The sequence below is a fragment of the Halomonas sp. A020 genome (genome assembly GCF_027943625.1).
GTDB lineage: Bacteria > Pseudomonadota > Gammaproteobacteria > Pseudomonadales > Halomonadaceae > Vreelandella > Vreelandella piezotolerans.
In genome coordinates this window covers 1,602,712-1,833,397 of sequence record NZ_AP022850.1, presented here as the reverse complement: position 1 = coordinate 1,833,397, position 230,686 = coordinate 1,602,712, and the positions used below count along the sequence as shown (strand labels likewise).

Genomic DNA, 230,686 nt, shown 5'->3' with positions numbered 1-230,686 from the left:
GTCCAGGCCAAACAGCGTCACCCCGTGCTGTCGCGTGTTATGGCTGAGCTGCTCGATCATCGAGCGCACCTTGGCGTCGGCCACGCCGGCAAGGTCTCGTGCCTGGGTGGGCACATAGTGGTCGGCAATGCCAAAGGTCAGGTCGGGTCGGGCGACGGGCAACTGTCGTTCACTCAACTTGTTGAAGGCATGGAACGACCCTTCATGGACAAAGTGACGGTCTACCCACAGCAGGCTTTGGCCGCTGTCGCTGCGATGCACTTCGTGGGCTTGCCACACCTTGTCGAATAGCGTCTTGGGGGAACTCATTGTCGTCACTCGTGGCCTCAGTGCGCCCTACCAGGCTTGTCATTGTTACCCCAATACAACTAGCGCAGTTATCCAGCACAGGTCAAATGTATTTTTTTAAATTTTGAATCTGTATTAAATTTAATACATTAAAAGCAGAGAAAAAGTGCCCACTTACCCCTCGGTTTGGGTGGGTCCACCGCCCACGCGTGGCTCCCAGTACCGCGCATCATCATCACCGTTGCGTTCGAGATCGATCTGGATCCGATAACGGTCGGGCCGATACAGCGCCTCCAGGTGCTCTACTCCGCGACCCTGCTCATCGAATACCACGCGGGTCAGCGAGATCAGCGGTGAGCCTACGGTGACATCCAGCGCTTGGGCCACGTCATGGCTCGCCAGCGTGGCCGAAATGGATTGCGACGCATGGTCCACCTTCACGCCGCTGCGCTCCAGCAGGACGAACAGCGGCGTATTGGCCAGGTCCATTTCGTTGTAGTGCAGCGCGATGGCTTCCGGCACATGGGTAATCAGATGCGAAAACGGTTTGCCATCGATCATCCGCACCCGTACCGAACGCTGCACCTTGCCGCCCTTGGCCATGCCCAGCCGCTCGCGAATCATCTCCGGGGGCGGAATGTAGGCAAACTCCAGCAGGCGTACCTGAGACGCTTGGCTCATCTTGACCATGTTGGGCATCAGATTGGAGACACTGGCCGTCATCACCGTGGCATCCAGCGGCTGCTCCAGCACCACGGTTCCCACCCCTGCCTTGCGAGCCACCAACCCAGCGGACTGCAGCGCCTCCATGGCTCGCCGAACGGTCACGCGGGAAACGCCGTGCTGTTCGGCCAACTTGTTTTCGCCCGGCAACTTGCTGTCGACGGGCAGCCTGCCGCTGAGAATGGCATCTTTCAGCAGCAGGTAGATCCGGTGCGATTTGGTCCCACCCACCGCCGAGGACTGTGCATCACTCATTCACGCCCCTCCAGGGTATGCATCAAAAAATATTCACATCAGGCTTGACGCGAGAACAACAATAGACATAAAAATGTATTAAATATAATACATATAAAACACCGTATCAGCATACCGCATTGGCCATATCAACAAGAGTAATGCGCCGTGAAGAATACGCAATGCCTCGATGTTCATCCCCATGACGTGCAGCAGGTACTGACGTTTCTGGACGCCATGGAAGCACGCGATCTTGCGCTTGCCCAGCGCTGTCTGGCCGAGCATGTCGTCATGCAGTTTCCGGGGGCGCCCGCCATGCATCAGCTCGACGACGTGGTGGCGTGGGCCCGACAGCGCTACCGCCGCGTCAGTAAAACCTTTCATGCCGTGAACCACTGTTTGACGCCTCGCCAAAGCATCGTCGTTTGCCACGGCGAGCTGGCCGTCGAGTGGTTGGATGGCAGCACCAGCGACAGCGTGCGCTTCATTGACCGCTTCGAATTAACCGATGGACTGATTACCCGCCAGGATGTCTGGAACGACCTGGCGCTGGCGCAACCCACCCCCCACATGACGAGACCGCTATGACACGCCAACCCAATGTTTCCCACCAGGCTTCCTCCCCCTTGGCGCACCAGCCAGCCCAACTGAAACAGCACGTGAACGACAGCAGGATCGTCGTGGCCCCCGGCGTCTTCGATGCCCTCGGCGCATCGCTTGCCGAGCAAGCAGGCTTCGACACCGTCTACCTGTCGGGTGCCAGTCTGGCCTACACCCAATTGGGCCGCCCGGACATTGGCCTGCTCAGCATTACCGAAATTTGCACCGCCATGTCGCACATTCGCGAGCGCACGCAGCTTTCGGTGGTGGTGGACTGCGACACCGGCTTCGGCAACGCCATGAACGTGATGCGCAGCGTACGCTTGCTGGAGCGCGCAGGCGCCAATGCCATTCAGCTGGAAGACCAGACCTACCCTAAACGCTGCGGCCACCTGCGTGGCAAAACGCTGGTCTCCAAAGGTGAAATGGTCGGCAAATTGCATGCCGCATTGGACGCTCGGGAAAGCGACAGTACGCTGATCATCGGCCGTACCGATGCACTGGGTGTCGAAGGCACCGACAGCGCCATCGAGCGCGCCCAGGCCTACTATGAAGCGGGCGTCGACATGCTGTTCATCGAAGGCATTCGTAGCGACGAAGACATCGGCAAGATCATGGCACAGTTCAAAGGCAAGGTGCCCATCATGGCCAACATGGTCGAAGGCGGCGATACACCGCTGAAAAATGCCAAGGCCCTGGAAGCGCTGGGCTTTTCGCTGGTGATCTTCCCCGGCGCACTGGTGCGGGCGATTACCCATATGGCCAGCCGTTTCTTTGCCACGCTGAAAGAGGATGGCACCACCGATGCCTTCCGTGACCAGATGCTCGATTTCAAACAGCTCAACGACTACCTGGGCACCCAGGCGATGCTCGAGCTGGGCGAGCAGTACGACAATCGCTAGCGCTCGTTCATCGACACGTGGCGACCAGTGACCCGTGCCGCCAACCAATAACGATTCAGGAGACGATGATGCAGACCACCGATAAAACGGCAAAAGAGATCTTTCACGAGGTCATGGCCAACCCGCAGCGAGTGCCCTTCGGCTTTGGCAAGAAAGCGGTGCTGGTCAATGTGGACCCGCAAAAGGCCTACACCCGCACCGACCTCTTCAAGACCGCCTACGAAACCGACCCCAAACAGCTGGAGTATACGAACCAGTTGGCGCGTGGCTTTCGGGAGAAGGGATGGCCTGTGGTCTGGACTCACGTCGCCTTCCTAGACTCCGCAGAAGATGCGGGCGTGTGGGGCACCCGCACCGATACTCCCGACTCGCTGCAAAACATCAAGTACGGCTCCGAGCGCGCCGAGTTCGACGAGCGCTGCGAGATCGACCGAACCCGCGACGTGATCTACACCAAGCGCATGCCTTCAGCCTTTTTCGAAACGCCGCTGCAGTCACTGCTGGTATGGCATCAGGTCGACACGGTGATCATCACCGGTGGCTCCACATCCGGCTGCATCCGCGCCACTGCCGTGGAGAGCCTGTCCCGCGGCTACCGCACCATCGTGCCCATGGAGTGCGTGGCCGACAAGCACGAGAGCTACCACTACGCCAACCTGACCGACCTGCACCTCAAGTACGCCGATGTCATGCCCGTGGCTGACGTGCTGGCGTGGCTCGAGGGCGATGCATAAGGCGAGGAGCCCACGATGAAAGAGTCACTTGGCGTTTACGACTACTGGGCCTACGACCAGCGCCCGAAAATCACTTGGCCCGGCGGCGCGAAGGTAGCCTTCTGGGTGGCCCCCAATATCGAGTATTACGAGATCGACCCGCCGCAGAACCCGAGCCGCAAGCCGTGGCCGCACCCCCACCCGTCGGTGCCCGGCTACAGCATTCGCGATTACGGCAACCGGGTGGGCCATCAGCGCCAAATGGCCCTGCTGGACAAGTACGGCATTCGCGGCTCGGTGTCGCTATCGACGGCCCTCTGCGAGCATCACCCCGAGATCATCCAGATGTGCAAAGAGCGCGACTGGGAGTTCTTCAGCCACGGCATTTATAACACCCGCTACACCTACGGCCTTAGCGAAGACCAAGAGCGGGCGATGATCCGAGACAGTATGGAGACCATCCATCGCCATACTGGCCAAGCCTGCGCGGGCTATCTGGCCCCTGCGCTCTCCCATTCGGAACGCACGCTGGACCTGTTTGCCGAAGTGGGCGAGGAGCTATTCGGCGAGCAAGGCGGTGTTTACACCTGCGACCTGTTCCACGACGACCAACCCACGCCGGTCAGCGTGCGTTCAGGCAAGCGGTTCATCTCGATGCCCTACTCGCTGGAGATGAACGACACCATCGTCTACGCGGTGAACAAAGTGGAGCCGCGCCAGTACGCCACCATGCTCAAGCGCCACTTTGACCGCCTGTACCTGGAGGGCGCAGAGTCCGGCACGGTGATGTGCATTCCCACTCACAATTACCAAGTGAGCTGCCCCCACCGAATCAAGGCGTTTGAAGAGGCACTGGAGTACATCACCGGCCACCCGGATGTGTGGGTCGCCACGGGCCGCGAGATTGCCGATTACTACTTGGCCCACTATTACGATTCCGCCCTCGACAGTATCGCGGCCCAGGCCGCCACCGCAGGCAAACAGGGATAACGCTATGGCGCTCAATGACGACTATCTCGACTACCCTTACCGCCGCCACGGCTACGACCATGAGCGCTATGCGTGGTCGATGCTGAGTGAACGCCCACCGGTGACCTGGCCCGGGGGCAAAACGCTGGCGGTATGGATCAATGTCTCGCTGCAGTTCTACCCGCTCAACCAGCGCGGCGTGCCGTTCAAGGTACCCAACGGCATGACCATGCCCTACCCGGACCTGCGCCACTTCTCGCTGCGGGATTACGGCAACCGCGTGGGTATCTATCGTGTTCTCAAAGCGCTGGCGGCACATGACATCACGCCGACCTTTGCGATCAACGCCCAGCTCGCCGAGCAGACGCCCTATCTGGTACAGCGCTTAAAAGAGCACGGCGGTGAATTTATCGCCCACGGTTGGAACATGGACCACCTGCACTACGGCGGCCAGCCCATCGAAGAAGAGGCCGAGCTGGTCAAGCGCTCCGTCGATACCCTGCGACGCGTAACCGACCAACCCGTTCGCGGCTGGCTCAGCCCCGCCAAGCACCAGAGCTTCAACACCCTGGACCTGCTGGCAGAAAATGGCATTGAGTACTGCGCCGACTGGGTGAATGACGACCTGCCTTATGCGTGCGACACCAGCACCGGCAAATTGACCATGATGCCGCTGGCCACCGAGATTGAAGATCAGTTCGTGATGAGCCAGAACCTGCATTCTGAAGACTCATGGGTAACACAGGTAAAAGACGCGTTTGATTTTCTGCTGGAAGAGTCCCGCGAACAGGGTGGGCGGCTGTTTGCGCTGAACCTACACCCCTGGCTGGTGGGCCAGCCTCACCGTATTGCCTGCCTGGAAGAGGTGCTGGCACACATCAGCGGGCATGCCGACGTATGGCAAGCCCCGGCGGGCGAGATTCTGGACGCCTTCCACCAAGCTGCGGAGCAGGCGTAATGGCGATCATTCCCTACACACACGAGGGCTTCGATGCTCATCTGCCGCTGCTGATTATCGGTGCGGGTGCCTGCGGGCTGGTGGCCGCCCTGGCAGCACAGGAAGCGGGTATCGAGCTTGCGGTGCTGGAGCGCGATGCCCTGCCCCGTGGCAGCACGGCGATGTCGTCGGGCTTTATCCCTGCCGCCAATACGCGCTTTCAGCATGAGCTGGGCGTCACCGACTCCGCCGAGGCCATGGCGGAGGATATTCAAAAGAAGAATGGCTTCGAGGCGGACCCGGCCATCGTCGACCTGCTGGCCAGCCAGTCCGGCCCCACCATCGAGTGGCTGGCCGACCAACACGGCGTGCCTTTTGAGCTAGTGGAAGGCTTTCTTTACCCCGGCCACCGTCACCTGCGTATGCACGCCACGCCTCGGCGTACCGGGGAAGAGCTGATGGGCGCGCTGCTTAATGCTGTTGAGGCGGCGGGTATCGATATTCTGACCCAGGCTCAGGTCGTGGATTTGCATGTGGATAGCACCCAGCGCGTACGCGGCGTCACGCTCCAGCGCCCAGACGGCAGCCGCGAAAGCATTGGCTGCGATGCGCTGATTCTGGCTTGCAACGGCTACGGCGGTAACCCTGAGCTGGTCGAGCGCTATCTACCGACGCTGAAACACGCACTGTATTACGGCCACGAAGGAAACCAGGGCGATGCCCTACTGTGGGGTCAGGCAATGGGCGCCAGCACCAAAGATTTAGGCGCCTGCCAAGGCCATGGCTCCCTCGCCACGCCGCACCAAACGCTGATTAGCTGGGCGCTGATGATGCAAGGGGGCATTCAGGTCAACATCAAGGGCGAGCGCTTCTCCAACGAACACGGCGGCTACTCCGAGCAGGCCGCCAAGGTGCTGGCGCAGCCGGAGCAAGTGGCCTGGAACCTGTATGACGCGCGCATTCATGAGTCTGCCCAGGCGTTCGAAGATTACCGCAACGCCGAGGAGAGCGGCGCGGTACGCAGCTTCTCGACCCTGGAAGAGATGGCCACTGGCCTGAAACTTCCTCTTGGCGCACTGCAAGCCACCTTCACTCAGATGCAACAGCACGCCGAGCAGCAAACCACGGATGCATTTGGCCGACGCTTCGAGCCCGCCAACCTGCTAAAAGCCCCCTACTACGCCATCCGCGTCACCGGAGCGCTGTTCCATACCCAAGGCGGCCTGGAAGTGAACCGCAAGGCCCGCGTGCTTGATACCCAAGGCCAAGCACTGCCCAACCTGTTTGCCGCAGGCGGCGCGGCGAGAGGGGTTTCAGGCTCCAACGACAGCGGCTACCTGTCCGGCAACGGGCTATTGAGCGCCGTGGTGCTGGGCGCGGTAGCAGGCAAAAGTGCCGCCGAGCTGCTGCACTTGAAACTCAGCTCCGCCGCGCTTCCTTGATACTGCTTGGGTTTCTCACCATTCTTGGCTGGGATGGTGAGAAACTGAGATTCTAAGCAGCGGAGACTGTAAGCAGCAAACGCCAAACTGATGCTCAGTTTCTGTCCCCTTGTTGGCGCGCCCATGAGCATCAGCGCAACGATCAAACAGCAAACAGCTCATTTTTTCATGCTGTAAAGTACATTTAGCTAACGCAGCACATTAAGGCTGCACCTTGGCATTACTCGACGCGGTAACAATCTCGCCGCCGTGATCAGTTTTACAGCCCAGGTAGGCGGTGGGCTTACCATCATGGTTAGAGTGGCTGGAGCCTTCGATAATCGTGGCCCTACAGCCGGTTTTATCACCCACCCGCGCCACAGGCTGGCCCTCAACTAAAGAGGGCGAACCGGAGACGATTTCCGTGGTGCCGTGGCCAGGGATGGGGCAGCGATGCAGGTCGCCTTTGCGGGCAATGGGCTTCATCGGCAGATTTCCCACTGGCCATCGCGACGGATGAAGTAGAGACTTACGTAGCTAGCACGACCTTCCTGTGAAACATTATTAAAACGAATGGGTTCACTTACTCCTTTAGTGGTCAGCCATGCCACGCGATTATCTGCTCCCAGGTTTAGCGTCATGGGCTCTTCGGGGAAATCGTCTAACTGGTAAATATCAGGATTGTCAAAGTACATATCATAGCTAAACCGATGGCGCACATACTCTTCCGGAGTGCCCGAAGCTAACGCCAACTCTTCGGTTCGCGTGGCGGCTGCGTTCAACAAGGCCTCGTTATTACCCGCCGCAAACAGCGCATGGAGCCGTCGGTACTCGCGGGCCAAGCTATCGCGGGTAGCCTCGTTATCACGCAGCACATCACCCTCTTCCCAGCACCATGTGGGCATTGATTGCCGGTTTTGGAACGGCACATGTAGCCTGAAGTGTCCAACATGGTCCACCCAGCGGATATCACCCTCTACTGGTTGTAGGGGGGCGTTAGGGTCTCTTGATACCACTTCTGGCTCAGCATCTTCTTCCCCTGGCTTAATCATGATTTCAAAGGCTGTTTTGGCCTCTGTATTCGGATTTTTCCCTGGCTCCCAATACTCCATAGACAGTCGTATCTCATGCCCCTCCGCAAAAGGCACTGGCCAAGCGTAAAATTGAACTTCGTTAAGCCCATTACGAACGTACTGTGTGACTGGCAGCATTGTATTCTGCGCACTGGGCTCGCCTTTGAAGTCGAGTAGAATATCTTGGATGTGCGTACCCGTGGCTAAACCATTAACGCTCCAACGAACGCCAAACTGATATTCGGTTTGCTGTGCCATTGCCTGTGCCCCCATAGTAAGTAATACCAATAAAGAAAAAGTAATCAATGATTTCATACGATGATCTAATCTCCGGTGTTAAATGAAATAAAAGCCCCCGTCCAGTTATCAGCCAAACGGTAGCTGTGAATGTCTCCATCGGCTTGCCAGCGAGTACCGTCGTCTGTTTCGACTATCTGAGAATTGCTGCGCTGGGTTTGGGCTGGAAAACCATCATCACTTGACTGGCTTTTGCGATCACTTGTATCCGCCTTTTTATACCCCTGCACGCTGAGCATCGCGCCGGCATGGGAGAGCTGATAGCCCCACTGGCCGTTCTGGATGGCAATCGCGATACTGCCACTGGTGGCTACCTGTACGCCGTACTTGAACACGGTTCGCTCGGTGAACAAGCTGTCGAAGTACCCCATCATACCGCCGCTAACCAGCGCACTTAGGGTGATGCTCACCTGCCCTTCCGGTTGCTCGAAGGCGTTGGCTTGTACGTTGTAGGTGGCGCGGAGCATATGATTGCCCAGCCTATCCTCCGTGCCCTCGGGGCCAACCCCTAACCCGACTTCCATGAATAAGGCGGGCATGAATTGGCCTTCGATAAAGTACACATTAAAACCCTCTTCGACACTTTCCAGAAACGTGACGAGCGCGGCACCACCACCGGTTCCCCTGGCGGCCATTTTCAGTGCTTCGTAGATATCGAGCTGCACCCCGCACTCATACGCTAACGAAAGCCCTGGCGTTATCGCCCAAGTCGTTCCGGGGCCACCGCTCTCTTCCACCTGCTCAGTGGTCGCGCCCAGCATGAGCTCCGGACCACGGGTGTAGAAACTGAATAGCTTGCTATCGTCATTTTCTGTCCCACTCAGATTTTTGGCGATACGTTGCGATGCCTCGGTCAGCGTGCCAATAAATTGCTCCACCGCATTTTGCTGTTGCCGCTGGTTCTCTGCCTGGCGAAGCGAGGGTCCGGTATCGAGGGTCTCGGTTTCGCTGGGACTTTGTCCTACGGTAATGGTTGTATTCTTAGCGCCACAAACGACGGTGAGGTCAGCGTGGATGCCCCAGCCTTGCCGCGCGGTTACCTGCCTTACCCGCGCCCCCATACTCTGTTGTGCGGCGATCATACGGCCTTCCCGTTTTTCAACCGGGCGAATATCAATCGTGGGAGGTGCGATAGTCACCAAGCCATCGAACTTTAGCTGCGGTAGCGTCACTGCCATGAACTGGAAGTCGTTCGTGCCATCGTAACTGATGCGAAAACGTTCTTCGTTCACCATGGCGGTACGGTTCATGAGGACATTCAGCAACATGACGGCGGCTTTAAAGGCGAGCGCTTCATTCGTTGAGACCACCCCCATCAGCACGCTGGGTAGGGTGATCGGCGGGACGGGCTTCGTCATCACCGTAAAGTCAATCGTGGAGGTCGCTCCTGAGGCGATAGCCGTACCGTTAAGCTCGTCGGTCCAATAGAGCGTGTGCTGATCATGGGGGCAGTTGCTGGCCAGTGTGATGCTGACTTGGCCTTCATCCTTGAGCGGCGTACCGGCTAGAAAGTCTTCGAAGGTTCCCTCGCCCGTCACGAACTGATGTGCCACAAAATATATCTTGCAGCCAGTCGCAGAGAGTTCGTTTTCGCCTTGTAGAACGACGCGAGTATTCTCACCGCCGTGGCAGACGACCTCTACCTTTTCGATACAGGGCGACAACGAAGCGCACTCCACGCACATGGCACCAAACTCGGGGTCTTGGCGGCTTCCTTCGTCTGCGGGTTCAGGGGGTATGGGGCTTTCGGCCAACGCTTGACCACCGTTAGCCAAGAAGTCGTTGTAATGAGCTTGAGCCGTTGACGACTCAAATGCAGAACGTTTTATAGGATCATCAGCCTGCATGGCGTTCCGGATCGAGCGTAGCGTTGTCGTAGGACTAGAGAAGTGCTCCGGTTGGTGTTGTGCTAAATATGCGATGTCTTCAATGCTGGGCTGATAGCTCATGAACGTTCCTCATCAGCGATGGGCCGATAGTTGTCTTCATGCTGACCGGCGTGTTGATAGGGAGCCAATAGCGCCTGTCGGAGTCGCCCTCGGGGTAGCCAGGTCTCCAGTAACTGGCACTTCCGCCAAGCAGCAAGCTGTGGGTTGCCTAGGATGCGCTCTGCCTCGGGATGGCCTTTGACGAAGTCTGGGCCGATGTCCAGCACGCATACGGCAAGCGTTGTGATCTGCTTTTTGGAGGACAGGCCATACGACTGCCCTAGCGCCCGGGCATCGATCACTGCACGCATCCGCTCGCTTTCTGATACGTGGGGGTAACGCTCCTTGAGCGACCGTGCGAGGGCCAGGCTCGCTCTTGACTGCGCCAACTCCCCAAAGCGCCGATACTCCGCCTGTCCTATCGCAAACTGCCGTCCCTGGCCGTTGGCGGCGCGTGCATCGTCGCTGAGGACGATGCTCACCAGTCGGCCCTGCACCTCACGCGCCTCGGTGTCGAGCGCCATCTCGGGGATGAACGTGAGGGCTGGCGGCAACGTCATCAGCGGCGAGGCGGGCACGATCAGGGCTTCTATCGGAGCCATCAACGCGGCCAGCTTCCAAGGCTCCAGGGCCTGGCTCATGTCTAACGCGACACGTGGGTCGTAGAAGCGGAAGTAGACCGGGGCCTGATCGTTGGCGGGGGTCCACAGCAGGGTGAACTTGCGCAGGTGGCTCCGCAGTTGCTTGAGGGTGGCGTGGGAGTGCAGCAGTACGCCCCAGTGCTGGTCTTGGGGCAGGCTTTCCAGCCAATTGCGCACTTCGCTGTCGGCTTCCAGGCGCACCAGCCAGGGGGCGTTAGCGCGGGTGGCGTCGTCCGTGGAGGCATACAGGCAGGCGCTGTGTACACCGGGCTGCTGGAGGCGGGACATGGCCTCTCGGCAGTTGACCCCATCGATCACGGCCCACAGCGGGGGCTGTTGGGGGCCGAGGAGTGCTTGCCAAGTGGTCTCTTGGTAGGCCACCGCGGGTGTGGGCGTCGCGGGTTCCGGTTCGGCAGCGGGTTCGGGTAACAGGGGCAGCATCTCCCCATAGGCAACGGGGTGCGTCGACGAGGTGGTGTGCGCCAGTTCGACAAGCCCTTGCACCAGGCCTTCGCGGCGGCAGCGCTGGAGCAAGGTTTCGATAGCGTCGATGCGTAGTAACCCCAAGCCATCCGCACGGCACTGTTGCTGCAGTTGCTCGCGCACGTCGTCTTCGTTATCGGCCAAGATGGCGGCCACGGTCACGGCCTCATCGGCTTCTTCTTCCCAGCGTCGGGCGCTGGGGTGGGTGGCCATCACGTGGCAGCGGGCCAGCCAGTAGTCTGATACAGCCATGGGTTACTCGTCGGCTAGCGGACAATGGGAGACGAACGGGCTGCCTTCTCCAGCCGCGGCTTCCAGCACGGCTGGAATGGGTGGAAGCGCCGCCGCACTGGGTGATGCCGACCCCACATTGAGCACCGGCGTCACATCTACGCTGCCGCCCGACACCACCAGCGCGGAGCCACCCGCCACTAAGGTGATCTTGCTAGCATCCAGAATGAGTTCACCATCGGCTTTGAAGGTAATATCGCCATTGGCATGGGTCTGATAGCTGCCGCCGACCGTTAATCCACGCTCTCCTTCTACCTGTTCGGTGTGATTGGTACGTACGGTGATGTCACGGTTGCCGTCGATGGTTTCGACGCGATCCTTGGCGACAGCCAAATGGGAGTTATTGCCGATGGTGGCGGTATCGTCGAATTCGACGCGCTTCTGGCGAGAGTTTAAAACATGCAGCTCCATATTTTTCTGGGCATGCATGTAAATAAACTCTTCCCCCGCCTTGTCCTCAAAGCACAGCTCGTTAAAGCCTTCACCTTGGTGGGTCTGGGTTTTGATCGTCGTGCGCGTTTTATGCTCAGGCAATTGATACGGCGGGGTATTGACGGCATGGTAAGTACGTCCGGTCACTAGAGGCTGGTCAGGGTCTCCCTCCAAGAACGAGACGACCACCTCGTGGCCAATGCGGGGAATGGCGATACTTCCGTACCCAACACCCGCCCACCCTTGAGAGACACGCACCCAGCAGCTAGCGTTTTCATTAGGCTGTGCTTCACGATCCCAGGGGAATTGAACTTTCACACGGCCATACACATCGCAATGAATCTCTTCACCCGGTGGCCCAACGACAAATGCTACCTGCGGCCCATCCACCCGCGGTTTGGCATTCGGCGTTGCCCGCCAGGGTGTGTCGCTCGGCCCCATGACGAGCGTGTTGTGGTAGCGGGTCATGCCGGCATCGGCGTTGGCAATGCTATCCTCTTCCAACGCCTGAGGCTGTTCACCGTAATGCATGACCTCGACAAGCTGCCAATCACGATTCAACCGTTCGTTATCATGGTCGATCAGCGTAAAGCGAGTGCCAGGGGAGAGTTCCGGCAAGTCACTCTCGGCGTGTGCCGTGACGGCCTCGCGGCGTAGCGATTCCAGGCGAATACGAGTGAAGGGCTTGCCAGACGCATCCTTTTTATAGCGGCCGGGATAGTCATAGTGCTCATAGTCGACTTGCTGACCGTGCGCTTCAATGTCTTGCCCTTGCGACTCGTGCTGCTGCGCATAACCTGGGTTTTTGAAGGTGTAATCCTTCAGCATGGCCGACGAACTCGCCACGCGCGCCGTATGCTGAAGCTTGCGCACGTACCGAGTGGGAGCACTCCCCCCTGCCCGGCTGTGATAAGTGCGTTCTCCCAAACTCGATAGCGTGTTGGAATCATCGGTAAACACTAAGCGATGCGCACCAGCCTCGAAGATGTGGTAGTAGAAAAGCCCTTCTTCAGCGGCTAGACGTTCGATGAAAGCGAGATCGGTCTCGCGATACTGAACGCAGTACTCTCGCTCGGCTGGTTCGCGCGTCACATTGAACGTCACATCGCTAATGCCACGCTCCTGGCACAGCGTGCGAATGATCGCGATAGGCGTTAGCGCCTGAAAAATTCGGGAGTTATGGCGCAATGACAGGCGCCAAAGCGCTGGTTTGAGCACCAGTGAGTAAAACGTATGCCTATGTCCGCGATCCCCTTGAGAGAACTCGGAAACGATGCCATGGATATGTCGTAATGCCTTCCCGCTTTCCCACACGGTCAGGGTAGCGTTACGATCTAATAACTCTGCAGCATCAAGGTGCCCATGGCGACTGGCCAAGGTCAACGTGAGTTCAAAAGGTGATGACAGCGCCTCTCGATGCGTGAAGTCCACCACGACCGCATCGGCATCGCCGGGCAATGACAGGGTAAAATGGAGGCCGTTTCCGTTTGCCATCACACCGCTCCTTGGCTATTTAAAAGCTAATGAGAAGCGATGATCGTAGTGACGCAAAAAGTAAAAGCAACGGCACTGTTTAGGGTAAGCAGTGTACGAGCCATTTCCTGCTTGAAACTCTAACGCCGAAATGGCCCTCTTAGCACTTTAAAATCATAATGTTAAATGGCTCGCTAATAAAAGCTCATTCCTCGTCGGGTGATGCTTGTAAGATATGTCTTACAAAAATTTCAGTCATCGCTTACAGGCCCATCTACATAGGGAGCGCTTAAAACGCCTTCTCCAACGCAAAGCGTGGCTGGGTGTGGCCCTCTTTGGTGACGCTCTCCATGAACATCGCCAGCGGGCGCACCCAGAGGCCGTAGTCGCCGTAGAGCGCGCGGTAGACCACCAGCAGCTCTTCGCTTTCGCTGTGCTGGGCGGTGCCCATCACTTCGTACAGGCTGCCTTTGTAGTGGCGGTAGATACCGGGAACGGGAGTGGTCATTCGTTTTCCTCTTGGATGGCTTGTGCGGCGGCGGGCTGATTCGCTTTTTTGGCAAGGCGCTCCAGCACTTTGGAGGCAGCCACGAAGCCAAAGGTGCCGGTGAGAAACGTCGCCGCGCCAAAGCCGGAGGCGCAGTCCAGCCGTGTGGCATCGCCGCTGCCGGGCTTTTGCAGGCACACTTCGCCGTCGGCACTGGGGTAGACCAGCTGCTCGTCGGAATAGACGCACTCCACCGAGAAGCGCCGCTTAGGGTTGCGAGAGAAGCCGTAATCCCGGCGCAGCCGCGAGCGCACTTTGGAGAGCAGCGGGTCGTGCTCGGTGCGGGTCAAGTCCGCCACTTGAATGCGCGTGGGATCGGTCTGCCCACCCGCCGCGCCGGTCACGGTAATCGGGATCTTACGCCGCTTGCACCAGGCGATTAGCGCCGCTTTGGCAATCACACTATCAATGGCATCCACCACATGGTCGGCATCCTCAGGAATGCGCTCGGCCAGGTTGGTGGGCGTGACGAAGGCGGTATCCGCGATGATCTCGATCTCGGGGGCAATCAGGCGGCAGCGCTCGGCTAGCACGTCTACTTTGGGCTGGCCAATCGTACCATCCAGCGCGTGGAGCTGGCGGTTGACATTGGAGACACACACGTCGTCCAGATCAATCAGCGTAAGCTTGCCGATGCCCGAGCGAGCGAGCGCCTCGACCGTCCAGCTGCCCACACCTCCGACCCCGACCACCACCACGTGGGCACGGCGAAATGCCTGCGCCGCACGCTGGCCGTAAAGGCGCCGAATACCGCCAAAACGGAAGTCATAATCGCTAGAGGAAGTCGTGGATTCATTCAATGACATGGGCTGGCTCACAGGGCTTGCAGGGCAGAAGGCGTGGCGATGGGCGGCGTTCGCACGCTATCTAGAGGTAGATGCCCCTGCCAGCCAAACTGCTCGAACAGATTTTTCATCGTCTCATCCACGGCGCAGCTGAGCTGAATACGCTTACCCAACAGCGGATGATCGAACGCTAAATAGGTGGCGGCGAGCAGCAGCCGAGGGGCAGCCAGCTGCTCGGCAAAAAAGCGATTGTGGACACTTTTACCGTGCTTGGCGTCGCCAATGATCGGGTAGCCACGGCGAGATAAGTGGCGGCGTATTTGGTGTCGCCGACCGGTCAGCGGCCGTGCTTCTACTAACGAGTAGCGCGCCACCGGGTAGCGGTCTACCTGCACCGGCAGCTCGACGCTATCCAAGCGGCGAATATCGGTCATCGCGGGCATGGCAGGCATCTCCGCCTTGGGGCGCGTGCCGTCCTCCTCCCTGAGCGGGTAGTCCAGCCGCTCCTGCTCAGGTGCTTTACCGCGTACTACCGCGAGGTAGCGCTTCTCCACCTGGCGTTCGCTAAAGCCCTCGCTGAGCAGGGCGGCCGCCTCGGAGGAGAGGCCAAACACCATGACGCCGGAGGTCGGCCGGTCCAGCCGATGTACTGGGTAAACCCGCTTGGCCAGCTGGTCGCGCAGGCGCTGGAGCAGAAACTCGGTTTCCCCACGCGCCAGAGCTGAGCGGTGCACTAATAGGCCGGACGGCTTATGCACCGCTACAAGATGCTCATCCTGATAGAGGATGGTGAGTGGCTGCATGGGTCTCCTCGCAACGTAGGCCGAGAACACGGCAATAGGGGTATGTCGTCGCTGGCTATTGTCGCGACTTAAGTCGCTTATGTCATCCGCTGGGGCGAACGTAACGCTGCGCTAGCGCGCCCATGCTCTCCTTGTCGTGTGGCTGAGCCCTTAGGTCACGAGCGCAACCGAGGGCTCGCATCGTTCTGGCAGGGGAGGCAGCAGGCAGCTACCTTGAAAGAGTGCCCTGGAGCAGGGCTTCCATGGACAAGGAAAGGAGTAACCAAGATGCGCTATCTACTACCCCTCACCGGTATCGCGGCGAGTATGCTATTGGCCACGACGGCTTACGCCAACGAGTCGTTGGATGTCGAGATGCATAAGGTCAGCGCCGACGGAGTGGAGGAGTCCATCGGCACGGTGGCCATCGAGCATACCGAGCACGGCGTTCTGCTGACGCCTTCTCTGACCGATTTGGAACCGGGCGTTCATGGCTTTCACGTTCACCAAAATGCCAGCTGTGAGCCCGCTGAAAACGACAGCGGCGAAATGACTGCCGCGCTATCGGCCGGTGGCCACTATGATCCTGAAGAGACGGGCACCCACCAAGGCCCTTACGGTGACGGCCACTTGGGCGACCTGCCCGTGCTGACGGTGAATGACGACGGTGAAGCCAACCTGCCGGTGCTGGCCCCGCGCTTGAGCATGGAAGACATGCCTGGGCGCAGCCTGATGATTCACGCCGGGGGCGACACCTACGCAGATGAGCCTCATCTCGGCGGCGGCGGCGCACGCATGGCTTGCGGCGTGATCTCTTCTTAACGCTCGATCAAGGCCACGTTTGGCACTGGGCAGCCTTGTGGCTGCCCATTTTATTTTGTGTATCAGCGACTAACGTCGCAGACCACTAAAGTCGTAAAGCACTTATCGACACGTCTCTGTACATTCACCCCGGCTAAATAAGCGTGGCTTGCTGCCTAGCCGTTCGCTTGACACCCTCCCTGACCAGTTGAGTGCTTTTTATGATTACGTTCATTCTCTCGATAGTGCTATTAGTCGTGGGTTACTTTACCTACGGCAAGTTCGTCGAGCGCGTGTTTGTCGCCGATCGTAAGCGTCAAACACCGGCGTTCAGTATGCGCGACGACATCGACTATGTACCGATGAATACCACGCGCAACTCGCTCATTCAGCTGCTGAACATTGCCGGGGTAGGCCCCATTTTCGGCCCTATCCTGGGGGCGCTCTATGGCCCGGTGGCGTTTGTATGGATCGTGATTGGCTGCATTTTCGCAGGTGCGGTTCACGACTACCTGACCGGCATGATCTCCATTCGCAACCACGGTGCTCACCTTCCCCAACTGGCGGGTAAGTTCCTGGGCAAAACGATGAAGCACGTGGTCAACGGCTTTGCGATCTTGTTACTGCTGTTGGTGGGCACCGTGTTCGTCACGTCGCCTGCGGCGCTGTTGGCCAACATGACATCGCTATCGCTGACACTGATCATCCTGGCGATTTTTGCTTACTACCTGATCGCAACGCTACTGCCCATCGATAAAGTCATTGGGCGTATTTATCCCTACTTCGGAGCACTTTTGCTGTTTAGCGCCGCAGGCATCGGCATTGGCTTGGTCGTCACGGGCGCGCCGATCCCTGAGCTGTCATTCCAGAACATGCACCCGGATAGCGCACCGATCTTCCCACTGCTGTTCTTGACCATTTCCTGCGGCGCGCTTTCGGGCTTCCACGCCACCCAAACGCCGATCATTTCGCGCACCACTGAAAATGAAACCAACGGGCGTAAGATTTTTTACGGCATGATGATTGCCGAAGGCGTGATTGCCATGATTTGGGCGGCGGCCGCCATGAGTCTTTTCCAGGGCGAGCAGTCGTTGTCTGACGTGTTGGCGGCAGGCGGCCCAGCCGCTGTGGTCAGCGAAGTCTCGACCACCATGCTAGGCGCCGTGGGCGGCACGCTGGCCGTATTGGGTGTCATCGTGCTGCCCATCACGTCGGGTGATACGGCGTTTCGCAGCGCGCGCATGATCATTGCCGATTATTTGAAGGTAGAGCAGAAGCCCATCGTCAAGCGCATCGTGATTGCGCTGCCGCTGTTCGTGGCGTCCTACGCGTTGACACATATGGACTTCACGCTGCTATGGCGCTACTTCTCCTGGGCCAACCAAACCACCGCCGTGATCGCGCTCTGGACGGGCACCATGTACCTTGTGCTCTCGCGTAAGCCGTACCTGATCACGTCCATTCCGGCAGTCTTCATGACCATGGCAACCTTCACTTACCTGGCCTATGCACCGATTGGCTTTAATCTGCCGCTGCAAACCAGCTATATCGTCGCCGCCCTTGGCACGCTGGTCTGTATCGCGCTGTTTATGAAACGGGTACGCCGCCTGAGCCGCGCCACCTTTGCCGTGGATGAACCGGCTGCCCGCTTCGACACACCCGATACCTTGGCCTCCAACGCCACGAAATAATCGATGACCACCGGGCGGCCATGGCCGCCCATCACGTTAAGCGCTGATATGTCAGCGCTTTTTTTATACCTGTTTTATACCTGCGGGTCGTATCGCGCGGACAGGGGGAGACTGAACGTATTGCTGACCTAACAATAAACGTTATATCATAACGATTATTGTTTGTTTTCGTTTCGTCAGAGAGGCGGCCCATGCGCAGCGACCCGGTACTCTCCGTCCGCCATTTACGAATCACACTCGGCCAACACACTCTCGTGGATGATCTCTCCTTCGAGGTCATGCCCGGCGAACGTGTCTGCCTGCTGGGAGCATCCGGCTCGGGTAAATCGCTCACGGCCAAGGCCGTGCTGGGTCTATTGCCGCCACACACTCGAGTAACGGGCAGGATTCTTCTTCACGGTCGAGACATCATCGACCTGCCCGCCGCCCAGCGACGGAACGAGAGTCGCATTTCGATGGTGTTTCAAGACTCACTTTCGGCGCTGAATCCCCTGGTTTCCATAGGCGCCCAACTGCGTGAGCCCTTTATTCAACACCATAAGCTGTCGCGACGGGCGGCTACTCAAGCAGCCGCCGCGCTGCTAGCGTCACTCCACTTGCCTGATCCGGAAGGGCTGATGAAGCGCAGCCCGGCCGAGCTTTCCGGTGGCCAGCGACAGCGGGTAGGTATCGCGCTGGCCATGGCCTGTAAAACATCGCTCCTGGTCGCCGACGAACCCACCACCGCGCTGGACGTGGTCACCCAAGCCCAGGTACTGGACGCGCTGCACGCACAGACCGAACGGTCAGGAAGCGCGATGTTGTTTATCACTCACGATCTCCACGCGGCCACCCAACTCTGCCAGCGGGCGATCGTCATTGAACATGGCCGCGTCATCGAAAGCGGTGAACTTGGAACGCTCATGACCATGCCCCAACACCCTTTTACCCAATCGTTGGTAGCGGCCGCCCACGGCATCGAGCCCTCCGCCGTTTCGTCCCAAAGAGCCACTCCGGACCCTACGATGCCCCCTTATTTGTTGAAGAGCGCCTAGATGGCACGCTTGCCCTCTCCTCAAACAGCGTTTCTGACGGCGCAGGGACTCAACAAGCGCGTGGCGCTCTCCCGCCCCCTGCCCTGGCGCAAAGGCGTCTACAAGAAGGTCATGAACGATATCGACCTGACGCTTCATGATGGCGAACGGATCGGTTTGGTGGGCGTCTCGGGTTCTGGCAAGTCCACGCTGCTGCGCGCACTGCTGGCCATGGAAGCCCCCGACAGCGGCTCGATCACCTGCCTAGAGCGCAACGTGCGCCCAGGGTCCACGGCGCAGCTACGCTGGTATCGTCGCACCGTACAGTACATCCCCCAAGACCCAGCCTCGTCCCTGGACCCGCGCATGCGCGTTCGCGACCTGGTTAGCGAGCCGCTGATTCGGCTGCACGTGGCGTGTGACCCCAACGAGCGGGCCCGTGAAGCACTGGAGCACGTTGGCCTGGGCGCGCCGTTTTTGGATCGCAAGCCGAACGAACTCTCCGGCGGCCAAGCACAGCGCGTCGCCATTGCCCGGGCCGTGGCCACTCGTCCGCGCTTCCTATTGGCGGATGAGCCGTTGAGCGGCCTCGATTTACCAGTGCGCGCTCAAGTGATCAGCGTACTGAAAACCCTCTGCGACGAGTGTGGCACTGGCTTGCTCATGGTCTCCCACGACTTATCGGTCGTGACGCAGCTATGCGCGCGCACGTTAGTCATGAACGATGGCGAAATCGTCGAAGACCGCCCCACCTCGTCTCTGTGGCGCGCGCCCACTCACCCGGCAACGCGTGCGCTGATCGACGCACTCTCACAACGACCGTCGTGTGCGCTGCCAGGCTGCAATGCCGCCACGGTCGATGCCCCGATGTAATTGCTTTGCCATGCAATGAACACGCTGCTCATTGGCCAGCCAGTCTCGACATCCCCCTTTTTTACTTACTCTACGATGACCAGGAGTCATAACGATGTTCGCTCGCCCTTTGCCCCAGACGCTGCTCGCCGCCCTCGCTGCACCGCTGCTACTGGCCGGCTGTTTTGATGCGTCACCCGAGTCTACCGAGGCCGACGACGCGCGCATCAGCGTGGCCATGTTGCAACCGCCTCGCTCGGGCTTGACGCCTCTTTCCGACGATGCCTTCAAGCTGTCTCGCTGGAGCACGGCAGAAACCCTCATTCGCCTGGATGCCAACAGCGACCCGCAGCCCTTTCTGGCCACCGAATGGACGCAGCTCGATGAGCGTACCTGGCGATTTGTGATTCGCGACGGCGTGACGTTTCATGACGGCACTCCGCTTACTGCAGAAGATGTCGCGCGCTCCCTGACCGCCGCCACCCAGGCCGCGCCGAAGCCGCGTATTCTTGATGGGGTGAACTTGAGCATCGAGGTGGAGGGCGATAATGCCATTATCGTGCGCACGGAAACGGTTGACCCGCTAATACCCAATCGCCTCTCCAGCCCACAGCTAGCGATTCTTGCCGCCAGTGCCTACGGTGACGATGGACGGGTCAACCCGATCGATGCCGGTACCGGTCCCTTCGTGTTGAAAGAGATCAATGGCACCACCAGCGCCCGGCTCGATCGTTTCGATGATTACTGGGGCAAACCGGCCAGCGTGGCGGGGATCGACGCCGACTACGTGCCTGATGGCACTGCGCGGGCAGCGGCCCTTCGCACCGGTTCAGCCGACATCGTGGAAGCGATTCCAGTGTCTCAAGTAGCACTACTCGACCCCACGCTGGTTCACGAAGTGCCCATGCCACGTACCAATACGCTCTATCTGAATACCGAATCAGGCCCAATGAGCGACCCTGGCGTAAGAGCCACCGTGCGTGACGCCATCGACCGCTCGTCGATTGTGAGTACTGTCTACGAGGGGCGCGCCGATATCGCCGAGGGACTTTTGGGCCCTGCGCTGGCCTGGGCCAGCGACTACCGTGCGTCGGTCGAGAACCGCACGCCCCCCGTGGCGGTCGACGGCATTGACATCACCCTGGCCACCTTCACCGATCGCGCCGAACTTCCCGAGGTGGCCGTTCTGCTCGAACAACAGCTCACCCAGGCAGGGTTCAACGTCACCCAAGAGGTGCGCGAGTATGCTCATATCGAAGCGGATGCCCTTGCCGGTGCGTTTGATGCCTTTATTCTGTCACGTGCCACCGTGCTCGACTCCGGCGACCCCGTCGCCTATATGTTTAGCGACTTTTCCTGCGCCGGCTCCTTCAATATCGCCCAGCTATGCGACCCGGCCGTCGACGAAGCGCTGGAGAAAGCCGCACAATTGCCCACCGGCGATGCGCGTCGCCGGGCGATCATCGACGCAGAAGCCGCCATTTTGCGCACCGATGCGGCGATCCCCATGCTGCACGAGCGCGTGATCCAGGGTGAGTCGGCGAGGGTCGTCAACGCCGTGCGCGACCCCCGCGAGCGTCGCCTAATCACTGAAGAGACGTCCATTGACGCTCCCGATGCCTAGGAACGCCCGCGCATGTCCACTGCACTACCGCTGCGCCTATGGCGCAGCCTGCACATAGCTCCCTTCATTCCACTGCTGTCACGGCTAATCACCCTGGCGTGCGTCGTGGTGCTGGTCGGGCTACTGCCCTGGCTATCCGGCCGTGACCCCGCGCTGAGTATCCTGCGTGCCCGCTCAGCGGAGCAAGAAGCAACTCCCGAGGCATTGGCAGCGATTCGGGCGCAGCTGGGACTGGATCTAGGCCCGCTCGATACATTGCAGAGTTGGCTCATGGGCCTGCTGCACGGGGATGCGGGGAATTCATGGATTTCCGGCGCTCCGGTGCTGCCGGGAATGCTCGACAGCGCCCGTGTCTCGCTCATGCTCATGGGGTTTGCCATGGGCGTAGCCATCGTGACTGCCGCGCTGATCTGCCTTCCCGTAGCGCGATGCGGTTTGCGAGGCCACCCAAGACGCTCCTCGGGTGCCGTAGGCGCTGCCCTGACGGCCATGCCCGAATTCCTGCTGGCCTCGATATTGCTGGTAGTATTTGCCGCTTGGCTCAACTGGCTGCCGCCCTACGGATGGCGGGGCCTTAGCTATGCCGTGCTACCCGCGCTGGCGCTGGGCCTCCCCGCGGGCGGCTTGTTGGGGCGTCTGTTTAGCGACGGCCTGTCGGCAACGTTTACCGAGCGATGGGTGGCCACCTGGAGTGTGGCTGGCTTTTCACGCCGCCGGATCATGTTGGCCGTGCTACGGCGCACGCTACCCAGCCTAATGCCCCAGATCGGCATGGTGATGGTCGGTTTGACAGGGGGCGCCATTGCCGTTGAACAAGTGTTCTCCATTCCAGGCCTGGGGCGCGCAACCCTAGGAGCCGCCTCGTCCCAGGACATGCCTGCACTGCAAACCGGTATCCTCATCCTGCTGATCATTGCCATTAGCCTAGGCAGCCTGGCCAATATCGGCCGCGCCCTGCTGCTGGGCCGGGCATTTCGCCTCGGGGCTTTGCCGGTTGCCCACCACGAGTCCCACACCCAACGGTGGGCATGGGTAGTGCCCGGGTGCGCCCTTGTCGTGCTGGTAGCATTGGTCGTGGCAGGCATTGGCCGCGACCCGTTCAGCTCGGCGTTCATGCGTCTGCAGCCGCCCAGCATCGACCTGCCGTTGGGCGCTGATGGCACTGGTCGCGATATTCTGGCCCGGGTCGCCCACGGTGCCCTCTCGACCATGGTCATGGCCACGCTAGTGATGTTCTTCTCGCTGGTATTAGGGCTTTTGATTGGACTCGCGCCGAGGCTCGCAACCGGTCCGATCGAAATCACCAAGGCAACGCCGCCGGCCATTGCTGGCCTCATCGTGGCGGGCGCCCTGGGACCCAGCGCAGCGGGTACCATGCTGGCCGTTACGGCCGTCGCGTGGGCGCCTTTGGCAGCGCATACCGCCGCACTAGTGACAGAAACCAAAGCCCAGCCCCACGTGCGAATTACGCCACTGCTGGGCGTAGGGCAAGTTCGTTTGGTGACCCGCTATATCTTGCCAGCAGTCGTCGGGCCGGTCTGCCGACACGCCATGCTGCGCTTGCCCGGCATCGCTCTGGCCCTGGCCGCACTGGGATTTCTCGGACTGGGCCCCCGTCCACCTTCGCCGGAGTGGGGGCTGATTTTGGCAGAGGGGATGCCCTACATCGAGCGGGCCCCTTGGGCGGTGTTAACCCCCGCTCTGGCACTGATGCTGCTGGCGGTGTTGGCGGTATCGCTGTCCAGTCTCGTGGGCATCGGCCAGCGTCATCGCTGAGACAAACCACCAAAAACGGGCAGCCCTGGGGCTGCCCGTTTTTATGCTGACACTGACGCGAGGCTGAATCGCTGGATTACTCTTCGTCAGTGGCCAATGCCATATGCTTTTGCAGGTAGTTTTGGATACCGACCTGATCGATGAGTTGCAGCTGGGTTTCGATGTGATCGATGTGACCTTCTTCGTCGGCCAGCAGATCGCGAAGCAAATCGCGGGTCACGTAGTCCTTGACGCTCTCACAGTAGGTGATGGCCTCAATGTAGTCGTTGCGGCCGTCGTGCTCGATCTTCAAATCGCACTCGAGCATCTCTTTGACGTTTTCACCGATATGCAGCTTGCCGAGATCTTGAAGGTTCGGGATACCTTCCAAAAATAGAATGCGCTCGATCAGTTTATCGGCGTGCTGCATCTCTTCGATGGATTCATCGTACTCCCATTTAGCAAGTACTTTGAGGCCCCAGTCTTTGTACATTTTGGCGTGCAAAAAGTACTGGTTGATCGCCACGAGCTCGTTGCCAAGCGCGATATTGAGATGCTGAATTACTTTCGGATCGCCTTTCATGCCGTCACCTTTTTAGCGTATTGATCAATAACGTACTGTTTTGCAGCGTACTCTTACATTAATCAAGGAGTATAGGCCATAAAAAGGCTGACTCCCAACGCTGTCGAGAGTATCAGTCGTGACGACAAAAATTCAAGTAAATCAGTTATTTGCTAACGATAAGCCTAACAAGAGTGATTCGCGTCATACGGCGTAAGCGAGACTCATATCAGACTCGGCGCGTACGGCCTGAATGGCCTCGCGGGTGAGGGATTTGGCGAAGCAGGCACATTTGCCACACTGGGTGCCGCAGCCAGTGGCTTCGCGCACTTCTCGCCAGCTGCGCGCTCCATCGCTAATCTGCTGGCGAATCTGATGATCGGTTACTCCCTTGCACACACACACGTACATGGCGACACCTCATAAAAATCATGAAGTGAATGTAAATGATTCGCATACATCTTTTCAAGTAGAAAACGTTGTTCTTTAGTATCGATTCGCCTTAAGGCCATTGAGACATACGATAACCCGTTGACGGGTGAGCTATTTTCAATAAAAAAACGCCCAAAATTATTTTTTCGGAAGCACCACGGTTTCGGTCTTGGATGCAATGTCTGGCCAGCTTCTACGCTGCCCATCGAACAGCACCCACCAATAGCCGATACCGAAGGCCGCCAAGGACAGCCAGGCCGTTGCGCAGCGTATCAGGCTCTGCTTTAACGTGATCGCATGGCCATCCAGCGTTTGCACCCGCAGCCGCCACGCCTGCATACCTAGCGTCATCCCTCCACGACGCCAGGAGTAGACGAAGAACAGCGTCACGAAAAACAGCAGCATGAGCCGCAGGCTCCAGATGTCGAAGGCCGTGGTACCGATCTCTTCTGCCGTTTGACCCAGCACGAAGCGGAAAAAGGCCAAGTGAGCCACGGTGACGGCGATCCAGATGGCCGTCACCAAAAAACCGTCGTACAGCATGGCACCCAATCGGCGACCTATGCCGGCGGGCCAAACGTCATCCAACTGGGTAAAACGTCGCGTCGTCACTGCTCTATTCTCCTGATGTGCGTCTGCGCGGCCTTTAGCCATTTCGGCGTAAGAAATAGATCCCCACCACGGCACAGGCAAGAGTCGGCACCAGCACCGCCCAGACAGGGGAAAAGCCAAAGATGGTCGACGCCGGGGCGAGCAAATCCTGCACGTACTTGAACACCAGACCGGTCACTACGCCATAAAACACCCGCGTACCCGCTGCCACCGAGCGCAGTGGCCCAAACACGAACGAGGCGGCAATCAGCACGAGCGACCCCATGGTGAGCGGCATCAATACCTTTTGCCAGAAATAGAGCAGCGGCTGGTCTGCCTGAAGGTTCTGGCTTTGGAGGAAATTGGCGTAGGCCCATAGCTCGCTGGGCGCCTGGCTTTCGATGTCACGTAGCAGCCGCTCCAACTGGGTCGGGGTGAGCGCCGTTTCCCATGCCGCACTCGGTTGATACGCCGACTCCGTGCGGTTATCGAAAATACGTGTCATGGTCACGCCTTCCAGCTGCCATGCACCCTCCTCCCAGTGGGCACGATTGGCATGGGTCGCTTCGATGAGACGGCGCTCGTCGAAGCGGTAGCGGGTTAAGTCCAGCACCACGTTATCCGCTCGAATGGCCCCAAAGCGGTAGACGCTATCGCCTTCGAACTGCCAGCCACTGCGGGTAGTCAGCATGGCGCCCTCGCCTTGGCGCTGCTCCAATCGCCACGCTTCGGCATACTGCTCGGTTTTGGGGCTAACGAACTCCGCTACCAGCAGCACCACGATGACCACTAGCAGCACGGGCTTCATCACGCCCCAAACGATGCGCGCCAGCGAGCGGCCAGCAGCGCGCATGACCGTCAGTTCGTTGCTGGAGGCCATGCTGCCCAAGCCAATGAGTGCGCCAATCAGCACGGCGACCGGCGCGTACTGGTAAAAGCGCCAAGGGAGTCGCATCCCCAAGTAGAGCAACACGTCCAGCGCGCTGTAGTCGCCCTGGGTGTCCCCTAAGTCACCGATATAGGCAATGGTGATATCCAGCCCCAGCAGCACGAACTGCACCACCACGATGGCAGCCAGGACGTTGCGGGCGATATAACGATCCATTCGATCCATGGCGATCAGCATTAGCGCATTCCCTTTCGTTGAGAGTGCCACAGCAGCAACACACCGAGCCCCAAGAACAGCGCATGCACCGGCCACACACCCAGCGCCACGGCCAGAGAACCACTCCCAATCGCATCGACAGCGGCAAGCAGTAAACTCAAATAGGCAACGTATAGAAACACAGCGGGCAACAGTTTGGCGAAGCGCCCTTGCCGTGGGTTTACCCGTGACAGTGGCTGGGCCAACAGCGCTAAGATGAAGACCATGAGCGGCAACCCTGCCCGCCACTGAAATTGTGCCTGAGCGCGGGGATCGGGATCTTGCCACAGCTCGGCGGTCGTGGCGTACTCCAACGAATCCAGCTCCTGGCGATCTCGGCTAAGTCCCAAACGCAACGTGTAGCGCTCGAAGGTCAAACGCTCGGCATCCTGGCGTCCGGGCGTTACGCCGTAGCGTTCGCCGTCTTCCAAAATGAGAAAACGGCTGCCGGTATCGACGTTCGTTTCCTGGTAGCCCGATCCCGCGCGCGTGATGTAGCTATGCGTTTTTTCTGCCCCCGCCATGGGCTGCTCGTGCACCAGCACTTCCTGCATTTGAGTGCCGTCGCTGCTGAAATCGGTAATGTAAGCCGTGCGCCCTCCGCCAAAATCCTGGAAGCGTCCTGGCGCGAGCACCGATACGTCCAAACGGCTGCGCTGCTCTTCCAGGGTCGCCTCGGTTTGCAGTGCCCCCGCAGGCGTCAACCATAGGCTGCAAAGACCGACCAGCACGGCCACTACCGTAGCGGGTAGTAGCGTCACGCGAAACAGCCGCGTCGGACTCATGCCACACGCCACCATCACGGTAATTTCGCTGTTCATATAGAGCTGCCCATAGGCCAACAGAATGCCGAGAAAAAACGACAGCGGCAGGATCAGCTCCATGAAGCCGGGCAAGTGAAACAGCATCAGGCTGCCGAGTATCGTGACCGGGAAATCCCCCTCGGCAGCATCCGAAAAATAGCGGATAAAGCGGCTGCCCATGATGACCAGCAGCAGGATGCCCGCCACGGCAGACATGGTCAGTAACACTTCACGAGTTAAGTACCGGAATAGAATCAACGCACTCTCCGACTAGTGGTGCAGGTGGCCATGCAATGCGTCCATGGCTTGGGTACACTAATCAAACTGGTAGCAAACACTAAATAACGGGGCATTATCCCGAATCACTCGTTGCTTGTCTTGTTGGAGACGTCATGGAATTTTCCGTTCAGACCGCAAACCCCGCCAAAGCCGAAACGGCTTGCCTCGTTCTCCCTGTCTATAAAGGTAGCGACTTACTGCCTGCCGTGGCCAAATTAGACGACGCCAGCGAGCGCTTGATCGGCCAACTGTTGGAGCGCGGCGACTTCGACGCCGCACTGGGCAACGTGCAGCTCGTGCCGTTTGCACCGGGGCTAGGGGCGGAGCGTATTCTGCTAGTGGGTTTGGGTGAGCGCGATAAATGCCAGGAAGCCGCTTTTATTAAAGCCCTCGACACCGCCATGGCAGCGCTGATCAAACTGCCCGTCGACGAAGCCAGCGTCACCTTTACCGACGTACTGATCGATGATCGAGACGCCGTTTGGAAAGCGCGCAAGACCCTCGAGGCCGCCGAGCGTGCTATTTACCGCTTCGATCAGTTCAAGTCGTCGCCTGCCAAAGCGCCGAGCCTTGCCAAACTGACGCTGATCGTCAGCGATGCCAATGATGCGCCGCTCGCCAAACAGGGGGCCGCACTCGGCATTGCCATAGGCCAAGGCATCAACGTCACCCGTACGCTGGGCAATCTGCCGGGCAATGTATGTACGCCGCGCTACCTCGCCGAGCAGGCCCAAGCGCTGGGACGCGATTCCCAAGGCGCGCTGGTCGTCGACATCCTAGACGAAGAGGCACTTGAAGCCCTTGGCGCCCACTCGCTGCTATCCGTTGGCCGCGGCAGCGCCGAGCCGTCGCGCCTCATCGTGATGAAGTACCAGGGCGCCGACGACCCCGATGAAGCTCCCCATGTATTGATCGGTAAAGGCATCACGTTCGATACCGGCGGTATTTCGCTGAAGCCCGGCGAGGGCATGGATGAGATGAAATTCGATATGGGCGGCGCGGCCAGCGTGTTTGGCACGGTCAACGCCATATTGGCGATCAAGCCCAAGCTCAACGCCGTGTTCATCGTCGCCGCTGCCGAAAACATGCCCGACGGCGCCGCTACCAAGCCGGGCGATATCATCAAGACCCTCAAGGGCCTGACGGTCGAAGTGCTCAATACCGATGCCGAGGGGCGTCTGGTACTGTGCGATGCCCTCACCTACGCCGAGCGATTCACCCCCGCCAGCGTGGTGGATATCGCCACCTTGACGGGCGCGGCCATCATCGCCCTGGGCCACCACGCCACGGGCCTGCTCTCCAACGACGACGATCTCGCCCTCGACCTGTTAGAGGCCGGTGAAACCGCCTGGGACCGGGCATGGCATCTGCCACTGTGGGATGAGTACCAGGAGCAGTTGGACTCCAACTTCGCCGATTTGGCCAACATCGGTGGCCGACCGGCCGGCACCATCACGGCCGCGTGTTTCCTATCGCGCTTTGCCGACCACTTCCCCTGGGCGCACCTGGATATCGCAGGTACGGCGTGGCACTCCGGCAAGCAGAAAGGCGCCACCGGCCGCCCAGTGGGCCTGCTCACCCAGTACCTTTTGGACCGTGAAGCCGACGCCCAAGTCGAAAATGGCGAGGCCTAATCCCAGAAACCGGCCAACAATGGTTGCCTTTCGTTGACGCAACCGTTAAACCTGAACGCATGAGCGTGTGCCCTGGAAAGGCTGGCACACGCTGTCCAAACGATACGCTTAATAGATGCCCTTCGGGGCTTGGCTCTAGCGGAGAGAACACGCCGTGCCCACAGCTTCAGATGCCCAATTAGAAACACGCTTTGAGATCCTGCCGTCCAACCAGCCGATGGCCGATGAGATCCGCGACAACGTTCTGCAAAATCCAGGTTTCGGTAAACATTTCACTGACCATATGGCCCACGTGCGCTGGACCGTCGATGCCGATTGGCACGGCCACCAAGTGCGCCCCTACGGCCCGCTGACCCTTGATCCCGCCGCTTCCGTGCTGCACTACGGCCAGGAAATTTTCGAGGGCATCAAGGCGTACCGCCATGCGGATGGCTCTATCTGGACCTTTCGCCCAGAGAAAAACGCCGAGCGTTTCCGCCGTAGCGCCCGCCGCTTAGCGCTGCCCGAGCTGTCCGATGACGATTTCATCGGCTCGCTGAAAGCGCTGCTGGCGCAAGACCACGCCTGGGTGCCCACGCCCGCCAGCGACGCCGACGAGTGCAGCCTCTACCTACGCCCGTTCATGATCGCCTCCGAGGCTTTTCTTGGCGTACGCCCGGCACATGAAGTCGACTACTACGTGATCGCCTCCCCGGCGGCGGCCTACTTCAAAGGCGGCATCGAGCCGGTCTCTATCTGGCTCTCCTCCCACTACAAACGTGCGGCCCCCGGCGGCACTGGCTTTGCCAAGTGCGGGGGCAACTACGCCGCCTCGCTGGCCGCCCAAAAAGAGGCCGCTGCCAACGGCTGCAGCCAGGTTGCCTTCCTCGACGCGGCAGAAAACAAGTGGATCGAAGAGCTGGGCGGCATGAACCTGTTCTTCGTCTACAAAGACGGCCGCATCGTCACGCCGCGCTTGACCGATACCATTCTGGAAGGCGTGACGCGTAATTCCGTCCTGACCCTGGCCAAAGACGCGGGACTGACACCGGAAGAGCGCGCGATCAGCATCGACGAGTGGCGCGAAGGTGCCGCCTCCGGCGAAATTACCGAAGTCTTCGCCTGTGGCACGGCAGCGGTCATCACGCCGGTGGGTGAGCTGGTCACGGAGAACGAGCGCATTCGTTTGCAGGGCGATGGCAACAATGAAGTGGCCAAACGCATCCGCAAGACGTTGCTCGACCTTCAATACGGCCGCAGTGATGACAAGTACGGCTGGCTGACCCGCTTGGTATAATACCCTAGCGTTACAAACCTAGCCGCCACTCGCACCGTGGCGGCTAGGTTGCCAGGCGCGTTGACACCGCTGGAGCCACCATGGCACGCATCGATTTTTATATTCTGCCCGACACCACCCTAGAAGCCCGCCTGCAGTTCGCCTGTAAGCTCGCCGAGACCATCCACCGCAAGGGCTATCGGCTGCACCTGCACTGCGAAGACAAAGCGCTGGCCGAGCAGGCCGACGACGCTCTGTGGCAGTTCCGCGAGGACGCCTATCTTCCCCACGCGCTGGAAGACAGCGAATGGGCTGACAGCGTGCCCATTACCCTTGGCTGGCAAACCCTGCCCGTCCCGCAGGCAGACACCGCCCTGCTGAATCTTCACCCTGACATTCCCGACGGGGTCGAGCGTTACGCCCGCGTCGCGGAAATCATCAACCAGCACCAGCAGGTACTGGTCGCCAAGCGTGCCTGCTGGCAACGCTACAAGGCGCTAGGGCATGAGGTCGTGCCGCATAAATTGGAGTAAGTGCCTGACGACTTAAAAGCCCTCCATAACAACAACTCAATGGATGAGACTGCCGATGCTTTCCCATACCTTGTTAGCCCGCACGCCGCTAGCGGTCATCGTCATCGCCCAACTGTTCGGCACCTCGCTCTGGTTTAGCGTGAACGGCGTTGGTTTAGCGCTGCAGGACGCCGTTGGCCTTAGCGAGAGCGACCTGGGGCTGCTCACCATCGCCGTGCAGGCGGGGTTCATTACCGGCACCCTGCTGATTGCCACCACGGGCTTGGCCGACCGAGTGCGCGCCAGCCACCTGTTTGCGATGTCTGCCGTACTCGGCGCGCTGATCAACGCGGCGTTCATCAGCGTGGCGGATAACGTCACGTTGGCGGCAGTGGCTCGCTTTTTAGTCGGGCTGTGTCTTGCGGGCATCTATCCGCTGGGCATGAAGCTGGTGGTGAGCTGGACACCCACCCACGCAGGCTCGGCGCTTGGCTGGTTGGTCGGCATGCTCACCCTCGGCATTGCTTCGCCGCACCTGCTGCGCGGGCTCACCCTGCATCTTCCCTGGCAGTGGCCACTGCTATTGGCCTCTGCCCTTGCTCTTCTGGCAGCGCTGATGATTTTCCAACTAGGCGTGGGGCCACATCTGCCTGCCAAGGCCAACGGAGGGCGGCCCTGGGCGGGGCTCGCTGCGTTCAAGCAGAAAGATTTTCGCGCCGCCGCGCTGGGCTATTTTGGCCACTGCTGGGAGCTTTACGCCCTCTGGGCGCTGGTGCCCTTTTTAGTCACCAGGGAGATGGAGCGCTTGGGCGCGGCCCCTGGCTTGCAGCCGTGGCTAAGCTTCGCGGTCATCGCCTTGGGGCTTCCCGGCTGCGTATGGGCAGGCTGGTGGAGCCGACGTATCGGTAGCGCGCGGGTCGCGTTTATCGCGTTGGCGGTATCTGGCACGCTGTGCCTTATTTATCCGCTGCTAGGCGGCCTCTCCCCCTGGCTGCTGCTGGTGCTGCTTGCCCTATGGGGCGTGAGCGTGATTGCCGACTCTGCTCAATTTTCTGCCCTGGCCTCCGCCAGCGCGCCGCCCGAGCGGCTGGGCGCGGCGCTGGCCATGATGAATGCGATTGGCTTTGGCCTCACGATTCCCTCCATCGCGCTTGTCACGGCGCTATGGGCAAGCCAAGGGCCTTGGGTGATTTGGTGGCTGCTGCCTGGGCCCATCATTGGCCTCATCACGATGCGTAGACTGATCACCCGCTGACGGTAGGGGCTGCGTTTGGTAAGGTGCCCTCACCATTACCTCTCCACGCCCGATCAAAGAAGGTTGTCGCTATGAACCACGCTGCCCAGTGGGTGCCGCTCAGCCAAGAGCACCACGGCGGTTTAATGTGGCAGCGTTTTACTGCCTACCACTTCGCGCAAACCACTACCCAGGTCGCACTGGCAGACGCTGAGCTTCGCCATGTGGCGGCGAATGTTCCAATCGCGCTAACGGAAACCGCCGAAGGTTGGCAGGCCGTTGCGCTGCTGGGGCTGGAAGATGGCCAGAACCTTCTGGTAGACGACCAGGGGCGCTGGCGGGCAGCCTATGTGCCTGCCGCGCTGCGCGGCCACCCGTTTGGGCTACATTCTGACTATCCTGGCAGGCTGTGTATTGACCAGCACTCGCCCTATGTCGTTGAACGCCTGGATGCCGAGCCTTTTTTCAACCAGCACGGCGAGCTTGCCCGCTTTCCCGCCCAGGTGCTGGCATTTCTACAGCAGCGTGAGCAAGGCTGTCAGCGGCTCTCGAAGCGTATTACCGCGTTGGCCAAGGCGGCACTGCTGACGCCCTGGCAGCCCCACGGTTATCAAGGCAGCACACCGCTGTATCAAATCGACGAGAGCGCTTGGCAGGCCCTTTCTGCCAAACAAATAGGGCTTTTCTGGCAATTGGGCGCCGTTCCCTTGGTGTACGCTCTGTTGCAATCGCAACAGCAGCTTGGCCGTTTGCAGCTCTATCGGCAACGCAAGGCGACGGCAGAGCCGTCGACGCACTCCTCAGACCCCCTTGCCCAATGGCAAGAAGCGCTGAGCAGCGAAGCCGAATATGACTGGCCGAGCGCTACCTAAACGCGCTAAGTACCGATGCTCTTCAGGAACGATAATGAATGTGAACGTAACCAGGTCGCTCATACTCGGCCTACTGCTGGTCAGCCCACCACTGATGGCGCAACCCGTGCTGGAGGAGCCACTGGCCGAGACGGCCGCCTTGCCCGCTTCCTCTCTGGATGGCCCGGCGTTTTCGCCCGAGCTCCAAGAGCTCCTCGACCGCTTTCGATGGCAAGCCAGTGAGGCGACAGGCAGTTCTATGGCGCTGATCGCGTTACGTGAAAAAATTCAGCAAGCCATCGAGCAGCAGCCCGGCATTCTGGCTCAGCGCTCTCGAGAGCGGGAATCCGTGCTGCGCATTGACGAAGTGCGCGCGGTGCGCCGCCCGCAGGTGAACGCAGGCCTCGAGTACCGCAACGACCTCCAACGCACCGAGTCGCTGCCCGATCGCGGCTCGCGCGTCGATGCCGTGGTCACGCTGAGCCAGCTACTGCTGGATTTCGGCGCGAGTCGCGAACGCGTTCGCGCCGCCGACCTCAGCGCAGAAGCGGCGTTTTGGCAGTCCCAGTCTAGCGTTGAAGAAGAAGTCCTCTACGCGGTGAACGCTTACCTAGACGTGGCTCGTCTGACCGCCCAGCGCCAATTGGCCGAGCATAACCTTGAGCAGCACCAGCGTATTTTTGAAGACGTGAGCCTACGCCGTGAAGCAGGCGCAGGCTCACGCGCCGACGTTCTGCGCGCGCAAAGCCGCTTGAGCGATGCCGAATCACGCTTGGTCACACTGGAAGGCGAGCTGGCCCGGGCGATCAACGTGTATCAGGAAGCGTTTTTCACCACGCCGGATGTGCTGGCGCTGCCCCAGGGTGCCGCGCTATTAAGCGATGCCAATGCAGACCGCCTGCTAGACAGAGCGCTGGCGCAAAACGCCGCGCTGCGCAGCCAGACGCTCACCAGTGAAGCCAGCGACGCCGAGGCCCAGGCCACCCGGAATGCCCGCCTTCCCAGCCTAAGCGTGGCGGTAGAGGGCCGCCAGTTCGATGTGAACGATTTCAACGAATCCGACAACGACGTCGCGCTGCTCTTTAACGTGGACTACACCCCCTACAGCGGCGGTGCTACCTCCTCGCGGGTTGCCCAGGCGGTCGAGCGCCAGCAGCAGAGCCAGTACGAGCAGCAGGCGCTGCGCCGCGAGCTAGAGCGCGAAGTACGCTCTGCCTACACCGATACCCGCACCCGACGCGCGGAGCTGGAAGCGCAAACCGCCACGCTCGCCGCCGAAGAGGAAGCCCTGCTGGCCTACCGCGACCAGTTTGCCGTTGGCCGCAGTAGCATCAACGACTTGCTCGACGCTCAGCGCGACCTATTTCAAACCGCGCTGGAGCTGATTAACCGCCGAGTGCGCTGGGAACAGGCCGCTTTCCAGCAGCTCGCGGTCACTGGTGAACTGCTGGATGTGATGGAGATTCACCTTGAACGCCGCTAACCCCCATCAGGACGACCTAGAGCAGTGCTTGACCTTCGTGGCCGCCCACCTAACGCTGCCCGTTTCTGAAGCTGCCGTGCGTGCTCACCGGGTAGGCAACGAATCACCGCTGACCCCGGACGGCTTTATTGATGCCGCCGAACGCCACGGCATGGTCGCCGCACTGGGCGAACATACCCTCGCCACCCTGGGTAACTCGCTGCTGCCTGCGGTGGCGCTGCTGAAAAATGGCCGCGCGGTGGTCCTTATCGAGCGTATCGATGAGGAGCGCTTCGCGCTGTTTGATCCAGCCTTGGGCAAGCAGCCCGTGGAAACCAACGTAAGCGCCCTGGAAGAGGCGTATATCGGCCACCTGATTGCCGTACGCGCCCGCTACCGCCCGGTCAGCTTAAATAGTGAACCGGAGATTCAAGGCGGCCACTGGTTCTGGAGCGCGCTCTCATCGAATCGCTGGGTGTATACCCAAGTGATTATTGCCGCCGCGCTCACCAACTTTTTAGGTCTGGCCACGTCGCTGTTCATCATGGTGGTGTACGACCGCGTACTGCCTAACGAAGCGGTGGAGTCGTTGGTGGCACTCACCATCGGTGTGAGTATCGCCCTGCTGTTCGATTTTGCGGTAAAAACCCTGCGCCAGCTGTTTATCGAGCGGGCTGGCCAGGAAGCAGATTTGCGCATGGGACGACGTATTTTCGATCACGTGCTCAACCTGCAAATGAGCGCAAAGCGTGGCTCTACCGGCGGCTTTGCCAATACCCTCAGAGAGTTTGAGACACTGCGCGATTTTTTCGCCTCGGCGTCGCTGGTCGCCATTGTCGACCTGCCGTTTATCCTGCTGTTTATTGGCGTGATTTATCTGATTGGCGGGCCGCTGGCCCTCATCCCGATGATCGCCGTTCCCCTTGTATTGCTGATTGGCATCGCCGTTCAGCCGTTTCTCAAACGCCTTTCTGGTCAGGCCTTTGAGGAGAGCCGTTCCAAGCAGGGCGTGTTGATCGAGGCCGTTGCTGGCTTGGAAACCATCAAGGCCAGCGGCGCGGCACCGATGATTCGTAAACGCTGGGAAGAGAGCGTTCACCAGCAGTCGGCTGTAGGGCGTCAAGGTCGCGCGATTCAGCAGTTCGCCCTCAACGCCACTGCCTTTGCCCAGCAGGCCGCCCAGGTCAGCATCGTGGTGTACGGGGTCTTTTTGGTGGGCGATGGCACCATCTCCATGGGGGCCATGATTGCCTGCGTCATTCTCACCGGGCGCGCGCTAGCACCGCTGGCACAGCTGGCGCAAACCATGACCCGTATCAACCAAGCGCGTACCTCCTACCGCGCGCTCGACCAGTTGATGAACATGCCCTCCGAGCGCCCGGCAGGCCGCCACTACCTCAGCCGCCCCACGCTGGAAGGCAAGCTGCGCCTGCAGGACGTGAGCTTTCGCTACCCCGAGCAAACCACCGCAGCGCTGGCGAATATCAACCTGACCATCGAGCCCGGCGAGAAAGTCGCCCTGCTTGGCCGCGTCGGCTCCGGCAAGAGTACGCTGGCGCGCCTGCTGCTGGGCATTTACCCACCGGAACAGGGCGCTGTGCTGGTCGATGATACCGACCTTCGCCAAATCGACCCTGCGGATTTACGTCACAACATTGGCAGCGTTCTGCAAGAGGCTTGGCTCTTCTCCGGCACCGTGCGGCAAAACATTGCCATTGGTGCCCACCACCCCACCGATGAGCAGATTCTCAACGCCGCCAAGCTTGCCGGAGCACATGACTTCATTGCCCGCCACCCCAAAGGCTACGACATGCCGATTGGCGAGCGCGGCGAGGGGCTCTCTGGCGGGCAACGGCAGTTGATCTGCCTGGCACGCGCACTGCTGGGCGCACCACCCATTCTGCTGATGGATGAGCCCACCAGCGCCATGGATATCCAAACCGAAAAAGAGGTGATTGCGCGCCTGAAAGCCGCGAGCCCAACGCAAACGCTGGTGGTGGTCACCCACCGCACTAGCCTGCTGGAGCTGGTGGACCGCGTGGTGATTCTCGACCAGGGCCAGATCGTCGCCGATGGCCCCAAAGCCCAGGTCATGCGCCCTGTGGAAGCCGCTCCCCACCGCTCGCGTGAAGGAACTGCCCAGTGAACCGTCCTACTTCTCAACTGGATTTTGAGCACTTCGTACGTCACGGACGTGCCAAGCGCCCTATCGGCAGTAGCCTGTTACTGCTCACGATCATCGCGTTTCTGCTGATTGGCTTTATTTGGGCCTATCTCACGGAAGTGGATGAAGTCACCCGTGGCCAGGGCAAAGTGGTGCCCTCGCGCAGCCTGCAAGTGGTCGAAAGCTTGGAAGGCGGCGTGGTCACGGAGATCAACGTGCGCCGGGGCGATACGGTGGCCCAAGGCGATACGCTCATGGTGCTCAGCGGTGGCACGCTTAGAGGTGATTACGAAGAGAGCCTCCAGCGCTTGCGTTCGTTACAACTGCGTATCCAACGTTTAGAGGCCGAAATCAGCCAAACGCCCCTGGCGCTGGATGAGGCTCTGAGCCAAGCAGCCCCCAGCGTGGCCGCCAGCGAAACCCGGCTCTTTCATGGCCGACAGTTAGAACTGAATGCGGAGCTACAGGTGCTAGAGCAGCAGGGCTACCAGCGACGCCAAGAGACAGCGGAGCTGGAAGCCGCCCTTAGCACAGCCCGCTCAGGCGTTCAGCTGGCCGAACAGGAGCTAGCGATCATCCAACCGCTGGCCCAGCGCGGCATCGAACCGGAAACCTCGCTACTGCGGGTGCGCCAATCGCTCAATGAGCTGCGGGGTGAAGTGGCCCGTCAGCAGAGCGCAGTGGCGCGCGCCGAGGCGTCGATTGCGGAAATCGAAGATCGCAAGGTGGCGGCACGCAACGCCTTCGAGGCCGATGCGTTAGCCCAGCTGGCCGAAGCGACCTCCCAAGTCGCTGAGCTGCAAAAAACCCTACCGGGGCGTGCGGACCAAGTCGCCCGCACCACGATTCGCTCGCCGGTAGACGGCGTGGTCAATCAGGTACACATCAGTACGGTGGGCGGCGTGGCTGGCTCTGGCGAGCCGCTGGTGGAAGTGGTGCCTGCCGATGATGCCCTGGTAGTAGAAGCGCATATTCGCCCGTCCGATATCGCCTTTCTCTACCCCGGCCAGCCGGTCAAAGTAAAACTGACCGCCTACGATTTTTCCCGCTACGGCGGCTTGGACGGCGAGCTGGTGACCATCGCCGCCGACGCGGTAGAAATGCCGGAAAGCGGCGAGCTGATGTATCCCGTGGAAGTGCGTACCGACGGCTATCTTTACGACGCCGATAACCAGCCTTTGGATATCATGCCGGGGATGGTGGCAGAGATCGACATTCTCAGCGGCAAACGCAGCGTGCTGGACTACCTAATGGAGCCCGTGGTGAAAGTCCGCGACCGCGCACTACGCGACTAAACGCTACACCGAGCGCCCCTGAAAGCAAGATGCAACGCCCCTGACGAGCGCGGGGCGTTCGCGCTATACTTGCTCCCATTTTTTGCAAGCCGTGAGCCGACTCCCCATGGAAAAGACCTACCAACCTGAACAGATCGAAACCCGCTGGTACGAACGCTGGGAAGCCGATAACCGCTTCGCCCCGTCTGGCCGCGGCAAGCCCTTCTCGATCATGATTCCGCCGCCCAACGTGACCGGCAGCCTGCACATGGGCCACGCGTTCCAGGACACCATCATGGACACCCTGACGCGCTGGAAGCGGATGCAGGGCAACAACACCCTGTGGCAGGTAGGCACCGACCACGCCGGTATCGCCACGCAGATGCTGGTAGAGCGTAAAATTGCCGCCGAAGAAGGCAAAACCCGCCACGACCTCGGCCGCGATGCGTTCATCGATAAAGTGTGGGAGTGGAAGGAGGAGTCCGGCGGCCACATTACCCGCCAGCTGCGCCGCATGGGCGCCAGCGTCGACTGGAGCCGCGAGCGCTTCACCATGGACGACGGCTTCTATAAAGCGGTTCAGGAAGTCTTCGTGCGCCTGCATGAAGAGGGCTTGATCTATCGCGGCAAGCGCTTGGTGAACTGGGACCCTACCCTGCACACCGCCATTTCCGACCTGGAAGTGGAAAACAAAGAGCAGCAGGGCAGCTTCTGGCACTTCCGCTACCCGCTGGCCGACGGCGTCAAAACCGACGACGGCAAGGATTACGTGGTGGTCGCCACCACCCGCCCGGAAACCCTGCTGGGCGATACCGGCGTGGCGGTTAACCCGGAAGACCCGCGCTACGCCTCCTTGGTGGGCAAATTCATCGAACTGCCGCTGGTGGGTCGCCGTATTCCTATCGTGGCGGACGAGCACGCCGATATGGAGAAAGGCTCCGGCTGCGTGAAGATCACCCCGGCCCACGACTTTAACGACTACGAAGTTGGCAAGCGCCAGAACCATCTGCTGATCAACGTCTTCACCAAAGATGCGACGATTCTTGAGCAGGCGGAAATTTTCGATCTAAAAGGTCAGCCGCAGCCCGATGAAGATGCCAGCCTGCCGGCCAAATACGCGGGCTTGGATCGTTTCGAAGCGCGCAAACAGATCGTCGCCGATATGGATGCCCTCGGCCTGCTGGTGCAGGTAGAGAGCGTCAACAACACCCTGCCCTACGGCGACCGCTCCGGCGATGTCATTGAGCCACTGCTCACCGATCAGTGGTTCGTGGCCGTGGAGAGCCTCGCCAAGCCCGCCATCGAAGCGGTAGAGAACGGCGACATTCAGTTCGTGCCGAAGAACTACGAGAACATGTACTTCGCCTGGATGCGCGACCTGCAAGACTGGTGTATTTCTCGCCAGCTGTGGTGGGGCCACCGCATTCCGGCTTGGTACGACGCCGACGGCAATGTTTACGTGGCCAGAAGCGAAGAGGAAGCCCGCGAGAAGCATGGCCTAGGCGCTGACGTGGCGCTGACCCAGGACGAAGACGTGCTGGACACCTGGTTCAGCTCGGGCCTGTGGACATTTGGCACCCTGGGCTGGCCGGAAAAAACCCCGGAGCTGGAAACCTTCCACCCCTCCAGCGTACTGGTAACGGGGTTTGACATCATCTTCTTCTGGGTCGCCCGGATGATCATGATGACGCTGAAATTCACTGGCGAAGTGCCCTTCAAAACCGTTTACGTACATGGCCTAGTGCGCGACGGTCAGGGCCAGAAGATGTCCAAATCCAAGGGCAACGTGCTGGACCCTATCGACCTGATCGATGGCATCACGCTGGATGACCTGCTGGAAAAGCGCACCGGCAACATGATGCAGCCCCAGAAGGCCAAAGCGATTGCCAAAGCCACCAAAGAAGAATTTAAAGACGGTATCGAAGCCCACGGCACCGATGCGCTGCGCTTTACGTTCCTTTCCCAGGCCACCACCGGACGCGATATCAAGTTCGATATGAACCGCCTAGACGGCTACCGCAACTTCTGCAACAAGCTGTGGAACGCCTCGCGCTACGTGTTGATGAATGCCGAAGGCGAAGATTGCGGCACCAGCGGCGAAGACGTTGAGCTGTCGCTAGCCGATCGCTGGATCATCTCCCAGCTACAGAAAACCGAAGCGCAAGTCACCAAAGCCATGGATGACTACCGCTTCGACCACGCGTCCCAAGCGCTGTACGAGTTCGTTTGGAACGAGTACTGCGACTGGTACTTGGAGCTTTCCAAGCCGGTCCTGTGGGACGAAGCGGCCAGCGCCGAAGCCAAACGCGGTACCCGCCGCACCCTGGTGCGGGTACTGGAAACCATTCTGCGCTTGGCCCACCCGATGATGCCCTATATCTCTGAAGAGATTTGGCAGCGCGTGGCACCGCTGGCGGGCACCTATGTGGGCGACGATGCCTCCATCATGCATCAGGCGTGGCCGGAAGCCGACGAGAGCAAGATCGACGAGCAGGCCACCCGCGATATCGAGTGGCTGAAAGGCGTGATCATCGCGGTGCGCAACATCCGCGCCGAGATGAACATCGCCCCCGGTAAGCCGCTGGATGTGCTGCTGACCAAAGGCCAGCCCGAAGACGCCGAACGCCTGGAGCAGAACCGCCGCTTCCTGGCCAAGCTAGCGAAACTGGAAAGCGTGACGTGGCTGGCCAACCCAGAAGACGCCCCGCTTTCAGCCACGCAGCTGGTCGGCGATATGGAAGTCCTGGTGCCGATGGCGGACCTGATCGATAAAGAAGCGGAGCTTGCCCGCCTCGCCAAAGAGATCGAGAAGCAGGATAAGCTCATCGGTGGCATCGAGAAGAAGCTGGGCAACGAAGGCTTTATCGCCAAAGCCCCCGACGCCGTGATCGAGAAAGAGCGCGGCAAACTGGCGGAATTCCAGTCCGCCAAAAAGTTGTTGGAAGAGCAGCAAGCGAAGATTGCCGCGATGTAATCCCCCGCTCATGACAGTCTCACAACGGCACCTACTGGGTGCCGTTGTCGTATCTACATCGCCTTTTTCACGCGACGACCTGCATGGCCATCGTTTTTTATGACGAACCGTGTAAGGTTAAACGTCATGCTGTCACTGACTGACAGTCGCACGCGTCGACCATTCATGACATGACCTCTCGTCAATCACACGGAACGCTTTATGCCGACACTCTCTGAGGCGCGCCTGAAGGCATTGGGCAGTACGCTGCAGCAAGCAAAGATCGACTACCGTTCGCTGACGCCCATGGCGGATACGGGCCTAGCACACGACCACGTGTGGATCCACCGAGACGCCGATGACTGGGTGGCTCGGCTGCCCAAACAGAGCCAGATGAATCTGCCGCCAGAAGAGAACTTGGCCTATCAAGCCGCCTGCTATGAACGGGCCAGCCAAGGCGGACATACGCCTCGGTTGCAGGGCGTACTACCGCCCAGCGAGTCGCTACCACGCGGCGCGCTGCTGGTCGAGGCAATTCGCGGGCGCTTGGCCGAACTTCCCCAGGACCTGCCTGCCATTGCCGACACCCTCGCCAGCCTGCACCGCCAGCCGCTGCCTCGCCACCGCCCGCCGTTACTGGCCCCTACAGCCCCTTGGCAAGCCATGGTGGAAGAAGTGTCTCTGCAGGCAAAATGGCTCGACGACGCCCAGCTTCCCAGCAGCATTCATCTGCGTATTCAACAGGAGCTGGATTTACTGCCCAGCACGCTGGATGACGCCGCCGCTACGCTGATCAGCTTCGATACCCACCCCGGCAATTTTTTGGTCACGGACCAGGGGCGCGCCATACTCGTCGATCTCGAAAAATGCCGCTACGGACTGCCGGGCATCGATTTAGCCCATACCTCACTCTACACCTCGACCACCTGGGACCTTAACAGCCAGGCGGTGCTCAGCTTGGACGAGGTCATTGCGTTCTATCGCCGCTGGCAGACGGCCATGGCCGCCACGCCTGATATCGTGCTTCCCAGCGTGAATACGCTAATTGCCTGTCGGCGCGCGACGTGGCTATGGTCGCTGACGTGGTGTGCCAAGTGGCGCGCTCAGCACCTGCAACGCCAGGATAGCGAGCGCCGGGGAGAGGATTGGTCGGCGGAGCTCACCGATGCCGCCGTGATCGACCACGTGCGCGACCGCGTGGAACACTACCTCTCACTGCCCATTATCGACCATGTTCACAGTGAACTTCAGTGCCTACAAACCGCTCTATAACCAACTGATTTGATGAGGTGTGCGATGAAACCACGCTCTGCTCTGGCCACCGCCGTGGCGTTTGCTCTGATAAGCCTAGCCGCGCCTGCGGTTGCCACGCCCGACCCGCAAGAGTGGGAGAGCGTACTGGACGCCGCCGACGGCCAAACCGTGTACTGGAATGCCTGGGGCGGCGATGCGCGCACCAACCGCTATATTGCCTGGGTCGCAGAGCAGATGCAGGAGAGCTACGGCGTTCGCGTAGAGCACGTGAAGCTCGACGATACCAGCAGCGCCGTGGCACGGGTGCTGGGTGAACAGCAGGCGGGCAACGATAGCGATGGCAGCATCGACTTGATTTGGATCAACGGCGAAAACTTCGCCGCCATGCGTGAGCAAGACCTGCTGTTTGGGCCTTTTGCGGCGTCGCTGCCGAACTTCGCTCTTACCTATCCTGACGAGAATCCCGAAGTCGTCACCGACTTCACTCTACCCACCGAAGGCTACGAGTCCCCCTGGGGAAAGGCGCAAATCACCTTCTACTACGACAGCGCCCAAACCGATACGCCGCCCCAAAGCATCGAGGAATTACTCACCTGGGCCAGAGCGAATCCTGGACAGTTCAGCTATCCGCGTATCCCCGACTTTACCGGCAGTACGTTCCTAAAACAGGCGCTGATCGAGCTCACCGACCAAGCTGACGCGCTCTATGCCCCTGTCGACGAGACCACATTCGAAGAGATCACCGCGCCGCTGTGGGCCTACTTGGACGAATTGCACCCACATCTCTGGCGCAGTGGACGCAGCTTTCCCGATTCCGGCCCCAACCTTCGCACGCTGATGAGCGACGGTGAGCTTAGCTTGGCTTTCTCGTTCTACCCCACCGACGCTGCCGTAGCGGTGATGGAGTATGAACTGCCGCAAAGCGTGCGCAGCTACGTACTCGAAGGCGGCACCCTGGGCAATGTGCACTTCGTAGCCATTCCCTACAACTCGCCGCATAAAGCGGGCGCGATGGCGCTAGCCAACTTCTTACTCTCCCCGGAAGCGCAGGCCCAGAAGCAGTCGCTCAGCATGTGGGGCGACCGCAGCGTGCTGGCCATTCAGCAGCTCGAGCCAAGCGACCAGGCACTCTTCGAGCAGGGTGACAACCATCCCTCGGCGCTGCCGGTCGATGCGCTATCCAGCACCCTCGCAGAACCCCATCCCAGCTGGATGAACGCCCTACAGGATGCTTGGCTCGAGCGTTACGGTGTCAACTAAGCGCACTCCTCCTCTTCGCGTGCGACTCACTGAACCATGCTACGGCTAGCGCCGATCGTGATCATTGCCCTGCTGGTGATGCCCGTCACCGCGGGGCTTGGCATGGTACTACTGCCCGCCTTTGGCTACTTGCCGGTACTGGGGAGCGATCAGGCCAACCTCTTTGCTTGGCAAATGCTTTTCGCACAGCCGGGGCTTGGCCGCTCGGTGGCGGTGAGTTTTGCCAGCGGCCTGGCCAGTACGGCGTTAGCGCTGCTCATCGTCGTGCTGTTTTTAGCTGCCAGCCAAGGCACTTGGCTGGACCGCAGCCTGCGCCGGTTAGTGTCACCTTTGCTGGCGATTCCCCACGCGGCGGTGGCGTTTGGCTTTGCTTTTCTGATTGCGCCTTCTGGGCTGATGGCACGACTGATCTCCCCGTGGCTCTCCGGCTGGGAGGCGCCCCCCGATGCGCTGATCGTCAACGATCCGTGGGGACTTGCGCTCACGCTTGGCCTCGTCTTGAAGGAAGCGCCCTTTCTGCTGCTAATGAGCCTCGCGGCACTGCCTCAGCTCCAGGCCGAGCAGCGCCTGCGGCTGGCACGATCGTTGGGCTACTCGCCCACGGTTGCTTGGCTCAAAGGGGTGCTGCCGTCGCTCTATCCACTCATCCGCCTGCCGGTGTATGCAGTGATTGCTTATGCGACCTCCGTGGTGGACATGGCGCTGATTTTGGGGCCACGCTTGCCGCCCACCTTGAGCGTCTCGATTCTTGGTTGGTTTAGCGACCCCGACCTCACCCGTCGCTTCATGGCGTCGGCGGCGGCAGTACTGCAGCTGGGCGTAACGCTGGCCGCGCTGCTGAGCTGGTGGCTGTTGGAGCAGCTGGCCCGCAGGCTGGGCCAGCGCTGGTTGATCAATGGCGAGCGCACGCGGGGAGACGCCGCCGTTCGTGTGTTCGGACGCGTAGGGCTTGCTCTGGCAAGCGCCGCCGCGCTGGCCTCGCTGGCGGGGCTTGGGCTCTTCTCGGTGGCCGGGTTTTGGCGTTTTCCTGAGCTGCTGCCGCAGTCGCTTACCGTCGACCACTGGCAGCGCAGTGTCAGCATGCTGGCTGGCCCACTGACCCATACCGCACTCATTGCCCTACTTTCGACCGGCGTGGCGGCCGTGCTGGTCGTCGCCACGCTCGAAAACGAGCAGCGCCAGCAGCGTCACTCTACTCGCTCGCTCTGGCTGCTCTATTTACCGCTTTTAGTCCCGCAAATCGCATTTTTATACGGTTTGGTGGTGGCCGCCGAGCGCCTGGGCATTCGCCCCCAACTGGCGCTGGTGGTAGCGGGCCACCTGCTGTTCGTATTGCCTTATGTGTATCTTTCGCTGGCGGAAGCCTATCGCCGCTTGGATCCGCGCTGGCTCTACATGGCCCAATCATTAGGCGTTTCTCGCCGCCGGGCGTTTTGGCGCGTGCGGCTACCGCTCCTGCTTGCCCCACTGCTCACCGCCGCAGCGGTGGGCTTGGCGGTGAGTATTGGCCAGTATTTACCCACCCAGCTGTTAGGCGCTGGCAGAGTCCCTACGGTCACCACCGAAGCCGTGGCGCTGGCCTCCGGGGGAAACCGCCGCTTAATCGGCGTATGGGCGCTGGTGCAAGCGGGCCTGCCGCTCGTCGGCTTCATGGTCGCCGTCGCCTTGCCAAGGTGGCTAGGCGCTCCAAGACGCACACCTCTTAACGTTAAACGCCAAGGTTAAGACGCCCTGTGGATAAGGAACCTCATGAATAACGCTGCCAACGCCCTGACCCTCGAGCAAGTAAGCATTCACTTAGCTGAACGCCTGCTGTTGACAGTCGATGCAACGGTGGCCCCCGGCGACGTGCTCACCGTGATGGGTCCCTCGGGTTCTGGTAAATCCACGCTGCTAGCGTTTATCGCCGGTTTTTTACCCAACACGTTCACCGCCCAGGGGCGGGTTCGCCTTGGGGATACCAACATACTACGCCTGCCCGCCGAGCAGCGCGGCGTGGGGTTACTGTTTCAAGACCCGTTGCTGTTTCCCCATTTGAGCGTCGGCGGCAACCTGCGCTTTGGCCTGCCCCGTAGAAGCCCGCAGAAAAGTGCCCAGATTGCCAAGGCGCTCGACCAGGTGGGGCTTGCGGGTTTCGAAGCCCGCGATCCGGCCACTCTTTCCGGCGGGCAGCAGGCTAGGGTGGCATTGATGCGGCTGCTGCTCTCCCAACCCCGCGCCGTATTACTGGACGAACCCTTCTCCAAGCTGGATACGACCCTACGCCAAGAGATGCGCGCGCTGGTCTTCAGTCAACTGCGGGAAGCGGGCCTGCCCGCTCTACTCGTCACCCATGACGACGCCGATGCCACCGCCGCAGGAGGACCGATCATTGCCCTTGGCTGAACCGCACCCTACGCCTTTGTCACTGAGTATCATCATTCCCATGCTCAATGAAGCAGCCTGTATTCAGGCAACGCTCACGCGGCTACAGCTGCTGCGCGCCTCAGGCGTTGAACTCATCGTCGTGGATGGCGGCAGCACCGATGCCAGCGTGGCCTTGGCCGCGCCACTTGCCGATACGGTCCTGAATAGCGAACCTGGGCGCGCACGTCAGATGAACCTGGGGGCGCAACACGCCCGCGGCCTGGCATTGCTCTTTCTGCATGCCGATACTCGACTACCGCCCGGCAAAGAGCAGCGTGCGGTGACGAATCTAAAGCTGGCGCTTGCCCAACACGCCTGGGGGCGGTTCGATATTCAGCTCGCGGGCAAAAGCCGCTGGCTGCCAGTAGTCGCCACCTTGATGAACCTACGCTCACGACTCAGCGGTATCGCCACCGGCGACCAGGGCATCTTTGTGCACCGGGACACGTTTTTCGCACTGGGCGGCTTTCCCGAACAGCCGCTGATGGAGGACATCGAACTCAGCAAACGGTTGAAGGCCCATTCATCCCCCGCCTGCCTTCGCCAGAAGGTGATAAGCTCGGGCAGGCGCTGGGACGAGTTCGGCGCTTGGCCCACCATTCGCCTGATGTGGCGGCTACGCTACCGCTATTGGCGCGGTGTCAGCGCCACACAACTGGCTAAGGAGTACCGCGATGCACGTTAAGCCCGCCGCGCCCCACCTGCACCTGCTGGCCAAAGCACCGCTGCCGGGGCAGGCCAAAACGCGTCTGATCCCCTGCTTGGGCGCACAGGGCGCCGCCGACGCGCACGCTGCCATGGTGCGTCACTGTGTAGCCACCGGCTGCGAAGCGCTGGGGGCGGAGAACGTCACGCTGTGGACCTCGTTAGATCACCGCCACCCGCTTTTTTTAGAGCTTCAGGCCCAACACGGTATTGCCCTGGCCGCCCAGCAGCAGGGCGACGTGGGCAGGCGCGTTCGCCATGCGCTGAACAGTACCGACGGCCCTGCGATGGTAATGGGCACCGACTGCCCTAGCATTACCCATGCCATGCTAAAGCGCTGCCGAGCCGCCTTGAGCACCTTTGCCATCGTGATTCTTCCGGCCGAGGATGGCGGTTACGGACTGATTGGCAGCCACCAGGACTATCCCAGCCTGTTTGCAGACATTCCCTGGGGCACCGAACGGGTATTGAGCGTGACCCAAGCGCGCCTAGCAACGCTGGGACTGGAAGCGGCCTATCCGGATACCATGTGGGACATCGACCGCCCCGAAGATTGGCAGCGCTGGCAGCGGCAGCGCCACGCCAATGTGTAAGGAACCCCTCCATTTGAGCACTGAGTCAGCCCCCCTTTTTCCAAGGAGCCTGCCATGAACCGTCAGCGCCTGCTGATTATTGCCCTACTGCTATTGGCCGTGATTGGCTTCTACGCTAGCGGCGCCCATTCGTTTTTCACGCTGGACACCCTGCAAACCTACCGCAGCGATTTTCAGGCAGCTTTTCAGCAATCGCCTTGGCAGGTGGCGGGTATGTTCTTTGCGGTGTATGTGGTCATGACGGCCCTGTCACTCCCCGGTGCTACCCTGCTCACCCTGCTGGGGGGCGCACTGTTTGGATTGGGGTGGGGGCTGCTCATCATCTCGTTTGCCAGCGCCATCGGCGCGACGCTCGCCTTTCTGCTTTCCCGTTTTCTGTTTCGGCAGCCCATCGAAAAACGCTTTCCCCGCCAGTTCGACACGGTGAACCGGGGCGTCGAGAAGGATGGCGCGTTTTATCTGTTCACCCTGCGTTTGGTGCCCATTTTTCCGTTTTTCATGATCAACCTCGTCATGGGGCTGACGCGGATTAAAACCACCTCGTTTTACTGGGTGAGCCAGCTGGGCATGCTGCCCGGCACGGCGGTGTACGTGAATGCGGGCGGCCAGCTCGGCGAGCTGGAAAGCCTGAGCGGCATTATTTCGCCTGGGCTCATTGCCTCGTTTGCGCTGCTGGCGGTGTTCCCTTGGGTGGCCCGGCGCATTGCGGTGTTGGTGCAAAAGCGCAACGCCTATAAAGGCTTCACGCGCCCTAGCCGCTTCGATTACGACATCGTGGTGATTGGCGGCGGCTCGGCGGGGTTAGTCACTAGCTATATCGCCAGCGCCGTGAAGGCCAAGGTGGCCCTGGTCGAAAAACACAAGATGGGCGGCGACTGTCTCAATACGGGCTGCGTCCCCTCGAAAGCATTGATCCGGGCGGCTCGTGCGGCCAATGACATTCGCACGGCGCACCGCTTTGGCGTGAGCGCCAGCGAGCCCCGCGTGGATTTCTCCAAGGTGATGGGGCATGTGCATCAGGCCATCCGTGATATCGAGCCCCACGATAGCGTCGAGCGCTACACCCAGCTTGGCGTGGAGGTGTATCAAGCGCACGCCACCCTGGTATCACCGTGGGAAATTCGCGTGGGTGAACAAACCCTCACCGCTCGCCATATCGTGCTGGCCACCGGGGCGCGCCCCCGCGTGCCGCCCCTACCCGGTATCGAGCACGCGCCGCTGCTCACTTCTGAAAACCTCTGGTCGCTCACCGAACTGCCCAAACGGTTGGTAGTGCTTGGCGGCGGGGCGATTGGCTGCGAACTCAGCCAAAGTTTTGCCCGTCTGGGCAGCCAGGTCACCTTGGTCGAGGGCGCGCCACAGTTACTGGGCCGAGAGGATAACGAGGTCAGCGAGCACGTGGAGCGCACCCTCACCCAAGAGGGCGTAACGGTGAAGACCAGCGCGAAAGCGCTGGAGGTGAACCAAACGGACGGTGAGCATCAGTTGGTGATCGAGCACGAGGGTGAGCGCAATACTCTGGCGTTCGATTACCTTTTGGTGAGCGCAGGCCGTCAGGCCAACGTGGAGGGGTTAGGGCTGGAAGCGCTAGGAATTACCACCACGGATATCGGCACGCTGGCGCTCAACGAGCGGCTGCAGACGCGCCTGCCCAACATCTGGGCTTGTGGCGACTTGGCCGGCCCCTACCAGCTCACCCACGCCGCAGCCCACCAAGCGTGGCACGCTGCCGTGAACGCCCTGTTTGGCGAGCTAAAGAGCTTCGCAGTGGACTACCGCTTCATGCCCGCCGTGACCTACGTGCAACCGGAAGTGGCCAGGGTGGGGCTCAACGAAAAAGAGGCCACCGCCAAGGGTGTGGCCTTTGAAGTGACCCGCTACGCCATGAGTGACAGCGACCGCGCCATTGCCGAAGGGGCGCCCGAGGGCTTTATCAAAGTGCTCACCGTGCCCGGCAAAGACAAAATTTTGGGAGCAACGGTCGTGGCGGAAAACGCCGGTGAGTGGCTGGGCGAGTTCACCATCGCCATGAAGCACGGGCTGGGGCTGAATAAGCTGCTCGGCACCATTCACCCTTACCCCACCCTGGGCGAAGCGACCAAAGCCACCGCTGGGGTATGGAAAAACGCTCACAAGCCGGAGCGGGTACTGGATCTGTTGAAGCGCTATTTCGACTGGCGCCGGGGCTAAGAAGACCGAGTGCGATGACAGCCTTTCGCCCATGCAGTCATTCGCGCTCGGCACCTGCCGGCGAATCACCATAGGCTTTGGCAAACGTTTCTACCACGTCATGGACGATTTGACGCTGAGGGGGCGGCAGCGTCTTGTACATGGCCAGCAAATGACGCTCTTCTCTCGTGAGCGGGGTTTGCCACGGCCCTGACGGCTCGTTGACCGCATTCTCTTCGGTGCCGCCATAGCGCAGATAATGGGGCGTGACCGATAACCAACGCGCCAGTACCTGTAGCTTTTCCTGACTTGGAATCGAGTCTCCCCGCAACCAGCGCCTGACGGCCTGGAAGGTGATCGGTTTTCCCCAGTAGCGCAAATTGAATTCACGCTCCAGCACAGAGGGCCGCGTGTCGTACCCTGCCGTTTGCATGGAGGATTTCAGGCGCTCGGCAAACATGATTTTTTCATTCATGCCGCCAATGTGAATCGATTATTCAATAATGGTTGAATAATGATTTACCTTTTGGTTGAATCGTTAATTCAATTTCGATGTGACGTGACGCTCGGCCTTTGGCCAACATGGACGTGTTATCTCATGTATTGAGGAGTCATTCAGGATGAGCGAGCAACCTCTTTGTCATGAGCGCGACGAGCTTTACGACTCCCTGCTAACGATTAGCCAAGCACCGACGCCAACAGCGCTCTTCGAACGGATCGCTTACACGCTTCATAAAGCCACCCGTCAAACCCCCATCCTCGTTTACCATCGTACCAAGGCCCTGAAGCTACGTTTGGTCTATGGTTTTCCACCCACGTGTCCGCTAGAGGCCTATCCCCACCTAACGTCCATTTGCTCGCTCGATGCTCTGGCAGCCTCCAGGTTGCAGTATTATGAATTAAAAGGGGAAGCGGGAACATGGGGCTATGTCGCCCACCCCGCCTCGCGTCACGCGGCTTCTTCAAAATGGTGCAGTTTGATCGTCATGATGGCGGCGCAGCGGCTGCGCCTACTAAAAGTAGAGCAGCTGACTATGCAACGGGCCAAGTTGACATGTTACCGCCAACAACTCGCCGCCGATATCAGACGCTTTGCTGGTATCGAACAAATCCTCCAGCACCATGGGGAGCGCCTATGTCAACTCTTCGATGCCCAGGGCATTGCCTTGATGAGGCACCGTCAGCTTCACTGCTTGGGCGACTGCCCTCCTGAACGGCATCTTCTCGATGCGCTCGACACACTACCCAACGAGGCCTTGAGCAGCGGCACACTCGAGCTCGGTGGCCTGTGTCAGGGTGGCTTGGTGGCCCGCTTGGACATCGCGTGCTCCGCTCCATGTTGGCTACTGCTGTTTCGTCACACATCCCCTCTCAAACAGCCCTGCTCTCTCTCCGGCCCGGTGACTGATTGGCTGCCGATAGAGGCCTCCATGGTGAGGGAGCTGGCCGACGACATCGCCGTGGCGATTACCGCCATGGAGGTTGCCTACCTCAATCAGCAGTTGACGAAGACCAATCAGCGGCTGCAAGCGCTCGCCCGCCTGGACCCCTTGACCCAGTGCTGGAACCGCCACTACACCAACATGGTCCTGAACCGCCTCATCAGCTCGGACGTTACCCTCTCTGTCGTCCTGTTCGATGTCGACGACTTCAAGAAAATCAATGACACCTATGGCCACTCAGTGGGGGACGACGTATTAGGGCGTCTCAGCCGCGTTGTGCAGGACACACTACGCGAAGGGGATCATCTTGGCCGCTGGGGAGGCGAAGAATTTTTGATCATCCTTCAGGAGACGGATATCACGACCAGCTTACCTCTTGCACAGCGGCTGTGTAGCATCGTCTCGACGACGTTTTTCAAACTACCGTTCCCCGTCACGATCAGCATAGGTCTTACAGCCAAACAGTCAGGCGATACCGTGCGTCAATTAGTGGAACGCGCCGACCACGGCATGTACCTGGCCAAGAAAAGCGGCAAAAATCGGGTGGTCATAGGCGAATAACGCTCAGCAGCGGCGCCTCATCGCTCGTTCAAGGAGGCAACATGCAGAAATTACTGCTCATCGGTGCAGGCCACGCCCACGCCTTCGTGCTGGAGGCGTTTGCCTTACAGCCGGATAAAACGGTGTCGATCACCGTGGTGAGCGATAGCCGATTTGCCGCCTACTCGGGCAGCGTGCCTGCATGGTTAGCCGGGGAGTGCACGCTAAGGGAGACGCAGATGGATATTGCGGCACTCTGTAAGCGCGCAGGCGCTCACTTCATCGCGTCTCCCGCCGTGGCGCTCAGTACGAGCGAGCGCCAGATAACACTGGCAGATGGGAGCGTAGTGGCGTTTGACGTGGCCTCCTTCAACGTCGGCTCGACGCTAACGTTACCGCAAGTCATTGCTCCTAAAGGTAATGAAAATCGCGAGGCGAGTGCCGAGAAAAGTATCGAGAAGAGTGTCGAGAAAAATGCGCTGCCGACGCTGCTGGCCATGCGTCCGCTCAGCTCCTTGCACCATCGCTGGCAAGCATTACGCGAAGAGGTGGCTAAGCTGCCAGCCGGAGCACGCCAAAACGTCGTGAGCGTTGGCGGTGGCGCAGCAGGTTGCGAGACGCTGATGAGTGTCCTCGCGCGGCTTCGACAACAGCGCCCGGACATTCACTGGAAAGGCACACTGATCAGCGCCGCTGAGACGCTGCTGCCGGGGGCGGGTTGGCTGCCCCGCTGGTTAACGGCGCGGGCGCTCAAAAGCGCGGGCGTGCGCGTCCTCACAGGAGTGCGGGGGCGCGCCTTGGTACCTGGCGGTGTGCAAACCGACACTGGTGAGCACATCGAGACGGATATCGTACTCTGGGCGACCGGCGCCGTGGGCCAAACGTGGCTGCAACGAACGGCGCTGCCGCTGGATGAGAAAGGCTTTATTTCTGTGGACGAGGCGCTTCAAGTGACTGGCCAGCGCGGCATTTTTGCCGCTGGCGACTGCGCTGCGCTGCGCTCCTCCCCACTCCCTAAGGCAGGCGTTTATGCGGTGCGTATGGGCCCCGCATTAGCAGAGAATCTGCGGGCCGCCTGCCACGGTTTAACGCTCACCCCGTGGCAGCCTCCGCGTCGCGTGCTAGCACTGATTGGCACCGGCGACGGCCACGCGATTGCCAGCCGTGGGTCCATAGGCTTTTCGGGCCGCTGGGTATGGCAATGGAAACAGCGGATCGATGCGCGCTTTCTTGCCCGCTTCAATCCGCCTTTTACTGACTAAGCCGATAGCGGCTTAGTTAGCTTCTCGCCAACCGCCGAGGACGCGGCTATCTGGTCCGAAGAACACTAACCGGTCATGGTCGATCAAATACCGATAGGCATTATCTAGCATATCAGTCACCCGCTTGGCGCCCTCCATGTTCGGACACGCCATTCGGGTAGAGGCCAGCTCGCTAAACGAGATGCGTTGGCTTTCACCTAAACTCACCTTACCGGTGAACTGGTTGCAGCCATCAGAGCCGTTAACCTTCCCGTCGCGTCCAATGCGAAAGAACGGTGTCTCGGGCATGGAGAGCCGCTCATCGGTCCCTACCAGCAGTAAGTTCCAGCGCTGCTCCACTACCGGCCCAGAGAGCGTGCCGCCCTGCGGTACATCCGTTCGCTCTTGCTGCGGTGTGCTGCCACAAGCGCTCAGCAGCAGCGCAAGCCCCATTCCCATGATGATATGGCGGGTTTGTCCTTTCACCTTGTTCGTACTCCTTATGCGTTTTACCAGCGACTTACCAGCTACCCGTGTTTTCCATGGAGGCCCAAGGCTCCTGGGGAGACAATGCATCGCCTTTTTGTAACAGCTCGACAGAGATGCCGTCGGGCGACTTCACGAACGCCATGTGGCCGTCGCGGGGCGGACGGTTAATGGTCACGCCGTTATCCTGAAGTTTCTGGCAAAGGCCGTAAATATCGTCGACTCGGTAGGCCAAATGGCCGAAATTACGGCCACCCGTGTACTCTTCCGGGTCCCAGTTGTAGGTCAACTCGAGCTCGGGGGCAGTAAGGCGCTCGGAGCGGGCTTCGTCGTCGGGTGCGGCGAGAAACACCAGTGTAAAGCGACCTTTTTCGTTCTCTTTACGGCGCACTTCTTTGAGGCCCAGCAACTCACAATAAAAGTGAAGCGAGGCGTCCAAGTCACTGACACGTACCATGGTATGTAAAAACTGCATGTCATTTCCTCTTCATCGAAAAAGGGTAATTATATCCTGTAAAACCGTAGCGCACGTTGTCGCGCGGGTCATGTGGCACCCTCAAAACATAGACAAGAGTGCCACATTAAAATAGAAGATAGATGTGCTGTACAATAATGTCATGGTTGTGCATCTCGTGCGTCATGCCAAGTAACTATGACGATTCGCTATCGGCTCGTCGAGGAGAGGTCTGTGGATTCGATTACGCAAGCAGCGCTTGGGGCAGCCGTCGGAGGGGTGGTATTGGGTAAGCGCCTGGGCAGAAAGGCCATCGTCATAGGTGCGCTACTGGGTACTCTACCCGATTTGGACGTAGCGCTGGATTATGGCGACGCCATTGCCAACGTCACCGAGCACCGTGGCTTCAGCCATTCCCTGTTCGTATTGACGGGCCTTGCCACGCTGCTAGCCGTGCTCTGCGCTCGCTTCGCGCCACCGCAGGACATCTCGTTTGGCCGCTGGTGGAGCTTTTTTACGCTGATATTGGTGACGCACCCCCTGCTCGATTCGCTCACCACCTATGGCACACAACTGCTATGGCCGCTGGACGCGCCACCGGTCGCGTGGCCTATCGTCTTCATCATCGACCCTTTTTACACGCTGCCGCTGCTGATAGCGCTCACCATTGCCAGCGTCTCCGGCAAGGTACACAGCGCTTGCCGAGCGGGGCTAGCCATCTCCTGCGTTTATCTCATAGCAGCGGCTGGCGCCAAGTGGAGCGTGGAGCAACGTCTTGCACCGACACTGGCCGACGCAGATTTACAGACGGCTCCTGTACTGATTCAACCGACGCCGTTCAACATCGCGCTATGGCGGGCGACGGTCATCGACGATGATCGTTATTACGAGAGTTTGATCAGCGTGTTCGATCGTGAACGGGCCCCAGCCTTGGAGCCGTTGCGTCGTAACGTCGAGCTGGAGCCAAGTGCTCTGGAGGGGCCGCTAGGCCAGCGGCTTACATGGTTCACTGGGCCGTTCTTACGTTTCGAGACACGTCACATCGATGGGCAAGAGACGCTTATCGCCACTGACATTCGGCTAGGCTTTCCCGGTTTTCATCCTTTCAACTTTACCCTAGCAACCCGAGAAGGCGATCGCTGGGTACCCGTTGCGATCAGTGAAGAAGTACGCAGCCCCAGAGGACTGCACTTGGCGACACTGGCACGTCTTGCCGCCCGGGCGGGCGGCGATGTATCGGCCCTGTGCGCCAGCGACTACGTAGAGCCACAGTGGCGCGCAGAGCCGTTCCTCTATCGCTGCTAATGGCCGTACAAGGCCATGACAGGCTACGGCGCAATGCCTTGTGCACATCCTTTATATTGTTCGCCATCAATGGTGAACGTCACGCGAGCAGGATAGGGTTCGCCACTCATGTCGTCGAAACAGGCACCTGATTCAATACGTACGCGGAAAAACTGCTCGGCGTTGGCATTCTCGATCACCACCCGGCCCGCGTCGTTATCCATCACGCTGACCATATAGGGCATGGTCGCCGTGTCGCTGCCGTAATTAGTGGTCCAGGTCATGACGGGCGCATCGTTCGCCAGTTCGATCGTCCAGCCGGGCTCGTTACCGCGGGCTAACAACATCACACCCGGGTGGCTGCCACGCGTGGCAATCTCCCGCTGAACCCCTTGATGGCATTGTAGCTGCCCTCGCGGCGTTTCGATTTGCGCCCGATCGCCGCGATTCCAGAAGCTGATATCGCCATCCTGATAACGGGCACCGCTGGCCACTACGGCTTGAGGCAATCGCCACGCACCGTGCAACGACCACAGCCGTAACTCGTTCCCATTGACGGCCGTGACCAAGTCTTGATTGGCTGGTTGGCAGTTCCAGGCCTGAAAACGCTCGGCGCTGCCGGGAAACAGCACCGAAGGCAGCAGCGGCGCGCTGCTCTGCACGGTGGTTTTCACTGGCTGCTCATCGACTGGCGCACTGGTGGCGCAGCCGCCCAGCAGTATCGCGGTCGCTACCGCGGTGGCGAGTAGTAGTGATGCCGTATTAGCCTTCATCGAACGTGCTCCCTATCGAATCCCTCATTTCATGGCTTATTACACCACTTACTTCTTAAAAGCGCTCAGGTCGTGCGGGTCGAACGTAGCTACCTCTTTGGGTAGCCCTAGTTCGTCACGCTTTACTTTGACCTGCATTTTTTCTGCGAGCCGTTCGGCATCGTCATCGGTGGTGCGGCCGTTCAGTTCTGCCAGTTGAGCCATGCCTTGGTGGTAGAAGGTCAGAATATCCAGCGCTAAACGATTATCCTGTTCCACCGCACGGCGCAGCGGCTGCAGATAGCTACTAATGCGCGACAAGTGGTGCTTGAGCTGCCAAACGTAGCGCATTTCGGCCATCCACGGGCGCTCTCTGAGCGCAGCGAACATGGCGCTGGTGGCGAGCAGGCCCAGCAGAACGCCCAGCGCGTTCAGCCAGATGCTGCTTCCAAAGGTAGCGGTGAGCAGCATGGAAAACAGCAGGCCAAAAATGATCAGTTGCCCGGCCATTGCCACGCTGATGATACGGGCTTTGCGACGGTACGTAGCAGGGTCGTGCTGTTCAAGGGTAAAGGCCATGGCCAACCTCGTGATCGAAAGGAGTCCTTATGATACGGGGCTGGCCGGGTCAGTCAACGCGCTAGGTCAGTCGCTCCGCGGCGGTTTTCAGCAAGCGCTCGGTGGTCTCCCAGCTGACGCAGGCATCAGTGACCGAGACGCCGTAGCGTAGCGCACTGGGCGTCAACGCTTGTTTGCCTTCGTACAAATGACTCTCTAGCATCAATGCCACCAAATTTGCGTCGCCCGCTTGACGCTGAGCCAATACGTCCAGCATGACTTCACTTTGGCGGCGGTGATCCTTACGGGCGTTGGCGTGGCTACAGTCCACCATCAAGCGCGGATTCTGGCCCGCCTCGCATAGCGTATTCACGGCGCGGTGCACATGGTGCGCTTGGTAATTAGGTTCACCGTGACCACCGCGTAATACCACATGGGTGTGTGGGTTGCCTGCGGTCTCCTGCATGATCGGGCGGCCCTGACTATCCATGGCAAAACGCTGATGGGAGTGGGCCGCCGCCTGCATGGCATCGATGGCTACCTGCACGTCACCGCTGGTGGCATTTTTGAAGCCTACGGCAGCGCTGAGATCGCTAGCCAATTCACGGTGTAGCTGGGACTCCGTGGTGCGCGCCCCAATCGCCACCCAGCTCAGCAGGTCATCCAGGTAGGGGGCCAGCATCGGCTGCAATAGCTCGGTGGCTATCGGCAGGCCGCGGGAGGCGACGGCGTGCATCAATTCACGAGATAGTGTCATACCGCGCGGCATATCACCGCTACCATCCAGATCAGGATCGTAGGCCAGCCCTTTCCAACCGACCGTAGTGCGCGGCTTCTCAACGTACACCCGCATCACCGGCAGAATCCGTTCGCTCACCTCGTCGCTGAGCGCTGTCAAACGATCCGCGTACTCCAGGGCAGCATCCGGGTCGTGGATGGAGCAGGGTCCTACCACGACGAGCAGGCGATCATCATGCCCGTTGAGAATACGCTGCACCGCTTGGCGCTGCTGATCGATTTGGGAACGGAGCGTGCTGTTCACACTCACCCGCTGACGCAGCTCAGCGGGTAGCGGCAGAGCCGTTGCAGACATGAGCGAGGAAGCCGGGGCAGTCGTGGGGCAAGCAGTATTGGCAGTATGGATAGGGGCATTCATCAGTTAACTCTCCGAATTCGTAGGGCATAGCGCGTGACATCGCATCACCAACTTGCCACCCAAATGGGCACGGTCGGAGGTGGCAGCTAGCACCGACCGCGCGACGCTAAATCGCCAGCCATAGCCATAGCCGATATAACGGATGGCGTTCAGACTAGCGATAAAGTGTGCGCGGTAAGACATGGTGCAGCTCCTGAATGAATGACGTATGAAATGTGGTTGCGTAAAACGAAAGAAGCCTCGGTGGAGTTACCCACCGAGGCTTCTTTGCATGCGGCAGGCAACCGGAGCGGTGTGCCTGCTGGCGCGACGCTAAGCGTCAGCCAGGGGCACACCGTGGCTAAACCAATACGCTGCATAGTAACCGAATTGAGTGACACCGACGCTCGCCCAAGCGTACGTCACCGTTTCCGGTTTGGCGGTGACGCTTGATGACAGCGTGCCGTGTAGCATGGGGCTTCCTCAATCGATTAATGACGAACTATCTTTATCCTGCCTGCGCAGGCGCCAAATGGCAACCGAGAATTTGCGTGCGGGTTGCCCATGAGCAAGTGATTAGCTGCCGAACGCTTGGATCCAACCAATCGTGGCGGGCAGTGCACTCATACCGACCAAGACCACGATGCCCAGTATGATCGGCAGAATGCCAGAATCGTCTTTGAAATTGTCGTCGTGATGGGCCATGACAGCCTCCTCAATAGCGGATCGAGTTGACGGCTTAAGCCGTACACTAAAAGTGATCAATCATTTTAGTGAGGCCGAGGAGCGTAGGCAAACACATCCGAAAACATTTGCGCACTGCTCACCCCAAAACGTTCCAGCACGTCCACGCAAGCGTACACCATGCCGGGCGAGCCCGAGAGGTAGACATCGCAATCGCTTGGCTGGATGGGGGCCTTGGCAAGCTCACTCTCCAACACCAAGTCGACGCGACCTTGGTGATGGACGATGCGTTCTCCAGAAGCGAGCGGCTCGGTGAGCGGAAACTCGGTAACGGCATGGAACGCTATGTGGTCATGCTGCTGTGCCCATGCGCAGGCGAGGTCTTCGGCATACAGGTCACGGTGCTCACGGTTTGCCCACCATAGCGAAATGGGTCGTGTGGGCTGGTCACGCAGGGCAGCCTCGACGATGGCCTTCATCTGGGCGAACCCCGTCCCTGCGGCAATCAGCAGTAGCGGACGCTCACTCTGGTTATCCAACACGCACTCTCCGCTCGGCAAACGAACGGTGAGCTGATTCGCCACCTGTAGCAGTTGGCGTAGACGTTGGGAGTTATCTCGCTCGGGCCAGTGCTGAATCTGTAACTCCAGCGTGCCGTCGCCTCTGTCGCAGCTCGCAATCGAGAAGGGCACCCACGTGGCCTCGTCCAGCATTAGCTCGAGGTACTGACCGGGCGCATGCTGCATTGCCTCAGCGCGACCGGCAAGCGTCACTTGGAACACGTCGGGATTGAGGTCCTCGACGGCGGTGACTTGGCAGGTTAGCGTTTTGCACGTTAACGTAGCGCTCATGAAAGCCTCTTTGTGGAAAGTCGTTCGGCCCCGCACATCCGCTTAACCATGACGCGGTGTGGGTAGCGGAATATCAATGCCCAGTTCGCCCCAGCGCTCGTCGACACGGGTTTTCACCGCTTCGTCCATAACGATGGGCGTCCCCCACTCGCGGTCGGTTTCGCCGGGCCATTTATTGGTCGCGTCCAATCCCATTTTTGAGCCAAGCCCAGACACTGGCGACGCAAAGTCGAGGTAGTCGATGGGGGTATTTTCGACCATGACGGTGTCTCGAGCAGGGTCCATACGCGTGGTGATCGCCCACATCACGTCTTCCCAATTTCGTGCATCCACATCGTCATCCAGCACGATGACGAATTTGGTGTACATGAACTGGCGCAAGAAGCTCCATACGCCCATCATCACGCGCTTGGCGTGACCAGGGTACTGCTTCTTCATGGTGACGACCGCCATGCGGTAAGAGCACCCTTCCGGAGGCAAGTAGAAGTCGACGATCTCAGGAAACTGCTTGCATAGGATGGGCACGAACACTTCGTTGAGCGCCACACCTAAAATGGCAGGCTCATCGGGGGGACGGCCAGTGTACGTGGAGTGATAGATGGCGTCGCGACGCATGGTCATGCGTGTCACAGTGAAAACGGGAAAGTGATCCACCTCGTTGTAGTACCCAGTGTGGTCACCAAACGGCCCTTCTGGCGCCATGTCATCCGGATAGATGAACCCTTCCAGGATGATTTCGCTGGAGGCGGGCACGTCGAGGTCCGCATGGCCACATTTCACTAGCTCGGTGCGCGAGCCGCGCAGCAGGCCTGCAAAGGCATATTCGGAGAGCGTGTCCGGCACGGGCGTCACCGCACCGAGAATGGTCGCCGGGTCGGCGCCTAACGCCACCGCGACGGGGAACGGTTCGCCGGGATGGGCTTTTTGGAACTCGAGAAAATCCAGCGCGCCGCCGCGATGGGAGAGCCAGCGCATGATCACGCGATTCTTTCCGATCTTTTGCTGGCGATAGATGCCCAGGTTTTGGCGCTTTTTATGGGGGCCTTTGGTGATCACCAGCGGCCACGTGACCAGCGGTGCCGCATCGCCCGGCCAGCAGTGCTGAATCGGCAAGCGCCCCAAGTCCACGTCATCGCCTTCGTAAACGACTTCCTGAACCGGCGCACGCTTGACGCTCTTGGGCCCCATGCTGAGCACTTGCTTGAAGATCGGCAATTTGTCCCAAGCGTCTTTTAACCCTTTGGGCGGGTCTGGCTCCTTCAAAAATGCCAAGAGCTTGCCCACTTCGCGCAGCGCCTCGACTGAATCCTGCCCCATGCCCAGCGCGACCCGTTTTGGGGTGCCGAACAGGTTTCCCAACAGCGGCATGTCGTGACCCTTCACATTTTCGAACAATAGTGCAGGACCACCGGCACGCAGCGTGCGGTCGCAGATTTCGGTGATTTCCAAGTAGGGATCTACTTCGGCCGTGATGCGCTTAAGTTCACCCTGCGCCTCCAGCGTTGCGATAAAGTCACGCAGATCGTTGTACTTCAATGCCCTCTCCTCAACCCGGCTGTCTGGCGGAACCGCCACCCTGGAGCGCCTTAACGGCGTTTCATGGCTTCGAAGAATTCGAGATTGGTCTTGGTGTCTTTCAGACGATCGATCAAGAACTCGGTGGCCGCGGTATCTTCCATCGGGTTGAGCAGTTTTCGTAGGATCCACATACGCTGCATTTCATCTTCAGAGGCCAATAGATCCTCACGGCGAGTGCCGCTGCGGCGAATGTTGATCGCCGGGAAGACACGCTTCTCCGCCAGTTTGCGGTCAAGGTGCGCTTCCATGTTACCGGTGCCCTTGAACTCTTCGAAGATGACTTCGTCCATTTTCGAGCCGGTATCGACCAGCGCGGTGGCGATGATCGTCAGGCTGCCGCCCTCTTCGATATTACGCGCCGCCCCAAAGAAGCGTTTCGGCTTCTCGAGTGCATGGGCATCCACACCACCGGTGAGCACCTTGCCAGAGCTGGGTACGACGGTGTTGTAAGCACGCGCCAAGCGAGTGATGGAGTCGAGCAGGATCACCACGTCTTTCTTGTGCTCAACCAAGCGCTTGGCTTTTTCGATGACCATTTCGGCTACCTGTACGTGGCGGGCAGGCGGCTCATCGAAGGTGGAGGCGACCACTTCACCGCGCACGGTGCGGGACATCTCGGTGACTTCCTCCGGGCGCTCGTCGATCAGTAGCACGATCAGATGACACTCGGGGTTATTGCGCGTGATCGAGGTCGCGATGTTCTGCAGCATCAGTGTCTTACCCGCTTTCGGGGGAGACACCAGCAGGCCGCGCTGACCTTTACCGATGGGCGCGGTCAGATCGATGATCCGGGCGGTCAGATCTTCGGTCGACCCGTTGCCGATCTCCATACGCAGACGGTCGTTCGGAAACAGCGGCGTCAGGTTCTCGAAGAGAATCTTGTGCTTGGCATTTTCCGGACGATCAAAGTTGATCTGGCTGACTTTGAGCAGCGCAAAATAGCGCTCGCCCTCTTTGGGCGGACGAATTTTGCCGGAAATGGAGTCGCCCTTGCGCAGATTGAAACGACGAATCTGTGAAGGCGATACGTAGATATCGTCCGGTCCGGCGAGGTACGAACTGTCGGCACTACGCAGGAAGCCGAAGCCATCCTGAAGAATTTCCAGCACACCGTCGCCATAAATATCCTCGCCGCTTTTGGCATGCTTCTTGAGGATGGCGAAAATGATGTCCTGTTTGCGCGAACGGGCCAGGTTGTCGATGCCCATTTCACGGGCGATATCGAGCAGCTCGGGAACGGTTTTTTGCTTGAGTTCAGTGAGATTCATCGGTGTGTTAGAAAATTGCTCATGAAAGCTAGGCGCTAAGCGCCAGGAATAAGACAGGAGGCTTGGCCGATATCATAGGGTCAATATCATAGGGCTAAGCGCCGAGTGATGCGTTCAGACCCCATTTAGGCACACGCTCGCGTGGTAAAAGCCGGGCAGTCGCCATAACGATACCTAATACGTAAAAGCGGTATCACTGACTGCTTAGCATGAGGGTGCAAATAAACTAGCTAATCTGATTGGCACGGAGAATGCGTTTCAGCGGGTTGTCTGACGACTTGGACATCTGGCTGATGCCATCTGGGTACGTACTGCTCGGGGTGCCCGAGTCAGTGCGCTTGTTTAGACGAACAAGCCAACTCGGATCAAGCCAGTAGCTCGATGGTAGTCAAGCCCCGCGACAAACGCAAGCCTTTGGCAATTGACAATAGTCAGAGGTCGCAGCAACCTTGGCATAGCCAATTTGAAGGATAGCTCATGCCCAAGGACATTTCGCTCCCCATCGCCGCCGCCCCTGCCGAGTTCGAGAGCGGCGAGCCGCAGCGCCTAGCCGCCATTGACCTGGGCTCCAATAGCTTTCACCTGCTGGTGGCTAATTACCAAAATGAACGATTGCAAGTCGTGGCACGCCTGGGCGAGAAGGTCCAACTGGCGGCAGGACTCGACGAAAACGGTTATCTCAGCGAAGCCGCCATGCAGCGCGCGCTCGACTGTCTGGGCCGATTTGCGCCGTTTTTGACCGATATTGAGGGGTCTCACCTGCGCATCGTGGGGACCAACGCGCTGCGAGACGCCCATAATAGCCAAACGTTCATCGAACGAGCGGAGGCGCAGCTCGGCCACGCCATCGAAATCATCGCCGGGCGTGAAGAAGCCCGTCTGATCTATCTGGGCGCCGCCCACGCGCTGGCCGAAAGCGGCCGACGCTTGATTGTCGATATTGGCGGTGGCTCTACCGAATTCATTATTGGCGAAGCCTTCGAGCCCAAAGCGCTGGAGAGTCTGCGCATGGGGTGCGTTACCTTTACCAGCCGTTTTTTCGCCGATGGCGATCTGACGGAAAAACGTATGCGTCGCGCCGAGCTGGCGGCCCTCTCGGAGCTGGCCAATATACAGCGCCCCTACCAGCGCCTAGGGTGGGACGACCCCGTTGGCTCCAGCGGCACGATCAAGGCCGCCGCTAGCGTCCTGTTCGCCTATGGCGACACGCCACAAGAAGGCGTAATCACACGCAGCGGGCTCAAGAAGCTGCGCGAGCGGCTGCTCAAATGCAAACAGCTCGACAAAGTGGAATTGGAGGGATTGAAGCCTGATCGTGCGCGCGTTTTCCCTGCAGGCATTGCCATCTTGAGCGCTATCTTCGAGGCGTTCGACCTCGAACAGATGCGCTTTGCAGATGGCGCGCTGCGTGAAGGAGTCCTGTACGACATGGCGGGACGCAATAGCGCCGAAGACACCCGCTCCAACACGTTGGAGATGCTCAAACGGGTCTACGACGTCGATACGCGCCAGGCGGACAACGTCGCCGACACGGCCAATCGTCTGTTCGAAGCGATTAAAAAGCCGTGGGGGTTGACCGCCGAGCAGGGCCACTATCTGACGTGGGCTAGCCATGTGCATGAAATCGGTCTGGCCATCTCCCATAGCCAGTTTCATCGCCACGGCGCTTATCTATTGGAGCACTCCGACCTAGCCGGATTTTCACGCCCCGAGCAGCGGTTGCTGGCGTTTTTGGTGCGTGCCCATCGGCGTAAATTCCCCATTAAAGAGTGGCAAGCGCTGCCGGCGTCCCAGCAGGCCAGCGCAGTCAAACTGGCGCGCTTGCTGCGTCTCGCGGTCTTGATCAACCACTCGCGCCCGGAAGGCGCGCCGATCCCGCCCGAGATCACGGTGGATCATCAAGGTGAAACGATGACCATCACGCTGCCCCCCAGCGATGAACCAACGCTGCTCAGCACTGATTTAGAGCAGGAGCAGGCGTTCATGACCAACGCAGGTTTGACGCTTCATTTGAACATACCGACCTAACACTCGTGCTCGAACGTGACCCCCTTCGCCTGCCAAAGTACCTTGGCAGGCGGTTGGAGCACGCCTAGACAGCGCTCTCCCGCCATGACGATCACCAAACGCCTGCGCTCCCAGGGTGGCAGCGCCTGCTCTTGCAGCCAGCGTTTGAGATCACGCCGACCGCGCCCAGGCAGGTCGAGCACCTCGCCGCCCTGTCGCCAGCGCAGCATAACGGGGGCGGTGCGGTCGCCATCGACGCCTAGTCGCAGCTGCAGCGGCCCCAGTGGCGTTGAAACCCCCGGCGCGCCGTTCCACGGCGTTTGCCAATTTGGCAGCGCAACCAATGGCGCCATCAGATACAGCCTGTGCCGCCATACCCGCGCCTGGGCACCGGACCACTCGACGAGCACCTGGGCATCCTGGGCAGCGCTGAGCTGGCCGAGCAGGCTGGTCAAGCGTGCCTGGGGAGGCGTCGGCAGCCCGCATTGCTGGCAGAGTGTGCGCACCAGCAGGCGCTGGCGGGGTAGTGGCAGCGCCATCAGTGCCGACGCGTCGAGACAGCCCGGCGCTAACGTGAGTCCGGCCAGCTCATCGGCAGCGTAGCTGGCGAGCAGCGTATCGGCCTCACCAGCCAAGCCTGCACTTTGGGCCAGGGAGCGCACCGCCCCTGGCCAGCGCTGGGTCAGCGTTGGCAGGATCTCATGGCGCAAGCGGTTGCGATCGAATGCTATATCGCGATTGCTGGGGTCTTCACACCAATCAAGCGACAGCGCGTGGGCCGTATCGGCCAGGGTTTGACGCGTGACGCCAAGCCACGGGCGCAGCAGCGTGATGCCCTGCCACTCCCGTCGAAATGGCATGCCTGCCAGCCCACGAATGCCGCTACCCCGCAACGCTGCCAGCAGCAGCGTTTCTGCCTGATCGTCCTGGTGCTGCGCCAGCCATAGGGTGTCACCCGCAGGCACATGCAGCGCAAAGGCCGCGTAGCGGGCACGCCGGGCGGCGGCTTCCACACCGTCTCCCTTGACGTCCACGGCCACACGCTCGATGGTGAGTGGGACGCTCAGGCGCTGGCACAGCCGCTGACAGTGGCTTTCGAAGTCATTGGAGGCGGCTTGAAGACCGTGATTGACGTGCAACGCGCGCAGTCTATTGCCGCTGCCGCGACACACCTCGGCAGCCAGCGCCAGCAGCAACGAGGAGTCCAAGCCGCCGGAGAGGGCAACCCAAACGCAACGCCCTGGCGGGGTCTCCGCCAGGGCGTCTTCGAGCAGGCCTAACAGCCGTTTAGGCGGCTGGGGCGCCATAGCTCATCAGCCGCGCATAGCGGCGCTCTAGCAGGGCGTCGCTATCCAGCGCCTGCAGGCGTTCGAGGCTGGCCGACAGCGCTTCTTTAACCCGCGCTGCGGTATCGATCGGGTGACGATGAGCGCCGCCCAGCGGCTCTTTGATCAACGAGTCCACGAAGCCCAGCTCCTTCAAACGCTCGGCCGTAATGCCCATGGCCTGAGCCGCGTCGGAGGCTTTCTCGGCGCTCTTCCACAAAATGGAGGCGCAGCCTTCCGGAGAAATCACCGAGTAGGTCGAGTACTGCAGCATGTGCAACTCGTCGCACACACCGATCGCCAGCGCTCCACCGGAGCCACCCTCGCCTACCACGGTGGAGACGATCGGCGTCTTCAAACGTGACATGACCGCCAAGTTATAAGCAATCGCTTCCGACTGGCCGCGCTCTTCGGCATCGATACCCGGGTAGGCCCCTGGGGTGTCGATGAACGTCAGGATCGGCATCTTGAAACGCTCGGCCATCTCCATCAGACGGCAGGCCTTGCGATAGCCTTCCGGACGCGGCATGCCGAAATTACGGCGCACTTTCTCTTTCACGTCGCGACCTTTCTGATGCCCAATCACCATGACCGGGGCGTCGTTCAAACGGGCGACCCCGCCGACCAAAGCGGCATCGTCGGCAAAGTTACGGTCGCCGTGCAGCTCGTCGAAATCGGTAAAGATGTGCGCTAGGTAGTCCAGCGTGTAAGGACGCTGGGGGTGCCGCGAGAGCTGCGACACCTGCCACGGTGTCAGGTCTTTGAAGATGGATTCCGTTAACTTGCGGCTCTTCTCCTCCAGCCGTGAAATCTCATCGGAGAGATTCACTTGGCTGTCAGAACTCACCAAACGCAGCTCCTCAATTTTTGCCTGGAGTTCGGCAACGGGCTGTTCAAAATCGAGATAGTTAGGATTCATCGGCTCTGCCTGTAAGCTGCCTATAAAAAAATAAGCCTTGTCGAAACGAGCATATTGGGCGCCATTATCGCACCCTGACCCTGCCACGCAAGGCAATGCCCGCTCAATTCCGTACGAGCGCCCTGGGGCGCTCGTACGCTAGGTGATTAACGGTAGCGTAACTGGACGCCTACCTGCCCTTGCACATCACGCAGCGCAAGCAGCAGATCATCGCTCGGCGCAACCTTCCACTCCTCGGCCAGCTCCAGCCAAGCGGTCGCGTCTGGATGGCGGTACTGCAACCGCACGGGGAGTCCGGTGTCATCCCGAAAAGGGGTCAAGCTATCTCGCAGGCTCTCGACCAATCGGCCATTGATCTGTCCGGCATCCAGCGCCAGCTCGACGGCTTGGCCGTAGCGCACGCGGGCCGTGACCATCGGCGTCACATCTTTGCCGCGCAGCCGTAGGCCACCGGAAAAGTCGTCGCTGGAGACTTCGCCCTCCACGATGATCACTTGATCCGACTCGATTTGGCCGCGTAGCTGCTCGAAAAGTTCGCCAAACAGCGACGCTTCGATACGTCCGGTGCGGTCGTCCAGGGTGATGAATGCCATGGTATCGCCACGTTTGGACTTCATGGTGCGCATGGCGACCACCAAACCCGCTACCCGCTGCGGTTCCCGAGAGGGTTTCAAATCGCTGATACGCGTCGACACGAAGCGCTTGAGTTCGCGTTCGTACTCGTCGATGGGGTGCCCGGTCAGGTAGAGCCCCAGGGTGTCTTTTTCACCAGAGAGCCGCTCACGGTCCGTCCATTCGCGCACATGACGATACTCGGCGTAAACATCGCTGGCCTCTTCTTCGGCGACGAAGGCATCGCCAAACATGTCCATCATGCCCAGGTTCTGGTTGGCGTGATTTTGCGCTGCCGCCTTCAGTGCGTCTTCCATCGCCGCGAACAGCACCGCCCGGTTAGGCCCCAGGTTATCCAACGCGCCAGAGCGTATCAGCGCTTCCAGGGTACGCTTGTTCATCCGTTTCGGATCGATGCGGCGGCAGAAGTCGAACAGATCCTTGAACGGTCCGTCCGCGTTTCGCGCTTCCACAATCGCGCCAATCGGGCCTTCTCCGACGCCACGTATCGCGCCCAAGCCGTACACCACCCGCCCGTCGGTATCCACGGTGAACTTGTAGCCACCGACGTTGACATCCGGTGGCGTCACCGTCAGCTTCAAGTGACGACACTCTTCGATCAGCGGCACCACTTTGTCCAGGTTGTCCATCTCGGTGGACATCACCGCCGCCATGAAGGGCCCTGGGTAGTGAGCTTTGAGCCATGCGGTTTGATAAGACACCAGCGCGTAGGCCGCCGAGTGCGACTTGTTGAAACCGTAACCGGCAAACTTCTCCACCAAGTCGAAGATATTGCCCGCCAAGTCTTTGTCGATGCCGTTGGCGGCACACCCTTCCATGAAACCTGCCCGCTGCTTGGCCATCTCTTCGGGCTTTTTCTTACCCATGGCACGGCGCAGCATGTCGGCCTGCCCAAGGGTGTACCCTGCCATGACCTGGGCGATCTGCATGACCTGCTCTTGGTAGAGAATGATGCCGTAGGTAGGCGTCAACACCGGTTTCAACAGGTCGTGCTGATAATCCGGGTGTGGATAAGAGACTTCCGCCCGGCCATGTTTCCGGTTGATGAAGTCATCCACCATGCCCGACTGCAATGGACCGGGGCGGAACAGGGCTACCAAGGCGATCATATCGTCCAGGGAGTCGGGCAGCAGGCGCTTGATTAGCTCCTTCATACCGCGGGATTCCAACTGGAAGACCGCCGTGGTTTCTGCCCGCTTGAGCATCTCGAAGGTTTTGCCGTCGTCCAGGGGAATGGCGTCGATATTGAGCGGCCCCTGGCCGTTAGCGTCACGCACCTTATCCACCATCTCAAGCGCCCAATCGATGATGGTGAGGGTACGCAAGCCCAGGAAGTCGAATTTGACCAGCCCGGCGTCTTCGATATCGTTCTTATCGAACTGCACCACCAAGCCCGCGCCGTCTTCATCGCATAGCAGCGGCGAAAAGTCGGTGAGTTTGGTGGGAGCGATCACCACCCCCCCTGCGTGTTTACCGGTACCCCGCGTGGTGCCCTCGAGTTTCAGGGCCATTTCCCAGATCTCTTCGGCCTCTTCGTCGTTCTCGATGAACTCTTTGAGCGCGGGCTCCTGCTCGATGGCCTTGGCCAGCGTCATGCCCACTTCGAACGGGATCAGCTTGGAGAGCTTGTCGCCCAGCGAGTAGGGCTTGCCCTGGGCGCGGGCCACGTCGCGCACCACGGCTTTGGCGGCCATGGTGCCGAAGGTGACGATCTGGGAGACCGCGTTACGGCCATAGCGGTCAGCCACGTACTCGATGACTTTGTCGCGCTTCTCCATGCAGAAATCGACGTCGAAGTCGGGCATGGAGACACGCTCAGGGTTAAGAAAGCGCTCGAACAGCAGATCGTAGCCGATGGGGTCCAGGTCGGTGATTTTTTGCGCATAGGCCACCAGAGACCCCGCACCGGAGCCGCGCCCCGGGCCTACCGGCACATTGTTGTCCTTGGCCCACTGGATAAAGTCCATCACGATCAGGAAGTAGCCAGGGAACCCCATCTGAATGATGACGTTGAGCTCGAACTCCAGTCGGTCACGGTAGCGCTGGTCGATCTCGCGAAACGCGTCACTGTCTCTCGGGTACTGCTCGGCGGGAAACAGAAAATCGAGCCGCTCCGTTAGGCCATCGTGGGAGACCTTGCGAAAGAACTCATCCTGGGTCATGCCTTCGGGAATGCCGAATTCCGGCAGGAAGATCTCTCCCAGACGCACATCGACGCTGCAGCGCTCGGCGATCATCACGCTGTTTTCCAGCGCCTCGGGGATATCGGCAAACAGCGCCGCCATCTCGTCGGGGCTTTTGAGGTACTGCTCTTCGGTATAGCGGCGTTCGCGGCGCGGGTCGTCCAGGGCTTTACCCTCACCAATGGCGACGCGGGTTTCGTGGGCCCAGAAATCCTCACGCTCTAGAAAGCGCACGTCGTTGGTGGCGACGACCGGCGTGCCGGTCTCGATCGCCAACTGAACGCTAGCGTGTACGCAGGCCTCTTCCAGAGGGCGGCCGGTGCGGATGAGCTCCAGGTAGAAGCGGTCGGGAAACGCCTGCTGCCACTCTTCCAGCAGCTGGCGCGCTTCCCGCTCGTGCTCGGAGAGCAGATGGCGGCCAATCTCGCCTTCGCGCCCGCCCGACAGGGCAATCAGACCTTCGCTCTGCGCCAATACCCACTGTTTATCGAGGATTGCCCGCCCCTGGCGCTGGCCATCGGTCCAGCCCTTGGAGATCAGCTCGGTCAGGTTTCGATAGCCCACATCGTTCATCGCTAGCAGCGTGATGCGGTACGGGTGGGCATCGTCGTGGGGATTCGAGAGCCAGAGATCGCTGCCAATGATCGGCTTCAACCCGGCGCCCTGAGCGGCTTTGTAGAATTTGACCAAACCAAACAGGTTGGCTTCGTCGGTGAGCGCCAGCGCCGGCATCCCGCGCTCAGCGGTCGTACTGACCAGTGACTTGAGTTTGACCAAGCCATCGACCAGAGAGTATTCACTGTGCAAACGAAGATGAACGAACGGAACCGTCATGGGACTCTCAGCATTGAACGCTAAATGAAATGAAGTGTGCGACTACAGCAGCGCTAACTGGCGCTGTACGGGCGCGAAGCTCTTCCGGTGCTCGGCCAGTGCACCGTGGGCTTCCAGCGCCGCCAAGTGTTCCTTGGTGGGGTACCCTTTGTGGCGGGCAAACCCGTATTCAGGATAGCGCAGATCCAGCTCGGCCATTTGTGCATCCCGCGCCACCTTGGCCAGAATCGAGGCGGCGGCAATCGCGGGATGACGAGCGTCACCCCTCACCACGGCCTGCCCCGGCAGCGCATGCCCCGGCAGCCGATTGCCATCCACCAGCAAGTACTCGGCCTGGGGACGTAGGGCATCCACCGCGCGCCGCATGGCCAGATGCGTTGCATGATAAATATTGAGCGTGTCGATCTCCTCTGCGCTCGCCTCTGCCACGGCAAACGCGAGGGCATGCTCGCGAATGAGCACATCCAACGACTCACGCCTGCGGGCAGTGAGCTTTTTGGAGTCGGTCAACCCAACGATGGGCGCCTTGGGGTCAAGAATCACGGCGGCGGCGACGACGCTCCCCACCAACGGCCCACGACCGACTTCATCGACCCCCGCCAGGAAATCCCCCGCATACTCCACCACCAGCGGTGGAAAGTCGGCTGGTTTAGTCGGCATCCGATTTAGCCTCCAGCGGCTCGCCTGCAACCAAAGCGGTAATCGCCTGCGCGGCGCGCTCGCTGGCCGTGCGTTGCAACGTGGCATGCATCGAGGCAAAGCGCGCTTCTAGTGCGTGACGCGTCTCGGCATCGCTCAGTCGCTGGTCTAACTGCTCGGCAATCGCCTCCGGCGTCGCCGCGTGCTGAATCAGCTCTGGTACCACGCTCTCCTGAGCAATCAAATTCGGCAGCGAGATCCACTGGGTTTTCACCAGTCGTTTGGCGAGCCAATGGGTCGCGGGTGCCATTTTATACGCCACCAGCATGGCGCGATGGCACAGCATGGCCTCTAGCGCCGCCGTACCGGAGGTCAGCAGTACCGCATCGCTGGCGACCATCGCCTCGCGGGCTTGGCCCTCCAGCAGCGTGATCCGCTGGGCCAACGCGGGGTAGCCTGCCAACAGCGCGCCAAGCTCGGTATAGCGCTGAGCGGTGGCCGCAGGGATCACCACCTGCAACTCCGTGTGGCGCTGGCACAGCAGCGTCACCGCCTCCAAGAAGGTGGCCCCCATGAAACGAACTTCGTTCCGCCGAGAGCCGGGCAGTAGCGCTAATACCGGTGCGCCCGGGTCCAAGCCCAGCGCACGGCGGGCCGCCTCGCGATCATTTTCCAGCGGCAGTTCGTCGGCCAACGGATGACCAACGAAGGCCACGGGAACGTGGTGGCGATGGTAGAAATCCGCCTCGAAAGGCAGCAGCGTGAGCATGGCATCCACCGCGTTGGCGATTTTCTTCATACGCCCCTGACGCCACGCCCATACCGAGGGGCTCACGTAATGGGCCGTCGTGATACCCGCGGCACGAAGTTGCTTCTCCAGGCCGATATTGAAGTCGGGGGCGTCGATGCCGATCATGATGTCCGGCTGCCAAGCCAGCGCCTCTTCACGCAGGGTACGGCGCACACGGATGAGTTCGGGCAGGTGCTTGAGTACCTCGACCAAGCCCATCACCGAAAGGGTTTCGAGAGGAAAGCGGCTCTTCAAGCCTTGGGCCTCCATACGAGGGCCGCCCATGCCGCGAAACTCCACCTGGGGATGGCGGGCGCGCAGCGCCTGCATCAGTCCCGCACCGAGGATATCGCCGGAGAGTTCGCCTGCCACAAGGTATACGCGCTGCAGTGTCATAGTGACGGGAGAGCCGGTTAAGAGAAGAGTTAGCGAACGATACCGCGGGTCGAGCGCTCAATGGAGTCTGCAAACTGCGTGACTTCCGGCAAATCGAAGCGGCTGCGCATTTCGCTGACTGCTTGTTCTACGGTCAAGCCTTGACGATACACCAGCTTGTAAGCGGAGGTCAGCGCAGCGATCGCTTCACGGCTAAACCCGCGGCGCTTCAAGCCGACCAAGTTCAAGCCACGCGCCTCTGCGGGATTACCATTGATCATGACGTAGGCAGGCGTGTCTTTGGTAATGATCGAGCCGCCGCCCGCCATGGCGTGCTCCCCAAAGTGACAGAACTGATGCACGGCGGACAAGCCGCCCAAAATGGCGTGATCGCCCAGCGTCACGTGACCCGCCAAGGTCACTTGGTTGGCCAAGATGCAGTCGTTACCAATGACACAATCATGGCCGACATGTACGTATGCCATAAACAGATTGCGCGAGCCGATAGTGGTCTCGCTGCGGTCTTGCACGGTACCACGATGCAGCGTGACCCCCTCTCGGATCACGTTATCGTCACCCATCACGAGACGCGTTGGTTCGCCCGCGTACTTCTTGTCCTGGCAATCTTCGCCTACCGAGGCGAACTGAAAGATACGCGTGCGCTCCCCCAGTATCGTGGGGCCTTTCACCACCACATGGGGGCCAATGACCGAACCTGCGCCAATCGTGACGTCTGCCCCAATCACGCTAAACGGGCCAACCTCGACGTCATCGGCAAGCCGTGCCGCTGGGTCGACCAAAGCAGTAGGATGTATCAAGCCACCTTCCTCTCGGCACAAATGATTTCAGCTTCGCAGGCCAGCTCGCCGTCGACAGTGGCACGGCAGGCAAACTTCCAAATGCCCCGTTTGCCGCGAATGACGTTGGCTTCGAGCGTTAGCTGGTCACCTGGCATGACAGGACGCTTGAAGCGTACGTTGTCGCTGCCTACGAGGTAATAGACATAGCCGTCGGCCGGCAGCTTGTTGACCGTCTTGAACCCAAGGATACCGCATACCTGTGCTAGCGCTTCAACGACCAGTACGCCGGGCATGATGGGATGGTGAGGAAAATGGCCGTTGAAGAACGGCTCATTGATGCTCACGTTTTTGTACGCAACGATGGTTTCGCCCACGGTTAACTGCGTGACTCGATCCACCAGCAAGAATGGGTAGCGGTGGGGCAAGTATTCGCGAATTTCGTTGATATCCATAACCATCGTAACGACCTCTAAAATGACGAAAGGCCTGAGCAGTGTCAGGCACGTACCAGCAATCCTACTGGTAAAAAGGCAGTGGATTATAACCTGCTGCTATGAAGCCTCAAGCCACTCCCTCAGGAAATCCTTCTTTCTTCACGATTCACGCTGGCTTTTTTCTACCCGCGCCAAACGCTTGGCGATATCGTCGAGCTGCTTGAAGCGCACTGCATTTTTGCGCCATTGGGTGTTGCTCATGGCACCGGTTCCCGACGAGTACACCCCCGGTTCGTGAATCGAGTTGGTGACCAAACTCATGCCTGTGACCTGCACCCCATCGCAGATGGTCAGGTGGCCCGAGAGCCCCACGCCGCCGCCCAACATGCAGTGCTTACCCACTTTGGTAGAGCCTGCAATGCCGACGCAGCCAGCTAGCGCGCTATGGTCACCAATGGTGACGTTATGGGCAATCTGCACTTGGCTGTCGATTTTGACATCGTTGCCAATTACGGTATCGCCCAACGCGCCTCGGTCGATACTGGAACAGCTTCCGACCTCCACATCATCGCCGAGTACCACGCCGCCCAGCTGAGCAATCTTGTGCCAGCCAGCCCCATCGTGGGCAAAACCAAAGCCGTCGCCGCCAATCACGCAGCCGCTTTGTAGAATGACGCGCTTGCCCATCACGACGCCGTGACACACGGTCACATTGGCGTGCAGCCGCGTGTCATCGCCAATCACGCAGTCCGCGCCAATCACGCTACCTGCCCCAATGACCACGCGATCTCCTAGCACGACGCCAGGCTCGATCACTGCATTCGCTTGCACGCAGACACCGTCTCCCAGCATGACGCCATCGGCGACCATGGCGGTGGGGTGAATGCCCGGCACGTCTCGCGCCGGTAACGGATCGAACAGTTGCGACAGCTTGGCGTAACCCAAGTAGGGGTTCTCCATCTCCAAGCGCGGCACCGGGCAGTTCTTGCCATGCTCTGGGTGCAGCAGCACGGCCGCCGCCTGGGTGGTGGCCAAGTCTTTCAAGTAGGCGCGATTGGCAAGAAACGCGACCTGATCCGACGCTGCTTCCTTGAGCGTTGCCAAACCGCGGATGGGCTGATGGTCGTCGCCTTCGAAATCAACGCCGAGGTGACGTGCGATGTCCGCAAGGGTGAGAGTGTAAGAAGCGTGCGTCATGGGAGCCCAAGGAAGCAGTGGTGCGGCCAAGCCGCACCGAGGGTCATTAAATTAGTTCAGCGAATCGAAAATCTGGGTGACTTCGTTGGTCACGTTGGGTAGATCCGTCGAGGAGTGCAGCACACCTTGCGGCTCTACGAGGACGTCAATGTTATGACGTTCGAGCACTTGCTCGACGGCCTGCTCCAGTTTGGCTTCGGCCCCTTGCAAGAATTGCTGCTCGGAGGCCTGTTGCGCTTGCAGCACTTCACGGCGCAGCTGCTCGAAGCGACCGCCCTTCTGCTGCAGCTCGGCAATCAGCGACTCGCGCTCCGATTGAGACATGGTCTCCCCCTCCTGCTGCAGACGCGTCTGCAACTGCTGTAACTCGCCGCCCAGCGCCTCGGCTTCACGCTGCTGGCTACCGATTTGCCCTTCGAGCTGACTCAGCGAAGATTGAGCCGACTGTGTATTCATCAGCGCCGCACGCCAGTCCAGTACCGCAACTTCAGCGGCATACGCCGGTAGGGTCATCGCCCCTAATAGACACACAGCAGCAGTCAATTTACGCACCATGGTGTTACTCCTTCAATTAGAACGTTTGACCCAGCGAGAACTGGAAGAACTGCGTATCATCACCACTTTCGTCATTCAGCGGCTCGGCCACGCTAAAGGTCAGCGGTCCGACGGGCGTCAGCCACGAGAGGCCAACGCCCACGCTGTAGCGCAGATCGCCAAGGTCAACGCCCGAGCTGCACTGCTGGCGTCCTGCATCCGCTTCCAGCACGTCGTAGCACGAGCTCAGGAAGGTGTTACCTGCATCCAAGAACAGCGAGGGCTGTACCGAGCGCTGGTTCTCGACGAACGGCATCGGGAAAAGCACTTCGGCGGAGCCTTCTACCAGTACGTTACCGCCCAAGGTGCGGTCACGGCCACCCTCACGGGCGGGCGTGGTGCGCTCGCCCAAGGTGTTGGAGGTAAAACCACGCACCGAGCCCAGGCCGCCTGCATAGAAGTTTTCGTAGAACGGGTAGGGATCGTTGCTGCCCAGCGTATCGGCGTAGCCCAAATTACCGCTGAACTTCAGCGCCCAGGTTTCGTCATCGTTAAACGGGAAGAGCTGCTGCGCGCGGGCCTGGAGTTTGTAGTACTCCGCATCGCTACCCGGCACGCCGGTTTCCAACGAGACGCGCTGGTAATTACCGGCGGTCGGCATGATGCCCCGGTTCAGGTTGTTGCGTGTCCAGCTCGCGGTCAACTTCAGGCTTTGCGCATTTTCGCCTTCATCTTCCACATAGCGGCGGATTTCCGAGGCAGTGTCGAAGTAGGTTTTCACCGTGACGTCTTCGACGCTGGCACCGAAGTTCAGGCGAGACAACTCGCTGATGGGGTAGCCGAAGTTGATACCGGCACCGTAGGCATCGGTCGAGAACGTCGAGATATCGGAGTCGGCGTAGTCGGTTTCGCGGTAGAACACGTTGTACCCGCGAGAGATGCCGTCCAGCGTCCAGTAAGGATCGGTGAAGGCGAAGTTGACGCTGGTGAAGGTGTCACTGCGTTGGGCGCCGACGTTGACACGGTTACCGGTGCCAAGGAAGTTGTTTTGAGCCAGGCCGACCCCGTAAATCACGCCCGCGCTCTGCGAGAAGCCGACGCTTGCAGAGACCGAACCGGAGGGCTGCTCTTCCACGTTATAAGTCACGTCCAGCAGATCGGGCTCACCCGGTACCGGCTGCGTGTCGACTTCCACTTGGCTAAAGAAGCCCAAACGCTCCAGACGCTGACGCGACTGCGTGATCGACTCCGTCGATGCCGGTGCGCCTTCGAGCTGGATCATCTCGCGGCGCAATACTTCGTCCTGGGTCGTGGTATTACCGTAGAACTCGATTCGACGCACGTAAGCGCGCTGACCTGGATTCACAGCAATCACGAGATCGACCGTTTCACCGTCATCGGCCACTTCAGGAATGCCCTGCACCTCGGCAAAGGCGAAGCCTTCCGCGCCCAGACGCTGGCGCAGCGCTTCCGTCGAGGCGTTGACATCGCCACGGGAGAAGATATCGCCGCTGTTGATTTCGAGCAGGTTGCGGGCTTCGTTTTCGCTGATCTGCAAATCACCGGCAAAGCGGATATCGCCTACGCGGTACTGGCTGCCCTCATCGACATTGAGCGTAATGAAGATGTCGGACTTCTCGGGGCCAATCGATACCTGCGTCGAGGTCACATCGAAGTTGACGTAGCCACGATCCAAATAGAACGAACGCAGACGCTCGATATCGCCAGAGAGCGCTTCGCGGGAGTACTCGTCTTTGGAGAACCAGCCAAAGATACGCCCTGGGCGGTCGTTCAGCTCGAAGACGTCGCGCAGCGTCTCATCGTCGAAATCCTGGTTACCGACGATATTGATCTGGCGGATCTTGGCCACTTCGCCTTCGTTGATATCGATGTTGACCTGAACGCGGCCTTCGTCGATCTCCTCGACGTTAACGTCGATGCTAGCGCTGTAACGCCCCTGGGATTGATAGACGCCCTCGAGCTCACGCTCGATCTCTTCGAGCGTCGAGAGCTGTAGGACCTGCCCTTCCGACAAACCCGACTGGCGTAGCCCGTTGCGCAGGTCTTCATCAGAGATCTGGTCGTTACCTTCGATGTTCAAGCGCGCGATGGTGGGGCGCTCGACCACTTGGATCACCAGCACATCGCCTTCCCGGGCCAACGAGACGTCTTCGAACAAACCGGTGGCAAACAGGTCACGGGCGGCCGCGGCGAGCTGCTGCTCGTCGACACGGTCGTTGGCGCTCACCGGGAACGCATTAAAGACCGAGGCGGCGGAAACCCGCTGCAGTCCTTCCACACGAATGTCTGAAACGTCAAAGGATTGTGCTTGGGCGCCGCTGGCGCCTACCAGCAAGAGTGCCGCCATTCCAAGGGTCTTGATTTTCATGCAGTCAGTTCGCTCGCGTTGGTCTGCCCGTCGGTTAAGACAGGCACCATATACATTTGTGCAGGCAGATGACAAGGCATCCAGCGCGCTACACGCGTTATTACCACAGGCGCATCAAATCGAAATAGAGCGCCATTAGCATCAGGGTACCGACCATGGCGAGCCCGATGCGCAGCCCTATCGCTTGTGTTTGCTCAGATACCGGCCGCCCACGTAACACCTCGACGAAATAGTAAAGCAGATGACCGCCATCGAGCACGGGGATGGGCAGCAAATTCAGCACCCCTAGACTAATCGACAGATAGGCGAGGAAGCCTACGAAGGCTTCGAGCCCCGCGCGTGCCGAGTCGCCGGAGATTTGTGCAATGGTGATCGGCCCGGAGAGGTTAGAGGGGGAGATAAGCCCCACCAGCATCTTTCGGATCGCATCTACCGTCAGTAGAACCATTTCACCGGTGCGCGACAGCGCTTGGCCGACGGCTTCGATCGGCCCATAGCGAATTTCGCGTTGCAGCGACTCAGGCCAGCTAAACGGCTCTGCACCGGCTCCAATGTACCCAACCTCGTCACCACTCTCCAGCGTATTACGTCCTGGCGTGAGCGAGAGCGTGCCCTGTTCGCCTCCACGCTGGTACGCAACGCTTAAGGTCTCACCCGCGCTGTCGCGAATCACAGCGACGAACTGCATCCAATCATCGATGGGTTCGCCATCGAGCGACACGATACGATCCCCCGGTTGAAGCCCTGCGACATCGGCCGCCTGCCCAGGGACGACCTGACCGAGCACTGCCGGTATGTCAGGGCGCCAGGGTGAAAAGCCCAGTGTTTGCAACGGTTGAGGTGGATCCTGGCGCACCATGTAGTTACTGATTGGCAGTTGATAGAGGCGTGTGGCACTCGCCCCCTCTGGCGTTGCCTCGATGGTGAGCTCGCCGCTATAGCCGATCATGGACACCAGCTTCAGATTGATCTCTTCCCAAGAGCGCGTTGGCTCGCCCTGGATAGCGGTGATTTCACTGCCCTGCGCCAAGCCCGCCTGCGCAGCCGGCGAGTTCGGAGTAACGTCGCCTACGAGCGGTGCCACCGTGGTCGTTCCCGCCACGAACAGTGCCCAATAGGCGACGATGGCGAGCAAAAAGTTGGCGATGGGACCCGCAGCGACGATGGCAATTCGCTGCCATACGGTTTTTCGATTGAAGGCTTGCTCCAACTGGTCGTCTGGCACCGGCGCTTCGCGCTCGTCGAGCATTTTGACGTACCCGCCCAGCGGAATGGCCGCCACCGCAAACTCAGTGCCGTGACGATCCACCGTCGACCATAGCGGTTTACCAAACCCTACTGAAAAGCGCAGCACTTTGACGCCGCAGCGACGCGCGACCCAAAAATGCCCGAATTCATGAAAGGTCACGAGCAGTCCCAGCACCACAATGACGGCTAAGATATTCTGTATCAGGCCCACTTTTCGCTCCTTTGCACGACGCGCTGCTCAGCATTAGCTGAGGCTAAGCGATTGACTGACGTAGGGTAAGTGCCGCCTGTTCGCGCGCCCAGCGATCCGCCGCCAGCACGCACTCCAAAGAATCGGCCTCGCCGCGGTAGGGCAGCGCCATGACATCGGCGACGAGCTCCGGAATCGCGCCAAACGCAATGCTTCCCGCTAAAAATGCCTCGACGGCCACTTCATTGGCTGCATTCAAGATGGCCGGGGCGGCACCACCGGCCTGCATCGCCTCACGGGCGAGACGCAGACAAGGAAAGCGCGCTTCATCGGGAGCCTCGAAATCGAGTCGCGCCACCTGGAACAGGTCAAGTGCTTCTACACCGGCGTCGATCCGCTCGGGCCAAGCCAAACCATAAGCGATGGGCGTGCGCATATCGGGATTGCCCAACTGCGCGATTACCGAACCATCGTCATAGGCCGCCATGGAGTGAATGACGCTCTGGGGATGAACGACCACTTGAATCTGCTCGGGCGAGGCATCAAAGAGCCAGCACGCCTCGATCAACTCGAGACCTTTGTTCATCAGCGTGGCGCTATCCACCGAGATTTTTCGCCCCATGGACCAGTTAGGATGGGCGCAAGCTTGCTCGGGCGTGGCACGTGCGATCTGCTCGGCCGACCAGTTACGAAAGGGCCCGCCGGAAGCCGTCAACAGTAGCTGACGCACGCCGTGCTTAGCCAATCCACCGCGATGCTCGCAGGGTAGACACTGATAGATGGCATTATGTTCAGAATCGATCGGCAGTAGCGTGGCCCCTGAACGCGACACGGCGTCCATGAACAGCGCCCCACTCATCACCAGGGCTTCTTTATTGGCGAGCAGTACGCGCTTACCCGCCTCGGCCGCCGCCAGCGCGGGCAACAGTCCCGCCGCTCCAACGATTGCCGCCATGACGATATCGACCTCAGGGGCACGGGCGACATCGCACAATGCTTCCTGCCCCGCCAGCGCCAGGGTATCAGAGCCTGCTTGGCGAAGCGCCTGCTGCAGCCAATCGGCATCGGCGGCGTCATCCAGCACGGCAAAGCGGGGGCTATATGTATGACACTGTTCCAGCAGTGCCTCTTTCGAGGTATGCGCTGTCAGTGCATGGACCCGGTAGCGATCAGGATGGCGCGCGATGACGTCCAGCGTACTTTTCCCAATGGAGCCAGTGGCACCCAGTACGGTGACCGATTGAATCGAGGCCTGACTCATAGCGCGCTCACCTGAAGGGATAGCACCTGCAGATAGAACAGCGCGAAGATGGGAATGGCCGCCGTGAGGCTATCGATACGATCCAACACACCGCCGTGGCCCGGCAGTAGCTGGCTGGAGTCTTTGATATTGCGGTAGCGCTTCAACATACTTTCGAACAGGTCACCCAACACGGAGGTGAGCGTGACCACCGCGGTAATCGCTACCAGTGCGACGCCACCCAGTACACCCAATGGCTGCCAGGCGGCAAATAGCAACGCCAGCAGCGTCGTAGCGGCCAACCCGCCGTAGACACCCTCCCAGGATTTTCCTGGGCTCACCCGCGGTGCCAGCTTGCGCTTGCCCCAGCGGCGTCCGGCAAAATAGGCACCAATATCGGCCGTCCAAACCAACAGTAACACGAACAGCAGCCACACCGCCCCGCTCTCGCGCAGTACGTTGAAGCCTACCCAGCACGGTAGCAGCACCCACACACCCATTAGCAGGCGACGCGACGTGGTATGCCACTGCTGACTACTTTGCGGGTAATGCGTCACCCAGTAAAGATTGAGCAGCCAACCGGCGGCCGCCAGCCATAGCGGCCACACCGCATACGCCGCACCGCCCAGCCACAGCAGCGCCAACAGTATCGCCATCCCCGCGACCAGCGCCATCCGCGTGCGCGACGCGCCTACGCCTGCCAGGTTGGTCCACTCCCAGGTACCCAATAGCACGATCAACGCCGTAAACAGCGCAAAGGTACCTCCCTGTAAGCCAAACAGACCGATTAGCGTCACGGGCGCCAACCAGGCTGCGGTGATCATCCGCTGTTTAAGCACCTTGCGCCTCTATTTGTTCGTCAGTCATTCCAAAACGGCGACGTCGTAAGCAAAAATCGTCGAGCGCTTTGTCGAAGGCCGCCCCATCGAAATCTGGCCAAAGCAAGGGCGAAAAATGCAGTTCGGCATAGGCCAACTGCCATAGCATGAAGTTCGAGAGCCGCTGCTCGCCGCTGGTGCGAATGCACAGATCCACCGGCGGCACGGCGTCGGTGTTCATGGCCGCATCCAAGCGTGCTTCGTCGATGTCGTCGGCCGACAGCTCTCCGGCCGCCACCTGCTCGGCGAGCTGGCGGGCGGCTCGGGCGATGTCCCACTGGCCGCCGTAGTTGGCAGCGATCACTAGGTGCATGCCCGTATTCTCGGCGGTCAGCGCTTCGGCACGCTGGATATGCTTTTGAATTGCATGGGAAAAGCCGCGCTGCTCACCAATAATCGAGAGGCGGATATTGCGCTCGTTGAGCTTTTTGACCTCACGTTTGAGCGCCATCAAAAACAGCTCCATGAGCGCGTTCACCTCGGCGGCTGGGCGCTTCCAGTTCTCACTGGAGAAGGCGAACAAGCTCAGCGTTTGCACGCCTCGCTCGGCCGCACGCTCGATCACCGCACGTACGGCTTCGACACCCGCACGGTGGCCGCGCACTCCCGACAGCCCCCGTGCCCGCGCCCAGCGGTTGTTACCATCCATAATGATAGCAACATGGGACGGCAGCGCTTCCTCGGATCGAGAAAGCGTCGTGCCGCCCGGCTGCTCTTGGGGAAGCTGCGGAGACGTCATGGGTTCTCGCACCAAAGATCAGTCATAAGTAAGCCAAGCGATGGCCCACGGACGGCCAAGCCGCCCGTGGCAAAGTGAACGCAGGCGTTATACCTGCATGAGATCCTGTTCTTTTGCGGTCAGCGCCTTGTCGATCTCAGCGATATATTTATCGGTCAGCTTCTGGATCTCGTCTTCGCCCTGACGCTGATCGTCTTCGGTGATCTCTTTATCCTTGAGCAAGGATTTGAAGTCACCGTTGGCATCGCGGCGAACGTTGCGCACGGCCACACGGGCAGTTTCCGCTTCGCTACGTGCTTGCTTGATGTAGCCTTTACGGGTCTCTTCGGTCAGCATCGGCATAGGCACACGAATCACGTTACCGGCGCTGGACGGGTTCAGACCCAGATCAGAGGTCATGATCGCTTTTTCGATTTTCGGCACCATGCCCTGCTCCCAGGGCGCCACGGTCAAGGTACGCGCATCTTCGACGTTCACCGATGCCACCTGATTCAGCGGTACTTGGCCCCCGTAATACTCGACGGTCACGGCATCCAGGATGCTGGGGTGAGCACGGCCCGTGCGGATCTTGTTGAAGTTGCTGTGCAGCGCCTCAACGCTCTTCTTCATGCGAGACTCTGCATCTTTCTTGATGTCGTTGATCACGTTGTTACCCTCTGTCTATCAGCGTGCCTTCCTTGCCCCCAACCACGAGGTTGAGCAGGGCACCAGGCTTGTTCATATCAAATACCCGCACCGGCATATTATGGTCACGTACCAGGCAGATTGCGGTCAAATCCATTACCCCCAGCTTCTGATCCAGAGCATCGTCATAGGAGAGCTGGTCGTATTTTACGGCGTCGGGGTGCTTCACCGGATCCTTATTGTACACGCCGTCTACTTTGGTGGCCTTGATGACGACGTCTACGTCCACTTCGATGCCGCGCAAACAGGCCGCGGAGTCCGTAGTAAAGAAGGGGTTTCCGGTGCCCGCGGAGAACAGCACCACGTCACCCGAGGTCAAATAACGGATGGCCGTGCGGCGGTCGTAATGCTCCACCACACCGCTCATGGGAATCGCTGACATCACGCGGGAGCGTATATTGGAGCGCTCCAGCGCATCGCGCATCGCGAGCGCATTCATGACCGTTGCCAGCATTCCCATGTGATCACCCGTGACCCGATCCATGCCGGCTTCGTTGAGCGCCGCGCCACGGAACAGGTTACCCCCCCCAATGACGATACCGACTTGGACGCCAATCCCCACCAACTGGCCAATTTCCAGCGCCATGCGATCCAACACCTTCGGATCGATACCAAAATCGTGCTCACCCATCAGCGCTTCGCCCGACAGCTTCAGCAAAATACGCTTGTACTTCGACTTCGACTTATCGATTTTGGTAGCAGCAGTGGGGGTAGACTCTTGAACATCACGTGACATGGCATCTCTCCTGGGGCAGACCTGGGCACAGGTGGGCGAGGCAGCGCCTGTATTTCACAGGGGCCGGATACACGAAGGCGTGCGCTCGCGCGCACGCCATCTTCTAACTGGAACCTCTGACCTTAGCGACGGCCAGCCTGTTCCATGACTTCTTTCGCGAAGTCGACTTCTTCTTTTTCGATGCCTTCGCCCACTTCGAAGCGAGTGAAGCTGACCACTTCGCCACCGGCGGCTTTGACGAATTCAGCCACGGACTGGTTTGGGTCTTTGACGAACGGCTGCTCGGTCAGGCTGTTCTCAGCCAGGTACTTCTTCAGGCGGCCTTGAACCATCTTCTCAGCAATCTGCTCAGGCTTACCGGCCATGTCCGGCTGGGCCAGGATGATCGCTTTCTCTTTGTCCAGCTGCTCTTGCGGCATCTCTTCGGGATGCGCAACGGCCGGGTTGATCGCCGCGACGTGCATGGCAACGTCTTTGGCCGCTTCGCTGGTGCCGCCTTTCAGGACGGTCAAGACACCAATGCGGCCGCCGTGCACGTATTCGCCTACCAAACCACCGTCAACGGCATTGACGACCACGGCACGACGCACGCCGATGTTTTCGCCGATTTTCTGAACCAACTGCTCACGAGCGGACTCGAGATCACCCGCCATCACGGCGGCAACGTCTTCGCTCTTCGCTGCAAAGAACGCATCGGCGATCTTGTTGGCGAAGCCGATGAAGTTATCGTCACGAGCAACGAAGTCGGTTTCAGAGTTGATTTCGACCATGACGCCGTAGCTGCCATCGTCTGCTACGCGAGTCACCACCGCACCTTCTGCAGCGGTACGACCCGCTTTCTTCGCGGCTTTAAGACCAGAGCTTTTACGCAGGTTTTCGATCGCGACTTCGATGTCACCGTCGGCTTCGGTGAGTGCTTTTTTACACTCCATCATGCCAAGACCGGTACGTTCGCGCAGTTCCTTAACCTGAGAGGCGCTGATAGCTGCCATGAGATTTCACCTCGGAAATGGTTCTAACTGAGAGTTAAACGCGCTACAGAGTATAAGCACGATAGATGACCGTTGCGTATCACTGTGCAGAGCGCTTGCCGGCATTGATCCGGCATGATCGGCCCGCCTGGGCGAACCCAAAGCGGGAAAAAGGGGGCATAAGGCCCCCTCTGATACGATGCGGCTCACCTGCCCGCCGCACCACTGCAGCCTTACTCGGCAGCAGCGTTTGTGTCGGCAGAAGCGGCTTCTTCTTCAGTCACTTCGACGAACTCGTCCGGACGACCTTCTTTCGCGCGACCACACGCGTCGGCAATCGCCTTCACGTAGATCTGGATAGCGCGGATGGAGTCATCGTTGCCCGGGATCACGTAATCAACGCCATCCGGGTTGGAGTTGGTATCGACCACGCCAATGACCGGGATGCCCAGCTTGTTGGCTTCGTTGATCGCAATGCGCTCGTGATCAACGTCGATCACGAACAGCGCGTCCGGCAGGCCGCCCATGTTCTTGATACCGCCGATAGAACGCTCGAGCTTCTCTTGCTCACGCGTGGCCATCAAGACTTCTTTCTTGGTCAGCTTCTCGAAGGTACCGTCTTCGCGCATGGTTTCCAGATCACGCAGACGTTTGATGGACTGACGAATGGTCTTGAAGTTGGTCAGCATGCCGCCCAACCAGCGATGGTTGACGAACGGCTGGCCAACGCGATTCGCTTCTTCTTTGATGATCTTGCTGGCGCTGCGCTTGGTACCAACGAACAAAATCTTGTTGTTGGACGCCGCCATCTTCTCGACCACGTCGATCGCTTCGTTCAGCGCCGGCAGGGTGTGCTCGAGGTTGATGATGTGAATCTTGTTGCGCGCGCCGAAGATGAATTTACCCATCTTCGGGTTCCAGTACTTGGTCTGGTGACCGAAGTGAGCACCTGCTTTCAGCAGGTCACGCATATTGACGTGAGACATGGTAAAACTCCTGAAACTCGGGTTAGGCCTCCACGCACCCCATGGATCCGACCAGTAGCGCCGACGAACGTCGCTAGAGGCACCCGGGACCATGTGCCGGTGCATGTGTGTTTTCAAGGCTTGCTGTCGTGCAACTCAGCGGTGCTGGGTTGCGATCTCGTTACTCTTTCCACGCGCCGCCGCCCTGGAAAGAAGCGAGGGAAGGCGATTGCAGGAAAGCGCGCGGCTTTATACCATAGATCATTGCCAAGATGAAGTCGCAGGCGCGTTTAGACGCTGAATTTGCCACTCATCACTCACCCAGAAGCCACATCGAGAATTCATGAACGTTCCTATCAAGACGCCTTCTGAAATCGAGAAAATGCGCGAAGCCGGTCGCCAGGCAGCCAGCGTTATCGAAATGATCACTCCCCACGTCACAGCGGGTATCAGTACCGGTGAGATCGACCGCTTGTGCCATGCGTACATCGTCAACGAACTGGGCTCGACGCCAGCACCGCTGAACTATCACGGTTTCCCTAAAGCGACCTGCACCTCGATCAATCACGTGGTATGCCACGGCATTCCCGATGATGGCAAAAAGCTCAAAAACGGCGACATCATGAACCTGGACATCACCGTGCGCACGCCAGACGGCTACCACGGCGACTCCAGTGTCATGTTCGTGATTGGCGACACCATTCAGGGTGAACGACTGTGCCGCATCACCCAGGAGTGCCTATATAAAAGCATCGAGCTAGTGAAGCCCGGCGTACGCCTTTCCGAGCTGGCCCGGGTGATCCAGCAGCATGCCGAAGCCCACGGCTACTCCGTGGTGCGCGACTTCTGCGGCCACGGCATTGGCGCGGACTTTCACGAAGATCCGCAGTTCTTGCACTACGACGGCTATGCACCGGATGCCGACATTCGCCTGGAGGCGGGCATGTGCTTCACCATCGAGCCGATGATCAACGTAGGCGGCTACAAAACCAAGGTCCTGCGGGATGGTTGGACCGCCGTCACGAAAGACCGCAGCCTGTCGGCGCAGTGGGAGCACACCCTGCTTGTCACCGACACCGGCGTTGACGTGCTGACCGCACGCAGCGACGAAGACTTTAGCTTTTTGAACGCCTGATGCTTCTTCACCACTACCGGTTCGAGCCGGACACGTCGCTTTTCGATCTCGACCTGTTTCGCACCGAGCTTGCCGGATCACGCTCGCCCATTGCGCCGTTCAAAGCGGCCTTACGGGACATTCAGGCGCGGCTGGACGAGCAGTTTCGCGCTGGGGCCGATATTCGCGATCTGGTACGCGGCCGTGCATGGTATCTCGACCAGCTGCTTGCCATCGCCTGGGCGCAGCATGCCTGGCCCGACGACGGGGTCGCGCTGGTAGCGGTGGGTGGTTACGGGCGTGGAGAACTACACCCCCACTCGGACATCGACCTGCTCCTATTGCTCGAACACGACGACGACTCCCCCTACCGTGAGCCGCTGAGCGCCTTCATCACCTTTTTGTGGGATATCGGCCTCGAGATTGGCCATAGCGTGCGCTCACTCAACGACTGCGAGCGCGAAGCCGAAGCGGACGTCACGGTGATCACCAACCTGCTGGAGTCACGCCTCATCGCCGGGCCGGAAAGCTTGCGCGAAAAGATGCGCGAGCGCTTGAGCGCAACGAACCTGTGGCCTGCCGACCGATTTTTCGAGGCCAAGTGGCAGGAACAGATCGCCCGCCACTACCGCTACAACAATTCCGAGTATCACCTGGAGCCCAACCTCAAAAGCTCCCCCGGTGGCCTGCGCGATATCCAAATGATTGGCTGGGTGGCCAAGCGCCATTTCGGCACCGAGCAGTACACCGACATCGTCGCCAACGGCTTCATGAACGACGCCGAGCTGCGCATTCTCAGCCAGGGTCAAGCATTTCTCTGGCAGGTGCGCTACGCTCTGCACATGCTCACGGGCCGGGCCGAAGATCGGCTGCTGTTCGATCATCAGCGCACCATTGCCGAGATGTTCGGCTTCAAGGACACTCCCGAACGACTCGCCGTCGAACAGTTCATGAAGCGCTACTACCGGCATGTAACGGCCCTCGCCGGACTCAACGACATGCTCTTGCAGCATTTCGACGAAGTCATTCTGCGCGGTAAAGAGTCGTTGGAAACCGTCAAGCTCAACGAGCGCTTCGAAACCAAAGGCGGCTACATCCAAGTGCGCTCGCGCAACCTGTTCCGCGAGCGACCGGCGGCCATGCTGGAACTCTTCCTGCTAATGGCCAAACACCCGGAGATCGAGGGGGTACGCGCCGATACCATTCGGCTGATTCGTGACCACCGTCATCAAATCGACGATCACTACCGGGAAGAGCCGCGTCACCAGCGGCTCTTCATGGCCCTTATGCGGGCACCGGGAAACGTTCCTCGCCAACTGCGGCGAATGAACCGCTACGGCATTCTCGGCAAGTACCTGCCGGAGTTTGGCCGCGCCGTGGGGCTGATGCAGCACGATCTGTTCCATATCTACACGGTCGATGCCCACACCCTGCGCCTGCTGAAATTCCTGCACGGCTTCCGCAAGCCTGAGGCCAAAGGCGACTTCCCCGTGGCAGCGACGCTCATCCACCAGTTGCCCAAGCTCGACTTGCTGTGGATAGCAGGCTTGTTCCACGACATTGGCAAAGGCCGTGGCGGCGATCACTCCGAAATCGGTGCGCGAGACGTCGAGCAGTTTTGTCATCGCCACCATATCTCCCAGCACGACACCAACTTGGTGAGCTGGCTGGTGGAGCACCACCTGCTGATGTCGATGACCGCGCAAAAGCGCGACATCAGCGACCCGGACGTCATCCGCGACTTTGCGCTGATCGTGCGCGACGAGACCCGCCTGGACTACCTTTACGTGCTCACCGTCGCCGACATTAACGCGACCAACCCAACGCTGTGGAACGGCTGGCGGGCATCGCTTTTGCGCCAACTTCACGCGGAAACCAAACGCGCCCTGCGGCGCGGCCTGAAAAATCCGCCAGATCGCGACGACTGGGTACGCGAAACGCGCACCGAAGCGCGCTCGCTACTGCAAACGGTGGGTGTCGATAGCGCTCACATCGACCGGCTTTGGGAATCGCTGGGGGAGGACTACTTCCTGCAGTACGCACCCAGCGAGATCGTCTGGCAGACCCAAGGCATTCTCAACCACCAGCCCTCACCGCTGCCGCTGGTGCTGATCAGTGCGCCCACCGCCGACATGGCCGAGGGCGGTACCAAGGTCTTCATCCACACTCGCTCGGCGGATGATCTGTTTGCCGCCACCGCTGCGGCCATGGAGCAGCTCGGCCTCTCGATTCACGATGCGCGCATCGCCACGTCGCACAATGACTGGACGCTCAACACCTTTATCGTACTGGATAGCCATGGCCAGCCGATTCGTGACGCAGAGCGTATCGAAGAGATGCGCAGCCACCTGGTTGAAGAGTTGGACGACCCGGATGACTATCCCGAGATCGTCACCCGCCACACCCCGCGACAGCTCAAGCACTTCAAAGTGCCTACCGAAGTGGTGATCGAACAGGACCCAGCCAACGAGCGCACCCTGCTGGAGCTGACCGCCCCCGACCGCCCCGGCCTTCTTGCTCGGGTAGGGCGCATCTTCATGGAGCAGGATATCGCCCTCTCGGCCGCCAAGATCGCTACGTTGGGCGAACGAGTAGAAGACGTGTTCTTCATTACCACCAAGGCAGGCGAGCCGCTCACCGACCCCGACCGCCAGCAGCAGCTTCGTGAACGTCTGATTGAAGTGCTAGGCGTCTAAACCAGAAAGATGCCATGCCCTGGTGGTTAGGTTTGAGCCTGCCCCAGGGCTTGCCTATAATCGGCGGTTCGATAAATGGTTTTGCTCACAGCTCCCGCCTTCACGCTCTCAACGGACGCGCCATGAACCCAGATCTCAACGCCCTTCATCCCTATCCGTTTGAAAAGCTGGCCGCCCTCAAAGCGACACTCACGCCCCCGGCGGGGCTGACGCACATTCCGCTGACGATCGGCGAACCCCAGCACGCGCCTTACCAGGGCGCGCTGGATGCCCTCGTGGCCCACCAGCTCGAGATGGCCCGCTACCCAGCCACCAACGGCCTGCCCGCCCTGCGCGAGACCATTGCCGCCTGGGCCACCCAGCGCTTTGCCCTCGCCGGGCTAGACGCCGAACGCCAAGTTCTGCCCGTGAACGGCACCCGCGAGGCCATCTTTGCCTTCGTGCAGGCAGCGCTGGACCGCACTCGTCCTGCCCAGGCCGCCGTGCCCAATCCGTTCTACCAGATTTACGAAGGGGCGACGCTGCTAGCAGGCGGCCAGCCGCTCTACCTGGACTGCACGGCCGAGAACGGCTTTCGTCCCGATTTTTCTGCGGTCAGTGCCGACACTTGGCGCGACGTGCAGATCGTGTTTATTTGCTCGCCGGGCAACCCGACCGGTGCGGTCACACCGCTGGCCGAGTTCAAAGAGTTGATTGCCCTGGCCGACGAGCACGACTTCATCATCGCCTCCGACGAGTGCTACTCCGAGCTTTATCTGGACGAGAGCACGCCGCCACCGGGGCTGCTGCAAGCCTGCGCCGAGCTTGGCCGCGACGACTACCGCCGCTGCGTGGTGTTTCACTCGCTCTCCAAACGCTCCAACCTGCCGGGGCTGCGCTCGGGCTTCGTGGCAGGCGATGCAGACCTGCTCGCCCCGTTCAAGCGCTACCGCACCTATCACGGCTGCGCCATGTCGCTACCGCTGCAGCACGCGTCCATCGCTGCTTGGCAGGACGAAGCCCACGTACGGGCCAACCGCGACGCCTACCGTAAGAAATTCAGTGCGGTCACGGAGGTGCTCGCCCCGGTGATGGATTTCCCCACGCCCGAGGCGAGCTTCTACCTCTGGCCTGCGGTTCCGGGCGGTGACGATATAGCCTTTAGTCAACGACTATTCAGCGAGCAGCACGTGAGCGTACTTCCCGGCAGCTTGATGGGCCGCCCAGGACAACACGGCCATAATCCCGGTGCTGGGCGGCTACGCTTAGCCTTAGTGGCGGAGCTCGAACCGACGCTGGAAGCGGCCACGCGTCTTCGCCAACTGCTCGAACGCGGCTAGCCCGCGCCGACCAAGACGACGAAAGGAGGCTGTATGCTGACGCTCTATATGATTCACAACTGCGACACCTGCCGCAAAGCACGCAAAGCGCTGGACGACAAAGCGCTGATGTATAAAACCCACGACCTGCGTAAAGATGGCCTGTCGGCGGCACTGCTCGAACACATCTTGAATCGCGCGCCGCTGGTCGAGGTGATCAACAAGCGGAGTAAGACCTGGCGCGAGCTCTCCGATGAAGAGAAGGATTTTGATGCCAACTCGGCGCGCCAGCTGTTGCTTCAGCACCCCACGCTGCTCAAGCGGCCGCTTTTGGAACTCGACGACGGTACCATCATGATCGGCTATCAAGACGGCGACTACGATTCGCTAAGTGGCTAATCCTGACCGACACCTCTCACCAACCTCTAAGGAATACGCGTTATGCTGAGCTTCGCGCTTGGAATCGGCACCCAAAACACCCAGGGCGACTGGCTGGAAATCTACTACCCGGCTCCACTACTCCACCCAGACGAGCGCCTGGTCGCAGCGGCCAAGGAAGCCCTGGACGCACCAACAGGCAATGCCCCGGTCAGTTTCCTGCCAGAAGATTGCACCCGCTTGGCCAAAGCGCTGGAAGCGGCAGGCCACTCCGACCAGGCCGCACTGGCAGAGTCACTGGCGGCGAGCCAGCGTCCGCTGGTGGCGATGTTCTTAGAGAGCGATCAGCCGCCGCAAACCGCGCCTGAGGTGTATCTAAAACTGCATCTGCTGTCGCACCGCTTGGTGAAGCCCCACGGCCTGGACCTGACCGGTATGTTCGGCTTGCTGCGTAACATCGCCTGGACCAACGAAGGCGCCATCGACATCGAAGAGCTGCCCGCCCGCCGCCTCAAGGCACGCCTGGCTGGCCGCGCGCTGTCCGTCGACTGTGTCGATAAATTCCCCAAAATGACCGATTACGTGGTGCCTAGCGGCATCCGCATCGGCGACACCGCCCGCGTGCGCCTGGGCGCTTACCTGGGCGAGGGCACCACGGTCATGCACGAAGGGTTCGTCAACTTCAACGCGGGCACCGAAGGCCCCGGCATGATCGAAGGGCGTATCTCTGCCGGCGTTATGGTCGGCAAAGGCTCTGATCTGGGCGGCGGCTGCTCCACCATGGGCACGCTCTCGGGCGGTGGCAACATCATCATCAAAGTGGGCGAGGGCTGCCTCATCGGCGCCAATGCCGGTATCGGTATTCCGCTGGGCGACCGCTGTACCGTAGAAGCGGGTCTGTACATCACCGCAGGCTCCAAAGTGACACTGTTGGATGACAAGGGCCAAGACGTCAACACCGTCGCCGCCCGCGAGCTGGCAGGCCAAGACGACCTGCTGCTGCGTCGCAACTCACAAAATGGCCGCATCGAGTGCTTGACCAATAAAAGCGCCATCGCGCTGAACGAGGCGCTACATGCCCATAACTGAGCCTGACTCACTGTCGCCGACGCTCACGCTGGCGTTCGACCTGCTGAGCCGGGCATCGGTGACACCCGACGATGAAGGCTGCCAAGACCTGATGATCGAGCGCTTAACGGCGCTCGGTTTCCATATCGAGCAGCTCCCCTTTGGTGATGTAAAGAATTTTTGGGCCGTGCGCGGCCACCACGGGCCGGTGATCGCGTTTGCCGGACATACCGATGTGGTGCCCAGCGGCCCCCATACCAACTGGGAATTCCCGCCGTTCGAGCCCTGTATCGACGACCAGGGCATGCTCTGCGGGAGAGGCGCAGCGGACATGAAGGGCAGCCTGGCGGCGATGCTGACGGCAGTGGAGCGCTTTGTGGCGCGCTACCCCAATCACGAGGGTCGCATTGCGTTTTTGATCACCTCCGACGAGGAGGGGCCTGCCATCGACGGCACCCGCGCAGTGGTCGAGCATCTTCGCGAGCGCAATGAGCGTTTGGACTACTGCATCGTGGGCGAGCCCTCCTCTACCGCTCGCCTGGGCGACGTGATCAAAAACGGGCGGCGCGGCTCTTTGGGCGGCGTGCTTCACGTCAAAGGGGTGCAGGGCCATGTGGCCTACCCTCACTTGGCACGCAACCCTATCCATCAGGCGATGCCTGCGCTGGATTCGCTCGTCAACGAGCATTGGGACGCGGGCAATGACTTCTTCCCTGCGACCAGTTTTCAGATCTCCAACGTGCGTGCCGGAACGGGCGCCACCAACGTGATTCCAGGTGACGTGGAAGTCGTGTTCAACTTCCGTTACTCCACCGACGTCACCCACGACGAATTACGCTCACGCACCGAAGCGATCTTGAATGCGCATGGCCTCGAGTATCATCTGGATTGGACGTTGAACGGCGAGCCCTTCCTGACCGCAGAAGGCGAGCTCGTGGATGCCACGATTCGCGGCGTAGAAGCCGTCACCGGCGAACGCCCGCAACTCTCCACCAGCGGCGGCACCTCGGATGGTCGCTTCATTGCCACCTTGGGCACCCAAGTCGTCGAGCTTGGCCCACTCAACGATACCATCCACAAGGTGAACGAACGGGTGCGCGCCAGCGACTTGGACGAGCTGAGCCGTATTTACGAAGCGACGCTTCAGGCGCTGCTGACCACCGACGAGGTAAGCGTATGATGGAGCGGTTTCCAGACATAGAAGTGTATCTGGCGCAGGCCACGCTGGATGATGTCAACGCCTGGCTGGCCGAGGTGCTCAGTGCGCCGCCGCTTAGCCCAGCAGGCAAAGGCAAATGGAAAACCCGCGGCCAACACCAAGGCGATAGCGTCCCGGTACTCCTGGTGGATAACGCCGCCGATGGCTTTGCCAGCCTCTGGTTCGACAGCAGCCAGACGCCGTGGCACACCGATCAGGAGTGCGCTCAGCATGCCGCTGAGGCGCTGCAGGTAGAAGTTCGCTGCTCGCTAGGCGGCTGGCATCCCGGCGATGACCCTGACCGTTTTTGGCAAGTTCTACCCAGCGGCCAAGAGCGTGCCATCGAATGGCCCGATTCGGGCCGCTAAACGCAAAAACCCCCGCCAATGCGGGGGTTTTCTCTACCAGCAAGGGACGCTGTGAGAACGCTTACTCGATAATACTCACATCATCGGCCTGCAGGCCACGATCGTTTTTGATCACGTGATAGCGAACGATTTGGCCTTCGGCCAGCATCCGTGGGCCGCGGCCACGGATGGCACGAAAGTGAACGAATACGTCCTCTCCGTTATCGCGGGTAATGAAGCCGTAACCTTTATTGGTATTGAACCACTTGACCTCTCCCTCTTCACGGCCATCGTTGGGATCGATGATGTCTTCTTCATCATCGTCCGCTACCGGCGACGTCGCTTGAGGCTGACGCGGTGCTGGTTTCACTCGGGCAACGTCCGCTTTGACCACCATGGGCGGCGCCAGGGCAGCGGCGGCTAACGTGCCAATGAACAACATGACAAAGCAGCCAAGGGCGACGGCGGCATACACACTAAACGCCGCGCCAGCTAGCCACTGTTCAGCCATCGGTGCATTGGTTAAATGAACAATCCCCGCCAACAAAAGCGGCGTGGGGGCGGCCAGTAAGATACTGATAAAGAAACAGCGAAAAACAACTTTTGGGTTCATAGATGATGAAAGCTCTCTTGTTGTATGGGTAACAGACGAAGGACAATACTCGAACTACCAGGCCCATTCCTAACAGTACCGAGCATACTACACAAGGTGATGATGTTATCATGACAAACGATTTATCGCCTGCCGAGCTCACTCAACGTCTTGAATCGTTGGAGAGTCGGCTGGCTTATCAAGAGCACTGGCTGGATACGCTCGACCAAGCGGTCGCCCAGCAAGAACGACGCTTGGAAAAACTCGAGCAACTCAGCGCCTTGATGCGCGAACGGCTACGTGAACAGCATCAGGCGCTCCAAGCAGGCGATAGCCAAGGCAGCTTTCGCCCTGAAGATGACGTTCCGCCCCACTATTGAGCATTAGACACGCTTCAGCCCTTTATCGCCCCACCACACTGCTGGGGTCGACGCTCGCCAAGCCAAAGGCCTCGGCGACCGCACGGTAAGTGATCTGGCCATTATGAACGTTCAGACCGGGCAAGAAGTGCGCATCGTCGGCGAGCGCCTTTTGCCAGCCTTTGTCGGCGAGTGCCAGCACGAACGGCAGCGTGGCGTTGGTCAGCCCTAGCGTAGACGTACGTGCCACGGCACCGGGCATGTTGGCCACACAGTAGTGCACGATGCCATCGACGAGATAGGTGGGCTCGGCGTGGGTGGTGGGCTTGCTGGTTTCAAAGCAGCCGCCCTGATCGATCGCCACGTCGACCAGCACGCTCCCCGGCTTCATGTCTGCCAGCATGGCGCGCGTGATCAGCTTGGGTGCTGCAGCCCCAGGAATGAGCACGGCGCCCACGATCATGTCCGACTCCCTGGCCGCGTGATCCAACGCATCGGCCGTGGAGTAAACGGTCTTGATGCGCCCTTGATAGCGATCATCCAGCACCTCCAGCCGGGCAATGGATTTGTCCAGGATCGTGACGTCCGCGCCTAGCCCCAGCGCCATGCGGGCGGCGTTTTCGCCGACGACACCGCCGCCGATCACCGTTACCTTGCCCGGCGACACACCGGGGACACCCGGCAACAGCACGCCGGAGCCGCCCTGCGCTTTCTCCAGGCTGTGCGCCCCCGCCTGCACGGCCATTCGACCCGCCACGGTACTCATGGGGGCAAGTAGCGGCAGACCGCCTTTGGCGTCGGTAATGGTTTCGTACGCAATACAGGTGGCACCGCTGTCCATTAGCCCTTGGGTGAGCGACTGTTCAGCGGCTAAGTGCAAGTAGGTAAACAGCGTATGCTCAGGGGTGAGACGCGCGACCTCCTCTGGCTGCGGCTCTTTGACTTTCAAGATCAGCTCGGCGTGTTGCCACAGCGCCTCCACGCCCTGTTCGATGGTGGCTCCCGCGCTTTGATAAGCACTATCGGGAAAGCCTGCGCCTTCGCCCGCCCCGCTTTCCACGCAGACATGATGGCCACGCCCGGTTAGCTCGCGTACCCCTGTGGGCGTGAGTGCAACACGGTACTCGTGATTTTTGATCTCTTTGGGGACGGCAATTTTCATGACTGAACTCTCCACAATCCGGATGAACGACACGTCGCTCACTGCATTACAGCACAGCCGGTGAGAACCACCACCCCTATGAATCAAAACGAAAAAAACGCCGGCTAAGGCGTTTTTTAACAGAAAGATCTAGCGCTTGAGCGCAGCGCACGAAAAAATCGACGCCACTCAGTAGCGCATCACCCTTCCTCTACTACCGCACTACCATAGAGACGCTGATACTCCTCGGGCAGGCGCTTTGGACGACCGCTGGAGAGCGCCACGCAGGCAAAGCGAGTACGGGCATTGAGCAGCGTTTTGCCATCGTCGATACGCTTGAGCTGGAAGCGACGCGTCAGACTAAAACGCCCGTCGCACGCGACGATCCAGGTCGCGAGCTGCAGCGCATCCCCTAAAAAGGCTGGCGCGAGGTAGTCCAGCTCGTGACGATGGACCACCATCGCCCTATCCAGCGTTCGGTAACGCTCGAGAGAGAGCCCCAATGCCTCGGAGTGGGCCCAGCTAATTTGCTCGACCCAACGCAAGTACTCGCTGTTGTTGACGTGCTGGTAGGCATCGATCGCCTCTGGCAGCACCTCCAGGTCAATGACAAACGGGTCTGGCAGTGCCCACTCCATGTGACTCGCTCCCTGTCTACCTACCTCATGACGACGATTTGCGGATGATTAATCGCGGAATACGCGAACACCCAGCGCCTTCAAATAGGCCGTTTCTGGAATGGCCGGGTGTACCGGGTGATCCGGCCCTTGGTGGCCCTGGAAGATAACCTGTCCGTGACGATCCTGATGGCGCACCGCACCGCGCACCACGTCGACCAACCGCTCGGACGCCAAGTGCATGGAGCAAGACGCCGACAGCAGCAGGCCGTCGCGGCCCAGCAGACGCATCGCCTCACGGTTGAGACGCGAGTAGGCGCGCTCACCGTTGGGGATATCCTTGCGCTTTTTGATGAACGCCGGCGGATCGAGAATCACCACGTCGAACTGCTCGCCATCGGCCTTCAGCGCCGCCAGGGCTTCGAAGGCGTCGCCTTCGCCGATGGCCACCTGCTCTTGGACACCGTTCAGCTCGGCGTTGCGCGCCACTTGCTCCAGCGCCGCGCCAGAGGCGTCCACGCAGAGCACTTCGGAGGCGCCGCTGGCGGCTGCCTGGACGCCCCAGCCACCGACGTAGCTGAAGACGTCCAGCACGCGTTTGCCAGCCACTTGGCCGTTGAGCCAGGCGCGGTTGACACGATGGTCATAGAACCAGCCGGTTTTCTGGCCATTCAGCACCGGGACGGCAAAGGTCACGCCATTCTCGACCAGCAGCACTTCATCGGGTAGCGTGCCTTTGACCACCTCCACGTGGGCTTCCAGGCCCTCCTGGCGGCGGCCACCGGTGTCGTTGCGAAACACGATCGTGCTTGGTTTGACGACTTTCTCCAGTGCATCGACGATCTCCTCCGCCAATGCCTGCATACCCGCCGTGTTGAGCTGCACCACCAGCACGTCGCCAAAGCGGTCGATGACTAGCCCCGGCAGCAGGTCGCCTTCCCCATGAATCAGACGATAGAAGGGCTGATCGAAGAGACGCTGACGCAGCGCCAGCGCCTGATTGAAGCGATGCACGAACAGCGAGCGGTCCAGGCGCATTTCCGGGTCTCGAGACATGATACGCGCACAGATCAACGAGTGCGGATTCACGTAGGCCACGCCCAACGTTTTTCCGTTGGAGGCCTCTACGAGCGCGGACTCACCCGCCGCGAAGTTCTTTAACGGCGTCTCTTTGATATCGACTTCGTTGGAGTAGATCCACAGATGGCCAGCCTTCAAGCGGCGATCGGCGTTCTTGTTCAGGCGCAGGCGTTGAGTCACAACAATCTCCAAAAAAGCAGGCCGGCAGCGCTCTAGCGCTGCTCAAATAAGCAAAATGGGTCGCCGCGCGAGGCGACGCTTAACGCTGGCAGCCAGGGCAGAACACGCTGGCCCGCTGCCCCAGGGTAATACGCCTCAGCTCGCTGCCGCAGCGTAGACAGGGCTGCCCGTGGCGACCGTACACGTTCAGCCGCTGGGCAAAGTAGCCGGGTTCGCCCTGGCCGCTGACAAAGTCGCGCAGCGTGGTGCCGCCTTGGGTGATGGCCGCCGCCAACACCTCTTTCACGGCGGCCGCCAGCGCATCGTAGCGGGCTCGGGAAATACGCCCCGCCGCACGGCGCGGGTCGATGCCCGCCATGAACAGCGCTTCGGCGGCGTAGATATTGCCCGCGCCCACCACCACGCGGTTATCCATCAGAAAAGGCTTGACCGCTACGCGCTTGTCGCGGGACAAGCGGTAGAGCCACTGGCCGTCGAAGGCCTCGCTGAGCGGCTCGGGGCCCAAGTGAGCAAGGCGGGTATCGCGACTGCCGTCGCCCTGCCGCCAATCGACGAAACCGAACCGCCGCGGATCATGATAGCGCAGCACGTAACCGCTAGCCGTCACGACGTCCACATGATCGTGTTTTTTGGGCACGTCGCCCAGGCGCGCAATACGCAGGCTTCCCGACATGCCCAGGTGCCACAGCAGCGTGGCGCTGCCTTTGGGTGTGGCCAGCGGCATCTGCAAATACTTGGCACGGCGTGAAAGCTCGCCGACGCGCGCGCCGATCAGCCGATCGGCCAGATCGTCAGGCACTGGCACCCGCAGGCGCGGCTGGCGCACCCGCACTTCGGTAATCTCTTGCCCTTCGATATAGGGGGCAATGCCACGTCGCGTGGTTTCTACTTCAGGCAATTCGGGCATGATGAAAGCCTATGATGACAGCGCCATGACAGATGACCCGTCAGCGCCCTAACGACAGACATGCAAAAACCCGGCTTTGGGCCGGGTTTTTCAACAGGCGCTCGCCTGCGGTGAAAGCCGATCATCGTAACCGCGATTACTTAATCTTGGCTTCCTTGTAGATAACGTGCTTACGGACCACCGGGTCGTATTTCTTGAATTCGAACTTATCCGGGGTGTTCCGCTTGTTCTTATCAGTGGTGTAGAAGTGGCCAGTACCGGCACTAGACACCAGCTTGATCTTATCGCGCATGGTTTAACTCTCCCAAAAGTGCGTAGCAAAAGCTCGCTTAGATTGCGTCGCCGCGTTTGCGGATATCGGCCAGAACCGTCTCGATACCTTTCTTGTCGATGATGCGCATGCCTTTAGAGGAAACGCGCAGCTTGACGAAGCGGTTTTCGGATTCAACCCAAAAACGATGGGTGTGCAGGTTCGGCAAGAAACGACGACGTGTCTTACGCTGGGAGTGAGAAACGTTGTTACCAGTTACCGGACGCTTGCCGGTAACCTGACATACTTTGGACATGAGAGCCTCCAACCGCTTGGCGAGTTGTTCAAAACTGTCGGGCAAACCGGAGCAGGGAGGGAGTCGACGCAGTTAACCGCCTAGCTGTACCCAAATCCGTTATTCAACCCAAGTTCAAAGGTGGCACTTTATACCAGAGCACCTGGCTACCAGCAAGCGAAACCGCCCAAAAAGGCCAAAAAAGCGCGTTTCTGGACAATTTACTTAGAAAAGGGGCATCGGCCCTACGACCCGCCGCGCGTTTTCTCCTGCTGAGTTGATGACTATAGCCAGCCACGCTCGGCAAACGACACCACGTCTCCGTCTCCTACCACGAAATGATCGAGAACCCGCACGTCAAAGAGTGCAAGGGCATCTTTCAAGCGCTCGGTGATACGTCGATCGGCATCACTGGGCTCCGCTACACCCGAGGGGTGATTGTGGGCCAGGATGACAGCACCAGCGTGTAGTTCCAACGCACGCTTGGCAACTTCGCGGGGATAAACGGATGCGCTGTCTAGGGTACCGCGAAATAGGGATTCATAGCGAATAATTCGGTGCTGAGTGTCCAAAAAAAGGACCGCAAACTCCTCGTGTCCCAAGTGACGGAGTTGAGAACTCAAATAGTGACGCACCAGCGCTGGCGACGTCAGCGCGTTACCCCGGGCCAGCTGACTGGCCAAATGACGCCGCGAAAGCTCCAGGGTGGCCTGTAGCTGAGCAAACTTGGCATTCCCCAATCCCCGAGCGGCACAGAACTGGGCTTGGTCGGCTTCCAGCAACTGCCTTAAACCACCAAAGCTGGTCAGCAAGTCCCGCGCTAAATCCACCGCAGAGCGTCCTTGTACGCCAACGCGCAGAAAAATGGCGAGAAGCTCAGCATCCGAGAGAGCCTGCGCGCCCATCGTCAGCAGTTTTTCCCGCGGCCGCTCCCCCTCGGGCCAATGATTGATTCCCATCCACGCCTCCTTGCCCATGCACTGCCGTTATCGGCCTAGTTAAAGAGAGAGCGCCGCCTTCAAACGCCAACTCAATGGCGCCGCCTCACTATACCTAGCCCCTACATTTGCCGAGCATGCCAAAATAATCGGTCAAATGGTATGGTAAGCGCCTTGTTGATCGTCACACTGGACTGCCGACCATGGCCTCATTTTCGCATTCCCCTTTGTCATCACGTATGTCATCACGTACGTCGTCACTTGCGGGTAAGCGCCTGCTGCTCGGCGTTAGCGCGGGCATTGCGGCGTATAAAAGCGCGCTGATCGTACGACTGCTCAAGCAGGCGGGCTGCGAGGTTCGCGTGGTGATGACGGAGGGCGCTCAGGCCTTCATTACGCCGCTGACACTTCAGGCGCTCTCGGGGGAGCCGGTGCGTACGTCGCTGCTAGATCCAGAAGCGGAAGCCGGCATGGGCCATATCGAGCTGGCCCGCTGGGCCGACGCCATCGTGATCGCGCCCGCCACGGCCGATCTGATCGCACGATTGGTGCACGGCATGGCGGATGACTTATTGACCACGCTCTGTTTGGCGTCCGAGGCGCCGCGCCTCATCGCGCCAGCGATGAATCAAGCCATGTGGCGCCACCCCGCCACTCAGCGCAACGTGTCACAGCTGGCCAGCGACGGCTGGCAGCTGATAGGCCCTGCTGCGGGCGATCAAGCCTGCGGCGATGTCGGCCCAGGGCGCATGAGCGAGCCTGATGAGATTCTGGAGGCCGTGAGCCGCCATTTTGCACCGCCCATTACCCCCTCGGCCAGCGCCCCCCATGTCGTGATTACCGCTGGACCCACGCGGGAGGCGCTAGACCCTGTCCGCTACCTGTCGAATCACAGCTCGGGGAAGATGGGCTATGCCCTGGCGGCCGAGGCGGCCGCGCAAGGCGCACGAGTGACGCTGATCAGCGGGCCGGTGAACCTACCCACGCCGACAGGCGTCGAGCGGCTCAACGTCGACACGGCCCTGCAGATGCACGAGGCAGCGCTCGATCTCGCGCCAACCGCCGCGCTGTTCATTGGCTGCGCAGCGGTAGCCGACTACCGCGCCGCCAACGCGGCCGAGCACAAGCTGAAAAAAACCGACGACCAGGACACCCTAACGCTCACGCTGGTGAAAAATCCCGACATCATTGCCGATGTGGCGGCGCTACCGGACGGCCAGCGCCCCTTTGTCGTGGGCTTTGCCGCCGAGACCCAAGACATCGAGCGTTACGCCCAGGATAAGCTCGCCCGCAAAGGGCTCGATATGATCGTCGCTAATGATGTTTCCCAACAGGGGCTGGGATTTGGCAGCGACGACAACGCGGCGCTGCTGCTATGGCGAACATCCGACGGCAGTGACCGACTCGTCGCACCGCCACAGCCTAAAACGCAGCTGGCCGCGCTGATCGTTCGGCACGCCCTCACCCACCTCTCTTTGACCTCTTCTGGAGCCTAACCATGAGCAGTTCCCGCCCTCGCCTACAGTGCAACGTCCTGGACGAGCGCCTCCACGACTATCTCCCCACCTATGCCACGACAGGCTCTGCGGGCATGGACTTGCGGGCGTTGCTGGATGAGCCGTTGACGCTCGCCCCCGGCGAATGCCAGCTCGTGCGAACCGGGCTTGCCATCTATATTGAAGACTCGGGCTTAGCGGGCATGATTTTGCCACGCTCGGGCCTGGGCCATAAACACGGCATCGTACTGGGCAACCTGGTGGGTTTGATCGACTCCGACTATCAGGGAGAGCTGATGATCTCGGTTTGGAACCGAGGCCAACACAGCTTCACCGTGACGCCGTTCGAGCGGCTGGCCCAGTACGTCTTGGTGCCCGTGGTGCAGGCCGACCTCGACATCGTCGAGCGCTTCAACGACTCCTCCCGCGGCGGCGGCGGTTTCGGCAGCACCGGTCGCCAATAGCTCGCCTTACGACGCCCCCTTTTGCCTTTTCAAGGATCGATGATGACCGTACCCGCTTCGATATTTCGCGCCTATGACATTCGCGGCGTCGTCGATGACACGCTCGACGATGCCACCACCGAGCTGATTGGCCGCGCCGTCGGCTCCGAAGCGGCCGCTCGCGGCGAACACACGGTGATTGTGGCGCGGGACGGCCGCACGTCTGGGCCACGCCTGCAGGCGGCGCTCATTCGCGGCCTGCAGGCCGCGGGAAGAGACGTGATCGATATCGGCATGGTGCCCACGCCGGTTCTCTATTTTGCCACTCACACGCTCGCAGAGAGCTGCTCAGGCGTGATGCTCACCGGTAGCCACAACCCGCCGGATTACAATGGCTTCAAGATCGTCCTGGCGGGCGACACCTTATCGGGCGACGCAATTACTGCGCTCTTTGAGCGCATTCAAGCAGGTAACTTCACCCAAGGCGACGGTCGCGTGCGCCACCACGATCTGCGCGCCACCTATCTGGAACGCATCTTGAGTGATGTGAAGGTTACGCGCCCGCTTAGCGCCGTGGTGGATTGCGGCAACGGGGTGGCTGGCGAGCTAGGCCCGCAGTTGCTCGAGCGATTGGGAGTAACGACCACGCCGCTCTATGCCGAGATCGATGGGCGCTTTCCTAATCATCACCCCGACCCCGGCAAGCCTGAAAACCTCCAAGACCTGATTCACCACGTTCAACACAGCGGAGCCGACATCGGCCTGGCCTTCGACGGCGACGGTGACCGCCTGGGCGTCGTGACGCCTCGTGGACGCATGATTTACCCCGACCACCTGATGATGCACTTTGCCACCGATATGCTGTCGCGCAACCCTGGCGCCAAGGTGGTCTTCGATATCAAGTGCACCGGCAACTTGGCCAAGGTGGTTAGCGAGGCTGGGGGTGAACCCGAGATGTGGCGCACCGGGCACTCGCTCATCAAAGCGCGCATGAAAGAGACGGGGGCACTGCTCGGCGGTGAGATGAGTGGCCACCTTTTTTTCAAAGAGCGCTGGTACGGTTTTGACGACGGTCTCTACTCAGCCGCCCGGCTGCTGGAGATTCTTGCCCAATTCCCAGGGGATGCGGATACCTTCTTCGACCAATTTCCTCAGGATGTGAGCACGCCCGAAATCAACATCAGCGTGGCCGATGACAAAAAATTTACCATTATCGAGACGCTTGCCAGAGAGGGCGACTTCGGCGAAGGTATCAAAACCACGCTGGATGGCATTCGCGTCGATTACCCCGACGGCTGGGGTTTATGCCGCGCCTCGAATACGACGCCCGCCCTGGTGCTGCGTTTCGAAGGAAAGGATAGCGCTGCACTTGCTCGCATCCGTGGGCGTTTTGCCGAAGCGCTCCACGGCATCGCACCGACACTGACCATACCGGCCACCACAACGACATGATCGCGCCTTTAGAACGCGCGACGTGTTAAACACGCTGTGATTGCCAGCCGCGCACAGCCATGCAACAGACATTAAAAAAGAGCCAAGGGACATCGTCATGAGTTCAGCTAGTCGCGACCCTCAGGTCGTCGTGGAGGTGCTGTCAGAAGCGCTTCCCTACATTCAGCAATTCTCCGGCAAAACCGTCGTCGTCAAATACGGTGGCAACGCCATGACCGAAGATACGCTGATCGACTCATTTGCTCGTAACATCGTGCTGATGAAGGAGGTCGGCATTAACCCCGTGGTGGTACACGGCGGTGGGCCGCAAATTGGCAGTCTGCTGGAGAAACTCAATATCGAATCCCGCTTCGTCAACGGCATGCGGGTCACCGACTCGCAGACCATGGACGTGGTCGAGATGGTGCTGGGCGGCTTGGTCAACAAGAGCATCGTCAACCTGATCAATCAAAGCGGCGGCAAAGCGATTGGCCTGACGGGGAAAGATGGTGCCCAAATTCGCGCCCGCCAGCTCAAAGTAGAGCATCAAAGTCCGGAAATGACCGCGCCGGAGATCATCGACATTGGCCACGTGGGCGAGGTGGAGTCGATCTCTACCGATCTCATCGAGATGTTGGCCGCGCGTGATTTCATACCGGTCATCGCACCTATCGGGGTAGATGACAAAGGCAACAGCTACAACATCAACGCCGATTTGGTAGCAGGCAAGCTAGCCGAAGCGCTGAACGCCGAAAAACTCATGCTGCTAACCAACGTGGCGGGTTTGATGAATAGCGAAGGTAAGGTATTGACCGGACTCACGACCGTTCAGGTAGACGGCTTGATTGCCGACGGCACCATCTACGGCGGGATGCTCCCCAAGATCCGCTGTGCACTGGACGCGGTGAAAGGTGGTGTCAACAGCGCCCACATCATCGATGGTCGCGTGCCCCATGCCGTACTGCTGGAAATCTTTACCAACGCCGGGGTAGGCACCCTGATCACTGACGCAGGCTAATCGCGACGGAGGGCACGAGTCATGAGTGACGATAGCAAACCTCGCCGCCGCGAGCAGATACTGCAGGCGCTGGCCATCATGTTGGAAGAAGATAGCGGTAAACGCATCACCACGGCCGCCCTGGCGCGGCAAGTGGGCGTTTCCGAGGCAGCGCTGTATCGCCATTTTCCCAGCAAGGCGCGCATGTTCGAAGGCTTGATCGACTTCATCGAAGAGAGCATTTTCGCCAGGATCACCCGCATTCTCGACGATATTCCTGATGCCACGACCCGCTGCGGGACGATTCTCTCGCTCTTGCTCGGGTTTGCCGAGAAGAACCCTGGGCTTGCCAGGGTACTGGGCGGCGATGTTCTCACTGGAGAGACCGCTCGGCTGCGCCAGCGGGTACACCAGCTCTTCGAGCGCTTGGAAACGCAGCTCAAGCAGGTGCTCCGTGAGGCCGAGCTGCGTGAAGGGCAGCGCACCAGCATCACCGCCTCGGCAGCGGCCAACCTGCTCATCGCCCAGGCCGAAGGGCGTATTTCGCAATACGTCCGCAGCGACTTCAAGCGGCTGCCTACCGAGTATTGGGAGGATCAGTGGACGCTACTCTCGGGCCAGCTATTTAGAAACGCTTCCCAACCCGCATAATGAGGCGCGTGCTCTCAGCACATGCACAAAGCAAATGAAAACGCCCCGCCGTAACGATACCGGCGGGGCGTTTTCCTGCGTGAGGCGTGAGTGTTACGCAGCGATGGCCGCGTCGCCCATTTTCTGACGTAGCTTCTTCATGGCGTTCTTTTCGAGCTGGCGAATGCGCTCAGCGCTAACGCCATACACGTCGGCCAAATCGTGCAACGTGGCTTTGTCATCGGTGAGCCAGCGGCGCTGCAAAATGTCCCGCGAGCGCTCGTCCAACGCTTTGAGTGCCAGTTGAAGACGGCGCGTGGCGTCTTCCTCGAAGTCGCTGTCTTCGAGCTGTGTCGCCGGGTCAGCGGAAGCGTCATCGAGGAAGTACGCTGGCGCTTGATACGTACTCTCTTCGTCGTCACTGGGCGATGCGTCGTACCCTGCGTCGAATGCCGAGAGGCGCCCTTCCATATCGCGCACGACTTCCGGTTTCACGTCGAGATCTTTGGCAATTGCGTCGACCTCGTCGTTGTTCAGCCATGCCAAACGCTTTTTCGCGCTACGCAGATTGAAAAACAGCTTACGCTGCGCCTTGGTGGTGGCGATTTTGACGATACGCCAGTTACGCAGCACGAACTCATGAATTTCGGCTTTGATCCAGTGCACGGCAAACGACACCAAGCGTACCCCTTGATTGGGATCGAAGCGCTTGACGGCTTTCATCAAACCGACGTTGCCTTCCTGAATCAAGTCCGCTTGCGGCAGACCGTAACCGGAGTAGCTGCGAGCAATGTGCACCACGAAACGAAGGTGCGATAGCACCAATCGACGTGCTGCCTCTAGATCGCCCTCATCGTAAAGACGGAACGCCAGCTCGCGCTCCTCTTCGACGCTCAGCACCGCGATGCCATTCACCGCTTGAATGTAGCCACCCAGGTCATTGCCTGGTGAAAGCTGTCCCACCGGTAGAAGACTAGTGCTCATGTGCAGATGGTCTCCCTTAAAACCTATCGTGGTTGACGTGCTGGCGTCGCGTGAATGTGCGCAGCCAAACGTCTTGCGTTAACCTTAAGACCTTAGTCGAACCCAAAGGTTCAAACGATCGACGCACAGTTGGCATCGATCACGCCACGGGGGTAGAAATTCCCGTGACTGCCCACATGGACAATATCGCGGAGTCTATGTACTGCCTATAACGTGAAGATGACAACGCGACAGACGCATGCTCAGCGCGGTCGTATGCTGGAAAGATGGCGCGTGACGGCAAGCCAAGCTCCCAGCCAGCCAAGTAGTGTACTGCAAGATAGCAGAATTGTAGAGCCTGTCACGTCCAACTGCGGCAAGGTGAAGCTAGCGCCATAGCTTGCCGCGAGCGCCGCCACCGGCAGCGATAGCCAGTGATTGCCCAAGGCCAACAGACCCAGCGCCAAGAGCCCGCCTCCAGCGCCATACCAGGCTCCACTGTACAGGAACGGGCGACGCACGAAGGCGTGCGTTGCGCCGATCAGCATGACCACTTCGATTTCACGGCGTCGGCTCTCCACCGACAAGCGAATGGTATTACCGACGACCAGCAGTACACCGAAACCAAACAGCACCCCCAGCGCCAGCGCCACGCGGCGTCCCAACGCCGCCAGATGGCGCAGCCGCTCGACCCAGGCCAAATCGACGCGTACTTCATCGATGCCAGTTACCCCCTCGAGCCGCTCGGCCAGTTCAGCCATCGCAGCGGGCTCTACATCTTGAGGGGAAATGACGATACTCGCGGGGAGCGGATTATCGTCAAGCCCTGCCAGGGTATCGTCGATGCCCAACGACTGCTGGAAATCCGCCATGCCCTGCTCTGGGCTGATCATGCGCGTCTGCGCCACGCCGCCGTCAGCGCTCACCGCCTCTTCGATCCGAGCCGCCTGCGCTGCATCAATCCCCATATCGAGATAAACGGTGAGCGACGCGCTTTCATCCAGCTCGGCATCCAGCAGCTTGGCGCTGTCCAACGTCAGCCATAGAGCGGCGGGAAGCACCAAGGCAATGGCAATGGCCAGCATGGTCAGCAGGTTGCCCAACGGGTAGCGCACCAGTCGAAAAAGGCTATCCAGCGCCATGGCCCGGTGGTGACGCCCCCAGGCCCGCAGACGGCTGCCCATACGTGTTTGCTGCGAGCGAGCCCCACCGCGGGGCGTTTTTTCCGTTACAGGGGCATGGGGCTTTGCGGGCGCGCGGGCAGCACGGGGGGCGGCGCCGCTTTGGCGAGGAGTGGCCGAGCGCTTCATACGGCCCCCTCATCGGCTACTAGACGGCCATCCCGCAGACGCAGAATCCGATGACGCAAGCGCGCAATCAGGGCCAAGTCGTGGCTCGCGATCATCACGGTGGTGCCGATACGATTGAAGTCTTCGAATAGCGCCATGATATCGGCTGAGAGCTGGGGGTCCAGATTCCCGGTGGGTTCATCGGCCAGCAGCAGCGCGGGTTTGTTGACCACAGCACGGGCGATGCCCACACGCTGCTGCTCACCACCCGATAGCTCGATAGGAAGGGCTTTTTCACGGTGCAACAGGCCAACCTTGTCCAGCGCAGCGCGCACGCGCCGGGCTGCCTCACGGGGCTCTACACCTTGAATGTCCAGCGGCAGCGACACGTTGTGGAACACGCTACGATCGAACAGCAGCTGATGGTCTTGAAAGACCACACCTATCTGACGTCGATAGAACGGCACTTGACTGACGTGGAGCTGGGCAATGTCGTGCCCAGCCACCACCACCCGGCCACGGCTGGGTTTTTCCAACCGCATGATCAAGCGCAGCAGCGAACTTTTTCCCGCCCCCGAGTGGCCGGTGAGAAAGACCATTTCGCCTCGTGCGACGCGAAAGTTCAAGTGTGCCAACGCCTCGAAGCGCCCTCCATAGCGCTTCCCCACATGCTCAAAGGCTATCATGCGTGGCCATCGTCTCCTTGGCGGTCGAAGAGCGCGTTGACGAAGTCATCGGCGTTGAAGGGGCGCAGATCATCCAGGCCTTCGCCCACCCCAATAAAGCGGATCGGCGTTTCGAGCTGCTTGGCCAACGCAAAGATGATGCCGCCTTTGGCGGTGCCATCCAGCTTGGTCAGGGTAATCCCACTAATCGGCACCGCTTCGTTGAAGGTCGACGCTTGGGAAATGGCGTTCTGTCCCGTGCCCGCATCCAATACGAGCATGACCTCGTGGGGCGCCGTGTCATCGAGCTTCTGCATCACTCGATGCACTTTTTTCAGCTCTTCCATTAGATGACTCTTGTTGTGCAGTCGTCCAGCGGTATCGGCAATCAACACGTCTACACCGCGGGATTTGGCGGCCGCCACCGCATCGTAAATCACCGAGGCGCTATCGGCACCGGTATGCTGGGCAATGACCGGCACATGGTTACGCTCGCCCCACACCTTCAACTGCTCGACCGCGGCCGCACGGAAAGTATCCCCAGCGGCCAGCATGACGCTCTTACCTTCGCGCTGAAAGCGCTGGGTGAGCTTGCCGATGGTGGTGGTTTTGCCGACACCATTGACCCCGACCACCAAAATCACGAAGGGGCCGTCGCGCTCTTTCTCGAAGCTGAGTGGCGTCGACACGGGGGCCAGCAGTGCGGCCAGCTCTTCTTGCAGGCCACGGTAGAGCGCCTCGGGGTTGTTGAGCTCTTTGCGGGAGACGCGCGCTTCCAAGCGTTCGATGATCTCGCTCGTCGCGTCGATGCCCACATCGGCCATGAGCAGCTGGGTTTCCAAGTCCTCCAGCAGCTCGTCATCGATCTGCTTTTTGCCGAGGAAAAGATCGGCCAGGCCGTCGGTCAGGTTGGCGCGAGTTTTCCCTAGACCAGACTTGATGCGCGCAAACCAGCCTCTCTTTTCGCCTTTTTCTGCCACCGGCTTTTCCTGAAGGGCTGCCTTCGCGGCGGGCTCTGGCTCTGGCTCTGGCTCTGGCTCTGGCTCTGGCTCTGGCTCTGGCTCTGGCTCTGGCTCTGGCTCTGGCTCTGGCTCTGGCTCTGGCTCTGGCACAGTATCCATGAGCGACGCAGGCGTCACCTCTTCATCGACGCCGGTGGGCTGAACGTCTTCTTTATCGACCGGTTCGGGCGACTGCTCCTGGGCGAGCACCTCGGCAGCGTCACCTACGGATGCCGGTGCATGTGAGGGCGATTCGTCTGCCAGCGACTCAGAGGGCGCAGGGGGTTCCGCAGGCGCTTTGGCAGGTGCCGATCTCTCCTCCGCAGCAATCTCTTGCTCAGTCGAGCCCTCGGGCTCCTCCGACAGCGCAGGCTGCTCCTGGGCATCCTGAGGCTCCTGCTGGGAGTCGTCCTTTTTCTTACGTTTGAAAAAACCGAACATAGGGGTCATCCGACGAAATAGGTGAACATTGCGATTATCCTACCACCGCAGACCAAGACTTTGGATAAGTAGCCCGCTACAATCGCGTCATGAAACGACAACGCTCTTCGCGCGCCTCCTCGCGCCCATCGACATCTTCTCGTGGCCAAGCCAAACCGCCGGGAAAACTGCGCATCATCGGCGGTGATTTCCGGCGCCGCCAACTGCCGGTGCTCGACCATCCTGGCCTGCGCCCAACCCCAGATCGCGTACGTGAAACGCTGTTCAATTGGCTCGGCCAAGCGCTTTACGGCAAGCAGGTGCTGGATCTATTCGCGGGCACCGGTGCACTAGGCATCGAGTCGCTCTCGCGGGGGGCCGCCGAGGTCACCTTCGTCGAGCGTGACGCCCAGGTGGCGTCGCATATTCGCGAGAACCTCACCATCTTGAAAACCGCGCTGGGCAAGGTCATCACCGCCAATGCCCTATCGTTTGTCGCGTCGCCAGGACAGCCGATGGACGTGGTATTTCTCGACCCGCCCTTTCATCAAGATTTGGCCGCGGATTGCTGCAGCGCGCTAGAGACGAACGGTTGGCTCGCTAACGAGGCGATGATCTACCTGGAGACCGAGTACGGCCTGACGCCCGAAGTACCCACCCATTGGCAGCTTCACCGAGAAACCCGGGCGGGTGAAAGCATGGCTAGGCTCTATCGACGCTTGCTCACCTAAAGCGCTTGCCGACAAGTAACAGCGGCGTTACGCTCGCCCCATCGAGTGACGCACCACGCCCGATTTTATGACATAACGACAGGCAGCCGCCTGTCGTTCGTTACTGGAGGTAGGCATGAGCCTTGAGCTGTTCAATCAGTTGGAACAAAAAGTCACCGACACCGTCGAGGCGTTGGAGATGATGAAGCTAGAAAACGAAGAGTTACGCAACGAAAACGCGCAGCTAAAGCAAGAGCGTGAAGAGTGGGAGCGCCGCTTGCAGAGTGTCCTCAGCAAGTTCGATGGCATGGACGACAGCAGCGCCTCCTAAGCCAGCGCTCGCGACATCAGCAGCGCATCTTCCCGCCCGGTCGCGCCGTTGGCGGCCGGGTAGTAGTTCTTCCGACGACCATCCTCCTGAAACCCTGCCTGCCGATAGAGCGCAATGGCTCGCTGGTTGCCGACGCGCACTTCCAGCAGTAATCGTTCTGCTTGCCAGCGCGTGGCCAAGGTAATGACCTCACCCAACAAGCGTCGTGCCCTGCCTTGCCCCTGACACTCAGGCCGCACGCCAATGGCCTGGAGCTCGGCATCGAACGGGAGTTGCGCGATCACGGCATAGCCTGCGAGCACGTCGCCCTGCCAATCGCCCAAGACCCACGTTTGGTCATCGGCTAACGCCTCCGCCAACTGCTGGCCACTGGCGCCGCTTTGGGCGAGGGCTTCCAGTTTCAGAAGCGGAGCTCGATGGTCCGGACGCAAACGCTCGATCACGCATCGCCCCACTGCTTGCCTAAAGCCACCAAACGCGGCCATAGCGCACGTTTGGCATTCGCGTCTTGGGTCAGCGCAGCCAGCGAGGGCCCTTGCCAAACCGGTAGCGCGAGCGTTTCGCTATGCCCACCATCGAGCGCGATGACGCGCTCCAAATCGGGCGTTGCGCTCTCAGCGCCCCACCAAAGCACCTGCTCTAATTGCCAACCTTGCCGACTTACCGCACCGGCAATAAACGCTGCCACGCCCTCTTGCGCTTCTTCAAGGGGCTCTTCAGGCTCGAAGGCAGTGGCCATGGGCGGCCAGGTGAAGTGAGTCACCGTGGGCAGCTCGCCATGTCCGATGCCCGCAGCACGCAGCATGTTGGCCAGCAGCTGCTGCTCGACCGCCGAGATCTCGCCTTCACAGAGACTGAGCCAGCGCCCGTCGATGCAAGCGCAGGAGAGGCTGAACGTCAGTGGCTCGGCGCGTTCGACCTGTGTTGTCGGTGCAAGCTCTGTGCTCGCCTCTGGCTGAGATACCTGCTCTGTGGGCGTTGGCTGGCCCAGCAGCGCTTTGACGGCCGAGGGTGACGCAGCGACTGTGGGGGCAAGATCGGAGTCACGACCGGGCTGGCGAGAGGGCTGGCGCGCGGGGGCGTCGTCGAGCAGCGCCTGCAAGCGCTCGCGCGGTGCCGCTTTGGCCGGTGCGTCTTGCCACTCACAGACGTCAGTGGGCAGGGCGTTGGGTAACTGATAACGGGACGCCCAGGACGTAATGCCCATGGCATCCAGATAGTGCCGACGAGTGACTTCTTGGGTCACTGGCCGCCGCCACGACAGTTGGGAGAGTTGGGACGCTCGCTGCCGCGCGCCTGCCACTCGCGGGGCGTATAAAGGTGTAGCGCCAGCGCGTGGACCGGGCCCGAGAGTTCGTCAGCCAACAGGGCATATATTTGCTGATGACGCTTCACCGGCATCATACCGTCGAAGCTGTCGCTTACCAAGGTCACTTTGAAGTGCGTTTCCGAGTTGGCCGGCACGTTGTGCATGTGGCTCTCGTTCTCGACTCGGAGCACGTCTGGGGTTAGCGCCGCCAACTTTTGCTCGATTTGTGTCTGTATCGCCATGGGACTCTCCTTCCGTCAGCAACGGCCCTATTGTACGCCGTTACTCGCCAACAGACGATGCCCTCCGCTCGACGAGCGCCCGCTGGGCCAACGACACACGGGAAAGACTTGCCAGCAATGCCAACAGCGTCGTCCCTGCCCCCAACCAGAGGGTTAACTGAACGGGCGATCCAAGCGCCAGCGCCGCGCCGACCAGCGCAACCCCGAGTGACTGCCCCACCGTGCGCGTGGTGCTCATCACGCCGGACACGTTGGCGCTACGCTCAGGCGGCAGGCTGCCCATCATTTCCCGGTTATTGGGCGGCTGAAAAAGCCCGAAGCCAATCCCGCAAAGGGCCGTTCGCCACAAGCTTCCCGCGACCCCCGTACTCTCGTCCACCAGCGCCAACGCCACCAACCCGACGATCAGCAGCAGCAGCCCCGTACTCGACAGCAGGCTGGGGTTGAAGCGATCTGCCAAACGCCCTGCGACCGGCCCCACCAGCATGATCGCCAGCGGCCAGGGCGTGAACAGCCACGCAGTCTCCAAGGGCGAAAACCCCATCTGCTCCTGATAAAAGAACGACAGCGCCACAAAGGTGAGTCCCTGGCCGATAAACGCTAGCCCCGACGCGGACACCGCCAGCGTGAAACGCTTTTCGGCAAACACGCTTAGCGGCAGTAACGGGTAAGGCGCCCGCCGCTGGCGACGCACAAATAGCGCGCAGCCCACTACCGCCAGCAGCCCCCATCCGCCGCTTTGCCACACCGGTGCGGCGTGGCCCACGGCATCCATGGCGATAAAAAAGCTCGCCAGCATCAGCATCGAGTAAAGCGCCCCCAGCGTATCGAAGCCACCTTGGCGCGGGGTCTCTCTCGGCAGCGCTCGGCGGGCCAGCCAGAGCGAGCAGAGCCCTAGCGGCACGTTGAGCGCGAACAGCCACGGCCAGTCCGCGAACGAGAGAATGACGCCACTGAGGGTAGGGCCTGCGGCATAACCGCCCGCCACGACCAGCGCACTGAGCCCCAGCGCGCTGCCGAGCAGACGGGACGGAAAAATGGCGCGGTAGAGCGACGGCCCAATGGAGAGCGTGGCCGCTGCGCCCAAGCCTTGCAGCGCACGAAACACGAGTAGCGTTTCGAGGTTACGCGACAGCGCGGCACCGAGTGCCGCCATTACGAAGGTGGCCAAACCCAACAGGTAGAGCCGTCGTCGGGTTATCAGCTCGCTGACACCGGCAAACACCAATAAAAAGGCCGCGCAAACGACCTGAAACAGGTTAGTGATCCACACCGCCCGGGATGCCGACACGCCTAAATCAGCGGCGATGGTGGGCAAGGCCAAATTGATCATGGTGGTATCGACCACCGCCATTAGCGTGCCGGTCACGAGCGCCAGCACGGCCAATAGGCGCTCGGGCCCAGGCAGGCCGTCGTCGCCGGGGCGAGTTTCAAACAGTCGCATGGTGATGAGTTCCTGAACAACACCCTCTGAAACGGCAAAACCGGCCGAAGCCGGTTTTACAGTGCGCTTAGCATAAGAATACTAGCACGCTAATCTTGCTCATGGTCGAGCAGCAGCGAGTCATCGACATCGGAGATTTCCAACGCCGTTTCGTCATCCAGGTCGATGGCGAGGTAGCTATGCTCCACGCGCAGGAAGTCCTGAAACAGCGACCAGTCGAGTTTTTCTGGCCACTGACGCTCATCCTCTTCCCAAGCACGCAGCTCGGTTTCTAGGATTTCTACGTGACGTTCACGAACGAATGTCTCCAGCGCCTCTGGGGTATCCATCTCAGGGATCAGGTAGACCGTACTTTCACGTTCGACGTCGTCCAGGGTCAGGTCGTCGTCTCCCATGGTGGGTTCGAGCGCATTGATCCAGTCCACGAAGGTCTGGGTCGGCCTGACGCTCAGGGCAGAGCGATTAAGCAGTTTCATGGGATTCTCCTCGCCGTCGAAACGTTGACCATTATGGGCGCTAAATCGCGCCCTTACCAACTTTTCGTCCGCTAGCGCCACGTTTAACGTCAATCAACTTCGGGACGCATCGCCGGGAATAGCAGCACGTCACGAATGGAGGGGCTGTCGGTGAACAGCATCACCAACCGGTCGATACCGATCCCCTCGCCCGCTGTCGGCGGCATGCCGTACTCCAAGGCGCGCACGTAGTCAGCGTCGTAGTACATGGCTTCCAGGTCACCGGCGTCTTTTTCGGCCGCCTGCTCGCGGAAGCGCTCTGCCTGGTCTTCGGCGTCGTTCAGCTCCGAGAAACCGTTGGCGATCTCGCGGCCACCGACGAAGAACTCGAAGCGATCGGTGACGAAGGGGTCGGCATCGTTACGCCGCGCCAGCGGGCTGACCTCTGCCGGGTACTCGGTGATGAACGTCGGCTGATCGAGCTGGTGCTCGGCCACCTCTTCGAAAATCTCGGTTTGGACTTTACCCAGCCCCCAACTCTCTTTCACCTTGATGCCGAGCCTTTCCGCCGTTGCACGGGCGGCGTCCAGGGTATCCAGGTCGGCGTCGGTGATGCCGTCACCGTGATCCAGAATCGCCTGACGCAGGGTGAGGCGCTTGAAGGGCTGGCCGAAATCGTAGCTGACCCCTTGGTAGGTGATCGTGGTGGTGCCGAGCACCTCCTGCGCGGCGGTGCGCAGCATGGCTTCGGTCATGTCCAGCAGGTCGCGATAATCCGCGTAGGCCCAGTAGAACTCCACCATGGTGAACTCAGGGTTGTGGCGCGTGGACAAGCCCTCGTTACGGAAGTTGCGGTTGATCTCGAACACTCTCTCGAAACCACCCACCACCAGACGCTTCAGGTAGAGCTCAGGGGCAATACGCAGGTACATGTCGATGTCCAGCGCATTATGGTGGGTGATGAACGGGCGCGCCGCCGCGCCGCCGGGGATCGGCTGCAGCATCGGCGTTTCCACTTCCATGAAACCACGGGCTTCAAAGAAGCGGCGCATGGAGCTGATCACCGCCGCGCGGGTCTCGAACACCTTACGCGACTGCGGGTTCATGATCAGGTCCACGTAGCGCTGGCGATAGCGTGCTTCTTGGTCGGTCAGGCCGTGAAACTTGTCCGGTAGCGGACGTAGGCTCTTGGTCAGCAGCTGCGCCTCGACCATCATCACGTACAGGTCGCCCTTGCCGGATTTGTGCACCGGGCCGCGGGCGGCCACGATGTCGCCGATATCCCAGCCCTTGATGTCTTCCAGGACGTCTTCCGGCAGCCCCTTTTTATCCACGTAAAGCTGGATCTGGCCCGCCACATCCTGAATCACGATGAAAGGACCGCGTTTGCGCATCACGCGACCGGCCACCGACGCCTGATGATCCAGCGCTTCCAGCTCGGCTTTGTCTTTCTCACCCAGCAGGTTGTGCAGCTCGACGGTGAGGCTGTCGCGGCGGAAATCGTTCGGGAAAGCGCTCTTGCCCTGCTCGGCCGCTCGCTCACGGCGAGCCGCCAGCTTGGCACGGCGCTCGGCGATCAGGTGATTTTCGTTATCGAGAGAAGACGCGTCTTGGTTAGCCATCGGGCACCCTATTTCTGTTCAAACGCTAAAAAAGATTACAAACCCTGCTTCAGGCTGGCGACGATGAACTGATCCAAGTCCCCGTCGAGCACCTTGTCACAGTTGCTGGACTGAACGCCGGTACGCAGATCTTTAATGCGCTGATCATCCAGTACGTAAGAGCGAATTTGGCTGCCCCAACCGATATCGGCTTTGGAGTCTTCCGCCTCCTGCTTGGCCGCATTGCGCTTTTGCATTTCGTGTTCCCACAGCTTCGCCTTCAACTGCTTCATGGCGAAATCGCGGTTGGCGTGCTGGCTACGCTGGCTCTGACACGCCACCACGATACCGGTCGGCTCGTGGGTAATCCGTACTGCAGAGTCGGTGGTATTAACGTGCTGACCACCCGCACCGCTCGAACGATAGGTATCGACACGCAGATCCGATGGATTGATCTCGACCTCGAAGCTGTCGTCGATTTCCGGCGACAGAAATACCGAGGCAAACGAGGTGTGACGGCGGCCGCCGGAGTCGAACGGACTCTTGCGCACCAAACGGTGAACGCCGGTTTCGGTACGCAGCCAGCCAAAGGCGTGGTCACCTTGAATATGCAGCGATGCCGATTTGATGCCAGCGACTTCGCCCGCCGAGATTTCGATGATCTCGGTTTTAAACCCGTGGCTCTCGGCCCAGCGCAAGTACATGCGCAGCAGAATGTTGGCCCAATCCTGGGCTTCGGTGCCCCCGGAGCCCGATTGAATATCCAGGTAGGCGTTGTTCTCGTCCATTTCTCCCGAGAACATGCGGCGAAACTCGAGCTTTTCCAAAGCGCCCTGTAAGCCGTCGAGCTCTTTGCGTACTTCCTCGACGGTGCCCTCGTCCTCTTCCATCTCGGCGAGCTCCAGCAGGTCGCGGCTATCCGCTAGCCCCTGATCCAGCTCGTCGATAGTCGCCACGATGGCCTCGAGGGTGGCGCGCTCTTTACCCAATTTCTGGGCATAGTCGGGGTCGTTCCAGACGTTGGGATCTTCGAGTTCGCGGGAGACTTCCTCTAGCCGATCTTTACGCTCGGCATAGTCAAAGATACCCCCTAAGAACGTCTGTCCGCTCAGACAGGTCCTTGATCTGGTGATGAATCGGGTTGGTTTCCAACATGGATCGCTTTGGCCTTGGTCGGTGACTGGGTTTGTAAATGGACGACGTCTCCTGCACGCTGGATGGTAGCGTAAAAGAGACAGGCGCCGCTGTGGCAGCTCACGGTTAGGTGGTCGACACCTGCGCAAGCTACCCCAGCGGCGTTATTCTGGGACGTATTGTAACGAAACCCAGCGCTCACCGCACCCACCCAGCCCGTTGCGCATCACGTAAAAAACCCGGCCGAAGCCGGGTCAGTAGGTCGAAGACCGATCAGTAAGCGCGAGCGTCGATCAGAACCGATAGGTCAACTGGGCACCGAAACCATGGGCTTCGTTTTTGTAGTCGGCTGAGTAAGTCGCGCCGCCGACGGGAATACCACCGGTTTGGGCACTGGCAAGCAGGTCTTGGCGATCTTGCTCAACAAAGGTGCTGCGCTCGGTGAGGTAGGAGTAGGCAAAGTCCAGCGTCAAGTCAGGGGTCGGGCTCCAGCCTGCGCCAAGCGAGAAGATGCGCCGGTCATCGGACGGAATACGTACGCTGCGGTCTTGGTCATTGGTAGGCGTGAAGTCTAACGTCACACCTGCACGCAGGGCTAAGGTCGGCGTTAACTGATACTCACCGCCAGTGGCAAAGGCCCAGGCATTCGAGTAGTTTTGCTGCTCGTTGGTAATTTCATTGCCCTGGCTGCCTACAATCGAGATTTCTTCAAACTGGCTCCAGCGCACCCAGGAAGCCCCGAACATCAACTTCAGGCGATCCGTCATTTGCTGCGTCAACGATAAGTTGACCGTTTCAGGCGTGGTCAAGTCCAGGCTCGCCGTATCGGCACGCACGACGTTACCCAGCGGGTCTGTGGCTTGGAAGGTGCCCTCCAGCTCATAATCCACTGCCGAGCGATAGGTCAAGCCCAACGTGGTCTCGGGTACCGGCTGATAAATAACACCCAGGTTATATCCCCAACCGTCATCGTCACCCTCTACCCGAGAGTCGATGTCGCCTGCTGCATTAAAGGCTGCGCTGGTGGGCAACTGGCGACGCAGCTCACCCTCTACTTGGTTATACGTAATACCGATACCGGCCGACCACTGATCGTTAAAACGGTATGAAACGGTCGGCTGGGCGCTCACGACACGTAGTTCGGTATAGTCGCCAAAATAGCGGCCTTGGAACGTATCTTCGTACTCGGTTTTAGAACCAAACGGCGCATAGACACCAAAGCCGAACGCCAGCTGTTCGTTGACAGGATGAGCATAAAACGCGAAGGGAACCAGCGTGCCGGGCACCATATCGCCATCGTTAGTACCTGGGATGCCACCCACAGGTATCTGCACACCATTCGGTGCGCCACCCTGAGCAACCCCAGCATCCAACGTACGGCTAGCACTCACATTACTAATATCCGTATCGACGCTCAGAAAAGTACCGCCCGCCGTAATCTGGGCGCGGTCGAGGAACGACATACCCGCCGGGTTACCGTACACGATCGTGGCATCGTGAACGTTGGAGCTGCGTCCTGCATGGCCGTAACCCTGGCCGCTGACGCTCTGCTCGTTGATTTGATATCCGCCTGCGTTGGCTTGGCTAGCAAAAGCTACTGCTGCTACCGCGGCCACTAGGGTTAGTTTTTTGAAGTTATTATGCATTGTGGGCCTCTCTCCCGATGATCCGGCGGATTCTGCCATCCACCCGCGTTGTTCTTACACCTCAGTTTTCGCCCAATGTCGGGTTTGGTTCAAGGGCAAACGAGCGTTTTATTTTGTTTTTTGCTTATACATTAGTCGCACGACTGTTTTAAATCAGTGTTTTAGTCCTTTCGGCTGAGTGACCAGCAACGCTTGACCTATGGGTTACCCAAAGGTTTTACACTCACAATACGTTAACCACACACAGGGGTTGGGCATGCCAATGAGCGATTTAAAAGTGGGGGAGCTCGCCAAGCGTGCTCACGTGACGCCTGAGACGGTACGCCACTATACGCGCGAAGGCCTGCTCTCCCCCCGCCGGCATCCTGAAAACGGCTACCAGCTCTTTTCTAATAACGACCTGGAGCGTCTGCACTTTATTCAGCGAGCGCGAAAATTGGGGTTTAGCGTCGCGGAAATCCGCGACATTTTGGCCCATGCCGACCAAGGCGACTCCCCCTGCCCGCTAGTGCGCGATCTGCTCGCTCACCGGCTGCCGCAAATACGCGCACGCATTGCCGAACTCGAAGCACTCGCCCAGCGAATGGAACAGGCACTGGAAAGTTGGCAGGACATGCCCGATGGCACCCCGGATGGCCACAGCCTGTGCCGCTTGATCGAAAGTTTTCCCGAGGAGGCCCCATGCAGCACGACACCGAGCAAACCATGATGCTGACCCGCACCGTGCCGGGCATGAACTGCCAGGGCTGCGTCAAGCGCATGCGCGAGGCCATTCAAGCGCATGACCCAGCGGCCCAAGTGGAGGGCTTTCCGGCAGAAAAGCGTCTGGAAGTGGCCAGTTCCCTCGACGATCAAGCGCTGGATAGTGCTCTCAACGAAGCGGGCTACCCACCCAGCAACGACACAAGTGACGTATCTCACCAAGACGCGCCGTCGTCCACCGACTCACAGAGCACTCCCGTGGCTGCGCCCCAACAGCGCCTGCTAATTAGCGGCATGACCTGCGCGGGCTGTGTCAAAAGCGTCGAAAAAGCGCTTGCCAACACGCCCGGCGTCAGCGGCGCCTCGGTGAATTTCGGCACCCACACCGCACACGTCACCGGCAGCGCTACTCAGGAAGCGCTAATGGCCGCCGTGGCCGAAGCGGGCTATCGCGCCGAACCGATTGTGGATATGCGCAAAGCAGAGCGCACGCGCGAGGCGCAAGAGGCCGTTACCTACCGCCAGCGCCTAAAGGGCAGCGTGCTGTCACTCTCCCTTGCGATTCCGCTGATGATGAGCATGTTCGTCTATCACCCACACCCCATGGGCGTTGGCCGCCTGTACTGGCTGGTGATTGGCCTGCTGACGCTCGCCATTTTGGCCTTTCCTGGGCGGCACTTTTTCACCAACGCCTGGAAACAGCTCAAGCATCATCAGGCCAACATGGACACCCTGGTGGCAATGGGCACCGGCACCGCTTGGCTCTACTCGATGATGGTGGTGCTCTTCGCCCCCTGGCTGCCGGAGGTGGCTCAGGGCATCTATTTTGAAGCGTCGGCCATGGTGGTGGGGTTGATTCTCCTGGGTAACGCCATGGAGCTACGTGCCCGCGGTCGCACGAGCAATGCCCTTAAACGGCTACTCGACCTGCAGGAAAAAACCGCCCGGGTGATACGCAACGGCGTTGAACAAGAGATTGCGGTTGACGACGTCGCGCTGGATGACCCTATTCGCGTGCGCCCCGGTGAGAGGCTTCCGGTAGATGGCGTGGTACTCGACGGCCAGAGCTATATCGATGAGTCGATGCTCACCGGCGAACCCGTGCCAGTGCACAAAACGGCGGATGACGAGGTCAGTGCGGGCACGGTGAATGGCAACGGCAGTTTAGTCTACCGCGCCACGCACATCGGCCGCGATACCCGTTTGGGACGCATTACCGAACAGGTTGCCAGCGCCCAAAACTCTCGCCCGCCAATTGGTGAGCTGGCCGATAAAATCTCAGGCGTGTTCGTGCCCGCCGTGATGATCATGGCCGTGTTGACGGCCCTTGCCTGGTACAACCTGGGGCCTGCCCCGGTGGTCATTCATATGCTGGTCACTGCCACGACCGTGCTGATCATTGCCTGCCCCTGCGCGCTGGGCTTGGCCACCCCGATCTCCACCATGATTGGCGTGGGCAAAGCCGCCGAGCATGGCGTACTGGTGCGCAGCGGAGAGGCGCTGCAAACCGCGAGCCGCCTGACCACCCTGGTGGTCGATAAAACGGGAACGCTGACCGAGGGCAAACCGCGCGTCACCGAGGCAACGGTGCTGCATAACGACAGCCCCCAAGTGCTGGCCTGGGTGGCCGCCCTAGAGAGCCGCTCGGAACACCCGCTGGCCAAAGCGCTGACGGCCTACGCCGAAGAGCACGACGCCCGCCCCGATACGCTGGCTAGCTTTGATAGCGTGACCGGCGGCGGTGTGAAAGGCACCAGCCAAGCCAATGACGCGCTGCTGCTGGGCAATGCGCGGCTATTGGAGGAGGATGGAGTCGACCTCTCCCCAGCGGACGAGCACATTCGCCAGCTGGAAGCCAAAGCGCGCTCGCTGGTCTATTTAGCGGTGAACGGCAAGCTGGCCGCCCTTTTCGGCGTTAGCGACCCGCTGCGCAACGATGCCGCGGCCGCCGTGAAGCGCTTGCAGGACGATGGGTTAACCGTGGTAATGCTCACGGGCGATAATGAACATACCGCCGCTGCGGTGGCCCGCGAGGTCGGCATTAGCGAGTTCAAGGCTGGGATGACGCCCGATGACAAGCACGCCGAGATCGAGCGCCGCCAAGCGGTGGGCGAAGTCGTTGGCATGGTGGGCGACGGCATCAACGATGCCCCCGCACTGGCCCGGGCCAACGTGGGGTTTGCCATTGGCCAGGGCACCGATATCGCCATGGAGAGCGCCGGTATCACGCTGATGCGCGGCTCGCTGCACGGCGTGGCCACGGCGATCGAGCTGAGCCGTGCCACGCTGACCAACATCAAGCAGAACCTGATCGGCGCGTTTGGCTATAACGTGCTGTGCATCCCAATTGCCGCCGGCGTGCTCTACCCGATGACCGGCATGCTGCTCTCACCGATCCTTGCTGGGGCGGCCATGTCGCTCTCGTCGATCACCGTGGTCAGCAACGCCAACCGCCTGCGGTTATGGAAGCCCAGCCAACAGGAGGCCGTATGAGTTTATTGATCAACCTTGCGGGTATTGCCATCATTGGCTTGATCGTCTGGTGGTTTTGGCTTAACTAGATGATTTTACGTCATCACGGCTAGCTCACCCCGATATAACGCCCTGGCTTATGGTTCAGAGCGATGATTAGATTGAGCATCAGCGCGCCGAGTACGGAGTAGCCTACTCGATCCAGGGGGAGCTGAGTCAGGGCAATCAGCAGAATCACGCCGTCAATGCCGAGCTGCACATAGCCCGCCCGCAGGCCGTGTTTGTCCTGCAGGTAGAGGGCGAGAATGTTGATACCGCCAAGGCTGGTACGGTGGCGAAACAACATCAGCATGCCAATGCCCATCAGCGCCCCGCCCATCAGCGCCGCGTAGAGCGACGGCACGTTGGCAAATTCGACCCACCCCTGGGTGAGCTCGGAGAACAGCGAGACCAAGCCAATGGCGACAAAGGTGCGCAGCGTAAAGCTCCACCCCATGCGTTTGATCGCCAGATAGTAAAACGGCAGGTTGATGGCAAAAAACCAGACGCCAAAACCCCACCCGGTCAGGTAATTGAGCAGTAGCGCCATCCCTGCGGTGCTACCGGTGAGCAGCACCGCGTGGGTATAGAACGTCACCCCGAGTGCGACGAACAGCGTCCCCAACAACATCGCCATGATGTCTTCGTAGGGCTTGTGGGGGTCCTTGGGAAGATCTTCCATGCGCATGAGAGCGTCCTTTTTTGGGATTATTGGAGCGGCCGCTCGAGCGGCCAAGGACGCGAGGATAGCGGAGAGCGTTAAACGGGGCTAGCGTGCTCCACCATCAGCTGCAGCGACTCGCGTCCCCGCCAGCGGTTACGATTGAGCTTGTACGCGCAGTGCAGCGTGTCGCCCACGCCAAACGAGGGCAGCTCCCCCGGCGTGAGAGCGCGAAACCAGATCGCTTTGCGGGTCACCGCTCCCATGGAGAGCTCCATCATTAGGTGTGAACCCTCCGCCCCAACGGGGCGTAACGCCTCGACGATAAAGCGCCCTTCGAACAGCGGCGGATCGAACTCCCGCCCGTAGGGGCCCAAGGTCTCGATCTCTTCCAGCGTGGCCAACGAGAGCTGGGCAGTCGAGAGCTCGCCATCGGTCCACAGACGCGGGTAGAGCGGTGTATCGCCCAACTGCTCGCTCACCGCCTGCAAAAACGCCGTTTTGAAGGTATCGAGCTGCTCCCGCGGCACGCCGACGCCTGCGGCACCACTGTGCCCGCCGAAGCGCGGCAGCGCCTCGGGCGCAAGCTCGAAGGTGCGCTGCAGGGCATCCCTTAGGTGCAGCCCCTCGATGGAGCGCCCAGAGCCGGTGAGCATATTAGGTGCCGCTGCCCGCGTCAGCACCACGGCTGGACGCCCGTAGGCCTGCACCAGCCGCGAGGCGACGATGCCCTGCACGCCGGGGTGGCCATCTTCCAGCAGCACCACGACGGCAGGCTCGTTGGCTTCCAAAGCAGGTGCGGCGAGCGCCCGCGCCTCCTCGGCCATATCCGCTTCGATGGCCTTGCGCGACTGGTTATCCTGATCGAGCACCTCGAGCTGCCGGTTCGCGACGCCGTCACTCTCGGCCAGCATGAAGTGAAGTGCCGCGTAGGGGTCGTCCAATCGTGAGCGAGCGTTGATTCTCGGCCCCATCTGGAACGCCAGTGTTTCGGCATTGAAGGGCACGCTGTCGGCCCCTAAGCGCGCGGCCATGGCTCGCCAGCAGGCGGCGTCCATGCGGTTGATTAGCTTCAGGCCATGGCTGACCACCGCCCGATTGGCGGGGCTTCCGCCTAGCGAGACGCAGTCCGCCACGGTGCCTAACGCCACGTAGGAGAGCCACGGCGAGAGCTTCGGCGTGGCCTCGGGCAGCGCGCCCCACTCCACCAGTACACTGCGGGCGAGTGACATCAGAAGCCACGCCACCATGCAGCCTGCAATGGTTTTATCCGGGTAAGCGCAGTCGCCGCGGGTCGGGTTCACGCAGGCGTAGGCCGAGGGCGGCGGGCCCTCCAGGGGCAGCGCGTGGTGGTCGCTGACCACCACATCGATACCCGCTGCTTTCAAGCGCGCAATGCGCGGCTCGTCAGAACTGCCGCAGTCGGCGGTAATCACCAGCGTCGGCAGCGGTTTTAAGCTCAGCGTTCGATCCACCAGCGGCAGGCTGATGCCGTAGCCATCGTGAATACGGTGGCCAATCAAACTGTGCAGCTTGTGCTCGGGCACGCCAAACAGCTCGACCAGCGTGCGCCGAATGACCACGTGGGAGGTGATGCCATCCACATCGTAGTCGGTCAGAATACCGATAGACTCGCCCTCGGCGACCGCTTGAGCAACGCGCTCCGCCGCACGACGGCCATCTGCGAGTTTTTCAGGATGGACGAGATAGCGCAGGCTCGGTGACACCAGCGGCGCCAACTCACCGGTATAGCCTGGCAGCCGGGAGGCCAACAGCCGCGCCTGCAGCTCGCTCAGTCCTTCTGACTGGGCACGTAAATAGACAGCCTCGTCCAGGGGACGAGGCTCTAAGCGGGGATGGTGACTCTGCTGAGAAAGGGGTGACACCTGGGTCATATCACCTCAGCGGCGGTTGTCAGCAACGAACTGCTGGACCGCGCTCAATTCGGCGGGCAACACCGTGTAGCGCTCTTCGCGCTCCAGCAGGTCGTCCATGTGGGTCGGCAGCGGTACGCCCTGGAAGCCCGCTTTCACCACGGCTTCGGCGAACTTTGCCGGGTGCGCGGTAGCCAGGGTGATCATCGGTGTGGTGGTATCCACACGCGCCCGCTCGGCCGCGCGGTAGCCAGTGGCCGTGTGCGGGTCGAGAATTTCCCCGGTGCGATGATGCGCTTCTCGAATCACTTCCAGGATCGTCTCGTCATCGACGCTGTAGCTCGCGAACTTCTCGCGCAGCTTGGCCAGCGGCGCATCGGCAAGCGCGGTGGGCGCTTGCTGGAAGCGCTCCAGCAGCGCGGCCACGGCGGCCCCGTCGCGGTCGTAGGCATCGAACAGTAGGCGCTCGAAATTGGACGACACGACGATATCCATGGAAGGCGCCAGCGTGGCTGCCAGCTCTTTCTTGGAGAAGTCGTTGGCCGCGAGCGTGCGGTGCAGAATGTCGTTGGCGTTGGTGGCGATGATGAACTGCTTCACCGGCAGGCCCATCTTGTAAGCCATATAGCCTGCAAAGACGTTGCCGAAGTTGGCCGAGGGCACGCAGAAGCTCACTTCCCGCTGGGGCGCACCCAACGCCACGCCAGCGGCCACGTAGTAGACGATCTGGGCCATGATGCGCGCCCAGTTGATCGAGTTCACCGCCACGAGCCGCGTGCCGTTCAAGAAGTCTTGGTTGGCAAAGCTGGCCTTGACCATCGCCTGGGCGTCGTCGAAGTTGCCCTCAATGGCGATGTTGAAGACGTTGTCGGCAAGCACCGAGGTCATCTGGCGACGCTGCACTTCGGAGACGCGGTTGTGGGGGTGCAGAATGAAAATATCGAGGTTGTCGCAGTGGCGGCAGCCTTCGATGGCCGCCGAGCCGGTATCCCCGGACGTGGCCCCCATGATCACCGCGCGCTCACCGCGCTTTTTCAGAAAGTGGTCCAGCAGTCGTCCCAGCAGTTGCAGCGCCACGTCCTTGAAGGCTAGTGTCGGGCCGTGAAACTGCTCCAGCAGGAAGTGGCTGGCATCCAGCTGCTTCAACGGCACCACCGCGTCGTGGTTGAACGTGGCATACGCCTCGGTCACCAGACGGCGGAAGGTCTCGTCATCGATCTCACCGTTGACGAACGGCTTCATCACCCGAAAGGCGATCTCGGCGTAGGAGAGCCCGGCCATGCTGGCCAGCTCCTCTTTGGAGAATTCGGGCAGCGTTTCCGGAACGTAAAGACCGCCGTCGCTAGCCATGCCGGTGAGCACTACCTCTTCGAAAGAGAGCGCGGGCGCTTGCCCACGCGTGCTGATATAGCGCATCGGTTACTCTCCCTCGTCCAGGCTTTCCACGCGAATTCGCGTGACGGGGCCTGCAATATCCGCCATGGCTTCGATCTCACGGATCGCTTCGTTCATCTGCTTCTCTTTGGTGCGATGCGTCAGCAGGATGATCGGCACCAGTTCGCCTTCGGTGGCCTCTTTTTGAATCAGTGCCTCGATGGAGATGCCCTGCTCGGCCAAAATCGTGGCCACGCGGGCCAGCACGCCAGGACGGTCCACCGCTAGCAGGCGCAGATAGTACGCCGTGGTGATCTCTTCCATCGGCATGATCGGCAGCTGACTAACGTCTTCGTCGATGCCGCTAAACGCCAGATAAGGCACGCGGTAGTGGTGGTCGGTGGCAATGTCCCGGGCCACGTCCAGCAGATCGGCGACCACGGCTGACGCCGTAGGCTCGGCACCGGCACCCGCGCCGTAATAGAGCGTGGGACCAACCGCATCGCCCATCACCGCAATGGCGTTTTTCACGCCGTGTACATTGGCGAGCAGACGCTCTTTGGGAATCAGCGTGGGGTGAACACGCAGCTCTAACCCTTGATCGGTGCGCTTGGAGATCCCCAGATGCTTGATGACGTAGCCGAGGTTGTCGGCCTGCTCCACGTCCTCGGCGGTGATGCGGGAGATCCCTTCGGTGAAGGCTTTTTCGAACTGCAGCGGCACGCCGTAGGCAATGGAGGCCAGGATGGTCAGCTTGTGCGCCGCATCGATGCCTTCCACATCGAACGTCGGGTCGGCTTCGGCATAGCCCAGCGCCTGGGCTTCGGCCAACACGTCTTCGAAGGCACGGCCTTCGTCGCGCATGTGGGTCAAAATGAAGTTGCCGGTGCCGTTGATGATACCGGCCACCCACTCGATACGGTTGGCCCCCAGACCTTCACGCAGCGACTTGATGACCGGAATGCCGCCCGCCACGGCGGCTTCGAAGGCGACGATCACGCCCTTTTCATGGGCGGCACGGAAAATTTCGTTACCGTGGACGGCGATCAGCGCCTTATTGGCGGTGACCACGTGTTTGCCGTTGGCAATCGCGGTGAGCACCAGTTCACGGGCGATATCGTAGCCGCCAATCAGCTCGACCAGTACGTCCACATCGGGGTTGTTAGCGACTTCGAACACGTCGGTCGTCGCTTTGATGCCGGTAATGTCGCAGTCGGGATGAATACTGCGGTGGGCTACCTGCTCGATCACAATCGGGCGGCCTGCACGGCGGCTGATATCGTCCGCGTTGCGCGTCAATACGTTGAAGGTGCCACCACCGACAGTACCTAACCCACAAATGCCTACTCTTACCGGTTTCAAAATACGTCCCCTTTCATGTTGGGCACCCGCAGGTGCCGCTTCTTGAATCAGTGTCTCAGCGTGTGCGTTCGTCACTCATGTGACGTTATTCGTCTTCCAAGCCTAACATGGCCACGAGCCGCTCGGGGGGCACGAAGCCAGGCACCATTTGCCCATCGGGCAGGATGATCGCGGGCGTGCCTTGCACCCCTAGCGCTTGCCCCAGCGCGTATTGATCGGCCACCGGATTGTCGCAGCTGGCCGAAGCGGCGATCGTCTGGCCCTCTTTGGCCCGATTCATCGCTTCGCTACGGTTGTCGGAGCACCATACCTGCTGCAAGGTCTCGGCGGCACCGCTGCCCATCCCGGCCCGCGGGAAGGCGAGATAGTGTACCGCAATTCCCCGCTCGTTGAGCTCGGGAATGGTCTCATGAAGGCGCTCGCAGTAGGGGCAGGTAGGGTCGGTAAATACCACCACCGTGGCCTTGGGCTCATCGATGGCTCTAAACACGACGCGCTCGCTCTCGGGAATCGCCGCTAGCGCCGCTGCGCGCTCTTGGTTGCGAGCCTGCTCGGTCAGATTCACCAGCCCATTATCCCCGTTTTGATAAAGGTCCCCTACCAAAAAATGACTACCGTCTGCATTGGCGTAAAACGACTCACCACTCTCCAGGCGTACATGGTAGATCCCTTCCATCGGCGTGGCGCTCACCTGCTCTACCGGCATTGGCTGGCCGTTCACCTGCAAGCTGTCAGCCAAGCGTTCGGCCACGTCATCGGCGAAGGCAGCCGCAGGGATTAAACTACTCGCCAGCACCAGCCAGGGAACACAGGATTTCGCAACGGTCGGCATACGTAGGTGCATTCTTTGATTAACCTCGCGGATGGTGTTCAGCATGCAGTTGCTCCAGGCGCGCCTGGGCAACATGGGTATAAATTTGCGTGGTGGACAGGTCGCTATGACCCAACAGCAACTGTACGACCCGCAAATTCGCCCCATGATTCAATAAATGGGTCGCAAAGGCGTGGCGCAGCGTGTGAGGAGAAAGCGGCCGAGCAATGCCCGCCGTGATGGCATGGGCTTTGATACGATGCCAAAACGTTTGCCGCGTCATGGCCTTATCGCCTCGACCAGGGAACAGCGCCGGGCGTGTGGGGTCTTGCATCAGCGTTGGCCGCGCCGTTTCGATATAGTGCGCCAGCCAAGCAGCGGCCTCGTCCCCCATGGGCACCAGGCGATCTTTATCGCCTTTACCGCGTACCCGCACCACGCCTTGGCGCAGGTTGATCGCGTCGCCGGTCAGCCCGACCAGCTCCGACACTCGTAGCCCGCAGGCGTAAAGCAGCTCCAGCATGGTGCGATCACGCACACCCAGCGGCGTGCCCACATCCGGGGCCAGCAACAAACGCTCGACCTCGTCTTCTTCCAACGTATCGGGCAGGCTGGGGCGCACTTTGGGGAGCGACACGTTGGCCAGCGGGTCGCTGTCGATATGTCCATACAGTCGTGCCCAGCGATAAAAACTGCGTAGCGACGACAACATCCGTGCATTGCTGCGCAGCTGGTATCCCTGCTCGCGGCGCTGCTCCATCCAAGCGCCAAACCGCGCGGGGGACGCCGTGAGCAACGTTTCATCATCGCGCTCGAGCTGCTCTTGCCAAGCGGTCAAATCACGACGGTAGGCCGCTAGCGTATGGTCGCTGGCGCCCTGCTCTAACCACAGAGCATCCAGATACGCATCGATCACGCTCATCGGCTAACGGTCTCATTGCAAAGCCATAAACAAAAACCCCGCCCCGCAAAGCGGTGACGGGGTTTTCCGTATCCGAGCGCCAAGCGCTCGAGAAAAAGTGGCGATTAAGCCAGCTTTTCCTTGATACGCGCCGACTTACCGCTACGCTCACGCAGGTAGTACAGCTTGGCTTGACGAACGTCACCGCGACGCTTGACTTCGATGGAGTCTACCAGCGGGCTGTAGGTCTGGAAGGTACGCTCGACGCCAACACCGTGGGAGATTTTACGCACGGTGAAAGCGGAGTTCAGGCCACGGTTACGCTTACCGATGACCACACCTTCAAACGCCTGCAGACGCTCACGAGTGCCTTCTTTTACTTTAACTTGAACGACGATGGTGTCGCCCGGTGCAAAAGCAGGAATCTCTTTGCTCATTTGCTCGGCTTCGATCGCCTGGATCACCTTGTTCTTGCTGCTCATCTTCATACTCCTAAATAACGTAATGGCTTGCCACGCAGTCGTGGAAGGGGCAAACCGTGATCCCGGCGCTCGAAGCGAGCTACGCGGGAGTCGTTATGGGTGACGCAGGTACGCACGGCTGTCGTCGTCCTGCACCGCCGCTTTGTGCTACGGGCGGACAACCGCCGTAGAGGACAAAGCGTATTCCTCGATAAACTCGTCTAGCAGCGTTTGCTGCTCGGCGTTAAGAGTACGTCCTGCCAACAGATCAGGACGACGCTGCCAGGTACGCCCCAGCGACTGCTTCAACCGCCAGCGCTTGATGGCTGCATGATTTCCGCTAAGCAGCACGTCAGGCACTCGGCGCCCGTCAATCACTTCAGGACGGGTATAGTGCGGGCAGTCTAACAAACCGTCGTTAAACGAGTCTTCGATAGCGGAATCCTGGTGGCCCAGCACGCCGGGTACCAGCCTTGCCGCTGCGTCGATCAGCACCATCGCGGGCAGCTCGCCGCCGCTCAGCACATAGTCGCCAATCGACCACTCTTCATCGATGTCACTCTCCACCACACGCTCGTCGATACCTTCGTAGCGCCCGGCGACCACGACCAGCGGGCCTGCCGACGCGAGCGTTTGAACGCCCTGCTGATCCAACCGACGCCCTTGGGGCGACAGGTAGATCACCGTTGGCGTCAGGCCGGTGGCCTGCTCGGCACGTTGGCGCGCATCAAAGATAGCCGCTCGGAGCGTATCTACCTTCATCAGCATGCCTGGGCCGCCGCCATAGGGGCGATCGTCCACGCTGCGGTGGCGGTCGGTGGCGTAATCACGCGGATTCCAAAACTCAAGGGCAATGCGCTGCTTCTCTACCGCTCGACCGATCACACCTTGCTGGGTTATCGCATCGAACATGTCGGGAAACAGCGATACCACGCCAATCCACATCGCCGGTACGTCTGTCGCGTCCTCTTCGAGCACCGCTGGATCGTCCGCTGGCCGTTCGTTCAAAGCGTCTTGGCTCATCAGAACTCAGGATCCCAGTCGACCACCATACGGCCATCTTCCAGGTCGATCTCAACGATCACATCATCGGGCAAAAAGGGTAACAGCCGCTCGCGCTTGTCGATTGCGTCGTTATCACCGCGTACCACCATGACATCGTTCGCGCCGGTCTCGAACAGGTAGCTGACCTGCCCTAACCGTTCGCCTGACCGAGTGAAGACGGTAAGGCCTTCGAGCTCATGCCAGTAATACTCGTCGTCGGTAAGCTCGGGCAGCGCCTCTTTGGGCATCAGGATGTCCGCTTGGGCCAACCCTTCGGCGGCCGTTCGGTCATCCACGCCTTTCAGCTGCACGACAAGCCCTTTGCCTTGCCGACTCCCCTGCAAGACGGTCATGCGCGTGAGGGTTTCCCCTTGGCGCACCCACCATTCGGGGTACTCTAGAATGCTGTCCATGGGATTGGTATAGGAGTACACCTTCAGCCACCCTTTGATCCCGTGAGGGCTGGTGAGCTTACCAAGCACCACATGCGTGTCGTCAGTATGGCCAGTATTGAAACGCGTCATCGACGACCACTCCCGCTACAACAGCATCGATTGCTACAGCGTGCGACAGGCTTACGCCTGTTTGCGCGCTTCCTTGACCAGCTCGGCAACACGACCAGACAGCTGGGCGCCTTGGCTCTGCCAGTGAGTGACGCGATCCAGATCGACGCGCAGACGTTCTTCTTGACCACGGGCGACCGGGTTGAAGAAGCCGATACGCTCGATGAAACGGCCGTCACGGGCGTTACGAGAGTCGGTCACGGTCAGGTGATAAAAGGGACGCTTTTTGGCGCCACCACGTGCCAAACGAATGGTAACCATACGATAACTATCCTTCGGTTGAGGTTACGCGAGTGGGACATAGCGCAAGCCGCTATCAGAACACTCGTCATACTGTTTTCTTGGCGCACCGCCTGCTTATCAAAGCGTTGGCGAGACTCCATCAGGACCTTCACTGGGCAGTGTCGGAGACCACGCTAACGCGCATTTTCCCAACACCCACGCATGAAGAGGCCGCATTCTACGCAAATGCGCCCGGCTTGGAAAGCCTGATAGCCAGAAAACTCACAGGCCGTCAACCATGCCGAACGCGCTCAAGCGCACTCTCCAGGCGGTACTAGCGCCAGGGCAAGCCGCCAGGGCCACCCATCCCCCCCATGCCGCCGGGGCCACCCGGACCACCACCGCCGCCCATCATGCCCGACATACCGCGCATCATTTTCTGCATGCCGCCTTTCTTGCCCGCTTTCTTCATCATCTTCTGCATCTGCTTATGCTGCTTGAGCAGGCGATTTAGATCGGGGACCTGAAGGCCTGCGCCAGCAGCAATACGCCGTTTGCGAGAGCCGTTGATGATATCGGGCTTGCGGCGTTCGTGGGGCGTCATGGAGTTGATCAGCGCCTCCAGCTTGCCCAGCTCTTTTTCAGGACCAGGGCCTTGCGCCAGCTCGGCCATTTGTCCCATGCCGGGCAACTTGCCTAGCAAACCGCCCATGCCGCCCATTTTCTTGAGCTGCTGGAGCTGGTCGCGAAAGTCTTCCAGGTCAAAGCCATCGCCTTTCTTGACCTTGCTGGCGAGCTTCGCGGCCTTGTCTTTATCGACGGTGCGTTCGGCCTCTTCGATCAGCGACAGCATGTCGCCCATACCCAGAATGCGCGACGCGACCCGGTCAGGATGGAAAGGCTCGAGGGCATCGACTTTCTCGCCCACACCCATGAATTTGATGGGCTTGCCGGTGATATGGCGCACCGAGAGCGCGGCACCGCCGCGCGCATCGCCATCCGCCTTGGTCAGTATGACACCGGTCAGCGGCAGCGCATCGTGGAAGGCTTTTGCGGTATTGACCGCATCCTGGCCGGTCATGGCGTCGACGACGAAGAGCGTTTCCTGGGGGGAGATCGCCTTATGCAGCGCCTGGATTTCCGCCATCATCGCTTCATCGATGGCCAGACGACCGGCGGTATCCACCAGCACCACGTCGTGGAACTGAATCTTGGCGTGTTTGATGGCCGCATTGGCGATATCGACCGGTTTTTGATCAGAGCGCGAGGGGAAGAAATCGACCTGCACCTCTTTCGCCAGCGTTTCGAGCTGGTCGATGGCCGCCGGGCGGTAGACGTCTGCCGATACCACCAATACCTTTTTCTTCTCGCGCTCACGCAGGTAGCGGGCCAGCTTGGCGACGGAGGTGGTTTTACCGGCCCCCTGCAAACCCGCCATCAGCACCACGGCAGGCGAGCCCTTCAGGCTCAAGCCTTCGTTGGCCTCGCCCATGATCGCTTCCAGCTCTTGCTGGACGATTTTGACGAACTGCTGGCCCGGCGAGAGGCTTTTCGACACCTCTTGGCCGACGGCGCGCTCGCGCACGCGCTCGATGAAGGCTTTGACGACCGGAAGCGCCACGTCGGCTTCCAGCAGCGCTTTGCGCACCTCGCGCAGAGTATCTTTAATATTGTCGTCGGTTAGCCGTGCTTGGCCTTTGATCGACTTCAGCGTCTGGGAAAGACGCTCACTCAGATTCTGAAACATGGGGCCTCTGCCTCCGTCGCTGTCGCCGGGCGTATTCACCGGACGAATGTGGCGGCAATTATACGCGCTCGCGGCTTGAGTCTCCATGGCCGTCAGCGTTGGCGCTCGACGGCTGTGCGACGCCGCTTTGATTGGTTATAGTAGGGTAGCCGTTCTAGAGGGAACGGAGAAAGCCTGAGGCGCGCTGGCAAGTCGCCCCTCAGCAAACGTTGTCGCCGATTTGGCCCTAATGTTCAACAACGCGCTGCAAGGCGCATGGATAGCATCATGCAGGCGCTCCCGTTCGCCACGATCGCTTTTGTACTCTATGTCGCCGCTGCCATCTGGCAGGGCATGACGCTGTTTCGCCGGGTGCCACCTCGCCAGGGGATGGTGCGCCTGCTGGGTGCACTCGGCCTACTGCTCCACATCCCCGTCGTCGTCAAACTAGTGGGTGCATCTCCGGGACTACTCCCCGGATTTACCACCAGCGCCACGCTACTGATGGCGGTGGCCGTCAACGTGGTGCTCGTCGCCAGCCTCTTCAAACCGGTACTGAATGCCGGTATTGCTCTCTTTCCGCTGGCCGGTATTGCGCTGATCGCGGCGACATGGCTACCCAGCCAGGGTAGCCATAGCGGCCTGACGCCGGGCATCTTGCTCCACGCGGTAAGCTCTGCACTGGCCTTTGCCGTGCTGGCCATTGCGGCAGTTCAGGCGGTGCTGGTGGGCTTGCAGAATCAGGCGCTGCGTCATCACCATATTCGCGGCATCGTTCAGTCGCTACCACCGCTGACCACCATGGAGCGCGTACTGTTCGAGCTGGTGTGGGCAGGCATCGTGCTGCTCACCCTATCGATCATCAGCGGGCTTATCTTCCTCGATAATCTTTTTGCCCAGCACTTGGTGCATAAAACGGTGCTATCGCTGGGCGCTTGGGTCATCTTTACTACGCTTTTAGTAGGGCGTTACCGGTTTGGCTGGCGTGGCATGCGCGCCGTACGCTGGACACTCGGCGGTTGTGCTCTACTGCTGCTGGCCTACTTTGGTAGTAAATTCGTGCTGGAAATTCTGCTTAACCGCTAAGCCTGCGGGCATTGCGGTCAAGCAGCCCTGGCGGCATGCTTGACACGCTACTGGCATCCTTCTACAAATCGAGCTTCATACGCCATAAAGGAACTTTCGACTTGAGCGACGACTTCCCCCTGGGGTTACTGTTCGGCCTGCTAGCCTTACTCATTTTGCTGTCTGCCTTCTTCTCAAGTTCTGAAACGGGCATGATGTCGATCAACCGCTACCGGCTTAGCCACCAGGCCAACAGCGGCGACCGCAGAGCCAAGCGTGTCATGCGCCTGCTCACCCGGCCCGATCGTCTCATTGGCGTCATCCTCATTGGCAATAACTTCGTCAACAACCTAGCCGCATCGATTGCCACCATCATCGCCATTCACTTTTTTGGCGATGTATCGGGCCCCGCCATCTCCACCGCGCTGTTGACCATCACTATTCTGATCTTTGCGGAAGTGACGCCCAAGACGTACGCAGCCATCAAGCCAGAGCGCATCGCCTACCCCACGTCCTTTGCGCTGGAACCGTTGCTCAAACTGCTCTACCCCTTGGTATGGCTGGTCAACGTAATGTCTAACGGCCTGCTACGCCTGGTGGGCGTCAAAAGCGTCGATAACGGCGGCGACAATCTTACCCGTGACGAGCTGCGCACCGTGGTGCACGAAGCGGGCACGCTAATCCCCTACCGCCACCGCGCCATGCTGCTATCGATTCTGGACCTCGAAAATGTGACGGTGAACGACATCATGGTGCCCCGCCACGAAGTGCTGGGTATCGATTTGGACGATTCGCTGGAAGACATTCTGACCCAGATCCGGACCAGCCAGCACACACGCCTACCGGTCTATAAGGGCGATATCAACAACATCATTGGCATGCTGCACCTGCGTAACGCTGCGCGCTTTTTATCCCGCAGCGAGGTGACTAAAGCCGCCATCGTTCAAGAAGCGCGGGAGCCCTACTTCATTCCCGAGTCCACACCACTGCATACCCAGCTGCTGAATTTTCAGAAGCAGAAGCGACGGATCGGTATCGTAGTGGATGAGTACGGCGATGTAGAGGGCCTGGTGACGCTGGAGGATATTCTCGAAGAGATCGTCGGCGAGTTCACCACCGACGTTTCCGAAGATGACGAAATTCATCAGCAGGACGACGGCAGCCATGTCATCGAAGGCACGGCGAATATCCGCGAGATCAATAAGATGCTTGGCTGGCAGCTACCCACCGACGGCCCCAAGACGCTGAACGGGCTGATTCTCGAACACTTGGAGGCGTTCCCAGAAGGCCCTGCCTGCCTGCAAATCGGCAATACACGGATGGAAATTCTGGAGATTCGCGACAACTTGATCACATCGGCACGTTGCTGGCAAAAACTACGCCTGCCCCGCCGTTAATCCGCCTGCTTCGACGGGCGCCGAGCGATGTCGCTGTCGCCCGCGGCTTTCAATGCTCTAACGCGCTGCTCCAAAAAACGCCTTAGCGCGACGCCTTCGACCTCATGGACGGCGATGGGTGGGCCAAAATGCAGGCTCACTGGCGCCCTAAAACGGGAGGGCCACTTTTTCAACGCCTTGCCGCCGTAGTGGGACGTCCACGACCCCCATAGTCCCGCCAGCCCGGCAGGAATCACCGGTACATTGTCACGCGCGAGGATGGTTTCGAGACCACGACGGAAGGTGTGAATCTCCCCATCGGGGGTCAAGCGCCCCTCTGGAAATACCATGACGATATCTCCCTGGCGCAGCGCCCTGCTCACCTCATCCAGGGTGCGCCGCAGCGCGCCGGGGCTGTGGCGCTCCGACTCAATCGGAATCGCCCCCACCAGTTGGAACCACCACTTCAGCCAGCGGGATTCAAAAATAGGCTGGTCCATCACGAAGCGCAGCGGGCGGGGGCTTCCACCGCCCAGCACCAGTGCATCCATGAAGCTCACATGGTTGCACACGACCAGCGCCGCCCCCTGCTTGGGAACATTGAATTGACCGTGTACAGATAGCCGATAACAGCCGCGCATGGCCAGGTAAATGACACGGCGTAATAAGCAACGGGTGGTCTTGATCCCCCATGTCACGTCGTGGCACCCCGGTGACGCAACCCAGCCAGCACCGTGCTCATGAGCTGCTCCAAGAGTTCATCGACCTTGAGTTGCTGACCCTGCCAATAGCCAAGCCGCTCATTCAAGCCAAGCTGCACCAAGCCATGTACACTGCCCCAGAGCGTGCGGCCTAGACGACGCGCTTCCAAGTCGTCTAGAACGGGTTGATACTGCTTTAACGAGGTTTCTACCTGCGTAAACAGCGCCTCGATGAGATCGCTCTGACGCTGGTCCAGCTCACCCTCCTGAGCCAGCGGATAGTCGAACAACAGCTGCCAGCGATAACAGTCCTGCTCGGCGAACCGCCAGTAAGCATGCGCCAGAGAACGCAGCCAGGGCTCGGGATCGTCTTCAGCCAAACTCGTGATGGTGTGCTGCAAACGTGCGAGGGTTTCTACGTTGACGTGCTGCAATAAATTGTTAAAGCTGCCGTAGAGTTTTAGCAGCGTACTGGGCGCGCAGCCCACCTCTCTGGCCAGAGCACGTAGTGATAAACCATGGACTGGCTGCTTAGCCAACCACTCATCACAAGCGTGCATGACCTGCGCGTGGAGGGCATCGGGCGCATGCTGTCTAGGACGGGCCATGGCGATCTCTTCAGGTCAGCGGCAAACAGGGAAGAATGCCTCCTCGCGCTTTAGCGTGAGCAAGGTATACGATAGGATACCTTACATCGAACACTGTTTTCGACACTAAAACGCGACATTTAACGTATTACGACTTCCCTTTGCCATTTTGCATCAGCGCCGCAGGCATCGCGCCCTAAGGAGACCGGCATGACGGGACGCCTACACGTACAGCGCCTATCCCTTGCCCGCCTTGCGCCAGACCTCAAAAGCACCGCTTTGCTCATCGAGTCTCCCAACTTAGCACCGCGCCAGCCCGTGTCCGCCCTTCGTTTAGAGCAGGGGCAGTTAACGCACACGCCGCTCTTTTGGGGGCTGACGCCGCCCTGGCTCAAGGTCCTCGACCACGCCCCGCACTGCGCCCGAGCGGAAACGCTGAGTGAGCGCCCCATGTTTCACGAAGCGTTCAACGCTCGGCGCTGCGTGATTCCGGTGAGTGGCTTTTACGTGTGGAAGCCCCAGACACGCAGCAAGCAACCGTTTCTGGTGACCCACGTGAACCGCTCCCCGCTGCTACTCGGTGCGCTCTGGTGCCGTTACCACACCACGCTGACCACCTTTACCGACTCGACGGCGCTGATTAGCGTGCCAGCCAACGCCTGCCTATCGTCGCTCACCGACCGCTTGCCGGTGATCATTCCCCCTCAGGCGCTACACCGCTGGCTAGACCCTGGCACCGACGTCGAGGCACTAACGCCCATGTTGATGCCCGCCCCACTGGAACTGTTGGGCGCTTTTCCGGTATCAAAGCATGTGAATAACCCTGCCTATCAGTCACCCTCTTGCGCACACCCTACGGGGCCCATGTTGCGCTGGTCCGTGTCACAGGAGCCGTAATGTTGCCCACTATGTCTGTTATTCCGCCTCGCCTGCTGGCAAGGCGCGCGCTTGTTGGCCTGACCATCGGCCTGCTCTTGGCGCCCGCCACTCCCCTCTGGGCAGAAGAGAGCCCGGTCGCCGAGGCCATTACCCCGACCATCAGCCCTTTCGATGACCGCGACTACCGGGTCATCACCCTCGACAATGGCTTACAGGCGCTGCTGGTCAGCGACCCCGATGCCGACAAGGCCGCCGCGTCCATGAACGTGCGGGTCGGCAGTGCTCAAGACCCGGACGACCTCCAGGGTCTGGCCCACTTCCTTGAGCATATGTTGTTTTTAGGTACCGACCCCTACCCGCAGTCGGATGCCTATCAGCGCTACATCTCGGATAACGCAGGGTCGCACAACGCCTTCACGGCTCAGCAGGACACCAACTACTTTTTCGATATCGAGCCCTCCGCGCTGCCCGGCGCGCTGGATCGCTTTAGCGAATTCTTTCTCTCGCCGCTGTTCAATGCCGACCACCTGGAGAGCGAGCGCAACATCGTCCACTCCGAGTACATGGCGCGCATCCGCGATGAGTCCCGTCGTGAAAACGATGTGCTGAATCAACTGCTCAACCCAGACAATCCCACCACCGGTTTCGCGGTGGGCAGCAGAGACACCCTGGCCAACCCGCCAGAGGGCGAAGCAACACTGCGCGAGCGGGTGATCGATTTTTACCACCGCTACTACGACGCCAACGTCATGAACTTGGCCGTGGTGGCCCCCCAGCCGCTCGACGAATTGGAAGCCCTCGTGGTGGAGCGCTTTGCCGACATTCCTGACCATGGTTTAAGCGCACCCACCGTCGACGAGCCGCTGATCGACCCCGACACCTTGCCGCGCTATATCGAACGAGAGTCGCTGCAGGATCGCCGTCAACTGCGTTTCTACTTCCCAGTTCCCGACCCCACGGACGAGTACCGCACCAAGCCGACTCAGCTCATCGCCCACTTACTAGGCGATGAGGGCGACGGTAGCCTGCTGGCCGTGCTGCGTGAGGCGGGCCTGGCCGATGGGCTCTCAGCGGGTGTGGGCCGCGGTGATGGCAATGAAGCACTATTTACCGTCTCCATTAGCCTGACGCCCACGGGTGCCGAACGCCTTGACGACATCGAAGCCACGCTGTTTGCCGCGATCGAGCAGATTCGCGCCGACGGGCTGGCCGAGTGGCGCTACGACGAGCAAAAAAGTCTCAGCGAGCAGGCGTTTCGCTTTCAACAGCACGGCGCCCCCCAGCAAGAGGCCACCCGCCTAGCCATGAGCCTTTCGCGCTACCCGGTGGAAGACGTGCAGTACGCCGCCTATCGCATGGACGGCATGGACAGCGAGCGCCAGCAGCTCTACTTGGACGCCCTAACGCCTGACAACCTGCTGCGCGTCTACTCTGCGCCGGATGTGGAGAGCGATACCGTCTCACCGTGGTTCAATACCCAGTGGAAAGAGCTGCCACCCACGACGGCCGGTCAGATCTTGAGCGGTCTCGCGCTCCCTGCCCCCAACCCTTTCATTGCCAGCGACCTAACCCTTCAAGCGGGCCAGGACGAGCAGCCGTCGACACTCATCGATACGCCGACGTTTACCGCTTGGCACATGCAGGACAGCCGCTTCAATACGCCCAGCGTCGAATGGCGGGTGAGCCTACAGCACCCCAGCGCCAGCTACTCGGCGGAAGAGGCCGTGCTGACGCGGTTACTCGCAGGCTGGCTCAACGACAGCCTCAACGAGTCGCTTTACCCCGCGTGGCTTGCCGGTCAGTCGTTTAGCGCCTACGCCCACGCGCGCGGTATGACGCTGTCGTTTTCCGGTTGGCGGGATGGCCAAACGCCGCTCATCGAGCAAGCCATCGAGCAGCTTCAGCAGGCGGATATCTCTGCTGGCGCCTTCGAGCGGGTGCGCTACCAGCTACAGCGGGAGTGGCGCAACGCGCCACGCGCGTCGTTGACCGGCCAAGCCAGCCGAGCCCTGGGTGAGGCGCTGCTCTCCCCCCAGTGGTCGACCGACGAACTGCTGGCCGCCAGCAAACGACTCGATAAGCACCACCTGGAGGATTTTCGCGAACGCTTCCTCGATGGTCTATACATCGACGCCATGGCCGTGGGGAACCTGACCGCCGACCAGGCACGAGAACAGGCCAGTCTCATTCGCGGCGCGCTGACCCCGCGCTTGACGCGGGATGACATTCCCACGCTGGCGCCACTGGAGGCGAGCGAGGAATCGACGGTGCTTCATCCACACAGCACCCGTGAAGAGTCACTGGTACTGCGCTACCTGCAGGGGCGCGATACCAGCATCGACGAGCAGGCGCGCCTCAGCGTTCTGGCCCAGTGGCTGGACACGCCCTTCTACCAGCAGTTACGCACCGAGGAGCAGCTTGGCTATATCGTCAATGCGGGCTATTCGCCGCTGCTGGAAGCACCGGGCATTGGTCTGATCGTGCAGTCGCCGGACGTGGATAGTGGCACCATTGCCGAACGGATGGACGCCTTCATGGCAGCCGCCGGGGAGCGCCTCGAGACGCTCAGCGATGAGGAGCTGGCGGCCCACCGGCAAGCGGTGCATGACCGACTGCGCCAACGGGATACCAGCCTGCAGGGCATGGCCAATCGCTATTGGCAAGCCACGGCACTCGACGAGGTACGCTTCGACCGCCGTGAGCAGATCGCAGAACGCGCCCTCGAGGTTAGTGTCGAGGAGCTGCAGGCGCTCTGGCCTGCGCTGCTCGCACACCCGCTAGACATTCGCTTCAATCCTGGGGATGCGCCCAGCGATATCGCCGCTTACCGTGAGACGCTCGCCCCCTTCGACGCTCGCTAGCCGTCACCATTGCCAGCTTAGGCATCGAATGCCTGGGCTGGCATCATGGCCTCGACGAACATCACCAGCTCTTCGAGAATCTGCCGCTCATGATCGGTGAGCGGCTGCTGATTGTAACGCTCGATGTCACGCGCAAACGCTTTGAGCGTCAATCCCGATAGCGCAGGATCGTTCATACGCATCCAGCGAAACGCCTCCCACTGCTCGCGCTCTTCACCCTCCAGGGTGTCGGGGTAGCTGCGGGCACGCAAGCGAAACAGCATCTCCTCCAGGCGCGGGTCTTGAAAAGCAAAGCGTTGGCCCACCAAGTCCCAGGGGTCCATCGCCAGCACCCGCTCCATCTGCTGACGATCCGCCGCAGAGAAAAAGCTGCCGGAGTAGAGCATCAAATCAGGGTCTTGGGGCGACTCTTCGTAGCCGCCGCTGAATACCTCGGTCACCTTCTGCGCCACGCCGCTGGCCTCGCGCAGAGTTTTCCAGTGCCCTCGACAGGCGGCGATGTCGATGCCCAAGCGCGCCACGATCGCACCGTACTCGCCCTTCTGCTCACCTTCCACGTCTTTGAGCACCGTGGCGGGAAAGACCACCGGACAGCGATTGATATGAATCACCTTGAGCGGAATGCGCGCCTCACCTTCAGAAAGGTCCTGCTGACTGACGAACACGCGTTCACGAATCTGCTCGGCACTGAGCGACAGCAAATCGCCGGGGTCGACGCTAAAATCGTACACGATCACCCCGTTGGGGTTGGTGGGATGCTCTGCCAACGGCATGACCAGGGCGCTACAGCCTCGGCTGGCCGGATAACGGCGGGAAATGTGCAATAGCGGTTTGGCGCTGGGAAGGTCGAGCTGTTTGGCCACCGCGCGCTTGCCGCGCAAACCGAGCAAATAATCGAACAGCTTGGGGTTACGCGCTTTCAGAAGTCGTGCCAAGGCGATGGTGGCGCGCACGTCGGCCACCGCGTCATGAGCCCCCTCATGGGCAATGCCGTTCGCCGCCGTCAGATGCTCTAGTTTGAAACTGGGGGCGCCATCCTCTCGCAATGGCCATTCGATACCCTCTGGGCGCAGCGCATAAAACGCCCGCACCACATCGATCAAGTCCCAGCGGGAGTTGCCGTTTTGCCACTCGCGGGCATAGGGGTCGAGCAAGTTGCGATAAAACAGATGGCGCGAGACTTCATCATCGAAACGCAGGCTATTATAGCCTGCCACGCAGGTGCCGGGCTCACTCATGGCGCTCTGCACTTGCCGCGCGAATTCCGCTTCTGGCAGCCCACGGCGCTGCGCTTTTTGAGGGGTGATACCGGTAATCAAACAAGCCGCGGGGTGAGGTAGGTAATCATCAGCGGGCTTACAATACAGTTCGATGGGCTCGCCGATTTCATTGAGGTCCGCATCGGTACGTAATGCAGCAAACTGAGCGGGCCGATCGCGGCGAGGATCGGCACCAAACGTTTCATAATCGTGCCAGAGGAAACTGGCAGGGGCGGCATTCGGTGTCGCCATGGATGCAAACTCCCTTGAGCGTGACCGCCCATCCATGCGCCGACAACCTTCGCTGGATGGGAACAAAAGCCCAAGACTAGCACACCCGCGACGCCACCCGCCGCCCCGAACGCACATTGACGCTTAGCTTTTGGGCAGCGTTACGTTCAGTTCCAGTACCGAGCAGTTATCTTCACTATCCAGTGAAATTTGAATGGCATCGTCGTCCACATGCACGTAACGACGAATCACTTCGAGCAGTTCGCGCTCAAGCAGCGGCATGTAATCAGGCTGACCACGCTGGCTACGCTGATGCGCCACGATGATTTGTAATCGTTCTTTGGCCACCGAGGCGGATTTCTTGCGCTCACGCTTCAAGAACTCCAACAGTTTCATCGACGACTACCCCCAAACATCCTGCTCAACAAGCCTTTACGCTGCATCTCATGAAAGCGCAGCGGCATCTCCTCCCCTAGTAGGCGTGACACAGTATCGGCGTACGCCTGGCCCGCATCGCTCCCGCCATCATGGGTGACGGGCACCCCTTGGTTAGAGGCTCGTAACACGGCTTCGGATTCTGGAATGAGACCCAATAGATCGATCGCCAGAATCTCGCGAATATCGTCCAGGGTCAGCATATCGCCTGAGGTGACACGGGCAGGGTTATAGCGGGTAATCAGCAAATGCTCTTTGACCGGATCGAGGCCCTGCTCGGCACGCTGAGTTTTCGAACCTAGCAACCCAAGAATGCGATCAGAGTCACGTACCGAAGAGACTTCGGGGTTAGTCACGACGATGGCTTCGTCGGCGTAGTACATTGCCAGTTGCGCGCCGCGCTCGATCCCAGCGGGGGAATCGCACAAGATGTAGTCGAAATCATCTTTCAACTGCTCCAGGACTTTCTCAACGCCTTCTTGGGTCAGCGCATCCTTATCCCGGGTCTGCGAGGCCGGTAAAATGAACAAATTCTCGACGCGCTTATCACGGATCAGCGCCTGATTCAGCCCCGCCTCGCCTTGGATCACGTTGACCAAGTCATACACCACTCGGCGCTCGCAGCCCATGATCAAATCCAGGTTGCGCAGCCCCACGTCGAAATCGATCACGACCGTCTTTTTGCCACGCAGCGCGAGCCCTGTCGAAATCGCCGCAGCGCTGGTGGTTTTACCGACCCCCCCTTTACCTGAGGTCACAACTATAATTTTGGCCAAGAGTCACTTCCTTCTTGAAGTCGTTCATTGCGAGCGCGTGGCGCTACCCGCATAACGGGAACATCACTGTCAACAAAACACACACTGTAACGGATCGCAGCCGTGGCGTCGCTAAGCACGATGCACTATCCGACACTCAGTCGTGTGGCTTATCCCAGCGGCTTAATCTCTAACTGCTCTTTGACAAAATGGACTTCGGCAGCACGTCCCAACAGTTGAGAGTCGATATCTTCCAGCCGTTTGTAATTACCCGCCACGGAGAGCAGTTCGGCTTCCAACTCGCGACAAAAAATACCCGCTTGAGTATTGCCATGAATGCCTGCCAATGCGCGGCCACGTAACGCGCCGTAAACGTGAATACTGCCTGCCGCCAACACTTCAGCGCCTGCATTGACGGCACCGATGACGATCAAGTCGCCCTCTGCAGCGCTCACCTGCTGGCCTGAGCGCACCGTGCCACGATAAAGCCGGGATGCTCCCAAACCGCTCGTTTCAGGCTCGCTGTCGGTTTCCTCGGGTTCGGCAATCGGTTCAACGCTTTCCAAGGCGCGTACGCGACCCTCTTCAACGGGTGCGAACCACCCCAGCCCTAGCGCCCACGCCGACTGTCGAATCGGCTCGGCTCCACCGCGCACCGCTACGGGCAATAGTTTGTGATCACGGCATACTGCGCAGATGCGCTCCAGGGCCAGGTGGGGCTCATCGAGTTTTTCCACGCTCAGCACAACGGGTGTATGCTGAAAGAACGCAGGAGATTGCGACAGTTTGCCAGCCAGCTGACGCCGGATACGCTCCGGGTCAGCGCTCGTCAACTCCATGACGGTCATCGGCAGCATGCCGCCCTTGAAGGTGAAGGCTACGTCGGCACTGTTGGCGTTGAGGCTCATGGCCGAACTCCATGTCATGTTCAGGTAAGATAAGGGTAGCGCAATCTCGCGCCTTGCGTGGTGACTGGCTGGAGAACTCACCGCGCTAAGGCAAAGCTAAGCGACAGCGACGAGGACTGCAACCGCCTGCTCATCGATGTCTGATTTTTTTCACGTTCCGCACCTCACAGCAGGATGATCCATGCACGGACTGTTACGACGCCTGTTCGCTCCTCGGTGGCAACACCCCGATCCCGAGGTGCGCCGCAAGGCACTTCAATCCCTCGACCCGCAGCACTCAGAGCAGCGGGAGGCCCTACTCTCTCTGGCCAGCGATAGCGACAGCGACATCCAGCTCGCGGCCCTGCTTGCGCTCGACGATATCGAAAAACTGCTGGCTGCCTATCCGCCGCATCAGGAGAACGAGTCATGGTTCAACGCGGTGTGTCAGCGGCTCACGGGTGCCGAGGGGCATAGCGACCTACAGCAGCGCCAAGCCCAGGTGGCGTTGCTGAGCGACCAACGACTGCTCAACGCGATTGCGCTGCAGGGCGACAATCTAGGCCTGCGACTCATCGCCGTTGAACAGTTGAGCAATGAAGCCGATCTAGTCCACCAAGCGTGCCACAATAGCGTAGCAGCGGTACGCCATCAGGCAGCGCAGCGTATCGATAGCGAGGAGTCGCTCAAGCGGCTATTGAAAGAGGCGCGTCGCGACCGCCAAATCATACGTTTTGCGAAGGAGCAGCTCACCCAGCGGCGTAACGACGAACAGTGGTTAGAAGAGCAACAGGAACAGCGCGAGCACCTATTGAGGCAGTTGGAGCAGCACGCCCGTGCCCCGTGGGAGCCACTTTACGGCGGCCGTTTGCGCCACTTGGAGCGCGAGTGGCAGCAGCTCAATCATCCGCCCAGCATCAGCCAAGAGCAGCGTTTCCAGCAAGCCATGCTGGGATGCCGTAAAACGCTGCACGATCACGAAACCCAGGAACAGGCGCATCAACAGCGCCTAGCCCGCCGCGCTGAAGCGGATAGTACGCGTGACCATCTGCTGGAGGGGTTAGAAGAAACCTTAGAAGGCCTCACCCAGGCCGAGGAACTGACCGCCCAGGATATCGACAGCCTGCGCGCCCAGCGTCAGCTTTTGGGTCAGCGCTGGCAGGCGCTGTCTGACCTTCATCCTCCTAACGAAGTCACGCAGCAACGTTACAGCCAAGCGCTGGCGCAGTACGAGCAGAGTATGGAAGCGTGGCAGCGCTGGCAAGCACAATGCCCTGCGGTGGAGCGCGCCCTGGCCAATAGCGATGATCAAGCGTTGTCAAAGCATGTCAACGCATGCCGCTGGCCCGAGGCCCTGACCCCACCTGCGCTTCTGGCTCAGGCGCAAAAACAGCTAGCGTCTCGGCAAGCGGCCCCCGCAAGCCCAGAGGTGTCGCACGATGCGCTTGAGGGTGAGCTCGATAACTTCGAGCACCTGCTAGAGCGCGGCGCGTTCAAGAGCGCCAGCCGCCTCCACCAACGTTTGAAGCCCACCTTCGATGCCCTCACGGACGAAGAGGCCAAGCCGCTCAAGCGTCGCTTGAAACATCTTGGCGCGCGGCTTGCCGAGCTGCGCGACTGGCGCGGTTTTGTGGCAGGTCCCAAGCGTGAGCAGCTCTGCGCCAGTATCGAAGCCTTGGCCGACGATCCTCATATGGCCGAATCGGCGCTGGACCGTCATCACCGCCAGCTCGTAAAGGAGTGGAAAGCACTGGGCGATGCGGCAGCCAATAGAGAGCAATCCGCGCGCTTTCGGGCAGCGTCTGATCGTATTCATGAGCGCTTAGCGCCCTGGCGTGACCAGCTCGACCAAGAGCGCGAGGCCAACTTGCGTGGCCGCGAGGCACTCTGTGAGCAGCTTGAAACGCTGCTGGCTCAGCCCGCCGAGGATGCAGACCCCGACGTGCTGCGGGAGATCCGTGACAAAGCACGTCACCAATGGCGCCACTACTCTCCCATCCCCCGAGAGCACTCCGAAGCCATTGGCCGCCGATTTGGTGCGATTCGTCACCGCCTTCAAGCACTGATCGACCAGCGCGCCGAGCAAATCGCAGCGCAAAAACGTTCAATGATCGAGCAGGTACAGGCGTTGCAGAACGATTCCGAGCAGCCGCTGGCAACGCGTATTGCTCACACCAAGCGGCTACAGCAGCAGTGGCGGTCACTCGGGCGGGCGCCAAAGGGTGACGAACAAGCGCTCTGGAAGACCTTTCGTAGCGCCTGTGACCAGCTTTTTGCGCAGCGCGACGCTCAAAAACAGGAGCAAGCCGCTCGGCAACAGCAAACGCTCGACCAGCTTCAGCATCTCATTGATGACATGGATAGCTGGCAACCCGCCCACGCCAATGAGGCCGAGCGGCTAGAGGCTTACCTTGCCCGTCTTCAGCAGCTAGAGCCGCTGCCCCGCAACCGCCGAAGCGACGGCATGCAGAAACGGCTTGGCGGCATCTTGCGTGCAAAACGGGAACGCTTGAGCCGCCTTGAAGTCGTCGACAAGGTGCAGCAGTGGCATGCGCTACTGCCCCTGATCAATGCACATCTGGCAGCGGACCATCGGGCACTCAGTGGTGAAGATGCTCAGACGGTGGACGCCGCTGGCGTGCTGACCGCGCCTCTGCCCACTACGTATCGCGATGCGCACCAGCGCCGTAACGAGGTCCGTTCGTCTACCACGCAGCCTCTCTCCAGCGCACAGCAGGACGACGTTGAGGAGCAGTTGGCACGCCTGCGTGTCCATCTCTCACTGCTTGCTCTCGGCAGCGTCAAGCAGCGGGACGAACCGCTAAGGCTTGCCATTCAAGTAGAGCGTTTGAATAATGGCCTGAACGCTGAACGCAGCAAAGCAGACGAACTAGAGGAGGTGCTGGTCGACCTCTTGGCCCTCGGCCCTATGCCAAAACGTCTTTGGCAGCAGGAAGTCAACGAGTTGGACAACCTACTGGGCCGTTTAGCGCGCCCACCGCAACCCTAACCGGAGCGTACCTAGTCGCTAAATAGCAAACGGGAGGCAGATCGCCTCCCGTTTTGCGTTCTCTTTCTTGTGGAAAGAGAACGTGGGGGATGTCGGGGGCTTAGCCCATGAATTGGCCACCGTTGATATCGATGTTGGCGCCTGTAATGAAGCCGGACTCTTTATCGGCCAGGAAGGTCACCAAGCGGCCAATCTCTTCGGGAGTGCCGTAGCGCTTGACCGGAATCGTTTCACGAATCGCTTCGCGCACCTGCTCCGGAATTTTCATGATCATATCGGTGGCGATATAGCCAGGCGAGACGGTGTTTACGGTAATGCCCTTGGTCGCCGTTTCTTGCGCCAACGACATGGTCAACCCGTGCATCCCCGCTTTGGCTGCGGCGTAGTTCACCTGCCCGAACTGTCCTTTGCGACCGTTGATGGAAGAGATGTTGATGATGCGACCGTAGCCGTTCTCCAACATCATCTCGATAACGCTGCGGCAGGTATTGAACACACTGTTCAAGTTGGTATCGATGACCTGATACCACTGCTCGTAGGACATTTTCTTCATGGTGCCATCGCGAGTGATACCGGCACAGTTGACCAGCACGCTGATCGGACCATGCGTTTCATGGATCTCACGGGCACCTTCGACGCAGGCATTGTGGTCGGATAAATCAACACCCGATAGCGCGATGTTGTTATAGCCGTCGGCTTTTTGCGCTTCTAACCAGGTCTTGGCCTTGTCGGGATTGTGATACCCCGCCACTACCAAATAACCCGCATCCGCCAACGAACGGCAAATTGCCGTTCCGATTCCACCAGTTCCACCAGTTACCCAGGCGACGGGGGCTTGATTGGCCATTGACTACCTCCCTGATATGACAAATGGCTTGGACTTTAAGCACTGTTATGGCGTCGCAAGCCACTTTGAATGAGCGCTTTCACGCTTCTTTCACTCACGGCATGCCGCGTGTTCTCTTGGGCGACACACCGACAGTAAGCTTTTTGTTATGCCTATTGAAAGCATAGCTTTACTCTTTCAATGTTGCAGCACGATGAAGCTGACCACCAGCAAGGAAACGTTTTATCGAAGGGGTTGACTTATTGCCATAAATACGTAGAATACGCCCCACGTTGATGCGGGGTGGAGCAGTCTGGTAGCTCGTCGGGCTCATAACCCGAAGGTCATCGGTTCAAATCCGGTCCCCGCTACCAAACATAGAAAAAGCCGATTCTTTCGAGAGTCGGCTTTTTTGTGTGCATCACGCCTAGCATTGGTGGTAGAGCGCGTCGGGCTCAGCGCTTTATCACCCCAGGAAGGTCATCGGTTCACATCCGGACCCCACTACCCAACATAGAAACAGCCGATTCTTTCGAGAGTCGGCTTTTTTGTGTGCATCACGCCTAGCATTGGTGGTAGAGCGCGTCGGGCTCAGCGCTTTATCACCCCAGGAAGGTCATCGGTTCACATCCGGACCCCGCTACCCAACATAGAAAAAGCCGATTCTTTCGAGAGTCGGCTTTTTTGTGTGCGTCACGTCTAGCATTGGTGGTAGAGCGCGTCGGACTCAGCGCTTTATTTCCTTTCATTTCCTTGAATCCCTGGGCGGGTGCCTGCATATCATGAGGTAACCTTTTTCATGCGAAGCAGAGTTTACCCATGTCGATTATCGATCCCCGTACCGGCAACCCGTTGACTGCCGATCCTGTCGCAAGCAATAGCACGCCTACTGGCGGCGAGCGCCCTAGCGTAACGCGCGAGGAGGTCATCATTGAACTCAATGCGGGCAACATTCAGCAAGTGTTGGAAGCCTCGATGCAGGTGCCGGTACTGCTGGATTGCTGGGCGCCCTGGTGCGAGCCGTGCAAAAACCTCATGCCGGTACTCGAAAAGCTGGCCATTGAGTATGGCGGCGCGTTTTTGCTGGCGACGCTGGATGTCGAGGCGAATCCAGAAATCGCAGGCCAGTTGGGTGTGCGTTCGGTACCAGACGTGAAGCTAGTGAGCCAGGGCGGCCTGGTGGATAGCTTCCAGGGTGCCCTGCCAGAGAAAGAAGTTCGTGAGTGGCTCAACCGCTACTTCCCTGCCCCCGGTGACGCCCCGCCCAGTCCCGAAGAGCAAGCAGAGGAAGCCTTGAGCGCGGGCGATGCAGCAGGCGCGCGGGAAATTTATCAAACGCTGATGGGGCAATACCCAGAGCATTACGCGTACCACATTGGTTTTGCCAAAACGCTAGTGGCGGAGGGGCGCGGCGACGAAGCGCGTAGCGTGCTGGATAACCTGCCGCCAGAGGAGCGCGATGCGGCGCCGGCCCGTGGCGTGCGCGCCAGCATCGAGTTCAGCGAACAGGCGCTCTCAGCGGAGGAGATCGCCGCGCTGGGTGATCGGACCGACAGCGAAGCGCAGTACCAGCGGGCGCTGCGTCACGTGGCCGATGGTCAGTACGATGTAGGCCTCGATGCTCTGCTGGCATTGATGAAGCAGGACCGCGCCTATAACGACGACGCGGCCCGCAAAACGCTGCTGCAGGTCTTCGATGCGCTAGGGGCTGACCATCCTCTCACGGTCACTTACCGCCGCAAGCTGTTCGCCCTGCTCTATTGATATCGCCTGACGAAGGCAACGTTACGCTTTTAGCAGCGTATCCATCCGTGATAACGCCGCTTCCAGTTGGGAAGCGGTGGTGCCGAAATTGAGCCGCACGAAGCCGGGGCAGCCAAACGCCGCCCCCTCAGAGAGCGCTACCCCTGCTTGCTGCAAGAGCGTGCGCGCCGGGGAGTCACCCAAGCCTGCCTCACGCATGTCTAGCCACGCCAAATAGGTCGACGACGGCGCACTCATCGATACGCCGGACCACGTGGCCACACGCGCCTCGAGCGTGGCACGGTGGCTACGCAACACGTCCAATAGCGCCTGACGCCAGGGCTCGCCCTCGCGATAGGCCGCCTCGGCTGCAACCAGGCCCAACACGTTGCCGTCCGGCAAAAAGCCTTTGGTAGCCTCGGCAAATCGGCGGCGTAGTGCCGGATCGGGAATGATCGCGCAGGCGCTGGTGAGCCCGGCAAGATTGAAGGTTTTCGAAGGTGCCCACAGCGTGATCGTGCGTTTGGCCAGCTCCGGAAATAGCGCCGCCAGGGGGCGGTGGCGAGCGCCTTCGTCCAGCAGCAAATCACAGTGCAGCTCGTCGGAGACCACCCATAAATCGTGGCGCTCGACCAGAGCAGCGAGCTGTTCGAGTTCCTGGAGCGTCCATACGCGCCCGGTCGGGTTATGCGGATGACACCAGAGCAGCAGCCGAGTCTGCGGGGTGATGGCCGCTTCCAGCGCCTCGATATCCAGCCGCCAAGGCTCGCCAGGGGCAGCAGGCTCCGCTAACATCGCCCGTTGCGCTAGCCGCCCGGTGCGTTCGGCCACGGCCAGAAAAGGCGGGTAGATCGGCGCGATGGTGAGCACACCCTCGCCAGGCTGCGTCAAGGCCATGGCGGCAAAGTGCAGTGCAGGCACCACGCCCGGCAGCCACTGCTGCCATTCGGGTTCAATGGACCACGCATAGTGATGAGCGCTCCATTGACACAGCGCCTCACTCAGCGTGGTGGGCACTTCGCCGTAGCCGTAAACGCCGTGAGCGACCCGTCGCTGGAGCGCGTCGATCACCGCGGGCGGCGAGTGAAAGTCCATATCGGCGACCCACAGCGGCAGCACGTCCGCCGCGTAGCGGTGCCACTTCTGCGAGGCATACTGTCCTTCGGGAGCGCGCCTTTCCACGGGCGTGGCAAAATCGAACGCCATAACAGATCTCACTTATTTCTACGGGAGTAGACACTGAGCATGCCGCAAGATGACTTTTATACCAAGATGCGCGCAGGCCTGTCGGCGCTGTTGCGGCAGTGGCGCTCGCTGGGTCAGGCAGACGCCGACCAGCTCGCGCTGATTCTGGCGGAGACCGCCCGGGTCGCCAAACTGGGCACCCCCGATGCCACGCCAAACGGGGCCACGCTGGAGCAGTGGAGCCAAGACACGCAGGGCGAGATGCCTCTCTGGGCACCGCGGACGGCCGTCTTTCTGCTCAATCAAATGCCTGCTAGGCCTACCCCGCAAAGCGACGAGGAAGCCTGCGCCTGGGCCTACTGTTGGCTGCGCAACCGCTCGTTCGAGTCACTCGACGCCGCCCGCACTGCGCTGCCTAGCCACCTCGTCGAACCGCTTGCGGAGGCACTAGAAGCCGCTTGGCGCGACCAGCAGGGGCTTAGACTGGTCTAGCCTAGCGCCGCTTGCGCACGGGCGATTTGGGCTTGAAGCCAGCAGGCTTGGTGGCCAGCCACTCCACGAAAGCACGAATATCGGCATCGCCCTTCAGCGCCTCCAGGTTGGCAAAACGATCGGCTAGCTCACGCTCGCTATACAGTCGGTGGATATGCTTATGGCAAGGGTGGCAAAGCCACACGATGGCCGTGAGTCGCTCTTCGCGTGTATGACGCTTTTGATAACGCGGCTTGTTGTGCAGCGTGCGCGGAATGAGATGATGTTTGGTCAAGGCCGATGCACGCTGGCACAGCTCACAGCCATCGGGTTTGGGCGGCGGGGAGAGCGCATGGGCGCCTGAATCTGATGAATGGGTCACGGCAACGAGCCTCCCAGACAAATAATGTCACGGTGGTACATACCCACTGCGCCGATCACGCTAGCGCTATGTTCACATCGATATAATAACGAAAGGAAAACGCCGCATGGTAGACGTTCCACTCACTTGGCAACTGGCCAAGTTTGGCCTCTCCGTCAGCATGGTGCTGGGGTTGGGCACCATCGCCGTACGGGCTAGCCCTCGCATTGCTGGGCTACTATCGGGCTATCCGCTCGGTACGGCCCTGGCGCTGTTTTTTATCGGCTTGGAGATATCGCCCACCTTTGCCACTCAAAGCGCCGTGCATACCTTAGCAGGGTTTACCGCCACCATGGCGCTGGGCGCGGGTTATCTCGTCGCAGGCCGCCAGACCGGCCTCAAAGGGGTGATGGGCGGTCTGCTAGGAGGCTTTGCGGCTTGGCTTGCGGTGAGTACGCTGCTCGCCCAATTCAGCTTCACACGCCTTACCGGCACGCTGGTCACACTGTGCGCCATTGGCGTCTTCAGCTGGCTGTTTCGCGCCATACCGGATGTGAAGAGTAGCGCTAGACGCGCCTTTTCGTGGCCCGCTTTGGCGGCACGGGCTGGGCTAGCGACGCTCATCGTGTTTGCCATTACGCGCACTGCCCACTGGCTGCCGCCCGAATGGGCCGGCACGCTGGCGGCGTTTCCGGTAACGATGCTGCCGTTTTTACTGATCCTTCACGTGGGGCACGGCCACGCGCCCGTGGCGACGGTCATCAAGCACTATCCCGCCGGCCTTGGCTCGCTGCTGAGCTACACCCTATGCGTTTCGTATACTTACAGCTCGCTAGGGCTTTTTTGGGGAACGCTGGCGGGGTTTCTCGCCGCCACGCTATGGCTGCTTGGCTGGATGCAGTTGACGGCTTGGTATCAGCGCCGCAACACTTGACCAAGCGCTCGCTTGGGTTAATGCTGGGTCGGGCTCACTTTACACACTAATAACAAGGATCGCGTCATGTTTACTCGCACCATAGAACCCGCCTTTTACGATACCGATGCGTTGGGCCATATCAACAACACACGCCTCCCCGCATGGTTCGAGCTGGCGCGTAACGATCTCTTCAAGTTGTTCACGCCCGACCTGAATCCTAAACAGTGGCGACTGATCATGGCACGTATGGAAGTGGACTATCGCGCTGAACTGTTTTACGGCCACGACATCGAAATTCGTACCTACTTGACCCGGCTGGGCAATAGCTCGTTTACCGTCACCCAGGAAGCCCGGCAGCATGGTACGCTAACCAATCTGGGCCATACGGTGATGGTGCAGTACGATCATCAGGAGAAGCGAGCCGTTCCCATCGAGGGTGCTCTTCGCGAGGCTTTATCGGCGCATTTAGAAACGGCGCCCGCTTCCGCTTAATTTTGCCCGCCTAACATGGCGGGGCCTTCCAGGAGTCACCATGGCCATCCGCTACAATCTCTGGATAGATCCTGATAACACGGCGCAGCATCGCGCCGTGGAAGCCGACCTAGAACGCTACTTCATGGAGCGCTTCGCCGATTACCCGCATATCCGCTTGTTCGGCGCGGACCCCTACGATTATGATGCCCCGTTCAATCGACTCTACGACGTGCTGATGGCGCGCGCCGCCGAGTATTGCGAAGAGAAGTGGCGCTACGTCGCCTCTCCTGAACAGCTCAACCGCTGCTTTTTCCGCGCCGTTGGCCGCTCGACTAAATTTGTTCAAGACGACCGAAAGTGAGACTGCTACACAATGGTAATTCGTACCGACCAAGCCCCCGACGAGCGCCAGCTGGCGATCATTACTCAACAGCTCGGGCGCGCGCCTCGCGGTATCGAAGCCGTTGCAGCCACTGACGCCCAAGGCACGCCACTCGTACTGCGTATGGCGCCGATCGTGGATGGCAAACCTTTCCCCACGCTTTACTGGCTCTGCTCGGACCTGCTGAAAATCGAGATCTCGCGCATCGAAGCCGTGGGCGTGATCAAGTCTCTAGAGCAGCGCTTGCAGGAAGAGCCGGCATTTCTCGCCGCTTATCAGCAAAGCCACCGCGACTACGTCGACGCCCGCTGGCGCTCGATGAGCGAGGCTCAGCGCGAAGAGGTGGGTCGCTTGGGCTACACCGATGTACTCACCGAGCGCGGCGTGGGCGGTATCAGTAATTGGCAGCAGGTGCGCTGCCTACACACCCAGTACGCTCACCACCTATGCGGCCACAATGTCATCGGCCAGTGGATGGACGAGCACTACGACGTTCAGCGCTGCTTGGCCTAGCGCCGCGTGCGAATTGAACCGCTGTCATCAGATCTCTCTGCGATAAGGACGCCCTGACGATGTCACGTATTTGTGTTTACCTTGGTTCTCGGGAAGGTAACAGCCCGGCCTTTCGCCAAGCCGCGCACACCCTCGGCACGAGCCTTGGGCAGCGCGGGCATACATTGGTATATGGCGGCGCACGCGTTGGGCTCATGGGAGAGTTGGCCAATGCGGCGCTGGAAGCAGGAGGTCACGTGATCGGCGTGATGCCGGATCACTTGGTCGAGCGTGAACAGGCGCACTTTGGCTTAACGGAACTGATTCGCGTGCCCAATATGCACGAGCGTAAAGCCACTATGGCAGCGAATGCCGATGCCTTCATTGCTCTACCGGGCGGTATTGGTACGTTCGAGGAGCTATTCGAAATCTGGACCTGGGGCTATTTGGGGCTCCATGACAAACCAATGGGGCTGCTAGATACCGAAGGCTTTTACGCGCCCCTGCTAGCCTTTTTGGATAGCACGGTTAGCCACGGCTTTCTGGCCCAAACGACCCGTGACATGCTGCTTGATGCTTCGACGCCCGATCTTCTATTGGATGCCCTTGAAGCCCAGTTGGATTAACGTCGAGACGCGGTTAGGCTTTGAGGGTCAGCGTGCGAGTGCGCTGATAGGTAAGCTGGAGCAAACGGGCATCTTCTCCGGCACGATGGCGGTGGATGCCTCGCTCTGCCACGACGGCCTCTTTGGTATCACTCCACAACGCCTGCTGCTCTTCACTAAGCAGAATGCGTAGCGCTTCCAGGCGAAAACGGGGCAACATACCAGCATGGTGGAACAGCAACGATAGCCACGTATTATCGTAGCCCCAGCTATCGCTGTACGCCTTACCTAGCTCCCGCAGCTCGTCGTTGAGCCACTGGGCCACTTGGCGCACTGGGTAGCCCTCTTTCATCAGCCGCTCGCGAGAGATGCCATGCAGAAGCTCTGCTTTGGGGTCCCAATGCACCCACTCATCCAACGGCTGAATAAGAAACGCGCAGCAGCTACCGTCGGCGCGGGCGATGCCCACCTCGATCGGATAGCTGCCGCGCCCGAATCCGGACGCTTCAATATCTAGCACTGTAGGTAGCGTCTCGGACACTGATTTCCTCTTTTCTATATCGCCACCGGGTACGGGGCTCAGGCGGCGGCCATTTCCGCCGCAGGCTGCCGCTCGGCCATACGCTGCCAGTAGTCGGCTTGTTCATGATCCACGGCTAAGCCTAGCTCGCCCAAGCGGTAGGCACGCGCCAGGCGATCCGCTGCCAGATAGTGGCCTGCCTGCGCTGCACGGGCGTACCACGTCACCGCATAATCCTCACGGCGAGGATACTGCACACAGCCGTGCTCATGAATTTGTGCCACCTGATACTGTGACTTTACATCGCCTGCCTGGGCCGCTTCCAGTACGTAGCGCGCGCCACGCGCTTTATCCTGTGGCGACAAGCTGCGGTGGAACAACATGTGCCCATAGATCGACTGTGCATCCGGGTGCCCCGCTTCGGCACACCGCTTGAACAGTCGCATGGTGAGACGCTGCGTGCGCGGTGAACGCGGAAGTAACCAACGGGTGTGAAACAGCTGCTCGGCGAGACGAAACTCCAACCGGGTAAACAACGATGATGCCTGCGGCATGGCAAACCACCCTGCCTATCTGTTGAGACCTTCGGCTAACCATCTCACCTTCCACGATGGCTAACCATACGATAAACCGGCGCTTGGCCGGTCAATGGGCTGGCAAGCATACGCCTGCCGTCGTCCTGACTCAACCCTCTTGATTTGCTGCTTTTGTAGAGCCTCGCTAACATGCCTCCCACAGGCTGGTAACGTCGATAGGCATCGCTCATTTTCCAGCCACGTTTTTGCCTAAGCGAGGAGACAAGCATGCAAACGCGCCCACTGGGGAGAACCGGGATGGAGGTCAGCCGACTCTGTCTAGGCACGATGACCTTTGGTGAACAGAACAGCGAAGCCGAGGCTCATGAGCAGCTCGACCGCGCGGTCGCGTTCGGTATCAACTTTATCGACACGGCAGAAATGTACCCGGTTCCGCCAAAGGCAGAGACGCAAGGCCGGACGGAAGCCTATATCGGCAGTTGGCTAAACGCTCGCGGTGCTCGCGACGATGTGATCATTGCCACCAAAGCGGCAGGCCCAGGTTTAGAACACATTCGCGGCGGCCCTAAGATGAGCCGCAACCATCTCCACCAAGCTATCGACACCAGCCTTGAGCGCCTGCAAACGGACTATGTCGATCTGTACCAATTGCACTGGCCTGATCGTCACACCAACTTTTTTGGCAAACTCGGCTACACCCACGCGGAGCAGGAAGACGCCACCCCGCTGGAAGAGACGCTTTCCGCTCTGAAAGAGCTGGTCGATGCTGGGAAGATTCGCGCCATCGGTCTCTCCAATGAAACGCCCTGGGGCGTCATGCGGATGCTTCAGCTCTCTGATCAACTGGGCCTGCCCCGCGTTGCCTCCATACAAAACCCTTACAATCTGTTGAACCGCTCGTTCGAAGTAGGCTTGGCAGAAATTGCCCATCGCGAAGACGTCGGGTTACTGGCCTACTCGCCGCTGGGGTTTGGCGTGCTGTCCGGTAAGTATCTCAACGGCGCCCAGCCGCCAAAAGGCCGCTTGACGCTCTATGAGCGCTTCAAACGCTATACGTCGCCCGAAGCCGACGCCGCGACACAAGCCTACGTCGATCTGGCCAACGCGCATGGGCTCGACCCCGCGCAAATGGCGCTGGCATTCGTCAATTCGCGCAGCTTCCTGACCAGCAACATCATTGGTGCCACGACCATGGAGCAGTTGGAGAGCAACCTCGCCAGCGAGGGCCTGAAGCTCGACGACGATGTGTTGACTGCCATCGACGATATCCACCGCCGCATGCCGAACCCCTGCCCCTAACGGCTCCTATCGTGTCGATAGCCTCGGCTGCCGCCAAGGCTTGATATAATCTCACTATCCATATTGTGGCCGCGTTCCGCGGCCCCCTTTTGTCACGGCACAAGGAGCACGCCATGCTGAGCGTCATTTCCCCCGCCAAAACGCTGGATTTTGAAACACCTCCGACGACCCAAAACGTCACACAACCGGATTTCCTCGAACACAGCCAGCCGCTGATCGATATTCTACGCGGCTACTCCCCTCAGCAAATCAGCGACCTAATGGGCATCAGTGACAAGCTAGCAGGCCTGAACGCGGCTCGCTTTGCCGAGTGGCAGCCCCCTTTCTCGCTGGACAACGCCAAACCTGCCGTGCAGGCGTTTCAGGGAGACGTCTACGCGGGTCTGGAAGCCGAGACCTTCAGCGATGCGGACAATCAGTTTGCCCAGCAGCATTTGCGTATTTTATCGGGTCTCTATGGTTTGCTGCGTCCGCTGGACTTGATCCAGGCCTACCGCTTGGAAATGGGTACCAAACTGCCCAACGATGCGGGCAAGGATCTTTACGCTTATTGGAAGCCCCTCCTGACACCTGCGCTGAACAGTGCGATTGCCGAGAGTGGGTCGAAAGTGCTTGTGAACCTAGCCTCCAACGAATACTTCAAAGCCATCGAAGCTAAGAAGCTGGATGCCCGAGTGATCACTCCCGTCTTCAAGGATGAGAAAAACGGCACGTTCAAAATCATCAGTTTCTATGCGAAAAAAGCGCGCGGGTTGATGAGCGCTTGGATCATTCGACAGCAGATCAATGACCCCGAAGCGCTCAAAGACTTCGATGTGGCAGGCTACCGTTTCGATTCCGCCGCCTCCGAAGGCGATACGCTCGTGTTCACCCGTCGCGAAACGGATCGTTAAGATCAATAAAAGGTGACCGCTTGAGCCGACCTTGGCTTTAAAAACCGGCGATGAATCTCTTTAAAAGTGGCCGTATCACAGCGGTGGAGCCACTCATAGGCCACCATATCCGCGGACACCGCCACCGCCCCATTGGCACACGCACGCTGACGAGCAAGGCGCGCCTCATCCGACCGGCGACTGGCGGTGGCTTCACTCAGCCAAAATACTTGATACCCCGCCTCCAACAGCCCCAGCGCGCTCTGCAGTACGCAGATGTGCGCTTCGGTACCGCACACGATCACCTGCTTGCGTCCAAGCGCGGCCAGCGCCTGACTAAACGACTCCTCTTCTGTCGCACTAAAATGCCGCTTTTGCCACAGCTCGTGCGTTCCCAAGCCCTCCAACAGCGTCGGTGTAGTGCCACCCAGCCGCTCAGGATACTGCTCGGTTAGCCATACCGGCACCTGCAAAGCACCGGCAATACCGGCAAGCCAAGCAGCCTCTTTAATCGCCGCCTCGCCACCCTCGATGACGGGCAGCAAACCGGCTTGAAAATCGATCATCAATAGGACGCTTCGAGACTGATCTAAACGCACTTTTCGCTCCTTTTTTTGTCTTTATAACAGCGCTTACCATCACCTAGGCGAGGTATTACACGGTAAACTGACAGCCCAACCTTTTCTATCTGCTTCGCACCGAAGCATTTGGCATTCCCTGCATCCTTATTGGAGAATCAACATGTTAAGGCAATTCTTTGTGATGCTATTGGTGAGCGTTATGGGCGTTAGCGCCGCCATCGAACACGCAGAGGCACGCCGCCTAGGCGGTGGCAGCAGTATGGGTAGCGTGTCACGCTCCGCTGATCGTCCAGCCAGCACGCCCGCACAACAACAGGCTCAAGGCACCCAGCAACAGGCAGGCGCCGCGAGTGCTGCCCGCCGCGGCGGCATGGGGGGCATGATGGGTGGTTTGCTGGCGGGCGGCTTGCTGGCGGCGCTGTTTTTCGGCGGGGCGTTCGACGAGCTACGCTTAATGGACCTGCTTGTCATGGCGGGCGTTGCCGTGCTGGCTATTGTCGCCTTCCGAGCCTTCATGCGGCAGCGTCGACCCGCATCCGTGACGCATGGCTATCAGCGTGAGCGTCAAGAGATGCCGCATGCATCGACCAGCCACTTCAAAGCAACCCCTGGGAGCTTAGCAAGCGGTTTGCAGAGTACCCCCGCCTGGTTTGATAAAGAGCGCTTCCTAGGAGGTGCGAAAGAGCACTTTATGACACTCCAACGCGCTTGGGATAATAACGATTTCAGTAAAATACAGGAGTATGTGACCCCTGAACTTTATAACCTGCTGCGTCAAGAGCGTGCCGAACAGCCTGCTAACAATCAGACCGAGGTGGTGAAACTATTTGCCGAACTTGGGGATGTTAACGAGTATGAGGGGTATGCTGAAGCGACCGTGATTTTCCACGGTATCTTGGACGAAAACGGTGAACAAACCGAGTTCAACGAAACCTGGCACCTGACTCGCAGCATGCGCGACCAAGCGCCTTGGTACTTACAGGGTATCGAGCAAAACCCAGGTGCATAATGACAACTCGCCTGACCACTTCCCAAGCCTAAAATTTTAAGCCTCAAAACCTAAAACAGCCGCTTATCAGCGGCTGTTTTTGTATCGGTGGTGTATCGCTATACTGCAAAGAGCCTTTTACTTACTCCTCTGCCGACTCTTCGATATTTTCGCCCATCTCCTCCAGGCTTTCACCCGCATCTTCCATGCTTTCATCGATGCTCTCACCTGCTTCTTCTGCAGGGCCCTGGTTATCACAGGCTGCTAAGCCGCCCACCATCATGGCCATCAGTAGGGCAACCGCTAGCTTCTTCATCAACGGGGTACTCATATCGCGTCTCCTCCTGAGATGCTGCTTGAATGATAGGTACCACACCATACTAGTTGTCGTGCGGTACACTCGCCACTACAAAGCAGTAACTCCTTGTTATTTAATTTATTAAAACAGCCGTTTCAAGGAAGCTTTGTGCATGGGCTATCGTTGATCGAGTCGTTTGCAGTGTTTCAAACGCATAGCAAAAAACCCCGAGCACAGCGTACTCAGGGCCTGAATAATGGCGCGCTTATCGAGCGCGCAACAAAAAACCCAGCCGATTGGCTGGGTTCTTTGCGGTATAAGTGCCTGATTATGTTCGGGCCGGCCACCCGGCGGGCGGCGCTCCGCTACTCTTCAGGGGGAGACCCCTAAAAAGCAAAACCCCGACCAGATGGCCGGGGTTTCGTAATAAGTGCCTGACGATGACCTACTCTCGCATGGGGAGACCCCACACTACCATCGGCGCTAAGCGGTTTCACTTCTGAGTTCGGCATGGGATCAGGTGGTTCACGCGTGCTATGGTCGTCAGGCGTAACGGGTAATGCATATCATGCTGAGTGCGTCGTTGACGCGGTAAGTGATCGTCTCATGTCCGCCAGCGTCTTGGCGGGCGAATGCGTATCCGGTTTTCCGAGTGGCTGTCCACTCGATCGTTATCACGGCGACCAGACCCCTTGGGTGTTATAGGGTCAAGCCTCACGGGCCATTAGTACACGTTAGCTCAACGCCTTGCAGCGCTTCCACACCGTGCCTATCAACCAGCTGGTCTCGCTGGGCCCTTTAGGAGACTCTAGGTCTCAGGGATGTCTCATCTTGAAGGGGGCTTCCCGCTTAGATGCTTTCAGCGGTTATCCCGTCCGACCATAGCTACCCGGCAATGCCACTGGCGTGACAACCGGAACACCAGAGGGTCGTCCACTCCGGTCCTCTCGTACTAGGAGCAGCTCTTCTCAAACATCCAACGCCCACGGCAGATAGGGACCGAACTGTCTCACGACGTTCTAAACCCAGCTCGCGTACCACTTTAAATGGCGAACAGCCATACCCTTGGGACCGACTTCAGCCCCAGGATGTGATGAGCCGACATCGAGGTGCCAAACACCGCCGTCGATGTGAACTCTTGGGCGGTATCAGCCTGTTATCCCCGGAGTACCTTTTATCCGTTGAGCGATGGCCCTTCCATACAGAACCACCGGATCACTAGAACCTGCTTTCGCACCTGCTCGACGTGTCTGTCTCGCAGTCAAGCACCCTTATGCTCTTGCACTCATTGCACGATGTCCGACCGTGCTGAGGGTACCTTCGTGCTCCTCCGTTACGCTTTGGGAGGAGACCGCCCCAGTCAAACTACCCACCACACACTGTCCTCGATCCGGATCACGGACCTGAGTGAGAACGCCAATGATGCCAGGCTGGTATTTCAAGGTTGGCTCCACCCGAACTGGCGTCCGGGTTTCAAAGCCTCCCAGCTATCCTACACAGGCAACATCAGCGTCCAGTGTGAAGCTATAGTAAAGGTTCACGGGGTCTTTCCGTCTAGCCGCGGGTACACCGCATCTTCACGGCGATTTCAATTTCACTGAGTCTCGGGTGGAGACAGCGTGGCCATCATTACGCCATTCGTGCAGGTCGGAACTTACCCGACAAGGAATTTCGCTACCTTAGGACCGTTATAGTTACGGCCGCCGTTTACCGGGGCTTCGATCAAGAGCGTCGGCCGAGGCCTAACACCATCACTTAACCTTCCGGCACCGGGCAGGCGTCACACCCTATACGTCCGCTTGCGCGTTAGCAGAGTGCTGTGTTTTTACTAAACAGTTGCAGCCACCTGGTATCTTCGACCGGTTCGGGCTGAAGGAGCAAGTCCTCTCACCCTATGCCGGCGTGCCTTCTCCCGAAGTTACGGCACCATTTTGCCTAGTTCCTTCACCCGAGTTCTCTCAAGCGCCTTGGGATTCTCACCCTGACCACCTGTGTCGGTTTGGGGTACGGTCGCACATGATCTGAAGCTTAGAGGCTTTTCCTGGAAGCGTGGCATCAATGACTTCGACACCGTAGTGTCTTCGTTTCGTGTCTCGGCCTTGAGCACCCGGATTTACCTAAGCGCTCAGCCTACTCACTTTCACCAGGACAACCAACGCCTGGCTCACCTAGCCTTCTCCGTCCCCCCATCGCAATCATGTCCGGTACGGGAATATTGACCCGTTTCCCATCGACTACGCCTTTCGGCCTCGCCTTAGGGGCCGACTCACTCTGCTCCGATTAGCGTCGAACAGAAACCCTTGGTCTTCCGGCGAGGGAGTTTTTCACTCCCTTTATCGTTACTCATGTCAGCATTCGCACTCGTGATACCTCCAGCATGCTTCTCAACACACCTTCATCGGCTTACACGACGCTCCTCTACCGCTCACACATAGTGTGAACCCGTAGCTTCGGTACCTGGTTTAGCCCCGTTACATCTTCCGCGCAGGCCGACTCGACTAGTGAGCTATTACGCTTTCTTTAAAGGATGGCTGCTTCTAAGCCAACCTCCTAGCTGTCTGAGCCTTCCCACATCGTTTCCCACTTAACCAGGATTTGGGGACCTTAGCTGACGGTCTGGGTTGTTTCCCTTTTCACGACGGACGTTAGCACCCGCCGTGTGTCTCCCACGCTCGCACTCACCGGTATTCGGAGTTTGCCTCGGGTTGGTAAGTCGGGATGACCCCCTAGCCGAAACAGTGCTCTACCCCCGGCGGTGATACGTGAGGCGCTACCTAAATAGCTTTCGAGGAGAACCAGCTATCTCCGGGCTTGATTAGCCTTTCACTCCGATCCACAAGTCATCCAAATCTTTTTCAACAGATCCTGGTTCGGTCCTCCAGTTGATGTTACTCAACCTTCAACCTGCTCATGGATAGATCGCCCGGTTTCGGGTCTATATCCAGCGACTGGTCGCCCAGTTAAGACTCGGTTTCCCTACGCCTCCCCTATTCGGTTAAGCTCGCCACTGAATATAAGTCGCTGACCCATTATACAAAAGGTACGCGGTCACAGAACGAGTCTGCTCCCACTGCTTGTACGCACACGGTTTCAGGATCTATTTCACTCCCCTCTCCGGGGTTCTTTTCGCCTTTCCCTCACGGTACTGGTTCACTATCGGTCAGCCAGGAGTATTTAGCCTTGGAGGATGGTCCCCCCGTCTTCAGTCAAGGTTTCACGTGCCCCGACCTACTCGATTTCACGTGATCAGATTTTCGACTACGGGGCTATCACCCGCTATGGCCAGACTTCCCAGTCTGTTCGCCTAATCTTTCACACGCTTAAGGGCTGGTCCCCGTTCGCTCGCCGCTACTAGGGGAATCTCGGTTGATTTCTTTTCCTCAGGGTACTTAGATGTTTCAGTTCCCCTGGTTCGCCTCTTACGCCTATGGATTCAGCGCAAGATACTCATCTTGTGATGAGTGGGTTTCCCCATTCAGAGATGTCCGGGTCGCAGGTCGTTTGCCACCTCACCGAACCTTATCGCAGGCTACCACGTCTTTCATCGCCTCTGGCTGCCTAGGCATCCACCGTGTGCGCTTCATTGCTTGACCCTATAACCCGAAGGGGTCTGGTGTCTCGCAATGATAACGATTGCCGGATACGCTTGAGACGTATCACTTAACAATTACGTATGAACGTTATAAAACGTTCATGTCAGCATGATATACATTGTTAAAGAGCGACTGCTATGCGCAGTGATAAGCGGATGCTTTTTTCACTTCAAAAGAAAAGGAAAGACCTTTTTTCTTTTTTTAATGTGAAGAAAACGCTTATCACTGCGTAACGACAGCATTCTGATCAGGTAATTCATTGTGAGCGCTTACCGCGAGGATGAGTCATCGGTTAAGGAGGTGATCCAGCCGCAGGTTCCCCTACGGCTACCTTGTTACGACTTCACCCCAGTCATGAACCACACCGTGGTGATCGCCCTCTTGCGTTAGGCTAACCACTTCTGGTGCAGTCCACTCCCATGGTGTGACGGGCGGTGTGTACAAGGCCCGGGAACGTATTCACCGTAGCATTCTGATCTACGATTACTAGCGATTCCGACTTCACGGAGTCGAGTTGCAGACTCCGATCCGGACTGAGATCGGCTTTTCGGGATTGGCTCACTCTCGCGAGTTGGCAACCCTTTGTACCGACCATTGTAGCACGTGTGTAGCCCTACTCGTAAGGGCCATGATGACTTGACGTCGTCCCCACCTTCCTCCGGTTTGTCACCGGCAGTCTCCTTAGAGTTCCCGCCATTACGCGCTGGCAAATAAGGACAAGGGTTGCGCTCGTTACGGGACTTAACCCAACATTTCACAACACGAGCTGACGACAGCCATGCAGCACCTGTCTCTGCGTTCCCGAAGGCACTAAGGTATCTCTACCAAATTCGCAGGATGTCAAGAGTAGGTAAGGTTCTTCGCGTTGCATCGAATTAAACCACATGCTCCACCGCTTGTGCGGGCCCCCGTCAATTCATTTGAGTTTTAACCTTGCGGCCGTACTCCCCAGGCGGTCGACTTATCGCGTTAACTTCGCCACAAAGTGCGCTAGGCACCCAACGGCTGGTCGACATCGTTTACGGCGTGGACTACCAGGGTATCTAATCCTGTTTGCTACCCACGCTTTCGCACCTCAGTGTCAGTGTCAGTCCAGAAGGCCGCCTTCGCCACTGGTATTCCTCCCGATCTCTACGCATTTCACCGCTACACCGGGAATTCTACCTTCCTCTCCTGCACTCTAGCTTGACAGTTCCGGATGCCGTTCCCAGGTTGAGCCCGGGGCTTTCACAACCGGCTTATCAAGCCACCTACGCGCGCTTTACGCCCAGTAATTCCGATTAACGCTTGCACCCTCCGTATTACCGCGGCTGCTGGCACGGAGTTAGCCGGTGCTTCTTCTGCGAGTGATGTCTTTCCTAGCGGGTATTAACCGCTAGGCGTTCTTCCTCGCTGAAAGTGCTTTACAACCCGAGGGCCTTCTTCACACACGCGGCATGGCTGGATCAGGGTTCCCCCCATTGTCCAATATTCCCCACTGCTGCCTCCCGTAGGAGTTCGGGCCGTGTCTCAGTCCCGATGTGGCTGATCATCCTCTCAGACCAGCTACGGATCGTGGCCTTGGTGAGCCGTTACCTCACCAACTAGCTAATCCGACATAGGCTCATCCGATAGCGGGAGCCGAAGCCCCCTTTCTCCCGTAGGACGTATGCGGTATTAGCCTGGGTTTCCCCAGGTTATCCCCCACTACCGGGCAGATTCCTATGCATTACTCACCCGTCCGCCGCTCGTCAGCATCCAGCAAGCTGGATCTGTTACCGCTCGACTTGCATGTGTTAGGCCTGCCGCCAGCGTTCAATCTGAGCCATGATCAAACTCTTCAGTTTAAGATCAATGCGGTTCTTACCTGTCACCGAAGCAACAGAAGCGAACCAAACTTGGCTCAAGGGTCAAACGAATTCATTCATTAGGCCGAAGCCTGTTTGACGAGTCGCTTGCCTTGATAATAGGTGATTTATCACCCTCATCGGCAAGCGCCCACATGAATTACCTGATCAAATTGTTAAAGAGCAACTTTCTTAATATCGCTGCGGCGGGCTCGATGACCTGACCCGTGTTGCCTCAGCGAGGAAGGCGTATTCTACGCATTCCGTGGTGTTTGTCAACCGCTGTTTTCAGCGGGCGAAGCGAGCGATCTGACCAACCTACCACAGAGCTCTAACTTCCTGACAAACAAGAGGTTTTTCAACCTCATCACCGCTGGTAACGCTGGGCGTCCCCGGCAGCGGATGCGTACTTTACGGATTCGATGCCGGGTTGGCAAGGGCTAATGTGAAAAAGTTTTCAAAAAGTTCAAGCAAGCGTCACACGGGCGTAACGTTTCTTGCCTGCCTGGATGACGTACACCTTACAGGTGGCCAGCATGGTGTCCTGAGCAACGACCTCGCCATCGACCTTGACGCTGCCATTTTTCAGCATGTCCTTGGCCTGGGCACTGTTCTTTGTCAGGCCGGAGCGATTCAGAACAGCGGCGATGGGCGCTTGCTCGCTGCCTTCGAAGTCTACCTTCACTTCCGGCAGATCTTCCGGCAGCTCACCGTCGGCCAGCTGGTTACCCGCCGACTTGTGCGCATTGGCCGCTGCCTCGTCGCCGTGATAGCGGGCGATCAGCTCGCGGGCCAGTTCCATTTTCACATCGCGCGGGTTGGCGCCCTGCTCGACACTTTGCTTTAGCGCGTCGAGCTCTTCGTTCGATTTGAGCGAGAGCAGTTCGAAGTAACGCCACATCAAGCTGTCGGGCATGGAGACCAGTTTATTGAACATGGAGCCCGGTGCTTCATCCACGCCGACGTAGTTGCGAAGCGACTTTGACATTTTCTGCACGCCGTCCAAACCTTCCAGCAGCGGCATGGTAATGACCACCTGGGGCTCTTGCCCGAAGTGCTTCTGAATCTCGCGCCCCATGAGCAGATTGAATTTCTGGTCGGTACCGCCCAACTCCACGTCGGCCTCCAGTGCGACCGAGTCGTAACCCTGTACGAGCGGATAGAGGAATTCATGAATGGCGATGGATTGGTTGGCTTTATAGCGCTTTTCAAAGTCGTCGCGCTCCAGCATCCGGGCGACGGTGCTTTGCGCGGCCAGCTCGATCATCTTGGCGGCACTTAGCTCGCCAAACCATTCGGCGTTGAAGCGCACCTCGGTCTTTTCCGGATCGAGGATCTTGAACACCTGCTCTTTGTAGGTTTCCGCGTTCGCTTTGACATCCGCTTCCGTCAATGGCTTACGAGTGACGTTTTTACCGGTCGGATCGCCAATGCGGCCAGTGAAGTCACCAATCAAAAAGATGACGGTGTGGCCAAGCTCTTGGAACTGGCGCATTTTGGTCAGCAGTACGCTGTGCCCCAGGTGCAGATCAGGTGCCGTCGGATCGAACCCTGCCTTGATACGCAGTTTACGACCGGACGCGAGCTTTTTGCGCAGCTCGTCTTCTACCAGGATTTCATGCGTCCCCCGCGACAGCAGCGCTAACGCCTGATCCACCTCACTCATTGCCTCTCTCCATGTACTATGTGCCGTTAAAGGCGTTTAAATGATCGATAGTGGGCGATGTTATCACGCTCCACCGCCTTGGTTGAGCCTTCCTCCCGTTTTGGACGACACGCATGATGAAAACCTCTACCGCCACATCGACGGCCTACTATATCGGGCTCATGTCAGGCACAAGCTTGGACGGCATCGATGCCGCCTTGGTGTCACTCACTCCCGGCACGCCGCCCATACTCATAGCCACGGCCGCCGTTGCCATGCCCGATAGGCTGCATACGCAGCTCTTGCACCTATGCCACACACCCTCCGCGAGCTTTGCCGAGCTGGCCGCCGCCGAGGATGCTTTTTGCCGCCTCCAGGCCCAGGCCGTCACGGCACTATTAACGAACCAAGGGCTCGCCGCGGCTCAGATTACGGCGATTGGCAGCCACGGTCAGACGATAGAGCACGTGCCCCAAGGCCATCAGGGCGGCCCGGCCTATACGCTGCAGCTGGATAACCCAAGCCTGCTAGCCGAATTGACGGGATGCACGGTCGTCGCCGACTTTCGCCGACGGGATCTCGCCGCTGGTGGACAAGCAGCGCCTTTAGCACCCGCTTTCCACCAAGCGCTATTTGGGCAGCGGCCAGGCGAAAAGCTCGTGCTCAACCTGGGCGGCTTTGCCAATCTCACCTGGCTCCCCCAGGATCAAGAGCGCGCCGTGGTGGGCTTCGATACTGGACCGGCTAACGTGCTGCTCGATGCCTGGTTTGCCAAGCATCACACTGGACGATTCGATGAGAACGGCACGTGGGCGGCCAGCGGTCAGGTCGACCAATCGCTGCTCGCCCGCCTGCTTAAAGAACCCTTTTTTCACCAGCCGCCGCCACGCAGTACTGGACGCGAGCTATTTCACTTAGCGTGGTTGAACGACCACCTCACCGGCAACGAAGCTCCAAGCGACGTCCAGGCAACGCTGGCCGAACTGACGGCGGTGAGCGTTGCGCAAGGGGTGGCCCAACTGCCGCTAAGCCAGTCCAGCGCCACGCTGCTGGTGGGTGGCGGCGGTGCTCATAATGCCTATTTGATGGAAAGGTTAGCAGCGCATCTACCCAAGGTGACGCTGCTCTCCCCCGCCACGCTGGGCTGGCCGGAAGATTGGATCGAAGCAGGAGCCTTTGCCTGGCTCGCCCATCAGCGGCTTCACGGGTTACCCGGCAATTTGCCTTCCGTGACTGGCGCTAGCGGCCCGAGGGTGCTCGGCGGCATTTACGCTCCCTAGCGGCGCCTACACATTTATCGGTGCACCGCTGGGTAGCTCACCCATCGCACTACCCTCCCGCTGCGGTTACTCGTCTTTTAACGTCAGCGTGCCTTTTGCGCGTGCCTGGGCGTCGTCCATACTCACCACGCCCTCCTTGACCAACTTGGCGAGCGACGCATTGAGTGTCTGCATCCCCAGGGCGCCGCCAGTCTGAATGGCCGAGTAGATCTGTGCCACTTTATCTTCACGGATCAGATTACGAACCGCCGACGTGGCGATCAGGATCTCGTGGGCTGCCACGCGTCCGCCACCCTGGCGTTTCAGCAACGTTTGCGAAACGACCGCCTGGAGCGATTCGGAGAGCATCGAGCGCACCATGGATTTCTCATCGCCGGGAAACACATCGATGATCCTGTCAATGGTTTTCGCCGCAGAGGTGGTGTGCAGCGTCCCAAATACCAAGTGTCCCGTTTCAGCCGCGGTCAGCGCCAGGCGGATCGTTTCGAGATCACGAAGCTCGCCGACCAAAATCACGTCCGGATCTTCGCGCAGCGCGCTACGTAACGCCCCCGAAAAGCTATGGGTATCGCGATGAACCTCCCGCTGGTTGATCAGGCAGCGCTTGCTGGTGTGCACAAACTCCACCGGGTCTTCGATGGTCAGGATATGCTCGAAGCGGTGATCGTTGATGTAGTCGATCATTGCCGCCAGGGTCGTGCTTTTGCCCGACCCCGTCGGCCCGGTCACTAGCACCAAGCCCCTGGGCAGCATCGACAGGCGTTGGAACACCTCTCCCATGCCCAAGGCGTCCATGGAAAGCACCTTGTTGGGAATGGTACGAAAGACGGCCCCTGCCCCGCGTGCCTGGTTGAAGGCATTGACCCTAAAGCGCGCCACGCCCGGCACTTCGAAGGAAAAGTCCGCTTCTAGGTGCTCTTCGTAGTCACGGCGCTGCCGATCGTTCATGATGTCGTAGATCAGCCGCCGCACGTCGTCGTTCTCCATGGCGGGCACATTAAGCCGACGAATATCGCCATCAACACGTATCATGGGCGGCAATCCCGCCGAAAGGTGCAGGTCGGACGCATTCTGCTTTGCCGAGAATGCCAGCAGTTCGGTAATATCCATCTCTCTTTCCCAGCTGCGGTAAGGTGCTTGAGTATGACAGACAACGCGCTCTCCGAGTCACTGGCCTCTGCGCGTGAACGCCTGCGACGAGCGCTTGAAGAAGCAGGGCGCTCGCCCACCAGCGCTACTCTTTTAGCGGTGAGCAAGACCAAGCCCGCCGACATGCTGCGCGAAGCGTGGCAGCACGGCCAGCGCGAGTTTGGTGAAAACTACCTGCAAGAAGCGCTGGATAAACAGGCGGCGCTCAAGGATCTTGACGGCATCGTGTGGCACTTCATCGGCCCGCTGCAATCGAACAAGACCCGTGCCGTGGCCGAGCAGTTTGCCTGGGTACACAGCGTGGATCGTTTGAAAATTGCCAAACGTTTGAGCGAACAGCGCCCAGCAGCGCTACCGCCGCTGAACGTCTGCCTGCAGGTCAACATTAGCCGCGAGGCCACGAAGTCCGGCGTGCTGCCGGAAGATGCCTTGGCTTTGGCTCGAGACATTGCCGCGCTACCCGGCTTAGCCCTGCGCGGGCTGATGGCGATTCCCGCCCCAGCGGCGACGCTAGAGGCACAGCGCCAGCCGCTGGCAGCGCTGCGCCAGCTATTGGATGAGCTCAAAGCGGCACTGCCCGACGCACCGCTGGATACGCTATCGATGGGCATGAGTGACGATTTGGAAGCGGCTGTTTTAGAGGGCGCCACGCTGGTACGTTTAGGCACCGCCATTTTTGGCGCACGGGGCTAACGGCGGCTCGAACAACACACGGCTTATTACACACGCTGCACGACGCAGCCATTTGCGAAAAAGGATACCCCCATGGCGAGCAAGATCACCTTCATTGGCGCGGGCAACATGGCCAGCGCCATTATCGGCGGCCTGATCGAAAGCGGTGTCTCACCCAGCGACATCACCGCCACGGCCCCCAACGACAGCGAACTGGCTCCGCTGAAAGCGCGCCTGGGTATTCATACCCACACCGACAATAGCGCCGCCGTCAGCGGGGCGGACGTGGTCGTTCTAGCGGTCAAACCGCAGATCATGCGCGGCGTTTGCGAAGCGCTACGCGACAGCGTTCAACAGCAGGCGCCGCTGGTGATCTCCATTGCCGCCGGCTTGGATGCCGACACCATCGATCAGTGGCTGGGGGGCGGCAACGCCCTGGTGCGCTGCATGCCCAATACCCCTTCGCTAGTCGGCATTGGTGCTAGCGGCCTGTACGCCAACGCGGCGGTCAGCGACGCCCAGCGCACGCTGGCCACGCAGCTGATGGAAGCCGTTGGCATCGTCGAATGGGTCGACGAAGAGCGCTTGCTGGACGCCGTGACCGCCGTGTCCGGCAGCGCACCGGCTTACTTCTTTTTGATGTTCGAAGCCATGGAAGAGGCCGCCGTGAAGCTCGGCCTGCCTGCCGATACCGCTCGCCGCTTGGCCATTCAAACCGCCTTGGGCGCCTCCACCATGGCCCAGCGCAGTGACAAAGACCCGGCCACGCTGAAACAGAACGTCATGTCACCGGGCGGCACCACCGAGCGCGCCATTCATCATATGGAAGAGGCGCATCTGCGCACGATCATCGCCGACGCTATGAACGCCTGCGCCGAGCGCGCCGACGCCATGTCCAAAGAGCTAAGCGGTAACGCCTGAGTCGCACGCCGCCAATAGGCCGTGAACGATGCCAAACGCTATTTTCGAGGAGAAGCCGCAATGGGAAGTCAATTAGGCAGCGCCGGGTTAATGCTGGTGAACTCGCTGATCAATATTTATCTGTTTCTGTTGATGCTGCGCTTTTTGCTGCAGGCATCGCGGGCGGATTACTACAACCCGCTCAGCCAGTCGGTGGTCAAAATCACCCAGCCTGTCGTGGGGCTGTTTCAAGGCTTTTTAGGGCCGGTCGCCGGTCGCTTTGACCTAGCCACCCTGGCGGCCGGTTTCGTGCTGAAAGTCTTCAGTATGATCGCCATCTTCATGGTGATCGGCGTAGGCATGCCGCCCATTGCAGGGCTGCTGATTGCGGGTGTCGCCGCGCTGGCCAACGCCATTTTGAAGATCTACTTCTTTGCCATGATCGTGATGATCATCCTAAGCTGGGTCGCCCCGAATGCGAGCCACCCCGGCGCGCTGCTGGTGATGCAACTGGTCGAGCCGATCATGGCACCGGTGAGGAAGGTAATTCCGCCGCTGGGCATGATCGACCTCTCGCCGATCGTCGTCTTCATCGCCATCAACCTGGTGGACGGCATCGTCGTGGGTTCACTGATTCGCGCAGCAGGCATCTCGGGTGCCCTCGTAGGGCTATAACGGCCCTATCGACTCGACTAACGGCCCGAGCTCACTTTTGGCAGTGACCTATTTTTGCAGGACTAGTGCTTTCGATGCCTGATTCAGACACTCTTGCTTATGACGACCGGCCAGCGGACTCCGTTGGCCTCGTAACGCCCCAGGTGGTGAAATTCGATACGCCGCTGCCGCTTGCCTGCGGCAAGACGCTATCGGAGTACGAACTGATCTATGAGACCTACGGCACGCTGAACGCCGAACGCTCGAATGCGGTGCTGATTTGCCACGCGCTATCGGGGCACCACCACGCGGCAGGCTACCACACCGCCGAAGACCGCAAACCCGGCTGGTGGGATGCCCATATCGGTCCAGGCAAATCCATCGACACCAACCGCTTTTTCGTGGTGTCGCTGAACAACCTGGGCGGCTGCCACGGCAGTACCGGCCCGGTAAGCCATAACCCGGATACCGGCCGTCAGTGGGGACCCGACTTCCCCGTAGTGACGGTGAGTGACTGGGTCACTAGCCAAGCACGACTCGCCGACCACTTGGGCATCGAGCGCTGGGCCGCGGCCGTGGGGGGCAGTTTGGGCGGTATGCAGGTGCTGCAGTGGACGATCACTTACCCCGAACGCGTTGCCAATGCCGTCGTCATCGCCGCCACACCCCGCCTGTCGGCGCAAAACATCGCCTTCAACGAGGTCGCCCGGCAGGCGATTCGCTCGGATCCCGAGTTCTTCGACGGCTGGTACGCCGAGCACGACACCGTGCCCAAGCGAGGACTGAAACTGGCCCGCATGGTAGGTCATATCACCTATCTTTCCGAAGACGCCATGGGCAGCAAGTTTGGCCGTGACCTGCGCAGCGACGACTTGAACTTTGGCTTCGACGTCGAGTTTCAGGTGGAGTCGTACTTGCGCTACCAGGGCGACACTTTCTCGACCGCCTTCGATGCCAACACCTACCTGCTGATGACTAAAGCGCTGGACTACTTCGACCCGGCGGCCAGCTGCGACGGCGATCTCGCCTGCGCCCTGGCTCCGGCGCAGTGTCCTTTTTTGATCGTCAGCTTTACCACCGATTGGCGCTTCCCGCCGTCGCGCTCTCGAGAGCTAGTGGACGCCCTTACCCGCGCGGGTAAATCAGTCAGCTACGCCAATATCGAGTCGCCCCACGGGCACGATGCCTTCTTACTGCCCGAGCCGCGCTATCAAGCGCTGTTCAGTGCCTTCATGGGCCGCGTCGCTCGAGAGCAGCACCTCGATGCCGCCGACGCGGAGGAAACACGCTAATGCGCACAGATCTCGAACTGATTTACGACTGGGTTCCCCAAGACGCACACGTCCTTGACCTCGCCTGCGGCGACGGCGTCCTGCTAGAGCGGTTGGCTAAAGAGAAAGGCGTGACGGGTTACGGGTTGGAGATCGACCCGGACGGCATTACCCAGTGCGTGGCGCGCGGCGTCAACGTCATCGAGCACAACCTGGACGACGGCCTGGGTAGCTTCTGCGACAATAGCTACGATCAGGTGATCATGACCCAGGCGCTGCAGGCGCTGCGCCGCCCGGATAAGATGCTCGATGAAATGCTGCGGGTCGCCGAGGAGGGGATCATCACCTTCCCCAACTTCGCCTACTGGCGTCACCGCATTCACCTGGGGCTGCGCGGCTATATGCCGGTATCGAAATCGCTGCCCCACGCGTGGTACGACACCCCTAACATTCACCTCTCGACGTTCAACGACTTCGAGCACCTATGTAAAGAGAAAGGGTTGGTGATCGTCGACCGTGCCGTAGGAGTGGGCGACCACAAGGGGCACTGGACCTCGAAGTGGTGGCCTAACCTGTTTGGTGAAATCGCCATTTTCCGGGTACGCCGACGCGCCTAAGACGGCCTTTACCTCACCCATGAGAGGAGACACGCTATGGCTATCGCAACACTGCGACGCTTTCCACTGTTGATGGTGCTACTTGGCACGCTGCTCAGCGCCACCCAGGCAGCGGCAGAGCAAATGGTGCAAGTGGGCGACTACGAGATCCATTACAACGCCATCGAAACGCGCTTTCTAACGCCAGAAGTGGCGCAGGCGAACAGCATCCAGCGCAGTATCGGGCACGGCCTGGTCAACGTCAGCGTGCGCGAGCGCCAGCCGGATGGCACCACGCGACCGGTGAATGCCAGCGTGGGCGGCTATGTGAGCGACTTGACCGACACCCGCGAACCGCTCAGTTTTCGCACCGTGCACGATGGCGATGCCACCTACCACCTTGCCACGTTTACACTGCGCCACGACGAGCCAATGCGCTTCCATCTCGACGTGCGCTACGACCGCAATGAAAATTCCGAGCCGGTGAGCTTCATTCAGCGTTTCTATATCGAGCGCTAAACCCGTACCGGTAGTGCCCGCGTCAGGCGGGCCGCTATCGGTACGCTTTGCTGCCACGTCATCGTCACGCCATACGCCAGTACTTCGACCCCCGCTTGCACCGCATCACTGAGCGCCGCCGCGTAGGTGGCGTCGATATGCGCCGCCGGTGCCACGTCCGCAATCCCCTCGTGCGCCACGCAGAATAGCAGCACCGCCCGCTCGCCCTGCTGGGCAAGCGCCGCCAGCGTGGCTAAATGTTTGGTGCCCCGTGCGCTCACGGAGTCGGGAAAGTAGCCGTGCCCATCCGCCTCTTTCAGCGTTACCTGTTTGACCTCCACGTAGGCGGCGCCCTTCTCAGGGTCATCCAAACGAAAATCGAGCCGCGCTTCGCCGACCTTCACTTCACGCTTTAACGTTCGATAGTCCGCCAGCGGCGGGATATCCCCCGCCGTGATGGCACTTTCAACCCAGCGGTTTGCGCGCCCCGTATGCACCGATGCCAGCGCCGTCCCCCCCTCAGGCTGAGGCAGTGCAATCCACTCCCAGGTCCAGGCCAGCTTGCGTTTGGGGTTGTCGCTAGGCGAGAGCCATACCCGGCAGCCGGGTACGTTGACCGCCTTCATCGAGCCCGTATTCGGGCAGTGGGCCACCACGTCCTCCCCGCTGTCCAGGCGTACATCGGCTAGAAAGCGCTTGTAGCGCCGCAGCAGCGTGCCGGACACCAGTGAGGGATAGGTCATCATAAGCGGCTCACGAAGCGCGCAATGCGCACTACGGCCTCCTGCAGCCGTGCCACGTCGTTAGTGAAGGCGATGCGCACATGATGCTCGCCGCCCTGTACGGCAAAATCGATCCCCGGGGTGATGGCGACATTCTCCTCCACGAGCAGGCGCTCGCAGAAGGCTTGGCTGTCACGGCTGTAGCGGGAGATATCCAGCCAGAGATAGAACGCCCCCTGAGGCGGCAAATCCGGCGCTAACCCTAGCTCGGCCAAGCCATCCAGTAGTACTTGGCGACGCTGTTTGAGAGTAGCGCGACGGGTTTCCAGAATATCCCGGCACTCGGGAGTAAACGCCGCCAGCGCCGCGTGCTGGGAGGGCGTCGGTGCGGCGAGAAAGACGTTTTGCGCCAGCCGGGTCAGCGGCTCGACGGCCTGCTCTGGCGCCACCAGCCAACCCAAGCGCCAGCCGGTCATGCCGAAGTACTTGGAGAAGCTGTTCACCACAAAAGCGTCATCTGACAATGACGTGGCCGACAGCGGCGCGTCATCGTAATTCAGCCCCTGGTAGATCTCGTCGACGATGACGTCGCCACCCTTGGCAGCCACGGTGTCGATCACCTTGGCGAGCGCCGGGGCATCCAGCGTATGCCCGGTCGGGTTGGAGGGGCTTGCCAGCATGGCTATACGCGTCTTGGCCTGCCAGTGCTGCTCGATCAGCGGTGCGGTGAGCTGCCAGCCGCTATCACGCCCTACCGACACGGCGTCGACCTCGGCCCCTGCCAGCGCCATGAAGTGGCGGTTACACGGATAGTTTGGGTCAGCCATTAGCACTCGATCACCATTTTCGACAAGCAGCTGGCTGGCCAGCAGCAGTGCGCCAGACGCACCGGGGGTGACCAGAATACGGGCGGGGTCAACCGTGGCGTTGAAGTGCTCGGCGTAGTGCCCGGCAATGGCCTCGCGCAGCGACGCTAAACCGGCGGCGGGGGTGTAGCGTGTTCTGCCGCTGGCCAGCGCCTGCTGCCCGGCGGCGACGATCGGGGCGGGCGTTGCGAAATCCGGTTCGCCCACTTCCAGGTGAATCACGTCATGGCCTGCCGCTTCACGCGCCTGAGCCATTTCCAATAAGTGCATTACGCGAAAAGGCGCAACGTGATCGACACGCGAATTCCAGGCCATAACGGCTCCTTCACCTAGCAGTAGTTAAACCATGACGCAGGTCGTACAAGATGTGGGACCATGGTCGAAAGCGCACTATTATGCTTGCATCGCGCGCAATTTTCAGCTAAACAAGCATCCCTTTGGCGTGAGATCGTGGCACACGCTCATGGTCGATCAGCAGTCACATACGTAAGGGGCACTCCCATGCCAGTAGCGGAAAAGAAACCGGAAGCGTCCAAGTCCTTCACACCGTATGAGCCGGCACCGGGTGAAGAGTATATGAACGAGAAGCAGCTCGCGCACTTCCGCCAGCTGCTTCTGGACTGGAAACAGGACCTCATGGAAGAGGTGGATCGTACCGTACGCCACCTGCAGGAAGATGCTAACAACTATGCCGACCCCGCTGACCGCGCCACGCAGGAAGAGGGCTTTAGCCTGGAACTGCGTACCCGGGACCGCGAGCGCAAGCTGCTGAAGAAAATCAACGAAACCATCGAAAAGATCGATGATGACGACTACGGTTTTTGCGAAGCCTGCGGCGTGGAAATCGGTATTCGCCGCCTGGAAGCACGGCCCACGGCCACACTGTGCGTCGACTGCAAAACCTTGGCCGAGCTAAAAGAGAAACAGCTGGGCGGTTGAGCACCCTGCCATCCTGCTAAGATGGTCGACAGCGGGCACCCTTGAGGTGCCCGTTTTTGTTTGTCATCTTGTTCTCTACTTACTGCTTTACCGTTTTCACGCACGGATTGCCATGACCGCCACCGCTCACTACCGAGGACGCTTCGCCCCTACCCCCTCCGGGCCCCTGCATCTTGGCTCGCTGGTGGCCGCGCTCGGCAGCTATTTGGATGCCCGCGCTGCGGGGGGCCAGTGGCTGGTACGTATCGAAGACATCGACCCGCCGCGCTGCCCCGAGGGCGCGGACAGCACCATTTTGCGCCAGCTGGAGGCTTTTGGCCTGACATGGGATGAGGACGTCATGTGGCAACGCCAGCGTCATGACGCCTATCAACACGCGCTTGAGCAGCTCATCGATCGGGGGCTGGCGTACCCCTGCAGCTGCTCACGCAAGCAGTGGCAGGCCTTCGACATCTACCCCGGCTGGTGCCGAGACGGCGTGTGCGATGCCAGCCAGCCAGTCGCCTGGCGGTTGCGAAGCGACCTCGCCCAACGCCCCGTCGGTTGGAACGACCGACTGTTCGGCGAGCAGCACTTCGACCCCGCCGACCTGGGCGATGTCGTGTTGAAGCGCAAAGATCAATTATGGGCCTATCAGCTCGCGGTGGTCGTGGACGACGCCCATCAGGGCATCACCGACATCGTACGGGGAGTCGACTTGCTGGATAACACGCCTTGGCAGCAGCAGTTACAAGCAGCGCTACAGGTGCCTACGCCGCGCTATCTGCATCTGCCGCTGGTGGTCACGGCGGGCGGCCAAAAGCTCTCCAAGCAAAACCTCGCCCCTGCCTTGGCCGAGGAGAGCCGCGGGATTCGTCGCCAGCTGTTTCAAGCGCTGCAGCTGCTCGATCAGGCGCCACCGCCAGCGCTCGTCGAGGAGCCCCCCGAGGTCCAGTTACGATGGGCCATCAATCACTGGTCAGTGGCACATTTGGCACCGCAGCCCCACCGCTCTGCCCCACCGGAGCCGTAAGATGTACGTCTACCGCATCATGCTATTTCTCGTCTTTGGCGGGTATCTGCTTTCCCCGCTGTTCATGGATGGCTGGGCTGACCCGAGCGTTGCCTGGTACCGCCCGTTTGCCATCTGGGGAGTGTTGATAGCTCTGACGCTCTGGCTCGAGCAGAAAAGGAAACTGGATGAACGCTGAGTTAATAAGCGTCGTATTACTGGGGCTTGGCTATCTCGGGCTGCTGTTTGGCTGCGGTTTGGCCGTCGAGCGGGGCTGGGTACCGGTGCGCATTACTCGCCACCCGATGGTGTACACCTTGGCGCTTGGCGTATACGCCAGTGCCTGGGCCATCTACGGCAGCATCGAATTAGCCGCGAATGCTGGATTCGGCTACCTCGCTTACTACCTGGGGCCAGCGGGGGCCTTTTTGCTCGCCCCCGTGCTGCTGGTACCGATTCAGCGCATCACCCGCACCTACCAACTCTCCTCGCTGGCAGATCTGTTCGCCTTTCGCTACCGCTCCCGCTGGGCAGGCACGCTGGTGACGCTATTGAGTCTGCTTGCCGTACTGCCGCTGCTGGGCATACAGGTGCAAACCTTGAGCGATGCCGTGCAGCTGCTCACCGGCAGCCGCTATAGCGCCGCCGTCGCGCTGCTGTTTTGTGGGGTCATTGCAGGCTGCGCCGTGCTGTTTGGCGCGCGCCATCACCATCGGCACCGCCACGACACGCTGCTCAGCGTGATCGCCTTCGAATCGGTGGTCAAACTGCTGGCCATGCTCGGGCTCGGTGCCATTGCACTCTGGTGGGTGTTTGATGGACCACAGGATTTACAGCGCTGGCTGGAAGGCCCCGGTGCGGCGCTCCAAGCGGCTACGCCTCAGCTCGAAGCCCCCCAGTGGCGCACGTTTCTGCTGCTGTTTTTCGCGGCGGCCTTCATGATGCCGCACCTCTTCCAAATCACCTTTGCCGAAAGCCTCTCTCGCCACACCTTACTGCAGGCGAGCTGGACCTTGCCGCTCTTTTTGCTACTGATGGCGCTACCGGTGCCGCTCATTTTATGGGCCGCGCAGTCGGCCAACGAGAGCGTGCCGCTTGCCGCCTATGCGGCGTACCTAATGACCGAGCATTGGTGGGTCGGCGCGCTGGCGTTCATAGGGGGCCTGGCGGCCGCCAGCGGCACGATGATGATGATTGCGCTCGCGCTCTCTGGCATGGTGTTGAATCACATCGTACTGGTCGCCCGTCCGCCAGAGGCGCGTAGTGACCTCTACGGCTGGCTGCTGTGGCTACGCCGGGCACTGGTCGGGGCCGTCATTGTCGGTGGCTGGCTGTTTGCCGAAAGCGTCGGGCGCTATCACTCGCTCACGAACCTAGGGTTGGCCGCATTCGTGGGCATGGCCCAGTGTTTGCCGGGCCTGCTGGCGCTGCTCTATTGGCCAGGAGCCAATCGCAAAGGCATGATTGCCGGTCTCATCGGAGGCATCGGCGTCTGGCTATGGGGGCTGTGGCTGCCACTGCTGTTCGATATCGCCCTCCCCGCGCTGCCATTCAGCCTTCTGATGCCCGCCGATGCCCCCGTATGGTACAACGCCACCCTCATCTCGCTAGCGGTGAATATCGTGCTGCTGATCGTGGTGTCGCTATTTACGCGCATTTCGGAGGGCGAGCGCTCGGCGGCGGAAGCCTGCTCGGTGGATGCGGTCATCCGCTCCAAACGCCTGCCGCTGGAAGCCGCCACGGCAGGGGATTTTTCCGCCCACTTGGCCCAAGCGCTGGGCGACGAAGCCGCCAGCCGAGAAGTGGACCGCGCGTTGAAAGCGCTCAACCTGACCCCGCAAGAGCGACGCCCCTATGCCCTGCGCCGTTTACGCGACCGCATTCAGGCCAACCTGTCGGGCCTGATGGGCCCCTCGGTGGCGCGGGACATCGTCGACCGCTATCTGCCCTACCGTCACGATGACGCCCCTGTGACCGACGACATCCATTTCGTCGAAAGCCGCTTGGAAGCCTACCGTTCGCGACTGACCGGGCTTGCCCGCGAACTGGATGGCCTTCGCCGCCACCACCGCCAGACCCTGGCCTACCTGCCGGTGGGGCTGTGCGTGCTGGGCGACGACGACGAGCTTCTGATGTGGAACCAAGCGCTCTCGCAGCTCTCGGGTATCAGCGGCGATAGCGTCATCGGCTCTCGGCGAGACAGCCTGCCGCCGCCCTGGCCCACGCTGCTGGGCAGCGTGCTGACTGCCAGCCAAACGCCGCTGTACAAACAGGCGGTCACGCTGCACGGTAAAGACTACTTTTTGACGCTGCACAAAGCGGTGCTTAGCGGCCACGACAGTCGCGGCGGCAGCGTCATTCTGGTGGAGGATCACACCGAGATGAAGTGGCTGGAGGAGGAGCTGGTGCACGCCGCGCGACTCGCCTCCATTGGCCAGCTTGCCGCCGGGGTCGCCCACGAGATTGGCAACCCGATCACCGGCATTTCATCGCTGGCGCAAAATCTGCGCTACGACACCGACGACCCGGCGCTTTTGGAAACCGCCGACCAGATCCAGCAGCTCACTCAGCGGGTGACTAAAATCGTCAATTCCCTCGTCGGTTTTGCCCATGGCGGACGACCGGAGCGACCGCTTCCCGCCGCCCGGGTGTCGCTCACCGCGGTCAGCGACGACGCCCTGCACTTGATCCATTTAGCCCGCTCAGGGGAGGATGTCACCTTTACCAACCGCTGCCCAAATGACATTGTGGTGCGCGGCGATGCTCAGCGCCTTACGCAAGTCATGGTAAATTTACTGAGCAATGCCAAAGATGCTTGCTCTCCCGAGGGAACGGTGCACATAGAGGCAGGCACCCAGGCCAGCCACGCCTGGTGGCGAGTCGTCGATGATGGCCATGGAATTGATCCCAGCGTCAAACACCGCCTGTTCGAACCGTTCACCACCACTAAACCCGCGGGTGAAGGTACTGGACTTGGGCTATCGTTGGCGTATCAAATCATCAATGAGCACCACGGCAAAATAGAGGTGGCGTCGCCCCCTCCCGGAAAGCCTCGCGGCACGGCCATCACGCTTTGGCTACCGCTTTACCAACAGGATGATCACTTGCCCCATGCCCAGGATACTGATTGTTGAAGATGAAGCGATTATTCGCAGCGCGCTAAAGCGCCTACTGGAGCGCCATGACTATCACGTCAGCGAAGCGGCCAGCGCCGAAGAGGCCCGCGCTCAGCCGCTCAGCGACTTTGATCTCATCATCAGCGACCTGCGCCTGCCTGGAGAGCCGGGTACAACGCTCATCGAACTCGCCGCCCCCGCTCCCGTTTTGATCATGACGAGCTACGCCAGCATGCGTTCGGCGGTCGATGCCCTCAAGCAGGGCGCGGTCGACTATGTCGCCAAGCCCTTCGACCACACTGAGCTTCTGGAAACCGTCGAGCGAATTTTGCACAAGCAGTCGATGCAGCAGGGTACGCCGCCAGATGTCACCGATGAGGGCGGAGGCCGCCAAACCATGATCGGTGACTGCACTGCCATGCAAGAGGTGTATACGCGTATTCGTAAAACCGCCCCTGCAGACGTCACCGTGCTGATTCAAGGCGAGTCTGGCACCGGCAAAGAGCTAGTCGCGCGCGCCATTCACCAACAGAGCAAGCGTGCCAAAGCGCCGCTGATTTGCGTCAACTGCGCGGCGATCCCCGAAACGCTGATCGAATCCGAGTTGTTTGGTCACGAAAAAGGCGCCTTTACCGGTGCCAGCGCTGCACGCACCGGCTTGGTCGAAGCTGCCGACGGCGGTACGCTCTTTCTCGATGAAATTGGCGAGCTGCCCCTGGATGCCCAAGCGAGGCTGCTACGCGTACTGCAAGAGGGCGAGATCCGCAAAATTGGCTCCGTGGAAACCCGCCATGTGGACGTTCGCTTGATTGCCGCCACTCACCGTGATCTGCGCGCGCTTTCCAAAAGCGGCGAGTTCCGGCTTGATTTGTACTATCGATTGAACGTGATGCAGATTGCCCTGCCACCGCTGCGCGAGCGCGAAGACGACGTACTCAAAATCGCCGATATCCTGCTAGAGAAGGCTTGCAAGCGCCACGAACGCCCAGGGCTACGGCTCTCCAGAGCGGCCCGCCAAGACCTACGCGACTATCCCTGGCCCGGTAACGTGCGCGAGCTGGAAAATGCGCTGGAGCGCGGCGTAATTCTTGCCGAAGGCCACCTGATTCACCCTGATGATTTGGGACTTGGTCCAGTTACCCACCGCTCCCAGCCACCTGCCACCAGCTCCTCGCCTAGCGAGGCAGTTGCCCCCGTCGATGAGGAGGACCTGTCGTTGGAAGACTATTTTCAGCACTTCGTGTTGGAACATCAGGATCAAATGAGCGAAACCGAACTGGCGCAAAAACTCGGCATTAGCCGCAAGAACTTATGGGAACGACGCCAAAGACTGGGGATCCCTCGGAAAAAGACCGCACGCCGTTAGACGTTTGGCGTAATACCAACGTCCAATAGATTGATTTGATTAAGAAATATCCGGAATTCGTTACCCGAGCACTGTTACCTTCCCACACAACGCTGCGCAAAATTGCCGCCAAAACGGGTAACACTTTCCCTTCCCAATAGTTCCCTGACCCACTCGAAAATCGCCAAACTACTGAAATTCATAAAGTATTAAATGAGTGGCACGGCGAGTGCAATATTACTAGGCAAGAAGAACAAACTGGGCAGCGCGGTTAGTCACTAATAAAAACAACATGACACCGCCCCGACCTGAGCCAAAACAAAAACAACAAGGCCAGGTAGAGATAACGGCACGAACAAGAACAACAGGCTTGAGTCTCATGACTTGCACGCGCAGCACAGGGTTACCTAGCGGAGCCAAGCAAACGCGCAGCAAACAATAACAATACACAGCAAGTGCCCAAATAAGGACGCGACGTACACAAGGTCTGCACCCGAACAACAACAATAGCAGCATAGGTGTACACCCCCGGAGCCAATAACAACTCGCCGGGAGAGAAAAGTTCGCGGTTGGATTATTGTTTTGAATACGAGGCGGTCGGAATCAGAGTGGTTCTTTACGCCTGCCGACTGCGGTGCGTATTCAGGGCGATGTGCCATCATGAATAAAAACAGCAGCATGGATGCTGATTGTCTGCTTTATAGGGGAGGCTCACGTAGCCTCCCCTTTCCGCTTTTACGGGTGACATTGACGTCAGGTTCGACGGCTCATTGCAAACCGCTCTTTGCAAGCCCCAGGGGGTCGGATACACTCAACCCTTTACCGTCCTCCATACGGTCACGTTTTTCGAAACCGTTTTCGATACACTGCGAGTCGACATCGCCGCATGTTTAAAGGATTTACCCGTTTATTACACAGTCCGGGAGAGCACTTGAAATCCCTGCTCGATTCCCCTGAGAGCGCCTCAGATGCGCCCAGCCCTCGTATCATTCCGCGCTCCGAGCACCCCGTTTCTCGCAAGCAAATCAGTGAAGCCGCGCTCAAGGTGCTTTATCGTCTCAACGGCGCCGGGTTCGATGCCTATCTCGTGGGTGGCTGCATTCGCGACGCGCTGCTGGGCAAAATGCCGAAAGACTTCGATGTGGCCACCAACGCTACACCCGAGCAGGTGCGCGATCTATTTCGCAACTCACGCCTGATTGGCCGCCGCTTTCGCATCGTGCATGTACGCTTTGGCCGCGAAGTCATCGAGGTAACGACATTCCGCGGCAAACCTCAGGACGAGCACGGCGACCATATCGCTCACCAATCGGACGATGGCTTGCTGCTGCGGGACAACGTATGGGGCAATATCGAAGAGGACGCACTGCGCCGCGACTTCACCGTCAATGCGCTCTACTACAATATTGCCGACTTCACGATCCACGACTTTGCCAACGGAGCGCGAGATATCGAATCGCGCACGCTGCGCCTGATCGGCGACCCCGCCACCCGCTACCGTGAAGATCCGGTACGGATGCTGCGCGCGGTGCGCTTTGCGGCCAAGCTCGACTTCACTATCGAGCCCGCCACCGAAGCGCCCATGTACGATCTTGCGCCTCTGCTGCTGCAAATTCCGCCGGCTCGCCTGTTCGATGAGGTGCTCAAACTCTTCATGTCGGGCCACGGGCTGATCACTTTCCGCCTGTTGAGCCACTACAACCTGTTTGGCATGCTCTTCCCGGAAGCCGAAGAGGCCATGGCCGACGCCGCTTGGGCAGAGGAGCTCATTGAGCAGGCACTCGCCAATACCGACAAGCGTATCGCCGAAGACCGCCCCGTCACGCCCGCGTTTTTGCTGGCAGCGTTTCTATGGGCGCCGGTCGTTCACCGCCAGGCCGAGCTCGAGCGTGAGGGCATGCCTGCCGTGCCCGCCCTGCAAACCGCGGCTCAGCAGGTCGTATCGCGCCAGCTCCAGCACACCTCCATTCCCAAGCGTTTTGGGATTCCCATGCGCGAAATTTGGGAGCTTCAGGCACGGCTGCCAATGCGACGGGGCAAGCGCGCGTTCCAAACCCGAGAGCATCCGCGCTTTCGCGCTGCCTTCGATCTACTGATGCTACGCGAGCAGGCGGGCGAAATTCCCCGCGGCTTGGGTGACTGGTGGGAGTCGTTCCAGAAAGGCGACGATCACGAGCAGCGCCGACTCCTGCAGAAGGTCGGCAGCGATCCGGCCAGCCAAGGCGACCGCCGTCGTAAAAAACGCCGCAAATCGCGGAGGGCCAACAGTGAATAGCGCCGTGCGTTGCTATATCGGCCTCGGCAGCAATTTAGAGACCCCCATCGAGCAGGTGGAGCGGGCGCTCCAGGAATTGGACACCTTGCCACTATCGCGACGAGTGGCCAAGTCATCGCTCTACGCCACGGCGCCCATCGGCCCACAAGATCAGCCGGACTTCATCAATGCCGTCGCCTGCCTAGAGACCCACCTGTCGCCGCTGGCGCTCCTCGACCAGCTACAGGCGCTGGAGCAGCGCCATCGGCGTCGGCGGCTACGCCACTGGGGGCCACGCACGCTAGACCTAGATGTGCTGCTTTACGGAAAACATACCCTGCAGCACCCCCGCTTGACCGTACCTCATGAGCAGATGCACGCCCGCGCTTTCGTACTCGTACCGCTGGCAGAGGTCTCCACGGCGCTTCAGCAGCCCATCACGCTGCACCAGCAACCGCTCGAAACGTGGCTATCGCGCCTCAATACGAGCGATATTCGGCACTTAAGTGCTACCGATGTCACCGCCACTGCTACCATCTGACACAAATCTCGACACCACGCCCCCAATCAGGTAACAATTGCCGGTTACGCCACATCGCGCAGGCAGGGACGCTGCGATAATAATGGCCGAGCAGAGCGCAGGCGCCTCGAGCGCACTCGCCGCATCGGCCCCATCACGTTTGAATGAGAGCACGCCATGAAAACCGTCACCCTGAGCACCCTGCAGGCGTATAAACGCGCCGGTGAAACGTTCAGCTGCCTGACTGCTTACGATGCCTCCTTTGCCCATGCTGCTAGCGCGGCGGGTATCGATGTCCTGCTGGTAGGCGACTCCCTTGGGATGGTGTTACAGGGGCACAGCAGCACCTTGCCCGTGACCATCGATGACATTTGTTACCACACCCGCTGTGCTGCACGCGGCAAAGGCCACAGCCTGCTGATGGTCGACCTACCGTTCATGAGCAATGCCACCACGGAGCGCCTCTTGGAAGATGGCGCAGCGCTGATGCGAGCAGGTGCGGAATTGGTCAAGGTAGAGGGCGAAGCATGGATGGCCGATGGCATTCGCGAACTGACTCGCCGCGGCGTGCCGGTGTGTGCCCACCTGGGTCTGACGCCGCAAACCGTCTATCAACTGGGCGGCTATAAGGTACAAGGCCGCGAAGCGGCGCAAGCCGAGCAAATCATTCACGATGCCAAAGTGCTAGTGGACGCCGGCGCCTCGGTGATTTTGCTGGAGTGCGTGCCCGCTAGTTTGGGCAAAGCGGTGACCGAAGCGCTAGACGTACCGGTCATTGGGATCGGCGCAGGCCCAGACACCGACGGACAGATTCTCGTCATGCACGACGTGCTGGGGGTCACGCACGGCCGTACGCCGCGCTTCGTGAAAAACTTCATGGCGGAGGCCAGCTCCATCCAGGGCGCCTTCGAGCAGTACCATGACGCCGTCAAGCGCCGCGCCTTCCCCGCCCCAGAGCACTGTTTTTAAGTAACCGTTTTTCAGTGAGCGACAGCGACTTCTCTATGCGCACTTTGCGAGATATATCCGAGCTTCGCGCCACGCTGCGTGACGCTCGCCAAAAGGGCCAGCGTATTGCGCTGGTGCCGACCATGGGCAATCTTCACGCGGGCCATCTAGCGCTGGTCGCCACCGCCCGCCAGCACGCCGACGTGGTCGTCGCTAGCCTGTTCGTCAACCCGATGCAGTTCGGCCCCGGCGAAGATCTGGACGCTTATCCACGGACGTTCGACGCCGACCAGCACCACCTCACCGAAGCAGGGTGTGACCTGCTGTTTGCGCCTACGGTGAGCGCCCTTTATCCCAACGGCTTGGAGGCCCAGACCCGCGTTCACGTGCCCGTGGTCGGCGAAGGGCTCTGCGGCGGCTCACGCCCCGGCCACTTTGACGGCGTCTCCACCGTGGTCAGCATGTTGTTCAACCTAGTGCAGCCGGACATTGCCTGCTTTGGTGAAAAGGATTATCAGCAGCTTGCGGTAATTCGTAAGCTGGTGGCTGATCTGCACATGCCCATCGAGATCATCGGCGTGCCGATCGTACGCGCCGATGATGGATTGGCGCTCTCGTCGCGCAACGGCTATCTCAGCGCCCAGGAGCGCGCCACGGCGCCAACGCTCTACAAAACGCTGTGCGAACTGCGCAACGCACTGGCGCAAGGTGAATCCATCGAAAAGGTACTACAACGGGGCAAAGCGGCGCTGTATGATGCCGGCTTTACGCCAGATTACCTCGAACTACGGGATGCCGCCCTCGGCCCTGTCACCGATACCACGCGCCACGCCGTGCTACTGGCCGCTGCCAAGCTTGGCCCTGCGCGTCTCATCGACAATCTCAGCGTGCAGCTACCCAGCGCTGCTCGTCGCTAGCCTGCAAGGCTTGCTCGTTACTCAGGAGTTCCCATGCACACCATCATGCTCAAAGCCAAGCTGCACATGGCCCGCGTTACCCACGCCGTTCTCAATTACGAAGGCTCGTGCGCCATCGACGGCGACCTGCTGGACATGGCCGGTATCCGCGAAAACGAACAGATCCAGATTTACAATGTCGAGAACGGCGAGCGCTTCACTACCTACGCCATTCGTGGCGAAGAGGGCTCGCGCTTGATTTCGATCAACGGCGCCGCGGCCCACCTGGCCGCGCCGGGACATCGCATCATCATCTGCAGCTACGCCCATTACTCAGAGGCCGAGCTCGACAACCACCAGCCCGCGCTGGTGTATCTACAGGAAGGTAACCACGTCAGCCATACCAGTAACGCCATTCCGGTACAGCTGGCGTAAGCCAACTGACGCGCTAAGAACGGGCCGTTGATCGGCCCGTTTTTTTATTGGCGCTAAAAGCGTATTGCCGCAATGCACAACCTTCCCCTATGCTGATAGCCAAGCCTGACACGACACAAAGTCACACCACTAACAACTATGGATAGGCGGCACGCCTATCTGCCATAGGCACAATGCGACACTCACTCAAGGAGTCATTGTATGCAAGACGTGGTCATTGTGGCGGCTCGCCGCACCGCTGTAGGTAGTTTCGGGGGATCACTCGCAGGGATTCCCGCCAGCGATTTGGGTGCGCTGGTCATCAAAGACATTATCGCTTCCACCGGCGTCGCGCCCGAGCAGATCGACGAAGTGCTGCTGGGTCAGGTGCTGACCGCAGGCGTTGGCCAAAACCCGGCGCGCCAAGCAGCCATCAAGGCAGGCCTGCCAGACACCGTACCGGCCATGACGATCAACAAAGTATGTGGCTCTGGCCTCAAAGCGCTGCACTTGGCGACTCAAGCCATCCGCTGCGGCGATGCCGAGATCGTGCTGGCCGGTGGTCAGGAGAACATGTCCGCCTCTCCCCATATTCTGCCGAACTCGCGCAACGGCCAGCGCATGGGCGACTGGAAGGCTATCGACTCCATGGTGCATGATGGCTTGTGGGATGCGTTCAATAACTACCACATGGGCATTACGGCCGAGAACCTGGCAGAGAAATATGGCATCACGCGAGAAGCCATGGACGAATTTGCCGCCGCTTCCCAGCAAAAAGCTGCCGCCGCCATCAAAGAGGGCAAATTCAAAAGCCAGATTGTCCCGGTCGAGGTGCCGCAGCGTAAAGGCGACCCGGTGGTCTTCGATACCGACGAAAACCCTCGTGAAGTCACGGCAGACAAGCTGGCCGGGATGCGTCCTGCCTTCAAGAAAGAGGGCACCGTGACGGCGGGTAACGCCTCGTCGCTGAACGACGGCGCGGCCGTGGTTATGCTCTGCTCGGCGGAAAAAGCCAAAGAGCTTGGCCTGGAGCCCCTAGCCCGCATTGCCGCCTACTCCAACGCAGGCGTCGACCCGGCCATCATGGGGATCGGACCGGCCCCCGCCACCCGTCGCTGCCTGGAAAAAGCGGGCTGGAGCCTGGATGACCTGGACCTCGTCGAAGCCAACGAAGCCTTCGCTGCTCAAGCGCTGTCGGTCAATAAAGAGCTGGGCTGGGACACGTCGAAGGTGAACGTCAACGGCGGCGCCATCGCGCTAGGTCACCCCATTGGTGCGTCGGGCTGCCGCGTGCTGGTGACACTGCTCCACGAAATGATCGCCCGCGATGCCAAAAAAGGCTTGGCGACGCTATGTATTGGCGGTGGCCAAGGGGTTGCACTGGCCATCGAGCGTCCATAACGCCCGCTGTGCCCCGCTAAAGCGTGCCCCCGCCGTGGCGGGGGCTTTTACCCATCGTGTATTAGCGGCGCTTTTCACCAACGATGCGCGACGGCGTGCGCCATACCAACAGTACGCCCATGAGGAACAGCCCCGAGGCGACCCACATCGCCACCGGCAGGCTGGTGCCATCGACCACTTGCCCCCCGACCATGGCCCCCAGGCCAATCGACATGTTGAAGACGAACGCCATTAACGCCGTGGCGGCTTCCGTATTGGGCGCCGTGCGTAGAATCCATGTCTGAATACTCACTGATACGCTGCCAAATACAGCACCCCACAGCATTAACAGCAGCACGCCACTGGTCGGCTCTACGCCTACCACCGGGAAGATCGCCACGACCACCAGCAGTACGCTAGGAATCGCGAGCACCGCACGGTACGGGTGACGGCCAGCAAACATCCCTGCAACGATATTGCCCAAAATCCCCGACGCACCGTACAGCAGCAGCAGGCTTCCGACATGGCGCTGCGCGACCCCGCTGATCTCTTGCAAAATGGGACTAATGAAGGTGTAGGCCGCAAAGTGACCCACCACAACAAACCCCGTGGTCAACACGGCTACCCGCACGCCACGGTTCTTTAGCTGTTGCGCCAGCACCCGAAGCCGCACCGGCTCTCGGGGCGGCAGTGGCGGTAGCCAGCGCCAAAGCGCCAACGCCGTGAGCAAACTCAAGCCCCCCAAGGCACCAAAGGCCACGCGCCAGTTACTGATATCACCCAGCAGCGTGCCCAACGGTACGCCAAGCACCGAGGCCGCCGCCACGCCGCCAAAAATGATGGTCATGGCCCGCGATACCTGATCGCTAGGCACCAGACGTGGCGCAATACTGCCCGCAATGGCCCAAAAACCGCCGATACTGATACCCACCAACACTCGCGCCGCCAACAGTAGGGCAAAGTTGCTGGCCATGGCGGAGAGCACGCTGCCCAGCACCATCACTGCCATCATCAGCGTCAGCATGATACGGCGATCGAGACGCCCTACCGCCACCGGCAGCAGCGGCGCTGAAAACGCCGCCACGACGCCGGGCACCGTCACCATCAACCCTGCCATACCTGGGGTCACGCCCATCGATTCTGCCACCTGAGAGAGCAAACCGATAGGTAGTTGCTCTGCGGTCACCAACAAAAAAATGCCGATCATCACGGCCACCACCGCCCACCAACGCGGCGATTCCTGCTGCTCCATGATATGTCCTCACATTCCTGACCTATCAAAACGACACCGCCCCCACAGCCAAGGGCTGCGGGGGCGGTAAATCCTACGCTGAGCGCTCGTTAGCTAGCGACGTCCGCCTCGGCAGCTTCAAACGCTGCTTTCTCTTCTTCGGTGATCTCTTTGATCGAGAGCTTCACGCGGTTGCGGTTGTCGATATCCAACACCTTCACGATGACATCGTCGCCTTCGTTCAGGAAGTCGCGCACGTTATTGACGCGCTCCTGGACGATTTGCGAGATGTGCACCAGGCCATCGGTTCCCGGCATGATGTTCACGAACGCACCAAAGTCGGCGATACGTACGACCTTGCCTTTGTACAGCTTGCCGATTTCCGCTTCGGCGGTGATCGCCAGTACGGTATCGATCGCTTTCTTGGCAGCGGCTTTGTCTTCGGCGTAGATGCGAACGGTGCCATCGTCATCAAGATCGATCGATGCACCGGTGTCTTCGCAAATCTTGCGAATGGTGGCGCCGCCCTTGCCGATGACGTCGCGAATCTTGTCCGGATCGATTTTGATCGTCGCCATGGAGGGGGCGTTTTCCGACACCTCGTTACGGCTTTGGCTGATCACGGCGTTCATCTGCGCCAGGATACCGATGCGCGCATCGTGGGCCTGTTGCAGCGCAGTCTCCATGATCTCTTCGTTGATGCCCTCGATCTTGATGTCCATCTGCAGGGCAGTGACGCCCTCTTCAGAACCGGCCACTTTGAAGTCCATGTCACCCAGGTGGTCTTCGTCACCCAGGATATCGGTCAGCACCGCGTAGCCGTCTTCGTCTTTGACGAGGCCCATGGCAATACCCGCCACCGGGGCTTTCAGCGGAACGCCCGCATCCATCAACGCCAGCGAGGAGCCGCACACGGACGCCATGGAGCTAGAGCCATTGGATTCGGTGATTTCCGACACCACACGGATGGTGTAGGGGAACTCTTCTTCAGACGGCAGCATCGCTTGGACACCGCGACGCGCCAAACGGCCGTGGCCGATTTCACGGCGCTTTGGGCCACCCATGAAGCCAGCTTCACCCACCGAGTAGGGAGGGAAGTTGTAGTGCAGCATGAAGCGGTCTTTACGCTCGCCTTCCAGCGACTCGATGAGCTGCGAATCACGCAGCGTGCCGAGTGTTGCGACCGCAATGGCCTGGGTCTCACCACGGGTGAAGATGGCCGAGCCGTGAGTTTTCGGCAGCACGCCGACGTCGATGTTCAGCGGACGCACGGTAACGTTGTCGCGGCCATCGATGCGCGGCTCGCCCTTGACCACGCGGGAGCGCACCACACGCTTCTCAAGCGCTGCGAACGCGCCTTTCACGTCATCCTTGCTGAACTTGCCTTCCGCTTCCTCTTCGCCTTCCGCGGCCGCTAACTGTTCGACGGCCGCGTCTTTCAGCGCTGCGAGTGCATCTTGGCGCTGCATTTTATCGGTGATGCGGTACGCCTCACCCACTTTGGCTTCAAAGGCGTCGGCCATGGCCGTTTTCAAGGCAACGTTTTCTGCCGGCGCCTGCCACTCCCAGCGCGGCTTACCGGCTTCAGCGGTCAGCTCTTTGATGGCGTCGATCGCGACCTGCATCTCCTGGTGGCCAAACAGTACGGCACCCAGCATTTCGTCTTCGAGCAGTTCTTGCGCTTCGGACTCCACCATCAGCACGGCGTTTTCGGTACCGGCCACCACCATGTCCAGCTCGGAGGTGGTCAGCTCTTCGACGGTGGGATTCAGGAAGTAGCCTTGCTCTTCGTTGAAGCCAACACGGGCGGCACCAATCGGGCCATTGAACGGAACGCCTGAGATGCTCAGCGCCGCCGAGGTGCCGAGCATGGCCGCGATGTCCGGATCGTGATTACGGTCGGTGGATAGAACGGTACAGATCACCTGCACTTCGTTCATGAAGCCTTTCGGAAACAGCGGGCGAATCGGGCGGTCGATCAAACGCGACGTGAGGGTCTCTTTCTCCGTCGGGCGGCCTTCACGCTTGAAGAAGCCACCGGGGATTTTACCCACGGCGTAGGTTTTCTCTTGGTAGTGTACCGAGAGCGGAAAGAAGGGCTGGCCTGGGTTGACGTCTTTCTTCGCCACCACCGTACACAGGACGACGGTGTCGTCCATGGTGACCATCACGGCACCAGTGGCTTGGCGAGCGATACGCCCAGTTTCGAGGGTGACGGTGCTGCGACCGTATTGGAACGTTTTTTTGACCGGATTCACGGCTACTTCCTTTAACATTAATAGCTACTTGTCTTTTCGCTTGGGTCGTTTGACTCGCCACCATTCTAGGCGTTGAGGCGCCGTACGGCTACCAGAAACAAAAAAACGGGCAGCTCACAAGGAGCTGCCCGTTTCGAATCATGGCCGTTAAAAACTTAGCGGCGCAGACCCAGACGCTGAATCAGAGACTGATAGCGTTCGAAATCTTTACGCTTCAGGTAGTCCAGCAGCTTACGACGCTGGTTTACCATGCGGATCAGACCACGACGAGAGTGGTGATCCTGCTTGTTGGTCTTGAAGTGATCCTGCAGGCCGTTGATGTTGGCGCTCAGCAGTGCAACCTGAACTTCAGGGGAACCGGTATCGTTATCGCCGCGGCCGTATTCGTTGACGATCTCGGCCTTTTTCTCAGCGGTTAATGCCATCTGTCTCTCCAGTAAGCAATATGCCTAAAAATGAATGGGTGAGACCACGCATATTTGCAGTCTCAGGCGACCATTTTCGCGCAAATCGCCACATCCTTGCAACGTTTTACCGCGATATTACGAACGAGCGACCGTGCTTAACAGCCGCCTGGGGGCCACTTCCTGCGGCCCTTTTACAACGCCAAGGCCGATAAACGTCTCGGCGTGATAAAGTCGTGCCAACGCATCGGGTGCCAATTCATCGACGGTGAGCTCGGCTGACTGTCCGTGGGCCAGTCGGCCAAACGAGGTGTCATCGACGTTCAGCGATGGCAGATGATCGACCAGCACATCCACGGGCATGAGTTCGGCTTCGCGGTCGGCTTGGCTAGCCAGTGCTTCCAACGCCTCGAGTGTCCACATCGCGTCGCCATCGAACGGTCCGGTTTTGAGCCGCCGTAGCTGACTGATGTGGGCACCACAGCCCAGGGCGTGACCGATGTCTTCGGCCAAGGTACGGATATACGTGCCTTTGCTACAGCTGACTTCCAGCTCGAACGCCGTGCCCTCGAACGCCAGCAGGCGCGCATCATACACGCTAACCCGCCGCGCTGCACGTTCAACCTGCTTGCCCTCACGCGCCAGCTCGTAGAGCTTTTTGCCCTGGTGCTTCAACGCCGAATACATGGGCGGTACCTGTTCGATCTCGCCACGAAAGCGGACCAGCACGGCCTCCACCTCCTCGCCGGTGAGGCTTGGCACCTCACGCCGCTCGATGACGTTACCCTCGGCATCGCCGGTGTCGGTGATCACCCCCAACTCTACCCGGGTGCGATACATCTTGTCGGCTTCCAGTAGGTGCGCGGAAAACTTGGTGGCCTCCCCCAGGCAGATAGGCAGAAGCCCTGTTGCCATGGGGTCCAGCGTGCCGGTATGTCCGGCTTTTTGCGCCTCGAACAGACGACGCACGCGCTGCAACGCGTGGTTGCTGGAGAGGCCTTTCGGCTTATCCAGCAGCACCACGCCATTGACCGGTAATCCGCGACGGCGACGGGCCATTAGCGCGTCTCCTCGCCCGCATCCGGAGTGTCGTCATCGGCTTGACGTGCGCGGTCAGAAGAGACCGCTTCGTCGATTAGCGACGAGAGGTGCTGGCCGCGCACCACGCTTTCATCGAAGTGAAAACGCAGCTCCGGCACGTGCCGGAGTTGAATACGCTTGGCGATTTGGCTTCTCAGAAACCCCGAGGCGCGCTTGAGCACCTGCAGGTTCTCCTTGATACGCTCGGGATCTTGCTCCCCCAGCAGCGTCACGTAGATATCGGCGTAGCCAAGGTCACGACTAACGGTGGCCCCGCTCACCGTGACCATGCCCAAGCGCGGATCTTTCACTTCGCGTTGGATCAGTACCGCCAGCTCCTTTTGGAGCTGGTCGGCTACTCGGTCGGTACGCTTGAATTCGCGCATGATTGCTCCTCGCGCGGCCTTACAGGCTGCGCTCGACCTTCACTTGGTCAAAGACTTCGATCTTGTCGCCGACCTGGACATCGTTGTAGTTCTTCACGCCGATGCCACACTCCATGCCGTTACGCACTTCTTGCACGTCGTCTTTGAAGCGGCGCAGCGATTCGAGCTCGCCTTCGTAGATGACCACGTTGTCACGCAGAACGCGGATGCGCTTGCTGCGCGAAACGGTGCCTTCGACGACCATACAGCCAGCCACCGCACCGATCTTCGGCGCGCGGAACACGTCGCGTACTTCGGCCACACCCACGATTTCTTCTTTCCACTCGGGGGCAAGCATACCGCTCATGGCCTGTTTGACTTCGTCGATCAGGTGGTAGATGACGCTGTAGTAGCGCAGATCCAAACCTTCACGCTCGATGATCTCACGGGCTGCGGCATCAGCACGGACGTTGAAGCCGACCACGATGGCTTCCGAGGCCAGCGCCAAGTTGGCGTCGGTACCGGTGATACCACCCACACCGGAGGAGACCACGGCCACCTGTACTTCTTCGGTGGAGAGCTCTTCCAAGGCGCCTTTGATCGCTTCCAGCGAGCCCTGTACGTCGGCTTTGAGGACGATGTTGACCTTGGCCACTTCGTCTTGGCCCATCTGGCTGAACATGTTCTCCAGCTTGGCCTTCTGCTGACGCGCCAGGCGTACTTCGCGGTATTTACCCTGACGGAAGTTGGCCACTTCGCGGGCTTTCTTCTCGTCGGCCACGACCATGAAGTCGTCACCAGCATCTGGTGTGCCGTCGAGACCTTGGATCTCTACCGGCATGGCGGGGCCAGCGGTATCGACCTGCTTGCCTAGCTCGTTGGTCAGCGCGCGAACGCGACCGTAGTGCAGGCCCGCCAGGACGATGTCGCCCTTCTTGAGCGTACCGTTTTGTACCAGCACGGTCGCCACGGGACCGCGGCCTTTGTCCAAGCGTGACTCGACGACGACCCCTTTACCTGGCGCAGACGGTACGGCTTTGAGTTCGAGAACCTCGGACACGAGCTGAATCGCTTCCAGCAGGTCTTCGATGCCTTCACCACTTTTCGCCGAGACGTGAACGAACTGCGTATCGCCCCCCCACTCTTCCGAGATCACGCCGTGCTGAGAAAGCTCGTTCTTGACACGATCAGGATCGGCCTGGGGCTTATCGATCTTGTTCACGGCTACGACCATCGGTACGCCAGCGGCTTTCGAGTGCTCGACGGCCTCGATGGTTTGCGGCATGACGCCATCGTCGGCCGCCACCACCAGGATGACCACGTCGGTGGCTTTCGCACCGCGAGCACGCATGGCGGTAAACGCCGCGTGACCGGGGGTATCCAGGAAGGTCACGCCGCCGTGGTCATCTTCCACATGGTAGGCACCGATGTGCTGGGTAATACCGCCAGCTTCGCCAGTGGCGACTTTCGCACGACGGATGTAGTCCAGCAGTGAGGTCTTACCGTGGTCGACGTGACCCATGACGGTGACGACCGGTGAGCGGGTGATCTCTTCACCTTCGTAAGAGATGCCTTCCAGCATTTCCGTTTCCAGTGCGTCATCCTTCACCAGTTTGACCTTGTGGCCCATCTCTTCCACCACGATCGCCGCCGTATCTTGATCGATGGTCTGGTTGATGGTCACAGCTGCGCCCATGGTGAACATGGCCTTGATCACTTCGTTGGCCTTGATCGACATCTTGTCGGCCAGCTCAGCAACGCTGATCGACTCAGGGATCGAGACTTCACGGACGATCGGCTGCGTCGGCTTCTGGAAGCCGTGCTTGCCGTTGCCATTTTGGCTCGCCCCACCGCGACGTCCGCCACGGCGCTCGGCACGCTTCACTTTTTTGCCGCCGCCACGCTTGCGCTCTTCGCGATCACCGCGATCATCGTCGTCGTCACGACCTTTCTTCTTCGCTGCAGCCTTTTTCGGCGGTGCAGTACGACGGTCGGTACGACCCTCCTTAGGCGGCGCAGGCGGTAGATCGTCACCTGTCGACGTGTCTTCGATGTCTAGCTCAGGCACCTCGATGTCCGGCACATCAGTGGCTTTGGCCTTGGCTTGCTCTTCCGCCTCTTTACGAGCGGCATCTTCGGCTGCCTGGGCTTTCGCCGCAGCGGCTTTCTCTTCTGCAGCGCGAGCATCACGCGCTTTGCGCTCGGCTTCCGCTTCGGCCATGTCACCGACTAACTGACGCGGCCCCGAGTGCTTGGGTTCGGGCGCCTTCGGCTTCTCTTCTTCCTCACGCTTGACGTACGTTTTCTTCTTACGCACCTGCACTTCGATCGTTTTACCACGCTCGCCGGTCTTGATACGGCTACGGGTTTTACGGGTCAGCGTGATGCGATTCTTGCTCGGCTCGCTGTCACCACCGCCGTGGCTTTTCTTCAAAAAGCTCAGCAGCGTCTGTTTGTCGTCTTCAGAGACGGCGTCACTTTCCGAGCGGTGTTTCAAACCGGCTTCTTTCATCTGTTCCAAGAGGCGGGGCACATCGCGGCCCACCTTTACTGCAAAATCTTTAACTGTCATATCTGACATAGTGACCCTCCTCAGCCCGTGACCTGTTTACTGTGTGTTTGAGTCCGATGCGTCATCGACTTCAAACCAGGGCGCACGGGCAGTCATGATCAGTGCCGCTGCGCGCGCTTCGTCCAACTCCTCGATATCGACCAGATCGTCGACAGACTGCTCGGCGAGATCTTCCATTGTGACAATGCCGCGACTGGCCAGAATGAAGGCCAAATGACGCTCCATGCCGTCCATTTCCAGCAGATCGTCCGCTGGTTGAGCACCGTCTAGCGCTTCTTCCGAGGCAATGGCCATCGTCAGCAGCTCGTCTTTCGCACGTGCCCGCAGCTCTTCGACCAACTCTTCGTCGAATTCTTCGATGTCGAGCATCTCTTCGAGCGGCACGTAGGCGACTTCTTCCAGGGTGGTGAACCCTTCCTCCACCAGCAGGCGAGCGACCTCATCATCGACCCCCAGATGATGAACGAAGGAATCCACCAGGCTGTCGATCTCCTGCTCGCGCTTCGACTCGGCTTCGTCTTCGGTCATGACGTTGATCCGCCAGCCGGTCAATTCAGACGCCAAACGCACGTTCTGGCCGCTACGGCCAATGGCCTGTGCCAGGTTGTCCTGGGCCACGGCGACGTCCATAGCGTGCGCATCCTCGTCCACCAAGATCGAGGCCACGTCGGCCGGCGCCATGGCGTTGATCACCAGTTGAGCCGGGTTGTCGTCCCACAGAACGATATCCACACGCTCGTTTTGCAGCTCAGACGACACCGCCTGAACGCGGGAACCGCGCATACCCACACACGCACCCACCGGATCGATGCGGCGATCGTTGGTTTTGACGGCAATCTTGGCCCGCGAGCCGGGGTCGCGAGCGGCCCCCTTGATCTCGATCAGCTGCTCGGCGATTTCCGGCACCTCGATCTTGAACAGCTCGATGATGAACTCAGGACAGGTGCGCGAAAGCTGCAGTTGCGCGCCGCGAGCCTCCGGGTCGACCTTGACCAGCAGCGCACGTACGCGCTCGTTCATCCGGTAGCGCTCGCCCTGGATCATCTCGTTGCGCGGCAAAAACGCTTCGGCGTTCTCACCCAGATCGATGATCAGACCATCACGGGTAGTCTTCTTAACGATACCCGCGACGAGTTCGCCTTCACGGTCAGCGTACTGACGCACGACTTCGGCACGCTCGGCTTCGCGCACTTTCTGTACGATGACCTGCTTGGCAGTTTGCGCGGCGATACGCCCGAACACGGCGTTTTCGATCTTTTGCTCGACCACATCGCCCAGTTTCAGCGGCGGGTCGCGCTGCTCGGCAATGCTCTCTTTGATTTCATAGTCTGGCGTTTCGAATTCGTCGTCTTCGACCACGGTCCAGTAGCGGAACGTATCGTAGTCGCCCGTGCGGCGATCGATATGCACGCGCACGTTCGCTTCTTCATGCTCGAAACGCTTACGAGACGCGCTTGCCAGTGCGGCTTCGACCGCCTCGAAGATAACATCGCGGGGGACGCCTTTTTCATTGGAGATCGCGTCCACGACCATTAAGATTTCTTTACTCATGCGTTTGCCTCGCCAGAAAACCTGTCCTTTTGTGCATCATCCCGGCGCCTGCCGGAAGCCGCGACCCGTATTATTCGTCGAACTGCGGGACAACGTGCGCAGAATCGATGCTTTCGATAGGAAAGCAGTACTCTTCGCCTTCCAGTTGCAGTAGCACTTCATCGCCCTCGACACCTGCGAGGAGCCCTTGGTATTTGCGCCGCCCATCGAACGCGACGCGTAGCTTCAGAGCGACATGGTGGCCCTGATAGCGGATAAAGTGATCCAGGGAGTAAAGAGGACGTGCCATGCCGGGCGACGAGACTTCCAAGCGGTATTCGCCGGGAATTGGGTCTTCCACATCCATCACGGCACTGACTTGGCGGCTAATATCAGCGCAGTCTTCCACGCTGACACCGCTCTCGCGCTCGATGTAAATCACCAGCCGCGAATGCTTGCCCTGGGAAATATGGTCGATACCCCATAGCTCGAAGCCCATGGCGGCAACGACAGGTTCGATCAGCGCGTGAAGCGCAGCGTGTTTTGTGGCCACAGACAAAGCTCCTATAGCCGTTGCATCAGGCACCTGGCCAGGAGTCGTAAGAAAAGCTAGGTGGCTGATTGGCATTACCTGGGAATGTGTCTCTGGCTACTCGAACAGCATCCGCTCTTGAGACACGCTTGGCTCGCAAAAAGCTCTTCATAAAAGCTGTTTACAAAAAACCAGTTACAAAAAGCTACTAACAAAAAGCCCCTTCACAGGAAGGGGCTTTTCAAAAGAAACCTGTAGTACCATTTTAGCAACATGTCGCGAATTTTTCGCAGATCAAAAGCACCTTAATACATGCTATTGAGCCTAAACCATGCTACTAAATAAATGGTAGCGGGGACCGGATTTGAACCGATGACCTTCGGGTTATGAGCCCGACGAGCTACCAGACTGCTCCACCCCGCATCAATCTAGGTCGACGATAATAGACACTTGAAGGACTTACGTCAAGAACTCATTCAATAGTTCGCTTCACGTGCATCTTACGTCTCAGGTGCCAATCCTGATAGTCTGGGAAGCTGAATAATCAGCGAATCAGATGGTGCCGAAGGCGGGACTTGAACCCGCACGACCGTAAGGTCACTACCCCCTCAAGATAGCGTGTCTACCAATTCCACCACTTCGGCATCAGGGGAGGCTAAAGAAAGCGACATCAAGAAGTTACTCGCTGCTTTCCTCTAGCACTGGCGCGGTATTATCCATACTTGCAGGGGAGTCGTCAAGCGTTGGAATGTTTTGCTGCTGTTCGATCATCCGCGCATCAGGAATACCGGCTTCCGGCGCTTGGCCTGCCTGAGTGGCAAAGTATGCTAGAGCCATCGAGGTCACAAAAAAGCCAGCGGCTAAAACACCGGTGGTACGCGACAGGAAGTTACCGCTGCCCCGCGAGCCGAAAACCGTTTGCGACGCACCGCCACCAAAGGCTGCGCCTGCTTCGGCACCTTTTCCCTGCTGGAGCAGGATGAGTACAACCAAGGCGACCGCAATCACCACGTGAACCATAAGAATTGCAACTTGCATGGCGTTATCCTGCTGACTGACAAATGGCGTAGAAATCGTCGGTTTTGAGTGAAGCACCCCCCACCAAACCGCCGTCGATGTCCGGCTGAGCCAGTAGCTCAGCCGCGTTACTTGCGTTCATGCTACCGCCGTAAAGCAGTTTCAACTGCTCGGCAAGCGACGCATCAAACCCTGCCTGATAGGCGCGAATGCCTGCCATGACCTCTTGGGCCTGCTCTGGCGTGGCCGTCCGGCCCGTACCGATCGCCCAAACGGGTTCATAAGCAATGACAACCTGTGAGCGCTGCTCGGGGGCTAAGCGGGCCATGATATAGCCAACTTGGCGCAGAACGACGTCCATCGTGCGTCCCCCATCACGCTCTTCCAGCGTTTCCCCCACACATAGAATCGGCGTTAGCCCTGCATCCACCGCTGCCAACAACCGATCGAACACCTGCTCGTCGCTCTCGCGGTAGAGCTGGCGACGCTCAGAGTGCCCCACTAACACGTAGGTCACGCCCAACTCTTTGAGCATGCTACCGCTCACTTCTCCAGTATGCGCCCCGGAGTGATGAGGATTGAGCGTTTGAGCACCCAACTGCAGCGGCGTATCGTTGAACGCTTGGCGTGCAGCGTCTAGGTAGGGAAACGGCGGAATCACGACCACGTCAATGGACGTGGGCAGCGAAGCTGACGCGAAAGCTTGGCCGAACGCGTCGATCAACGCCTTGGAACCGTTCATTTTCCAGTTGCCGGCAATCAATGGCGTACGCATGAAGAATCCTCACTCAAGGTGGAGCGAAATGGTATAGGAGCCGCCTTGTCAAGACAACCGCTGTTGCACGGGCAATCGCAGGCACGGCGCGCTTTTCGGGTAAAAGCGACTCTCACTTTTAGAAGCCACTAACCGAGCAGCGCCTCGACTTGGGTTGCCAGCTTATTGGCCAAACGGTCGACATCCAAATGGGCACGCCCTTCGACCATGACACGAATCAATGGCTCGGTACCCGACGGCCGCAACAGCACTCGGCCCTGATCACCCAGCTCTGTTTCCAGGGCAGCCACGGCGTCCATAAGGGGCTGGGCTGCCATCACTTCTTTGGCATTCGTCCCGGCGGGCAAGCGCACGTTGACCAGCGACTGCGGCACTTTTTCGAGCCCTTTCAGCAGTGCGGGCAAGGGTTTCTGCTCTCGCACCATCAGCGCCAGCACCTGCAACGCCGATACGACGCCGTCTCCCGTGCTCTGTACGTGCCCGCAAACGATGTGTCCGGACGCCTCACCTCCCAACTCCCAACCGTTGGCCGCCATCATCTCCATGACGAAGCGATCACCAACCTTAGCGCGTTGAAAAGGAATGCCGAGCCGGTCCAGCGCCATGGCAAGCCCGAAATTACTCATCAGCGTGCCCACCACGCCACCTTCCAACAAACCACGCTCGTGACGGTCGCGGGCTATTAGATAGAGAATATCGTCGCCATCGACTTCTCGACCATCGGCATCGACAAGCAGCACGCGATCACCATCACCATCGAAGGCCACTCCAAGGTCGGCCCCTTGCTGAATGACCGCTGCGCGCAGCGCGGCCGGGTGTGTCGAGCCAACCTGATGGTTGATATTCAAGCCATCCGGTGCGGCACCGATCACGCTTACGTCCGCGCCCAGCTCACGGAACACGCTGGGGGCGATATGGTAAGTGGCTCCATGGGCGCAATCCAATACCACTTTCAGGCCGTGCAAGCTCAGCCGGTCGGGCAATGTCGATTTGCAGAATTCGATATAGCGGCCCGCCGCGTCATCGATGCGCGTCGCCTTGCCCAACTGCGCCGCATCGACGGTGGTCAACGGCGCCTCCAGCATCGCTTCGATACGGTCTTCCACCGCGTCGGGTAACTTCTTACCTTCAGCAGAGAAGAACTTGATGCCGTTATCGTCGAACGGATTATGAGACGCCGAGATCACGATCCCGGCGTCGGCGCGGAAGGTTCGCGTGAGATAGGCGATTCCCGGCGTCGGCATCGGCCCAAGCAGCGACACGTCGACCCCTGCGGCCGATAGACCGGCCTCCAACGCCGACTCGAACATATAGCCCGAGATTCGTGTATCTTTTCCGATCAATACTCGAGTGCGCCCTTTTTCACGGCGTAATACCTGCCCGGCGGCCCAGCCCAGCTTGAGCATGAAGTCGGCCGTGATAGGCGCTTGCCCCACGGTACCGCGAATGCCGTCGGTACCAAAATAGCGTCTTGTCATACTCAAAGCTCCTTATCCACGGGTGGCTCACACCCCTCCTGCAACACCGCCCACGCCATGTTAACGGCATCCACCGTGGGCCCGACATCATGCACCCTCAGGATGCTCGCGCCTCGCTCCACCGCCATGGCCGACAGCGCCAGTCCACCGGCTAACCGCTCTTCCACAGGACGTCCCAGCACTTTCCCGATCATACTTTTCCGCGACATACCCACTAGCATAGGCAGCTCCAGCGAATGTAGCGTGTCCATGTACTTCAATAGCCGCAGGTTATGCTCGACGGTTTTGCCAAAGCCAAACCCAGGGTCGATGAGCAAGCGCTGACGGCGCAACCCAACTGCTTCACAAGCGGCGATGCGCTCGGCGAGATAGGTAGCCACTTCTTGCTCGATGGGATCTCGATAGCTAGGCGCGTGCTGCATGCTCTGCGGCTCACCTTGGCGGTGCATCAAACAGACAGGCAAGCCGCTGCTGGCGGCGGCGGCCAAAGCGCCCTCACGCTCGAGCGCCCGCACATCGTTGATCATGCCTGCGCCCAAGGCGCTCGCTTCACGAATGACCATGGCGCTACTGGTATCCACCGAGACCAGCGCATCGAGCTCGCGCACCAAGGCTTCGACCACGGGTGCGACACGATCCAACTCCTGCTGTTCCGAGACCGGCGTGGCCCCGGGACGCGTGGACTCCCCCCCCACGTCGATCATCGCGGCGCCTTCCGCCAGCATACGTTCGGCGTGGCGAAGTGCATCGTCTAGGGCAACATGCTGACCGCCATCGGAGAACGAATCTGGCGTGACGTTCAAAATCCCCATGACGCGCGGGAACGAAAGATCGAGCGTATGGCGCCCGCAGCGCAGCTGCAAAGCACTCTTTGTCGAGCGCAAAGGCGATGAAGGGTCAACGTTGGAAGTCATGCTGCCGCCTAAATCAAAAGAAACATAAATACGATTGCCCAACAGCATAACAAAAAAGGCGCCCCCATAGGGGACGCCTCTGCGACTCATGGCTTTGGCTGGCTCAAGGGCCTGCAGGGCCGCCCAGCGGGTCGGAGGGACGGCGGCGCGGCTCGTCGTCGTCCTCTTCGCCATCGTCGCTCGATGCGTTCGACGCTTGATCCTCTGACTTGGTGTCAGGCTTGTCATCGTTCACGCGCATACCACCACCCGATGAGTCACCGTCGCTCCAGCCCTCCGGTGGACGCGGGTCACGGCCTTCCATGATGTCTTTGAGCTGGTTGGCGTCAATGGTTTCGAACTTCATCAGCGCTTCTGCCATGGCATCCAGCTTATCGCGGTTGTCATGCAGGATTTGGCGCGCCTGCTCGTAGCACTCGTCGATGATCTTGCGCACTTCTTTATCGAGTCGCGTGGTGGTTTCGCCCGACTTCAACTTGCCACCACCTTGTCCCGGGCCGCCGAGAAACTGGTGAGACTCGTCCTCGTCGTACATGATCGGGCCCATCTCATCCGAGAGCCCCCACTTGGCGACCATGTTATGGGCCAATTCCGTCGCCCGCTTGATATCGTTGGAGGCACCGGTCGTGACACCGTTGACACCCAATGTCATCTCTTCAGCGATGCGACCACCAAACAACGAGCAGATCTGACTAATGATTTGCTGACGTGACAGGCTGTAGCGATCCTCCTCGGGTAGGAACATCGTCACACCGAGCGCGCGGCCACGCGGGATGATGGTCACCTTGTAGACCGGGTCGTGTTCGGGCATGACCAAACCGATAATTGCGTGGCCCGCTTCGTGGTAGGCCGTATTGAGCTTCTCTTTGTCGGTCATGACCATGGATTTGCGCTCTGCGCCCATCATGATCTTGTCTTTGGCAAGCTCAAGCTCGTCCATCCCCACCAAGCGCTTGTTACGACGTGCGGCAAACAGGGCGGCTTCGTTCACTAGGTTTGCGAGGTCGGCACCCGAGAAGCCCGGTGTACCGCGCGCGATGAGCTGCGGTTTGACGTCGTCCGCTAGCGGAACCTTACGCAGGTGAACGCCCAGAATGTGCTCACGGCCTCGAATGTCTGGCAAGCCAACGGTGACCTGGCGATCGAAACGGCCGGGGCGCAGCAGCGCGGGGTCAAGTACGTCAGGGCGGTTAGTCGCGGCGATGACGATGATGCCTTCGTTCGCCTCAAAACCGTCCATTTCTACCAGTAGCTGGTTCAGCGTTTGCTCACGCTCGTCGTTACCACCACCCATCCCCGTGCCGCGAGAGCGGCCTACGGCATCGATCTCATCGATGAAGATGATGCAGGGCGCCTGCTTCTTGGCCTGCTCGAACATATCGCGAACGCGCGAAGCACCCACCCCCACGAACATCTCGACGAAGTCGGAACCCGAGATGGAGAAGAACGGCACCTTGGCTTCGCCGGCGATGGACTTGGCCAGTAGCGTCTTACCGGTACCGGGCGGGCCCACCATCAGCACGCCGCGGGGAATGGTGCCGCCCAGGCGCTGAAACTTGGTCGGGTCGCGCAGGAAGTCGACCAGCTCTTCGACCTCTTCCTTCGCTTCGTCACAGCCTGCCACGTCGGCAAAGGTGGTTTTGATCTGGTCCTGAGAGAGCAGCTTCGCTTTGGACTTGCCAAAACTCATTGGGCCGCCTTTACCGCCCCCAGCGCCGCCCTGCATTTGGCGCATGAAGAACATGAAGATAGCCAGAATCAGCAGGATCGGAAAGCTGGCGATCAGTAGACGCGTCCAGATGCTCTGCTGCTCTGGCTCCTTACCGACCACGGTGACGTTATTGCTGAGCAGATCGTCCATCAGCTTGGGATCTTCCGCTGCTGGACGAATGGTCTGGAACTGCGAACCATCCGTGCGCTCACCGGTGATGGTGTAGCCATCGATGGTGACGCTACGTACCTGTTGATTTTGCACCTGCTGCACGAACTGAGAGTAGTTCGTGGTCTGAGGTGCGCTTTCCGTACTGAAATTATTGAACACTGTCAGTAGAACGGCCGCGATGACCAACCACAGAATCAGGTTCTTCGCCATATCGTTCAAGGGGCTACCCTCATTACAAGAATCCGTCAGTTAACCGCTAATACTCTGACCTTACACCAGAGCTTAACGTTCAACCATTGCCAAAGCCCGTTGGGCGTTGGGCCATCTGTGTCACGCTCGTCCAGTGTGCATAATGTGACACATCTTGCGCCTGCCTGTCTGGCAATCGCGATGATAAATCTTGGCTATTGCGCCAGCGGCATGTCCGCGCCGGTCACCCGCGAAAGCCCTCCGCTAAAAAGTAGACTTCCCGCGAGCGCGCTCGTGAGGCGTCCGGTTTGCGGGTCACCACTCGGTCAAAACTGCCGCGCAGTTCTTTAAGGTACGCATCAAAACCCTCTCCTTGAAAGACTTTCACCAAAAAGCGGCCTTTTGGAGAGAGCGTTTCTCGAGCCAGCTCCAACGCCAGCTCGGCTAAATACATGGCCTGCGGCTGATCGATGGCCGCCATACCACTCATATTGGGGGCCATGTCGGACATAACAAGGTCTACCGGGCGATTTCCCAACCGGTCGAGAATCGCATCGAGCACGCTCTCCTCGGTAAAGTCACCCTGAATGAAATCGACACCTGCCAGCGCATCCATCTCCAGGATATCGGAAGCGATGACCACCCCTTCCGGCCCGACTTTTTCGGCGGCGATCTGGCTCCACCCGCCAGGGGCAGCCCCCAGGTCGATGACCGTCATGCCATTGCGAAACAGCTTATCCTTCTCGTCCAGCTCTAGCAGCTTGTAACTCGCCCGTGAGCGATAGCCATCCTGCCAGCTCTGCTTCACATACTGGTCGTCGAAGTGCTCTTTCTTCCAGTTGTTGCTGGTTTTGCTCACTGAATGTTTTCGGCTTGGAGGCTTTTGCTGCATGTGGGAATCTGACGCTTGGATAAGGGATGGGCGCGTTCACGCGATTGCTTTCACTCAGCGGCATTTCACCGTAAGATGGAACGTTAAGCGCTAACCGGGATACCGCAAGATACCATGAGCTTGTCACAGGCACAAAAGAAAGCATTTCGCAGCATTGGCCACCATTTGAACCCGGTGGTCACCGTTTCTGAGAACGGCGTCTCCGACAATTTGCTCGCAGAACTCAACCGCGCGCTCAACGATCACGAGCTGATCAAAGTCAAGCTCGCCCTGCCAGAGCGGGACGACCGTGCCGCGATGATCAACGAGCTGCTGGCTGACAGCAACGCCGAGCTGGTGCAAACCATCGGCAAGATGGCACTGCTGTATCGCCGCAATCCAAAGGCGAATCCCAAGCTGTCGAACGTCACTCGCTTCGAGAATCACCACGGTCGACACTAACGCGTACAGGGCGTTCAGGCTCGATGTCACGCACCTGACCACCAAAAGGCCCGATGCAGTCTCCTGCACCGGGCCTTTTTTTGCGCTAGCGGTACGTGGTTAGAGGTGCTCGACGCTCTCGATCTCGTACTCCACGTCGCCGCCTGGGGTTTTCACCACCACGACATCGCCCTCTTCCTTACCGATCAGCGCACGCGCAATGGGTGAAGTGACCGAGATTCTGCCCGCTTTGATGTCGGCTTCGTCTTCGCCCACGATGCGATAGGTCACGCTGGCATCGCTATCCAGGTTCAGCAGCGATACGGTTACCCCGAAAATCACCTTACCGGTCTTCGGCAGCTTGGTGACATCGATCACCTGCGCACCAGAAAGCTTGCTTTCGATTTCCTGGATACGGCCTTCGATGAATCCCTGCTGCTCGCGCGCCGCGTGATACTCGGCGTTCTCCTTGAGGTCGCCATGTTCACGCGCTTCGGCGATGGCGGCAATCACCCGAGGGCGCTCTTCGCCCTTCAAGTGATTGAGCTCCTCGCGAAGGCTTTTTTCTCCCGCTACCGTCATCGGGACCTTGTTCATTGACTTGCTCCTGCATGCAGATCCTGAAGGCGCCGCACCGTAATCTCCCTACCGTACTCTAGCGCCATGCAAACGGCATTAGCGCCCGCCAAGGTGGTCGCATAGGGCACCTTGCGCGCGAGAGCAGTACGGCGAATGATCGAAGAGTCGTTGATTGCCTGACGACCTTCGGTAGTGTTCACGATGTAGGCGATTTCGTCGTTCTTCAGCAGATCGACGATATGGGGACGGCCTTCGTAGACTTTATTGACGTGCTCCACGGGCAAACCGGCGGCTTCGATAGCCACTGCCGTACCACGCGTTGCACAAAGCGTGAAGCCTAATGTTAGCAGAGAACGAGCCACTTCGATAATCCCCTGCTTGTCGGGTTCACGTACCGACAGGAAGGCTTTACGATCGCCCTCCAGCGCCGGAATTGCTTCTCCCGCGCCCAGTTGCGCCTTGAAGAACGCTTCTGCGAAGGTATCGCCCGAGCCCATGACTTCGCCGGTGGACTTCATTTCCGGCGAGAGAATCGGGTCGACGCCCTGGAACTTGTTGAACGGGAAGACCGCTTCTTTGACGCTGTAGAAGTGCGGCACGATCTCACGCTCGAAGCCCTGTTCGGCCAGAGGCTTACCGGCCATGCAGCGGGCCGCCACCTGCGCCAGCGAGGTACCGATGCACTTGGACACGAACGGCACGGTACGCGAGGCGCGTGGGTTGACCTCGATGACATAGATCTCGCCATCCTGCCACGCCAGCTGCACGTTCATCAGGCCTTTGACGCCCAGCTCGACGGCCATTTTCTTGACCTGATCGCGCATCTCGTCCTGCACGTCGGCCGGCAGCGAGTAGGGCGGCAGCGCACAGGCGGAGTCGCCGGAGTGAACGCCCGCTTGCTCGACGTGCTGCATGATACCGCCAATCACGACCTGCTGACCGTCGGAGACCGCATCGATGTCGACTTCCACCGCGGCACTCAGGAAATGATCCAGCAGTACCGGCGAGTCGTTGGAGACTTTCACTGCGTTGGTCATGTAGTTTTCAAGCTCGGAGGCGTCGTAGACGATCTCCATCGCCCGGCCGCCCAGGACGTAGCTGGGGCGCACGACCAAGGGATAGCCAATTTTTTCGGCTTTGGCGAAGGCATCTTCGAAGCTGCGGGCCGTGGCGTTGGGCGGCTGTTTCAGACCGAGCTTGTCGATCATCACCTGGAAGCGCTCGCGGTCTTCCGCGCGGTCGATGGCGTCCGGCGTGGTGCCAATGATCGGCACGCCAGCGGCTTCTAGTTCTCGGGCAAGCTTCAGCGGCGTTTGTCCACCGAACTGGACGATGACGCCCACCGGCTTCTCTTTATCGGCAATTTCCAGCACGTCTTCCAGCGTGACCGGCTCGAAGTAGAGACGATCCGAGGTGTCGTAGTCGGTGGAGACGGTTTCCGGGTTGCAGTTGACCATGATGGTTTCGTAGCCGTCGTCGCGCATGGCGAAGGCGGCATGAACGCAGCAGTAGTCGAACTCGATACCCTGGCCGATACGGTTCGGGCCACCGCCCAGCACCATGATTTTCTGGCGATCCGAGACGTCTGCTTCGCACTCCTCCTCGTAGGTGGAGTACATGTAGGCCGTGTCCGAGGCAAATTCGGCCGCGCAGGTATCCACGCGCTTGTAGACCGGGCGGATGTTGGCGGCTTGACGCGTCTTGCGGAACTCTTTTTCGGACACGCCCAACAGCTTCGCTAAACGAGCATCCGAGAAGCCCTTGCGCTTGAGCTGGAACAACTCGCGGGCGGAGAGGTCCGCCAGCGCACGCTTGGAAACCGCCGCTTCGGTCAGAATCAGGTCTTCGAGCTGGACCAGGAACCAACGGTCGATGTTGGTCAGCGCGAACACGTCGTCCACGCTCATGCCCGCGCGCATGGCGTCGGCGACGAAGAAGATGCGCTCGGCACCCGCTGCCTGTAGCTCGCCCTTGATTTGGGCCATCGCGTCATCGGTAAACTCGGTAATGATCGGGTCGAGGCCGTCGTTACCGGTTTCCATGCCGCGCAGCGCTTTTTGCAGCGACTCTTGGAACGTACGGCCAATCGCCATCACCTCGCCCACCGACTTCATCTGGGTGGTCAGGCGGTCGTTCGCCTGGGGGAACTTCTCGAAGGTGAAGCGCGGGATTTTGGTCACGACATAGTCGATGGACGGCTCGAAGGACGCCGGAGTTTGGCCGCCGGTAATGTCGTTTTGCAGCTCGTCCAGGGTGTAACCCACCGCCAGCTTCGCGGCGATCTTGGCAATCGGGAAACCAGTGGCTTTGGAGGCCAGCGCCGACGAGCGAGAGACACGGGGATTCATCTCGATCACCACCATGCGGCCGGTCTTCGGGTCCATACCGAACTGCACGTTCGAGCCGCCGGTTTCTACGCCAATCTCGCGCAGCACCGCGAGGCTGGCGTCGCGCATGATCTGGTACTCTTTATCGGTCAGCGTCTGGGCCGGGGCTACGGTGATGGAGTCGCCGGTGTGCACGCCCATGGGGTCGAAGTTTTCGATCGCGCAGACGATGATGCAGTTATCGTTCTTATCGCGCACCACCTCCATTTCGTACTCTTTCCAACCCAGCAGCGACTCGTCGATGAGCAGCTCGTGGTTGTTGGACAGCTCGAAACCGCGGGTACAGATCTCTTCGAACTCTTCCTTGTTGTACGCCACGCCGCCGCCGGAGCCGCCCATGGTGTAAGAAGGACGAATGATCGTCGGAAAGCCCAGCTCCGCCTGAATCTCCCACGCCTCGTCCATGGTGTGAGCCACTTTGGCCTTGGGGCACTCCAGGCCGATGTTCTTCATCGCCTTGTCGAACAGATCGCGGTCTTCGGCCTTGTTGATGGCATCGGCATTGGCACCGATCATCTCGACACCGTATTTGGCCAGCACGCCGTGCTTGTCCAGGTCCAGCGCGCAGTTCAGCGCCGTCTGACCGCCCATGGTGGGCAGAATCACATCCGGGCGCTCGGCTTCGATGATTTTCTCGACGGCTTGCCAAGTGATCGGCTCGATGTAGGTGGCATCGGCCATGGCGGGATCGGTCATGATGGTGGCCGGGTTGGAGTTGACCAGAATGACCCGGTAGCCCTCCTCGCGCAGCGCTTTACAGGCCTGGGCGCCGGAGTAGTCGAATTCGCAGGCCTGACCGATGACGATCGGACCAGCGCCAATGATGAGAATGCTATTGATATCGGTACGCTTAGGCATAACGGTTCCCGCAAAAAGTGGTGACGATGAGCATCAAAACGGCGTAACTAGGCACTGAGAGGCAGCGCGGCGAACCTAGCGGCGCGCCTGCATCATGGCGATGAAACGATCGAACAGCGGCGCTACGTCGCGCGGACCTGGGCTCGCTTCCGGGTGGCCCTGGAAGCTAAACGCCGGACGATCGGTACGCTCGATGCCCTGCAGAGTGCCGTCGAACAGCGAGCGGTGCGTGGCGCGTACGTTGCTGGGTAGCGTTGCTTCATCGGCCGCGAAGCCGTGGTTCTGACTGGTGATCATCACCGTGCCGGTATCCAGGTCTTGTACCGGATGGTTGGCCCCGTGGTGACCGTGACCCATCTTGACGGTTTTGGCACCGGAGGCCAGCGCCAGCAGCTGGTGGCCCAAGCAAATGCCGAACACCGGCGTGTCGGTTTCCAGCACTTCCTGGATCGCTTTGATGGCGTAATCACAGGGCTCGGGGTCGCCGGGGCCGTTGGCCAGGAACACGCCGTCCGGGTTCATCGCCAGCACCTCTGCCGCCGGCGTTTGCGCCGGCACCACGGTCAAGCGGCAGCCCCGCGCCGCCAGCATGCGCAGGATGTTGAACTTCACGCCGTAATCGAACGCCACCACGTGGTAGGGGCGCTCGCCCTGACTCGCATCCGCGTAGCCTTCGCCCAAGGCCCACTCGCCTTCCGACCACTCGTAAGCCTCTTTGCAGGAGACTTCCTTGGCCAAATCCATGCCCTTCAAGCCCGGAAATGCCTTCGCCGCGGCCAGCGCCCGCTCGACGGCATCGTCACCCTCTGCCTCGGCACCTGCCAGAATCGCGCCGTTTTGAGCCCCTTTGTCACGCAAAATACGCGTCAGGCGGCGGGTGTCGATATCGGCAATGCCCAGTACGTTTTGGCTTTTCAGATAATCAGAGAGGGTTTGTTCGGAACGAAAGCTGCTGGCCAACAGGGGAAGATCGCGAATCACCAGGCCTGCTGCCGCAATGGAAGCGGATTCCACATCTTCGCTGTTGATGCCGGTATTGCCGATGTGGGGATAGGTCAGGGTAACGATTTGGCGGGTATAAGAGGGGTCGGTGAGGATTTCCTGGTAGCCGGTCATGGCTGTATTGAACACCACCTCACCGCTTGTGATTCCCTCCGCGCCAATGGCCGTGCCATGAAACACACTGCCATCTTCCAGGGCCAATATCGCGGGTTTGCTCAATGCGGGGTTATTCAAAACACGTTCTCCCATGCTGGTGGGAGCCTGTGGGCGCAGGCTCGGCGATCCGGTTGTCGGCGTTTGCGTGCAAACGTCGGGTCGTAAAAAAGCGGGACGAAGCCGACAATAAAAACATCGGTTTCATCCCGCTTGTTGTTCTCATCCATGCCACCGTAACGGTCGTGCCATGGCGCAGCAGTTCGCTGACTTTTTTCTCACACCTAACGGCCAGTGCAACAAGCGTGGTGCACTTTCCACTGACATTCTTTCCACTAACTGCCACAGGCATTCGCTGCAGGCGTTTTTTCAGCGCCTCGACAGCCACTCGGCCAAAATTTTTGGAATGTTACAGGATTTACCGACCGCAGGCTAGCCCTTTATTTTCAGCGTGGCGTTACGTTCGTTTTGCCGATCAGTGAAGCGCCAAGACATCCTGCATGTCGTAGCGGCCGTGAGGCTGGCTGGCGACCCAGCGTGCGGCGCGCACGGCGCCTTTGGCAAAGGTCATCCGGCTTGAGGCCTTGTGGGTGATTTCGATCCGCTCGCCTTCGGTGGCGAACATCACGGTATGCTCTCCGACGATATCGCCTGCACGCACGGTCGCAAAGCCGATCTCTTTATCGGTACGCGGGCCGCACTGCCCTACCCGCTCGAACACGCCGTGCTCTTTTAAGGTGCGGCCGAGACTGTCGGCAACCACTTCCCCCATTTTGATGGCCGTTCCGGACGGCGCATCGACCTTGTGGCGGTGGTGAGACTCGATCACTTCGATATCGTACCCTTCATCGCCCAGGGCTTTCGCCGCCGTTTCCAGCAACTTTAGCGTCAGGTTCACGCCCACGCTCATATTGGGGGCGAACACCATGGCGACTTTATCGCGGTAGCTATCCAGCTCGGCCAGTTCGTCGTCGTTCATGCCGGTGGTGCCGATCACGATGCGCTTACCGTGCTTGGCGCAGAACGCCAGATTCGCCAACGTCACTTTCGGTGCGGTGAAGTCGATCAGCACGTCGAAGTCATCGACGATGGCGCTGAGCGAATCGACCGCCACCACGCCCCGCTTGCCTACGCCCGCCAGCTCGCCGATATCGGCACCGGCCAGGGAGCTGCCCGGCTCCACGATACCGCCCGCCAGGGAGGCATCGGCTTCTTGCTCGACGGCGTTGACTAACGTGCGGCCCATGCGGCCAGCGACGCCTACAATGGCAATTCGGGTCATGGAAACTCCTACGGATACGCTGTTGCAGCGGACTAGAAACGAAAAAGGTAGCCGCGATTATAGCAGACCACCCCGGCCGATGCGGCGCTAACGCCGACACCCAGCGATCACTTCAATTTTCCCAGACGATCTCTAGCGGTTCGTCTTTCGCCATTCGTACCAAATGGCTTTCGACCACGCCTTCGAGCTGGTCTAAGTGCTCCTCTTCGAGGGTTTCGATAGAGACCAGTAGTCGCTCTGGCTCCGCGTGCATCAGACAGGTACCGCTGGCGAACACGATTTTGGCGTCCTGCTCGGTATGCTCGACCTCCAACTTATGCGCCCAGTGTTTGCATAAGCGGTTGATCAAGCGCGCACCAGAGGGGGTGGCAATCTCAGCTCGGGATAACGGCATGGGTTCACTCCATCTTCATAGTAGTAAGTACCCACTAGCGTAATCCTCGCTGTGAAAAGAACCAAGCAACGAATGAGAATTCCTTGCAACGGCCTGTTGCCATCATGCTAATGCTTGGCACTTACCTCGACACCTTTTCTGCTTTAAGGGATAATGCCGGATATGAGAATAGCAATTAACATCAACATCTATGTTTGATTAAACACTCATCGTTAGCGTAGACGCTAAAGAACTCAGGTACTCAATACCACTATGCTGTTACGCCTATCTCTTCCTTTTGTAGGTGCGCTGACGTCTTTCGTTTGCGCGTCGGCCATCGCGGCCCCCATTACGGTTACCGATATTGCTGGCCGACAGATCACTCTAGACGCCCCTGCCGAACGCGTCATCCTAGGTGAAGGCAGACAAATCTACCTGCTCGGCATGCTCGAACCCGATGCACCACTGGCCCACGTGGTGGGCTGGCGAGAAGACTTTTCACAAGCAGACCCTGACAACTACCAACGCTACTTAGAGCGCTTCCCCGAAATGGCGTCGATTCCCACCTTTGGGGGCTTCAAAGATGGTACCTTCGATGTCGAACAAGCAGCATCACTGAATCCCGACCTGATCCTGATGAACATCGAGGCAAAAGCAGCCACCGAGGATGCCGCCTACGATGACAAGCTCGCGGAACTGGATATTCCCATCGTGTACGTGGACTTCCGCGAAGACCCCATCGAGAACACCATTCCATCGATGCGCCTGATCGGCCAGCTGATGAACGACGAGGCCGCTGCCGAGGAGTTCATCACCTTTGCTGAAGCGCAGCTCGCCCGGGTAACGGATGTCATCGAGCAAGCCGACCCCGAACGGCCACGCGTCTTCGTCGACCGTGCAGGCGGCTATTCGGATGAGTGCTGCATGAGCTTCGGCCCTGCCAACTTTGGCGAATACGTGACGTTGGCAGGCGGCATCAATATTGCCGATGGCATCATCCCCGCCAGCTTTGGCAACCTCAACCCCGAGCAAATCATCGCCGCCAACCCGCAGCACGTGGTGGTCACGGGCGGCAGTTGGGATGCCTACGTGCCTGGCGGAGACTGGGTCGGTGTCGGTCCCGGAGCCGACCAGGCGCAGGCCCGGGAAAAACTGCAAGCGCTAACGACCCGCACCGCCATGACCGGCATCGAGGCCGTCGAGACGGGGAATGTGCACGCGATTTGGCACCAGTTCTATAACAGCCCCTACTACTTCGTTGCCGTACAGCAGCTGGCCAAGTGGTTCCATCCCGAGCTGTTTGAAGATTTAGACCCCGAAGCTACCTTGGAAGAGCTTCACGACCGGTTTCTGCCGATCGACTATCAGCCCGGCTACTGGATAACGCTTCATGATGAGTAATGCCAACGTCGCCCACCCAACCGCCGGACGCACGTTCTATCGCGCACAAGTGTGGCGTCGGCAGCTAATTCTGGTGGGCCTGACCCTCGCGCTACTGCTCAGTCTCTGCGTGGATTTAGCGCTCGGCCCCGCCCGCTTCAGCTTGGCAGAGGTGGTGGCTGCGCTGGTGACACCGGATGTCGTCAGCCAGCAAGCGCGGGTCATTTTGTGGGATATTCGTATGCCGGTCGCGCTCATGGCCATCGTCGTGGGGGCTAGCCTCTCGGTGGCGGGCGCGCAGATGCAGACCATCCTCAGCAACCCGCTCGCCAGCCCGTTCACGCTGGGGATATCCGCGGGCGCCAGCTTCGGTGCTGCCCTTGGCTTGGCCTTTGGTGTGGCCATCATCCCCACCGCCATCGAATATGTAGTGCCCATCAACGCGTTTCTGATGGCCATGTTCACCGCGTTTTTGATTCACGCGCTGAGCCTCAAGCGCGGCGTCACCGTGGAAACCATCGTGCTACTCGGCATCGCGATGGTGTTCATCTTCAACTCGCTGATGGCGCTGATTCAGTTCTTTGCCAGCCAAGAGGCCGTGGCGGCCGTCGTGTTCTGGACGATGGGCAGCCTTACCAAAGCCACTTGGCCAAAGTTTTGGATCGCACTCGGCGTGCTCGCCCTGGTAATGCCGCTTTTGGCACGCCACGGTTGGGCGCTCACCGCCATGCGCCTGGGGGATGCCAAAGCGGAGAGCATGGGCGTCAACCCTCGCGCGCTGCGCCTAGAGGTATTGGTGCTCGTGTCGCTGCTGGCCGCCATCGCCGTTGCCTTCGTCGGTACGATTGGCTTCATTGGCCTGGTGGGTCCGCACATTGCTCGTATGCTGCTAGGCGAAGATCAGCGCTTCTTCCTGCCCGGCTCGGCGCTGTGCGGTGCACTGATTCTCTCGGTGGGGTCGGTGCTGTCCAAGATCATCATTCCCGGCACCATCATTCCCATCGGCATCATCACGTCGCTCGTGGGCATTCCCTTCTTCCTTTTCCTCGTGCTCAATCACAAGAAGGCCGCATGGTAACGCTACAGCTCAAGAACGTGTGCGCCCGCTATGGGCGCAAAACCATCGTTCACGACATCACCACGCCCTGCTTTCAAGGCGGGCAAGTCGTGGCGCTGCTTGGCCCCAACGCGGCAGGCAAATCGACGCTGTTCCGTCGTATTCTGGGATTGCTGAAAGGCGGGGGCGACGTGCTCATTTCGAATACCACCGCCGAGCGTCCCGTGGCCTACATGCCCCAGGACACCGGTGCCAGAGCCGTCTTATCGGTGTATGAGTCCGTGCTGCTGGCCCGCATGCAAGGGCGCAGCCTGACGGTACAAGCCGACGACCTTGCCCAAGTGGACAAAGCGCTTGCCGAGCTGAACATTAGCGCGCTGGCCGAGCGTGACATCGGCGATTTGAGCGGCGGCCAGCGCCAGCTAGTGAGCGCTGCCCAGGCGCTGGTGCAGGAGCCTGACATCCTCATGCTGGACGAGCCCACGTCCGCGCTCGATCTCAACCGACAAATTAGCCTGTTGAGCGTACTGAGACGCCTAGCCGACGAGCGGCAAATGCTGATTCTGGTCGCTCTACACGACATTGGCCACGCCCTGCGCTTTACCGATCACGCCATGGTGCTGGAACAGGGTCGACTGATCGCCTGCGGCGCCACGGAGGACGTCATCACCCCGGAGCTACTGCGCGGCGTTTACCGCGTGAACGCTCGCATCGAGGCCTGCTCGAAGGGGCGGCCTCAGCTTATCGTCGAAGAGGCCATTTAAGGCGCTTACCCTCCAGCGCCGCCAATACGACACCGGCCAGCATCAAAGGCAGCGCCAAGAAGAAGTGGTACGAGGCCGGAATATCGAATAACCACCAATCTGCCAACACCGGCCAGAGCAAGGCGAGGTATTCGAACGGCGCTAACCGCGACGCCTCGGCATAGCGAAATGCCAGCGTCATCGCGATATGCGCCGCCCCGCCCAACAGCCCCGCCAGCACGAGCAGGCTCAACACCTCTGGGCGTAACGCTGACCAGCCTAGCGGCAGCGTCGCCAGCCCCGCCAGGGCCGACACCAAAATGAAGTAAAATGCGATAGCGCCCGGCGTTTCCGTTCGCGAAATGCGCCGCACGGTCAGTAACGCGCCCGCCGTCAACACCGCGCTCAGCACCGCCAATAGATAGCCCACCAGCTGGCCCGACTGAGAAGCACCGCCCACGTTCGGCAACACCAGCACGGCCATTCCCCCCATCGCCAGCCCCATCGCGAGCGCACGCACCCACGTAAAGCGCTCGCCCAACAGCAGGACACCGCCTAGTGCCATAAAAATAGGCGTCAACTGCGCCAGCAGCGTGGTCTCTGCTACCGGCAACACCGCCACAGCGGCAAACGAGGCAAACATCGCCGCCGCGCCCAATCCTGAACGCAAGGCATGCCCCAACGGTCGCCGGGTCGCCAACCCCTGAGGAAACTCCCGGCGTAGGGCCAGAAACACCACGATCGGCAGCAGCGCAAACAGCGAACGGAAAAACACCGACTGCCCCACCGGCACCTCATCGCTCACGGCTTTGATACACACCAGCATGCCCGTAAACAGCACCCCCGACAGCACACGCAGCCAAATCCCCAAATAAGGGCGGTCAACAGCATCCAAAGGCATTAGGTGGTTTCCTTCATTCGTCAGCGTCCATCGGTTGATAAGCGGATGCTGTTATTGTGACGTAAGTCGCCTTGGCTTGTCTCACTCAAGCCCCGCGTAGCATCGTCTGCCAGACCCACAGGCCTTGGCGCGGCGGATGGGTCTTCAATGGCATATACATATAAAAAAGCCCCAGCACCGGGGTGCTGGGGCTGTTACTTCAGAGCGCTCTGGGCTCTTACGGCTTCATCTCTTCAAAGAACTTCTTCACGCTGTCGAAGAAACCGGTCTTCTTCGGTGAGTGGCTGTGGCTGTTGCTGCCATCGAAGCTCTCTTGCAGCTGGCGAAGCAGGTCTTTCTGCTCGTCGTTGAGGTTGACGGGCGTTTCCAGCACCACTTTGCACAGCAGGTCGCCGGGGGCGCCGCCGCGAACGGGCTTCACGCCTTTACCACGTAGGCGGAAGAGTTTGCCGGTTTGGGTTTCCGGCGGAATCTTCAGCTTCACGCGACCATCTAGCGTGGGCACTTCCAACTCGCCACCGAGGGCTGCATCGACGAAATTGATCGGCACGTCGCACTGCAGGTGCTTACCGTCACGCTTGAAGATGTGGTGCGGCTTGATGGAAACCTGAACGTACAGATCGCCCGCCGGGCCACCGTTCACGCCGCTCTCGCCTTCGCCGTTGAGACGAATACGGTCGCCGGTATCCACACCCGGCGGAATCTTCACCGAGAGGGTGCGGGTTTCGCGCACGCGGCCTTCGCCGTTACATTTGTGGCACGGCACTTTGATGTGCTGGCCACTGCCGTGACAAGTCGGGCAGGTTTGCTGAACCGCAAAGAAGCCCTGCTGCATGCGTACTTGGCCGTGACCATGGCAGGTCGGGCAGGTCTCTTTGGTGGAGCCCGGCTCGGCGCCGCCACCGTCGCAGCGGTCACACTCGATATGACGCGGGACGCGAATATCCACCGTGGTGCCCGCCACTGCGCTCTCTAGATCCAGCTCTAGGTTGTAGCGCAGGTCGGAACCCCGTGCAGGTGCGTTGGGCCCACGACGACGACCACCGCCGCCACCGAAGATATCGCCAAACACATCGCCGAAGATATCGCTGAAATCGCCAGCGCCGCCGCCACCGAAGCCACCGCCGCCAAAGCCGCCGCCCTGGCCATCCACACCGGCATGGCCGAACTGGTCGTAGGCCGCGCGCTTCTCGCCATCGCTCAGAACTTCGTAAGCTTCCGACACTTCGCGGAATTTTTCCGCTGCGGAGGTATCGTCCGGGTTTCGATCAGGGTGGAATTTTTGCGCCAGACGGCGATAGGCCTTTTTGATCTCTTTCTGATCGGCCCCTTTTTCGACACCCAGGACTTCGTAATAATCGCGTTTGGACATGGGTCCTACGCCTCCTGGTTAGCTACGCACTATAGGCGTCTCGGCCGCGGAAACAGCAACGCGGGAGTTGCCTCCCGCGTCACCGCTTTCCTTGGCAGAAAGAGGTGGGTTACTGCTTCTTCTTGTCGTCGTTGACTTCTTCGTATTCGGCGTCAACCACGTCATCGTCCTGCTTGGTGCTGGCTTCTTCAGCACCTTCACCACCCGCCTGGGCCGCTTCTGCCTGTTCGGCGTACATCTTTTGCGCCAGCTGGCCGGAGACTTCGGTCAGCGCATCCAGTTTCTTCTGGATGTCGTCCTGGTCATCGGTTTTCACCGCTTCTTCCAGTTCGGCGATGGCGTTTTCGATGGCCTGTTTCTCGTCATCGGTGGCCTTATCGCCCGCTTCTTGAACGGTCTTACGGGTGGCGTGAATCATGCCGTCCGCTTGGTTACGCAGCTGTACCAGCGCTTCGAACTTCTTGTCTTCGTCCGCGTGAGCTTCAGCGTCGCGTACCATTTGCTCGATCTCATCATCGGAGAGGCCGCTAGACGCCTTGATGACGATGGACTGCTCTTTGCCGGTCGCCTTGTCTTTGGCAGACACGTTCAGAATACCGTTGGCATCGAGGTCGAACGCCACTTCGATCTGCGGCACACCGCGCGGTGCCGGCGGAATGTCGGCGAGGTCGAAGCGACCCAGCGACTTGTTCTGCGACACTTGCTTACGCTCACCCTGAACGACGTGAATGGTCACGGCGGTCTGGTTGTCATCCGCGGTCGAGAAGGTTTGCGTCTTCTTGGTCGGGATGGTGGTGTTCTTGTCGATCAGCGGCGTCATCACGCCACCCAGGGTTTCGATACCCAGGGTCAGCGGGGTCACGTCGAGCAGCAGTACGTCTTTAACGTCGCCACCCAGAACACCGCCCTGAATCGCAGCACCCACGGCCACTGCTTCGTCCGGGTTCACGTCTTTACGGGCTTCTTTACCGAAGAAGTCTGCCGCTTTCTTCTGAACCATCGGCATACGGGTTTGGCCGCCGACCAGGATCACTTCGTCGATTTCAGACGCGGACAAGCCTGCATCTTTCAGCGCCATCTTGCACGGCTCGAGCGAACGCTGTACCAAGTCTTCGACCAGCGACTCCAGCTTGGCACGGGTCACCTTCACGTTGAGGTGTTTCGGGCCAGTGTTGTCGGCGGTGATGTACGGCAGGTTCACGTCGGTCTGCTGCGCGCTGGAAAGCTCGATCTTGGCTTTCTCGGCGGCTTCTTTCAGACGCTGCATGGCCAGATTGTCACCAGACAAATCGATACCGCTGTCCGACTTGAACTGATCGACCAGATAGTTGATCAGCGCGAGGTCGAAATCCTCACCACCCAGGAAGGTGTCACCGTTGGTTGCCAATACTTCGAACTGCGTTTCGCCATCCACGTCGGCGACTTCGATGATGGAAATATCGAAGGTACCACCACCCAGGTCGTAGACTGCGATGGTTTTGTCGCCACGGGCTTTGTCCATGCCGTAGGCCAGAGCAGCAGCGGTCGGCTCGTTGATGATACGCTTGACGTCTAGACCGGCAATGCGGCCTGCATCTTTAGTAGCCTGACGCTGGCTGTCGTTGAAGTAGGCCGGTACGGTGATGACCGCTTCGGTGACCGCTTCGCCGAGATAGTCTTCGGCGGTTTTCTTCATCTTCTTCAGCACTTCCGCGCTCACCTGCGGCGGTGCCATTTTTTTGCCTTTTACTTCTACCCACGCGTCACCGTTGTCGGCTTCGGCGATTTTGTAGGGCACCATCTTGATGTCTTTTTGAACGACATCGTCTTTGAAGCGACGGCCGATCAGACGCTTGATGGCGTAAAGGGTGTTTTCCGGGTTGGTCACTGCCTGGCGCTTGGCGGCCTGGCCTACCAGGGTTTCGCCGTCGTCGGTGTAAGCAATGATGGAAGGCGTGGTACGACCGCCTTCGGCGTTTTCAATGACTTTAGCGCTGTCACCATCGAGCACGGCCACACAAGAGTTAGTGGTGCCCAGGTCGATACCAATAATGCGTCCCATAGCAAAAACCTCGAATTCGGTTGAAACAAAACTGATGTTTTACGCCGCTGTTACTTACTTGGCGTCTGCGGGTTTTCCCGCGGGTTGCCCTTTATTTGGGGGCCGCTTGCCGCATTTCAAGGGCTTTTTTTGCGGCAATGCGTCAACGCGGCTTAATTCGCTTTTTGGCTGACCACGACCATGGCAGGACGCACGAGGCGGCCGTTCAACAGATAGCCTTTCTGCATCACATCCATCACGGTGTTGGGGTCGAGCTCTGGGTTCGGCACCATCGCCATGGCTTCATGCACCTGTGGATCGAAGGGCTCGCCCTGAGGCTCGATGCTTTCGACGCCAAACTTGTTCAGCACGTCGAGCTGCATCTTGAGGGTCATGGAGACACCTTCGCGATGCGCCTCGGACGCATCGTCCTGCATGCTTTCCAGCGCTTTTTCCAAGCTATCCACCACGGGCAGCAGCTCTTTGACGAACTTCTCCAGGGCAAACTTGCGCGCCTTTTCGGCTTCTTGCTCCGCCCGGCGGCGAACGTTCTGAGCTTCGGCAGCAGCCCGCAGCGCTTGGTCTTTGGCTTCCGCCAGGCTCTGCTCGAGCTCTTCTACCTGAGCGGCCAGCACGTCGGCTTCGGGGCTGCCAGCGCTATCTTCCAGCGGTGCATCGTCATCGATCAGCCCTTCCAGTTCGCCTTCCACCAACCGCTCTTCGGCAGATTGGTCGGTGACCTCTGCTTCCTGCTCTTGGCGTGCCAGCTCATCTTCCAACGGGGTTTGCGGTTCTTTTGCCATGCCTTGCTCCTGAAATAAGTAACGGTGCCGGTGGCGGCCACCTGAGGTAAGTAGCGGGTGTTAACCACGTATGCAGCCTATATGGGGGCCATCAAAGCCATCTCAAGAGGGGCATTGAAGTGAGTTATCGACTACTGTATAAAACAACAATTATTGGATAAGTATCCAGCTTCTGTGCCGCACCGCCTCAGGAGGCCTTATGCTTACGCAGCTAGCGATCCAAGACTATGCGATCGTTGATCGTCTCGAACTCGACCTCACCCGTGGCATGACCGCTATTACGGGGGAAACCGGGGCGGGTAAATCCATTCTGCTGGGTGCCCTGGGGCTCTGCCTGGGCGAGCGCGCCGATGCGGGTAGCGTGCGCCACGGCTGCGAGCGAACCGACCTCTCCGCCCGTTTCGATATCCAGCACCTGCCCGCAGCAGCCGAGTGGCTCGACGCCCGCGAGCTGCCTGCCGATGAGTGTCTCTTGCGTCGCGTGGTTACTGCCAACGGCCGCTCCAAGGCGTGGATCAATGGCCACCCAGCGACCATTGCCGATTTGAAATCCCTCGGTGAACAGCTAATTCAGATTCATGGCCAGCATGCCCACCAAGCCTTGATGCGGGAAGAGACGCACTTGGCGCTACTGGATGACTACGCCGGGCTTCGCGAAGGCAGCCAGCAGCTCACCGAGACGTTCCGCGAGTGGCGCAGTGCCCGCCGTCGGCTGAAAAAACTCAGTGAAGAGGGCAGCGAAGTCGAGGCCAAACGCCAACTGCTGCGCTATCAAGTCGAGGAGCTGGACCAGTTGGGCCTTGCCGAAGGCGAGCTGCAAACCTTGGAAGAGGAGCAGCACACCCTGGCCCACGCCGAAGAGACCCTGCGTGAAACCCAGTTTGCCGCCGACTGCTGCGAAAGCGATGAAGGAGGCGCGCTGTCGCTTCTCAACCAAGCCTACGCCCACCTGAGCGCGCTGCCCGGCAGCGACAAAGGCACGCTGGCCAATACGCTCACCATGTTGAGCGATGCCCGAATTCAAGTCGAAGAGGCCGCTAGCGAGCTGCACCGATTGGCCAGCACCACCGAACTGGACCCAGAGCGACTGGCGTGGGTCGAGGAGCGCATGGGCGACGTACACCGCATTGCCCGTAAGCACCACGTCGCTCCCGAAGAGATTTGCGCGCTGCATGCCCAACTCAAACAAGAGGTGGCGCAGCTCGAAGCCAGCGATGACGATCTAGAAGCCCTCAGCAGTCAAGTGGCCGAGTACCGCGAGCGTTACCGCAGCGAGGCCAAGCAGCTCACCGAAGCACGTCAGAAGGCCGCCGTGCGTCTGGGCAAAGAGGTGCAGCAGCAGTTGGCCTTCTTGGCCATGGGCAAAGCACGTTTCGACGTGGACGTCACCCCGCGCGAAACGCCTTCCCCCGAGGGCTTGGACCATGTGCAATTCCTGATCAGCGCCAACCCGGGCCAACCCGCCCGGCCGCTCACCAAAGTCGCTTCCGGCGGCGAGCTGTCGCGCATCAGCCTGGCCATTCAGGTGGTGGCGGCGTCGCATTCGACGATTCCGAGCTTGGTCTTCGATGAAGTGGACGTGGGTATTTCTGGGGCAACGGCGGAAATCGTCGGCCAACTGCTACGTAAACTAGGCGAAAACGGCCAGGTGATGACCGTGACCCACCTGCCTCAAGTGGCCGCCCAGGCGCACCAGCACCTGCACATCGAAAAGCGCGCCAAGCGAGACACCACACTCACCCACATGGCGCTGCTGGACGAACGCGGCCGGATCAGCGAGCTGGCGCGTATGCTGGGCGGCGTGACGCTGTCCGACCAAACCCTGGCCCATGCGCGGGAAATGCTCCACGCCAGCCAGCGCCCGCCGCACTGAACCTGACGGTTTTCTCTTCAACGACTCACCGAATACAAAACGCCCCCAGAGCACCGGTGAAACATCACGTGCACTCTGGGGGCATTTATTTCACGGCGCGAGACTTAGCAAACCCGCGCTTGATGAGCCACTATTTGCGATTCGTTGGGCCGCTATCCTGGCGTGTTACGTCAGACCCACGAGGGCGAACGTACAGCACCAACGCATGGTCCACGAGTTCGTAGCCGTGCTCTTCGGCGATCTCTTGCTGGCGACGCTCGATGATGTCATCGACGAATTCGATGATCTCACCGCTTTCCAGACACACCATATGGTCATGGTGGTCCTCTTGGGTCATCTCGAAAACCGCGTGACCACCGTCGAAATTGTGACGAATCACAAGGCCCGCCGACTCGAATTGAGTCAATACGCGGTAGACGGTCGCCAAGCCAACATCCTCGCCCGCATCGATCAGTGTTTTATACACTTCTTCTGCGCTAAGGTGGTGTTGGCCCGAAGCATTTTCGAGAATCTGCAGGATCTTGACGCGCGGCAGGGTCACTTTTAGCCCGGCTTTGCGTAGTTCATGGTTCTGATCGGCCATGGTTGCTCTTCGCAGTAACAGGTTAGGTCGGGTATCATCGACCGAAACCACGATAGTGAAGAACAGGCTCAAATGCAAAAATTGACTCGTATCATTACCCTTTCCGTTGCCCTGACCGTCGTTAGTGGCTGCAGCTACGTTGGCGTTTACAAGCGCGACATTCCTCAGGGCAACCTGGTTACTCAAGAGATGGTCAGCCAGCTTCAACCAGGCATGACCCAAGAGCAGGTGACCTATGTCATGGGACGTCCGCTGCTGGAAGCGCCCTTCAATTCTCGCGAGTGGGACTACGTGTATCGCATCGATAAAGCGTACGAAGGCGTGGAACAGCGCCGCGTGACGCTGACGTTCGATAATGCAGGCCGCTTGATGAACATCGAACGAGACGGTGATTTTTCGCGCGACCTGCCGATCAGCACCGACCGGGGTATGGGCCCCGCCGTTGAAGGCGCTGACCCGTTGGATGCGCTGCCCATCCAACGCACGCCCACACCGGAGACGGCCCCCGAACCGCAGCCAATCATTACCGACGAGTGAGGCAGGACTACTGTCCTTTGGCCTGACGTTTGGCCCGCTCTAATCGGGCCGCTTTTGGATCGATCTGCAGTGGGCGGTAGACCTCGACACGATCGCCCTCGCGTAACGCCTCTTTCTCTGGGTGGCGAATCGCCTTACCAAAAATACCCAGCGGCGCCTGTGTAAAGGTATCGCTGGGCACTTCTTGGAACAGGCTAGGCAAATCGGCCAATGACACTGCTTGCCGTGCGGTGGTCCCTTCCGGCACCGTCAGCGCGACGATACGCTGCTTGTGCGGCAACGCGAAGGCAACTTCAACGTTTAGCTGTTTAACGGCCATACATCTCGTCAGCACGCTTGGTGAACGCGTCGACCAACTGCCCGGCAATTTGTTGGAATAGCTTGCCAAACGCCATACTGAGTAGCTTGTTGGCAAATACGAACTCCATCTCCAGACTCACCTTGCAGGCGTCCGCACCCATGGGCGTGAATAACCAGCGCCCTTTTAGCTGCTTGAACGGCCCTTTCACAAGCGACAGCTCGATCCGCTCGGGCGCATACAAGTCATTACGCGTGGTAATGGTTTGTTCCACGCCTGCGCGTCCTAGCGTCATTTCGCCAATCAGGTGATCGGCGTCGTGCTCGAGCAAACGCGCTCGACGGCACCCCGGCAGGAACTCGGGGTAGCGTTCGAAGTCATTGACCAAATCGAACATTTGCTGGGGGGTGTGCCGCACCAAGGCGGTACGATTGACGGTTGGCATTGACCTCTCCGCTGACTTCACAGTGCCCAGAGCGTATCATGGGAAACATTTTTTCAGACCTTGAATGGTATCACGCCTCCCCACATAACGAAGGGGTGCTACTGACAGATCAACGATGAGGTTCCATGGCCACGAAAAAAGGTAACAGCAAGGGCCCCGGCAGCAGTGTCATCGCCCAGAACAAGAAGGCACGGTTTGAGTACCATATCGACGAAACCTTCGAAGCGGGCTTGGCGCTGGCAGGCTGGGAAGTCAAAAGCCTGCGCGCGGGTAAAGCGCAGCTCACCGACACCTACATTTTGATTCGCAACGGCGAAGCCTTCCTGCTGGGAAGTCATATCATGCCGCTGAACACGGCCAGCACTCATGAAATCGCCGACCCCACTCGCACGCGCAAACTGCTGCTGCACCGTAAAGAGATTGCCAAGATTTTCTCGGTCACACAGGACAAAGGCCACACCTGCGTGCCGCTCAAGCTCTACTGGAAGCGTAACAAGGTGAAGTGCGAGCTAGCGCTGGTGACCGGTAAGAAAATCCACGACAAGCGAGCTACCGAGAAAGACCGCGACTGGAACCGCCAAAAAGGTCGGATTATGCGGGAACATAACAAGGCATAACTGGTCAATTCGTTGTGAGCACGTTAGACTACGGCTCTGACTTAGGGGGCGACATGGTTTCGACGCCGGTGACAAACCCTGCGGTGCATGCCGAGAGCGTGATGTATCTCGTAAATACCACATCACGAAAAATAGTCGCAAACGACGAAAACTACGCTCAAGGCGCGCTGGCAGCTTAAACCCTGCTAGCTTCTTGTCTGGCCCCAAGGTGATGTGCCTATTCATCACTGCGGGGATATGAGCTAAAGCTGATAGGACCGCGGTTGGCGGTGTCTTCTCGTCAACCGTTAAACTTTAGAAGGCTCGCGTGGCTGAATCCTGACCGTCGGAGTCAGTCGCGCTAAAGCAAATGACGGAATCTAAGCATGTAGAGCCAATGGGCGCGTGCTGGCGGACGCGGGTTCAATTCCCGCCGCCTCCACCACACAAGGGTTTCAAGAGTTTTCAAAACCTCCCATAAACCCAGCAATGAAGCGCCTCCGGGCGCTTTTTTGTTGTCAGGAGTTTTCACCTGATACCTTGACATGCCCCCACCACAGGGGGCATATCTGGGGGCACCATGAGCCTTCACCGATGAGGTGCCCCCAAATGGCCCACGTTAGCAACAAGCTGTCGGCTACCGCCGTGCGCAGCGCCAAACCCCAAGAGAAAACCTACCGCCTTACCGATGGTGGGGGCATGTATCTTGAAGTTACCCCAACTGGGGGCACCTACTGGCGCATGAAGTACCGCTTCCACGGCAAGGAAAAGCGCTTAGCGATTGGCGTATATCCAGAAGTAAGCCTTGCCGCCGCCAGAGACGCCCGCGACCAAGCCCGCAAGCTGCTAGCACAAGGGTTAGACCCCAGCACCACCAAGCGTGTAACCAAGGAGCTTGGCAAGACAGCCTCTGAAAACACCTTTAAGGCGGTGGCCACTGAATGGCTTGAGCATATCCACCGCCATGAAGTGGTACCCGACCACTACAAGCGCAACAAGTCACGCTTAACCCGTGACGCCTTCCCAGCGCTGGGCCATCGGCCAATTACCGACATAACCCCACCCGAACTGCTGGAATGCCTGCGCAAAATTGAGAAGCGCGGCCACCTGGAAACCGCCCACCGGGTTAAAACGCTGTGCGGGCAAGTATTCCGCTACGCTATTTCTACGGGCCGTGCTGAACGCGACCTAACCCCCGATCTGAAAGGCGCACTCCGCACCCCAAAGACCAACCACCATGCAGCGATCACCGACCCGGCAGAGCTTCCCCCACTGTTGAACGCTATCGACGGTTACGGCGGTATGCCCGTTACCATTACTGCGCTCAAGTTATCGCCATTGGTATTTGTGCGCCCTGGTGAGCTGCGCCAAGCCCGCTGGGAAGATATCGACTTTGAAAGCGAGGAATGGGCCTTCAAACCCAGCAAAAACGCTGATCCGCTGATAGTGCCCCTACCCCGCCAAGCCATCGACATGCTGGCAGAGCTTTACCGTCTAACGGGCCGGGGTGAATACGTGTTTCCTGGTGCCCGGAGTAGCAAGCGCCCAATGAGCAACACCACCATCAAAGCGGCACTTGACCGCATGGGCTTCAAGGGTGAAATGACCGCCCACGGTTTCCGTGCCATGGCTCGCACGATCTTGGCAGAGCGCCTTGGCTACCCAGAGCAGTACATAGAGCAGCAGCTAGCCCACAAGGTGAGAGACAGCAACGGACGCGCCTATAACCGCACCACGCACTTAGAACAGCGCCGGGAAATGCTGCAAAGCTGGGCCGATTACCTAGACGCCCTGCGCGATGGCCCAAGCAACGTGGTGCCGATCTACAAAGGGGCTAGGGCATGAAAAATCAAGGCGGGTGCTATGTAGTAAAGAACGGGGTAAAGACTCAGGTAAAAGCCCCCACTAAAGACAATTTCAGAGAGGTTTATAGCGAAGAGGAAGAAGCCAAAGACAACGCATTGGTGGAGCAGGTACTCGATGCTTTAAGGGCACTGGAAAAGCGAGCTGAAGAGCTAAAGCCCGGCATCACAAACGACCCTGATAATGCTTTGCCTGAGCTAGCAGGGCGCTGGAAATATGATGGCTTTCCCAAAGTAGGGCTGGCTATGCTTCATCGAATGATGGTTAAGGGCGGTAGCGATTTATTGGGGGCAGCTACTGCTTGGGAGATCCATCGAGATGCTATTAAGAAGGCTCGCAGTTTTTATCATGCCGAACTCTCCGACCAGCCCCTAAGGCTAGCGCTATGGGAGAACGGTTGTTCACACACGCACGGCTTTCCCCATTCATCTTCAAGCGCTGAAGCTATTGAAAATAGCTTTAGCAACTTCTACAAGCTAGAAACCACGTATTTCGGTGAAGAAGCTCTAAAACCAAACGACAAAAACGAAGTAGCAAAGGCGGCAAAGGATCGCAAAAAGAAAGAAAAGGAAGAGGAAAAAACCAAGCTGGCCAACCTGTTTTTCAACTTGTACCGGACAGACCCAAGGTACTCTAAAGCAGGCCCTGGCTATGAAGAAGCCGCCGAAGAACTACAGAAACAGGGAATATACGTTAGCGGGGGTACGATAAAGAAAGCCGTCGAACAATCCGATAACTCCATATGGGGAGACTTCCGTGCTTGGGGAATCCCTACCAGCACAATAAAAGCAAAAAAGAAAGGTAAAAAATAAGCCTAAAACTGTAAAAAGTTTACCGCGATAAAAGAAATCGTTGTCGCCATCCTTCTAGCCATGCCCCATAAGCAACCAAAGGAGCTAAAGGCATGGCTACCCCTACCAAACCAACGTCGAACCTGATCCGCTTTCCCGTTGTCCGTGAAAAAACCGGGATGAGCACAACAGGTGTTTATCGTGGCATGGAGCGCGGCGACTTTCCGAAACCCGTTCGCATTGGGCCACGCGCCGTAGCCTGGGTAGAGTCGGAAATAGACGAGTGGATCGAGCAGCGCATCGAAGCGAGCCGCCAAGAGGGGGTCGCCTGAATGTTGACCGCGCACACGCCTACCCGCTATGCTCACCTCGCTGGCGCAAAATCGCCAGCCGACCTTGGCCGGTCGAGTCAATCAAGGCGCACCAGCGCCCCCAATGACGGCGCTTTTTTTGTGCCCGTCAGTTATGGCGGCTGTGCGTGGGACACCTTCGGGTGTGCCGGTTTCCTTGATTACCGGTCGGCCAACCCGCGTACAGTCGCCCCCATCCGATGCTTGGCCGCATCCGGGGACGACTCCACTAATCAAGGAGTCACACCCATGGGATTACTACGCCTATCCCACACCCCTGCACACAGTGCATCCAGCCGCGCCGCTGCCCATCGCGCCATGGCGAAAGCCGCCTTGTTCGCCGATTCAAGCACGCGCACCCGCCTGAAGCGTTACAACCACCACATTGAAAAAGCCCAACAGCTAGAAGCCCGCGCCCTAGAGACTGCCAAGCGCAGCGTGGGGGCCGTGTCATGAAGTTAACCACCCCACAGCTAAAGCGCTTGCTTGAACTGCCCGCGCCTTTCCGCACCGACCCCATCACCAAGCTCACCATTGAGCAGGCACTAAGCCGCGTGCGTAGTGAGGTGCTGTCGTGAGCCATTGTCACATACCCCAACCCTACCGGGACGCCCTCGCCCATATTCAAGCGCTGGCGCTTACGACCAGCACCCAAGGCAGCTATTGGGTTAGCGTCGATTTTTCGGGCGTGCTGCTTCAACTGAATGTCAGCGTTAGCCGCTGTGCTGACCTGCACAACCCCACCGCCGTTTCTCAGACTTACAGCGTGTATTTGCCCCCATGCCAACGCGCCCCGCATGACGCGCTTGAACAGCTTCAAGCCATTGCCCGCAATCTGGAAGCGCTGCTTCCTGGGGCGGTGGCGGCATGAGCTATTTAAAACACTACACCAGCCTAGTGCGGCTCCCCCAGATACTGAACAGCGGCCAACTGCTGCCCCACATGGATGGCCACGTTGAAAAGTCTGTTGTGTGGTTGTCATCGGATTCCTTTTGGGAGCCTACCGCTACTAAGCCATGCCGGACTGACAACGCCCTGGTAAACCTCAAATTCTGGGAATACCGCGACCTGTTCGGCTGCATCCGCTTTGCCTTGCCTGCCGACGATAGCCGCCTGCTGACATGGCGCGACGTTTGCGAGCAAGTGGGCCTGTCCCGTGTCGAGCGTCGAAAGCTGGAAGCCGACGCCCGCAAGCGCGGTGGCGACCCTAAGCAGTGGTTTGCTGTGCCCGCCGCAATCCCCCTTGCAGATATGTCCCTGGAAATACTCAGCATCAATGAGTGGAGAACTGTGTCATGACCTACCCAAGCGCATCGTTTGAAAAGCAACTGGCAGAGATCCGCGACATTGCCCAAGCCCATGAGCGCCTAGCCGAAATCATGGGGGATATTAATTACCTGGGGCAAGGCATTACAGAACAGCAAGGTGAGGCTTGGTCAGTGGCGTTCCGCTGCATGGGTAAGCGGGAGGCTGATATGGCCCAAGACCTGCTAGAGCAAAGCATCGAAGGTGACGACGATGAGCAGGAAGAGGGCCGCGATGCTGACTAGCACCCATGAAAAAGCCCAGCGCAATGGCTGGGCCTTCTCCGCGCCGCTGACCAAAGCAAACGCTAAACCTGAGAATAGCACACGGCATGGGGCACGCCTATGCCTTGCTGATCCATGCCAACCCGCTGGGGTTGGCGCTGGCGCAGAGAAGTCACGCCCGGCAAGTGGCAAGGGGGCGATATGACCAGCCACGCCGCCTTTATTGATCGACAAGCCCTTGCTGATTCGCTGCTGAGCTGTGGCCCGTGGAAGTGTAGCAACGACGATCAAGCCTTGATCGACCACGCCACCGCCCAAGCCCGCGCCGTTGAGCTGGAAACCGCACGGCTCAACGACCCTATCTACGCGCTACAACGCGCCCGCCGCCGTGCCACCCAGCATCATCTAACCCCGCCCACGGGATATACCTGCACCGGGGAGCTGTTGCGGCTCGCTTGCCCATTGTGGTGGCGTCGGCAGCTTCGCCGCTTAACCAGCCGCCGCCGTGAGCAGCGGCAACGGCTGTTAGGCCGTACCCAGAAACGGGCGGGTATCTACGTGAGCAACGAAGGCTACCGCCGCCGTATCGACCAAGCCACCCGAAATGCTCGCCTGCTGGAAGCGATCACCGCCACCAACCAAGAGGGCGACCAGTACACGCTGGCAGAACTAACAGAGCTTGGCCTGGCTAACCCTGAGTTTCGGCGGGCAGAGCTAATGCTGCGCATTGCTGATACTGAGCGGGAAGCCGACCGGGCCGCGCATTGCGGCATGTTCTACACCATCACCACCCCTAGCCGCTTTCACCCGGTACGCCAGAACGCTAGCCTCAACCATAAATACGCTGGCGCTGACCCGCGTGAAGCACAAGCCTACCTGCAAAACCAATGGGCCAAGGCCCGCGCCAAGCTAAAGCGTGAAGGCTTGGGTATTTACGGCATCCGGGTAGCTGAGCCCCACCACGATGGCACCCCTCATTGGCACCTGCTGATATGGATGCGCCCAGAAGATGAAGCCCGCATCACCGGGGTTTTACGCCGCTATGCCCTGGAAGATTCACCGGAAGAGGTAGCCCATAACACCAGCATCCGATTTAAAGCGGTCAAGATCGACCGACGCAAAGGGAGCGCAGCGGGTTACGTGGCTAAGTACGTGGCGAAGAACATCAACGGTAAGCAGCACAACCGCCAAGGCGTGTCGGGCGATAACCTCGACCACTACGGCCAACCACTCGAAACCAGCGCCCCCCGCATAGAAGCATGGGCGGCCTGTTGGGGTATCCGTCAATTTCAGTTTGTGGGCCTGCCTTCCGTCACGGTATGGCGTGAGGTGCGCCGCCTCAAGGATGAGCAGCGCGTTGCTGACTGGGAAGCCGCCACTCGGCCAGAGCCAGAAGCCGCCGCGATACTGGATGCCATACGCAAGGCGGCCATTGCTGGCGCTTGGGATAAATACCTTCACCTGATGGGCGGGCCGATGCAGCCCCGCGCCGCTGCCCCTATTCGCCCATGGCGTGTGGTGCGCCAAACCGTTGATCCCGCCAACATCAACCCCATGAGCGGCGAATGGTCAAGCGACACGCTAGGGCGCTATGGGGAACCCATGGCCAGCACCTGGGGCTTGGTGGTCAGCAGCCAGCTAGGGGAAACGGAATACCTTACCCGGTACTACCGCTGGACGTTTGAGCGAAAAGGTGAAGCGGCCGGGGTTGATTTTCAGCGCGTAGGCGAAGCCGCAGCGCCTTGGACTGGTGTCATTAACTGTACGCAAACCACCCCCAAAAGCACGCTTGATGATTGGGAGTGGCATATCACCGAGTCGTTTAGGCGCATGTTCCCACCCCTGCCAAGGGAGCGGGTAAACCGCATCCAACAGCAAGCCGCCATAGATGCCCACCACTACCGCGTTATGTCCGTTAAGCGACGCCTTGAACATGAAGAGCGCGAGCGCTTGCGGGCCACTATCGAGGAAGGCCGTGAGCTGGTTCTTGATTGGCTGTTGGATGGGGAGCTGTCACTTGCTGATATTCCACCGGGGGTATTTGCATGAACGGCGACGCCTTACTTGCACGCATTGCCCAACTGCAAGCCAGCGCGGGTGCTTCCCGATCGCAAGGCAAGCCCGGTACGCGCCCACGACAACACCCACGGCGTGCAACCGTGACCACCCGCATAGAGCCATGGCTGGCGCTGATAGAGAAGCGGTGTGGCCTGCTGGCAGAGGATCGTCGCTTTATTCGCCTACGGCTGGCCACCCGGCAGCCCGGCGATGCCATGCAACTAGCCGAAGGGTATAGCGCTGCCTGGGAGCAAGCCGCCATGCAGGAACAGCGCACCCACGTTAAGAACAACGCGGGCCGTCAAGCGGCTAACCGCTGGCTAAAACGGCAGCTTGAGCAATGAGCATTCTAGCAGCGGGGTTAAAAGGGTATGGCTTGCAGTGGCTTAACGGTGGCCACGCTTGCTAATGACCTGTTGCAGGCTATCAGGCTGTACAGCAGCCCCTAATAAAAACCTAGGTTCTTCTGGCGGCCAACGCCCTGAGCCACGGGGGCAGGCAGCCCCGGATTTCGGGAATTTTTCGGCTACCCAGCGTGTACCACCGCAGGTGGGCAGTATTCGCGCAGCGGTGCGGTTTATCACCTGTGCGACCTGTACAACGGCCCCGGCTAACTCAGGCCCTGCATGTACAGGTGGCCTTCCTAGAAATGACCACATCAACGCGACACCACTCACCAACAAAGGCCAGCGCTTAGGGCTGCCGGGAGGTGACGAAATGCGATAGCCCAACACTCACCAAAAGCCCCAATAAGGCCCGATTAAGGGCAAATAAAAGTGATACGAAAATGAAGAAACGCGGTTCCCAGATTTACCCAACCCAGCAGCGGCGCGCTGAGCTGGCGCGAATGCTCAACGAAATGGCCAGCGCTGGCGACGTTAACGCCGCTGGCTGGCTGTTGCTGTTATCTGAGATTAAACAACCCAAAAGTGAGGTAACCCAGTGAACGATAATCTAAACACCTGGAAAGCATGGCTTGAACAACAACAGCAAGCACAAAAGGCAGTAAATGCTGCCACTGCCAAAGCGTCAGATGCTCGGCACCAACTGGAGACCGCTGAACGGCATCTCACATATTTGACCCGGCAGGAGAGTCCACACGGTCTAATCATTGCCGATCCAGCTACCCCTGAGCAGGTTCAGAAGGTGACGGAGCACCTCGCTAAAAAATTGGAGCGTAGTGCTACACATCGTGATGACGCTATTCGCCAAGAGCTACACCACACCTTGAGCAAGCTTAAGCAGGCGCGTGCCCGCTTTGAAGAACATCAAGCCACCCATGCTGAATGCAGCGAAGCACAAACGCAGACAGAAAAAGTACTGGCTGATGCTGTAAAAGCGAGGCCAGACGCTTCGCCGCAGGCATTGGAGGCAGTTACTCAGGCAATGGCAGACCTCCAACAGCGTGTCGATAAGATCAACGCCACGGTTGCAGCCATGAAAGATAGCGATTGCATCGCCGCCGATTTGGAAGCCCAAGCCCTAAGCGCTGCCGAAGAAGTAGAGCGCCTTGAAGCAAGCGCTTTGCTAGGCGAGGTAGACGAAGCCGCCAAGGGGCAGGCCAACACCACGCTAGCAAAAGCTCGTAAGGC

General features: G+C 59.7%; 219 protein-coding genes, 3 tRNA genes, 3 rRNA genes and 1 other RNA gene (2 of these 226 running past the window's edge). 102 read left to right on the top strand and 124 right to left on the bottom strand.

Features of this window, described 5'->3' with window-relative positions:
* Window positions 1-309, bottom strand: partial view of a 3-isopropylmalate dehydratase large subunit gene (gene leuC, locus FRH_RS08590; RefSeq protein ID WP_281998084.1) — the start only. The gene continues 1,125 nt to the left of window position 1, outside the view; only the first 309 of its 1,434 coding nucleotides appear in the window; the start codon lies at window positions 307-309; the stop codon falls past the left edge of the window.
* 153 nt (window positions 310-462) lie between these two features.
* Window positions 463-1,266 (bottom strand): GntR family transcriptional regulator, encoded by an 804-nt coding sequence (locus FRH_RS08585; RefSeq protein WP_281998083.1) that lies wholly within the window; start codon window positions 1,264-1,266, stop codon window positions 463-465.
* 147 nt (window positions 1,267-1,413) lie between these two features.
* On the opposite strand from FRH_RS08585, the gene FRH_RS08580 reads away from it, so the two are divergent.
* The 6 genes from FRH_RS08580 (at window position 1,414) to FRH_RS08555 (ending at window position 6,808) form a co-directional block, all read left to right on the top strand.
* Window positions 1,414-1,833, top strand: a complete 420-nt coding sequence (locus tag FRH_RS08580; protein WP_281998082.1) for a nuclear transport factor 2 family protein — start codon at window positions 1,414-1,416, stop codon at window positions 1,831-1,833.
* Complete coding sequence (locus FRH_RS08575) at window positions 1,830-2,747, top strand: oxaloacetate decarboxylase (RefSeq protein WP_281998081.1); 918 nt, start codon at window positions 1,830-1,832, stop codon at window positions 2,745-2,747. Before FRH_RS08580 ends, FRH_RS08575 begins: the two co-directional genes overlap by 4 nt.
* Window positions 2,748-2,812: 65 nt before the next feature.
* Window positions 2,813-3,481 (top strand): isochorismatase family protein, encoded by a 669-nt coding sequence (locus FRH_RS08570; RefSeq protein ID WP_281998080.1) that lies wholly within the window; start codon window positions 2,813-2,815, stop codon window positions 3,479-3,481.
* A 15-nt stretch (window positions 3,482-3,496) separates the two neighbouring features.
* The gene (locus FRH_RS08565) at window positions 3,497-4,450 is read left to right on the top strand and encodes a polysaccharide deacetylase family protein (protein WP_219862771.1); all 954 of its coding nucleotides are present in this window, start codon (window positions 3,497-3,499) and stop codon (window positions 4,448-4,450) included.
* A gap of 4 nt (window positions 4,451-4,454) precedes the next feature.
* Entirely contained in the window at window positions 4,455-5,387 is a 933-nt protein-coding gene (locus FRH_RS08560) for a polysaccharide deacetylase family protein (RefSeq protein WP_281998079.1), read from the top strand.
* Window positions 5,387-6,808 (top strand): FAD-dependent oxidoreductase, encoded by a 1,422-nt coding sequence (locus tag FRH_RS08555; protein ID WP_281998078.1) that lies wholly within the window; start codon window positions 5,387-5,389, stop codon window positions 6,806-6,808. Before FRH_RS08560 ends, FRH_RS08555 begins: the two co-directional genes overlap by 1 nt.
* A gap of 201 nt (window positions 6,809-7,009) precedes the next feature.
* On the opposite strand, the gene FRH_RS08550 is transcribed toward FRH_RS08555, so the two are convergent.
* The 8 genes from FRH_RS08550 to FRH_RS08515 all read right to left on the bottom strand — a co-directional run bounded on the left by FRH_RS08550 (window position 7,010) and on the right by FRH_RS08515 (window position 15,540).
* Complete coding sequence (locus FRH_RS08550; RefSeq protein ID WP_281998077.1) at window positions 7,010-7,273, bottom strand: PAAR domain-containing protein; 264 nt, start codon at window positions 7,271-7,273, stop codon at window positions 7,010-7,012.
* The gene (locus tag FRH_RS08545) at window positions 7,270-8,175 is read right to left on the bottom strand and encodes a hypothetical protein (RefSeq protein ID WP_281998076.1); all 906 of its coding nucleotides are present in this window, start codon (window positions 8,173-8,175) and stop codon (window positions 7,270-7,272) included. The genes FRH_RS08550 and FRH_RS08545 overlap by 4 nt, the downstream gene beginning before the upstream one ends.
* Window positions 8,176-8,183: 8 nt before the next feature.
* A complete protein-coding gene (locus FRH_RS08540) occupies window positions 8,184-10,106 on the bottom strand; it encodes a hypothetical protein (protein ID WP_281998075.1) in 1,923 nt (640 codons plus the stop codon).
* Window positions 10,103-11,461, bottom strand: a complete 1,359-nt coding sequence (locus FRH_RS08535) for a DUF4123 domain-containing protein (protein WP_281998074.1) — start codon at window positions 11,459-11,461, stop codon at window positions 10,103-10,105. The genes FRH_RS08540 and FRH_RS08535 overlap by 4 nt, the downstream gene beginning before the upstream one ends.
* A gap of 3 nt (window positions 11,462-11,464) precedes the next feature.
* Window positions 11,465-13,426 carry a type VI secretion system tip protein VgrG gene (gene tssI / locus FRH_RS08530; protein ID WP_281998073.1) on the bottom strand — a complete coding sequence of 654 codons (1,962 nt, stop codon included), beginning with the start codon at window positions 13,424-13,426 and terminating at the stop codon, window positions 11,465-11,467.
* Window positions 13,427-13,694: 268 nt separating this feature from the next.
* The gene (locus tag FRH_RS08525; RefSeq protein ID WP_281998072.1) at window positions 13,695-13,913 is read right to left on the bottom strand and encodes a DUF1653 domain-containing protein; all 219 of its coding nucleotides are present in this window, start codon (window positions 13,911-13,913) and stop codon (window positions 13,695-13,697) included.
* Window positions 13,910-14,758: a tRNA cyclic N6-threonylcarbamoyladenosine(37) synthase TcdA gene (tcdA, locus tag FRH_RS08520; protein WP_281998071.1), complete on the bottom strand. Its 849-nt coding sequence runs from the start codon at window positions 14,756-14,758 to the stop codon at window positions 13,910-13,912. Before tcdA ends, FRH_RS08525 begins: the two co-directional genes overlap by 4 nt.
* 8 nt (window positions 14,759-14,766) lie before the next feature.
* Window positions 14,767-15,540: a pseudouridine synthase gene (locus tag FRH_RS08515; protein ID WP_153843482.1), complete on the bottom strand. Its 774-nt coding sequence runs from the start codon at window positions 15,538-15,540 to the stop codon at window positions 14,767-14,769.
* A gap of 267 nt (window positions 15,541-15,807) precedes the next feature.
* Between FRH_RS08515 and sodC the strand changes: the two genes are divergently transcribed.
* The 6 genes from sodC (at window position 15,808) to FRH_RS08485 (ending at window position 23,276) form a co-directional block, all read left to right on the top strand.
* Window positions 15,808-16,341, top strand: a complete 534-nt coding sequence (sodC, locus tag FRH_RS08510; RefSeq protein ID WP_281998070.1) for a superoxide dismutase [Cu-Zn] SodC — start codon at window positions 15,808-15,810, stop codon at window positions 16,339-16,341.
* Between the two features lie 200 nt (window positions 16,342-16,541).
* On the top strand, window positions 16,542-18,011 hold the full coding sequence (locus FRH_RS08505) for a carbon starvation protein A (protein ID WP_139528367.1): 1,470 nt from the start codon (window positions 16,542-16,544) through the stop codon (window positions 18,009-18,011).
* A gap of 191 nt (window positions 18,012-18,202) precedes the next feature.
* Entirely contained in the window at window positions 18,203-19,045 is an 843-nt protein-coding gene (locus FRH_RS08500; RefSeq protein ID WP_139528366.1) for an ABC transporter ATP-binding protein, read from the top strand.
* A complete protein-coding gene (locus tag FRH_RS08495; protein WP_139528365.1) occupies window positions 19,046-19,897 on the top strand; it encodes a dipeptide/oligopeptide/nickel ABC transporter ATP-binding protein in 852 nt (283 codons plus the stop codon).
* Window positions 19,898-19,991: 94 nt separating this feature from the next.
* Complete coding sequence (locus FRH_RS08490) at window positions 19,992-21,500, top strand: ABC transporter substrate-binding protein (RefSeq protein WP_281998069.1); 1,509 nt, start codon at window positions 19,992-19,994, stop codon at window positions 21,498-21,500.
* A 12-nt stretch (window positions 21,501-21,512) separates the two neighbouring features.
* Window positions 21,513-23,276: an ABC transporter permease subunit gene (locus FRH_RS08485; protein ID WP_281998068.1), complete on the top strand. Its 1,764-nt coding sequence runs from the start codon at window positions 21,513-21,515 to the stop codon at window positions 23,274-23,276.
* A gap of 76 nt (window positions 23,277-23,352) precedes the next feature.
* Here the strand turns inward: FRH_RS08485 and bfr are convergent, their stop codons facing one another.
* The 5 genes from bfr to lptF form a co-directional block, all read right to left on the bottom strand.
* Window positions 23,353-23,838, bottom strand: coding sequence for a bacterioferritin (gene bfr, locus FRH_RS08480; RefSeq protein WP_139528362.1), 486 nt, complete (start codon window positions 23,836-23,838; stop codon window positions 23,353-23,355).
* A gap of 183 nt (window positions 23,839-24,021) precedes the next feature.
* Window positions 24,022-24,228 carry a bacterioferritin-associated ferredoxin gene (locus tag FRH_RS08475; protein ID WP_281998067.1) on the bottom strand — a complete coding sequence of 69 codons (207 nt, stop codon included), beginning with the start codon at window positions 24,226-24,228 and terminating at the stop codon, window positions 24,022-24,024.
* A 159-nt stretch (window positions 24,229-24,387) separates the two neighbouring features.
* Window positions 24,388-24,861, bottom strand: a complete 474-nt coding sequence (locus FRH_RS08470; protein WP_230834473.1) for an RDD family protein — start codon at window positions 24,859-24,861, stop codon at window positions 24,388-24,390.
* 34 nt (window positions 24,862-24,895) lie between these two features.
* A complete protein-coding gene (lptG, locus tag FRH_RS08465; protein ID WP_139528412.1) occupies window positions 24,896-25,960 on the bottom strand; it encodes an LPS export ABC transporter permease LptG in 1,065 nt (354 codons plus the stop codon).
* A 5-nt stretch (window positions 25,961-25,965) separates the two neighbouring features.
* Window positions 25,966-27,045, bottom strand: coding sequence for an LPS export ABC transporter permease LptF (gene lptF, locus FRH_RS08460; RefSeq protein WP_139528359.1), 1,080 nt, complete (start codon window positions 27,043-27,045; stop codon window positions 25,966-25,968).
* A 134-nt stretch (window positions 27,046-27,179) separates the two neighbouring features.
* Between lptF and FRH_RS08455 the strand changes: the two genes are divergently transcribed.
* The 16 genes from FRH_RS08455 to FRH_RS08380 all read left to right on the top strand — a co-directional run bounded on the left by FRH_RS08455 (window position 27,180) and on the right by FRH_RS08380 (window position 48,813).
* On the top strand, window positions 27,180-28,700 hold the full coding sequence (locus tag FRH_RS08455; protein WP_281998066.1) for a leucyl aminopeptidase: 1,521 nt from the start codon (window positions 27,180-27,182) through the stop codon (window positions 28,698-28,700).
* Between the two features lie 154 nt (window positions 28,701-28,854).
* Window positions 28,855-29,976, top strand: a complete 1,122-nt coding sequence (locus FRH_RS08450; protein WP_281998065.1) for a branched-chain amino acid aminotransferase — start codon at window positions 28,855-28,857, stop codon at window positions 29,974-29,976.
* A gap of 80 nt (window positions 29,977-30,056) precedes the next feature.
* Window positions 30,057-30,488 carry a DNA polymerase III subunit chi gene (locus FRH_RS08445; protein WP_281998064.1) on the top strand — a complete coding sequence of 144 codons (432 nt, stop codon included), beginning with the start codon at window positions 30,057-30,059 and terminating at the stop codon, window positions 30,486-30,488.
* 55 nt (window positions 30,489-30,543) lie between these two features.
* Window positions 30,544-31,722: an MFS transporter gene (locus FRH_RS08440; protein ID WP_281998063.1), complete on the top strand. Its 1,179-nt coding sequence runs from the start codon at window positions 30,544-30,546 to the stop codon at window positions 31,720-31,722.
* A gap of 71 nt (window positions 31,723-31,793) precedes the next feature.
* Window positions 31,794-32,573: a SapC family protein gene (locus FRH_RS08435; RefSeq protein WP_281998062.1), complete on the top strand. Its 780-nt coding sequence runs from the start codon at window positions 31,794-31,796 to the stop codon at window positions 32,571-32,573.
* 34 nt (window positions 32,574-32,607) lie between these two features.
* The gene (locus tag FRH_RS08430) at window positions 32,608-34,035 is read left to right on the top strand and encodes a TolC family protein (protein WP_281998061.1); all 1,428 of its coding nucleotides are present in this window, start codon (window positions 32,608-32,610) and stop codon (window positions 34,033-34,035) included.
* Complete coding sequence (locus tag FRH_RS08425) at window positions 34,022-36,160, top strand: type I secretion system permease/ATPase (RefSeq protein WP_281998060.1); 2,139 nt, start codon at window positions 34,022-34,024, stop codon at window positions 36,158-36,160. The genes FRH_RS08430 and FRH_RS08425 overlap by 14 nt, the downstream gene beginning before the upstream one ends.
* Entirely contained in the window at window positions 36,157-37,473 is a 1,317-nt protein-coding gene (locus FRH_RS08420; protein WP_281998059.1) for an HlyD family type I secretion periplasmic adaptor subunit, read from the top strand. Before FRH_RS08425 ends, FRH_RS08420 begins: the two co-directional genes overlap by 4 nt.
* Before the next feature lie 106 nt (window positions 37,474-37,579).
* On the top strand, window positions 37,580-40,426 hold the full coding sequence (locus FRH_RS08415; RefSeq protein WP_281998058.1) for a valine--tRNA ligase: 2,847 nt from the start codon (window positions 37,580-37,582) through the stop codon (window positions 40,424-40,426).
* A gap of 201 nt (window positions 40,427-40,627) precedes the next feature.
* Complete coding sequence (locus FRH_RS08410; protein ID WP_219862733.1) at window positions 40,628-41,677, top strand: aminoglycoside phosphotransferase family protein; 1,050 nt, start codon at window positions 40,628-40,630, stop codon at window positions 41,675-41,677.
* Between the two features lie 24 nt (window positions 41,678-41,701).
* Complete coding sequence (locus FRH_RS08405; RefSeq protein ID WP_281998057.1) at window positions 41,702-42,919, top strand: ABC transporter substrate-binding protein; 1,218 nt, start codon at window positions 41,702-41,704, stop codon at window positions 42,917-42,919.
* 36 nt (window positions 42,920-42,955) lie between these two features.
* The gene (locus FRH_RS08400) at window positions 42,956-44,644 is read left to right on the top strand and encodes an ABC transporter permease subunit (RefSeq protein ID WP_281998056.1); all 1,689 of its coding nucleotides are present in this window, start codon (window positions 42,956-42,958) and stop codon (window positions 44,642-44,644) included.
* Between the two features lie 24 nt (window positions 44,645-44,668).
* Entirely contained in the window at window positions 44,669-45,304 is a 636-nt protein-coding gene (locus FRH_RS08395; protein WP_281998055.1) for an ATP-binding cassette domain-containing protein, read from the top strand.
* On the top strand, window positions 45,291-46,010 hold the full coding sequence (locus tag FRH_RS08390) for a TIGR04283 family arsenosugar biosynthesis glycosyltransferase (protein ID WP_281998054.1): 720 nt from the start codon (window positions 45,291-45,293) through the stop codon (window positions 46,008-46,010). The genes FRH_RS08395 and FRH_RS08390 overlap by 14 nt, the downstream gene beginning before the upstream one ends.
* Window positions 46,000-46,623 (top strand): TIGR04282 family arsenosugar biosynthesis glycosyltransferase, encoded by a 624-nt coding sequence (locus FRH_RS08385; RefSeq protein ID WP_281998053.1) that lies wholly within the window; start codon window positions 46,000-46,002, stop codon window positions 46,621-46,623. The genes FRH_RS08390 and FRH_RS08385 overlap by 11 nt, the downstream gene beginning before the upstream one ends.
* A 54-nt stretch (window positions 46,624-46,677) precedes the next feature.
* Window positions 46,678-48,813, top strand: a complete 2,136-nt coding sequence (locus FRH_RS08380) for a bifunctional TVP38/TMEM64 family protein/FAD-dependent oxidoreductase (protein ID WP_281998052.1) — start codon at window positions 46,678-46,680, stop codon at window positions 48,811-48,813.
* A 37-nt stretch (window positions 48,814-48,850) separates the two neighbouring features.
* On the opposite strand, the gene FRH_RS08375 is transcribed toward FRH_RS08380, so the two are convergent.
* On the bottom strand, window positions 48,851-49,252 hold the full coding sequence (locus FRH_RS08375) for a helix-turn-helix transcriptional regulator (protein WP_239285333.1): 402 nt from the start codon (window positions 49,250-49,252) through the stop codon (window positions 48,851-48,853).
* Between the two features lie 160 nt (window positions 49,253-49,412).
* On the opposite strand from FRH_RS08375, the gene FRH_RS08370 reads away from it, so the two are divergent.
* Entirely contained in the window at window positions 49,413-50,795 is a 1,383-nt protein-coding gene (locus tag FRH_RS08370) for a sensor domain-containing diguanylate cyclase (protein ID WP_281998051.1), read from the top strand.
* 41 nt (window positions 50,796-50,836) lie between these two features.
* Entirely contained in the window at window positions 50,837-52,036 is a 1,200-nt protein-coding gene (locus FRH_RS08365) for an FAD-dependent oxidoreductase (protein ID WP_219862720.1), read from the top strand.
* 12 nt (window positions 52,037-52,048) lie between these two features.
* On the opposite strand, the gene FRH_RS08360 is transcribed toward FRH_RS08365, so the two are convergent.
* Together FRH_RS08360 and gloA are read right to left on the bottom strand one after the other, a co-directional pair.
* A complete protein-coding gene (locus tag FRH_RS08360; RefSeq protein ID WP_239285361.1) occupies window positions 52,049-52,468 on the bottom strand; it encodes an META domain-containing protein in 420 nt (139 codons plus the stop codon).
* A gap of 67 nt (window positions 52,469-52,535) precedes the next feature.
* Window positions 52,536-52,976, bottom strand: a complete 441-nt coding sequence (gene gloA / locus FRH_RS08355; RefSeq protein WP_139528339.1) for a lactoylglutathione lyase — start codon at window positions 52,974-52,976, stop codon at window positions 52,536-52,538.
* 213 nt (window positions 52,977-53,189) lie between these two features.
* On the opposite strand from gloA, the gene FRH_RS08350 reads away from it, so the two are divergent.
* The gene (locus FRH_RS08350) at window positions 53,190-54,260 is read left to right on the top strand and encodes a metal-dependent hydrolase (protein WP_239285339.1); all 1,071 of its coding nucleotides are present in this window, start codon (window positions 53,190-53,192) and stop codon (window positions 54,258-54,260) included.
* Between the two features lie 23 nt (window positions 54,261-54,283).
* Here the strand turns inward: FRH_RS08350 and FRH_RS08345 are convergent, their stop codons facing one another.
* The 9 genes from FRH_RS08345 to rho all read right to left on the bottom strand — a co-directional run bounded on the left by FRH_RS08345 (window position 54,284) and on the right by rho (window position 61,065).
* The gene (locus tag FRH_RS08345; RefSeq protein ID WP_281998050.1) at window positions 54,284-55,012 is read right to left on the bottom strand and encodes an MliC family protein; all 729 of its coding nucleotides are present in this window, start codon (window positions 55,010-55,012) and stop codon (window positions 54,284-54,286) included.
* 48 nt (window positions 55,013-55,060) lie between these two features.
* Complete coding sequence (locus FRH_RS08340; RefSeq protein WP_139528336.1) at window positions 55,061-55,570, bottom strand: DUF3087 family protein; 510 nt, start codon at window positions 55,568-55,570, stop codon at window positions 55,061-55,063.
* 61 nt (window positions 55,571-55,631) lie between these two features.
* Window positions 55,632-56,705, bottom strand: a complete 1,074-nt coding sequence (locus tag FRH_RS08335) for a 3-deoxy-7-phosphoheptulonate synthase (RefSeq protein ID WP_281998049.1) — start codon at window positions 56,703-56,705, stop codon at window positions 55,632-55,634.
* Window positions 56,706-56,708: 3 nt separating this feature from the next.
* Window positions 56,709-56,888, bottom strand: coding sequence for a hypothetical protein (locus FRH_RS08330; protein WP_139528334.1), 180 nt, complete (start codon window positions 56,886-56,888; stop codon window positions 56,709-56,711).
* A gap of 129 nt (window positions 56,889-57,017) precedes the next feature.
* Window positions 57,018-57,158 carry a hypothetical protein gene (locus FRH_RS08325; protein WP_281998048.1) on the bottom strand — a complete coding sequence of 47 codons (141 nt, stop codon included), beginning with the start codon at window positions 57,156-57,158 and terminating at the stop codon, window positions 57,018-57,020.
* A gap of 102 nt (window positions 57,159-57,260) precedes the next feature.
* Entirely contained in the window at window positions 57,261-57,389 is a 129-nt protein-coding gene (locus FRH_RS08320; protein ID WP_255303977.1) for a hypothetical protein, read from the bottom strand.
* Between the two features lie 65 nt (window positions 57,390-57,454).
* On the bottom strand, window positions 57,455-58,219 hold the full coding sequence (locus FRH_RS08315; RefSeq protein ID WP_281998047.1) for an NAD(P)H-flavin reductase: 765 nt from the start codon (window positions 58,217-58,219) through the stop codon (window positions 57,455-57,457).
* Between the two features lie 42 nt (window positions 58,220-58,261).
* Window positions 58,262-59,755 carry a 4-hydroxy-3-polyprenylbenzoate decarboxylase gene (ubiD, locus tag FRH_RS08310; RefSeq protein ID WP_281998046.1) on the bottom strand — a complete coding sequence of 498 codons (1,494 nt, stop codon included), beginning with the start codon at window positions 59,753-59,755 and terminating at the stop codon, window positions 58,262-58,264.
* A gap of 50 nt (window positions 59,756-59,805) precedes the next feature.
* Complete coding sequence (rho, locus tag FRH_RS08305) at window positions 59,806-61,065, bottom strand: transcription termination factor Rho (protein ID WP_139528331.1); 1,260 nt, start codon at window positions 61,063-61,065, stop codon at window positions 59,806-59,808.
* Window positions 61,066-61,542: 477 nt separating this feature from the next.
* On the opposite strand from rho, the gene ppx reads away from it, so the two are divergent.
* Window positions 61,543-63,093, top strand: coding sequence for an exopolyphosphatase (gene ppx, locus FRH_RS08300; protein ID WP_139528330.1), 1,551 nt, complete (start codon window positions 61,543-61,545; stop codon window positions 63,091-63,093).
* Here the strand turns inward: ppx and tilS are convergent.
* From tilS to rpsB, 18 genes are all read right to left on the bottom strand, one after another.
* On the bottom strand, window positions 63,090-64,379 hold the full coding sequence (tilS, locus tag FRH_RS08295) for a tRNA lysidine(34) synthetase TilS (RefSeq protein WP_239295797.1): 1,290 nt from the start codon (window positions 64,377-64,379) through the stop codon (window positions 63,090-63,092). The genes ppx and tilS overlap by 4 nt on opposite strands.
* Entirely contained in the window at window positions 64,360-65,316 is a 957-nt protein-coding gene (gene accA / locus FRH_RS08290) for an acetyl-CoA carboxylase carboxyl transferase subunit alpha (protein ID WP_139528328.1), read from the bottom strand. Before accA ends, tilS begins: the two co-directional genes overlap by 20 nt.
* A 146-nt stretch (window positions 65,317-65,462) precedes the next feature.
* Entirely contained in the window at window positions 65,463-68,966 is a 3,504-nt protein-coding gene (gene dnaE / locus FRH_RS08285) for a DNA polymerase III subunit alpha (protein WP_281998045.1), read from the bottom strand.
* 42 nt (window positions 68,967-69,008) lie between these two features.
* On the bottom strand, window positions 69,009-69,626 hold the full coding sequence (gene rnhB / locus FRH_RS08280; protein WP_281998044.1) for a ribonuclease HII: 618 nt from the start codon (window positions 69,624-69,626) through the stop codon (window positions 69,009-69,011).
* Window positions 69,616-70,791 (bottom strand): lipid-A-disaccharide synthase, encoded by a 1,176-nt coding sequence (lpxB, locus tag FRH_RS08275; protein WP_153843454.1) that lies wholly within the window; start codon window positions 70,789-70,791, stop codon window positions 69,616-69,618. The genes rnhB and lpxB overlap by 11 nt, the downstream gene beginning before the upstream one ends.
* A gap of 29 nt (window positions 70,792-70,820) precedes the next feature.
* Window positions 70,821-71,588 carry an acyl-ACP--UDP-N-acetylglucosamine O-acyltransferase gene (gene lpxA / locus FRH_RS08270; protein ID WP_153843453.1) on the bottom strand — a complete coding sequence of 256 codons (768 nt, stop codon included), beginning with the start codon at window positions 71,586-71,588 and terminating at the stop codon, window positions 70,821-70,823.
* Window positions 71,585-72,028 carry a 3-hydroxyacyl-ACP dehydratase FabZ gene (gene fabZ, locus FRH_RS08265; protein WP_044629712.1) on the bottom strand — a complete coding sequence of 148 codons (444 nt, stop codon included), beginning with the start codon at window positions 72,026-72,028 and terminating at the stop codon, window positions 71,585-71,587. Before fabZ ends, lpxA begins: the two co-directional genes overlap by 4 nt.
* Window positions 72,029-72,163: 135 nt before the next feature.
* Window positions 72,164-73,201, bottom strand: a complete 1,038-nt coding sequence (lpxD, locus tag FRH_RS08260) for a UDP-3-O-(3-hydroxymyristoyl)glucosamine N-acyltransferase (protein WP_281998043.1) — start codon at window positions 73,199-73,201, stop codon at window positions 72,164-72,166.
* 51 nt (window positions 73,202-73,252) lie between these two features.
* Window positions 73,253-73,753 (bottom strand): OmpH family outer membrane protein, encoded by a 501-nt coding sequence (locus FRH_RS08255; RefSeq protein ID WP_139528410.1) that lies wholly within the window; start codon window positions 73,751-73,753, stop codon window positions 73,253-73,255.
* A 19-nt stretch (window positions 73,754-73,772) separates the two neighbouring features.
* Complete coding sequence (gene bamA / locus FRH_RS08250; RefSeq protein WP_139528409.1) at window positions 73,773-76,103, bottom strand: outer membrane protein assembly factor BamA; 2,331 nt, start codon at window positions 76,101-76,103, stop codon at window positions 73,773-73,775.
* 121 nt (window positions 76,104-76,224) lie between these two features.
* Window positions 76,225-77,583: an RIP metalloprotease RseP gene (gene rseP, locus FRH_RS08245; RefSeq protein WP_281998042.1), complete on the bottom strand. Its 1,359-nt coding sequence runs from the start codon at window positions 77,581-77,583 to the stop codon at window positions 76,225-76,227.
* A 43-nt stretch (window positions 77,584-77,626) separates the two neighbouring features.
* Window positions 77,627-78,823 carry a 1-deoxy-D-xylulose-5-phosphate reductoisomerase gene (ispC, locus tag FRH_RS08240; protein ID WP_219862697.1) on the bottom strand — a complete coding sequence of 399 codons (1,197 nt, stop codon included), beginning with the start codon at window positions 78,821-78,823 and terminating at the stop codon, window positions 77,627-77,629.
* Entirely contained in the window at window positions 78,820-79,641 is an 822-nt protein-coding gene (locus FRH_RS08235; RefSeq protein WP_153843449.1) for a phosphatidate cytidylyltransferase, read from the bottom strand. The genes ispC and FRH_RS08235 overlap by 4 nt, the downstream gene beginning before the upstream one ends.
* Entirely contained in the window at window positions 79,634-80,419 is a 786-nt protein-coding gene (uppS, locus tag FRH_RS08230) for a polyprenyl diphosphate synthase (RefSeq protein WP_281998041.1), read from the bottom strand. The genes FRH_RS08235 and uppS overlap by 8 nt, the downstream gene beginning before the upstream one ends.
* Window positions 80,420-80,506: 87 nt before the next feature.
* The gene (gene frr / locus FRH_RS08225; protein ID WP_139528318.1) at window positions 80,507-81,064 is read right to left on the bottom strand and encodes a ribosome recycling factor; all 558 of its coding nucleotides are present in this window, start codon (window positions 81,062-81,064) and stop codon (window positions 80,507-80,509) included.
* Between the two features lie 4 nt (window positions 81,065-81,068).
* Window positions 81,069-81,839, bottom strand: a complete 771-nt coding sequence (gene pyrH, locus FRH_RS08220; protein ID WP_139528317.1) for a UMP kinase — start codon at window positions 81,837-81,839, stop codon at window positions 81,069-81,071.
* Between the two features lie 122 nt (window positions 81,840-81,961).
* Complete coding sequence (tsf, locus tag FRH_RS08215; protein WP_139528316.1) at window positions 81,962-82,831, bottom strand: translation elongation factor Ts; 870 nt, start codon at window positions 82,829-82,831, stop codon at window positions 81,962-81,964.
* Between the two features lie 212 nt (window positions 82,832-83,043).
* Window positions 83,044-83,796 carry a 30S ribosomal protein S2 gene (gene rpsB, locus FRH_RS08210; RefSeq protein WP_139528315.1) on the bottom strand — a complete coding sequence of 251 codons (753 nt, stop codon included), beginning with the start codon at window positions 83,794-83,796 and terminating at the stop codon, window positions 83,044-83,046.
* Between the two features lie 322 nt (window positions 83,797-84,118).
* Here rpsB and map point away from each other — a divergent pair, with 322 nt between their 5' ends.
* The 7 genes from map (at window position 84,119) to FRH_RS08175 (ending at window position 91,895) form a co-directional block, all read left to right on the top strand.
* On the top strand, window positions 84,119-84,910 hold the full coding sequence (gene map, locus FRH_RS08205) for a type I methionyl aminopeptidase (protein ID WP_139528314.1): 792 nt from the start codon (window positions 84,119-84,121) through the stop codon (window positions 84,908-84,910).
* Window positions 84,910-87,585 carry a [protein-PII] uridylyltransferase gene (locus FRH_RS08200; protein WP_281998040.1) on the top strand — a complete coding sequence of 892 codons (2,676 nt, stop codon included), beginning with the start codon at window positions 84,910-84,912 and terminating at the stop codon, window positions 87,583-87,585. The genes map and FRH_RS08200 overlap by 1 nt, the downstream gene beginning before the upstream one ends.
* A 122-nt stretch (window positions 87,586-87,707) precedes the next feature.
* Window positions 87,708-88,904, top strand: a complete 1,197-nt coding sequence (gene dapC, locus FRH_RS08195) for a succinyldiaminopimelate transaminase (protein ID WP_281998039.1) — start codon at window positions 87,708-87,710, stop codon at window positions 88,902-88,904.
* Between the two features lie 33 nt (window positions 88,905-88,937).
* Entirely contained in the window at window positions 88,938-89,282 is a 345-nt protein-coding gene (locus tag FRH_RS08190) for a Spx/MgsR family RNA polymerase-binding regulatory protein (protein ID WP_139528311.1), read from the top strand.
* A gap of 42 nt (window positions 89,283-89,324) precedes the next feature.
* Window positions 89,325-90,350, top strand: a complete 1,026-nt coding sequence (dapD, locus tag FRH_RS08185) for a 2,3,4,5-tetrahydropyridine-2,6-dicarboxylate N-succinyltransferase (RefSeq protein ID WP_219862684.1) — start codon at window positions 89,325-89,327, stop codon at window positions 90,348-90,350.
* On the top strand, window positions 90,337-91,509 hold the full coding sequence (gene dapE, locus FRH_RS08180; RefSeq protein ID WP_219862682.1) for a succinyl-diaminopimelate desuccinylase: 1,173 nt from the start codon (window positions 90,337-90,339) through the stop codon (window positions 91,507-91,509). The genes dapD and dapE overlap by 14 nt, the downstream gene beginning before the upstream one ends.
* Window positions 91,506-91,895 carry a hypothetical protein gene (locus FRH_RS08175; protein WP_139528308.1) on the top strand — a complete coding sequence of 130 codons (390 nt, stop codon included), beginning with the start codon at window positions 91,506-91,508 and terminating at the stop codon, window positions 91,893-91,895. Before dapE ends, FRH_RS08175 begins: the two co-directional genes overlap by 4 nt.
* Window positions 91,896-91,956: 61 nt before the next feature.
* Here FRH_RS08175 and FRH_RS08170 read toward each other — a convergent pair whose 3' ends face one another.
* Window positions 91,957-92,487: a cold shock domain-containing protein gene (locus FRH_RS08170; protein WP_139528307.1), complete on the bottom strand. Its 531-nt coding sequence runs from the start codon at window positions 92,485-92,487 to the stop codon at window positions 91,957-91,959.
* Between the two features lie 110 nt (window positions 92,488-92,597).
* On the opposite strand from FRH_RS08170, the gene FRH_RS08165 reads away from it, so the two are divergent.
* On the top strand, window positions 92,598-92,846 hold the full coding sequence (locus FRH_RS08165) for a SlyX family protein (protein WP_139528306.1): 249 nt from the start codon (window positions 92,598-92,600) through the stop codon (window positions 92,844-92,846).
* Window positions 92,847-92,868: 22 nt separating this feature from the next.
* Here the strand turns inward: FRH_RS08165 and ald are convergent, their stop codons facing one another.
* From ald to radC, 7 genes are all read right to left on the bottom strand, one after another.
* Window positions 92,869-93,987, bottom strand: coding sequence for an alanine dehydrogenase (gene ald, locus FRH_RS08160; RefSeq protein WP_281998038.1), 1,119 nt, complete (start codon window positions 93,985-93,987; stop codon window positions 92,869-92,871).
* A 179-nt stretch (window positions 93,988-94,166) separates the two neighbouring features.
* Window positions 94,167-94,604, bottom strand: coding sequence for a thioesterase family protein (locus FRH_RS08155; RefSeq protein WP_139528304.1), 438 nt, complete (start codon window positions 94,602-94,604; stop codon window positions 94,167-94,169).
* Between the two features lie 48 nt (window positions 94,605-94,652).
* On the bottom strand, window positions 94,653-95,843 hold the full coding sequence (locus FRH_RS08150) for a class I SAM-dependent rRNA methyltransferase (protein WP_139528303.1): 1,191 nt from the start codon (window positions 95,841-95,843) through the stop codon (window positions 94,653-94,655).
* Between the two features lie 79 nt (window positions 95,844-95,922).
* Window positions 95,923-96,750, bottom strand: a complete 828-nt coding sequence (gene mutM / locus FRH_RS08145; protein ID WP_281998037.1) for a bifunctional DNA-formamidopyrimidine glycosylase/DNA-(apurinic or apyrimidinic site) lyase — start codon at window positions 96,748-96,750, stop codon at window positions 95,923-95,925.
* A 136-nt stretch (window positions 96,751-96,886) separates the two neighbouring features.
* Window positions 96,887-97,042 (bottom strand): 50S ribosomal protein L33, encoded by a 156-nt coding sequence (rpmG, locus tag FRH_RS08140; protein ID WP_009098622.1) that lies wholly within the window; start codon window positions 97,040-97,042, stop codon window positions 96,887-96,889.
* A gap of 37 nt (window positions 97,043-97,079) precedes the next feature.
* Window positions 97,080-97,316: a 50S ribosomal protein L28 gene (rpmB, locus tag FRH_RS08135; RefSeq protein WP_038481085.1), complete on the bottom strand. Its 237-nt coding sequence runs from the start codon at window positions 97,314-97,316 to the stop codon at window positions 97,080-97,082.
* 263 nt (window positions 97,317-97,579) lie between these two features.
* Entirely contained in the window at window positions 97,580-98,254 is a 675-nt protein-coding gene (radC, locus tag FRH_RS08130) for a DNA repair protein RadC (protein ID WP_153843439.1), read from the bottom strand.
* 218 nt (window positions 98,255-98,472) lie between these two features.
* Here radC and coaBC point away from each other — a divergent pair, with 218 nt between their 5' ends.
* The 5 genes from coaBC to slmA all read left to right on the top strand — a co-directional run bounded on the left by coaBC (window position 98,473) and on the right by slmA (window position 103,251).
* Entirely contained in the window at window positions 98,473-99,729 is a 1,257-nt protein-coding gene (gene coaBC / locus FRH_RS08125) for a bifunctional phosphopantothenoylcysteine decarboxylase/phosphopantothenate--cysteine ligase CoaBC (RefSeq protein ID WP_281998036.1), read from the top strand.
* 2 nt (window positions 99,730-99,731) lie between these two features.
* Complete coding sequence (dut, locus tag FRH_RS08120; RefSeq protein WP_139528299.1) at window positions 99,732-100,193, top strand: dUTP diphosphatase; 462 nt, start codon at window positions 99,732-99,734, stop codon at window positions 100,191-100,193.
* 42 nt (window positions 100,194-100,235) lie between these two features.
* Window positions 100,236-101,624 (top strand): phosphomannomutase/phosphoglucomutase, encoded by a 1,389-nt coding sequence (locus tag FRH_RS08115; RefSeq protein ID WP_153843437.1) that lies wholly within the window; start codon window positions 100,236-100,238, stop codon window positions 101,622-101,624.
* A 97-nt stretch (window positions 101,625-101,721) separates the two neighbouring features.
* The gene (gene argB / locus FRH_RS08110; protein WP_054644931.1) at window positions 101,722-102,621 is read left to right on the top strand and encodes an acetylglutamate kinase; all 900 of its coding nucleotides are present in this window, start codon (window positions 101,722-101,724) and stop codon (window positions 102,619-102,621) included.
* A gap of 21 nt (window positions 102,622-102,642) precedes the next feature.
* Window positions 102,643-103,251 carry a nucleoid occlusion factor SlmA gene (gene slmA / locus FRH_RS08105; RefSeq protein ID WP_139528296.1) on the top strand — a complete coding sequence of 203 codons (609 nt, stop codon included), beginning with the start codon at window positions 102,643-102,645 and terminating at the stop codon, window positions 103,249-103,251.
* A gap of 93 nt (window positions 103,252-103,344) precedes the next feature.
* On the opposite strand, the gene rpoH is transcribed toward slmA, so the two are convergent.
* The 4 genes from rpoH to ftsY all read right to left on the bottom strand — a co-directional run bounded on the left by rpoH (window position 103,345) and on the right by ftsY (window position 107,589).
* Window positions 103,345-104,214 (bottom strand): RNA polymerase sigma factor RpoH, encoded by an 870-nt coding sequence (gene rpoH / locus FRH_RS08100; protein ID WP_139528295.1) that lies wholly within the window; start codon window positions 104,212-104,214, stop codon window positions 103,345-103,347.
* A 242-nt stretch (window positions 104,215-104,456) separates the two neighbouring features.
* Entirely contained in the window at window positions 104,457-105,503 is a 1,047-nt protein-coding gene (gene ftsX, locus FRH_RS08095) for a permease-like cell division protein FtsX (RefSeq protein ID WP_153843436.1), read from the bottom strand.
* Entirely contained in the window at window positions 105,500-106,168 is a 669-nt protein-coding gene (ftsE, locus tag FRH_RS08090; protein WP_139528293.1) for a cell division ATP-binding protein FtsE, read from the bottom strand. The genes ftsX and ftsE overlap by 4 nt, the downstream gene beginning before the upstream one ends.
* Window positions 106,165-107,589, bottom strand: a complete 1,425-nt coding sequence (gene ftsY, locus FRH_RS08085) for a signal recognition particle-docking protein FtsY (protein ID WP_281998035.1) — start codon at window positions 107,587-107,589, stop codon at window positions 106,165-106,167. The genes ftsE and ftsY overlap by 4 nt, the downstream gene beginning before the upstream one ends.
* 89 nt (window positions 107,590-107,678) lie before the next feature.
* On the opposite strand from ftsY, the gene rsmD reads away from it, so the two are divergent.
* Together rsmD and zapB are read left to right on the top strand one after the other, a co-directional pair.
* On the top strand, window positions 107,679-108,299 hold the full coding sequence (gene rsmD, locus FRH_RS08080; protein WP_139528291.1) for a 16S rRNA (guanine(966)-N(2))-methyltransferase RsmD: 621 nt from the start codon (window positions 107,679-107,681) through the stop codon (window positions 108,297-108,299).
* A gap of 115 nt (window positions 108,300-108,414) precedes the next feature.
* Window positions 108,415-108,609 carry a cell division protein ZapB gene (gene zapB, locus FRH_RS08075; RefSeq protein ID WP_139528290.1) on the top strand — a complete coding sequence of 65 codons (195 nt, stop codon included), beginning with the start codon at window positions 108,415-108,417 and terminating at the stop codon, window positions 108,607-108,609.
* Here the strand turns inward: zapB and rimI are convergent.
* The 8 genes from rimI to FRH_RS08035 form a co-directional block, all read right to left on the bottom strand.
* A complete protein-coding gene (gene rimI / locus FRH_RS08070; protein WP_255303975.1) occupies window positions 108,606-109,052 on the bottom strand; it encodes a ribosomal protein S18-alanine N-acetyltransferase in 447 nt (148 codons plus the stop codon). The two genes, zapB and rimI, sit on opposite strands and share 4 nt — an antisense overlap.
* Window positions 109,049-109,855 (bottom strand): hypothetical protein, encoded by an 807-nt coding sequence (locus FRH_RS08065; protein ID WP_139528288.1) that lies wholly within the window; start codon window positions 109,853-109,855, stop codon window positions 109,049-109,051. Before FRH_RS08065 ends, rimI begins: the two co-directional genes overlap by 4 nt.
* Window positions 109,852-110,160 (bottom strand): BolA/IbaG family iron-sulfur metabolism protein, encoded by a 309-nt coding sequence (locus tag FRH_RS08060; protein WP_139528287.1) that lies wholly within the window; start codon window positions 110,158-110,160, stop codon window positions 109,852-109,854. Before FRH_RS08060 ends, FRH_RS08065 begins: the two co-directional genes overlap by 4 nt.
* Window positions 110,161-110,200: 40 nt before the next feature.
* Window positions 110,201-111,604, bottom strand: coding sequence for an MFS transporter (locus FRH_RS08055; protein WP_153843431.1), 1,404 nt, complete (start codon window positions 111,602-111,604; stop codon window positions 110,201-110,203).
* Window positions 111,605-111,693: 89 nt separating this feature from the next.
* A complete protein-coding gene (locus tag FRH_RS08050; protein WP_137093711.1) occupies window positions 111,694-112,080 on the bottom strand; it encodes a hypothetical protein in 387 nt (128 codons plus the stop codon).
* Window positions 112,081-112,169: 89 nt separating this feature from the next.
* Window positions 112,170-113,681: a lysine--tRNA ligase gene (gene lysS / locus FRH_RS08045; RefSeq protein WP_281998034.1), complete on the bottom strand. Its 1,512-nt coding sequence runs from the start codon at window positions 113,679-113,681 to the stop codon at window positions 112,170-112,172.
* Window positions 113,682-113,716: 35 nt separating this feature from the next.
* Window positions 113,717-114,815, bottom strand: a protein-coding gene (gene prfB / locus FRH_RS08040; RefSeq protein WP_139528284.1) for a peptide chain release factor 2 whose coding sequence is annotated in 2 segments (ribosomal slippage) — window positions 113,717-114,739 and window positions 114,741-114,815 — 1,098 coding nt in all. Because the reading frame shifts where the segments join, the coding sequence is not laid out codon by codon here.
* Between the two features lie 272 nt (window positions 114,816-115,087).
* Window positions 115,088-116,440 carry an outer membrane protein transport protein gene (locus FRH_RS08035; RefSeq protein WP_139528283.1) on the bottom strand — a complete coding sequence of 451 codons (1,353 nt, stop codon included), beginning with the start codon at window positions 116,438-116,440 and terminating at the stop codon, window positions 115,088-115,090.
* Between the two features lie 262 nt (window positions 116,441-116,702).
* On the opposite strand from FRH_RS08035, the gene FRH_RS08030 reads away from it, so the two are divergent.
* Both FRH_RS08030 and FRH_RS08025 read left to right on the top strand, forming a co-directional pair.
* Complete coding sequence (locus tag FRH_RS08030; protein ID WP_139528282.1) at window positions 116,703-117,149, top strand: MerR family transcriptional regulator; 447 nt, start codon at window positions 116,703-116,705, stop codon at window positions 117,147-117,149.
* Window positions 117,122-119,635 (top strand): copper-translocating P-type ATPase, encoded by a 2,514-nt coding sequence (locus FRH_RS08025; protein ID WP_281998033.1) that lies wholly within the window; start codon window positions 117,122-117,124, stop codon window positions 119,633-119,635. The genes FRH_RS08030 and FRH_RS08025 overlap by 28 nt, the downstream gene beginning before the upstream one ends.
* Window positions 119,636-119,723: 88 nt before the next feature.
* Here the strand turns inward: FRH_RS08025 and FRH_RS08020 are convergent, their stop codons facing one another.
* From FRH_RS08020 to ffh, 11 genes are all read right to left on the bottom strand, one after another.
* Window positions 119,724-120,341 (bottom strand): YitT family protein, encoded by a 618-nt coding sequence (locus FRH_RS08020; protein ID WP_153843428.1) that lies wholly within the window; start codon window positions 120,339-120,341, stop codon window positions 119,724-119,726.
* A gap of 71 nt (window positions 120,342-120,412) precedes the next feature.
* Entirely contained in the window at window positions 120,413-122,209 is a 1,797-nt protein-coding gene (locus tag FRH_RS08015) for a DHHA1 domain-containing protein (protein WP_139528280.1), read from the bottom strand.
* 6 nt (window positions 122,210-122,215) lie between these two features.
* Window positions 122,216-123,604 (bottom strand): threonine synthase, encoded by a 1,389-nt coding sequence (gene thrC / locus FRH_RS08010; RefSeq protein WP_139528279.1) that lies wholly within the window; start codon window positions 123,602-123,604, stop codon window positions 122,216-122,218.
* Between the two features lie 3 nt (window positions 123,605-123,607).
* Window positions 123,608-124,924 (bottom strand): homoserine dehydrogenase, encoded by a 1,317-nt coding sequence (locus FRH_RS08005; protein ID WP_139528408.1) that lies wholly within the window; start codon window positions 124,922-124,924, stop codon window positions 123,608-123,610.
* A gap of 85 nt (window positions 124,925-125,009) precedes the next feature.
* Window positions 125,010-125,756, bottom strand: coding sequence for a DsbC family protein (locus tag FRH_RS08000; RefSeq protein ID WP_244992981.1), 747 nt, complete (start codon window positions 125,754-125,756; stop codon window positions 125,010-125,012).
* A gap of 19 nt (window positions 125,757-125,775) precedes the next feature.
* Window positions 125,776-126,657 carry a site-specific tyrosine recombinase XerD gene (gene xerD, locus FRH_RS07995; protein ID WP_139528277.1) on the bottom strand — a complete coding sequence of 294 codons (882 nt, stop codon included), beginning with the start codon at window positions 126,655-126,657 and terminating at the stop codon, window positions 125,776-125,778.
* A 104-nt stretch (window positions 126,658-126,761) separates the two neighbouring features.
* Entirely contained in the window at window positions 126,762-127,118 is a 357-nt protein-coding gene (gene rplS, locus FRH_RS07990) for a 50S ribosomal protein L19 (RefSeq protein WP_054640811.1), read from the bottom strand.
* 147 nt (window positions 127,119-127,265) lie between these two features.
* Window positions 127,266-128,042, bottom strand: coding sequence for a tRNA (guanosine(37)-N1)-methyltransferase TrmD (trmD, locus tag FRH_RS07985; RefSeq protein WP_139528407.1), 777 nt, complete (start codon window positions 128,040-128,042; stop codon window positions 127,266-127,268).
* Window positions 128,043-128,119: 77 nt separating this feature from the next.
* Window positions 128,120-128,665: a ribosome maturation factor RimM gene (gene rimM, locus FRH_RS07980; RefSeq protein ID WP_139528276.1), complete on the bottom strand. Its 546-nt coding sequence runs from the start codon at window positions 128,663-128,665 to the stop codon at window positions 128,120-128,122.
* Window positions 128,666-128,716: 51 nt separating this feature from the next.
* A complete protein-coding gene (gene rpsP / locus FRH_RS07975) occupies window positions 128,717-128,965 on the bottom strand; it encodes a 30S ribosomal protein S16 (protein ID WP_009098555.1) in 249 nt (82 codons plus the stop codon).
* Between the two features lie 295 nt (window positions 128,966-129,260).
* Window positions 129,261-130,673, bottom strand: coding sequence for a signal recognition particle protein (ffh, locus tag FRH_RS07970; RefSeq protein ID WP_139528275.1), 1,413 nt, complete (start codon window positions 130,671-130,673; stop codon window positions 129,261-129,263).
* Between the two features lie 267 nt (window positions 130,674-130,940).
* On the opposite strand from ffh, the gene ccsA reads away from it, so the two are divergent.
* On the top strand, window positions 130,941-131,738 hold the full coding sequence (gene ccsA / locus FRH_RS07965) for a cytochrome c biogenesis protein CcsA (RefSeq protein ID WP_139528274.1): 798 nt from the start codon (window positions 130,941-130,943) through the stop codon (window positions 131,736-131,738).
* A gap of 101 nt (window positions 131,739-131,839) precedes the next feature.
* On the top strand, window positions 131,840-133,114 hold the full coding sequence (locus FRH_RS07960) for an HlyC/CorC family transporter (RefSeq protein ID WP_139528273.1): 1,275 nt from the start codon (window positions 131,840-131,842) through the stop codon (window positions 133,112-133,114).
* Here the strand turns inward: FRH_RS07960 and FRH_RS07955 are convergent.
* Together FRH_RS07955 and FRH_RS07950 are read right to left on the bottom strand one after the other, a co-directional pair.
* The gene (locus tag FRH_RS07955; RefSeq protein ID WP_139528272.1) at window positions 133,111-133,791 is read right to left on the bottom strand and encodes a 1-acyl-sn-glycerol-3-phosphate acyltransferase; all 681 of its coding nucleotides are present in this window, start codon (window positions 133,789-133,791) and stop codon (window positions 133,111-133,113) included. The two genes, FRH_RS07960 and FRH_RS07955, sit on opposite strands and share 4 nt — an antisense overlap.
* A complete protein-coding gene (locus tag FRH_RS07950) occupies window positions 133,788-134,402 on the bottom strand; it encodes a TetR-like C-terminal domain-containing protein (protein ID WP_139528271.1) in 615 nt (204 codons plus the stop codon). Before FRH_RS07950 ends, FRH_RS07955 begins: the two co-directional genes overlap by 4 nt.
* 189 nt (window positions 134,403-134,591) lie before the next feature.
* Here FRH_RS07950 and FRH_RS07945 point away from each other — a divergent pair, with 189 nt between their 5' ends.
* Both FRH_RS07945 and FRH_RS07940 read left to right on the top strand, forming a co-directional pair.
* Window positions 134,592-135,278, top strand: a complete 687-nt coding sequence (locus FRH_RS07945; RefSeq protein ID WP_139528270.1) for an SOS response-associated peptidase — start codon at window positions 134,592-134,594, stop codon at window positions 135,276-135,278.
* Window positions 135,278-138,121, top strand: a complete 2,844-nt coding sequence (locus tag FRH_RS07940) for an insulinase family protein (RefSeq protein WP_139528269.1) — start codon at window positions 135,278-135,280, stop codon at window positions 138,119-138,121. The genes FRH_RS07945 and FRH_RS07940 overlap by 1 nt, the downstream gene beginning before the upstream one ends.
* A 17-nt stretch (window positions 138,122-138,138) precedes the next feature.
* Here FRH_RS07940 and sbcB read toward each other — a convergent pair whose 3' ends face one another.
* From sbcB to minC, 4 genes are all read right to left on the bottom strand, one after another.
* Window positions 138,139-139,632, bottom strand: a complete 1,494-nt coding sequence (sbcB, locus tag FRH_RS07935) for an exodeoxyribonuclease I (RefSeq protein ID WP_281998032.1) — start codon at window positions 139,630-139,632, stop codon at window positions 138,139-138,141.
* Between the two features lie 123 nt (window positions 139,633-139,755).
* The gene (gene minE / locus FRH_RS07930) at window positions 139,756-140,007 is read right to left on the bottom strand and encodes a cell division topological specificity factor MinE (RefSeq protein WP_016915987.1); all 252 of its coding nucleotides are present in this window, start codon (window positions 140,005-140,007) and stop codon (window positions 139,756-139,758) included.
* On the bottom strand, window positions 140,004-140,822 hold the full coding sequence (gene minD, locus FRH_RS07925; RefSeq protein ID WP_139528267.1) for a septum site-determining protein MinD: 819 nt from the start codon (window positions 140,820-140,822) through the stop codon (window positions 140,004-140,006). Before minD ends, minE begins: the two co-directional genes overlap by 4 nt.
* Window positions 140,823-140,971: 149 nt before the next feature.
* Window positions 140,972-141,709, bottom strand: coding sequence for a septum site-determining protein MinC (gene minC, locus FRH_RS07920; protein ID WP_139528266.1), 738 nt, complete (start codon window positions 141,707-141,709; stop codon window positions 140,972-140,974).
* Between the two features lie 181 nt (window positions 141,710-141,890).
* Here minC and FRH_RS07915 point away from each other — a divergent pair, with 181 nt between their 5' ends.
* The gene (locus FRH_RS07915; RefSeq protein ID WP_139528265.1) at window positions 141,891-144,698 is read left to right on the top strand and encodes a DUF349 domain-containing protein; all 2,808 of its coding nucleotides are present in this window, start codon (window positions 141,891-141,893) and stop codon (window positions 144,696-144,698) included.
* A gap of 100 nt (window positions 144,699-144,798) precedes the next feature.
* On the opposite strand, the gene phbB is transcribed toward FRH_RS07915, so the two are convergent.
* On the bottom strand, window positions 144,799-145,545 hold the full coding sequence (gene phbB, locus FRH_RS07910; RefSeq protein WP_139528264.1) for an acetoacetyl-CoA reductase: 747 nt from the start codon (window positions 145,543-145,545) through the stop codon (window positions 144,799-144,801).
* A gap of 276 nt (window positions 145,546-145,821) precedes the next feature.
* On the opposite strand from phbB, the gene FRH_RS07905 reads away from it, so the two are divergent.
* A tRNA-Met gene (locus tag FRH_RS07905) sits at window positions 145,822-145,898 on the top strand.
* Between the two features lie 445 nt (window positions 145,899-146,343).
* Window positions 146,344-147,288 (top strand): co-chaperone YbbN, encoded by a 945-nt coding sequence (locus FRH_RS07900; RefSeq protein ID WP_153844039.1) that lies wholly within the window; start codon window positions 146,344-146,346, stop codon window positions 147,286-147,288.
* Between the two features lie 21 nt (window positions 147,289-147,309).
* Here the strand turns inward: FRH_RS07900 and FRH_RS07895 are convergent, their stop codons facing one another.
* Window positions 147,310-148,473 carry a PatB family C-S lyase gene (locus tag FRH_RS07895; protein WP_153844038.1) on the bottom strand — a complete coding sequence of 388 codons (1,164 nt, stop codon included), beginning with the start codon at window positions 148,471-148,473 and terminating at the stop codon, window positions 147,310-147,312.
* 39 nt (window positions 148,474-148,512) lie between these two features.
* On the opposite strand from FRH_RS07895, the gene FRH_RS07890 reads away from it, so the two are divergent.
* Entirely contained in the window at window positions 148,513-148,944 is a 432-nt protein-coding gene (locus FRH_RS07890) for a hypothetical protein (RefSeq protein WP_153844037.1), read from the top strand.
* Between the two features lies 1 nt (window position 148,945).
* Here FRH_RS07890 and FRH_RS07885 read toward each other — a convergent pair whose 3' ends face one another.
* Entirely contained in the window at window positions 148,946-149,305 is a 360-nt protein-coding gene (locus tag FRH_RS07885; protein WP_139528241.1) for a hypothetical protein, read from the bottom strand.
* Window positions 149,306-149,411: 106 nt separating this feature from the next.
* Between FRH_RS07885 and FRH_RS07880 the strand changes: the two genes are divergently transcribed.
* From FRH_RS07880 to FRH_RS07860, 5 genes are all read left to right on the top strand, one after another.
* Window positions 149,412-150,218 carry a hypothetical protein gene (locus FRH_RS07880; protein ID WP_239295776.1) on the top strand — a complete coding sequence of 269 codons (807 nt, stop codon included), beginning with the start codon at window positions 149,412-149,414 and terminating at the stop codon, window positions 150,216-150,218.
* A gap of 66 nt (window positions 150,219-150,284) precedes the next feature.
* Entirely contained in the window at window positions 150,285-150,692 is a 408-nt protein-coding gene (locus FRH_RS07875; RefSeq protein WP_139528239.1) for a thioesterase family protein, read from the top strand.
* 40 nt (window positions 150,693-150,732) lie between these two features.
* Window positions 150,733-151,035, top strand: coding sequence for a hypothetical protein (locus FRH_RS07870; protein WP_139528238.1), 303 nt, complete (start codon window positions 150,733-150,735; stop codon window positions 151,033-151,035).
* 12 nt (window positions 151,036-151,047) lie between these two features.
* Entirely contained in the window at window positions 151,048-151,569 is a 522-nt protein-coding gene (locus FRH_RS07865; protein WP_139528237.1) for a DUF501 domain-containing protein, read from the top strand.
* A gap of 59 nt (window positions 151,570-151,628) precedes the next feature.
* Window positions 151,629-152,174, top strand: coding sequence for a TIGR00730 family Rossman fold protein (locus FRH_RS07860; RefSeq protein ID WP_139528236.1), 546 nt, complete (start codon window positions 151,629-151,631; stop codon window positions 152,172-152,174).
* 13 nt (window positions 152,175-152,187) lie between these two features.
* Here FRH_RS07860 and FRH_RS07855 read toward each other — a convergent pair whose 3' ends face one another.
* The gene (locus FRH_RS07855) at window positions 152,188-152,694 is read right to left on the bottom strand and encodes a hypothetical protein (protein WP_139528235.1); all 507 of its coding nucleotides are present in this window, start codon (window positions 152,692-152,694) and stop codon (window positions 152,188-152,190) included.
* A gap of 38 nt (window positions 152,695-152,732) precedes the next feature.
* Window positions 152,733-153,227 (bottom strand): tetratricopeptide repeat protein, encoded by a 495-nt coding sequence (locus FRH_RS07850; protein WP_139528234.1) that lies wholly within the window; start codon window positions 153,225-153,227, stop codon window positions 152,733-152,735.
* Window positions 153,228-153,476: 249 nt separating this feature from the next.
* Here FRH_RS07850 and FRH_RS07845 point away from each other — a divergent pair, with 249 nt between their 5' ends.
* The gene (locus FRH_RS07845; RefSeq protein ID WP_139528233.1) at window positions 153,477-154,508 is read left to right on the top strand and encodes an NADP(H)-dependent aldo-keto reductase; all 1,032 of its coding nucleotides are present in this window, start codon (window positions 153,477-153,479) and stop codon (window positions 154,506-154,508) included.
* A gap of 113 nt (window positions 154,509-154,621) precedes the next feature.
* Window positions 154,622-155,401, top strand: a complete 780-nt coding sequence (gene yaaA / locus FRH_RS07840) for a peroxide stress protein YaaA (protein WP_139528232.1) — start codon at window positions 154,622-154,624, stop codon at window positions 155,399-155,401.
* A gap of 2 nt (window positions 155,402-155,403) precedes the next feature.
* On the opposite strand, the gene FRH_RS07835 is transcribed toward yaaA, so the two are convergent.
* A complete protein-coding gene (locus FRH_RS07835) occupies window positions 155,404-155,979 on the bottom strand; it encodes an isochorismatase family protein (protein ID WP_153844033.1) in 576 nt (191 codons plus the stop codon).
* A 142-nt stretch (window positions 155,980-156,121) separates the two neighbouring features.
* On the opposite strand from FRH_RS07835, the gene FRH_RS07830 reads away from it, so the two are divergent.
* Window positions 156,122-156,970 carry a Tim44-like domain-containing protein gene (locus tag FRH_RS07830; RefSeq protein WP_139528230.1) on the top strand — a complete coding sequence of 283 codons (849 nt, stop codon included), beginning with the start codon at window positions 156,122-156,124 and terminating at the stop codon, window positions 156,968-156,970.
* Window positions 156,971-157,091: 121 nt separating this feature from the next.
* Here FRH_RS07830 and FRH_RS07825 read toward each other — a convergent pair whose 3' ends face one another.
* The 5 genes from FRH_RS07825 to tyrS form a co-directional block, all read right to left on the bottom strand.
* On the bottom strand, window positions 157,092-157,280 hold the full coding sequence (locus FRH_RS07825; protein ID WP_139528229.1) for a hypothetical protein: 189 nt from the start codon (window positions 157,278-157,280) through the stop codon (window positions 157,092-157,094).
* 399 nt (window positions 157,281-157,679) lie between these two features.
* Window positions 157,680-157,795 (bottom strand): 5S ribosomal RNA (gene rrf, locus FRH_RS07820).
* A 155-nt stretch (window positions 157,796-157,950) separates the two neighbouring features.
* A 23S ribosomal RNA gene (locus FRH_RS07815) occupies window positions 157,951-160,840 on the bottom strand.
* A gap of 293 nt (window positions 160,841-161,133) precedes the next feature.
* Window positions 161,134-162,666: ribosomal RNA gene (locus FRH_RS07810) — 16S ribosomal RNA — on the bottom strand.
* The 16S, 23S and 5S rRNA genes sit together here, the layout of an rRNA operon.
* A 466-nt stretch (window positions 162,667-163,132) precedes the next feature.
* Window positions 163,133-164,332 (bottom strand): tyrosine--tRNA ligase, encoded by a 1,200-nt coding sequence (gene tyrS / locus FRH_RS07805; protein ID WP_219862555.1) that lies wholly within the window; start codon window positions 164,330-164,332, stop codon window positions 163,133-163,135.
* A 116-nt stretch (window positions 164,333-164,448) separates the two neighbouring features.
* Between tyrS and FRH_RS07800 the strand changes: the two genes are divergently transcribed.
* Window positions 164,449-165,591: an anhydro-N-acetylmuramic acid kinase gene (locus FRH_RS07800; RefSeq protein ID WP_219863797.1), complete on the top strand. Its 1,143-nt coding sequence runs from the start codon at window positions 164,449-164,451 to the stop codon at window positions 165,589-165,591.
* Window positions 165,592-165,657: 66 nt separating this feature from the next.
* Here FRH_RS07800 and FRH_RS07795 read toward each other — a convergent pair whose 3' ends face one another.
* Window positions 165,658-166,701: a type IV pilus twitching motility protein PilT gene (locus tag FRH_RS07795; protein WP_153843140.1), complete on the bottom strand. Its 1,044-nt coding sequence runs from the start codon at window positions 166,699-166,701 to the stop codon at window positions 165,658-165,660.
* A 33-nt stretch (window positions 166,702-166,734) separates the two neighbouring features.
* Between FRH_RS07795 and FRH_RS07790 the strand changes: the two genes are divergently transcribed.
* The 6 genes from FRH_RS07790 to FRH_RS07765 all read left to right on the top strand — a co-directional run bounded on the left by FRH_RS07790 (window position 166,735) and on the right by FRH_RS07765 (window position 171,352).
* On the top strand, window positions 166,735-167,433 hold the full coding sequence (locus FRH_RS07790; RefSeq protein WP_153843141.1) for a YggS family pyridoxal phosphate-dependent enzyme: 699 nt from the start codon (window positions 166,735-166,737) through the stop codon (window positions 167,431-167,433).
* Between the two features lie 72 nt (window positions 167,434-167,505).
* Window positions 167,506-168,333 carry a pyrroline-5-carboxylate reductase gene (gene proC, locus FRH_RS07785; RefSeq protein ID WP_219862553.1) on the top strand — a complete coding sequence of 276 codons (828 nt, stop codon included), beginning with the start codon at window positions 167,506-167,508 and terminating at the stop codon, window positions 168,331-168,333.
* A gap of 60 nt (window positions 168,334-168,393) precedes the next feature.
* Complete coding sequence (locus FRH_RS07780; RefSeq protein WP_219862550.1) at window positions 168,394-168,987, top strand: YggT family protein; 594 nt, start codon at window positions 168,394-168,396, stop codon at window positions 168,985-168,987.
* Window positions 168,988-169,061: 74 nt separating this feature from the next.
* A complete protein-coding gene (locus tag FRH_RS07775) occupies window positions 169,062-170,258 on the top strand; it encodes a homoserine O-acetyltransferase (RefSeq protein ID WP_139527992.1) in 1,197 nt (398 codons plus the stop codon).
* The gene (gene metW, locus FRH_RS07770; protein WP_139527991.1) at window positions 170,258-170,854 is read left to right on the top strand and encodes a methionine biosynthesis protein MetW; all 597 of its coding nucleotides are present in this window, start codon (window positions 170,258-170,260) and stop codon (window positions 170,852-170,854) included. Before FRH_RS07775 ends, metW begins: the two co-directional genes overlap by 1 nt.
* A 36-nt stretch (window positions 170,855-170,890) precedes the next feature.
* Complete coding sequence (locus FRH_RS07765; protein WP_139527990.1) at window positions 170,891-171,352, top strand: DUF4426 domain-containing protein; 462 nt, start codon at window positions 170,891-170,893, stop codon at window positions 171,350-171,352.
* Here the strand turns inward: FRH_RS07765 and sfsA are convergent.
* Together sfsA and FRH_RS07755 are read right to left on the bottom strand one after the other, a co-directional pair.
* A complete protein-coding gene (gene sfsA, locus FRH_RS07760) occupies window positions 171,349-172,077 on the bottom strand; it encodes a DNA/RNA nuclease SfsA (RefSeq protein ID WP_139527989.1) in 729 nt (242 codons plus the stop codon). The genes FRH_RS07765 and sfsA overlap by 4 nt on opposite strands.
* Window positions 172,074-173,234, bottom strand: a complete 1,161-nt coding sequence (locus FRH_RS07755) for an aminotransferase class I/II-fold pyridoxal phosphate-dependent enzyme (protein WP_239286465.1) — start codon at window positions 173,232-173,234, stop codon at window positions 172,074-172,076. Before FRH_RS07755 ends, sfsA begins: the two co-directional genes overlap by 4 nt.
* A 186-nt stretch (window positions 173,235-173,420) precedes the next feature.
* Between FRH_RS07755 and dksA the strand changes: the two genes are divergently transcribed.
* The 11 genes from dksA to FRH_RS07700 all read left to right on the top strand — a co-directional run bounded on the left by dksA (window position 173,421) and on the right by FRH_RS07700 (window position 185,743).
* The gene (dksA, locus tag FRH_RS07750; protein ID WP_139527987.1) at window positions 173,421-173,858 is read left to right on the top strand and encodes an RNA polymerase-binding protein DksA; all 438 of its coding nucleotides are present in this window, start codon (window positions 173,421-173,423) and stop codon (window positions 173,856-173,858) included.
* Window positions 173,859-173,970: 112 nt separating this feature from the next.
* A complete protein-coding gene (gluQRS, locus tag FRH_RS07745) occupies window positions 173,971-174,870 on the top strand; it encodes a tRNA glutamyl-Q(34) synthetase GluQRS (protein WP_219862546.1) in 900 nt (299 codons plus the stop codon).
* Window position 174,871: 1 nt separating this feature from the next.
* The gene (locus tag FRH_RS07740; RefSeq protein ID WP_167520868.1) at window positions 174,872-175,048 is read left to right on the top strand and encodes a hypothetical protein; all 177 of its coding nucleotides are present in this window, start codon (window positions 174,872-174,874) and stop codon (window positions 175,046-175,048) included.
* Window positions 175,038-177,983 carry an ATP-binding protein gene (locus FRH_RS07735; protein WP_219862544.1) on the top strand — a complete coding sequence of 982 codons (2,946 nt, stop codon included), beginning with the start codon at window positions 175,038-175,040 and terminating at the stop codon, window positions 177,981-177,983. The genes FRH_RS07740 and FRH_RS07735 overlap by 11 nt, the downstream gene beginning before the upstream one ends.
* Window positions 177,961-179,331 carry a sigma-54 dependent transcriptional regulator gene (locus FRH_RS07730; protein WP_219862542.1) on the top strand — a complete coding sequence of 457 codons (1,371 nt, stop codon included), beginning with the start codon at window positions 177,961-177,963 and terminating at the stop codon, window positions 179,329-179,331. The genes FRH_RS07735 and FRH_RS07730 overlap by 23 nt, the downstream gene beginning before the upstream one ends.
* An 865-nt stretch (window positions 179,332-180,196) precedes the next feature.
* Window positions 180,197-181,585, top strand: a complete 1,389-nt coding sequence (gene pcnB / locus FRH_RS07725) for a polynucleotide adenylyltransferase PcnB (protein WP_239286466.1) — start codon at window positions 180,197-180,199, stop codon at window positions 181,583-181,585.
* Window positions 181,578-182,105 carry a 2-amino-4-hydroxy-6-hydroxymethyldihydropteridine diphosphokinase gene (gene folK, locus FRH_RS07720; RefSeq protein ID WP_239286467.1) on the top strand — a complete coding sequence of 176 codons (528 nt, stop codon included), beginning with the start codon at window positions 181,578-181,580 and terminating at the stop codon, window positions 182,103-182,105. Before pcnB ends, folK begins: the two co-directional genes overlap by 8 nt.
* A gap of 156 nt (window positions 182,106-182,261) precedes the next feature.
* The gene (gene panB, locus FRH_RS07715; protein ID WP_139527981.1) at window positions 182,262-183,053 is read left to right on the top strand and encodes a 3-methyl-2-oxobutanoate hydroxymethyltransferase; all 792 of its coding nucleotides are present in this window, start codon (window positions 182,262-182,264) and stop codon (window positions 183,051-183,053) included.
* 35 nt (window positions 183,054-183,088) lie between these two features.
* On the top strand, window positions 183,089-183,949 hold the full coding sequence (gene panC, locus FRH_RS07710; RefSeq protein WP_139527980.1) for a pantoate--beta-alanine ligase: 861 nt from the start codon (window positions 183,089-183,091) through the stop codon (window positions 183,947-183,949).
* Window positions 183,950-183,982: 33 nt separating this feature from the next.
* Window positions 183,983-184,363: an aspartate 1-decarboxylase gene (panD, locus tag FRH_RS07705; protein ID WP_027337660.1), complete on the top strand. Its 381-nt coding sequence runs from the start codon at window positions 183,983-183,985 to the stop codon at window positions 184,361-184,363.
* Between the two features lie 201 nt (window positions 184,364-184,564).
* Window positions 184,565-185,743: an acetyl-CoA C-acetyltransferase gene (locus FRH_RS07700; protein WP_139527979.1), complete on the top strand. Its 1,179-nt coding sequence runs from the start codon at window positions 184,565-184,567 to the stop codon at window positions 185,741-185,743.
* 61 nt (window positions 185,744-185,804) lie between these two features.
* Here the strand turns inward: FRH_RS07700 and FRH_RS07695 are convergent, their stop codons facing one another.
* The 16 genes from FRH_RS07695 to rlmE all read right to left on the bottom strand — a co-directional run bounded on the left by FRH_RS07695 (window position 185,805) and on the right by rlmE (window position 202,841).
* On the bottom strand, window positions 185,805-186,974 hold the full coding sequence (locus tag FRH_RS07695; RefSeq protein ID WP_139527978.1) for an MFS transporter: 1,170 nt from the start codon (window positions 186,972-186,974) through the stop codon (window positions 185,805-185,807).
* A gap of 89 nt (window positions 186,975-187,063) precedes the next feature.
* A complete protein-coding gene (pnp, locus tag FRH_RS07690) occupies window positions 187,064-189,229 on the bottom strand; it encodes a polyribonucleotide nucleotidyltransferase (protein WP_139527977.1) in 2,166 nt (721 codons plus the stop codon).
* Between the two features lie 137 nt (window positions 189,230-189,366).
* The gene (gene rpsO, locus FRH_RS07685; protein ID WP_009723734.1) at window positions 189,367-189,636 is read right to left on the bottom strand and encodes a 30S ribosomal protein S15; all 270 of its coding nucleotides are present in this window, start codon (window positions 189,634-189,636) and stop codon (window positions 189,367-189,369) included.
* A 117-nt stretch (window positions 189,637-189,753) separates the two neighbouring features.
* Window positions 189,754-190,674 (bottom strand): tRNA pseudouridine(55) synthase TruB, encoded by a 921-nt coding sequence (truB, locus tag FRH_RS07680; protein WP_239286469.1) that lies wholly within the window; start codon window positions 190,672-190,674, stop codon window positions 189,754-189,756.
* Window positions 190,674-191,081 (bottom strand): 30S ribosome-binding factor RbfA, encoded by a 408-nt coding sequence (gene rbfA, locus FRH_RS07675; RefSeq protein ID WP_219862522.1) that lies wholly within the window; start codon window positions 191,079-191,081, stop codon window positions 190,674-190,676. Before rbfA ends, truB begins: the two co-directional genes overlap by 1 nt.
* Window positions 191,082-191,100: 19 nt before the next feature.
* Window positions 191,101-193,641: a translation initiation factor IF-2 gene (gene infB / locus FRH_RS07670; RefSeq protein ID WP_153843153.1), complete on the bottom strand. Its 2,541-nt coding sequence runs from the start codon at window positions 193,639-193,641 to the stop codon at window positions 191,101-191,103.
* 27 nt (window positions 193,642-193,668) lie between these two features.
* Window positions 193,669-195,183 carry a transcription termination factor NusA gene (gene nusA / locus FRH_RS07665; protein ID WP_153843154.1) on the bottom strand — a complete coding sequence of 505 codons (1,515 nt, stop codon included), beginning with the start codon at window positions 195,181-195,183 and terminating at the stop codon, window positions 193,669-193,671.
* 70 nt (window positions 195,184-195,253) lie between these two features.
* Window positions 195,254-195,715, bottom strand: coding sequence for a ribosome maturation factor RimP (gene rimP, locus FRH_RS07660; protein ID WP_139527972.1), 462 nt, complete (start codon window positions 195,713-195,715; stop codon window positions 195,254-195,256).
* Between the two features lie 325 nt (window positions 195,716-196,040).
* Window positions 196,041-196,117, bottom strand: a tRNA-Met gene (locus FRH_RS07655).
* 134 nt (window positions 196,118-196,251) lie between these two features.
* A tRNA-Leu gene (locus FRH_RS07650) sits at window positions 196,252-196,338 on the bottom strand.
* Between the two features lie 34 nt (window positions 196,339-196,372).
* Window positions 196,373-196,732 (bottom strand): preprotein translocase subunit SecG, encoded by a 360-nt coding sequence (gene secG, locus FRH_RS07645; RefSeq protein WP_153843155.1) that lies wholly within the window; start codon window positions 196,730-196,732, stop codon window positions 196,373-196,375.
* Between the two features lie 4 nt (window positions 196,733-196,736).
* Window positions 196,737-197,486: a triose-phosphate isomerase gene (gene tpiA / locus FRH_RS07640; protein WP_153843156.1), complete on the bottom strand. Its 750-nt coding sequence runs from the start codon at window positions 197,484-197,486 to the stop codon at window positions 196,737-196,739.
* Window positions 197,487-197,614: 128 nt separating this feature from the next.
* Window positions 197,615-198,964, bottom strand: a complete 1,350-nt coding sequence (gene glmM / locus FRH_RS07635) for a phosphoglucosamine mutase (RefSeq protein WP_139527969.1) — start codon at window positions 198,962-198,964, stop codon at window positions 197,615-197,617.
* Window positions 198,965-198,966: 2 nt separating this feature from the next.
* On the bottom strand, window positions 198,967-199,878 hold the full coding sequence (gene folP / locus FRH_RS07630; protein ID WP_218013985.1) for a dihydropteroate synthase: 912 nt from the start codon (window positions 199,876-199,878) through the stop codon (window positions 198,967-198,969).
* 103 nt (window positions 199,879-199,981) lie between these two features.
* Window positions 199,982-201,979, bottom strand: coding sequence for an ATP-dependent zinc metalloprotease FtsH (ftsH, locus tag FRH_RS07625; RefSeq protein ID WP_139527968.1), 1,998 nt, complete (start codon window positions 201,977-201,979; stop codon window positions 199,982-199,984).
* A 214-nt stretch (window positions 201,980-202,193) separates the two neighbouring features.
* Entirely contained in the window at window positions 202,194-202,841 is a 648-nt protein-coding gene (gene rlmE, locus FRH_RS07620; RefSeq protein WP_153843157.1) for a 23S rRNA (uridine(2552)-2'-O)-methyltransferase RlmE, read from the bottom strand.
* 114 nt (window positions 202,842-202,955) lie between these two features.
* Here rlmE and yhbY point away from each other — a divergent pair, with 114 nt between their 5' ends.
* Window positions 202,956-203,282 (top strand): ribosome assembly RNA-binding protein YhbY, encoded by a 327-nt coding sequence (gene yhbY, locus FRH_RS07615; RefSeq protein ID WP_153843158.1) that lies wholly within the window; start codon window positions 202,956-202,958, stop codon window positions 203,280-203,282.
* Window positions 203,283-203,381: 99 nt separating this feature from the next.
* On the opposite strand, the gene greA is transcribed toward yhbY, so the two are convergent.
* From greA to FRH_RS07590, 5 genes are all read right to left on the bottom strand, one after another.
* Window positions 203,382-203,858 carry a transcription elongation factor GreA gene (gene greA / locus FRH_RS07610; RefSeq protein ID WP_139527965.1) on the bottom strand — a complete coding sequence of 159 codons (477 nt, stop codon included), beginning with the start codon at window positions 203,856-203,858 and terminating at the stop codon, window positions 203,382-203,384.
* On the bottom strand, window positions 203,855-207,085 hold the full coding sequence (carB, locus tag FRH_RS07605; RefSeq protein ID WP_219862520.1) for a carbamoyl-phosphate synthase large subunit: 3,231 nt from the start codon (window positions 207,083-207,085) through the stop codon (window positions 203,855-203,857). Before carB ends, greA begins: the two co-directional genes overlap by 4 nt.
* A gap of 75 nt (window positions 207,086-207,160) precedes the next feature.
* Window positions 207,161-208,306, bottom strand: a complete 1,146-nt coding sequence (gene carA / locus FRH_RS07600) for a glutamine-hydrolyzing carbamoyl-phosphate synthase small subunit (RefSeq protein WP_219863795.1) — start codon at window positions 208,304-208,306, stop codon at window positions 207,161-207,163.
* Between the two features lie 409 nt (window positions 208,307-208,715).
* Window positions 208,716-209,522: a 4-hydroxy-tetrahydrodipicolinate reductase gene (dapB, locus tag FRH_RS07595; RefSeq protein ID WP_219862518.1), complete on the bottom strand. Its 807-nt coding sequence runs from the start codon at window positions 209,520-209,522 to the stop codon at window positions 208,716-208,718.
* A gap of 112 nt (window positions 209,523-209,634) precedes the next feature.
* On the bottom strand, window positions 209,635-209,916 hold the full coding sequence (locus tag FRH_RS07590; RefSeq protein ID WP_219862516.1) for a DUF2218 domain-containing protein: 282 nt from the start codon (window positions 209,914-209,916) through the stop codon (window positions 209,635-209,637).
* A gap of 252 nt (window positions 209,917-210,168) precedes the next feature.
* On the opposite strand from FRH_RS07590, the gene FRH_RS07585 reads away from it, so the two are divergent.
* Genes FRH_RS07585 through FRH_RS07575 form a run of 3 tightly spaced genes read left to right on the top strand, consistent with a single transcriptional unit; the run spans window position 210,169 to window position 213,096 of the window.
* A complete protein-coding gene (locus tag FRH_RS07585; RefSeq protein WP_219862514.1) occupies window positions 210,169-211,296 on the top strand; it encodes an ABC transporter substrate-binding protein in 1,128 nt (375 codons plus the stop codon).
* A complete protein-coding gene (locus tag FRH_RS07580; protein ID WP_139527959.1) occupies window positions 211,286-212,353 on the top strand; it encodes an iron ABC transporter permease in 1,068 nt (355 codons plus the stop codon). Before FRH_RS07585 ends, FRH_RS07580 begins: the two co-directional genes overlap by 11 nt.
* Window positions 212,347-213,096 (top strand): ABC transporter ATP-binding protein, encoded by a 750-nt coding sequence (locus FRH_RS07575; protein WP_219862512.1) that lies wholly within the window; start codon window positions 212,347-212,349, stop codon window positions 213,094-213,096. Before FRH_RS07580 ends, FRH_RS07575 begins: the two co-directional genes overlap by 7 nt.
* Here the strand turns inward: FRH_RS07575 and FRH_RS07570 are convergent.
* The 4 genes from FRH_RS07570 to grpE all read right to left on the bottom strand — a co-directional run bounded on the left by FRH_RS07570 (window position 213,074) and on the right by grpE (window position 218,171).
* Window positions 213,074-213,976: a DMT family transporter gene (locus tag FRH_RS07570; protein WP_139527957.1), complete on the bottom strand. Its 903-nt coding sequence runs from the start codon at window positions 213,974-213,976 to the stop codon at window positions 213,074-213,076. The two genes, FRH_RS07575 and FRH_RS07570, sit on opposite strands and share 23 nt — an antisense overlap.
* Before the next feature lie 217 nt (window positions 213,977-214,193).
* Entirely contained in the window at window positions 214,194-215,348 is a 1,155-nt protein-coding gene (gene dnaJ / locus FRH_RS07565) for a molecular chaperone DnaJ (RefSeq protein WP_139527956.1), read from the bottom strand.
* A 109-nt stretch (window positions 215,349-215,457) separates the two neighbouring features.
* Entirely contained in the window at window positions 215,458-217,389 is a 1,932-nt protein-coding gene (dnaK, locus tag FRH_RS07560; RefSeq protein ID WP_219862510.1) for a molecular chaperone DnaK, read from the bottom strand.
* A 152-nt stretch (window positions 217,390-217,541) separates the two neighbouring features.
* Window positions 217,542-218,171, bottom strand: a complete 630-nt coding sequence (gene grpE, locus FRH_RS07555; protein WP_219862508.1) for a nucleotide exchange factor GrpE — start codon at window positions 218,169-218,171, stop codon at window positions 217,542-217,544.
* Window positions 218,172-218,370: 199 nt separating this feature from the next.
* Between grpE and recN the strand changes: the two genes are divergently transcribed.
* The gene (gene recN / locus FRH_RS07550) at window positions 218,371-220,044 is read left to right on the top strand and encodes a DNA repair protein RecN (protein WP_153843166.1); all 1,674 of its coding nucleotides are present in this window, start codon (window positions 218,371-218,373) and stop codon (window positions 220,042-220,044) included.
* A 130-nt stretch (window positions 220,045-220,174) separates the two neighbouring features.
* On the opposite strand, the gene fur is transcribed toward recN, so the two are convergent.
* Entirely contained in the window at window positions 220,175-220,627 is a 453-nt protein-coding gene (gene fur, locus FRH_RS07545) for a ferric iron uptake transcriptional regulator (RefSeq protein ID WP_016915905.1), read from the bottom strand.
* A 72-nt stretch (window positions 220,628-220,699) separates the two neighbouring features.
* On the opposite strand from fur, the gene bamE reads away from it, so the two are divergent.
* A complete protein-coding gene (gene bamE / locus FRH_RS07540; RefSeq protein WP_153843167.1) occupies window positions 220,700-221,164 on the top strand; it encodes an outer membrane protein assembly factor BamE in 465 nt (154 codons plus the stop codon).
* Window positions 221,165-221,171: 7 nt separating this feature from the next.
* Here bamE and FRH_RS07535 read toward each other — a convergent pair whose 3' ends face one another.
* Together FRH_RS07535 and FRH_RS07530 are read right to left on the bottom strand one after the other, a co-directional pair.
* Window positions 221,172-221,483 carry an RnfH family protein gene (locus FRH_RS07535; protein WP_139527951.1) on the bottom strand — a complete coding sequence of 104 codons (312 nt, stop codon included), beginning with the start codon at window positions 221,481-221,483 and terminating at the stop codon, window positions 221,172-221,174.
* Window positions 221,473-221,907, bottom strand: a complete 435-nt coding sequence (locus FRH_RS07530) for a type II toxin-antitoxin system RatA family toxin (RefSeq protein WP_139527950.1) — start codon at window positions 221,905-221,907, stop codon at window positions 221,473-221,475. The genes FRH_RS07535 and FRH_RS07530 overlap by 11 nt, the downstream gene beginning before the upstream one ends.
* Before the next feature lie 125 nt (window positions 221,908-222,032).
* Here FRH_RS07530 and smpB point away from each other — a divergent pair, with 125 nt between their 5' ends.
* The 13 genes from smpB to FRH_RS07465 form a co-directional block, all read left to right on the top strand.
* Window positions 222,033-222,524, top strand: coding sequence for an SsrA-binding protein SmpB (smpB, locus tag FRH_RS07525; RefSeq protein WP_062360527.1), 492 nt, complete (start codon window positions 222,033-222,035; stop codon window positions 222,522-222,524).
* Between the two features lie 44 nt (window positions 222,525-222,568).
* Window positions 222,569-222,948, top strand: a transfer-messenger RNA (tmRNA) gene (gene ssrA, locus FRH_RS07520).
* Window positions 222,949-223,112: 164 nt separating this feature from the next.
* Complete coding sequence (locus FRH_RS07515; protein ID WP_281998031.1) at window positions 223,113-224,348, top strand: integrase arm-type DNA-binding domain-containing protein; 1,236 nt, start codon at window positions 223,113-223,115, stop codon at window positions 224,346-224,348.
* Window positions 224,345-225,178: a hypothetical protein gene (locus FRH_RS07510; RefSeq protein WP_281998030.1), complete on the top strand. Its 834-nt coding sequence runs from the start codon at window positions 224,345-224,347 to the stop codon at window positions 225,176-225,178. The genes FRH_RS07515 and FRH_RS07510 overlap by 4 nt, the downstream gene beginning before the upstream one ends.
* Window positions 225,179-225,270: 92 nt before the next feature.
* On the top strand, window positions 225,271-225,489 hold the full coding sequence (locus FRH_RS07505; protein ID WP_281998029.1) for an AlpA family transcriptional regulator: 219 nt from the start codon (window positions 225,271-225,273) through the stop codon (window positions 225,487-225,489).
* 267 nt (window positions 225,490-225,756) lie between these two features.
* The gene (locus FRH_RS07500; RefSeq protein WP_281998028.1) at window positions 225,757-225,963 is read left to right on the top strand and encodes a hypothetical protein; all 207 of its coding nucleotides are present in this window, start codon (window positions 225,757-225,759) and stop codon (window positions 225,961-225,963) included.
* Window positions 225,960-226,085, top strand: coding sequence for a hypothetical protein (locus FRH_RS07495; protein WP_281998027.1), 126 nt, complete (start codon window positions 225,960-225,962; stop codon window positions 226,083-226,085). Before FRH_RS07500 ends, FRH_RS07495 begins: the two co-directional genes overlap by 4 nt.
* A complete protein-coding gene (locus FRH_RS07490; RefSeq protein ID WP_281998026.1) occupies window positions 226,082-226,378 on the top strand; it encodes a hypothetical protein in 297 nt (98 codons plus the stop codon). Before FRH_RS07495 ends, FRH_RS07490 begins: the two co-directional genes overlap by 4 nt.
* Window positions 226,375-226,806, top strand: a complete 432-nt coding sequence (locus FRH_RS07485; protein ID WP_281998025.1) for a hypothetical protein — start codon at window positions 226,375-226,377, stop codon at window positions 226,804-226,806. The genes FRH_RS07490 and FRH_RS07485 overlap by 4 nt, the downstream gene beginning before the upstream one ends.
* Window positions 226,803-227,057, top strand: a complete 255-nt coding sequence (locus tag FRH_RS07480) for a hypothetical protein (protein WP_281998024.1) — start codon at window positions 226,803-226,805, stop codon at window positions 227,055-227,057. The genes FRH_RS07485 and FRH_RS07480 overlap by 4 nt, the downstream gene beginning before the upstream one ends.
* Window positions 227,058-227,237: 180 nt before the next feature.
* On the top strand, window positions 227,238-229,085 hold the full coding sequence (locus FRH_RS07475) for a replication endonuclease (RefSeq protein ID WP_281998023.1): 1,848 nt from the start codon (window positions 227,238-227,240) through the stop codon (window positions 229,083-229,085).
* Window positions 229,082-229,438 carry a hypothetical protein gene (locus FRH_RS07470; RefSeq protein WP_281998022.1) on the top strand — a complete coding sequence of 119 codons (357 nt, stop codon included), beginning with the start codon at window positions 229,082-229,084 and terminating at the stop codon, window positions 229,436-229,438. The genes FRH_RS07475 and FRH_RS07470 overlap by 4 nt, the downstream gene beginning before the upstream one ends.
* Window positions 229,439-230,036: 598 nt before the next feature.
* Window positions 230,037-230,686, top strand: the 5' portion of a protein-coding gene (locus FRH_RS07465; protein WP_281998021.1) for a hypothetical protein. 337 nt of this gene lie beyond the right edge of the window; the window shows 650 of its 987 coding nt (coding positions 1-650); it begins with the start codon at window positions 230,037-230,039; its stop codon lies beyond the right edge, outside the window.

Bases quoted from the DNA above. Each gene is read 5' to 3' on its own strand.
- FRH_RS08585 (WP_281998083.1), bottom strand. From the start codon at position 1,266: ATGAGTGATGCACAGTCCTCGGCGGTGGGTGGGACCAAATCGCACCGG.
- FRH_RS08575 (WP_281998081.1), top strand. From the start codon at position 1,830: ATGACACGCCAACCCAATGTTTCCCACCAGGCTTCCTCCCCCTTGGCG.
- FRH_RS08570 (WP_281998080.1), top strand. From the start codon at position 2,813: ATGATGCAGACCACCGATAAAACGGCAAAAGAGATCTTTCACGAGGTC.
- FRH_RS08565 (WP_219862771.1), top strand. From the start codon at position 3,497: ATGAAAGAGTCACTTGGCGTTTACGACTACTGGGCCTACGACCAGCGC.
- FRH_RS08560 (WP_281998079.1), top strand. From the start codon at position 4,455: ATGGCGCTCAATGACGACTATCTCGACTACCCTTACCGCCGCCACGGC.
- FRH_RS08555 (WP_281998078.1), top strand. From the start codon at position 5,387: ATGGCGATCATTCCCTACACACACGAGGGCTTCGATGCTCATCTGCCG.
- FRH_RS08550 (WP_281998077.1), bottom strand. From the start codon at position 7,273: ATGAAGCCCATTGCCCGCAAAGGCGACCTGCATCGCTGCCCCATCCCT.
- FRH_RS08545 (WP_281998076.1), bottom strand. From the start codon at position 8,175: ATGAAATCATTGATTACTTTTTCTTTATTGGTATTACTTACTATGGGG.
- FRH_RS08540 (WP_281998075.1), bottom strand. From the start codon at position 10,106: ATGAGCTATCAGCCCAGCATTGAAGACATCGCATATTTAGCACAACAC.
- FRH_RS08535 (WP_281998074.1), bottom strand. From the start codon at position 11,461: ATGGCTGTATCAGACTACTGGCTGGCCCGCTGCCACGTGATGGCCACC.
- tssI (WP_281998073.1), bottom strand. From the start codon at position 13,426: ATGGCAAACGGAAACGGCCTCCATTTTACCCTGTCATTGCCCGGCGAT.
- FRH_RS08525 (WP_281998072.1), bottom strand. From the start codon at position 13,913: ATGACCACTCCCGTTCCCGGTATCTACCGCCACTACAAAGGCAGCCTG.
- tcdA (WP_281998071.1), bottom strand. From the start codon at position 14,758: ATGTCATTGAATGAATCCACGACTTCCTCTAGCGATTATGACTTCCGT.
- FRH_RS08515 (WP_153843482.1), bottom strand. From the start codon at position 15,540: ATGCAGCCACTCACCATCCTCTATCAGGATGAGCATCTTGTAGCGGTG.
- sodC (WP_281998070.1), top strand. From the start codon at position 15,808: ATGCGCTATCTACTACCCCTCACCGGTATCGCGGCGAGTATGCTATTG.
- FRH_RS08505 (WP_139528367.1), top strand. From the start codon at position 16,542: ATGATTACGTTCATTCTCTCGATAGTGCTATTAGTCGTGGGTTACTTT.
- FRH_RS08500 (WP_139528366.1), top strand. From the start codon at position 18,203: ATGCGCAGCGACCCGGTACTCTCCGTCCGCCATTTACGAATCACACTC.
- FRH_RS08495 (WP_139528365.1), top strand. From the start codon at position 19,046: ATGGCACGCTTGCCCTCTCCTCAAACAGCGTTTCTGACGGCGCAGGGA.
- FRH_RS08490 (WP_281998069.1), top strand. From the start codon at position 19,992: ATGTTCGCTCGCCCTTTGCCCCAGACGCTGCTCGCCGCCCTCGCTGCA.
- FRH_RS08485 (WP_281998068.1), top strand. From the start codon at position 21,513: ATGTCCACTGCACTACCGCTGCGCCTATGGCGCAGCCTGCACATAGCT.
- bfr (WP_139528362.1), bottom strand. From the start codon at position 23,838: ATGAAAGGCGATCCGAAAGTAATTCAGCATCTCAATATCGCGCTTGGC.
- FRH_RS08475 (WP_281998067.1), bottom strand. From the start codon at position 24,228: ATGTACGTGTGTGTGTGCAAGGGAGTAACCGATCATCAGATTCGCCAG.
- FRH_RS08455 (WP_281998066.1), top strand. From the start codon at position 27,180: ATGGAATTTTCCGTTCAGACCGCAAACCCCGCCAAAGCCGAAACGGCT.
- FRH_RS08445 (WP_281998064.1), top strand. From the start codon at position 30,057: ATGGCACGCATCGATTTTTATATTCTGCCCGACACCACCCTAGAAGCC.
- FRH_RS08440 (WP_281998063.1), top strand. From the start codon at position 30,544: ATGCTTTCCCATACCTTGTTAGCCCGCACGCCGCTAGCGGTCATCGTC.
- FRH_RS08435 (WP_281998062.1), top strand. From the start codon at position 31,794: ATGAACCACGCTGCCCAGTGGGTGCCGCTCAGCCAAGAGCACCACGGC.
- FRH_RS08430 (WP_281998061.1), top strand. From the start codon at position 32,608: ATGAATGTGAACGTAACCAGGTCGCTCATACTCGGCCTACTGCTGGTC.
- FRH_RS08415 (WP_281998058.1), top strand. From the start codon at position 37,580: ATGGAAAAGACCTACCAACCTGAACAGATCGAAACCCGCTGGTACGAA.
- FRH_RS08410 (WP_219862733.1), top strand. From the start codon at position 40,628: ATGCCGACACTCTCTGAGGCGCGCCTGAAGGCATTGGGCAGTACGCTG.
- FRH_RS08405 (WP_281998057.1), top strand. From the start codon at position 41,702: ATGAAACCACGCTCTGCTCTGGCCACCGCCGTGGCGTTTGCTCTGATA.
- FRH_RS08400 (WP_281998056.1), top strand. From the start codon at position 42,956: ATGCTACGGCTAGCGCCGATCGTGATCATTGCCCTGCTGGTGATGCCC.
- FRH_RS08395 (WP_281998055.1), top strand. From the start codon at position 44,669: ATGAATAACGCTGCCAACGCCCTGACCCTCGAGCAAGTAAGCATTCAC.
- FRH_RS08385 (WP_281998053.1), top strand. From the start codon at position 46,000: ATGCACGTTAAGCCCGCCGCGCCCCACCTGCACCTGCTGGCCAAAGCA.
- FRH_RS08380 (WP_281998052.1), top strand. From the start codon at position 46,678: ATGAACCGTCAGCGCCTGCTGATTATTGCCCTACTGCTATTGGCCGTG.
- FRH_RS08375 (WP_239285333.1), bottom strand. From the start codon at position 49,252: ATGTTTGCCGAGCGCCTGAAATCCTCCATGCAAACGGCAGGGTACGAC.
- FRH_RS08370 (WP_281998051.1), top strand. From the start codon at position 49,413: ATGAGCGAGCAACCTCTTTGTCATGAGCGCGACGAGCTTTACGACTCC.
- FRH_RS08365 (WP_219862720.1), top strand. From the start codon at position 50,837: ATGCAGAAATTACTGCTCATCGGTGCAGGCCACGCCCACGCCTTCGTG.
- FRH_RS08360 (WP_239285361.1), bottom strand. From the start codon at position 52,468: ATGGGGCTTGCGCTGCTGCTGAGCGCTTGTGGCAGCACACCGCAGCAA.
- gloA (WP_139528339.1), bottom strand. From the start codon at position 52,976: ATGCAGTTTTTACATACCATGGTACGTGTCAGTGACTTGGACGCCTCG.
- FRH_RS08345 (WP_281998050.1), bottom strand. From the start codon at position 55,012: ATGAAGGCTAATACGGCATCACTACTACTCGCCACCGCGGTAGCGACC.
- FRH_RS08340 (WP_139528336.1), bottom strand. From the start codon at position 55,570: ATGGCCTTTACCCTTGAACAGCACGACCCTGCTACGTACCGTCGCAAA.
- FRH_RS08335 (WP_281998049.1), bottom strand. From the start codon at position 56,705: ATGAATGCCCCTATCCATACTGCCAATACTGCTTGCCCCACGACTGCC.
- FRH_RS08330 (WP_139528334.1), bottom strand. From the start codon at position 56,888: ATGTCTTACCGCGCACACTTTATCGCTAGTCTGAACGCCATCCGTTAT.
- FRH_RS08325 (WP_281998048.1), bottom strand. From the start codon at position 57,158: ATGCTACACGGCACGCTGTCATCAAGCGTCACCGCCAAACCGGAAACG.
- FRH_RS08320 (WP_255303977.1), bottom strand. From the start codon at position 57,389: ATGGCCCATCACGACGACAATTTCAAAGACGATTCTGGCATTCTGCCG.
- FRH_RS08315 (WP_281998047.1), bottom strand. From the start codon at position 58,219: ATGAGCGCTACGTTAACGTGCAAAACGCTAACCTGCCAAGTCACCGCC.
- rho (WP_139528331.1), bottom strand. From the start codon at position 61,065: ATGAATCTCACTGAACTCAAGCAAAAAACCGTTCCCGAGCTGCTCGAT.
- ppx (WP_139528330.1), top strand. From the start codon at position 61,543: ATGCCCAAGGACATTTCGCTCCCCATCGCCGCCGCCCCTGCCGAGTTC.
- tilS (WP_239295797.1), bottom strand. From the start codon at position 64,379: ATGGCGCCCCAGCCGCCTAAACGGCTGTTAGGCCTGCTCGAAGACGCC.
- accA (WP_139528328.1), bottom strand. From the start codon at position 65,316: ATGAATCCTAACTATCTCGATTTTGAACAGCCCGTTGCCGAACTCCAG.
- dnaE (WP_281998045.1), bottom strand. From the start codon at position 68,966: ATGACGGTTCCGTTCGTTCATCTTCGTTTGCACAGTGAATACTCTCTG.
- rnhB (WP_281998044.1), bottom strand. From the start codon at position 69,626: ATGCCGACTAAACCAGCCGACTTTCCACCGCTGGTGGTGGAGTATGCG.
- lpxB (WP_153843454.1), bottom strand. From the start codon at position 70,791: ATGACACTGCAGCGCGTATACCTTGTGGCAGGCGAACTCTCCGGCGAT.
- fabZ (WP_044629712.1), bottom strand. From the start codon at position 72,028: ATGGTTATGGATATCAACGAAATTCGCGAATACTTGCCCCACCGCTAC.
- lpxD (WP_281998043.1), bottom strand. From the start codon at position 73,201: ATGACGCACGCTTCTTACACTCTCACCCTTGCGGACATCGCACGTCAC.
- bamA (WP_139528409.1), bottom strand. From the start codon at position 76,103: ATGGCGGCACTCTTGCTGGTAGGCGCCAGCGGCGCCCAAGCACAATCC.
- ispC (WP_219862697.1), bottom strand. From the start codon at position 78,823: ATGAGTCAGGCCTCGATTCAATCGGTCACCGTACTGGGTGCCACTGGC.
- uppS (WP_281998041.1), bottom strand. From the start codon at position 80,419: ATGACGTCTCCGCAGCTTCCCCAAGAGCAGCCGGGCGGCACGACGCTT.
- pyrH (WP_139528317.1), bottom strand. From the start codon at position 81,839: ATGTCACGTGATGTTCAAGAGTCTACCCCCACTGCTGCTACCAAAATC.
- tsf (WP_139528316.1), bottom strand. From the start codon at position 82,831: ATGGCAGCTATCAGCGCCTCTCAGGTTAAGGAACTGCGCGAACGTACC.
- rpsB (WP_139528315.1), bottom strand. From the start codon at position 83,796: ATGTCTCACGTCAATATGCGTGACCTGCTGAAAGCAGGTGCTCACTTC.
- map (WP_139528314.1), top strand. From the start codon at position 84,119: ATGAACGTTCCTATCAAGACGCCTTCTGAAATCGAGAAAATGCGCGAA.
- FRH_RS08200 (WP_281998040.1), top strand. From the start codon at position 84,910: ATGCTTCTTCACCACTACCGGTTCGAGCCGGACACGTCGCTTTTCGAT.
- dapC (WP_281998039.1), top strand. From the start codon at position 87,708: ATGAACCCAGATCTCAACGCCCTTCATCCCTATCCGTTTGAAAAGCTG.
- FRH_RS08190 (WP_139528311.1), top strand. From the start codon at position 88,938: ATGCTGACGCTCTATATGATTCACAACTGCGACACCTGCCGCAAAGCA.
- dapD (WP_219862684.1), top strand. From the start codon at position 89,325: ATGCTGAGCTTCGCGCTTGGAATCGGCACCCAAAACACCCAGGGCGAC.
- dapE (WP_219862682.1), top strand. From the start codon at position 90,337: ATGCCCATAACTGAGCCTGACTCACTGTCGCCGACGCTCACGCTGGCG.
- FRH_RS08175 (WP_139528308.1), top strand. From the start codon at position 91,506: ATGATGGAGCGGTTTCCAGACATAGAAGTGTATCTGGCGCAGGCCACG.
- FRH_RS08170 (WP_139528307.1), bottom strand. From the start codon at position 92,487: ATGAACCCAAAAGTTGTTTTTCGCTGTTTCTTTATCAGTATCTTACTG.
- FRH_RS08165 (WP_139528306.1), top strand. From the start codon at position 92,598: ATGACAAACGATTTATCGCCTGCCGAGCTCACTCAACGTCTTGAATCG.
- ald (WP_281998038.1), bottom strand. From the start codon at position 93,987: ATGAAAATTGCCGTCCCCAAAGAGATCAAAAATCACGAGTACCGTGTT.
- FRH_RS08155 (WP_139528304.1), bottom strand. From the start codon at position 94,604: ATGGAGTGGGCACTGCCAGACCCGTTTGTCATTGACCTGGAGGTGCTG.
- mutM (WP_281998037.1), bottom strand. From the start codon at position 96,750: ATGCCCGAATTGCCTGAAGTAGAAACCACGCGACGTGGCATTGCCCCC.
- rpmG (WP_009098622.1), bottom strand. From the start codon at position 97,042: ATGCGCGATAAGATCAAGCTGGTGTCTAGTGCCGGTACTGGCCACTTC.
- rpmB (WP_038481085.1), bottom strand. From the start codon at position 97,316: ATGTCCAAAGTATGTCAGGTTACCGGCAAGCGTCCGGTAACTGGTAAC.
- radC (WP_153843439.1), bottom strand. From the start codon at position 98,254: ATGGGAATCAATCATTGGCCCGAGGGGGAGCGGCCGCGGGAAAAACTG.
- coaBC (WP_281998036.1), top strand. From the start codon at position 98,473: ATGTCATCACGTACGTCGTCACTTGCGGGTAAGCGCCTGCTGCTCGGC.
- dut (WP_139528299.1), top strand. From the start codon at position 99,732: ATGAGCAGTTCCCGCCCTCGCCTACAGTGCAACGTCCTGGACGAGCGC.
- FRH_RS08115 (WP_153843437.1), top strand. From the start codon at position 100,236: ATGACCGTACCCGCTTCGATATTTCGCGCCTATGACATTCGCGGCGTC.
- argB (WP_054644931.1), top strand. From the start codon at position 101,722: ATGAGTTCAGCTAGTCGCGACCCTCAGGTCGTCGTGGAGGTGCTGTCA.
- slmA (WP_139528296.1), top strand. From the start codon at position 102,643: ATGAGTGACGATAGCAAACCTCGCCGCCGCGAGCAGATACTGCAGGCG.
- rpoH (WP_139528295.1), bottom strand. From the start codon at position 104,214: ATGAGCACTAGTCTTCTACCGGTGGGACAGCTTTCACCAGGCAATGAC.
- ftsX (WP_153843436.1), bottom strand. From the start codon at position 105,503: ATGAAGCGCTCGGCCACTCCTCGCCAAAGCGGCGCCGCCCCCCGTGCT.
- ftsE (WP_139528293.1), bottom strand. From the start codon at position 106,168: ATGATAGCCTTTGAGCATGTGGGGAAGCGCTATGGAGGGCGCTTCGAG.
- ftsY (WP_281998035.1), bottom strand. From the start codon at position 107,589: ATGTTCGGTTTTTTCAAACGTAAGAAAAAGGACGACTCCCAGCAGGAG.
- rsmD (WP_139528291.1), top strand. From the start codon at position 107,679: ATGAAACGACAACGCTCTTCGCGCGCCTCCTCGCGCCCATCGACATCT.
- zapB (WP_139528290.1), top strand. From the start codon at position 108,415: ATGAGCCTTGAGCTGTTCAATCAGTTGGAACAAAAAGTCACCGACACC.
- FRH_RS08060 (WP_139528287.1), bottom strand. From the start codon at position 110,160: ATGGCGATACAGACACAAATCGAGCAAAAGTTGGCGGCGCTAACCCCA.
- FRH_RS08055 (WP_153843431.1), bottom strand. From the start codon at position 111,604: ATGCGACTGTTTGAAACTCGCCCCGGCGACGACGGCCTGCCTGGGCCC.
- FRH_RS08050 (WP_137093711.1), bottom strand. From the start codon at position 112,080: ATGAAACTGCTTAATCGCTCTGCCCTGAGCGTCAGGCCGACCCAGACC.
- lysS (WP_281998034.1), bottom strand. From the start codon at position 113,681: ATGGCTAACCAAGACGCGTCTTCTCTCGATAACGAAAATCACCTGATC.
- FRH_RS08035 (WP_139528283.1), bottom strand. From the start codon at position 116,440: ATGCATAATAACTTCAAAAAACTAACCCTAGTGGCCGCGGTAGCAGCA.
- FRH_RS08030 (WP_139528282.1), top strand. From the start codon at position 116,703: ATGAGCGATTTAAAAGTGGGGGAGCTCGCCAAGCGTGCTCACGTGACG.
- FRH_RS08025 (WP_281998033.1), top strand. From the start codon at position 117,122: ATGCAGCACGACACCGAGCAAACCATGATGCTGACCCGCACCGTGCCG.
- FRH_RS08020 (WP_153843428.1), bottom strand. From the start codon at position 120,341: ATGCGCATGGAAGATCTTCCCAAGGACCCCCACAAGCCCTACGAAGAC.
- FRH_RS08015 (WP_139528280.1), bottom strand. From the start codon at position 122,209: ATGACCCAGGTGTCACCCCTTTCTCAGCAGAGTCACCATCCCCGCTTA.
- thrC (WP_139528279.1), bottom strand. From the start codon at position 123,604: ATGCGCTATATCAGCACGCGTGGGCAAGCGCCCGCGCTCTCTTTCGAA.
- FRH_RS08000 (WP_244992981.1), bottom strand. From the start codon at position 125,756: ATGCCGACCGTTGCGAAATCCTGTGTTCCCTGGCTGGTGCTGGCGAGT.
- xerD (WP_139528277.1), bottom strand. From the start codon at position 126,657: ATGAGCGTGATCGATGCGTATCTGGATGCTCTGTGGTTAGAGCAGGGC.
- rplS (WP_054640811.1), bottom strand. From the start codon at position 127,118: ATGAGCAGCAAGAACAAGGTGATCCAGGCGATCGAAGCCGAGCAAATG.
- trmD (WP_139528407.1), bottom strand. From the start codon at position 128,042: ATGTGGATTGGCGTGGTATCGCTGTTTCCCGACATGTTCGATGCGATA.
- rimM (WP_139528276.1), bottom strand. From the start codon at position 128,665: ATGACGCGTTTCAATACTGGCCATACTGACGACACGCATGTGGTGCTT.
- rpsP (WP_009098555.1), bottom strand. From the start codon at position 128,965: ATGGTTACCATTCGTTTGGCACGTGGTGGCGCCAAAAAGCGTCCCTTT.
- ffh (WP_139528275.1), bottom strand. From the start codon at position 130,673: ATGTTTCAGAATCTGAGTGAGCGTCTTTCCCAGACGCTGAAGTCGATC.
- ccsA (WP_139528274.1), top strand. From the start codon at position 130,941: ATGCAGGCGCTCCCGTTCGCCACGATCGCTTTTGTACTCTATGTCGCC.
- FRH_RS07950 (WP_139528271.1), bottom strand. From the start codon at position 134,402: ATGGCCCGTCCTAGACAGCATGCGCCCGATGCCCTCCACGCGCAGGTC.
- FRH_RS07945 (WP_139528270.1), top strand. From the start codon at position 134,592: ATGACGGGACGCCTACACGTACAGCGCCTATCCCTTGCCCGCCTTGCG.
- FRH_RS07940 (WP_139528269.1), top strand. From the start codon at position 135,278: ATGTTGCCCACTATGTCTGTTATTCCGCCTCGCCTGCTGGCAAGGCGC.
- sbcB (WP_281998032.1), bottom strand. From the start codon at position 139,632: ATGGCGACACCGAATGCCGCCCCTGCCAGTTTCCTCTGGCACGATTAT.
- minE (WP_016915987.1), bottom strand. From the start codon at position 140,007: ATGAAACTGTTGGAGTTCTTGAAGCGTGAGCGCAAGAAATCCGCCTCG.
- minC (WP_139528266.1), bottom strand. From the start codon at position 141,709: ATGAGCCTCAACGCCAACAGTGCCGACGTAGCCTTCACCTTCAAGGGC.
- FRH_RS07915 (WP_139528265.1), top strand. From the start codon at position 141,891: ATGCACGGACTGTTACGACGCCTGTTCGCTCCTCGGTGGCAACACCCC.
- phbB (WP_139528264.1), bottom strand. From the start codon at position 145,545: ATGGCCAATCAAGCCCCCGTCGCCTGGGTAACTGGTGGAACTGGTGGA.
- FRH_RS07900 (WP_153844039.1), top strand. From the start codon at position 146,344: ATGTCGATTATCGATCCCCGTACCGGCAACCCGTTGACTGCCGATCCT.
- FRH_RS07895 (WP_153844038.1), bottom strand. From the start codon at position 148,473: ATGGCGTTCGATTTTGCCACGCCCGTGGAAAGGCGCGCTCCCGAAGGA.
- FRH_RS07890 (WP_153844037.1), top strand. From the start codon at position 148,513: ATGCCGCAAGATGACTTTTATACCAAGATGCGCGCAGGCCTGTCGGCG.
- FRH_RS07880 (WP_239295776.1), top strand. From the start codon at position 149,412: ATGGTAGACGTTCCACTCACTTGGCAACTGGCCAAGTTTGGCCTCTCC.
- FRH_RS07875 (WP_139528239.1), top strand. From the start codon at position 150,285: ATGTTTACTCGCACCATAGAACCCGCCTTTTACGATACCGATGCGTTG.
- FRH_RS07870 (WP_139528238.1), top strand. From the start codon at position 150,733: ATGGCCATCCGCTACAATCTCTGGATAGATCCTGATAACACGGCGCAG.
- FRH_RS07865 (WP_139528237.1), top strand. From the start codon at position 151,048: ATGGTAATTCGTACCGACCAAGCCCCCGACGAGCGCCAGCTGGCGATC.
- FRH_RS07860 (WP_139528236.1), top strand. From the start codon at position 151,629: ATGTCACGTATTTGTGTTTACCTTGGTTCTCGGGAAGGTAACAGCCCG.
- FRH_RS07850 (WP_139528234.1), bottom strand. From the start codon at position 153,227: ATGCCGCAGGCATCATCGTTGTTTACCCGGTTGGAGTTTCGTCTCGCC.
- FRH_RS07845 (WP_139528233.1), top strand. From the start codon at position 153,477: ATGCAAACGCGCCCACTGGGGAGAACCGGGATGGAGGTCAGCCGACTC.
- yaaA (WP_139528232.1), top strand. From the start codon at position 154,622: ATGCTGAGCGTCATTTCCCCCGCCAAAACGCTGGATTTTGAAACACCT.
- FRH_RS07830 (WP_139528230.1), top strand. From the start codon at position 156,122: ATGTTAAGGCAATTCTTTGTGATGCTATTGGTGAGCGTTATGGGCGTT.
- FRH_RS07825 (WP_139528229.1), bottom strand. From the start codon at position 157,280: ATGAGTACCCCGTTGATGAAGAAGCTAGCGGTTGCCCTACTGATGGCC.
- tyrS (WP_219862555.1), bottom strand. From the start codon at position 164,332: ATGAGTGAGGTGGATCAGGCGTTAGCGCTGCTGTCGCGGGGGACGCAT.
- FRH_RS07800 (WP_219863797.1), top strand. From the start codon at position 164,449: ATGAAAACCTCTACCGCCACATCGACGGCCTACTATATCGGGCTCATG.
- FRH_RS07795 (WP_153843140.1), bottom strand. From the start codon at position 166,701: ATGGATATTACCGAACTGCTGGCATTCTCGGCAAAGCAGAATGCGTCC.
- FRH_RS07790 (WP_153843141.1), top strand. From the start codon at position 166,735: ATGACAGACAACGCGCTCTCCGAGTCACTGGCCTCTGCGCGTGAACGC.
- proC (WP_219862553.1), top strand. From the start codon at position 167,506: ATGGCGAGCAAGATCACCTTCATTGGCGCGGGCAACATGGCCAGCGCC.
- FRH_RS07780 (WP_219862550.1), top strand. From the start codon at position 168,394: ATGGGAAGTCAATTAGGCAGCGCCGGGTTAATGCTGGTGAACTCGCTG.
- FRH_RS07775 (WP_139527992.1), top strand. From the start codon at position 169,062: ATGCCTGATTCAGACACTCTTGCTTATGACGACCGGCCAGCGGACTCC.
- metW (WP_139527991.1), top strand. From the start codon at position 170,258: ATGCGCACAGATCTCGAACTGATTTACGACTGGGTTCCCCAAGACGCA.
- FRH_RS07765 (WP_139527990.1), top strand. From the start codon at position 170,891: ATGGCTATCGCAACACTGCGACGCTTTCCACTGTTGATGGTGCTACTT.
- sfsA (WP_139527989.1), bottom strand. From the start codon at position 172,077: ATGATGACCTATCCCTCACTGGTGTCCGGCACGCTGCTGCGGCGCTAC.
- FRH_RS07755 (WP_239286465.1), bottom strand. From the start codon at position 173,234: ATGGCCTGGAATTCGCGTGTCGATCACGTTGCGCCTTTTCGCGTAATG.
- dksA (WP_139527987.1), top strand. From the start codon at position 173,421: ATGCCAGTAGCGGAAAAGAAACCGGAAGCGTCCAAGTCCTTCACACCG.
- gluQRS (WP_219862546.1), top strand. From the start codon at position 173,971: ATGACCGCCACCGCTCACTACCGAGGACGCTTCGCCCCTACCCCCTCC.
- FRH_RS07740 (WP_167520868.1), top strand. From the start codon at position 174,872: ATGTACGTCTACCGCATCATGCTATTTCTCGTCTTTGGCGGGTATCTG.
- FRH_RS07735 (WP_219862544.1), top strand. From the start codon at position 175,038: ATGAACGCTGAGTTAATAAGCGTCGTATTACTGGGGCTTGGCTATCTC.
- FRH_RS07730 (WP_219862542.1), top strand. From the start codon at position 177,961: ATGCCCAGGATACTGATTGTTGAAGATGAAGCGATTATTCGCAGCGCG.
- pcnB (WP_239286466.1), top strand. From the start codon at position 180,197: ATGTTTAAAGGATTTACCCGTTTATTACACAGTCCGGGAGAGCACTTG.
- panB (WP_139527981.1), top strand. From the start codon at position 182,262: ATGAAAACCGTCACCCTGAGCACCCTGCAGGCGTATAAACGCGCCGGT.
- panC (WP_139527980.1), top strand. From the start codon at position 183,089: ATGCGCACTTTGCGAGATATATCCGAGCTTCGCGCCACGCTGCGTGAC.
- panD (WP_027337660.1), top strand. From the start codon at position 183,983: ATGCACACCATCATGCTCAAAGCCAAGCTGCACATGGCCCGCGTTACC.
- FRH_RS07700 (WP_139527979.1), top strand. From the start codon at position 184,565: ATGCAAGACGTGGTCATTGTGGCGGCTCGCCGCACCGCTGTAGGTAGT.
- FRH_RS07695 (WP_139527978.1), bottom strand. From the start codon at position 186,974: ATGGAGCAGCAGGAATCGCCGCGTTGGTGGGCGGTGGTGGCCGTGATG.
- pnp (WP_139527977.1), bottom strand. From the start codon at position 189,229: ATGTTAAAGGAAGTAGCCGTGAATCCGGTCAAAAAAACGTTCCAATAC.
- rpsO (WP_009723734.1), bottom strand. From the start codon at position 189,636: ATGGCATTAACCGCTGAGAAAAAGGCCGAGATCGTCAACGAATACGGC.
- truB (WP_239286469.1), bottom strand. From the start codon at position 190,674: ATGGCCCGTCGCCGTCGCGGATTACCGGTCAATGGCGTGGTGCTGCTG.
- rbfA (WP_219862522.1), bottom strand. From the start codon at position 191,081: ATGCGCGAATTCAAGCGTACCGACCGAGTAGCCGACCAGCTCCAAAAG.
- infB (WP_153843153.1), bottom strand. From the start codon at position 193,641: ATGTCAGATATGACAGTTAAAGATTTTGCAGTAAAGGTGGGCCGCGAT.
- nusA (WP_153843154.1), bottom strand. From the start codon at position 195,183: ATGAGTAAAGAAATCTTAATGGTCGTGGACGCGATCTCCAATGAAAAA.
- secG (WP_153843155.1), bottom strand. From the start codon at position 196,732: ATGCAAGTTGCAATTCTTATGGTTCACGTGGTGATTGCGGTCGCCTTG.
- tpiA (WP_153843156.1), bottom strand. From the start codon at position 197,486: ATGCGTACGCCATTGATTGCCGGCAACTGGAAAATGAACGGTTCCAAG.
- glmM (WP_139527969.1), bottom strand. From the start codon at position 198,964: ATGACAAGACGCTATTTTGGTACCGACGGCATTCGCGGTACCGTGGGG.
- folP (WP_218013985.1), bottom strand. From the start codon at position 199,878: ATGACTTCCAACGTTGACCCTTCATCGCCTTTGCGCTCGACAAAGAGT.
- rlmE (WP_153843157.1), bottom strand. From the start codon at position 202,841: ATGCAGCAAAAGCCTCCAAGCCGAAAACATTCAGTGAGCAAAACCAGC.
- yhbY (WP_153843158.1), top strand. From the start codon at position 202,956: ATGAGCTTGTCACAGGCACAAAAGAAAGCATTTCGCAGCATTGGCCAC.
- greA (WP_139527965.1), bottom strand. From the start codon at position 203,858: ATGAACAAGGTCCCGATGACGGTAGCGGGAGAAAAAAGCCTTCGCGAG.
- carB (WP_219862520.1), bottom strand. From the start codon at position 207,085: ATGCCTAAGCGTACCGATATCAATAGCATTCTCATCATTGGCGCTGGT.
- dapB (WP_219862518.1), bottom strand. From the start codon at position 209,522: ATGACCCGAATTGCCATTGTAGGCGTCGCTGGCCGCATGGGCCGCACG.
- FRH_RS07590 (WP_219862516.1), bottom strand. From the start codon at position 209,916: ATGCCGTTATCCCGAGCTGAGATTGCCACCCCCTCTGGTGCGCGCTTG.
- FRH_RS07585 (WP_219862514.1), top strand. From the start codon at position 210,169: ATGCTGTTACGCCTATCTCTTCCTTTTGTAGGTGCGCTGACGTCTTTC.
- FRH_RS07580 (WP_139527959.1), top strand. From the start codon at position 211,286: ATGATGAGTAATGCCAACGTCGCCCACCCAACCGCCGGACGCACGTTC.
- FRH_RS07575 (WP_219862512.1), top strand. From the start codon at position 212,347: ATGGTAACGCTACAGCTCAAGAACGTGTGCGCCCGCTATGGGCGCAAA.
- FRH_RS07570 (WP_139527957.1), bottom strand. From the start codon at position 213,976: ATGCCTTTGGATGCTGTTGACCGCCCTTATTTGGGGATTTGGCTGCGT.
- dnaJ (WP_139527956.1), bottom strand. From the start codon at position 215,348: ATGTCCAAACGCGATTATTACGAAGTCCTGGGTGTCGAAAAAGGGGCC.
- dnaK (WP_219862510.1), bottom strand. From the start codon at position 217,389: ATGGGACGCATTATTGGTATCGACCTGGGCACCACTAACTCTTGTGTG.
- grpE (WP_219862508.1), bottom strand. From the start codon at position 218,171: ATGGCAAAAGAACCGCAAACCCCGTTGGAAGATGAGCTGGCACGCCAA.
- recN (WP_153843166.1), top strand. From the start codon at position 218,371: ATGCTTACGCAGCTAGCGATCCAAGACTATGCGATCGTTGATCGTCTC.
- fur (WP_016915905.1), bottom strand. From the start codon at position 220,627: ATGGCCGATCAGAACCATGAACTACGCAAAGCCGGGCTAAAAGTGACC.
- bamE (WP_153843167.1), top strand. From the start codon at position 220,700: ATGCAAAAATTGACTCGTATCATTACCCTTTCCGTTGCCCTGACCGTC.
- FRH_RS07535 (WP_139527951.1), bottom strand. From the start codon at position 221,483: ATGGCCGTTAAACAGCTAAACGTTGAAGTTGCCTTCGCGTTGCCGCAC.
- FRH_RS07530 (WP_139527950.1), bottom strand. From the start codon at position 221,907: ATGCCAACCGTCAATCGTACCGCCTTGGTGCGGCACACCCCCCAGCAA.
- smpB (WP_062360527.1), top strand. From the start codon at position 222,033: ATGGCCACGAAAAAAGGTAACAGCAAGGGCCCCGGCAGCAGTGTCATC.
- FRH_RS07515 (WP_281998031.1), top strand. From the start codon at position 223,113: ATGGCCCACGTTAGCAACAAGCTGTCGGCTACCGCCGTGCGCAGCGCC.
- FRH_RS07510 (WP_281998030.1), top strand. From the start codon at position 224,345: ATGAAAAATCAAGGCGGGTGCTATGTAGTAAAGAACGGGGTAAAGACT.
- FRH_RS07505 (WP_281998029.1), top strand. From the start codon at position 225,271: ATGGCTACCCCTACCAAACCAACGTCGAACCTGATCCGCTTTCCCGTT.
- FRH_RS07500 (WP_281998028.1), top strand. From the start codon at position 225,757: ATGGGATTACTACGCCTATCCCACACCCCTGCACACAGTGCATCCAGC.
- FRH_RS07495 (WP_281998027.1), top strand. From the start codon at position 225,960: ATGAAGTTAACCACCCCACAGCTAAAGCGCTTGCTTGAACTGCCCGCG.
- FRH_RS07485 (WP_281998025.1), top strand. From the start codon at position 226,375: ATGAGCTATTTAAAACACTACACCAGCCTAGTGCGGCTCCCCCAGATA.
- FRH_RS07480 (WP_281998024.1), top strand. From the start codon at position 226,803: ATGACCTACCCAAGCGCATCGTTTGAAAAGCAACTGGCAGAGATCCGC.
- FRH_RS07475 (WP_281998023.1), top strand. From the start codon at position 227,238: ATGACCAGCCACGCCGCCTTTATTGATCGACAAGCCCTTGCTGATTCG.
- FRH_RS07470 (WP_281998022.1), top strand. From the start codon at position 229,082: ATGAACGGCGACGCCTTACTTGCACGCATTGCCCAACTGCAAGCCAGC.